The 169,913-nt window shown below is 72.8% G+C and carries 148 protein-coding genes and 1 other RNA gene (1 of these 149 cut by a window edge); 54 read left to right on the plus strand and 95 right to left on the minus strand.

Translation table 11 applies throughout. From position 1 onward, the window contains the following. Positions 1-235: the end of a histidine phosphatase family protein gene (locus tag ACFQ53_RS04290; protein WP_377855806.1), read on the plus strand. The gene continues 401 nt to the left of window position 1, outside the view; only the last 235 of its 636 coding nucleotides appear in the window; the start codon falls outside the window, past its left edge; the stop codon is at positions 233-235. A gap of 33 nt (positions 236-268) precedes the next feature. Then, positions 269-805, plus strand: coding sequence for a DUF4916 domain-containing protein (locus ACFQ53_RS04295; protein WP_377855809.1), 537 nt, complete (start codon positions 269-271; stop codon positions 803-805). Positions 806-853: 48 nt separating this feature from the next. On the opposite strand, the gene rdgB is transcribed toward ACFQ53_RS04295, so the two are convergent. The 8 genes from rdgB to ACFQ53_RS04335 all read right to left on the minus strand — a co-directional run bounded on the left by rdgB (position 854) and on the right by ACFQ53_RS04335 (position 7,493). After that, complete coding sequence (gene rdgB / locus ACFQ53_RS04300; RefSeq protein ID WP_377855812.1) at positions 854-1,525, minus strand: RdgB/HAM1 family non-canonical purine NTP pyrophosphatase; 672 nt, start codon at positions 1,523-1,525, stop codon at positions 854-856. After that, complete coding sequence (gene rph, locus ACFQ53_RS04305) at positions 1,522-2,301, minus strand: ribonuclease PH (protein ID WP_249479305.1); 780 nt, start codon at positions 2,299-2,301, stop codon at positions 1,522-1,524. The genes rdgB and rph overlap by 4 nt, the downstream gene beginning before the upstream one ends. 105 nt (positions 2,302-2,406) lie before the next feature. Further along, positions 2,407-3,201: an MBL fold metallo-hydrolase gene (locus ACFQ53_RS04310; RefSeq protein ID WP_377855817.1), complete on the minus strand. Its 795-nt coding sequence runs from the start codon at positions 3,199-3,201 to the stop codon at positions 2,407-2,409. Beyond that, positions 3,198-4,013 (minus strand): glutamate racemase, encoded by an 816-nt coding sequence (murI, locus tag ACFQ53_RS04315; protein WP_249479303.1) that lies wholly within the window; start codon positions 4,011-4,013, stop codon positions 3,198-3,200. Before murI ends, ACFQ53_RS04310 begins: the two co-directional genes overlap by 4 nt. Before the next feature lie 97 nt (positions 4,014-4,110). Further along, the gene (locus ACFQ53_RS04320; protein WP_377855820.1) at positions 4,111-4,755 is read right to left on the minus strand and encodes a DUF2017 family protein; all 645 of its coding nucleotides are present in this window, start codon (positions 4,753-4,755) and stop codon (positions 4,111-4,113) included. Then, a complete protein-coding gene (gene clpS, locus ACFQ53_RS04325; protein ID WP_377855823.1) occupies positions 4,755-5,102 on the minus strand; it encodes an ATP-dependent Clp protease adapter ClpS in 348 nt (115 codons plus the stop codon). The genes ACFQ53_RS04320 and clpS overlap by 1 nt, the downstream gene beginning before the upstream one ends. A gap of 104 nt (positions 5,103-5,206) precedes the next feature. Continuing rightward, positions 5,207-7,054, minus strand: coding sequence for a DEAD/DEAH box helicase (locus ACFQ53_RS04330; protein ID WP_377855827.1), 1,848 nt, complete (start codon positions 7,052-7,054; stop codon positions 5,207-5,209). Between the two features lie 55 nt (positions 7,055-7,109). Beyond that, on the minus strand, positions 7,110-7,493 hold the full coding sequence (locus ACFQ53_RS04335; RefSeq protein WP_249479299.1) for a DUF3039 domain-containing protein: 384 nt from the start codon (positions 7,491-7,493) through the stop codon (positions 7,110-7,112). Between the two features lie 95 nt (positions 7,494-7,588). Between ACFQ53_RS04335 and ACFQ53_RS04340 the strand changes: the two genes are divergently transcribed. Both ACFQ53_RS04340 and ACFQ53_RS04345 read left to right on the plus strand, forming a co-directional pair. Then, the gene (locus ACFQ53_RS04340) at positions 7,589-8,845 is read left to right on the plus strand and encodes a serine hydrolase domain-containing protein (protein ID WP_377855831.1); all 1,257 of its coding nucleotides are present in this window, start codon (positions 7,589-7,591) and stop codon (positions 8,843-8,845) included. Continuing rightward, positions 8,842-9,273: a VanZ family protein gene (locus ACFQ53_RS04345; RefSeq protein WP_377855834.1), complete on the plus strand. Its 432-nt coding sequence runs from the start codon at positions 8,842-8,844 to the stop codon at positions 9,271-9,273. The genes ACFQ53_RS04340 and ACFQ53_RS04345 overlap by 4 nt, the downstream gene beginning before the upstream one ends. Here ACFQ53_RS04345 and ACFQ53_RS04350 read toward each other — a convergent pair. From ACFQ53_RS04350 to hrpA, 9 genes are all read right to left on the minus strand, one after another. Next, on the minus strand, positions 9,188-10,096 hold the full coding sequence (locus ACFQ53_RS04350) for an ABC transporter ATP-binding protein (RefSeq protein ID WP_377855837.1): 909 nt from the start codon (positions 10,094-10,096) through the stop codon (positions 9,188-9,190). The two genes, ACFQ53_RS04345 and ACFQ53_RS04350, sit on opposite strands and share 86 nt — an antisense overlap. After that, on the minus strand, positions 10,093-11,979 hold the full coding sequence (locus ACFQ53_RS04355) for a dipeptide/oligopeptide/nickel ABC transporter permease/ATP-binding protein (protein ID WP_377855839.1): 1,887 nt from the start codon (positions 11,977-11,979) through the stop codon (positions 10,093-10,095). Before ACFQ53_RS04355 ends, ACFQ53_RS04350 begins: the two co-directional genes overlap by 4 nt. A gap of 3 nt (positions 11,980-11,982) precedes the next feature. Next, positions 11,983-12,960: an ABC transporter permease gene (locus ACFQ53_RS04360; RefSeq protein ID WP_377855842.1), complete on the minus strand. Its 978-nt coding sequence runs from the start codon at positions 12,958-12,960 to the stop codon at positions 11,983-11,985. 11 nt (positions 12,961-12,971) lie between these two features. Continuing rightward, positions 12,972-14,681 (minus strand): ABC transporter substrate-binding protein, encoded by a 1,710-nt coding sequence (locus ACFQ53_RS04365; RefSeq protein WP_377855845.1) that lies wholly within the window; start codon positions 14,679-14,681, stop codon positions 12,972-12,974. Further along, positions 14,678-15,814: a GNAT family N-acetyltransferase gene (locus ACFQ53_RS04370; RefSeq protein ID WP_377855848.1), complete on the minus strand. Its 1,137-nt coding sequence runs from the start codon at positions 15,812-15,814 to the stop codon at positions 14,678-14,680. Before ACFQ53_RS04370 ends, ACFQ53_RS04365 begins: the two co-directional genes overlap by 4 nt. Beyond that, complete coding sequence (locus ACFQ53_RS04375; RefSeq protein ID WP_377855851.1) at positions 15,811-17,013, minus strand: exo-beta-N-acetylmuramidase NamZ domain-containing protein; 1,203 nt, start codon at positions 17,011-17,013, stop codon at positions 15,811-15,813. The genes ACFQ53_RS04370 and ACFQ53_RS04375 overlap by 4 nt, the downstream gene beginning before the upstream one ends. A 113-nt stretch (positions 17,014-17,126) precedes the next feature. Next, positions 17,127-18,578, minus strand: coding sequence for an NAD-dependent malic enzyme (locus ACFQ53_RS04380; protein WP_377855853.1), 1,452 nt, complete (start codon positions 18,576-18,578; stop codon positions 17,127-17,129). A gap of 109 nt (positions 18,579-18,687) precedes the next feature. After that, a complete protein-coding gene (locus ACFQ53_RS04385; protein ID WP_377855856.1) occupies positions 18,688-19,272 on the minus strand; it encodes a hypothetical protein in 585 nt (194 codons plus the stop codon). A 332-nt stretch (positions 19,273-19,604) separates the two neighbouring features. Further along, positions 19,605-23,510: an ATP-dependent RNA helicase HrpA gene (gene hrpA, locus ACFQ53_RS04390; protein ID WP_377855859.1), complete on the minus strand. Its 3,906-nt coding sequence runs from the start codon at positions 23,508-23,510 to the stop codon at positions 19,605-19,607. 191 nt (positions 23,511-23,701) lie between these two features. On the opposite strand from hrpA, the gene tdh reads away from it, so the two are divergent. Together tdh and ACFQ53_RS04400 are read left to right on the plus strand one after the other, a co-directional pair. Next, positions 23,702-24,772 carry an L-threonine 3-dehydrogenase gene (gene tdh, locus ACFQ53_RS04395; RefSeq protein WP_377856200.1) on the plus strand — a complete coding sequence of 357 codons (1,071 nt, stop codon included), beginning with the start codon at positions 23,702-23,704 and terminating at the stop codon, positions 24,770-24,772. 116 nt (positions 24,773-24,888) lie between these two features. After that, complete coding sequence (locus tag ACFQ53_RS04400) at positions 24,889-26,106, plus strand: glycine C-acetyltransferase (RefSeq protein ID WP_377855862.1); 1,218 nt, start codon at positions 24,889-24,891, stop codon at positions 26,104-26,106. Here the strand turns inward: ACFQ53_RS04400 and ACFQ53_RS04405 are convergent. From ACFQ53_RS04405 to ACFQ53_RS04415, 3 genes are all read right to left on the minus strand, one after another. Continuing rightward, positions 26,075-27,076, minus strand: a complete 1,002-nt coding sequence (locus tag ACFQ53_RS04405) for a phosphotransferase (RefSeq protein ID WP_377855865.1) — start codon at positions 27,074-27,076, stop codon at positions 26,075-26,077. The two genes, ACFQ53_RS04400 and ACFQ53_RS04405, sit on opposite strands and share 32 nt — an antisense overlap. A gap of 43 nt (positions 27,077-27,119) precedes the next feature. Then, positions 27,120-28,538, minus strand: coding sequence for an MFS transporter (locus ACFQ53_RS04410; protein WP_377855868.1), 1,419 nt, complete (start codon positions 28,536-28,538; stop codon positions 27,120-27,122). A 287-nt stretch (positions 28,539-28,825) separates the two neighbouring features. Next, complete coding sequence (locus ACFQ53_RS04415) at positions 28,826-30,301, minus strand: SulP family inorganic anion transporter (protein WP_377855871.1); 1,476 nt, start codon at positions 30,299-30,301, stop codon at positions 28,826-28,828. Between the two features lie 200 nt (positions 30,302-30,501). On the opposite strand from ACFQ53_RS04415, the gene ACFQ53_RS04420 reads away from it, so the two are divergent. Beyond that, entirely contained in the window at positions 30,502-32,613 is a 2,112-nt protein-coding gene (locus ACFQ53_RS04420; RefSeq protein ID WP_377855874.1) for a glycoside hydrolase family 3 N-terminal domain-containing protein, read from the plus strand. A 111-nt stretch (positions 32,614-32,724) separates the two neighbouring features. Here the strand turns inward: ACFQ53_RS04420 and ssrA are convergent. Further along, positions 32,725-33,095, minus strand: a transfer-messenger RNA (tmRNA) gene (gene ssrA / locus ACFQ53_RS04425). A gap of 189 nt (positions 33,096-33,284) precedes the next feature. On the opposite strand from ssrA, the gene ACFQ53_RS04430 reads away from it, so the two are divergent. Then, entirely contained in the window at positions 33,285-33,854 is a 570-nt protein-coding gene (locus ACFQ53_RS04430; protein WP_377855877.1) for a hypothetical protein, read from the plus strand. A 26-nt stretch (positions 33,855-33,880) separates the two neighbouring features. On the opposite strand, the gene smpB is transcribed toward ACFQ53_RS04430, so the two are convergent. From smpB to ACFQ53_RS04540, 22 genes are all read right to left on the minus strand, one after another. Further along, positions 33,881-34,384, minus strand: coding sequence for an SsrA-binding protein SmpB (smpB, locus tag ACFQ53_RS04435; RefSeq protein ID WP_377855880.1), 504 nt, complete (start codon positions 34,382-34,384; stop codon positions 33,881-33,883). 147 nt (positions 34,385-34,531) lie between these two features. Next, complete coding sequence (locus ACFQ53_RS04440) at positions 34,532-35,869, minus strand: peptidoglycan DD-metalloendopeptidase family protein (RefSeq protein ID WP_377855883.1); 1,338 nt, start codon at positions 35,867-35,869, stop codon at positions 34,532-34,534. Between the two features lie 2 nt (positions 35,870-35,871). Then, positions 35,872-36,789 (minus strand): permease-like cell division protein FtsX, encoded by a 918-nt coding sequence (ftsX, locus tag ACFQ53_RS04445; protein ID WP_377855886.1) that lies wholly within the window; start codon positions 36,787-36,789, stop codon positions 35,872-35,874. Then, positions 36,786-37,712: a cell division ATP-binding protein FtsE gene (ftsE, locus tag ACFQ53_RS04450; RefSeq protein ID WP_377855889.1), complete on the minus strand. Its 927-nt coding sequence runs from the start codon at positions 37,710-37,712 to the stop codon at positions 36,786-36,788. The genes ftsX and ftsE overlap by 4 nt, the downstream gene beginning before the upstream one ends. Before the next feature lie 131 nt (positions 37,713-37,843). Beyond that, positions 37,844-38,968: a peptide chain release factor 2 gene (gene prfB, locus ACFQ53_RS04455; protein ID WP_228358019.1), complete on the minus strand. Its 1,125-nt coding sequence runs from the start codon at positions 38,966-38,968 to the stop codon at positions 37,844-37,846. A gap of 58 nt (positions 38,969-39,026) precedes the next feature. Next, entirely contained in the window at positions 39,027-40,178 is a 1,152-nt protein-coding gene (locus ACFQ53_RS04460; RefSeq protein ID WP_377855893.1) for a glycerate kinase, read from the minus strand. 79 nt (positions 40,179-40,257) lie between these two features. After that, positions 40,258-40,749, minus strand: coding sequence for a pilus assembly protein TadG-related protein (locus ACFQ53_RS04465; RefSeq protein ID WP_377855896.1), 492 nt, complete (start codon positions 40,747-40,749; stop codon positions 40,258-40,260). Beyond that, on the minus strand, positions 40,746-41,351 hold the full coding sequence (locus ACFQ53_RS04470) for a TadE/TadG family type IV pilus assembly protein (protein ID WP_377855899.1): 606 nt from the start codon (positions 41,349-41,351) through the stop codon (positions 40,746-40,748). The genes ACFQ53_RS04465 and ACFQ53_RS04470 overlap by 4 nt, the downstream gene beginning before the upstream one ends. Then, complete coding sequence (locus ACFQ53_RS04475) at positions 41,348-41,731, minus strand: TadE/TadG family type IV pilus assembly protein (protein WP_377855902.1); 384 nt, start codon at positions 41,729-41,731, stop codon at positions 41,348-41,350. Before ACFQ53_RS04475 ends, ACFQ53_RS04470 begins: the two co-directional genes overlap by 4 nt. 137 nt (positions 41,732-41,868) lie before the next feature. Next, entirely contained in the window at positions 41,869-42,993 is a 1,125-nt protein-coding gene (locus tag ACFQ53_RS04480; RefSeq protein WP_377855905.1) for an endonuclease domain-containing protein, read from the minus strand. Beyond that, complete coding sequence (locus tag ACFQ53_RS04485; protein ID WP_377855908.1) at positions 42,990-43,703, minus strand: HEPN domain-containing protein; 714 nt, start codon at positions 43,701-43,703, stop codon at positions 42,990-42,992. Before ACFQ53_RS04485 ends, ACFQ53_RS04480 begins: the two co-directional genes overlap by 4 nt. Before the next feature lie 77 nt (positions 43,704-43,780). After that, positions 43,781-45,283: a hypothetical protein gene (locus ACFQ53_RS04490; protein ID WP_377855911.1), complete on the minus strand. Its 1,503-nt coding sequence runs from the start codon at positions 45,281-45,283 to the stop codon at positions 43,781-43,783. After that, positions 45,276-45,851, minus strand: coding sequence for a hypothetical protein (locus tag ACFQ53_RS04495; protein ID WP_377855913.1), 576 nt, complete (start codon positions 45,849-45,851; stop codon positions 45,276-45,278). Before ACFQ53_RS04495 ends, ACFQ53_RS04490 begins: the two co-directional genes overlap by 8 nt. Then, positions 45,848-46,861 (minus strand): hypothetical protein, encoded by a 1,014-nt coding sequence (locus ACFQ53_RS04500; protein ID WP_377855916.1) that lies wholly within the window; start codon positions 46,859-46,861, stop codon positions 45,848-45,850. The genes ACFQ53_RS04495 and ACFQ53_RS04500 overlap by 4 nt, the downstream gene beginning before the upstream one ends. After that, the gene (locus ACFQ53_RS04505; protein WP_377855919.1) at positions 46,858-47,235 is read right to left on the minus strand and encodes a hypothetical protein; all 378 of its coding nucleotides are present in this window, start codon (positions 47,233-47,235) and stop codon (positions 46,858-46,860) included. The genes ACFQ53_RS04500 and ACFQ53_RS04505 overlap by 4 nt, the downstream gene beginning before the upstream one ends. Positions 47,236-47,249: 14 nt before the next feature. Further along, complete coding sequence (locus ACFQ53_RS04510; protein WP_377855922.1) at positions 47,250-47,507, minus strand: hypothetical protein; 258 nt, start codon at positions 47,505-47,507, stop codon at positions 47,250-47,252. Between the two features lie 303 nt (positions 47,508-47,810). Continuing rightward, positions 47,811-49,919, minus strand: a complete 2,109-nt coding sequence (locus ACFQ53_RS04515) for an AAA family ATPase (protein WP_377855925.1) — start codon at positions 49,917-49,919, stop codon at positions 47,811-47,813. Beyond that, the gene (locus ACFQ53_RS04520; RefSeq protein WP_377855927.1) at positions 49,909-50,070 is read right to left on the minus strand and encodes a hypothetical protein; all 162 of its coding nucleotides are present in this window, start codon (positions 50,068-50,070) and stop codon (positions 49,909-49,911) included. The genes ACFQ53_RS04515 and ACFQ53_RS04520 overlap by 11 nt, the downstream gene beginning before the upstream one ends. A 226-nt stretch (positions 50,071-50,296) precedes the next feature. Continuing rightward, on the minus strand, positions 50,297-51,781 hold the full coding sequence (locus ACFQ53_RS04525) for a recombinase family protein (RefSeq protein WP_377855930.1): 1,485 nt from the start codon (positions 51,779-51,781) through the stop codon (positions 50,297-50,299). A 283-nt stretch (positions 51,782-52,064) separates the two neighbouring features. Continuing rightward, positions 52,065-53,009 carry a type II secretion system F family protein gene (locus ACFQ53_RS04530; RefSeq protein ID WP_377855933.1) on the minus strand — a complete coding sequence of 315 codons (945 nt, stop codon included), beginning with the start codon at positions 53,007-53,009 and terminating at the stop codon, positions 52,065-52,067. After that, the gene (locus ACFQ53_RS04535) at positions 53,006-53,878 is read right to left on the minus strand and encodes a type II secretion system F family protein (protein WP_377855936.1); all 873 of its coding nucleotides are present in this window, start codon (positions 53,876-53,878) and stop codon (positions 53,006-53,008) included. Before ACFQ53_RS04535 ends, ACFQ53_RS04530 begins: the two co-directional genes overlap by 4 nt. Beyond that, positions 53,875-55,104, minus strand: coding sequence for a CpaF family protein (locus tag ACFQ53_RS04540; RefSeq protein ID WP_377855939.1), 1,230 nt, complete (start codon positions 55,102-55,104; stop codon positions 53,875-53,877). The genes ACFQ53_RS04535 and ACFQ53_RS04540 overlap by 4 nt, the downstream gene beginning before the upstream one ends. Positions 55,105-55,431: 327 nt before the next feature. Between ACFQ53_RS04540 and ACFQ53_RS04545 the strand changes: the two genes are divergently transcribed. The 5 genes from ACFQ53_RS04545 to ACFQ53_RS04565 all read left to right on the plus strand — a co-directional run bounded on the left by ACFQ53_RS04545 (position 55,432) and on the right by ACFQ53_RS04565 (position 62,243). Next, positions 55,432-56,676 carry a YihY/virulence factor BrkB family protein gene (locus ACFQ53_RS04545; protein ID WP_377855941.1) on the plus strand — a complete coding sequence of 415 codons (1,245 nt, stop codon included), beginning with the start codon at positions 55,432-55,434 and terminating at the stop codon, positions 56,674-56,676. Between the two features lie 94 nt (positions 56,677-56,770). Further along, entirely contained in the window at positions 56,771-58,027 is a 1,257-nt protein-coding gene (locus ACFQ53_RS04550; protein WP_377855943.1) for a sensor histidine kinase, read from the plus strand. Further along, positions 58,027-58,755 (plus strand): response regulator, encoded by a 729-nt coding sequence (locus ACFQ53_RS04555; RefSeq protein ID WP_377855947.1) that lies wholly within the window; start codon positions 58,027-58,029, stop codon positions 58,753-58,755. The genes ACFQ53_RS04550 and ACFQ53_RS04555 overlap by 1 nt, the downstream gene beginning before the upstream one ends. 189 nt (positions 58,756-58,944) lie before the next feature. Next, complete coding sequence (locus ACFQ53_RS04560) at positions 58,945-59,751, plus strand: ABC transporter ATP-binding protein (RefSeq protein WP_377855951.1); 807 nt, start codon at positions 58,945-58,947, stop codon at positions 59,749-59,751. Beyond that, the gene (locus tag ACFQ53_RS04565; protein ID WP_377855954.1) at positions 59,748-62,243 is read left to right on the plus strand and encodes an FtsX-like permease family protein; all 2,496 of its coding nucleotides are present in this window, start codon (positions 59,748-59,750) and stop codon (positions 62,241-62,243) included. Before ACFQ53_RS04560 ends, ACFQ53_RS04565 begins: the two co-directional genes overlap by 4 nt. A 36-nt stretch (positions 62,244-62,279) precedes the next feature. On the opposite strand, the gene ACFQ53_RS04570 is transcribed toward ACFQ53_RS04565, so the two are convergent. Further along, positions 62,280-62,750 carry a hypothetical protein gene (locus ACFQ53_RS04570; RefSeq protein ID WP_377855957.1) on the minus strand — a complete coding sequence of 157 codons (471 nt, stop codon included), beginning with the start codon at positions 62,748-62,750 and terminating at the stop codon, positions 62,280-62,282. A gap of 261 nt (positions 62,751-63,011) precedes the next feature. On the opposite strand from ACFQ53_RS04570, the gene ACFQ53_RS04575 reads away from it, so the two are divergent. Continuing rightward, positions 63,012-63,260: a WhiB family transcriptional regulator gene (locus ACFQ53_RS04575; RefSeq protein WP_152354364.1), complete on the plus strand. Its 249-nt coding sequence runs from the start codon at positions 63,012-63,014 to the stop codon at positions 63,258-63,260. 108 nt (positions 63,261-63,368) lie between these two features. Here ACFQ53_RS04575 and ACFQ53_RS04580 read toward each other — a convergent pair whose 3' ends face one another. Beyond that, entirely contained in the window at positions 63,369-64,874 is a 1,506-nt protein-coding gene (locus tag ACFQ53_RS04580) for a sensor histidine kinase (protein WP_377855962.1), read from the minus strand. Positions 64,875-65,029: 155 nt separating this feature from the next. On the opposite strand from ACFQ53_RS04580, the gene ACFQ53_RS04585 reads away from it, so the two are divergent. Further along, positions 65,030-65,533: a DUF2505 domain-containing protein gene (locus tag ACFQ53_RS04585; protein ID WP_377855964.1), complete on the plus strand. Its 504-nt coding sequence runs from the start codon at positions 65,030-65,032 to the stop codon at positions 65,531-65,533. Here ACFQ53_RS04585 and ACFQ53_RS04590 read toward each other — a convergent pair. The 3 genes from ACFQ53_RS04590 to ACFQ53_RS04600 are packed head-to-tail and all read right to left on the minus strand — an operon-like array spanning position 65,509 to position 67,906. Further along, complete coding sequence (locus ACFQ53_RS04590; RefSeq protein WP_377855967.1) at positions 65,509-65,952, minus strand: DUF6912 family protein; 444 nt, start codon at positions 65,950-65,952, stop codon at positions 65,509-65,511. The two genes, ACFQ53_RS04585 and ACFQ53_RS04590, sit on opposite strands and share 25 nt — an antisense overlap. A gap of 5 nt (positions 65,953-65,957) precedes the next feature. Beyond that, the gene (locus ACFQ53_RS04595; protein ID WP_377855970.1) at positions 65,958-67,271 is read right to left on the minus strand and encodes a CpaE family protein; all 1,314 of its coding nucleotides are present in this window, start codon (positions 67,269-67,271) and stop codon (positions 65,958-65,960) included. Further along, positions 67,268-67,906: a flagellar biosynthesis protein FlgA gene (locus ACFQ53_RS04600; protein WP_377855973.1), complete on the minus strand. Its 639-nt coding sequence runs from the start codon at positions 67,904-67,906 to the stop codon at positions 67,268-67,270. The genes ACFQ53_RS04595 and ACFQ53_RS04600 overlap by 4 nt, the downstream gene beginning before the upstream one ends. Before the next feature lie 226 nt (positions 67,907-68,132). Between ACFQ53_RS04600 and ACFQ53_RS04605 the strand changes: the two genes are divergently transcribed. Beyond that, a complete protein-coding gene (locus ACFQ53_RS04605; protein ID WP_152354369.1) occupies positions 68,133-68,384 on the plus strand; it encodes an AlpA family transcriptional regulator in 252 nt (83 codons plus the stop codon). A 5-nt stretch (positions 68,385-68,389) separates the two neighbouring features. On the opposite strand, the gene ACFQ53_RS04610 is transcribed toward ACFQ53_RS04605, so the two are convergent. After that, complete coding sequence (locus ACFQ53_RS04610) at positions 68,390-68,944, minus strand: hypothetical protein (protein ID WP_377855976.1); 555 nt, start codon at positions 68,942-68,944, stop codon at positions 68,390-68,392. A gap of 162 nt (positions 68,945-69,106) precedes the next feature. Here ACFQ53_RS04610 and ACFQ53_RS04615 point away from each other — a divergent pair, with 162 nt between their 5' ends. Together ACFQ53_RS04615 and ACFQ53_RS04620 are read left to right on the plus strand one after the other, a co-directional pair. Continuing rightward, the gene (locus tag ACFQ53_RS04615; protein WP_377855978.1) at positions 69,107-70,072 is read left to right on the plus strand and encodes a LysM peptidoglycan-binding domain-containing protein; all 966 of its coding nucleotides are present in this window, start codon (positions 69,107-69,109) and stop codon (positions 70,070-70,072) included. Continuing rightward, entirely contained in the window at positions 70,069-70,470 is a 402-nt protein-coding gene (locus ACFQ53_RS04620) for an Rv3235 family protein (RefSeq protein ID WP_249479256.1), read from the plus strand. Before ACFQ53_RS04615 ends, ACFQ53_RS04620 begins: the two co-directional genes overlap by 4 nt. A gap of 16 nt (positions 70,471-70,486) precedes the next feature. On the opposite strand, the gene secA is transcribed toward ACFQ53_RS04620, so the two are convergent. The 7 genes from secA to mtrA form a co-directional block, all read right to left on the minus strand. Further along, a complete protein-coding gene (gene secA / locus ACFQ53_RS04625) occupies positions 70,487-73,447 on the minus strand; it encodes a preprotein translocase subunit SecA (protein ID WP_377855982.1) in 2,961 nt (986 codons plus the stop codon). 202 nt (positions 73,448-73,649) lie between these two features. Further along, positions 73,650-74,948 carry a winged helix-turn-helix domain-containing protein gene (locus ACFQ53_RS04630; protein ID WP_377855984.1) on the minus strand — a complete coding sequence of 433 codons (1,299 nt, stop codon included), beginning with the start codon at positions 74,946-74,948 and terminating at the stop codon, positions 73,650-73,652. A gap of 143 nt (positions 74,949-75,091) precedes the next feature. After that, positions 75,092-75,793: a ribosome hibernation-promoting factor, HPF/YfiA family gene (gene hpf, locus ACFQ53_RS04635; RefSeq protein ID WP_377855986.1), complete on the minus strand. Its 702-nt coding sequence runs from the start codon at positions 75,791-75,793 to the stop codon at positions 75,092-75,094. 140 nt (positions 75,794-75,933) lie between these two features. Beyond that, positions 75,934-76,734 (minus strand): ComF family protein, encoded by an 801-nt coding sequence (locus tag ACFQ53_RS04640; protein WP_377855988.1) that lies wholly within the window; start codon positions 76,732-76,734, stop codon positions 75,934-75,936. 105 nt (positions 76,735-76,839) lie between these two features. Beyond that, on the minus strand, positions 76,840-78,543 hold the full coding sequence (locus ACFQ53_RS04645) for an LpqB family beta-propeller domain-containing protein (protein WP_377855990.1): 1,704 nt from the start codon (positions 78,541-78,543) through the stop codon (positions 76,840-76,842). Next, the gene (gene mtrB, locus ACFQ53_RS04650; protein WP_377855992.1) at positions 78,536-80,281 is read right to left on the minus strand and encodes an MtrAB system histidine kinase MtrB; all 1,746 of its coding nucleotides are present in this window, start codon (positions 80,279-80,281) and stop codon (positions 78,536-78,538) included. Before mtrB ends, ACFQ53_RS04645 begins: the two co-directional genes overlap by 8 nt. Positions 80,282-80,316: 35 nt before the next feature. Beyond that, positions 80,317-81,003 (minus strand): MtrAB system response regulator MtrA, encoded by a 687-nt coding sequence (mtrA, locus tag ACFQ53_RS04655; protein ID WP_152354376.1) that lies wholly within the window; start codon positions 81,001-81,003, stop codon positions 80,317-80,319. A gap of 150 nt (positions 81,004-81,153) precedes the next feature. Between mtrA and ACFQ53_RS04660 the strand changes: the two genes are divergently transcribed. From ACFQ53_RS04660 to ACFQ53_RS04680, 5 genes are read left to right on the plus strand one after another with little or no spacing between them, the layout of a single operon-like run. Then, on the plus strand, positions 81,154-82,287 hold the full coding sequence (locus ACFQ53_RS04660) for a glycerophosphodiester phosphodiesterase (protein ID WP_377855995.1): 1,134 nt from the start codon (positions 81,154-81,156) through the stop codon (positions 82,285-82,287). Positions 82,288-82,293: 6 nt separating this feature from the next. Beyond that, complete coding sequence (locus ACFQ53_RS04665) at positions 82,294-82,908, plus strand: DUF4129 domain-containing protein (protein WP_377855997.1); 615 nt, start codon at positions 82,294-82,296, stop codon at positions 82,906-82,908. Next, positions 82,905-84,101 (plus strand): DUF4350 domain-containing protein, encoded by a 1,197-nt coding sequence (locus ACFQ53_RS04670; protein ID WP_377855999.1) that lies wholly within the window; start codon positions 82,905-82,907, stop codon positions 84,099-84,101. The genes ACFQ53_RS04665 and ACFQ53_RS04670 overlap by 4 nt, the downstream gene beginning before the upstream one ends. Further along, positions 84,098-85,105, plus strand: a complete 1,008-nt coding sequence (locus tag ACFQ53_RS04675; RefSeq protein ID WP_377856001.1) for an AAA family ATPase — start codon at positions 84,098-84,100, stop codon at positions 85,103-85,105. The genes ACFQ53_RS04670 and ACFQ53_RS04675 overlap by 4 nt, the downstream gene beginning before the upstream one ends. Before the next feature lie 10 nt (positions 85,106-85,115). Then, the gene (locus ACFQ53_RS04680; protein WP_377856003.1) at positions 85,116-86,420 is read left to right on the plus strand and encodes a DUF58 domain-containing protein; all 1,305 of its coding nucleotides are present in this window, start codon (positions 85,116-85,118) and stop codon (positions 86,418-86,420) included. A gap of 18 nt (positions 86,421-86,438) precedes the next feature. Here the strand turns inward: ACFQ53_RS04680 and ACFQ53_RS04685 are convergent, their stop codons facing one another. Continuing rightward, entirely contained in the window at positions 86,439-87,434 is a 996-nt protein-coding gene (locus tag ACFQ53_RS04685) for a stage II sporulation protein M (RefSeq protein WP_377856006.1), read from the minus strand. 116 nt (positions 87,435-87,550) lie between these two features. Between ACFQ53_RS04685 and ACFQ53_RS04690 the strand changes: the two genes are divergently transcribed. Further along, positions 87,551-88,405: an RDD family protein gene (locus tag ACFQ53_RS04690; protein ID WP_377856009.1), complete on the plus strand. Its 855-nt coding sequence runs from the start codon at positions 87,551-87,553 to the stop codon at positions 88,403-88,405. A gap of 30 nt (positions 88,406-88,435) precedes the next feature. Here the strand turns inward: ACFQ53_RS04690 and ACFQ53_RS04695 are convergent, their stop codons facing one another. Together ACFQ53_RS04695 and ACFQ53_RS04700 are read right to left on the minus strand one after the other, a co-directional pair. After that, positions 88,436-90,118: a phosphomannomutase/phosphoglucomutase gene (locus ACFQ53_RS04695; RefSeq protein WP_377856012.1), complete on the minus strand. Its 1,683-nt coding sequence runs from the start codon at positions 90,116-90,118 to the stop codon at positions 88,436-88,438. After that, entirely contained in the window at positions 90,111-90,479 is a 369-nt protein-coding gene (locus tag ACFQ53_RS04700) for a DUF3499 family protein (RefSeq protein WP_377856015.1), read from the minus strand. Before ACFQ53_RS04700 ends, ACFQ53_RS04695 begins: the two co-directional genes overlap by 8 nt. Positions 90,480-90,547: 68 nt before the next feature. Here ACFQ53_RS04700 and ACFQ53_RS04705 point away from each other — a divergent pair, with 68 nt between their 5' ends. Beyond that, positions 90,548-91,012, plus strand: coding sequence for a metallopeptidase family protein (locus ACFQ53_RS04705; protein ID WP_228357931.1), 465 nt, complete (start codon positions 90,548-90,550; stop codon positions 91,010-91,012). 9 nt (positions 91,013-91,021) lie between these two features. Here the strand turns inward: ACFQ53_RS04705 and ACFQ53_RS04710 are convergent, their stop codons facing one another. Genes ACFQ53_RS04710 through ACFQ53_RS04720 form a run of 3 tightly spaced genes read right to left on the minus strand, consistent with a single transcriptional unit; the run spans position 91,022 to position 96,378 of the window. Next, positions 91,022-92,605 carry a DUF5719 family protein gene (locus ACFQ53_RS04710; protein ID WP_377856019.1) on the minus strand — a complete coding sequence of 528 codons (1,584 nt, stop codon included), beginning with the start codon at positions 92,603-92,605 and terminating at the stop codon, positions 91,022-91,024. Continuing rightward, on the minus strand, positions 92,602-96,051 hold the full coding sequence (locus tag ACFQ53_RS04715) for a hypothetical protein (protein ID WP_377856022.1): 3,450 nt from the start codon (positions 96,049-96,051) through the stop codon (positions 92,602-92,604). Before ACFQ53_RS04715 ends, ACFQ53_RS04710 begins: the two co-directional genes overlap by 4 nt. Before the next feature lie 27 nt (positions 96,052-96,078). Continuing rightward, the gene (locus tag ACFQ53_RS04720; protein WP_249479238.1) at positions 96,079-96,378 is read right to left on the minus strand and encodes a WhiB family transcriptional regulator; all 300 of its coding nucleotides are present in this window, start codon (positions 96,376-96,378) and stop codon (positions 96,079-96,081) included. Positions 96,379-96,541: 163 nt separating this feature from the next. On the opposite strand from ACFQ53_RS04720, the gene ACFQ53_RS04725 reads away from it, so the two are divergent. The 3 genes from ACFQ53_RS04725 to ACFQ53_RS04735 all read left to right on the plus strand — a co-directional run bounded on the left by ACFQ53_RS04725 (position 96,542) and on the right by ACFQ53_RS04735 (position 100,265). Continuing rightward, positions 96,542-97,690, plus strand: a complete 1,149-nt coding sequence (locus ACFQ53_RS04725; RefSeq protein ID WP_377856026.1) for a coenzyme F420-0:L-glutamate ligase — start codon at positions 96,542-96,544, stop codon at positions 97,688-97,690. Further along, positions 97,687-98,391: a TIGR03089 family protein gene (locus ACFQ53_RS04730; RefSeq protein ID WP_377856029.1), complete on the plus strand. Its 705-nt coding sequence runs from the start codon at positions 97,687-97,689 to the stop codon at positions 98,389-98,391. The genes ACFQ53_RS04725 and ACFQ53_RS04730 overlap by 4 nt, the downstream gene beginning before the upstream one ends. 233 nt (positions 98,392-98,624) lie before the next feature. After that, on the plus strand, positions 98,625-100,265 hold the full coding sequence (locus ACFQ53_RS04735) for a DUF222 domain-containing protein (RefSeq protein WP_377856032.1): 1,641 nt from the start codon (positions 98,625-98,627) through the stop codon (positions 100,263-100,265). Between the two features lie 7 nt (positions 100,266-100,272). Here the strand turns inward: ACFQ53_RS04735 and ACFQ53_RS04740 are convergent, their stop codons facing one another. The 4 genes from ACFQ53_RS04740 to ACFQ53_RS04755 all read right to left on the minus strand — a co-directional run bounded on the left by ACFQ53_RS04740 (position 100,273) and on the right by ACFQ53_RS04755 (position 105,670). After that, positions 100,273-102,420, minus strand: a complete 2,148-nt coding sequence (locus ACFQ53_RS04740) for a glycosyltransferase (protein WP_377856035.1) — start codon at positions 102,418-102,420, stop codon at positions 100,273-100,275. Between the two features lie 44 nt (positions 102,421-102,464). Further along, positions 102,465-103,625, minus strand: a complete 1,161-nt coding sequence (glf, locus tag ACFQ53_RS04745; protein WP_377856039.1) for a UDP-galactopyranose mutase — start codon at positions 103,623-103,625, stop codon at positions 102,465-102,467. 192 nt (positions 103,626-103,817) lie between these two features. Then, positions 103,818-104,696: a glycosyltransferase gene (locus ACFQ53_RS04750; RefSeq protein ID WP_377856042.1), complete on the minus strand. Its 879-nt coding sequence runs from the start codon at positions 104,694-104,696 to the stop codon at positions 103,818-103,820. After that, positions 104,693-105,670: a glycosyltransferase gene (locus ACFQ53_RS04755; RefSeq protein ID WP_377856044.1), complete on the minus strand. Its 978-nt coding sequence runs from the start codon at positions 105,668-105,670 to the stop codon at positions 104,693-104,695. Before ACFQ53_RS04755 ends, ACFQ53_RS04750 begins: the two co-directional genes overlap by 4 nt. Positions 105,671-105,902: 232 nt before the next feature. Here ACFQ53_RS04755 and ACFQ53_RS04760 point away from each other — a divergent pair, with 232 nt between their 5' ends. Beyond that, positions 105,903-107,282, plus strand: a complete 1,380-nt coding sequence (locus ACFQ53_RS04760) for an LCP family protein (RefSeq protein WP_377856047.1) — start codon at positions 105,903-105,905, stop codon at positions 107,280-107,282. Between the two features lie 29 nt (positions 107,283-107,311). On the opposite strand, the gene ACFQ53_RS04765 is transcribed toward ACFQ53_RS04760, so the two are convergent. Next, the gene (locus ACFQ53_RS04765) at positions 107,312-108,022 is read right to left on the minus strand and encodes a glycosyltransferase family 2 protein (RefSeq protein WP_377856050.1); all 711 of its coding nucleotides are present in this window, start codon (positions 108,020-108,022) and stop codon (positions 107,312-107,314) included. Between the two features lie 166 nt (positions 108,023-108,188). Here ACFQ53_RS04765 and ACFQ53_RS04770 point away from each other — a divergent pair, with 166 nt between their 5' ends. Genes ACFQ53_RS04770 through ACFQ53_RS04785 form a run of 4 tightly spaced genes read left to right on the plus strand, consistent with a single transcriptional unit; the run spans position 108,189 to position 113,061 of the window. Then, positions 108,189-109,517, plus strand: a complete 1,329-nt coding sequence (locus tag ACFQ53_RS04770) for a nucleotide sugar dehydrogenase (RefSeq protein ID WP_377856053.1) — start codon at positions 108,189-108,191, stop codon at positions 109,515-109,517. 4 nt (positions 109,518-109,521) lie between these two features. Further along, positions 109,522-109,902: a DUF2304 domain-containing protein gene (locus ACFQ53_RS04775; RefSeq protein ID WP_377856203.1), complete on the plus strand. Its 381-nt coding sequence runs from the start codon at positions 109,522-109,524 to the stop codon at positions 109,900-109,902. Next, the gene (locus tag ACFQ53_RS04780; RefSeq protein ID WP_377856056.1) at positions 109,899-111,899 is read left to right on the plus strand and encodes a DUF6541 family protein; all 2,001 of its coding nucleotides are present in this window, start codon (positions 109,899-109,901) and stop codon (positions 111,897-111,899) included. Before ACFQ53_RS04775 ends, ACFQ53_RS04780 begins: the two co-directional genes overlap by 4 nt. Positions 111,900-111,921: 22 nt before the next feature. Continuing rightward, complete coding sequence (locus ACFQ53_RS04785) at positions 111,922-113,061, plus strand: acyltransferase (RefSeq protein WP_377856059.1); 1,140 nt, start codon at positions 111,922-111,924, stop codon at positions 113,059-113,061. A gap of 38 nt (positions 113,062-113,099) precedes the next feature. Here the strand turns inward: ACFQ53_RS04785 and ACFQ53_RS04790 are convergent, their stop codons facing one another. Together ACFQ53_RS04790 and wecB are read right to left on the minus strand one after the other, a co-directional pair. Then, complete coding sequence (locus tag ACFQ53_RS04790) at positions 113,100-114,266, minus strand: glycosyltransferase family 4 protein (protein ID WP_377856062.1); 1,167 nt, start codon at positions 114,264-114,266, stop codon at positions 113,100-113,102. Beyond that, a complete protein-coding gene (gene wecB / locus ACFQ53_RS04795) occupies positions 114,263-115,330 on the minus strand; it encodes a non-hydrolyzing UDP-N-acetylglucosamine 2-epimerase (protein ID WP_377856065.1) in 1,068 nt (355 codons plus the stop codon). The genes ACFQ53_RS04790 and wecB overlap by 4 nt, the downstream gene beginning before the upstream one ends. A gap of 80 nt (positions 115,331-115,410) precedes the next feature. Between wecB and ACFQ53_RS04800 the strand changes: the two genes are divergently transcribed. The 3 genes from ACFQ53_RS04800 to ACFQ53_RS04810 are packed head-to-tail and all read left to right on the plus strand — an operon-like array spanning position 115,411 to position 119,035. Then, a complete protein-coding gene (locus tag ACFQ53_RS04800; protein WP_377856068.1) occupies positions 115,411-116,787 on the plus strand; it encodes a glycosyltransferase in 1,377 nt (458 codons plus the stop codon). Further along, positions 116,784-117,926 carry a glycosyltransferase gene (locus ACFQ53_RS04805; RefSeq protein WP_377856071.1) on the plus strand — a complete coding sequence of 381 codons (1,143 nt, stop codon included), beginning with the start codon at positions 116,784-116,786 and terminating at the stop codon, positions 117,924-117,926. Before ACFQ53_RS04800 ends, ACFQ53_RS04805 begins: the two co-directional genes overlap by 4 nt. Beyond that, on the plus strand, positions 117,923-119,035 hold the full coding sequence (locus ACFQ53_RS04810; protein WP_377856074.1) for a glycosyltransferase family 2 protein: 1,113 nt from the start codon (positions 117,923-117,925) through the stop codon (positions 119,033-119,035). Before ACFQ53_RS04805 ends, ACFQ53_RS04810 begins: the two co-directional genes overlap by 4 nt. A 9-nt stretch (positions 119,036-119,044) precedes the next feature. On the opposite strand, the gene ACFQ53_RS04815 is transcribed toward ACFQ53_RS04810, so the two are convergent. The 13 genes from ACFQ53_RS04815 to ACFQ53_RS04875 form a co-directional block, all read right to left on the minus strand. Next, positions 119,045-120,172, minus strand: a complete 1,128-nt coding sequence (locus tag ACFQ53_RS04815; protein ID WP_377856077.1) for a glycosyltransferase family 1 protein — start codon at positions 120,170-120,172, stop codon at positions 119,045-119,047. Next, complete coding sequence (locus ACFQ53_RS04820) at positions 120,169-122,061, minus strand: ABC transporter ATP-binding protein (RefSeq protein WP_377856081.1); 1,893 nt, start codon at positions 122,059-122,061, stop codon at positions 120,169-120,171. The genes ACFQ53_RS04815 and ACFQ53_RS04820 overlap by 4 nt, the downstream gene beginning before the upstream one ends. 91 nt (positions 122,062-122,152) lie before the next feature. Beyond that, positions 122,153-124,180, minus strand: a complete 2,028-nt coding sequence (locus ACFQ53_RS04825) for a DUF6541 family protein (RefSeq protein ID WP_377856084.1) — start codon at positions 124,178-124,180, stop codon at positions 122,153-122,155. Then, positions 124,177-125,754: a glycosyltransferase gene (locus tag ACFQ53_RS04830; RefSeq protein ID WP_377856087.1), complete on the minus strand. Its 1,578-nt coding sequence runs from the start codon at positions 125,752-125,754 to the stop codon at positions 124,177-124,179. The genes ACFQ53_RS04825 and ACFQ53_RS04830 overlap by 4 nt, the downstream gene beginning before the upstream one ends. A gap of 14 nt (positions 125,755-125,768) precedes the next feature. Next, on the minus strand, positions 125,769-126,809 hold the full coding sequence (locus ACFQ53_RS04835; protein WP_377856090.1) for a Gfo/Idh/MocA family protein: 1,041 nt from the start codon (positions 126,807-126,809) through the stop codon (positions 125,769-125,771). After that, a complete protein-coding gene (locus tag ACFQ53_RS04840) occupies positions 126,806-127,930 on the minus strand; it encodes a DegT/DnrJ/EryC1/StrS family aminotransferase (RefSeq protein ID WP_377856093.1) in 1,125 nt (374 codons plus the stop codon). Before ACFQ53_RS04840 ends, ACFQ53_RS04835 begins: the two co-directional genes overlap by 4 nt. Next, entirely contained in the window at positions 127,927-128,622 is a 696-nt protein-coding gene (locus tag ACFQ53_RS04845) for an acyltransferase (RefSeq protein WP_377856096.1), read from the minus strand. Before ACFQ53_RS04845 ends, ACFQ53_RS04840 begins: the two co-directional genes overlap by 4 nt. A 27-nt stretch (positions 128,623-128,649) precedes the next feature. Next, the gene (gene purE, locus ACFQ53_RS04850; RefSeq protein WP_377856099.1) at positions 128,650-129,177 is read right to left on the minus strand and encodes a 5-(carboxyamino)imidazole ribonucleotide mutase; all 528 of its coding nucleotides are present in this window, start codon (positions 129,175-129,177) and stop codon (positions 128,650-128,652) included. Beyond that, on the minus strand, positions 129,174-130,400 hold the full coding sequence (locus tag ACFQ53_RS04855) for a 5-(carboxyamino)imidazole ribonucleotide synthase (protein ID WP_377856102.1): 1,227 nt from the start codon (positions 130,398-130,400) through the stop codon (positions 129,174-129,176). The genes purE and ACFQ53_RS04855 overlap by 4 nt, the downstream gene beginning before the upstream one ends. 9 nt (positions 130,401-130,409) lie before the next feature. Beyond that, positions 130,410-131,834, minus strand: coding sequence for an ATP-binding protein (locus tag ACFQ53_RS04860; RefSeq protein ID WP_377856105.1), 1,425 nt, complete (start codon positions 131,832-131,834; stop codon positions 130,410-130,412). A 3-nt stretch (positions 131,835-131,837) separates the two neighbouring features. Further along, on the minus strand, positions 131,838-132,533 hold the full coding sequence (locus ACFQ53_RS04865) for a response regulator transcription factor (protein ID WP_377856108.1): 696 nt from the start codon (positions 132,531-132,533) through the stop codon (positions 131,838-131,840). A gap of 73 nt (positions 132,534-132,606) precedes the next feature. Beyond that, positions 132,607-133,839, minus strand: coding sequence for an adenylate/guanylate cyclase domain-containing protein (locus ACFQ53_RS04870; RefSeq protein WP_377856112.1), 1,233 nt, complete (start codon positions 133,837-133,839; stop codon positions 132,607-132,609). Continuing rightward, entirely contained in the window at positions 133,836-134,792 is a 957-nt protein-coding gene (locus ACFQ53_RS04875) for a biotin--[acetyl-CoA-carboxylase] ligase (protein ID WP_377856115.1), read from the minus strand. Before ACFQ53_RS04875 ends, ACFQ53_RS04870 begins: the two co-directional genes overlap by 4 nt. 154 nt (positions 134,793-134,946) lie before the next feature. On the opposite strand from ACFQ53_RS04875, the gene ACFQ53_RS04880 reads away from it, so the two are divergent. The 5 genes from ACFQ53_RS04880 to ACFQ53_RS04900 all read left to right on the plus strand — a co-directional run bounded on the left by ACFQ53_RS04880 (position 134,947) and on the right by ACFQ53_RS04900 (position 141,077). Then, entirely contained in the window at positions 134,947-136,536 is a 1,590-nt protein-coding gene (locus ACFQ53_RS04880; protein WP_377856118.1) for an acyl-CoA carboxylase subunit beta, read from the plus strand. Further along, positions 136,533-136,829: a hypothetical protein gene (locus ACFQ53_RS04885; protein WP_377856121.1), complete on the plus strand. Its 297-nt coding sequence runs from the start codon at positions 136,533-136,535 to the stop codon at positions 136,827-136,829. Before ACFQ53_RS04880 ends, ACFQ53_RS04885 begins: the two co-directional genes overlap by 4 nt. A 32-nt stretch (positions 136,830-136,861) precedes the next feature. Next, positions 136,862-138,550: a DUF885 domain-containing protein gene (locus tag ACFQ53_RS04890; protein WP_377856124.1), complete on the plus strand. Its 1,689-nt coding sequence runs from the start codon at positions 136,862-136,864 to the stop codon at positions 138,548-138,550. Then, positions 138,547-139,194 carry a Maf family protein gene (locus ACFQ53_RS04895; protein WP_377856127.1) on the plus strand — a complete coding sequence of 216 codons (648 nt, stop codon included), beginning with the start codon at positions 138,547-138,549 and terminating at the stop codon, positions 139,192-139,194. The genes ACFQ53_RS04890 and ACFQ53_RS04895 overlap by 4 nt, the downstream gene beginning before the upstream one ends. A 104-nt stretch (positions 139,195-139,298) precedes the next feature. Further along, positions 139,299-141,077 carry a biotin carboxylase N-terminal domain-containing protein gene (locus ACFQ53_RS04900; RefSeq protein ID WP_249479206.1) on the plus strand — a complete coding sequence of 593 codons (1,779 nt, stop codon included), beginning with the start codon at positions 139,299-139,301 and terminating at the stop codon, positions 141,075-141,077. Positions 141,078-141,108: 31 nt separating this feature from the next. On the opposite strand, the gene ACFQ53_RS04905 is transcribed toward ACFQ53_RS04900, so the two are convergent. Continuing rightward, positions 141,109-142,608 carry an NAD(P)H-quinone dehydrogenase gene (locus tag ACFQ53_RS04905; RefSeq protein ID WP_377856131.1) on the minus strand — a complete coding sequence of 500 codons (1,500 nt, stop codon included), beginning with the start codon at positions 142,606-142,608 and terminating at the stop codon, positions 141,109-141,111. A 40-nt stretch (positions 142,609-142,648) separates the two neighbouring features. Here ACFQ53_RS04905 and ACFQ53_RS04910 point away from each other — a divergent pair, with 40 nt between their 5' ends. Genes ACFQ53_RS04910 through ACFQ53_RS04925 form a run of 4 tightly spaced genes read left to right on the plus strand, consistent with a single transcriptional unit; the run spans position 142,649 to position 146,791 of the window. Beyond that, positions 142,649-143,473: a purine-nucleoside phosphorylase gene (locus ACFQ53_RS04910; RefSeq protein WP_377856134.1), complete on the plus strand. Its 825-nt coding sequence runs from the start codon at positions 142,649-142,651 to the stop codon at positions 143,471-143,473. Then, positions 143,473-145,206: a phospho-sugar mutase gene (locus tag ACFQ53_RS04915; RefSeq protein WP_377856206.1), complete on the plus strand. Its 1,734-nt coding sequence runs from the start codon at positions 143,473-143,475 to the stop codon at positions 145,204-145,206. The genes ACFQ53_RS04910 and ACFQ53_RS04915 overlap by 1 nt, the downstream gene beginning before the upstream one ends. After that, complete coding sequence (locus tag ACFQ53_RS04920) at positions 145,203-145,775, plus strand: hypothetical protein (RefSeq protein ID WP_377856137.1); 573 nt, start codon at positions 145,203-145,205, stop codon at positions 145,773-145,775. Before ACFQ53_RS04915 ends, ACFQ53_RS04920 begins: the two co-directional genes overlap by 4 nt. Then, complete coding sequence (locus tag ACFQ53_RS04925) at positions 145,775-146,791, plus strand: alpha/beta fold hydrolase (RefSeq protein WP_377856140.1); 1,017 nt, start codon at positions 145,775-145,777, stop codon at positions 146,789-146,791. The genes ACFQ53_RS04920 and ACFQ53_RS04925 overlap by 1 nt, the downstream gene beginning before the upstream one ends. Positions 146,792-146,799: 8 nt before the next feature. Here ACFQ53_RS04925 and ACFQ53_RS04930 read toward each other — a convergent pair whose 3' ends face one another. Both ACFQ53_RS04930 and ACFQ53_RS04935 read right to left on the minus strand, forming a co-directional pair. Beyond that, on the minus strand, positions 146,800-147,846 hold the full coding sequence (locus ACFQ53_RS04930; RefSeq protein WP_377856143.1) for a DUF4037 domain-containing protein: 1,047 nt from the start codon (positions 147,844-147,846) through the stop codon (positions 146,800-146,802). Between the two features lie 44 nt (positions 147,847-147,890). After that, entirely contained in the window at positions 147,891-148,568 is a 678-nt protein-coding gene (locus ACFQ53_RS04935; protein ID WP_377856146.1) for a dihydrofolate reductase family protein, read from the minus strand. A 133-nt stretch (positions 148,569-148,701) separates the two neighbouring features. On the opposite strand from ACFQ53_RS04935, the gene ACFQ53_RS04940 reads away from it, so the two are divergent. After that, a complete protein-coding gene (locus ACFQ53_RS04940; protein ID WP_377856149.1) occupies positions 148,702-149,430 on the plus strand; it encodes a VOC family protein in 729 nt (242 codons plus the stop codon). A gap of 25 nt (positions 149,431-149,455) precedes the next feature. Here ACFQ53_RS04940 and ACFQ53_RS04945 read toward each other — a convergent pair whose 3' ends face one another. Then, positions 149,456-150,220: an SDR family NAD(P)-dependent oxidoreductase gene (locus ACFQ53_RS04945; protein ID WP_377856152.1), complete on the minus strand. Its 765-nt coding sequence runs from the start codon at positions 150,218-150,220 to the stop codon at positions 149,456-149,458. A 23-nt stretch (positions 150,221-150,243) separates the two neighbouring features. Continuing rightward, positions 150,244-150,912 carry a deoxyribose-phosphate aldolase gene (deoC, locus tag ACFQ53_RS04950; RefSeq protein WP_377856156.1) on the minus strand — a complete coding sequence of 223 codons (669 nt, stop codon included), beginning with the start codon at positions 150,910-150,912 and terminating at the stop codon, positions 150,244-150,246. Between the two features lie 203 nt (positions 150,913-151,115). Between deoC and ACFQ53_RS04955 the strand changes: the two genes are divergently transcribed. From ACFQ53_RS04955 to ACFQ53_RS04970, 4 genes are all read left to right on the plus strand, one after another. Beyond that, a complete protein-coding gene (locus ACFQ53_RS04955) occupies positions 151,116-152,531 on the plus strand; it encodes an Nramp family divalent metal transporter (RefSeq protein WP_377856159.1) in 1,416 nt (471 codons plus the stop codon). Then, a complete protein-coding gene (locus ACFQ53_RS04960) occupies positions 152,528-153,313 on the plus strand; it encodes a FadR/GntR family transcriptional regulator (protein ID WP_377856162.1) in 786 nt (261 codons plus the stop codon). Before ACFQ53_RS04955 ends, ACFQ53_RS04960 begins: the two co-directional genes overlap by 4 nt. A 103-nt stretch (positions 153,314-153,416) precedes the next feature. Further along, positions 153,417-154,427, plus strand: a complete 1,011-nt coding sequence (locus ACFQ53_RS04965) for an L-idonate 5-dehydrogenase (RefSeq protein ID WP_377856165.1) — start codon at positions 153,417-153,419, stop codon at positions 154,425-154,427. Between the two features lie 52 nt (positions 154,428-154,479). Then, positions 154,480-155,643 carry an NUDIX domain-containing protein gene (locus ACFQ53_RS04970; protein ID WP_377856168.1) on the plus strand — a complete coding sequence of 388 codons (1,164 nt, stop codon included), beginning with the start codon at positions 154,480-154,482 and terminating at the stop codon, positions 155,641-155,643. A gap of 20 nt (positions 155,644-155,663) precedes the next feature. Here the strand turns inward: ACFQ53_RS04970 and ACFQ53_RS04975 are convergent, their stop codons facing one another. The 8 genes from ACFQ53_RS04975 to ACFQ53_RS05010 form a co-directional block, all read right to left on the minus strand. Further along, entirely contained in the window at positions 155,664-156,950 is a 1,287-nt protein-coding gene (locus tag ACFQ53_RS04975; RefSeq protein WP_377856171.1) for a thymidine phosphorylase, read from the minus strand. A 109-nt stretch (positions 156,951-157,059) separates the two neighbouring features. Beyond that, positions 157,060-157,509 carry a cytidine deaminase gene (locus ACFQ53_RS04980; protein ID WP_377856174.1) on the minus strand — a complete coding sequence of 150 codons (450 nt, stop codon included), beginning with the start codon at positions 157,507-157,509 and terminating at the stop codon, positions 157,060-157,062. 4 nt (positions 157,510-157,513) lie between these two features. Next, a complete protein-coding gene (locus tag ACFQ53_RS04985; RefSeq protein WP_377856177.1) occupies positions 157,514-158,869 on the minus strand; it encodes an ABC transporter permease in 1,356 nt (451 codons plus the stop codon). After that, on the minus strand, positions 158,866-160,443 hold the full coding sequence (locus ACFQ53_RS04990; RefSeq protein WP_377856180.1) for an ABC transporter permease: 1,578 nt from the start codon (positions 160,441-160,443) through the stop codon (positions 158,866-158,868). Before ACFQ53_RS04990 ends, ACFQ53_RS04985 begins: the two co-directional genes overlap by 4 nt. Then, positions 160,440-162,011 carry an ABC transporter ATP-binding protein gene (locus ACFQ53_RS04995; protein WP_377856183.1) on the minus strand — a complete coding sequence of 524 codons (1,572 nt, stop codon included), beginning with the start codon at positions 162,009-162,011 and terminating at the stop codon, positions 160,440-160,442. Before ACFQ53_RS04995 ends, ACFQ53_RS04990 begins: the two co-directional genes overlap by 4 nt. 201 nt (positions 162,012-162,212) lie before the next feature. Continuing rightward, positions 162,213-163,328: a BMP family protein gene (locus ACFQ53_RS05000; protein ID WP_249479188.1), complete on the minus strand. Its 1,116-nt coding sequence runs from the start codon at positions 163,326-163,328 to the stop codon at positions 162,213-162,215. Between the two features lie 342 nt (positions 163,329-163,670). Next, positions 163,671-164,897 carry an amidohydrolase gene (locus ACFQ53_RS05005; protein ID WP_377856187.1) on the minus strand — a complete coding sequence of 409 codons (1,227 nt, stop codon included), beginning with the start codon at positions 164,895-164,897 and terminating at the stop codon, positions 163,671-163,673. A 56-nt stretch (positions 164,898-164,953) separates the two neighbouring features. Next, entirely contained in the window at positions 164,954-166,237 is a 1,284-nt protein-coding gene (locus tag ACFQ53_RS05010) for a mannose-1-phosphate guanylyltransferase (protein WP_377856190.1), read from the minus strand. 192 nt (positions 166,238-166,429) lie between these two features. On the opposite strand from ACFQ53_RS05010, the gene sdhC reads away from it, so the two are divergent. From sdhC to ACFQ53_RS05030, 4 genes are read left to right on the plus strand one after another with little or no spacing between them, the layout of a single operon-like run. Then, positions 166,430-166,810, plus strand: coding sequence for a succinate dehydrogenase, cytochrome b556 subunit (sdhC, locus tag ACFQ53_RS05015; protein WP_152354434.1), 381 nt, complete (start codon positions 166,430-166,432; stop codon positions 166,808-166,810). Positions 166,811-166,814: 4 nt separating this feature from the next. After that, positions 166,815-167,264, plus strand: a complete 450-nt coding sequence (locus tag ACFQ53_RS05020; RefSeq protein WP_152354435.1) for a succinate dehydrogenase hydrophobic membrane anchor subunit — start codon at positions 166,815-166,817, stop codon at positions 167,262-167,264. Positions 167,265-167,282: 18 nt separating this feature from the next. After that, the gene (sdhA, locus tag ACFQ53_RS05025; protein ID WP_377856195.1) at positions 167,283-169,055 is read left to right on the plus strand and encodes a succinate dehydrogenase flavoprotein subunit; all 1,773 of its coding nucleotides are present in this window, start codon (positions 167,283-167,285) and stop codon (positions 169,053-169,055) included. Further along, on the plus strand, positions 169,055-169,822 hold the full coding sequence (locus ACFQ53_RS05030; protein ID WP_152354437.1) for a succinate dehydrogenase iron-sulfur subunit: 768 nt from the start codon (positions 169,055-169,057) through the stop codon (positions 169,820-169,822). The genes sdhA and ACFQ53_RS05030 overlap by 1 nt, the downstream gene beginning before the upstream one ends. Positions 169,823-169,913 lie beyond the last annotated feature (91 nt).

Here is a 169,913-nt window from a genome sequence, read left to right on the forward strand (position 1 = left end):
CGTGCTCGTGGTCGCCCACGGCACCTTCATCCGCCTGCTGCTCTCCGGCGTCACCGGGACGCACCTGCCCTCGATCCCCAACGGCGCACTGTCCCTGCTGCGCCACGAGGGCGAGTCGTGGCAGGTCGAGATGATCGCCGGAGAGGCCGCCGAGGAGCCCGCGCGCACCGCGCCCGTGGGGGCCTCGCCGCGCTTCCCGCTCTCCGAGCACCACCTGCGTCCCTACGGACTCTGAGCCGCACCACTCCCCGACCTTCCAGGAGGACACATGAGCCGCACCGCCGTGGACGCCGAGGGCGCCTGGTTCGAGCCCGAGAGGATGGCCGAGCTGCGCCGCGCCCTGCCCATCGCCTACGTGGACGTGGTGCCCGTGCGCACCGACGTCGACGGCGCGATCACGCAGGTGGGGCTGCTGCTGCGCGCATCCGGGAGCGGACGGATCATCCGCGCGATCGTCTCCGGCCGCGTGCTCGTGCACGAGACGCTGCGCGAGGCCATCGCCCGGCACGTGGAGAAGGACCTCGGCACGATGGCGATGCCGCGGATCCCCGTCTCGCCCGTGCCGTTCACGGTCGCCGAGTACTTCCCGACGCCCGGCCAGTCGCTGTTCACCGACCCGCGGCAGCACGCGATCTCTCTCGCGTACATCGTGCCCGTGGACGGCGAGGCGGCCCCGCAGGAGGACGCGCTCGAGCTCACCTGGTTCGACGTCGAGGAGCTGCGCGAGGGCGAGGTGCTCTCCGAGCTCGACAACGGTCACGACGTGGTCGTGCGCCGCGCCCTCGCCCACGCCGGGCTGGTCTGAGATCCCGGCCGGTCCCGCCCTGCGGGTCGGGCCCGGCCGGGCGCCCGCTCAGCGCAGCAGCTGGGCGATGTCCCCCGCGATCGCGCGGAACGCCTTGCCGCGGTGGGAGATCGCGTTCTTCTCCTCGGGGCTCAGCTCGGCCGCGGTGCGCTCCTGCCCCTCGGCCTGGTCGGCCGGCACGAAGAGCGGGTCGTAGCCGAAGCCGCCCTCTCCGCGGCGCTCCGTGAGCAGGCGGCCCGGCATCTCGCCGCGCTCGACGCGCTCGGTGCCGTCGGGCGCGACCAGCGCCGCCGCGCACACGAAGCGCGCGGCGCGATGCTCGGCGGGCACGTCGCCCATCTGGGCGAGGAGCAGGTCGTTGTTGGCCTCGTCATCGCCGTGGCGCCCCGACCAGCGGGCGGAGAGGAACCCGGGGCTGCCACCGAGCACGTCGACGGCGAGACCGGAGTCGTCGGCCACCGCGATCAGGCCCGTCGCCGCGCTCACCGTGCGGGCTTTCAGCAGGGCGTTGCCCTCGAAGGTCACGCGGTCCTCGACCACGTCGGGGAGCTCGAGGCCGGCCGACGAGACGAGCATGCCGTCCTCGAAGCCGGGGACGATCTGCTCGAGGATCTGCTGCAGCTCGCGGAGCTTTCCCTGGTTGTGGCTCGCGATGATGATGCGGGCGTCCGCGGGGATCTGCGTCCCGCCGGTCCCCCGGTTCCCGTCCGCGAGGCTCATCGCCGGCCCTCGAGCGCCTCGCGCTGGAGCGCCGAGAGGTCGGCGCAGCCGCCGACGGCGAGGTCCAGCAGGGTGTTCAGCTCGGCACGGTCGAAGGGCGCGCCCTCGGCGGTGCCCTGGACCTCGACGAAGGAGCCGGAGCCGGTGACGACGACGTTCATGTCGGTCTCGGCCTTGACGTCCTCGCGGTACTCGAGGTCCAGGAGCGCCTCGCCGTCGACGATGCCCACGCTCACGGCGGAGACGGAGTCGGTGAGGACCTCGCGGGCGGCGGGGACGGCGGCGTGCAGCTTGCCCCAGGAGATCGCGTCGGCGAGGGCCACGTAGGCGCCGGTGATCGCGGCGGTGCGGGTGCCGCCGTCGGCCTGGAGGACGTCGCAGTCCAGCTGGATCGTGTTCTCGCCCAGGGCCTCCATGTCCACGACGGCGCGCAGGGAGCGGCCGACGAGGCGGGAGATCTCATGGGTGCGTCCGCCGATCTTGCCCTTCACGCTCTCGCGGGAGGAGCGGGTGGAGGTCGCGCGCGGCAGCATCGCGTACTCGGCGGTGACCCAGCCGCTGCCTGAGCCCTTCTTCCAGCGCGGCACCCCCTCGGTGAAGGAGGCCGCGCACAGCACGCGGGTGCGGCCGAACTCGACGAGGACGCTGCCCTCGGCGTGATCGAGCCAGTTGCGGGTGATCCTCACCTCGCGCATCTCATCGGCCGTGCGGCCGTCGACGCGGGGGCCGTCGGTGCTCGGACCGGTGCGGGGGGTCTCGGGGGTGGTCGCGCTCATGGGCCGCGCACCTCTCTCGCTGCTCGGGTGGCGGGCGGGGCCCGCGGGACGCAGTCGAGGATATCGGCCCGGGGGCCGTGCGCTCCGCTCAGGAGCGGGCTCCGCTCAGGGCAGCGCGCGCACGGACTCCGTCCCGACCACGAGCGCCGGGCGGGCCATGGTGATCTGCCCGTCGAAGACCGCGCGGGTCTCGGCCAGGGTGACCTCCGGGTCGGTCCAGGGGGCGATGTGGGTGAGCACGAGGCTGCGGGCGCCGACGGCGGCGGCGGCCTCCCCCGCGCGCCGGCCGGTGAGATGGACGCCCGAGAAGCGGTCGTCGCGGCCCTCGATGTACCCGGCCTCGCACAGGAAGACGTCGGCTCCGCGCGCGAGATCGAGCAGGCGGTCGCAGGTGTCGGTGTCGCCCGAGTAGGTCAGCACGCCGCCGCCCGCGGCGACGCGCATCCCGAAGGACTCGACGGTGTGGCGGACGGCGCCGATCTCGATGCGGAACGGCCCGATCTCGATCTCCTGGCCGTCACGGATCGGACGGTGGTCGAAGGGCACGCAGGTGACGCCGTCCGGGACGTCGCCCTCCCGGCCCAGCACCGCGCGCAGGCGGTGGGCGAGCCCGTCGGGGGCGAAGATCGGCAGGCGCGGCAGGTCACGGGCGTTGTACGCCCAGAACACCTCGAGACCGGTGAGGTCCAGGAAGTGGTCGGGGTGCAGGTGGGAGATCACCACGGCGTCCAGCGTCGCGGGGTCGATGTGCGCCTGCAGGGGCCCGAAGGCGCCGCTGCCGAGGTCCAGGAGGATCCGCCAGGTGCGGCCGTCCTCGTCCTCCTGCTCGAGGAGGTAGCTCGAGGCGGCGCCGGTGGGTCCGGCGAAGCTGCCGCAGCAGCCGACGACGGTCAGTCTCATGGGGTCACCACCGGGAGGGTCGCGGTCATGGTCACGGACGGGCCCAGGAAGCGCCGGGAGAGGCGCGAGAACATCGAGGGCGTGCCGTCGTGCGGCGCCGTCTCGGCGAAGACGTGCGCCGGGGGGTTCGGGTCCGTGCGCTGGATGCCGCCGGCCACGAGCTGGCGGTAGACGTCCAGGGCGGTCTCCTCGGCCGAGGAGACCAGGGTGACCTCGGATCCCATCACGTAGCTGATGGGGCCGGTGAGCATCGGGTAGTGGGTGCAGCCCAGCACGAGCGTGTCCACGCCCGCCTCCTGGACGGGCGCCAGGTACTGCTCGGCGATCCCGATGACCTCGTCGCCCTGGGTCTCGCCTCGCTCGACGAACTCGACGAAGCGCGGGCAGGCGGCGGAGGTGATCTGCAGGCTCGGGGCGGCGGCGAAGGCGTCGTCGTAGGCGCGGGAGCCCACGGTCGCCTGGGTGCCGATGATGCCGACGCGGCCGTTGCGGGTCGCGGCCACGGCGCGGCGGACGGCGGGCTGGATGACCTCGACGACGGGGACGTCGTAGCGCTCGCGGGCGTCGCGCAGCACGGCGGCGCTCGCGGTGTTGCAGGCGATCACGAGCATCTTCACGCCGCGCTCGACGAGGTCGTCCATGATCCCCAGCGCGAGGGCGCGGACCTCCGCGATGGGACGGGGGCCGTAGGGCGTGTGCGCGGTGTCCCCGATGTAGAGGAGCTCCTCGCGCGGCAGCTGGTCCAGGATCGCTCGGGCGACCGTGAGGCCCCCGACCCCGGAGTCGAAGATCCCGATCGGCGCGTTGCTCATCTGCCCCACAGTAGGCAGGATCCTTTCAGCCCTCAGTGAGGACGCACTCAGTGCGCGGGACATCACACCGTCCGCGGGGCCGCGACCGGCCCTCCGATCAGTACTCGTCGATCGCGCGCAGCAGGCTCTCCTGCAGCCACGTGAGCAGCTCGTAGACGGCCGCGACGACGTCGGCCCCGGCCACGCCGTCCTCGTCCTCGAGCGGGGGCGCGTCCTCGACGCGCTCCCCGATCTGCTGGAGCATGCGCAGGGTCTCGAAGTCGCCGTCGTTCGCGATGTGGAGCCGGTCCGCCAGCACGATCCGCACGTCGTTCAGGGCGCGCAGCCAGGAGGCGACGTCGTCGGCGGGGACGGTGACCTCGCCGTCGCCCGGGCCGCTGCCGTCGAGGGTGCGCACCAGGTGGGTGAGGTCCTCGATCTTCTCGGTCGCGAGGTCCTGCTGGCCCAGGCGCCGCAGCTCCTCGGCGACGGCGGCGTCGGTGCTCGCGTCGGGGAAGAGCCGGCGCACCGCGGTGTCGCGGGGCGCGCGCACCGAGGACTGCGCGAACTCGGCCTCGAGGCGCTCGAGGGGGTCGTCCGAGCCGGCGGCGGCGCGCACCGCCCCGGGCTCCTCGCGGAGGTCGAGGTCGTGCCGGATGAGCTCGGCGACCTCCTGGGCGACCTGGCTGATGATCGCCTTCTCCTCGCCGTCCAGGCGGCAGGCGATGTCGCCTCCCGGGCGGGGGCGGAACGCGTGGGCCATCAGCCCTCCTCCGTGCGCTCGAGGGTCGCGCGCAGGCCGTAGGAGTGCATGGCCTGCACGTCGGACTCCACGCGCTCGCGCGAGCCGCGCGAGACGACGGCCCTGCCCTGCTCGTGGACCTGCTGCATGAGCTCGTGCGCGCGGGCGCGGCTGAACCCGAAGTAGGTGCGGAAGACGTGCACGACGTAGCTCATGAGGTTCACGGGGTCGTTCCAGACGACCGTCTGCCAGGGGCCGTCCTCGAGGTCCTCGGCCTGCGCGGCGCGCTCGGGGTCGAGGACGCCGACGGTCCGCGAGCCGCCGCCCGTGTCGGTGTCGGTGTCGATGTCGGGATCGTGTCCGTGCACGGCGTCCTCCTTCCGGGGTCGCGTGGACCGCGTGGTCCGTCGATTCTACGAAGCGGCTGGGACGGAGCGGTCAGCTCGGTCCCAGCGGTGTGCGGGCCCGGTCCTCAGCGGCGGCCGACGAACCATCCGCGCACGACCGCGATCCTCTCCTCGATCTGCTCGGCGCTGGCCTGCGGCACGGCGGGCCCTCCGCAGCGCGAGCGCAGGGAGTTGTGGACCTGGCCGTGCGGGGTGCCGGACTTGCGGGCCCACGCGGAGACCAGGGAGGAGAGCTCCTTGCGGAGGTCCATGAGCCGCCGGTGGTCGACGACGGGGATCGCCCGGTCCGCCTCGCTCGCGGCCCCCTCGCCCTTCTTCGAGCGGCGGGCCATCTGACTGGCCTGGCGCTCCTGCAGCAGGGTGCGCATCTGGTCGGCATCGAGCAGGCCCGGGATGCCCAGGAACTCCTGCTCGTCCTCGCTGCCGGCGTCTCCCCCGGCGCCGTACTCGCCGCCGTCGAAGAGGACGCGGTCGAAGGACGCCTGGGACTCGAGGGCCTCGAAGGACAGCTCGAGCTGGTCGGAGGCCTGCTCGGGTCGGTTGGCCTCCTCGATCAGGTGCTCGTCGAGCCCGGTCTCCGCATCGCCCTCGGGCGGACGCAGATCCAGGACGTGGTCGCGCTCCTCCTCCATGGCGGCCGCGTGAGCCGTGAGGATCGGCACCGAGGGCAGGAAGATGCTCGCGGTCTCGCCACGGGTCCGCGAGCGCACGAAGCGGCCGACGGCCTGCGCGAAGAACATGGGGGTCGCGGTCGAGGTCGCGTAGACGCCGACGGCCAGGCGCGGCACGTCCACGCCCTCGGACACCATGCGCACGGCGACCATCCAGCGGTCATCGGAGTCCGAGAAGGCCTCGATGCGCTTGCCGGCGCCCGCGTCGTCCGAGAGGACGGTCGTGATCTCCTCGCCGGTGATGTCGTGGAGGGTCGCCGCGTAGGCGCGCGCCGTCTTCTGGTCGGTCGCGATGACCAGGCCGCCCGCGTCCGGCACGTGGCGGCGCATCTCCGTCAGGCGCTTGTCGGCCGCGGCGAGGACCGCCTGGATCCACTCGCCCTTGGGATCCAGCGCGGTGCGCCAGGCCTGCTGGGTGATGTCCTTGGTCTCGATCGCGCCGAGCTGCGCGGAGACCTCGTCGCCGGTCTTCGTGCGCCAGTGCATGCGCCCCGAGTAGGTCATGAACATGACGGGGCGCACCACGTTGTCCCGCAGCGCGTCGGCGTAGCCGTAGGAGTAGTCGGCCTTCGAGCGCAGGAAGCCCTCGGAGTCCTCCTCGTAGACCACGAAGGGGATCTGCGAGTCGTCCGAGCGGAACGGGGTGCCCGTCAGGGCCAGGCGCCGGGTGGCGGGGCCGAAGGCCTCGCGCACGCCGTCGCCCCAGGTGAGGGCGTCACCGGCATGGTGGATCTCGTCGAGGATCACCAGGGTGCGCTCGGACTCCGTGCGGGCCCGGTGCAGCATCGGATTCATGCCGACCTGCGCGTAGGTGATCGCGACGCCCTGGAAGTGGGCGCCGTGGCGCCCCTGGGCGTTGGTGAAGTTCGGGTCGAGCGAGATCCCCACGCGCGCGGCGGAGTCCGCCCACTGCGTCTTCAGATGCTCGGTCGGGGCCACCACGGTCACGCGGCGCACGGTGCCCTCGGCGAGGAGCATCGCGGCGATCTGCAGCGCGAAGGTGGTCTTGCCGGCGCCCGGCGTCGCGACCGTCATGAAGTCCTTCGGGGCGCGCTCGCGGTACATCGCGAGGGCATCGGACTGCCAGGCGCGCAGCTTCGGGGCCGTGCCCCAGGCGGCGCGCTCCGGGTATGCCGGTGGGAGGGACTGCGCCGCCGCGGTCGAGGGCCGGTGCGGGTCGCTTGTCTGGGGTGTCGTCGGTGGTGTCACAGCGCGGACCACGTTACCGCCGCGCCCGGACATCCCGACGCCGGGGCACGGCGGGCGGGATGTGAGGAATCGCCGACGGAGCGGTCCTTCAGCGCCGACCGCCGAAGAAGCCGCGGAACCCGCCGCGGCCGCCGCCCGAGCCGCCCTTGCCTCCGCCCGATCCGTCGCCGCCGTCGTTGGGCTCGCGCAGGCCGTCGTGGATCTCCTTGCACTCCGGGCACACGGGGTACTTCTTGGGGTCGCGCCCGGGCACCCACACCTTGCCGCACAGGGCGATCACGGGCGTGCCGTCGAGGGCGGCCTGCGTGATCCGGTCGCGGCGCACGTAGTGGGCGAACCGGTCGTGGTCGCCGTCGTCGGTCTTCTCCTCGCGCTCCTTGGTCTCGCGGTCCAGCACGGCGGTCGCACCGGGCGACTGGCCGGGGTCCTCGCGATACGGGTCGAGGCGGTCGGGATCGGAGATCGAGGGCATGTCAGGCTCCTTCGGGCTGATCGTCGTCGCTCCCGAGGGTAGTCGGCGTGGCAGGATCGGACACCCATGGAGCATCCGGTGTGGAGGGGGATCACGTGAGCGCGAGGCCCGACGCCCCGCAGGAGGGCCTGCAGGCCCTCGTCGACGCGCTGCTCGCCGGCGCGCGCGGCGGGCGGAGAGGCGCCGCCGGAGCAGCGGCCGACGGCGCTGTCGTGGACTCCCACGAGGGCGCGGGCGCGGTCGCCGCAGGCATCGGCGGGCTCGACGCGCCCGACGGCGGCTCCCTGCGGATCTTCGGCGGAGCCACCGTGAGCTTCGCGGCCGACGGGTCGCCGCTGTCCGAGGACCCTGCCGGGAGTGCGGACCCCGTGCATCCCTCCGACCCGATGGGCCCGGGCGGCGCCGTCGGCCCGGTGGAGCCCGTCGGACCCGAGACGCTCTTCGACATGGCCTCGGTGACCAAGGTCGTCACCGCGCTCACCGCCGCGACCCTGATCGCGGACGGGTCCCTGGACCTCGAGGGCAGTGCCGCGGACCTGCTGGATCCGGTCCTCGTGCCCGACGCGCGGATCACGGTGCGCCACCTGCTCACGCACACCGCGGGACTGCCTCCCACGATGCCGCTGTGGCGCATCGTCGGCACGCGCGAGCAGCGCCTCGCGGAGATCGGCCGCGCGGAGCTCGCCGCCGCGCCCGGCACCGCCCACGCCTACTCGTGCATCGGCTTCATCCTGCTCGGCGAGATCCTCGCGCGCCTGGGCGGGAAGGACCTTCCGGCCCTCGCCGACGAGCGCGTGCTGGGTCCGGCCGGCGCGACCCGCGCCGCCTGGTGGCCCGACGGGCAGGCCCGTGACCGCGCGGCGGCGACCGAGTTCCAGGAGGATCCGCCCCGCGGGCTCGTGCGCGGCACGGTGCACGACGAGACCGCCTGGGCCCTCGGCGGCGTCGGCAACGCGGGGCTGTTCGCGACCCTCGACGACGCCCTCGCGATCGCGCGCGTGCTCGCGGGCACGGCGCCCGGGCCCCGGCTCCCGGAGGATCTGCGACGCGAGATCGCACGCGATCAGCTGTCCCTCCCCGCGACCACGGGCGCTCCGTGGCGCCAGGGGCTCGGGGTGAGGGTCGGCCAGGAGCTGCCGGACGGCTCGCTCGTGCCCGGCGTGCTGGGACACCCGGGGTTCACAGGCACCGCCCTGTGGGCGGACCCCGCCACGGGCGCGATCGCCGCGCTGCTGACCAACCGCGTGCACCCCCGTCGCGAGCGCTTCGAGGTGCTCGGCGCGCGCCGCGAGATGGCGCGCCTCGCCTTCGCCCCGGCGTCTGCATCGGCACCGGCAGGGCAGCGCGCGTGAGCTCCCGCGGCCGCCTTCTCGTCGCGGGCCTCGCGCTCCTCGCGAACCTCGGCTTCTACCTGCCCAGCGTCCCCGACACCGGGCCGGCGGGCCCCGTGGGCATCGACACGGTCTACCACGTGGGCGTCTTCGCGCTCACCGTCTGGGCGTTCGGCCGCCTGCTCGCGCCCGCGGCGCGCTTCCCGATCGGCTGGGTGGTGCTCGCCGCCGCGGTCCACGCCGTGCTCATCGAGGTCCTCCAGGGCGCGCTGCTCCCCCACCGCTCGGCCGACCCGGGGGACGTCCTCGCCGACCTCGTCGGGATCGCGCTCGGGGTGCTCGCGTGGGCCGCGGACCGAAGGATCAGTCGCCGGGCGTCCCGAGCGAGCGCCGCGGATCCGGGGCGGCCGCGAGCAGACGCCGTGTGTACTCGTCCTGCGGATCGCTGATGACCTGCGAGGACTCCCCGCGCTCCACCACGCACCCCTCGTGCATGACCAGGACCTCGCTCGAGTAGCGGCGCGCGCTGCCCAGGTCGTGGGTGATGTAGAGGACCGCGAGGTCCTCCTCGCGCCGCAGGTCGTCGATGAGGTCCAGCATGGCCTTGCGGATCGTCACGTCGAGCATCGAGACGGGCTCGTCGGCCAGCAGCACGGACGGACCGGCGGCGAGCGCGCGGGCGAAGGAGACGCGCTGGCGCTCCCCGCCCGAGAGCTCGTGCGGGAAGCGGTCCAGGTAGTGCTCGGCCGGCTCGAGGCCCACCCGCGAGAGCAGCGCCGCGCTGCGCTCACGCACCTCGTCGGCCCCGGAGGGATCCTGGTGCAGCCGCACGGCGCGACCCAGGATGTAACTGATCCGGCGCAGCGGGTTGAGCGAGGCGAAGGGGTCCTGGAGCGTCAGCTGGACCTGCCCGGTGTACTCGCGCGACGAGGTGCCGCCCGAGCCGCCGGCTCCGCCCGATCCGCCGGCCACCCGATCCCCGTGCAGGAGGATCTCCCCGCCGGTGAGCGGCACCAGGCGGGCGAGCAGGCGGCCCAGCGTGGACTTGCCCGAACCGCTCTGGCCCACCAGCGCGGTGACCTGCCCGCGGCGCAGCTCGAGGGAGACGTCGTCGACGGCGCGCAGGGTGCGGCGGCGGCGCAGCACGCCGTGGCGCTCGCCCACGCCGTACTCCTTGACGAGGTGCCTGCCCTCGAGGACGACCTCGCCGCGCGCGGCGGTGTCCGGGGTGCTGGGGTCGGGGGTGCCGGGGTCGGCGGCGGCGATGCTCATGCGAGGCTCCCGAGGGCTTCGAGGGAGTCCAGGAGACTCCGGGTGTACGGGTGGCGGGCGTCGCGGTAGATCTCGGCCGCGGGCCCGTACTCGACCAGGTGCCCGCGGCGCATGACGGCGATCGAGTCGGAGATCTCCAGCAGCAGGGCGAGGTCGTGAGTCGTGAAGACGATCGCGAAGCCGTACTCCTCGCGCAGGCGCACGATCTGATCGAGCACCTCGCGCTGGACCAGCAGGTCCAGGGCCGTGGTCGGCTCGTCCATGAAGATGACGTCCGGCTCGAGGACCAGCGCGATCGCGATCGCGACCCTCTGCTTCATCCCGCCCGAGAGCTCGTGCGGGTAAGCGCCCAGGCGCTCGGGGTCGATGCCCACGCGGCGCAGGTGCTCGCGCGCGAGCTCGGTGCGCCGGGCCGGGCCGAGGTCGGGCCGGTGCACGCGGATGACGTCGTCGAACTGGGAGTGGATCGTCGTGACCGGGTTCAGGGCGTTCATGGCGCTCTGGAAGACCACGGCGATCTCGGTCCAGCGGATCGCACGCAGACCGCGCGCGTCCAGGGAGAGCAGGTCCGTCCGGTCACCGGTGGCGTCGGTGTAGGTCACCGATCCTCCGGCGATCCGCGCGGGCGGGCGCAGCATCCGGGTGATGGCGTTGGTGAGCGTCGACTTGCCGCTGCCGGACTCCCCGGCCAGGCCCAGGATCTCCCCGCGGTGCAGGGTGAGCGTCACGTCGTCGACCGCGTGCACCGTGCCGTGCTCGGTCGGGTAGTCGACGCTCAGGTGATCGGCCTCGATGACGGGGTCGCCGGTCACGTCCGACGGCCGGATCACCGGGTCCGCCTCCGGCACGGTGTCGGCGAGCGCGGTGCCCGTCGACGTCGCCGGGGACGATGGCGCCGTGGGATCCTTCGGCGCCGCCGGGCCCGTCGGACCCGTCGGCCCGGCGCTGACCGCCGCCCCGCCGGCGGCGGCGTCGGCCGTGGTGGCGTCGCCGCCCGCGGCGAGTGATCCGCGCACGGCGCGGTGGCGCGAGGAGCCCGTGCGCAGCCGTGGGTTCGCGTACTCGTCGATGCCGAAGTTGATGAGTGCGAGACCCGCGCCGATCACGGCGATCGCGAGGCCCGGCGGGACGTACCACCACCAGGCGCCGGAGAGCAGCGCCTGCGCGCTCTGGGCGAAGTAGAGCATCGATCCCCAGGAGACCGTGGTCAGCGACCCGAGGCCCAGGAACGACAGGCCCGCCTCGGAGAGGATGCCGCCGATCACCGAGAACAGGAAGCCGGAGGCGACCAGCGGGAGCATGTTCGGCAGCACCTCGGCGAACATGATCCGGGTGCGGGACTCCCCGCTCGCGCGCGCCGCTTCGACGAACTCGCGGCCGCGCAGGGACATCGTCTGCGCGCGGATGACGCGCGCCGAGCCCGCCCACGAGGTGATCGCGATGACCACCGCGATCGCGAACATGCCGCGGCTGGGCAGGTAGCCGGTGAGGACGATCAGCAGCGGCATGCCCGGGATCACCAGGAACACCGCGGTGAGGATGTACAGGAGGTCATCGGCGACGCCGCGCAGGTACCCGCCGAGCAGCCCGATGATCACGGAGAACACCTGGGAGACGACGCCCGCGACGAGGCCCACGAGCAGGGAGACGCGCGCTCCGGTGACGAACTGCGCATAGACGTCCTGGCCGGTCTGGGTGGTGCCCATCCAGTGCTCGGCCGAGGGCGCGCGCAGCAGGTCGAAGGAGGTCGCCTGCGGGGAGAAGCGGGCGGTGAGCGGGCCGATCACGGCGATCAGCACGAACACCACGACGATGAGGACCCCGGCGCGGACCTTGCCGCTGCGGGGCACGAGGCGGGTGAGGGACGTTCTCGTGGTGGACATGGGTCAGGCCCCCTGCCGGGTTCGCGGGTCCAGGAACACGTAGGCCACATCGGCCACGAGGTTCGCGGCGATGACCGCGAGGGAGATGATGAGGAACAGGCCCTGCATGAGCGGGAAGTCCTGGGCCTGCACGGCGCTGAACAGCGTGTATCCGACGCCCGGGTAGTTGAAGATGACCTCGGTGAGCATCGAGCCGCCGACGACCGCGCCCAGCGAGAGGGCGAAACCGGTGATCGAGGGCAGGATCGCGTTGCGGGCGGCATAGGTGACGAGCACGCGCCGCGGCGGCAGGCCCTTGGCCTCGGCGAGGGACACGTAGTCCTCCCCCATCACGGTCACGGTCATGTTGCGCATCGAGAGCACCCAGCCGGCGAAGGAGCCGATGACGATCGTGATCGCGGGCAGCAGCGCGTGGTAGAGGACCGAGCCGATGAACTCCGGGGTCCAGCCCGGGAAGAGGATCCTCTCGTAGCCGCCGGCGTTGGGGAACAGGCTCAGGTGGACCGAGAGCACGAGCACCAGGATCAGCGCCATCCAGAAGTAGGGGATGGCGTTGAGGAACGTGAGGGCCGGCAGCACGTGGTCGGACCAGGTGCCGCGGCGCCACGCGAGGAGCACGCCCAGGGCGGTGCCCAGCAGGAAGCTCACGATCGTCGCCACGCCCACGAGCCCGAGGGTCCAGGGCAGGGCGCGGGAGATGATGTCGATGACGGGCACCGGGAAGTGGCTGATGGACGTGCCCAGGTCGCCGTGCAGCAGGTCCTTCAGGTAGTCGATGTACTGGACGGGCAGCGGGTCGTCGCTGACCCCGTAGGCCTCGGCGATCGCCTGCTTGGCCTCGGGGTCGGTCGCCCCCTGGGAGCTCTCGAGCAGCAGGGTCACGGGGTCGCCGGGCATGAGCCGCGGGATGAGGAAGTTCAGGGTGAGGGCCGCCCACGCGATGAACACGTAGAGCCCGATCTTGCGCGCGAGGTACTTCATCGCATCCTCCGTCAGTCGGTGGTCCGGGTGAGCTCGCGCAGCACCAGGATCCTGTCGATCGGGCTGTAGGGGGCGCCGAGCGCGTAGGGATGGTCGGGATCGGGGAATCCGGACCAGGACTCGGTGTTGTAGTTGAACCAGTTCGGGGCGGTCACCAGCGGCAGCGCCGGGAGCTTCTCGACGACGACGTCCTCGAGCCCGTCGATGCACCGCTGCTGCTCGGCCTCGTCGTCGGTCGCGGTGAACGCGCTCAGGAGCTCGTCGGTGTCGTCGTCGTACCAGCGCTGGAAGTTCGCGAGCACGGTGCCGTCCTTGCTGCGGTGCTCGCTCGAGAGCATCGAGCGGTACATGAACCAGGGGCTCGCGCCGGCCGAGACCGTGGAGAGCGTGACGTCGAAGCTGCCGGCGTTGCGCTTCTCCGTCCACGACTCCATCGAGACGCCCTGCGGGGTGAAGCGGACGCCGATCTTCTGCAGCTGCTCGTTGAGCACCTGGGTGACGCTCACCCAGTCGACGAAGCCGGAGGGGATCTGCAGCGGGAACTCCAGCTTGGTGCCGTCCTCGGCGGCGCGCACGCCGTCCGCCCCGCGCCGGTACCCGGCGTCGTCCAGGACCTTCTCCGCCTTGTCGGGGTCGAACTCGAACTCCTTCCCCTGGTACCTCCTCGCGATGTACTGCTCGAAGGTGGGCCGCGGCAGGGCGGTGGGATGGGGCGGGCCGACGTAGCCGAGCATCGCGATGTCGGCGATCTGCGTGCGGTCGATCGCGAGCGAGATGCCGCGGCGCAGCTCGAGGTCCTGCCAGAGGTCCTTCTCGAGGTTGAAGGTCAGGTTCACCACGCCCAGGCCCGGGTAGTAGTAGCCGCGGTGCTCGGGGTCCTTCGCGACGAAGATCTTGTCGACGTTGGCGACGAACCCTCCGGACCAGTCGATCTCGCCGGCCTGCAGCGCGGTGTTGAAGGTCTCCGTGGAGTACGAGGGGTAGTAGAGCTCGGGGACCTCGAAATCGCCCACCGCCCAGTGCTTCTCGTTGCGGCGGAAGGTGTAGAGCTGGTCGGAGAAGCGATCGAGCATGTAGGGACCGGAGCCGACGGGCTCCGCGATCGCGTCCTTCTCGACGTCGAGGTTCTCGAAGATGTGCTTGGGGACGACGTAGGAGCCGCCCAGCGTCGGCGCGTGCGCGAACGAGGGCCCCTCGAAGGAGACCTCCACGGTGCGCTCCCCCGTGCGCTTCGCATCCTTGACGGGCAGCGCGGAGCCGTTGGTCGCGGGCTTGTCCCGGAGCATGAGCAGGGAGTACTCGACGTCCTCGGCGGTGAGCGGATGGTCGTCGGTGAACACGATGCCCTCCCGCACGAGGATCTCCGCGCTCGTGCCGTCGTCGCCGAAGGTGATCTTCTCGGCGACCCACGGCACGGGCTTGTCGGGGTCCATGGCCGTGTACACCATGAGCGGCTCGAAGATGAGTCCGCTCGCGCCCTGCAGGGCCGTGGGTGAGTACGGGTTGAAGTTCGGCTGGTACACGGTGATGTCGTTCGCGTGGATGCGCAGCGGCGGGTTCTCGGAGTCCTGCGCGGCCGGGCCGCAGGAGGAGAGTCCGACGGCGGTGAGGCCGGCGGCGCCGAGCACGGTCCTTCGCGCGGGGCGCGGGGAGGACGGCGGACGGGACAGGTCGGGGTGTGGGGACGGGGCGGGGTCGGGGTGCGGGGACGGGACGGTCATGGGCGCGTCCTCTCCTTCGGGGTCGGGACTGCCGGGATCGGGACGGCGGCGGGGCTGACGGGGAGCTCGAACGGGGTGGTGGTCGCGAGCGGACGGAAGCCTCGGGAGAGGTACATGCAGTGGGCGGGGCCGCTCGCCGAGGTCCACTGGAACCATGCGCGGCGGGCGCCCGCGCGGGCCATGCGCTCCAGGGCGGCATCGAGCAGGGCTCCGCCGACCCCGCGTCCGCGGGCGGCGGGCAGGACGCCGATGGGACCGAATCGCTCGGGGTCCGCGCCGACGACGTCCCAGGCGGCGACGCCGAGGATCTCCCCCGCCGGTCCCACCGCGTCCCGGGCGAGCAGGATCGTGCCCGCCGGGCCTGCCGATCCCTCCGCCGAGGGATGTCCGCGGGCCTCCTCCTCCGCGCGGTGCGCGACATGAGCGCCGAGCAGCTGCGCCCAGTCCTCGGACAGGCGGAGGCGCACGGCGGTGAGCATCTCGGGCACCTCCTCGGGGGCGCAGGGCGCGATCCGGAGATCGGGCGGGAGCGCACGATCGGCCTGGCTCCCCCGTCGGCCCTCCCCTGCGTGCTCGTGCGCGCCGGTGCCCTCCGCAGGGCCCGCGAGGTCCGCGAGGTCGCGCTCCATCGCGAGCGCGCTCCCCGCCCCGTGCGCTCCGCGAGCGCGGAGGAAGGCGGCGGCGCCGGGGTCGGCCGCCTCGTCGACGCCGGGCGCCGCGTAGCCCCGAGGCCGCCCGCTGATCACGAGGGTCTCGGCGCCCCACCGGCGTGCGTGCACGAGCGCCGCGTCGAGCAGACGGGTGCCGATGCCCCTGCGGCGGTGCGCGGGGTGCACCGCGCCGCTGACCAGATACGCCGCGCCGTCCTGCGCGGCGATGTGCGCGAAGCCCACCGGCGCCGGATCCCCCGTGAGCCCCTCTGTGTCTGCGCTGTCCTCGGTGTCCCCCGTGTCCTCGGCGACCAGCACGATCGAGCTCCGCGGATCGGGATCGACGAGCACGAGGAGCGCGAGCTCCTGCGCGGTGAGGGGACGCGCCGTGCCCGCGGTGAGGGCGGCGAGCGCCGCAAGATCCCCGCGGCGCAGACCCTCGCGCACACGGATGGCCCCGCTCTCCGGCGCCGTCCCCGTCATGCGACCCCTCCGTCGCGGTCGAGGAGCTCGGGAGAGGGCGAGGCGGCGAGGATCTCCGCGAGCTCGGCGCCGTCGTCGATGCCCTCGCGCAGGGCGCTCGATCCCCAGAGCAGGTCGATGAAGGGCGGGCGCTCCGGGGCGTTGCGGCGCCAGAGGTCCCCGCCGGGGTGCTGGGCGCGCATGATCGCGAGCACGCCGTGCCCGATGCGGATCGGGTCGAAGCCCTCGCTCGTCGCGGTCCCGCTGTCGGTGCGAGCGCCGCCGACGAGCGCGGCGGGATCGTCGGCGAGGTGGAGCTGGACACCGTGGAGGATCTGGCCGGCGAAGTCCCCGTGCGTGGCGCGCACCTGCACCTCGCGCACGTGGATGCCGGGCAGCTCGAGCTCGCGGAGGGCGTCCGCGAAGCGGCGGTCGGCCCAGGGTGCGCCGAGGACCTCGAAGGGTGTCGTGGTCCCTCGCCCCTCGCTCCACGTGGTGCCCTCGACGAGGCCCGTGCCCGGGTAGAGCGCGAGCGCGGTGGTCGTCGGCATGTTCGGGGAGGGCGGCACCCAGCGGGCGGCCCCGTCGGCTCCCGGTGCGGGGGTGACGGAGAGCTCGAGAGGGTCCTCGAGGTGGTGGGCCGCGGCATGACGGGCCACGTCGCCCAGACGGCCTCCGTGGCGCAGGGGGATGTTCATGCGCCCCACGAAGCTCGCGCAGGCGGGGTCGAGACCGGGGCCCAGGGGCGCGGCGGGCAGCGGGGCCGGGCGGTCCAGGACGTGCACCGGCAGGCCGAGGCGGGCGCAGGCCCGCATGGCGTCGACCATCGACCAGGGATAGGTATAGAAGCGGCAGCCGATGTCCTGCAGGTCGACGAGGAGTCCGTCGACGCCGCTGCGCTCGAGCAGGGCGACCAGATCGTCTCCGTGCACCCCATAGGAGGACAGCACCGGGATGCCGGTCGCAGGATCACGCTGGTCCGCGCCGCCCTCGCCCGCCTGCTCGCTGCCCCAGTACCCGTGCTCGGGGGCGATCAGGCAGTGCGGGCGGATCCCGGCCTCGACGAGGGCGTCGACTCCGCGCCGCAGGTCGGAGGCGGTGGCCGCGAAGTTCGTCAGCAGGCCGGGACGCGCGCACCCCGGGAGCTCGGCCTCGAGCCTCCCGGGGTCCGCGAGCAGGGCATCGAGCCCCGACACCCTCTGGTGTGACGCAGGGAACATCCCTCGAGAGTAGAGAAGTTACCTCCGCGTGTCACCCGTTTTCGGTGAACTTGGTGCTTTCACGGGGCGGAAGGACACTGCGGACCGACCGCCCGGAGGCACGGAGCCTCGGCTCAGAGGTGGATCTCCTCCGCGTACACCGCGGGGATCGCGCCGGTGATCGTGTCCACGGTGCCGGCCTCCTCGCGCGCGACGTGCTCCACCGCTGCGGCGACCGCCTTGGTGACGCCCTCGTTGAAGACGCTGGGCACGATGTAGGTCGGGTTGAGCTCCTCGGAGGAGACGACGTCGGCCAGGGCCTTCGAGGCCGCCAGCAGCATCCGGTCCGAGACGTTCGTCGCGCGCGCGTCGAGCAGACCGCGGAACACCCCGGGGAAGGCGAGCACGTTGTTGATCTGGTTCGCGAAGTCGCTGCGGCCGGTCGCGACGACCTCGGCGTGCTTGGCGGCCTCCGCCGGATCGATCTCCGGGGTCGGGTTCGCCATCGCGAAGACGATCGAGCGCTCCGCCATCCGCGAGACGTCGTCCGCGGTGAGGATGTTCCCGGCGCTCACGCCGATGAACACGTCGGCCCCGGTGATGGCGTCGCTGAGCGTGCCGGTCAGCTGCCGGGGGTTCGTGACCTCGGCGATCCAGGGCAGGCGGCCCTCGAGGTTCTCCCTGCCCTCGTGGACGATGCCGTCGATGTCGGTGACGACCACGTCGCGGGCGCCCGCGGCGCGCAGCAGGCGCAGGATCGCGGTGCCGGCGGCGCCCGCTCCGGAGAGCACGATGCGCACGTCGGCGATGTTCTTGCCGACCACGCGCAGGGCGTTGCGCAGCGCGGCGACCACGACGATCGCCGTGCCGTGCTGGTCGTCGTGGAAGACGGGGATGTCCAGCTCCTGGCGCAGGCGGTCCTCGATCTCGAAGCAGCGCGGGGCCGAGATGTCCTCGAGGTTGATGCCGGCGAACACCGGGGCGATCGCCTTCACGTGGGAGACGATGTCCTCGACGGAGTGGGCGTCCAGGCAGATCGGGAAGGCGTCGATGTCCGCGAAGCGCTTGAAGAGGGCGGCCTTGCCCTCCATGACGGGCATCGCGGCGAGCGGGCCCAGATCGCCCAGGCCCAGGATCGCGGAGCCGTCGGAGACGACGGCGACGGTGTTGCGCTTGATGGTGAGGCTGCGGGCGTCCTCGGGGTGCTCGGCGATCGCCTTCACGACGCGCGCGACGCCCGGGGTGTAGACCATCGAGAGGTCGTCGCGGTGGCGGATCGGGACCTTCGACTCGACGGTGAGCTTGCCGCCCAGGTGCGCGAGGAACGTGCGGTCCGAGACCTTGCCGAGCTCAACCCCCTCGAGGTCCTTGAGGGCCTCGACCACCTCCATGGCGTGGTCGTTGTCCGCGGTGAGGACGGTGAGGTCCGCGCGCATCCGCTCGGGCCCGGAGGCGGAGACATCGAGCGCGGTGACCAGGGCGCGGTGCGCCTCGATGGTCCCGGTGATGTCGCTGACCGCCGCGGAGTGGGCGGCGAACTCGAGACGGATGGTGATGGAGTAGCTGACTGATGGCGCCGGTGACATGCGGCTCATCGTAACGTCGTGGGCCGCCGCTGCGGGACGCCGCGGCGCGGCGCGCCCGGGAGGGATCCCCGCCGTGTCCGAGCGCCCGTACGGGGGCTGCGCGTCCCTCTCAGCCCTCGAAGGACTTCACGTCGTCGGAGTAGCGCTCCCACAGGCTCTTCGCGGCGGAGGCCTGCTCGGCGTAGCGGTCGGGGTAGGCGGACTGCTGGACGGCCTGGGCGGCCTCGCCGAGGTCCCAGTCGTCGTAATCGGGGGCGACGTCGAGCAGGCCCGGGGCGCTCGAGTGGTCGCCGAGGCCGAGGAACGCGTCGATCGCCTTCTGCTTGTGGCGCACCTCGGCCGCGCTGCCCCATCCCGCGGAGGGGCGCTGCTGGAAGAGTCCGCCGGAGTCGAGGTCGACGGCCGGCTGGTAGTTGTACAGCCACGTCTCGACGATCGCGGTCGCGAGCACGATCTGGGTGCCGTGGGCGCTGATGTCGTGGCCCTTGCAGACGGCGATGATGAAGCGCGCGTTCTCGACCTGCCAGTCGTCCATCGCGTCCAGCGCGAAGCCCTCGCGGGTCTCGGCGCGCGTCATGAACGACTCGGTCCAGTCGTCGGAGTCGGCGTCGGCGGCCATGGCCGGGGCGGCCGTGGCGAGGGCGGTCAGTCCGATGGTCCCGGCGAAGAGCAGGCGGCGGCGGGAGAGGGTCATGCGAGGCACCTTCGAGGTCTGAGGTTCCGGGATCCGGAAGGACGCCGATGACGCTAGCGAGCGCACGAAGCGCCGTGAACAGGGCGTCTGTCCGGTTCGCCCGAGTCGGACCGCCGGTCTTTGCGCAGGCATGAACTCCTTGACCCGGGGCCCACGCGCGCCCCGTGACCTCATCGTGACCGGTCGAGCGGGCGTTCAGACGCCGCCCAGCGCCCTCCGGGATCCTCCGCAGTGCGCTCACCACGGCGAACGCAAAAGTTGCGTATGCGATCGGCGGAGGTGGCTGCGAGCACACGGATCAGGGGGCGTGTGTCACGTCCCGCGGTGACGGCTCAGGCCGGGAGCGCCGCGATCGCCGCGCGCAGGCGCTTGTCGGAGACGGTCTCGCGGGTGCCCAGGGTCTGCGCGAACAGGCTCACCCGGTACTCCTCCAGCAGCCACGGGATGCGCATCGCGTCCTCCTGGGCGGCGCGGGAGCGGGACAGCTTCGCGCGAGCGCGCTCCCACAGCTGCTCGACGTCGTGGACCTGCCAGGCGAGCTTCGCGTCGCGCGGAGCGTTCTCCTCGAGCTTCTCCAGTCGGATCCCGTCGGCGCGCAGGTAGCGCACCAGGTCGCCCAGGTGCTCGACCCCCGTGCGGGAGACGAAGCGCTCCCCCACCAGGCGCGAGGCGTGCTCGCGGATCTCCGTGAGCTGCTGGAGGATCGTCAGCGAGGACACGCGTCCGAGCGACTTCGCGAGCTTCGCGTGGGCGGCGAGGGCCGCGGCGGCGTCGCGCACGGCCTGCGCCGCGACCCGGTCGTGCTCCGAGCGGACCCGCGCGAGCGCCGCGTCGAACTGCTCGCGCGTGCGCACGGCGCCCGCATCGCCCACCAGATGCGCGGTCGCGGCCGCGGAGGCGTCGGCCAGGAGGGCCGCGCTCGAGGGGTACGGGGACTGGGCGACGGCGAGCTTGGTGGGGTTCGGCAGCGCGTTCAGCACGGAGGCGAGGTCCGGGTGCAGCTCGCGGTCCACGAGCGCGATCACGCCCTCGGGGTGCGCGCTCGCCTGCTCCTCGGCGGTCGCGAGGACCTTGAGGTCCACCCGTTCGACCTGCCCGTCGGCCCCGCGCACGGCGACCAGCGCCGGGTGCCCTGTCACCTCGAGGCCCTCCACGCGGCTGCGATGCACCTCGGGGACGCCCGCCTCGGGGAAGGCTGCGAGGTCGCGGCGGGCGAGGTCCTCGCCCTGCGTGGTGACGGAGGCGTCCATGCGCGTCTTCAGGCGCTTCTGGAGCGCGCCGAGGTCGTCGCCCGCGCCGATCTCCCGGCCCTTCGCGTCGACCACCCGGAAGTGCATGCGCAGATGGGCGGGGATGCGGGTGAGGTCGAACTCCGGCCCGTACAGCTCGAGGTCCTGCGGGACGCCGGGGAGGGCGACGAGCTCGTCGGCCGCCGCCTCGACGAACGCCTCGCCGGCGTCCGGGTCGTCGTCGTGGAGGGTCGCCGCGACCGCCTTCGCGCGCTCGGGGGCGGGGACCAGGTGGCGGCGCAGGGGCTTGGGCAGGGATCGGATGAGCTCGGTGACGAGCTCCTCGCGCATGCCGGGGACCAGCCAGTCGAAGCCGCGCGGGGTGACGCGGTTGAGCACCGCGAGCGGGATCGTCGCGGTGACGCCGTCGCTGCCGCGCGCGCCGACGTCCCCGAAGGAGTAGCTGAGCGGGAGCGTGAGATCGCCCTGCACCCAGGTGTCGGGGAAGTCGGCCTGGATCGCGGCGGTGACGGACTCGTCGGCCGCGAGCAGATCGTCCTCGGTGAGCGTGAGCAGGTCGGGGGTGAGGTGCCGCTGCTTCTTCCACCAGGCGTCGAAGTGGCGGCCGGAGAGGACATCGGCGGGGATGCGCGCGTCGTAGAACGCGAAGACCTGCTCGTCGCCGATGAGGAGGTCGCGCCGACGGGTCTTCGCCTCGAGCTCCTCGAGCCGCGCGATGAGCGCCCGGTTGTCGCGGAAGAAGTGGTGGCGGGTCCGCCAGTCCCCCTCGACGAGCGCGTTCTGCAGGAAGATGTCCCGAGCGAGCTCGGGATTCACACGGCCGAAGGGCACCACGTGGTCGGCGACGATCGGCACCCCGTAGAGGGTGACCTTCTCGTGCGCCATCGCGGAGGCCTGCTTGGACGACCAGTAGGGCTCGGAGTGCGAGCGGCGCACCACGTGCGCGCCGATCTCCTCGGCCCAGGCGGCGTCGATCCTCGCGGCCGTGCGCCCCCAGAGCCGGGAGGTCTCCACGAGCTCGGCGACCATGACCAGCTCGGGCCGCTTCCTGGCGAGCGCGGAGCCGGGCCAGAGCGCGAACCGCGCGCCGCGGGCGCCGGAGTACTCGCGGCTGCGGTCGTCATAGAGGCCGACGTGGGAGAGGAGGCCCGCGAGCAGCGCCTGGTGGATGCGCGCGGGATCGGCCTCGCTCTTGTTGAGGTGGAGATCGGCGTCCTTCGCCATGTCCTTCAGCTGCGAGTGCAGGTCCCACCATTCGCGGATGCGCAGGTAGTGGAGGTACTCGCCGCGTACCTCGCGGCGGAAGGCGCTGCCGGAGAGCTCCTTGCGGCGCTCCTGCAGGTGGTTCCAGAGGTTCAGGAGGCCCAGGAAGTCGCTGGTCTCGTCCTCGAAGCGCCTGTGCTTCTCCTTGGCCTGCTGCTCGAAGCCGAGCGGACGCTCGCGCGGGTCCTGGATCGAGAGTCCCGCGACGATCACGAGGACCTCGCGCAGCGCGCCGAGGCGGTCGGCCTCGATGAGCATGCGCGCCATCCGGGGGTCCAGCGGGAAGCGCGCGAGCAGTCGGCCGATGTCCGTCAGACGCCGTCCGCCCGGCGCCTTCGGGTCGGTCTCGATGGCGCGCAGCTCCTCGAGCAGGCGCACGCCGTCGGTCACGGCGCGCGTGGCCGGGGGCTCCACGAAGGGGAAGGACTCCACGTCCCCGAGCCCGAGGGAGGTCATCAGCAGCACGACGGAGGCGAGGTTGGTGCGCAGGATCTCGGGCTCGGTGAACTCCGGGCGGGTCTCGAAGTCCTCGCGCGAGAAGAGGCGGATGGCGATGCCGGGGTGGGTGCGGCCCGAGCGGCCCGAGCGCTGGTCGGCGCTGGCCTGGGAGATCGGTTCGATCGGAAGGCGCTGCACCTTGGTGCGCTGGGAGTAGCGGGAGATGCGGGCCAGGCCCGAGTCGATCACGTAGGTGATGCCGGGGACGGTCAGCGAGGTCTCGGCGACGTTGGTCGACAGGATGATCCGCCGATGGGTGCCCGCAGGGCGCGGCGAGAAGATCCGCTGCTGGTCGCTCGCCGAGAGCCGACCGAACAGGGGCAGCACCTCGGTGGGCAGACGGCCCCGGCCTCCCGAGCCCAGGTGCTGGTCGAGGCTGTCGCGGATCTCGCGGATCTCGCGCTCGCCGGGCAGGAAGACGAGCATGTCGCCGGGGCCCTCGGCGGCGAGCTCGTCGACCGCGTCGATGATCGCCTCGTCGAGGTCGCGCTCGATGGAGTGGATGTCCTCGAGCTCGTCGGCCTCCGAGGCCTCCTCGGCGGCGACCTCCGCGTCGATCACGAGCGGCCGGTAGCGGACCTCGACGGGATAGGTGCGCCCGGAGACCTCGAGGACGGGCGCCGGGTGCATCTCGCCGTCGGCCCCGCTGGTGGCGAAGTGCTGGGCGAAGCGCTCGGGGTCGATGGTCGCCGAGGTGATGACGACCTTGAGATCGGGGCGCTGAGGGAGGATCTGCCGGAGGTAGCCGAGGATGACGTCGATGTTGAGCGAGCGCTCGTGGGCCTCGTCGATGATGATCGCGCCGTAGCGGCGCAGCAGGCGGTCCGATCCGAGCTCGGCCAGCAGGATGCCGTCGGTCATGAGCTTCAGCCGGGCGCCGCGGGCGACCTCCTTGGTGAAGCGCACCTGGTAGCCGACGGTCCCCTCGCCGAGCTTCTCCCCCAGCTCGGAGGCGATGCGACTCGCGACGCTGCGCGCGGCGAGCCGTCGCGGCTGCGTGTGGCCGATGACCCTGCCGTTCCCTCCGAAGCCGAGCTCGAGGAGCATCTTGGGGATCTGCGTGGTCTTGCCGGATCCGGTCTCGCCGGCGATGACGACGACCTGGTTCTCCCGGAGCGCCGAGAGGATCTCCTCGCGTTGCTGGGAGACGGGCAGCTCGCCCGGGTAGGTGATCGCGAGCTGCGGTGCCTCGGGGTGGTTCTCGGTGGTGCTCGGGCGCGCGCTCATGATGGGACATGCTAGGCGTTCGGAGGCATCGGGGTCGCCCCGATTCCCGGCGCCCTCCTGCGCGGCCGGGCACCGCCGCCGTCCATCGGCATCCGTGCGCGTTCTCCCGCTGAACGCGCACACCCGCGCAGGGGGCGGATAAGGTGACGGGCGACGGCTCTCGAGGAGGAGACACACGGATGACAGAGACGATGCGCGCCCTGCGCAAGACGGCGCCGGGACCGGGGCTCGAGCTCACCGAGGTGCCCGTCCCCGCGGTCGGCCCCTGGGACGTGCGCATCCGGGTGCTGCGAGCAGGGCTCTGCGGCACCGACCTGCACCTTCTCGCCTGGGACTCCTCCGCGCAGGCCATGTGCGACACGGTCCCCTTCACCCCGGGGCACGAGTTCTACGGGGAGGTCGTCGAGATCGGCGCCGAGGTCCCCGACGTGCGCGTGGGGGACCGCGTCTCCGGCGAGGGCCACGTGGTGTGCGGGGTGTGCCGCAACTGCCGCGCCGGTCGGCGCCAGCTGTGCATCCGCACCCGCAGCGTCGGCGTGCAGCGCGACGGCGCCTTCGCCGAGCAGGTCGTGATCCCCCACCAGAACGTCTGGGTGCACGAGCACGAGGGCCGCGAGGACGTGATCAGCCCCGAGCTCGGCGCCGTGTTCGATCCCTTCGGGAACGCCGTGCACACGGCGTTGAAGTTCCCGCTGGTCGGCGAGGACGTGCTGATCACCGGAGCCGGCCCCATCGGCCTGATGGCCGCCGCCGTCGCCCGCCACGCGGGCGCCCGCTTCGTCGCGATCACGGACGTGCACGAGCACCGGCTGGAGATGGCCCGTGCCGCGGGGGTCGACCTCGCCGTCAACGTCGGCGAGCGAAGGATCACGGACGTGCAGCGCGAGCTCGGCATGAAGGAGGGCTTCGACGTGGGTCTGGAGATCTCCGGGCAGCCCAGCGCCCTGCAGGAGATGATCACCAACATGAACCACGGCGGGAGGATCGCCCTGCTCGGCCTCCCCGCACGGCACTTCGAGCTGGACTGGACCACGGTGATCACCCACATGCTCACCCTGCAGGGCATCTACGGACGCGAGATGTTCGAGACCTGGAACGCGATGAGCGCGATGATCTCCACGAGCCCCGTGTTGCGCGAGCGGATCCGCGCGACCGTCACCGACGTGCTGCCCGCGACCGCATGGGAGCGCGCCTTCGAGATCGCCCGCTCGGGCAGCGGCGGCAAGGTCGTGCTGGACTGGACCGTGTTCGACGGCTCCTGACCCGCCGCACCGCACTCCATCGCTCCGTACTGCGCTTCACCGCACCGCACCGCACCGCACCGCACCGCACCGCACCGCACCGCACCGATCATCGCCCGCCTGAGGAGGCACCCCTGATGTACGCCGACGTGAAGGGCCAGCTGGCCGCCGAGCTCGAGGAGATCCGCGAGGCGGGCACCTTCAAGAACGAGCGCACGATCTCGACCCCGCAGTCCGCGCACGTCGAGGCCGCGGCCTTCGGCGACGCCCCGGCGGAGGTCCTGAACTTCTGCGCGAACAACTACCTGGGCCTGGCCGACGACCCGCGGCTCATCGAGGCCGCGAAGAGGGCGCTGGACGAGCGCGGCTTCGGCATGGCCTCGGTGCGCTTCATCTGCGGCACCGGGGATCTGCACCTCGAGCTCGAGCAGAAGGTCAGCGAGTTCCTGGGCACCGAGGCGACGATCCTGTTCTCCTCGTGCTTCGACGCCAACGGGGGCGTCTTCGAGTCGCTGTTCGGCGCGGGCGACGCGATCATCTCCGACGCGCTGAACCATGCCTCCCTCATCGACGGCATCCGGCTGTCCAAGGCCTCCCGCTACCGCTACCGCAACGCCGACATGGATGATCTGCGCACCCAGCTCGAGGCCACCCGCACGCAGAACGACGGCGCGCCCGCTCGCCGCACGATCATCGTCACCGACGGCGTGTTCTCGATGGACGGCTACCTCGCACCGCTCGATCGCATCTGCGACCTGGCCGACGAGTACGGCGCTCTCGTCCTGGTCGACGACTCCCACGCCGTCGGCTTCATGGGCGACACGGGCGCCGGCACCGCCGAGCACTTCGGGGTCGCCGATCGCGTCGACATCTTTACGGGCACCTTCGGCAAGGCGCTCGGCGGTGCGAGCGGCGGCTACGTCTCCGGCCGCGCCGAGATCGTGGACCTGCTGCGCCAGCGGGCCCGTCCCTACCTGTTCTCCAACTCGCTCGCGCCCGCGATCGTCGCCGCGACCCTTACCGCCCTGGACCTCGTCGAGGGCAGCGCGGACCTGCGCGAGAAGCTGTTCGCCAATGCTTCCCTGTTCCGGCGCCGCATGGTCGAGGAGGGCTTCGAGCTGCTGGACGGGGAGCACGCGATCGTCCCCGTGATGTTCGGCGATGCGCGGCGCGCCGCGAAGATCGCCGACGCCATGCTCGCGCAGGGCGTCTACGTCACCGCCTTCTCCTACCCCGTCGTGCCCAAGGACCGTGCGCGCATCCGCGTGCAGCTCTCCGCGGCGCACTCCCCCGAGGACATCGAGACCTGCGTCCAGGCCTTCGTCACCGCGCGCGGTGCGACCGAGGTCTGCTGAGCGCATCGAGCATCCGCCGGGCACTGTGCTCGAGGGCCGCGTGAGTGGTCTCCTCCGCGTGCGCGGGATGGGACAGGATCGCCGAGGCATACCGTGCGGCCCACGATCGGGCGCGCAGCACGAGTGCGTGCCGGGCACGCGCATCCGCCTCCCGCGCCCAGGCCGCGCGACGCAGGTAGGTCCCGACGGCGTCGCCCGTGGGATCGAGGTGGAAGATCTCCCCGAGATCGCTCGCGGGATCGCCCGCGCAGGTGTCGCCCCAGTCGATGAGACCGAGCCGGGTCGCGCCATCGCGCGAGGATCCCTCCGCGGGCACCACCAGGTTCCCCGGATGCGGATCGCCGTGCAGCAGCAGGTCGGGGCCGTCCCAGACGTCAGCCTCCAGGCCCTGCTCCCACGCGGCGCGCACCCTCTCCCCCGTCGGCCGGTCCAGGAGTGCCAGCTCCTCGGCGACGGCCGCGCTGCGCCGCTCGAGGGGCACGCCGCGCACGCGCCCGCGAGGATGCGTCGCCGGCGCCGGCCGATGCAACGCGGCGAGGGCGATCGCCAGGAGCTCGGCGAGCCGCGGCGCGGTCTCCGGCGCGCTCCTCACGAGCTCCGCGACGACATCCCCCTCGATCCACGTGAGCAGCGCCGCCGGCCCGCCCGGTGCATCGGCCGGGACCTGCCCCAGAAGACGAGGACGAGCGAACGGCAGAGACTCCGGCAGCGCATCCGCGTCGCCCAGCAGGGCGATCTCGTGCTCGAGGATCTCGCGCGCGATCTCCCGCTCCGGCACCCGCAGGACCACGCGCGTGCCGTCCTCGAGGGCTCCGACGTGCCACTGGCTGTTGTCCCATCCTCGGCCGAGGACGGTCGGTCGTGCGGTGCGGGAGACCAGGTCGCGCGGAGCGCCCTCCTCGTCCCGGATCCGGTCGAGGAGGGCGCTCACGTGCGCGGGGGCTGTCGGCCCGCTGCGAGGTACTGTCATCGGCCCAGGGTAGATCGGAGCTCGACGCTCGGGCCGGAGCGGGTCAGACGCCGAGCGGCTGCTCGCTGGTCCCGGGCTCCCCGCCCGCGGCGCTCTTCGCGGCCAGCGCCTCGGCCTCGCGCCGCTCTCGCTCGGCCTGACGGGCGGCGTCGCGCGGGTAGCAGAAGTAGAAGCCGCACCAGACCACGGCGTTGATCAGGTACGGGACCACGCAGAACCAGAGGAAGGTGACCTGGAGGTCGCCGAAGACGTCTGCGATGATGCCGATGTTGATCGAGAGGATCGCGGTGATGCCGCCCTGGACGAACGAGAACAGGAAGGCGAAGGCCGAGGCGCCGAGCTTCTTGGGGACCACGGTCGAGACGATCGGCAGCACGCAGCCGGAGAACCCGATCGAGAACACGAGCCCCATCACGAAGGTCGCCGCGTAGATGTACACCCGGTTGGTCGAGTCGATCTGCGTGGCGAGGAAGATCGTGGCGGCGAAGCACACCAGGTAGACCTGCATCAGCATGATCCGGCCCTTGTAGCCGAAGCGCGCGGTCACCAGGTCGCCGAGGAATCCGCCGAGGAAGGCGGAGAACATCGATCCCAGCGAGAACACGGCCATCACCAGCGCCGCCTCGGGCACGCCCATGCCGCGCACGTCGACGAGGAACTGGGTGTAGAAGCTCAGCAGGATCAGCGAGGTGATGAACGGCAGCATGACGACAATCATCCAGATGGTGGGGATCCTGAACAGCTGACCCACGTCGCGCAGGCGGAAGGTCCCGGACTCCGGGTCGTCGGTGACGCTCACGGACTTCACGGCCGGCTTCGGCACCCACAGCAGGATCAGCAGGCCCGAGACGATCGAGATGGCGCCCATCGTCCACAGGGCGTAGCGCCATCCCTCGGGATTCGAGCCGAACAGGCCGATCGCCGGGCCGATGAGGATGCCGACGCCGCCGCCGATGCCGCGGACCATGCCGTAGGCCTTGCCCCGCTCGGACTGCTTGAACAGGTCCGGCAGCATGCCGTTGAGCACGGGCTCGGAGGCGACGGTGCCCACGGCGGAGATGGCGAAGAGCACCACGAGCGCGGTGTAGCTGGTGGCGAAGCCGCTCGCCACGGTCCACAGGCCCCACACGCCGGTGACGAGCACGAGCACCCGTTTGCGGCCGAAGCGGTCGGCCGCCATCGCCCAGGTGGGGCCGAAGATCATGCGGGCGAACATCGGGATCGCGCTGAAGATCCCCAGCTGCGTGTAGCCGAGGCCGAAGGCGGCGGCGATCAGCGGGAAGAAGGTCTTGGTCAGCCCGGACTCGGAGTTGTCGACCGCCTGGGAGAACCCCAGGGCGGCGACGGCGCGGGCGCGCTTCGGGGGCTTCGGCGCCTCGGAGCTGGGCGGAGCGAGGGTGGGCAGGCCGGAGCCGTAGTAGGCGTACCCCGCGTGCTTCGTGGTGTCGTTGACGTGAGACATCGGTGTACCCTTCGGAAGGGCCGCGACGGTGCGGCTCGGTCTCGAGACAGCCGGTCGCTGTCGGAGGAGGTCGGTCCGGCCCTGTGCCGCCGTGGTGGCTGCTGGGCCGGTGCTGAGCGCTGAATCTCCCCCGGCCGACGATGCGGACGTCACCGATTGCACGATGTTGCCGACGAAGGGGAACGACACCCCTGGTCAGGCACCGCTGTTGCCGCGCGTTGTCGTGGTCATGAGGCCGGCGGGAGTCCGCCGATCCGCCGCGCGTCGCCCTGCAGTCCCGAGGTCGTTCAGCCGAGCCGCCCGCCGAGGCGCTGCACGTAGTGGTCGGAGATCCGGTCGAGTCCGCTGAACTCGACGGTGCGTCCGGCGCGGTGGTACTGCTCGCGCACGCCGTCGAGCGCCGCGACGCTCGAGGCGTCCCACACCGTCGCCCCGCTCAGGTCGACCGTCACGTGCGAGGGGCCCGAGTCGTAGTCGAACTGCTCGACGAGATCATTGCTCGAGGCGAAGAACAGCTGGCCGCGCACGCGATAGCGCCCCGGGTCTCCCGGATCGCGGACCACCTCGGTCATGTGGGCGACGCGCCGCGCGAAGGCCACGGCGGCCGTGATCACGCCCAGGATCACGCCGACGGCGAGGTTGTCCGTCAGCACGGTGCCGAGCACGGTCACCAGCAGCACGAGGGTCTCGCTGCGGGGCATGAGCGGCAGGGTGCGCAGCGAGTGCCAGTCGAAGGTGGTGGCGGCGACCACGAGCATCACCGCGACCAGGGCGGCCATGGGGATGCGGCCGACGGTGTCGCCGAGGGCCACGGACAGGGTGATCAGGAAGGCGCCGGCGAGGAACGAGGAGAGCCGGGTGCGGGCGCCCGCCTGCTTCACGTTGACGATGGTCTGGCCGATCATGGCGCAGCCGCCCATCCCGCCGAACACGCCGGTGATCACGTTCGCCGCGCCCTGGCCCAGGGCCTCGCGCGTGCGGGAGGTGCGGGTGCGGGTGATGTCGTCCACGAGGTTCGCCGTCAGCAGCGATTCCATGAGGCCGACGAGCGCCATCGCGACCGCGTACGGCGCGATGATCTCCAGGGTGTGCAGGGTGAGCGGCACGTGCGGGATCCCGGGCACGGGCAGGCTGTGGGGCAGGGCGCCCTGGTCGCCGACCGTCGGGACGTCGGCCCCGAGGCTCACCACCGCGAGGGTGATCAGCAGGATCGTCACGAGCGGGGCCGGGATGCGGCGGGTCAGCCGCGGGAAGAGGACGATGACGGCGACACCGGCGACGACGAGCGGGTAGACCAGCCAGGGCACGCCGATCAGCTGCGGGAGCTGGGCGGAGAAGATGAGGATCGCGAGGGCGTCGACGAATCCGACCATCACCGATCGGGGGATGAACCGCATCAGCCTGGCCACGCCGAGGCCGCCCAGCAGCATCTGCAGCATCCCGCCCAGGATCACTGTCGCGATGAGGAAGTCGACGCCGTGGTCGCGGGCCACGGGGAAGATCACCAGTGCGATCGAGCCCGCGGCCCCGGAGACCATGGCGGGCCTCCCGCCGAGCACCGCGGTCGCGCAGGCCATCGTGAACGCCGCGTACAGCCCCATCCTCGGGTCGAGCCCGGCGACGATGGCGAAGCTCAGCGACTCGGGGATCAGCGCGAACGCGGTGACCAGCCCGCCGAGCACCTCGACCGAGAGCAGACGGGGATCGCGCAGGGCGCTCAGCACGGAGGGGGCGCGGCGGTCCGCCTGAGGGGTCGTGGGCATGGGCTCGAGTATCCCGCAGGCGGGGCCGAGAGCACTCGTCGTGGTGACGCGCACCGCGGCGGGCCGACGGGCGAGCCGGGAGCGAGTGGCGGCGAGCAGCAACGCACGGCAAGGCGTGCGTCGGTGCTGCGCGCCGCGAGTAGCGTCGCGTCCAAGGTTCCCGCGCGACGTCCCCGCGCCGCCGTCACGAAGGAGTGCACGTGTCCGACACACCCCGCCAGCAGGCCGCTCAGGTCCCCCTCGCCTCCCGCGTGAAGCCGATCCTCGAGGTCGACGGTCTGCGCTTCCGCGATCTCGACGGCGACGGCGAGCTCGCGCCCTTCGAGGACTGGCGTCTGCCCGCCGCGGAGCGCGCGGCAGATCTGGTGGCGCGGATGAGCCCCGAGGAGAAGATCGGCCTCATGGTCATCAACTCCCGCTCGATGGGCATCTCCCAGCACGACCCGGAGCTGACCAGCCACGACGGCGCTCTCGACGAGCAGTACCATCGGATCAAGCTGGATCCGCACAACTCGGCCGGGGACCCCTACGAGGGCACCACCGAGCAGATCACGCAGATGCACATGCGCCACTTCATCATGCGCGAGACCCCCACCGGCTCGCGCATCGCGACCTGGGTCAACGCCATGCAGGAGGTCGCCGAGACCACCCGGTTCGGCATCCCCGTGATCGTCGCCGCGAACTCGAAGAACGAGGCCGGCGGGTTCCGGATGGGCGCCACCCCCGAGGACCAGGACTTCACCCAGTGGCCCGGCACGCTGGGCCTCGGTGCGACCCGCGACCCGGAGCTCGTGCGGCGCTTCGCGGAGCTCTCGCGGCAGGAGTGGGCCGCGAGCGGCCTGCGCAAGGGCTACATGTACATGGCCGACACCGTCACCGATCCCCGCTGGTTCCGCTCCTACGGCACCTTCGGCGAGGACCCGGCGTTCAACGCCGCGGCGATCGACGCGGTGGTGCGCGGCTTCCAGGGCGAGGACGGGCTCGGGGCCGACGGGGTCGCCCTGACCACCAAGCACTTCCCCGGCGGCGGCGCCCGCGAGAACGGCTTCGACCCGCACTACGCGGAGGGCCGCTTCAACGTGTACCCGACCCCGGGCTCCCTCGAGGCCTATCACCTGCCGCCCTTCCAGGCGGCGATCGACGCCGGCACCTCGAGCGTGATGCCCTACTACGCGATCCCCTCCGAGGAGAAGTCCGCGACCCCGCAGGGCCGCCTCACGGAGTTCGAGCAGGTCGGCTTCGCCTTCAACACCGAGGTGCTCTCGCTGCTGCGCGCGATGGGCCACACGGGCTACATCAACTCCGACTCCGGCATCCTGAACAAGATGGCCTGGGGCGTCCAGGAGCTGTCCGTGCCCGAGCGCGCGGGCGCCGCGATCTCGGCGGGAACCGACATGATCGCCGACACCAACGACGTCCGCTCGATCCGCGAGGCCTTCGTCAAAGGGCTGTTCCCGGCCGAGCGGCTCGACGAGGCCGCCCGGCTGCTGCTCGTGGAGCTGTTCGCCCTGGGGCTGTTCGAGAACCCGTACGTCGACCCCGAGCGGGCCGACGAGGTCGTCGCGAACCCGCGGTTCCAGGAGGCGGCCCTCGAGGCGCACCGGCGCTCGGTCGTGCTGCTGAAGAACCCCGCGCGGGCCTCCTCCGAGCCGGACGCGGCGGGGACGGACGCGACGGGGCCGGAGGCGGAGCACGGGCGCCGCATCCTGCCCCTGCGTCCCGATGCGCTCGCGGGCAGGCGGGTGTACGTGGAGATGTTCGAGGACGGCATCACCGTGAAGCGCCTGGACGCCCTGCGCGCGAGCATCGCGAGCGAGCACCCCGAGGTCTCCTTCACGACCGACTTCCACGAGGCCGACGTCGCGATCGTGCTGGCCCGCCCGTTCACGGGCGACTACTTCCGCTCGACCGGGCTGCTGGACCTCACGATCGACGAGCACTCCGGCGTGGACCTCGCGAAGATCCGGGACATCCGCGGCAGCGTGGACACCCTGGTGGTGGGGCTGAACGCGGTGATGGCCTGGCTGCCCGGGACCCTCGAGACCCTCGCGGACGCGTTCGTGTGCGGCTTCGACACCCGGACCGGGACGCTCGTCGACGCGATCCTGGGCGAGTTCTCCCCCACCGGGCGCCTGCCGCTGACCTTCCCGATCTCCGACGAGGCGATCGCGGTCGACGAGAACGGCATCTGCGCCTCCCCCAACGACGTCCCCGGCTTCGCCAAGGAGCAGCACATGGACGGCCACCCGTACGTGTACGTCGACTCCGAGGGCGGACGCTGGGTGAGCGGCTTCGGCCTCGAGTACGCCTGAGCGGCGACCGGCCCCGGCCCCGCGCCGGCGGCCGGGGAGTGCCCACAGGTGCCCAGGGCACAGGAAAAGGCCCCTGTCCAACGCATCCGCGCTGGTCAGGGGGCCTTCCATGGGTGGAGACGGCGGGAATCGAACCCGCGTCCGATAGTGCTGAGCGAGGGCTTCTCCGGGCGCAGTCCGTGTTGGCGTTTTCTCAGTCCCGACGATCCCACGGACGCGTCGTCGACGGACTCAGTCACTCTGAGGTGTTCACCCGACCTCGATGACGAAGGCCGGAAGCAGTGGCTCCTTTGATGATGGAACGATCCGGGTCAGGAGCACCCCCGGGGTTCCAGACTGCTAACGCTGATCAGGCAGCGAGAGCGAAGTCAGTGCGCTTAGGTTCGGCACTTATTGGTTTCCCAGGAGCGTTGACGAGATGACCTGGGATCCTCGGCCCGCTTCCCCTCACTGGACAACTACCGTCGAAACCGATCGTCCCCGAGTGTGGGTCGCGTGAAGACGGCGACCTGGGTCGCCGAGCACTATTGCCACTGTTCACGTATCAATCCACAGGCGCGGCGTGCCGCGCTGTCCCTCCAGTGTAGCCAGGTGTGCGCGAGGTGGCCAGCGCATATCGCTCAGCCCACGGTGAACGCCGCGACGCCCTCCCCCGGTCGTACGGTGAGGCGGTGAGCAGCTTCGAGTTCGAGGGGATGACCTTCACGATCGACCCGATGACGCTGCGCGAGAGCGTCGACGACCCGGACGCGCTCGCGCGCTGGTGCGCGGCGAATCCGCGGGACCCCCGCACCGTCGCCCACCTGCGGATCCTCGGCCGGCTCGAGGAGGCCGAGGCCCTGGGCCGCGTCCTGCTGGCGGACAGCCCCGCGCATCCGGTCGCCCGCGCCTCCCTGCGCACCCGGTTCGCCCAGGTGCTCCAGTGGCAGGGGCGCTTCGAGACGGCCGACGAGGAGTTCTCGCGCGCCGCGGAGGAGACGGGACTCTCGGACGATCCGACCGCTCCGAGCTCGATCCTCGCGCTCGCCGCGGTGCTCCAGCACCGGGCGAAGAACCGTTTCGAGCACGCCCTGGTCGCGGAGGCCGGGGAGCGTCCGCGGCTGTCGGCACGCCTCATGGACGCCGCCCGGGAGGACGCACGACGCTCGCTCGCGATCCGCGAGGGCCTGCGGGCGAGCGAGGACCGGATCCTCAGCAGCCGCGAGACCGTCGCGCGCCTGGAGCGCGACGGCGAGGGCTGAGGACGGCGAGGGCTGAGGGGCGCGACTCAGACCAGTTCGCGGCGGCGCATGGCGCGCTGGGCCTCGCGCAGGTCCTGCTTCTCGCGCAGGGTCTGGCGCTTGTCCCAGTCCTTCTTGCCGCGCGCCAGCGCGATGACGACCTTGGCGTGCGAGCCCAGGAAGTACATCTCGAGCGGCACGAGCGTGAAGCCCTTCTCGCGCGTCTTGCCGGCGAGCTTGTCGATCTCGACGCGGTGGAGCAGGAGCTTGCGCTTGCGCCGCGCGGCGTGGTTGGTCCAGGTGCCCTTGACGTAGGGGGCGATGTGCACGCCCTCCATCCACATCTGGCCGCCCTCGATGAAGCAGAAGCCGTCCACGAGGGAGGCGCCGCGATCGCGCAGTGACTTCACCTCGGTGCCGGTGAGCACGATGCCCGCCTCCAGGGTGTCGTCGATGTGGTAGTCGTGGCGGGCCTTCTTGTTCGACGCGATGAGGGCCTTCTTCGGACCGTCGGCCTGCTGCTTCTTCTTCGCCGGCTTGGTGGCGGCCATGTCGCCCCTCCTCACGTCTCGCGGCTCCCGGGGCTGCGCCCCGCCTGTGCGGTACGACAGCCTATCGGCCCCGCCTGCGAGCGGGCCATGTGTTTTCGCTCGGGGCGCAGACCCGCGCCGCGCGGGGAGAGAGCAGGGCGGGACGGGTCAGCCGATAAAGTTCACGGGGTTCACGGCGGTGCCGTCCTCGTGGATCTCGAAGTGCAGGTGGCAGCCCGTCGAGGAGCCGGTGGTGCCGACGTAGGCGATCGTCTGCCCCTGCTTCACGTGCTGCCCGGTGGAGACGGCGAAGCGCTGCAGGTGGTGGTAGGAGCTCGTCATCACGTGCCCGCCCGAGGTGCCGTGGCCGACGATCAGCTTGTTGCCCGCGCTCGCGTTGGACGTGGTGGCGAGCACGGTGCCGTCCTTGGTGGCCTTCACGGCGGATCCGCAGGCCGCGGCGAAGTCCATGCCGGCGTGCAGCTTGCGGGTGTGGTAGATCGGGTGCACGCGCCATCCGAAGGGCGAGGAGCGCCGGGCGTTCGAGGGGGCGAGCCAGCCGGACTTCGAGACCGGGGTGGACAGGGCGCCCGAGGAGCCGCTCGAGCCCGAGGACTTCTTCGTGGAGGCGGCGCGTCGGGCGGCCGCCTCCTTCTCCTTCTCCTCCTTGATGAGGTCGGAGATCTCGGAGTCCAGCGCCGAGCTGCGGTCCTCGAGGTCGGACTGGTCGTCCTTGTACTTCTCCTTCTTCTTCTCGAGCGCGTCGGCCTGCTTCTTCTGGGTCGCGTAGAGGTCGTCGAGGGTGTCCTTGGCGTCCTGCGCCGTGGTCTTCGCCTTCTCCTTGCGCGCGACCGCGGCCTCGGACTCCTTCTTGAGGTCGTCGATCTCGGCGCGGACGGCGTCCAGGCGGTCGGCGGCGTTCTCTGTGACCGACTGGTCGGTGCGGAGGTCGTCGAAGCGGGTGCCCTGCGCCTCCAGGGTGAGCTTGTAGTTCATCGAGCGGTCCACGGCGTCCTGAGGGTTCGCATTGCCCACGTAGACGCTGGTGGGGTCGGGCAGTCCGCCGCCCTTGTAGGCGGACAGCGAGACCTCGTCGAGCTGCTCGCCGGAGGCGTCGACCTCCTTCTTGCCCGTGTCGACCTGGCCGCTGAGGTCGGCCTCCTCGGCCTTCGCGTCGGCGAGGCGGTCCCCGATCTCCTCGTCCTCGTCCTCGGCGTCGGACAGCTCCGACTTCGCCTTCTCGAGGGCCTTCTGCGCGTCGGGGATCTTCAGCTCGGTCTCGGCGAGGTCGAGGTAGGTGTCGGCCAGGTCCGAGTTCACGTCGCTGAGCTCGATGCGCAGGTCGTCGAGCTGATCGTCGACGCTCGCCTTCTCCTGCTCCTTCTGCTTGCGGTCCCCGTCGGCGCGCGCGGGGGCCAGCGGGGAGAGCATCATCTGGGTCGCGACGAGCGCGAGTGCCAGCACCAGCAGGGTGAGGGTCCGCAGGTTCCGGGCGCGGGACGTCATGGTCACACCTTCAGGTAGCGGTTGAGCGAGACGATAGAGGAGCCGATCGCCAGTATCGCCCCGATCAGCACGAGGACCGGCGCTATCCACAGCAGGTCGGCGCTGCCCACGGTGATCAGCCCCGATCCGAGCGTCGGCGCGAGCCAGCCCTCGACCAGGAAGTGGGTGCCGGTCCACAGCAGCCCGCCCGCGATGAGCGCGCCGAGGATGCCGGCGACCGCCCCCTCGAGCATGAATGGCGTGCGGATGAAGACGTTCGAGGCTCCGACCAGGCGCATGATCGCGATCTCGCGCCGACGGTTCGCGATCGACATCCGGATCGTGGTGGCCACCAGCAGCACCGCGGCCACCAGCATGAGCACCGCGAGGCCGACGGCGAACACCGTGGTCTGGTTCAGGACGTCGATGAAGGGGGCGTAGGCGCTCAGCAGGTCGGAGACCTCGTCGACGCCGTCGCGGCCCTGGAAGAACTCCACCACCGCGTCGGACTTCGAGGAGTCGTCGAGCGTGATGTGGAAGGAGACGGGCATGTCCTTCGCGGTGAAGTCGGAGACGAACCCCTGCCCGGAGAACTGCTGCTGGTAGATCTTGAGGGCCTCGTCCTGGTCGCGCTCCGAGTAGGAGTCGATGTACGGGGCGAGCACGTCCCCGTCCAGCGCCTCGCGCACCGACTGGACCTGCGCGTCGGTCGCGGCTCCCCCGGCGCACGTCGACGCCGTGGAGTGCGGCGAGCACATGAAGATCGTGACCTGTGACTCCTGCACCAGCGTCGCCTTCATGTCGAAGATCTGCTTCTGCATGAGCAGCCCCGCGCCGACGAAGCTCAGGGAGACCGCGGTGACGATGACGACCGAGATCACCATCGCGATGTTCCGCCACAGGCCGCTGAGGATCTCGGAGGCGATGTACCGGCCCCTCATCGTGCGCCCTCCTCGCGGTCGGAGGCCTGCGGGAGGTCCTCGGCCAGGGCCTCCTCGGAGAAGGCCTCCTCGGCCTCGTCCAGGAGGTCGCGGGGACGGGCGTCGGGCACGAGCTCCTCCTCGACGACGTCGGATCCAGCGGCGACCGAGCCCCCGCCAGCAGGCTTCGCGCCCTCGGCGTCGTCCTCGGACGCCTCGTCCCCGTCCTCGACGTTCCCGGAGATGACGCTCACGGGGGTGCGGGACTCGTAGGTGCCCTCGGCCTCGTCGCGGACGATGCGCCCGTCGACGAGCTCGACGACCCGGCGGCGCATGCGGTCCACGGCCGCGCGGTCGTGGGTGGCCATGAGCACGGTGGTCCCGCGCTCGTTGATCTGCGCGAGGAGATCGAGGATCCCCTCGGCGGTCGCCGGGTCGAGGTTGCCGGTGGGCTCGTCGGCCAGCAGGATCGACGGGCGGTTCACGTAGGCGCGGGCGATCGCCACGCGCTGCTGCTCGCCGCCGGAGAGCTCGTGGGGCATGCGGCGGCCCTTGTCCTCGAGGCCCACCATCTCCAGCATCTCGGGCACCAGGCGCCGCACCACGCGACGGGGCGTGCCGATCACCGCGAGAGCGAACTCGATGTTCTGGTAGGCGTTCTTGGAGGGCAGCAGCCGGAAGTCCTGGAAGACCATGCCGATCTCGCGACGCAGCGCGGGGACGCGCCAGGACGGGATCCGGGCGAGGTCCTTGCCCGCGACGTGCACGCTGCCGCGCGTGGGGGTGGCCTCCTTGAGCACGAGGCGCATGAGGGAGGACTTGCCGGAGCCCGAGGCCCCGACGAGGAAGGCGAACTCGCCGCGCGCGAACTCGAGGTCGATGTCCTGCAGCGCGGGCGACTGTCCTCGCAGGTACGTCTTGGAGACGTCGTCGAAGCGGATCACGGCGGCCTTGGGGGTGTCGGGGGTGAGTACTCCCCCAGGCTAGGGTCGGTCAGCGGAGACGCCGCGCGGGCGCGCGCATGCGCCGGGTCAAACCTTGGTCAAGGCGCCGAGCCGTCGAGGCAGACGGCCTCTCAGCCCTCCGCCGCCTCGGCCTTCTGCTGGCCGACGCGCCAGCGGATGCCGGCCTCGATGAGCTCGTCGATCTCGCCGTCGAACACGGCGGAGGGGTTGCCCTCCTGGTGCTCGGTGCGCAGGTCCTTGACCATCTGGTACGGGTTCAGCACGTAGGAGCGCATCTGGTCGCCCCAGCTGGCCTTGACGTCGCCCGCGAGCTCCTTGCGCTCGGCGGCCTCCTCTGCCTTCTTCAGCAGCAGCAGGCGGGACTGCATGACGCGCAGGGCGGCGGCGCGGTTCTGGATCTGCGACTTCTCGTCCTGCATCGAGACCACGGTGCCGGTGGGCAGGTGGGTCATGCGCACGGCCGAGTCGGTCGTGTTCACGCTCTGCCCGCCGGGTCCCGAGGAGCGGAACACGTCGACCTTGAGGTCGTTGTCGGGGATCTCGATGGAGTCGGTCGACTCGATCAGCGGGATCACCTCGACCGCGGCGAAGGAGGTCTGGCGCCGACCCTGGTTGTCGAAGGGGCTGATGCGCACGAGCCGGTGGGTGCCGCCCTCGACGGAGAGGTTGCCGTAGGCGTAGGGGGCGGAGACCTCGAAGGTCACCGACTTCAGCCCGGCCTCCTCGGCGTAGGAGGTGTCCATGACCTTGGTCGGGTAGCCGTGGCGCTCGGCCCAGCGCAGGTACATGCGCAGGAGCATCTCGGCGAAGTCCGCGGCGTCGACGCCGCCGGCGCCAGCGCGGATGGTGACCACGGCGTTGCGCTCGTCGTACTCGCCGGAGAGCAGGGTGCGCACCTCGAGCTCGTCGAGGGTGCGGCGGATCGAGGTCAGCTCCTTCTCCGCCTCGTCGGCGGTCTCGGCGTCGTCCTCCTCCGCGGCGAGCTCGACCATGACCTCGAGGTCGTCGATGCGGGAGGAGAGGTCGTCGATGCGGCGCAGCTCGCTCTGCGCGTGCGAGAGGGCCGCGGAGACCTTCTGCGCGTTCTCGACGTCGTCCCAGAGGTCGGGGGCCGACGCCTGCTGCTCGAGATCGGCGATCTTCGCCTTGAGGGCGTCGAGATCCGTCACCTTCTCGATCGACCCCAGGGTCGTGCGCAGGTGCTGGATCTCTTCGGTGAAGTCGATGGTCGCCACGAGAGGCGAGTCTACGGGAGAGAGCCTGCACGCCGGGCGGGGCGCGGGATCGGGTGCGTCATCGCACGCTGAGCTCTGCGCCGATCTCCCGGCCGACGTCCTGCAGCAGCTGCGCGGTGCGGTCCATCGCGTCCTCGACGTCGCGAGCACGGGAGAGAAGGTCCAGGGCGAGGTCGATGCCGGCTCCCTCGAGCTCCTCCGGCGCGAGCTCGAGGGAGCCCGCGACGGCGATCACCCGGGCACCCGCGTCCGCCGCGCGGCGCGCGACCTCGGCTGGTCCCTTGCCCGAGAGGGTCTGGCGGTCGAGCCGCCCCTCCCCCGTGATGACGACGTCGGCGCGCGCGAGGGCTGCGTCGAAGCCGAGCAGGTCGAGCACCGCGTCGGCTCCCGAGACGAAGTCCGCGCCGAGCGCGTAGAGCGCGAACCCGGTGCCGCCGGCGGCGCCCGCACCGGGGCGCCCGCGCAGGGGCGACGTGCCCGACGGGTCCGCGCCCGCCCGCTCGACGGCGTCGGCCCAGCGGCCGAGGACCTCGTCGGCCGCGCGGATGTCGGCGTCGGCGAGTCCCTTCTGCGGGCCGAAGACCTCGGCGGCGCCGTCGGGCCCGAGCAGGGGGTTGGTCACGTCGCACGCCGCCTCGAGGTGCACGCCCTCGAGGGCGGCGAGGGCCGGGCCGAGATCCGCGCTAGCGACGGCCGCGAGTCCGTCATGGCCGTCGGGGATCGGGGCGCCGTCGCCGTCGAGGAGCCGGGCGCCGAGCGCTGCGAGGAGACCTGCGCCGCCATCGGTGCTCGCGCTGCCGCCGAGGCCGATGACCAGGTGCGCGGCGCCGGCGTCGCGGGCCGCGAGGATCAGCTCGCCCAGTCCGCGGGTGCTCGCGCGGGCATGGTCGAGGAGCGTGCGGCCGGCCGCGTCGCAGGGCAGGCGGCGCAGGCCGGAGGTCTCGGCGAGCTCGAGGACCGCGTCGGTGCCGTTCTGGGCCCAGCGCGCGGAGATCGACTCCCCCGTCGGCCCGGTGATCAGGGCCTCGTGCGCGGTGAAGCCGGCGGCGAGCGCGGCCTCGACGGTGCCGTCGCCGCCGTCAGCGATCGGGAGCAGCTCGGTGTGCGCATCGGGGCTGGTCACGGCGATGCCGCGGGCGAGCGCCCCTGCGACGTCGGCGGCGCTCAGGGAGCCCTTGAACTTGTCGGGGGCGATGAGGACGGTCGGCATGCGTTCTGACTCCTTGTGACCGGCGGCGCGGGATCCGCCGTGGTGGTGCGCCCGGGTGGATGCCCGTGCGCTCGTGCGTTCAGTCGGACCGGGCGCTCCCGCTCACGTCCAGCGGGATGCTGATGACCCCCGTGCGCGTGACCCAGCCGATCAGCGGAGGATCCGTGACGGCGCCCAGTCGCACCTCGACGCTGCCGTCCTCGAGCACCCGGGCGTACTCGACGTGGATGTCACGGGTGCGGGTCGAACCCGGCGGGTAGGACTCGAGATACTCCTCGGCCTCGCGGCGCACGTCGGACCCCTGCAGAGAGGTGGGCCCCTCCTCGTAGACGGAGTCCTCGCCATAAGCCTGCGAGGCGGCGAGGGCCGCGCCGTCGGCCGCGTTCTGCAGGCGATTCCTCTCCAGCTGCACGCCCGTGATGGCCGTGCCCACGCCGATCACCATGAGGATCACGACGAGCACGCCGGTGGTCAGCACGGTCATCGTGCCCGTGTCCCGGCCGAGTGCGGTGCGCAGTCGCGAGAGGGGCCCCGTGCTCGCGGAGCCGACCTGTCTCCGTTGCACGCTCATGAGCCGTCACCTCGCTCCTGGTCTCCGGGTCGCGAGGCCTTCGGAGCGTCGTCGGCAGCAGGGACCTCGCCCTCTCCAGCCTTCCCGGCGCGTTCTCCTGGTGCCCGGAACTGGTCGGCCTCGACGACGTGCTCGGCGCCGACGTGCACGGGGCCGTCCGCTCCGAGCATCGGTCCGAGGCCGGGGATGGGCACGCCGATCGTCACCTCCGCGGTGACCTCGCTGCCGGCCGCGGAGCACGGGTCCTTCGAGCAGTGGATGGTGACGGCGTCCTGCGAGGTCAGCCCATGGTCCTCGAGGGTCATCCTCACCATGGCCTCGGTGCGCTCCTCGGCGCGTGACGCGTCCGGCTCGGTCGCGTGGATCCGGGCGGCGTCGCGCGCGATCACATCAGCGGCGAACACGGCGCCCTGCACCGATCCCAGCGAGAGCACGAGGTAAAGGGAGGGGATCAGCAGGATCACCGAGAGCGCGACGAACTCGACGAGCGCGTTGCCGTCCTCGCGGCACAGCCGTGAGCGCAGCGCGCGCAGCCCCTGCGGCAGGCGGTGGTCCGATCGCTCCCGGGGCCGGGCACGGCGATCCATGCCGTGTCCGCTCACCAGGTGTCCTCGTCGATCGCATGGCCGTCCACGTGCATCGTGCCGGCGGGGCCGAGCAGCCCGACAAGGGGGAACGAGGCGCTGACGCGGACGCGGATCACGCCGTCGCCGTCCTCGTCTGCCTGGACGTCGACCTCGTAGTCCTCGCCGAAGCGGTCGTGGACGAGCTGCGCGCCGCGCACCTCGCCGTCCTCGGTCGAGTTGCCCTCGAGCGAGGCGGTGTGAGCCGCCTGCACGGCGGCATCGGTCAGCGTGTTGCGGGTGTGCACCACCAGCGCGCACTGGATGATCGTCAGCGCGATCACGATGATCAGCACGGCGACGAGTGGGAACTCGACGACGGCGGACCCTTCGTCATCACGCAGGCGACGGCGCAGCACACCGGCGCGAGTGCTCAGAGCTTCCGGTTCAGGAAGGGCTCCATGGCGTTGTTGAAGATCTGCACGATCTGATCGGACGCCACGGCCCACAGAGCGACGACGATCCCCGTAGGGACATCGGCGGGGTAATAGGGGTCTCATTTCACGACTCCGCCGTCAGACAACGGGCGGCGGTCGAGGTAAGCGAGGGCTCCTCGCAGACGGTCGGATGAGTCCTGCAGTAGTCCGAGACCCTTGTTGCAGCGCGGGCAGAGCAGCCCGCGGATGCACTGTCGGCACGATCGCAGCCCAGGGTGGCAGCTGTGATCGTGGTCGATCTCCAGCGACGAGCTCTTCTCCTGGCAGATGGCGCAGCACCCGTCCTGCTGATCGCGCATGGTGGCGTACTCGTCGCCGCTCATCATGTGCGAGATCAGCCAGCGATCCTGCTCGCGATACCAGGCACCAGACGTGGCTGCCAGGGGGCGCACGGTGCTCTCGACGTACCTCAGCGCCGCCTCGAGGATCGCCTTGCTGTCCCGGAGCTGCCCGAGCGCGGTGTTGCAGCGGTTGCACAGAAATCCTCGGATGCACTTCCCGCACGATCTCCTGCCAGGGCAGCACAAGTGGTCATGGTCGATGTAGACGTCCCGGCCATCCGCGGCAAAGGACATCGCGCAGATCGCGCAGGCACCGCCCTGCGAGCGCAGGATCTGGCCGTACTGCTCCTGGTCCAGGCTGAACAGCCAGACTCGGCGCTGCGCCTTGAGCCTCGCGGGATCTTGAGTTCCCCGCCATCCTTTCGCCTTGCCTGTCCCGCAGCTCTTGCATGTCCCGTGGTGGAGCTGCTGTCCGTGCTTGGAGATCCTGCTCTTCGGGAACTCGGAGAGCGGCAGCTCGGCCCCGCACACCCTGCAGACCTTGGTCTCCTTCGGCCGCCACGCCGTCCAGTCGTACGGAGCGGGCACGTGCTTCGCGCGCTTGATCGACGCGTTGCACGCCTTGCACTTCGACCCGTACTTGATCTCGCCCGTGACGAAGGTTCCGACGGGCGAGAACTCGGAGACGTCCTTCACCTCAGAGCAGTTGCTGCAGCGCTTGCGGGTCGCTCCGGCGGCCGTGCGACGTGGTCGAATCGCACGCCCGGTGGCTGCTTCTCGCCTCGCGCGGCAGCTTCGACAGATCGCGAACTGCAGCGGGGCGAGGGGGTCATCCTCGACGATGTACTCGTCCCGGCGCATCGGCGCCCGGCAGTCCCGGCATGGCCTCATCGCGATGCTCATCCCTCGTCCACTGGTGAAAGCACATCGCTATTCGTCGGCTCCGTGTCCCGCATCGGTGTGCCCGTAACATCGAGCGCGAGCGCGATCATCGCGGCATCCGTGGCGTTCACCAGGTCTCTGACGAGCCGTTTAGTGGTCATAACGTCGCGCTTTGTCACCGACGCTGTGCCCTCGGCGCGATGCGCAATGGACCCTCGCAGCTCTACGAAAGCGTCCAGTCGTTCCGTCGCGGCTGCCGGTGTCGTGCGTCGCCATGACCAGTGCTTGGTGATGTCGTCGCATCCGACGCTGTGACGAAAGAACACGCGCAGCCGGTCGGCCTTGGGTGTGTTCAGATCCCGGTCACGCTTTGTCTTGAGGTCGGCGAGTCTCGAACGCAACAGGTCTCGCCAGCCGTCACCAGCCAGCTCCCACACCCGGTATGTTTCGCCCTTCGCTGTCAACTCCCCGGTGATCTTTTCCTTGAGAGCATGTGGCAGCTTGGTGGCTACAGGTGCGTGATCCACATAGTGCGCGACCACCGCTCCGACGACGTCCTCGCAGTACGCCTCCCATGCAGCGCACAACAACACGATCGCCGACTTGTTAAGCACTTCCAGCCTCCAGCGGCGCCCCTTCTTCGAGCCTCCCTCGTTACGGTGGAACTCCATCAGCCGGTCGACGTCGCGGCTGTTCTGCTGGAATGCCGCATGCGCGGCTGTGGCGGGCATGTAGTACATAGTGCCTTGTGCCGTGGCCGTGGGGTCGCGATTGTCCGACACTGCTCCCTAGCCCTGACCTCATGCCGCTATCTGCCGGGTGGCCGCTCGATCCGCACCCTGCGCAGACTCTGCGGAACGCGCTCTCGCGCCGCCTCCCGAGCCCGCAGCGGGAGCGGGAGCGACGGGCGCTGCGAGGCTCGCTGAGCGAGCCTCACGGCGTCCCTGCGGCCTCTGGGCACCGTCACCATCGCGCCGCCCGGCTCTGGCTGGTCCATCAGGTCCGAGATGACCATGCCGACGGCCGCGACGATGTCGTCATGCGAGCCCGGCGGGTTCTGCAGCTTCACCGTCCCTGGCCCCGTCTCCACCATGCGCGTGCTCACGAACTCCGCGCGCACCTCCTCGTCATCCGGCAGCGAGAGCGCCCGGTCGCGCAGCGCCACGAACACCGAGCGCGCAAGACGGTTCGCGCCCGCCGAGCTAAACACGAACTCCTCCGTACGGGTGCCTGCCCGCGCGAGGTTCCCCGTCAGCTGCTCGGCCTGCATCCGGTCGAACCGCAGCCGCGCCCCGTAGGCCTTGCACGCACGCAGCACGGCGGCCTCCACCTCGGCGAGGTCCACGCGCCCGCCTGTGTCCTGCGGGCGCCAGTAGAGCACCCGGTCGATGATGACCCGGCGGCCCTCCTCGGCCCGCTCCGCGTGGCCCACGGCCAGCGCCGTGAGGTCGCGGCGGGTGCCGACGTCGAGGGCGGCGACGTACTCCATGCCCGGCCGCGGGTCGAGCACCGCAGAGCCCGCGCGGATCGCCGCGTCGACGTCCTCGGGAGACGTCAGGGCGTCGTCGGACTCTGCCCACTCGCACAAGATCAGCCGCCGGTACTCCGAGGCCGTCAGGTCCGCCCGCGTCGACGCAATGTCGGCCGCCGTCCACCACGGCGAGGGGCCGGGCTCCCTCGAGGTCCGCCAGTGCTCCGACGCTTCCGCCTCTGCCCACACCTCGGCGCCCAGCCCAGTCGGCGACCCGGCGGTGCCGATCACCAGCAGCCGTGAGCCCGGCACCTTCGGCACCGCCGAGACGATCGCGCCCCACAGACGGCGATGGTTCGCCGTCGACGGCCAGACGCCCAGCTCGTCCACCACAGTCAGCCACGGCCGCGTGCCGTACGCCGACGCACCGTCGCTCGACTCGACGGAGAGGCTCGCCCCGCTCGAGCGCACCGTGACGGACCTGGCGCCGAGGTCCACGGCGCCCGGCAGCCCGGGCGTGCGCCCCACGAGCCCGGCGAACGCGTCCATGAACAGCGTTGCCTGCTCCGCGTCCACGGCGTACACGTGGCAGCGGGAGCGTGCGGGGGCCTGCGTGAGCAGCAGCGAGAGGCACATCGCCGCGAGGTCCGAGGTCTTCGACATGCCTCGTCCTCGCAGGATGTAGTGCCTCCGGGGATCCCCTTCGCCGGGCCGCAGAACGGCCTCTGCGTCTGTCCGCTGGAACGGGCGCGCGACCGCGCCCCACGTGCGCCCGTCCTCCAGCCGCAGCCCGCCCATCAGGTCCAGCGGGTCGAGCCCCGGCACCTTCGTCTCACTCATCGCCGACGCCGTCCTGCTCGATCATCGCCTTCTTCCCGGCCTCCCGCACGCGCTCCAGCGCGCCGACCACGGGGTCGGGCTCGACGCCCGCCTGCGGGCGCGCCGCCAGAGCCTCACGGCCGCGCTGGGCGAGGTCGTCGAGGTCGACGGCGAGCACGGACGCGGTCGCCCGCTCTCGAGCGAGCTGCGCCTCGGCACGGGGGTCGAGCCCGAGCCGGGCGCGGTGCTCCGCAGCGTTCTTCTCCAGCCTCGTGAGCCAGTGGAGGACTCCTACCCTCGGCGCGTCCGTATCCGGGTCGATCACTCCCACCTCGGCGACGTGCCGTCGCAGCAGAGCGACCTGCGCCTCGAGGGTCGACCACGATGCGACGGCCTCCGGGTAGGGCGCGAGGTCGGGACGGTCCTCGAGCAGCCCGGCCGCGAGGGCCTGCGCCAACTCCCCGTACACGCGCGGCGACCGGTGACCCGAGCGCAGGGAGAGGCTGTGCCCGGGCGCGAACGGCGGCCTCGTGCCGTGCGCGGGGATGCCAGAGGCGGGGATGCCGGATCCCTTGCGGCGGCCGCTCATCGCACGCCGCCGAAGGTCTCGCCGAGCTGCAGGTGCGCCCAGGGCTCCGTGGCGCCCGGGCCGCCGAGCACAGCGTGCCCGACGATGCCCTCGACGGCGTCCTCGCGGGCGGCGGCGTCGAGCTGTGAGGCCGTCTGCTGGTCGCCGACGGCGCGAAGGTGCTTGCTGAGCGCGCGCGCCATCGCGGAAGGGCCGATGCTGCCGACGTAGGCGACGGCCTCGTCGCAGACCGGACACAGGTGCCCTTCGACCTGCGTGCGCCCGCTCTTGCCGCCGATGGATGCGAGAGGCACGGTGCGGGGTGACCAGGCGGCGGCCACGGCGCCCGTGGCGCCGCCGAGGGCGACAACGCGAGTCGCGCGCATGGCGAGTGCCGCGACGCCGCACAGCAGGCAGCCGCTGCCGTCAGGGCACGGGATCTGCTGGTCGGGACCGTCTTGCGCGACGCGGTAGGCGAGCACGCTCGCGTATGCCTTGCGCAGCTCCTCGCGCAGCTCCGGGGGCATTTGCGACCACGCGACCCCGGCGCTCCGGCTCGGGCTGACGGTGCCGATCACGGGGCCGAACAGGCGCAGCCATCGGACGTTCACGCCGGGCACCACCATGACAGCCATCAGGTGAAGAACGAGATCGCGGTTCCCGATGAGGTTCTTCGGCGGCTTCACGCCGAGCGCCGCGCAGCCGTCGAGGGCTCCGCTCAGGCGATGCTGGGCGTTGTCGGCTCCGAAGCGGCGCCGGATCCCAGGATGGGCCGCGAGGATCCTCTGTGCCTCCGCATGTCGCGCCGCGCATCCGCGGCAGGTCGCGAATGCGATCTCGGGGCCTCGGTAGGGCGTGATCGCGTTCCCGCGCAGCGCTGCCATCGGCGTCAGGGTGAACGTGCCCTGCTGGGAGGGGTTGTGCACGGCGGCCCCGCAGAATCCGCAGGCGAGCGCGTCGCCGGCCAGCTCGGGATAGGTCGTGCTCTCGGTGCTCTCGGGCGTCGTCTCGGTGCTCTCGGTCGTGCTCATCGGTCTGCCTCCTCGGCGGTGGTGGTCATGCGCTCGAACACCTCGGCCTCGGCTGCGATGCGTAGGCGCTCCTGCTCTCCGGCGGTCAGCAGGGAGAGGGCGCGGCGGCGGACGGCCCCGCGCACGGCCGCGGCGAAGCGGTTGCACGTGCCGCAGTCCGTGCGCCGCGAGCCGATGCGGCCGGGCCGCCCGGCGGCGGCGCACTCCGGGCAGGGATGGAACGGGCGGGCGGCTGCGCGGTGGTCGCCGAGCGCGCTCGCCTCAGCGAGGGTCGGGCGGGCTCTGTTCTGCTCGATGTAGTTGTGGGCATCCACCTGCCGGGCGCCGGGCCGCAGCCGGTAGGCGTCGAGGGGGTTGGATCGGATGGTCGTCATGGTGGTTCTCCTGTTCAGGGGCGCATGCCCAGATGGCGGGATGAGCGGCGGCGGGATCCGGGAAGGGGACGCCCCTCGGCCTGCGCACGCTGGGCTGCCTTCGCAGCGCCGATGCGTCCCTTGCAGACGCCGATCAGCTCCCCGCGGGAGCAGGCGGCGGGGAGCGTCCAGCAGGGCTCCCCGATGAGGACGTGGTGCCGGTGGCACGGGACGGTAAGCGCGAAGTGCAGTGCGCGCCGGGTTGCGGCGCGCTGCGCGAGGTCGATGGTCATGGTCGGGCCCTCCAGGCGGTCGGGTGTGGTGTCGGGGTGCGGGGTGCGGGGTGGGGCGCTCTCCCTCTGGGGGCGAGCCCCTGCATCTGGTCCGCATGCCGCGCGCGTCGGTCCGAGCTTCTGCGGCCAGCCGAACCGCTTCCCGCTCGGGAAGCAGTCGGGTGGTTCCTCTGGGGCGCCTCCCTCGACCGCTTCCTGATTCCCTCCCTAAGGGTCGGGAATCATGGAAGCGGTTCGGGTCGGGGTGAGGCAGTGATTCACGGAAGCGGTCGGGAAGCGGTGGGAAGCGGTGGTCTCGGGTGCTCATCCGTCGGCCTCCCCATCGGCCATGGGAAGGGGATCCCCGGCCCGGTAGGGCTTGATCGACTCGGCCATCCGCCCCTGGCCCCGGCTGAACCGGCGGACGTACCCGCCTCGCTCCAGCTGCTCCAGCAGCTCGGGCACTCGCGCCGGGCGGACCTCGGCGGCCGTCGCCACCTTGCGTTGGCTCAGGGCCTCCTGCGACTGCTCGAGTGCCTGACTCACGGCCTGCAACGCCGCCTCGTCGACCAGCTCCGGCATCGGGTCGCCCTCGGCCCTGGGCGCCTCGACGTACCAGTCCAGGGAGCCATCCGACTGCTGCGTCAGGGTGAACACGCCCGCCTGCTGCTCGGCGCTCCTGCCCTTCGGCGGGCAGCTCGCACGGACGCCTCCGGCGGTGTCCTTGTCGATCGTGAGGCGGCAGGCTCCGCCATGGCCCGGGGAGAACAGTCGGAGCATCGAGACACGCAGGGAGACGCCTCGGATCGGGCGGCCCTTCGCGAGGGTGCCTCCCGGACCCTTCACCCGTGAGTCGGTCGACTTCGCGAGGTGGTCGATGATGACCACGGCAGACCCTGCGTCGGCGAGGGGCTGCACCACGCGGCGATGCGCGGCGGTGTAGTCATCGGGGCTGTTGCTCGAGAGGCCCAGCATCGGCAGCACCTCACCGAGGGAGTCGAGGCCGACGAGATCCGGGTTCCAGCTGACAACCTCAGCGACCGCGCGGGAGAGATCCGCGCCGTCTCCCGGCTGGTAGAGGCGGAAGCGGGAGGGATCTCCCAGCACCGTGAGCGGCGTCCCGAGCATCGCGAGGCGCTGCACAAGCTCCGCCCGGTCCATGTGGTCGAGATCGAGGTGGGCGACAGTCCCGCCGTCCTCCAGCACCTCGGCGGCAGCAGCCAGCAACACCCACGACTTCCCGCTCTCAGGGTCACCGAACAGCCTGTTCACCCGCCCGCTGTAGAACAGCGGGCTCTCATCAGTCCGGCGCAGGATCGAAGGGCGCGGCGGCTCCGGGAGCTTGCCGCCGGACAACAGAGCGGAGAGATCCACATGCGTCAGCTCGGGCTTGGCGCCGTCCGTGCGGTCGTCGATCACCTCGATCTGCAGACCGCTGTGGTCATCGGGCAGCTCGGCGGGGCGGTCGCCGACGTGCTGCACGGCGTCATCCCAGTGATGTTGGAACCGTCCTTCCTCACCGGCTGGGGCGGCGCCTACGAACCGGCGCCCGATCTCGTCGAGAGGATGCCCCGCAGGGTCCAGGTTGGAGAGCTCGACAAGGCTGCAGGCATGCGCGTGCAGTCCTCCGTTCTCCTCCCAGCCACGCCCCTTGTGGTCTCGGGCGCGTTCGGTCAGCGAGACAAGCTCTTGCAACTCCCCGAAGGCTCTCGAGACACCCCCCTGCGCGTACGCCCGAGGCCGAGGGGACGCCGGGGCCGCGACCGCGGCGCTCGGCCGCGCTGCGGGCTCCCGCGGGCGCTCAGCAGGCAGCTCGCAGCCGAGGTACTGGTCAGGGTCGAGCAGAGGGCCGTCGAACACCTTGACGACGTACTGCTCGGGGTCGCTCGTCGAGGGCCAGAACATGCACTGCTCGGGATAGGCGCTACGGGGATCAAACTGCTCATGGCCCAGCTCGTGCATCAGCACGCGGGAGACGTGCACGTGTTCGCCGGGGGTCACCTCGCGCGAGTAGGGCATGACCAGCCGGTAGCGCGGCGCCTCCGTGGTGTGTCGGTAGGTCGAGTGCACGAGCGTCTGCACTCCGAGCGTTCTCACCGCGTCGATCAGTCCCGCCTCGGCCTGGTCAACGTCGAGCGTCGCCATCGTTCGAGTCAGGACGTCGGTGCGTCTCTTGCGGTCACCCGTGAGCGTGCCGCACATGACGGCCCCGCACGCCTTGTGGTCGGCCGGGTGCTTCGCCTTCTCGGCGTAGTCGTCGAACGTGATCGTGGTGGGCTCCCAGATCCCATCCGGACCGGCCGCCGTGACAACCGCGAACTCGCGCCCTCGATCGCTACTCGACGTAGAATCGAACTGGGCGACGGGGTCGTCTCTTCTCGAGCCTCGGCTCCCTCTCTCGGGAGCCGGGGCCGTCGCATGTTCAGCGGCCATCGGCGTTCCCCGGCAGGGGCGAGAGGATCGCGCCGAGGCGGGCGACCTGCTGCTCGGTCAGCGGGGGCGCAGCTGCGACGGCGGCGTCGACGAACTCGCGCACGCTCGCGGCTGCGCAGGGCTGCGCGATGGATGGAATGGCGGTGGGCATCGGCTCGACCTCAGCTGTACGCGCCCGCACCTAGTGCGGGTCTGCCACCGCTGTATGCCGAGCCGGTGGTGAGCTGGGGGAGCCTTGTGCGTCTTGCGTCGCGCTCGCCGTCTCTGGGCGTGTCCCTATCGCGCGTTGCCGGGAAGTCAGTCCCGCGCCTGCTGTAGCACCGATCCTACCCGTGTGGTAGTACCGGGCACAAGGCCCGCGCCCGCGTTTGGGCTGATCAGCGAGCCACAGCGTCGCCCTCGAGCCCGTCCTCCTCCGAGCCGATCCAGTCGACGGCAATGCGCTCGAGGTCGGGGATCCGCTTCCCCTCGGCGTCCCGCGGCCGACGGCCCGGCTTGCCCTTGAGGATGGTCGCCCGCAGGCCCAGCTCGGTGATGACGCGGCGCCTCGCGACGATGCCCATCTTCCGCCAGATCGGCCCCACGGACCGTGCGAGGGCAAGGTCGGTCAGCGGAGACTCACGGCGCAGTGCTGCCAGCCGCGAGCGCTTCCGCTCGATCTGCTCCGTCAGGCTCCGCGCCTGCTCGCGCGCTCGAGCCCGGTCGAGAACCCCCTCAGCGAGCAGATCCGTGACGTCGGTCAGGCGGGTGCTCAGTGCCTCGATCTCCTCCTCGAGCGGGGCCGTGGTCGGGCGCTTGCGCAGGGCGCGCACGATGCGCTTGTCCCGGAGCCGGGCGAGCACGATCTCCTCGACGACCGGGTCGATGTCCTCGGCCGTGATCGACGTGCACCACGCTTCCGTGCACGAGTACACCTGCACTCCGCGGTCGGGGCGCGCGAGCATGCGTGCGCCGCAGACGCCGCAGATCAGCAGACCCGAGAGCAGGTGCTTGTGCGCGCTCGACCATCCGCCCTTCCTTTTCCGGTTCTCACGCAGACCGGTGTAGTCGCTCCAGGTCCGCCGGTCGATGATCGGTTCCCACTGCGGCTCGACGTCGATACGCTCGCCGTTGTGTACCACGATCCCGGCGTTGCGAGCGTTGTCGAGCGTGCGCGCCAGCTGCCGGGGCGTCCACGTCCCGCCGCCCAGCGTCGGCACCCCGCGAGCGTTCAGATCCTCGCCGACGCTGTAGTAGCTCTCCCCGGCGACGATGCGCCGGTACGCCTCGCGCAGCACCTCGGCCTCGTCCTCGACGATCTCGACCTTGCCCTCGCGGCGCAGGTACCCGTAGGGACGCCTCGAGAACGGCCAGTGCCCGGCCCGTGCGCGCTGCTCATTCGCGAGCTTCTGCCGGGCGCCCTTGCGCTCCACCTCGCCTCGAGCCACCGCTGCTTTGATCCGCGCGTACATGCGTCCGCCGTCGGTGCCGAGGTCCGCCTCGCCGTTGAGGGTGACGATCCGAAGGTCTCCGCGCTCGGCCTCGTCGATCCAGTCCTCGAGCTGCCGGGGCTGCCTCGTGAGCCGGTCGAGATCCTGCACGATGATGATCGAGAACAGCCCGGCCCGGAAGTCGGCGAGCATCTTCTCGTAGCCCGGTCGGACGATCTCGCGCTTCGACGCGCTGATCGAGTTGTCGGTGTAGACCTCGACGACGTCCCATCCTCGCGACGCTGCGAGGGCCTGCGCGGCGGTGTTCTGCCGGGTGACTGCGTGCTCGTCGGCGTCGCGGTCGAGGCTCACGCGGTTATAGATCGCGGCGCGGGCGGGAGCTGCGAGCAGGTCGTCGAGGGCTGCTGCGGAGCGGCGAGGGGTGCGAGGCATGTTCTCAGATTACGCTGTCAATCTCCCTACGGGGATCGCCGCCGTCATCAGCGTGATCATCACCCAGCCGGGCACGTCCCCGCGCTCGTCCGTCAGGGAGGCCCGGGAGCCCGCGGACATCGGGCGCCGGTGGCGAGGCCCGACGCGCAGGGAAGCGGGGTGTGTGCGGTGCATCGTCAGTCGGTGGATCGTCATGGTGTTCTCCTTCTGCCGCGGAGGCGCGGCGCATGGGGTCAGGGATGGGGAGGAGGGACGGGGAGGATCGGATGCTGGCCATGGGCGCTCACAGGGCGATGTCCAGGACGGCGAGCCCGGGGAAGATGGCGAAGACGATCACCAGCGGCAGCACGAAGAACACCACGGGGACCATCATCAGGATCTCGCGGCGGCCGGCCAGCTCCATGAGGTCGCGCTTGGAGGCCTCCCGGGCGTCCTGCGCCTGCGCCCGCAGCACCTCTGCGAGCGGAGTGCCGCGCTCGATCGCGATCGAGACGCCCTCCCCGAAGCGCGCGAGCGCCTCAAGGGGTGTGCGGTTGCCGAGCTGGACGAGGGCATGCGAGACGCTCGAGCCGGCCCGGATCTCCGCCACTGTGCGCCCGAACTCCTCGGGCAGGGCACCCCGACTGGAGCGCGCCACCCTCTCCATCGCCGCGACGGGACTCTCCCCGGCGGCGACGGCGAGCGCGAGCAGGTCCGCGACCGTCGGGAACTCGCGGGCCATGCGGGCGGCGCGACGGGCGACGGTGCGCTGGAGGAGGTGGTCGCGGCCGACGATTCCGATCACGCCCCCGAGCAGGACGATGAGAAGTCCGAGCAGCGGGCTAGCGCCGCGTGCGCCGACGGCGAGGAAGGCGAGCACGAGGCCGATCACGAGCCCGGCGATGCCCCACAGCACCTGTTCGACGCGGAACGCCTCGATGCCGCTCGTGCGGCCGGCCATGCGCAGCCTCTTCTCGAGCTGCTCGGATCCGCCCGTGAGCCGTTCGAGCAGGCCCAGCATGCGCTGCGCGACGGGGCCGAGGAGGGTGCGCACGAAGGTGCGGGCGCCGGAGGCCGAGGCCCCGTGCTCGAGCAGCGCGCTGCCGCGGTCCCGACGCAGATAGGGATCGACGCGGGCTGCGAGGTCACGTCGGCGCAGCCACGGATTGCCCACCGCCACGAGGGCCAGCCCGATACCCGCGACCAGCCCGATCCCCGCCCCGATCAGCACGGGCGCCGCCCCGCTCATCGAAGCACCCGCTCGTCCTGCGGGAGGCGTGCGATGAGCAGCATGACGCGGTAGGCGATCACGGACACGACGCCGGCGGAGACGATCACGACGAGACCTGCCGTCGAGTCGTAGGCCTGCGCGGCCTGGGGGCGGGTGGACATGAGGGCGAGCACGATCCAGGGGGCGGCCAGCGCGAGCCGGGACGCGTTGACGGTCCAGGACTGGCGGGCCTCGAGCTCGGCGCGGGTGCGGGCGTCCTCCCGCAGGAAGGCGGAGAGGGTGCGCAGCAGCACGCCGAGGTCGGTGCCGCCCACGTCACGGGTGACGCGCAGGGCCTCGACGATGCGATCGGCGACGGGGTCCGCGAGGCGGTCCTTGAGTCGATCGAGGCTGCTCGCGAAGTCGCCGCTGACCTGGTAGTCCCGACCGAACTCCTCGAAGGGAGGGCGCAGCTCCTCCGGCCCTCGCCGCCCCACCTGGGCAAGTGCCTCCGGCAGCGACATGCCGGCGCGGATGGCGGAGTTCATGTGGTCCACGACCTCGGGCCAGAGCTCGCGCAGCTGGGTGCGACGGCGGCGTGCGAGGGCTCGCAGCAGGATCGGCGGGAGCACGCTGACCACGGCGCCGATCGCGGCGGCCGGGACCGTCGCACCGGAGATCGACCAGACGAGGATCATGAGGGCGAGGCCGAGGCCCAGACACATGACGGGGACGGCGCCCGCGGGCACGGAGCCGAGCCCGACGGCGATGAGGTCGTCGCGCACCCGGTCCAGCCATCGCGAGACCGGTCCGTGTCGGGTCTCGCGCACGGGGGACTCCCAGAAGCCGAGCCATACGAGCAGCAGCCCGATGCCCGCGACGAGGCCGATGAACGCGCCGTCGATCATGCGCGCTCCTTCGTCCCGAGCAGGCGGCCGAGGTCCAGGCCCGCGCGCTCGAAGCGCTCGGCGTGCGGCGGGTACCCCTCGCCCCGCTCGAGCCGGCCGTCGCCTCTGCGGTGGAAGATGTCGGCGATCTCGACGACACCCTCCTCCGTGCGACCGGGCAGGGCGGCGATCTCGCGCACCTGGCGCTGGCCGCCGGGCAGGATGTCGAGATGGACGACGAGGTCGATGCAGCTGGCGACGGTGGGCACGACGAAGCGGCTGGAGACGTTCTCCCCGGCGAGCAGGGGCAGCGTGCACAGCTTGGTGATGGCATCGCGCGCGGAGTTCGCGTGGATGCTCGCGAGCCCTGGCAGTCCGCTGTTGAGCGCGATGAGCATGTCGAGGCTCTCCGCCTCGCGGACCTCCCCGACGACGATGCGGCTGGGTCGCATGCGCAGCGCCTCCTTCACCAGGCGACGCAGCGTGACCTCTCCGGTGCCCTCGAGGTTCGGCTGTCGGGTCTGCATGCCGACGACGTCCCGCAGGCGCAGGTCGAGCTCGAACACCTCCTCGATGGTGACCACGCGCTCGCGGGGACCTATCGCGGCGGCCAGGCAGTTGAGCATCGTCGTCTTCCCGGCCCCGGTCGCCCCCGAGACGATCACGTTGAGCCCGGCGGCGACGGCGCCGTCGAGGAAGTCCGCGGCCTGCGGTGTGAGGGAGCCGAGCGCCACCAGGTCGCGCATGTCGTGCGCGCGGGCGACGAACTTGCGGATGTTCACCGACCAGTGCTTGCGGGAGATCGGAGGGATGAGCACGTGCAGTCGGCTGCCGTCGGGCATGAGGGCGTCCACGAACGGCGAGCTGAGGTCCAGGCGCCGACCGGAGCTCACGAGCATGCGCTCGACGATCCCTCGGACCTCGTCGTCGGTGAGGACCACGGGCGTCAGCTCGCTGCGCCCGGAGCGGGCGCAGAAGATCTCGCTGGGTGAGTTCACCCAGATCTCCTCGACCTCGGGATCGTCGAGGAACTCCTGGAGCGGGCCGAAGCCGCCGATCCTCGCGGCGACCTCCGCGACCACGGTCTCCGCATCGCGGACGACGGGGACGGCGCCTCCGGCCGAGCGCTGATCGTAGTCGGTGACGACCTCACGGATGAGGGGTTCGAGCTGATCGGCGCGGGCGTCGAGACCCCGCCGCCTGATCAGCTCCCTGGCCTCGGCCTCGATGATGGCCGCCGCTTCCATCCGGTCCCCTTCGTTGCTCCGTGTGCGCGTGCCCCTGGGGCACGGCACGGATCCGTGATGCGCCTCTCAACGCTGGATACTGTACGGGGTCTGGGAATTGCCGGCCCGCCGATGTGGACAACTTCGGGCGGCGGCGCGCAGGGGCAGCGATCGTGTAGGACAACGATGACGTCCGGGCCGATGTGCGGGGTATGCGCCGCTCCGCGACCCCCCGGGAGGCCCCACATCCTTCGTGCTGGGCGCACTCTCACCGTGTTCGCGCCGGTCGCGACGCCTTCCCGTGGCACGATGGGCGCGTCCCTTCCCCTGATTCCCGCGGAGGCAACGATGGCCGAGAACCCCAGCGGCACCGCCGAGGACGAGAAGGTGCGCCTTAAGCGCCCCGCGATCATGTACATGATCAAGCGCGTCCTCAGCGAGTTCGGGCGCGACGGCGGCACCGACCAGGCCGCGAAGCTCACGTACTTCATGGTGCTCTCGATCGCACCGATGCTCCTGGCCGTGTTCTCCCTGGCCGCGCTCGTGCTCTCGAGCATCAAGGATCAGATCGCCAAGCTCGTCACCGATGCCGTCATGAACTCCGGTCTCGGCCAGCAGCTCGGCGACCCCGACACCCTCAAGACGCTCGTGAACACCACGCTCCAGAGCCTCATGGGCAAGGCCTCCGGCGGCATCATCGCTCTGGTCATCGGCATCGCAGTGGCCCTCTGGTCCGCCTCGGCCTACGTGAAGGCGTTCTCCCGGGTCGCCAACCGCATCTACGAGATCCCCGAGGGGCGCAACCCCGTGCGCTTCAACCTCGGCATGCTCGCGGTCACCGCGGGCCTGGTCATCGGCCTTCTGGTCATAGGCATCTCCTTCATGCTCAACGCCACCATCGCCGAGAGCCTGCTGCGGCCGATCGCCGAGCCGCTGCACATGACCGGCTTCGTCGAGTTCCTCGTGACCTCCTTCCTGCCGATCTGGGCGTGGCTCAAGTGGCCCGTCATCGTGGTCCTGATGTTCGTGCTGGTCTCGGTGCTCTACTGGGCGGCCCCGAACATCGCCAAGCCCTTCCGGCTGATCTCCCCCGGCGGCGTCTTCGCGATCGTCGGCATCGCGGTGGCCGCGGTGGTCCTCTCGATCTACATGAGCACCTTCGCGAGCTACTCGAGCTACGGTGCGATCGGCGGCGTGATGGCGATCCTGTTCGCCCTCTGGGTGATGAACATCGTGATCATCCTGGGTGCCGAGGTCGACGCCGAGTACGAACGCGCGAAGGAGCTGCAGGCGGGCCTGCCCGCGGAGAACGGCTTCGAGGTGCCGATGCGCGGGGAGAAGGGCGCGGAGAAGAAGGAGGCGAAGTACGAGAAGGTCGTCGACGCCGGCCGCGACCTGCGCCTGCAGAACCTCCACCGCGACCAGGACTCCTACACCGGCGAGAACGCCCGCATCGTCCCACGGAACCCCACGGGCGCGATCCCTGCCCAGGGCGACGAGGACGCCGAGGACTCCACCGCCGCGGGAGACGGCGGCGAGGACCGAGAGGAACCCTCCGGCTCCTCCGATGCGGCCGACGGCGCGGACCGCTGACCCCGTCCCCGCTCCGCCCCCGGGCGGATCCGCTGCGGCGGGCTTCCTCCCGCGGTCGGACGCCCGTTCGGTCCCGGGAGCCTAGGCTCTGGCCATGACCATCTCCCCGCCTCCCGAGGGCCGGACCGCCCTCGAGCCGGTGGACCCGCCGCCGAGCCGGCTCGACGCGCCCTTCCGCTGGCTCGCCACGCATCCCCAGATCGTGGACGGCGTACTCTTCGGCGGCATCGCCCTGCTGCTCGTGCTGGGATCGCTGCCGCTGGTGCCGTCGATGTCCGTGGACGGCTGGCTGATCTGGTCGATCCCGATGTTCATCGCCGGGGCGTTCCTGCGCACTCGCACGGGCTGGGCGGTCCTGGCGATCGCACTCCTCGCCATCGTGCACTTCGTGCTCGGGATGGTGCTCGTCCTGGGCGACGTGATGATCTTCTACGCCCTGTACTGCGCGACCGTGCACGGCCGCGGCCGTGTGCCGACGCTCGCCCTGATCGGCGGCTTCGTCGGCGCACTCATGCAGTCCGTCGCACTCGCGTTCGTGCTCGGGAACGGGGAGGTCTGGTACCTGCAGATCATCGCGAGCATCGTCGTGTTCATGTTCGGATGCGCGCTCGTGCTCGCCACCTGGGCCACCGGCCGCTACCAGAGGGTGCGCGTGGACCAGCTGCGCATGGCCCGCGAGGCCGCCGCGCAGGCCGTGCGCGAGCGCGAGCAGCGCACCCGCCTCGCCGTGGCCGACGAGCGCGCCCGCATCGCCCGCGAGATGCACGACGTGGTCGCCCACTCGCTCTCGGTCATCATCGCCCAGGCCGACGGCGGACGCTTCGTCGCCTCCCAGGACCCCACCAAGGCGACCGACGTGCTCGAGACGATCGGCAGCACCGGCCGGCGCGCCCTGGCCGACATGCGCAGCCTGCTGGGCGTGCTCCGCAGCGACGAGGCCCAGGACCTCGGCCCACAGCCCGGCCTCGCCTCGCTCGACGAGCTCGTGGCGCAGGTGCGCGCGGCGGGCCTGGCGGTCGAGCTCACCCAGGAGGGCGAGGTCTCGGACCTGCCCGGACCGATGGGACTCACCCTGTACCGGGTGGTGCAGGAGGCCCTCACCAACGTCATGAAGCACGCGGGCCCCGGGGCCTCCGCCCGGGTCTCCCTGCGTCGCGACGACTCGCTGCTCTCCCTGGACGTCGAGGACGACGGGCAGGGCGTGGACCCCCAGTCCGACGGGCTCGGGCACGGCCTCACCGGCATGCGCGAGCGCGTCAACATGTTCCGCGGCACCCTGCACACCGGTCCGCTGCCCGCGGGCGGGTACCGGGTGAGCGTGCGCATCCCCCTGAACGGAAGGACCCGATGATGTCACCGGAGCACACCCCCGAGCAGACGCCGGACCCGGCCTTCGAGCCGTCGGCCGATCGCCCCCTGCGGATCGCCCTGGTCGACGACCAGCCGCTCGTGCGCGCCGGATTCGCGATGGTCATCGACTCCCAGAGCGACCTCGAGGTCGCCCTGCAGAGCGCCGACGGCGCCGAGGCGGTCGAGCAGCTGCGCTCGCATCGGGTGGACGTCGTGCTCATGGACGTGCGCATGCCCCGGCTCGACGGCATCGAGGCCACGCGGCAGATCCTCGAGGAGGCCCCGGAGGGCAGGGCGCCGAAGATCGTGGTGCTCACGACCTTCGACATCGACGACTACGTGATGGCGGCGATCCGGGCGGGCGCGAGCGGCTTCCTGCTCAAGGACGCCCAGCCCGAGGAGCTGCTCGCGGCGATCCGCACCGTGCACCGCGGGGACGCCGTGATCGCTCCGTCGGCCACGCGCCGCCTGATGGCGCAGATGGTGAGCACCCCGCCGCCCGAGGACCGCGACGACTCGGTCCTCGAAGCCCTCACCGAGCGCGAGCGGGAGGTGCTCGCCCTGATGGCGCGCGGCTTCTCCAACCAGGAGATCGGCGCAGAGCTCTTCGTCGCCGAGGCCACCGTGAAGACCCATGTGGGCCGCGTGCTCGCCAAGCTGCATGCCCGCGACCGCGTGCAGGCCGTCATCATCGCCTTCGAGTCCGGGCTGGTCACGCCCGGTTCCTGACCCAGTCCGGAGCGGCGTCATACCCAGGGCGGAGGGTCCTGCCCGACCGCGGTCGGGCGGCGTGCGGGGCAGGGGCGACCGGGCGCTGACGACGCGCCCCCTGCAGCGCGGAGAGGATCGTGATGTCCCGCCGCAGCCGGGACGCCGTCGCGAGGGAACCGCCCTCGCCCCGACCCACGGAGGAACTCCATGCACTCCCCCGCTCCTCACCACCGGGCCGCCGCGGCGGACCCCTCCTCGGCCGACGCCCCGACCTCTCCAGCCTCCCCTGCCGCGCACGCGGCGACCGCGACCGGTCCCGAGCCGGCGACGCCCGAAGCCGTCCTGCGGGCGCGCGGTCTGCGCAAGTCCTACGGGAGGGGCGAGAGCGTCGTGCGGGCGCTCGACGGCGTCGACGTGGACATCGCCCGCGGAGGGTTCACCGCGATCATGGGCCCCTCGGGCTCGGGGAAGTCGACGCTCCTCCACGTGCTCGCCGGTCTGGACGCGGTCGACGCGGGCTCGATCGAGATCGACGGCACCGAGATCACCGGCCTCGGCGACGACGCGCTGACCCGTCTGCGCCGCGACCGCATCGGCTTCGTCTTCCAGTCCTTCAACCTGCTGCCCATGCTCACGGCGGAGCAGAACATCCTGCTGCCGCTCGACCTCGCCGGCCGCCGCGCGGACCGCGCCTGGCTGGACACCATCACCGGCGCCTTCGGCATCGGCGACCGCCTGGACCATCTGCCCTCGCAGCTCTCGGGCGGGCAGATCCAGCGCGTGGCGATCGCGCGGGCGCTGGTCACCTCCCCCGCCGTCGTCTTCGCCGACGAGCCCACGGGCAACCTCGACTCGACGACCACCGAGGAGGTCCTGGACTTCCTGCGCGTGAGCGTCGACGAGTTCGGGCAGAGCGTCGTCATGGTCACCCACGAGCGCGACGCCGCCGAGCGGGCCGACCGCATCATCTCCTTGGCCGACGGCCGCGTCAGCGCCGACGAGGTGCTGCGATGAGCCGCCGCATCCGCCTCACCCCGCCCCGCAGGCATCTCGCGGCGCTCATCACCGTGGGCCTCGCCAGCGGCTTCGTCGCGATCATGCTCATCGCGGCGAACCTCATGACCACGTCCCTCTCCGCGGGTGTCGAGCAGCGCTATGCGGGCGCTGACGTGGTCGTCAGCGACGAGGACCAGGACGCCGGGTCCGCGCCCGCGGCTCCCGACGTCCCCCACGCCCGCGCCGTCTGGCCCCAGTCCGACGGGTACACGCAGCTGGACGCCGGCTCGGGCCGCACGGCCTTCCTGCAGCAGCAGAGCGATCCCCCGCACGAGGTCGAGCCCCTCGAGCTGGCCTCCGGCCACGACGCGCGCTCCGCGCACGAGGTGGTCCTCGACCAGGCTGCCGCGGAGCAGCTCGGCGTCGGCGTCGGCCAGAAGGTCGAGATCCCCGCGGAAGCGCGCACGGACGGCAAGCCGGGCGACCTCGAGCTGACCGTCTCCGGCATCAGCGCGAGCGGCACCGCCACGGCGCTCGGCGGCACCCCCGTCGTCCACGTGAACTCCCACAACCAGGACGTGCTCGCTGCTCCGGGAGCGACCAGCACGTGGCTCGCGGCGCTGGAGCCGGGCGCCGATCCCGATCAGGTGGTCTCCGCGCTGCAGGAGGACTCCCTCACCGCGCTCACCGCGCAGCAGGCGATCGACGACGGCGTCTCCCAGGTCATGCAGGGATTCGGCGCCCTCGCGATGGTGTTCGTCGTGTTCGTCGTGATCGCCCTGGTCACGAGCGCGGTCGTGGTGGCGAACACCTTCGCCGTGACCCTCGCCCAGCGCACCCGCGCCCTCGCGCTCCTGCGCACCCTCGGCGCGACCCGCCGTCAGGTCGCCCGCACGGTGCTGCGCGAGAGCGTCCTGGTGGGGCTCCTGGGCGCGGTGATCGGCACTCTCGGTGCGCACCTGCTCGCCCAGGCGCTGCTGGCGGCCGCCGCCGGGGTCGGACTGCTCGACGGCCTGCTGGTCGTCCCGGTCACGCCGCTGTCCCTGCTCGTGCCCGTCGTCGTCGGTGTGGCCCTCACGGTCCTCGCGGGGTTCGGCCCGGTGCGGGCCGCCGTGCGCGTCGCGCCGCTGCAGGCGCTGCGCCCTGCTCCCCCGGCCCTGGACCGGCGTCTCGGGGCGCGCGGCATCCTGAGCCTCACGGCGGTCGCCCTGGGGCTGCTGGCACTGGTCGGGGCCGTCGCGGTGTCCTTCACGGGCAGCGTGGGCCTCGGCGTCGCGATCGGGCTCCTCGGCGGGGTCGTGAGCTTCGCCGGACTGCTCGCGGGCCTCGTGGTGCTCACGCGCCCGCTCACCCGCTTCGTGGGCGCGCTCGTCGCGAGGATCGGCGGACTGCCGGCGCGGATCGCGGGCGCGAACACCTCGCGCAACCCGCGGCGCAGTGCGGCGACGGTCGCGGCTCTGCTCATCGGCACCACGCTGATGACGATGATGGCCGTCGGCGCGCGCACCACCGAGTCCACGCTCACCACGGAGCTCGACAGCCGCAAGCCCATCGACTCCGTCGTCACCGCCGAGAAGCTCCCCGACGACGCCCTCAGCGCGGTGTCGGAGGTGCCCGGCGTGGCCCACGCCTCCGAGACCGAGCACGGGGACGTGGAGGTCGGGGCCGACGAGCCGATGACCCTGTACGCGGCGACGCCCGCGCAGATCCGCGAGGACTCCCATCGGCCCGATCTCGCCGACTCCCTCGAGGACGGCACCGTGGTGCTGGGCGAGGAGCGCGCGGAGACCTTCGGAGTCCACGACGGCCAGGTGCTCCAGATCGACGGGGCCGACGGCGCCTCGCACGAGCTGCGCGTGAAGGTGGACTCCAACCTGCAGATGTCGATTGTCTCCCCGAGCACCCTCACGGCGCTCGTCGGGAAGGACGCGCAGCCCGCCCTGTTCGTCGCGTTCGCCGAGAAGGGCTCCGCGGCGCGCGAGGGCCAGGACGCCATGGGCATCGTCTCCGGCGTCCAGGACGTCCTCGCCGAGCACGGCGCCCCGGACGCCCAGGTCGACGCCGCCGGCGTCGAGCGCGAGATGTACGGGCAGATCCTCACGGTGCTGCTGGGCATCACCCTCGCGCTGCTCGCGGTCGCCGTGCTCGTCGCCCTCGTCGGCGTCGCGAACACGCTGAGCCTCGGGGTGATCGAGCGGACCGGGGAGAACGCGCTCCTGCGAGCCCTGGGCACGACGCGGGGCCAGATGCGCGCGATGCTCGCCTGGGAGGGCCTGCTGCTCGCCCTCGTGGGAGCGGCGGTCGGGATCGTGCTCGGCTCGGTCTACGGGGTCCTCGGGATCGCGACGATCCTGGGCGGGCAGTTCCCGCTCCAGGTCACGATCCCGTGGGGGCAGATCGCACTGGTCCTCGGGCTCGCGCTCGCGGCGGGCCTGCTGGCCTCGGTGCTGCCGGGCCGCCGTGCGGCGCGCACGGCTCCCGCGCAGGCTCTCGCCTCGGCCGACGAGTAGTCGGGAGCGCCCCGGTGACCTCCGGCCCTCGCGGCGTCAGCCGCGGGGGCCGCGTCCGCCCTTCGCCTCCTCGTCGTCGAAGGGCAGCGGGGTCGCGCGCACGAGGGCCAGCAGCACCACGAAGGTCGCGATCGCCAGCAGCATGCCGATCCCGCCCACGACCACGATGGCGGCGCGCAGCATGCTCGCGGCGACGAGCGCCTGGAACAGCTGCCAGGTGACCCCGAAGCCGAGCCCGAAGCGGCCGCGGCGCGAGAGGGAGAGCGCTGCGAGGCCGACCGCGATCGCGAACAGCAGGATGAACACGGCCAGGCCGATCGCGAGGGAGGCGCCGACGTCCTGCGAGCCGACCCGTGTGATCATGAAGCCGCCGAGGAGGAGCAGGCAGAGCGCCTCGGCGCCCAGCAGCACGGTCCCCAGGCGCCGCACGCCGGGTCGGTCCTCCGTCGTGGCGGGGCGCGGAGCGCCCCCACGGGGCGAGGGGGACGGAGATCCGGAGGAAGCCATGTGCTGCACTCTATCGACGCGCCCCGCAGCGGGAGCGTCCCGTAGCAGTCCTCGGGCGCTCACGGCGCTGTGGGAAGTGCCACCCAGGTCGTGCCCGTGCGCTCTTGTCCCCCACCGCGAGGCCTCCGACAATGGAGGGAACCCAGGATCGGCCGCCTCGGCATCGGTCCGCCCGTAGATCCGTATCGCCTTGCCGAAGGCGACCACCTGCCGCGCCGTGGCTCCCGAGCCGCTGCGGGGTGACCGGAAAGTGAGTAGCAGATGGATTGGCGCCACCGCGCGGAATGCCTGACCCAGGACCCCGAGCTGTTCTTCCCGATCGGGAACACGGGTCCCGCGATCACCCAGATCCAGGAGGCCAAGGCGGTGTGCCAGCGCTGCGACGTGATGACCTCCTGCCTGAAGTTCGCCCTCGAGTCCGGCCAGGACTCGGGCGTGTGGGGAGGCCTCTCCGAGGACGAGCGCCGATCCCTCAAGCGCCGCAACGCGCGCGCTCGCCGCGCCGGCTGACCCGGCCACCGCAGCTTCCACGACGGGCGATCCCTCCGGGGGGCGCCCGTCGTCGCATGTCAGGACGCCGCGGGGACCGTCGGACGCGGTCGGCCGACGGACACCGCCTCAGGCGTTCGCGGCGTCCACGCTGACGGGGTCGAGGTAGACGTCGATCGTCGCCCGGGTGCCGCCCTCGGGGCGGTTCTCCCAGTCCAGCGTCCCGCCGAGCTCTCCCTGCACGAGGGTCTGGGCGATGTTCGTGCCGAGCCCGGTGGGCTGGGCGGACTTCATGCCCGCGCCGTCGTCCTCGATGTGGATCACCAGGTGGCTGCCGGTGCGCTCCGCGCGGATGGTGAGCGTGCCGCCGGTCTCCGAGAGCCCGTGCTCCACGGCGTTGGTCGCGAGCTCGGTGACCACGAGCGCGAGCGGGGTCGCCTCCTCCGGTCGCACGGAGCCGACCTTGCCGACGCGCTGGGTGCGCACCTCGACCTGGTGCGGGTCCGTGACGTCGGCCCCCTCGCGGTGCACGGTCGCGCTCGCGGCGTCGACGGCGAGGCGCAGGCAGCGCTCGATGACCTCGTCGAAGAAGACGGCCTCCTCGCTGCCCTGCAGCATCGACTCGTGGACCAGCGCGATGGTGGCGACCCGGCGCTGCGCCTCGGCGAGCGCGTCGCGGGCCTCGTCGCTCTTCATCCGCCGCGACTGCAGGCGCAGCAGGGCGGCCACGGTCTGGAGGTTGTTCTTCACCCGGTGGTGCACCTCCCGGATGGTCGCCTCCTTGGTGATCAGCTCGCGCTCGCGGCGGCGCAGCTCGCTGACGTCGCGCACCAGGATGATCGCGCCGTCGCGCTTGCCCGCGGCGGTCAGCGGGATCGCTCGCAGCGAGAGGGTCCCGCCGCGGGCCTGCATGTCCGAGCGCCAGGCCGCGCGCCCCATGAGCACGAGCGGCAGGGACTCGTCGACGGGGGCGCGCGTCTGCAGCAGCTCCGTGGTGAGCTCGGCGAGCGTGCTGCCGGTCATGTCGCCGGCGACGCCGAAGCGGTGGAAGGCCGACAGCGCGTTCGGCGACCCCCAGATCATCACGCCCTGCGCGTCGAGCTCGACGATGCCGTCGCCCACGCGCGGCGCACCGCGGCGCGGGGGGATCGGAGCGCCGGCGATGGGGTAGGCGCCCTCCCCCATCATGCGCAGCAGGCGCTCGCCCAGCTCGTGCTGGCGGGTCTCGTTGCGGCTGGGCTCGCCGGCGGGCACAGGGGCCTCGATGGTGAGCACGCCGATGGTCTGTCCCTCGTGGCGGACGGGGGCGAGCTGGCGCAGCGCCTCCTGGCCCTCCCTCATCACCACGGCGGGCTCGAAGTACGGCTCCTCGCCGTCGAGGACCGCGCGCACCAGAGGCTTCTCCTCGGGGTCCGCCTCGATCCCCACGGGATCCTCGTAGTAGACGGTGGCGCCGGTCGACGGCCGGCAGTGCGCGACCGCGAGCGCGCCGGCGGGGATGCGGACCCACAGCACGAGGTCCGCCCGCAGCAGGTCCGACAGCAGGGCCCAGTCCCCCACCAGGAGCTGCAGCCATTCGGAGGTCTTCTCATCCATGTCCGGCACGTCGGAGAGGTACTTGGCGAGGCTCGGCATACGGCCAGGATATGTCCTGTGCAGGGGTGCTCGGCACGGGCGACCGGCCCCGGACTCCCACGCAGGCCGGGCCGATGGGGGCCAGGCAGGGACAGGGCAGAGACGAGGCAGGGACGGGGCGGTCGACGGACCGGCCCACCTGACATAGTGGGAGCATGCGCCTGAGCGAGAACCTGAACCTGTCGATGCCGCCCGAGGCGGCCGCGGCCATGTACGCCGATCCCGCCTACACCCGGATCCGCGGCCGCACCCTGCACGCGGAGTCCGCGACGTCGGAGGTGGAGGGGGATCCCGCCGGCGCCTTCACCGTCACCACGCATCTCGAGCTGGCCACCGAGGGCATCCCGGACATCGCCCGCTCGCTCGTGGGCAGGAGCGTGAAGATCCTCGAGGTGCAGTCCTGGCAGGCCCCTGCCGAGGGCGGTGCGCGCCAGGGCACCATCGAGCTGACCGTGCAGGGAGCGCCCGCCTCGATGCGTGGGCATCTGGAACTGCGGCCCGCCGGGGAGAACTCCGCGGTGAGCATCGACGGGGAGTTCACGGCGAAGGTCCCGCTGCTGGGCGGCCGGCTCGAGAAGGCCGCGCTGCCGTACGTGACGAAGGTGCTGCGGGCCGAGGAGCGCTCGGCCGAGGACTACCGCAGCGGCGCCTCCGCGTAGTCGATCGCGGCAGGCAGCTCGCTCGCGTCGAACCAGAGCAGCGCGGGGTCGGTGTCGTCGACCTCCGCGGCCGCGGCGTCGAGCTCGGTGGCGTGGGCGCTCGCGACCACGAGAGTGTCCTCGCGGGCGAGGCGCAGCCCGAACGCTCCGCCGTCCTCGCTCGCGTCGACCAGGGAGCCGTCCGGCACGTCGCCGGCGAGGACCAGCGCCCGCATCCGCGGGTCGATCTGTGCCAGCGCGCTGAACACGGCGTCCTGCAGCGCGTCGTACTCGAGCTCCTCGACGTCCTCCTCCGCGCGCTCGGCGCGGGCGGCGTCGGAGACGCCCCAGACGGGACGCCCCGTCTCCAGGACGATCCGCGCGGCGCCGGAGCGCAGGGCGTCGTGATCGGCGGGTCCGACGGGCGCGAAGATCCTCATGGCGCTCATCCTGCCACGCCGACGCCCGCGCGCTCAGGGTCCGCCCCGCCCGCGCCGGCGCCCTCCGCGCCCGGGTCGTCCGCACCGGCCGTGCTCCCCGCATCCTCCACGCCGACATGCTCCGCGCGCACCCGGGCGGCGAGGTCCCGCAGTGCCCTGCGCAGAGGGCTTCGCGGCGCCGCCTCCGCGAGCACCGCACCGTCCCAGGCGGCGCGGCGGCAGGTGGTGGCCTCCTCCGGGAGGATCGTCACGGAGGCGACGTCCATGCGCGAGCGCAGCAGCTCCTCGACCCTCTCCCCTCGAGCGGGCGGCCCCGCACGGTTGATGACCACGTGCAGCGGCCCGACGCCGATCTCGTCGAGCCGCTCGCGCTCCCGGACCAGTCGCGTGATCGAGACCGGGTCGGAGGAGACCACGGCGAGCAGCACGTCGGCCCGGCGCACGGCGCTCAGGGACGCCGCGCAGCGCTGCGGGGCCGCGGTGTCGTAGCTGAGGTCCTCGTCCTCCTCGAGAGGGGCGCCGACGTCCACGACCACGGCGCCGCCGCGGTCCGCGAGGGCCTCCCAGACGTCCTCGAGGGAGCTGCGGTGGACTTCCGCCCAGCGGGCGGGAACGCCAATGCCGCTGAGCAGGTGGAGGCGCCCGCGCACCGCGGGGACGAGCGCATCGAGGGTCTCGTCGTCGAGCGTCCCGCGGGCGGCGGCGCGACAGGCGGCCACGAGCCCCGGGGACTCGTCGAGGACGCCGAGCATCTGGCTGAGGGAGGGTCCGTGGGTGTCGGCGTCCACGAGCACGGTCTGCTCGCCGGCGTCGGCGAGCTCGGCCGCGAGGTTCACGGCGACGGTCGAGCGGCCCGGCGCGCCTCCCGGGCCCCACGTCACGATCAGCGGCGCCCGCTGCGGCGGGAGATCCTCGAGACCGTCGGCGGTGTCCTGCACCCACGCATCGCCGCCGGACTCCTGCTCCGACTCGGGCCGCAGGGCCCTTTCGCAGGCCTCGAGCAGCTCCTCGACGTCGGCCGACGCGTCCACGACGATCCGCAGGCCGAGCGTGGTGCGCGCCGCCGCGCCCTCCTCGCTGCGCAGCCCGACGACGCCCGCTCCGCCCCGCAGCATCTCGGCGGCGGCCTCACGGTCCAGGCCCCGCACCGCGAGGTCGATGACCACGACGTCGCCGATGCCGGCGGCCACCACGGCCGCGGTCTCTGCGAGATCGGCGCAGCGCCGCACGATCCGCGCCCTTCCGGAGGACCCCCGGGCCACGTCGTGGACGATCCGCACCTCGTCGCGCCCGGAGGCGCAGAGCACGATGTCGATCATGACCCGACCCCCTCGTCACCAGGCACGCCGATGATGTCCATCCTGTCCCCCGATCCCAGGGCCTCGAGCACCTCGGGGAGGTCGTCGGCCGGGACGAGGACCTCGACGCTCATGGACCGCATGCCCAGGGTGCTGCCCTCGAACACGCGGCGCACGGTGGCGCCGTCCACGAGCTTCTCCGCGAGGGCGTCGCTGTCCTGCTCGTCGGCCGCCGTGCGCCAGAGCTCGACGGGACGGCCCGGGCTCACGGAGTCCGCGACCGCGCTGTCGACGGAGATGACGACGGGGCGCAGGTCGCCCCCGCCTCCCTGGCCGATCGCGGAGACGGGCAGCAGCTCTCCGGAGTGCACGGACTGCAGCGCCGTGGAGCCCTCCGGGATGTCCCCGGGCGAGGAGGCGTAGCGCCCGGACTGGTCGCCCAGCCGGACCTCGGCCGTGGTGAAGGCGTCGGATCCGATCTCATCGCCGACCACCACCTCGTCGCGGGCGACGAGCACCGTCGTAGTCGCCGAGGCGCGCGAGGCGAGCAGGGCGCCCAGCAGCACGCTGAGGACTACCAGCAGGATGCCGACGATCAGGCGCGGATCCTTCCAGCGGGGTCGGCGCAGGCGCATGAGAGAAGGGGCAGGGGGCACGTGAGCTACCTCCGGGGAGCGGGCGGGGCCGGCGGACTCGGGGGATCCGACCCTCGAGCGAGAGGCTACGGCACTGCTCGTCCGCGCGCGGCCGACCGATCGATCCTGTGGACGACGCGGCGGCGCGCGGAGCACTGTCCGGCGTCCACGACCGCTCGTCCACAATGCTCAGGATTCGAGGGAGCACGGGTGCGACAATGAGGCCCTTCCCCTTCCGAGGAGACCCATGACCACGCGTTTCATCCCGCTCTCCGACGTCGCCGAGCAGCTCTCGATCTCCGCGTCCCAGGCCTATGCCCTGGTGCGCTCCGGCGAGCTGCGCGCGATCAAGGTGGGCGGTCGCGGGCAGTGGCGCGTCGAGCTCTCGGAGCTCGAGGCGTACATCGAGCGCTCCTACGCCGCCACGGAGACCTTCCTCGAGCAGGAGCGCACGGAGGCGCCGCAGTCCTCGTCGGCCCCGCACCGCGGCGACCGCTGACCTGATCAATCCGGCCGCTGCGCGGTGATCGAGAGGATCCCCGAGAGCAGGATCGTCACCGCTCGCGTCCCGGAGGCCGGGCGCTGCTCGCCCGAGGGCAGCAGACGGAGGTCCAGGGCGTCCTGACCGACGCCCGCGATCCTGCCCCGCATCTCCCCCGCCGCCGTGCGCACGTGCACGAGCGCGCGATCCCGTGCGAGCGTCCGCAGCGCCGTGCCGAGCCCCGGCGGGCGCAGTCGCGTGCGGCCGGGTTCGCGCACGCGCTCCGGCAGGCCCTCGAGCAGCACGATCGCGCCGAGCACCAGCCACGCGGAGCGTGCGTCGGCCCCGGATCGCAGCCGCACCCAGTCGGCCCCGACCTCGACGACCTCTCCGCCGACGACCGCGCCGTCGCGCAGATGCGCCCTGATGTCGTGTCCCACGGCACCGCGCAGACGATCGAGGACGAGCACCTGCGCGCGCTCGGCGCGCGTGAGCTCCTCGGTGACCGCGCGCCGCTCCTCGCTCTCGAGGTGGTCCATGCGCGATTCGAGGTCCTCGAACATCCTCTCCAGGCTCATCCGCCCACTCTAGGCGCTGCCACGAGCGCGTTTGCGCTTCACATCACATCGCGATAGATTCCCGCACATCGCTTCATTCGACAGCAAACTGCATCAAACGGCATTACTGATGCCGGAGTCACGGCATCGGCGACGTGCCGGTGCGCACCGCGAGGGGACGAGATGAGCACGACGGACAGACCGAGCACGGGCACGAGGACCAGGGCGACCGGCCGGCGCGCCGCGCTGGCCGCGCCGCTGATCGCCACGGCCTCGCTCGCGGCCGGCGCGATCCTGCTGCGGGTGACGGCGGCGCTCGAGGTCGAGGCGCGCTCGAGCTACGGCACCGACGCCCTCACGGCTCTCGTGCTGCTCGCGGTCGCGGCGCTCGGCGTCCTGCTGTGCGCATATCTCGCTCTCGTCCACGCCCTCGCCGCCGTGGTGATGCTGCGCGGGGCCGACGCCGCGGGCTCGAGGGCGCTGCTCCGAGCGCTGCGCGTGCTCGCGCCGCGCCTCGCCTCCCGCGCACTGGCGACTCTCGCCGTGACCACGGCGGCCGCCGGACTCCTCGCGGGGCCCGCGCAGGCCCAGGGCACGCCGGCCGTCACGAGCGCGGCGGGGCAGACGGCCTCCCCCGCCTCGGCGCCCGCCGCGGCTCCGCTGATGCGCCTGCCCGGATCGCAGGACCACCCGCCCGAGCACACGGATGCCTCACCCTCCGCGCACCTGCCCGTCGAGCCCGACGCGCCGCCGCCCGAGGAACCCACGGGCCGGCCCGACGACGGCGACCAGGACCTCCCCGGCCTCGGATGGGGCGATCAGGAGGCTCCCGCGGACGACCCCGACCCCCACGCCGGATCCGAGGCCTCCGAGGCGGATGCCGAAGACAGCAGCGCCGATGACGGCAGCGCGGATGGCAGCGAGCGGCCGGACACCCTCACGGTGGTCGTGAAGGACGGCGATTCTCTCTGGTCGATCAGCGATGACCTCATGGGCGTCGGCACCGACGACCCGGGGGCGGTCTCAGCGGCCTGGCCCGAGCTCTTCGCCGCGAACGCCGACGTCATCGGCCCCGACCCCGACCACATCGAGCCCGGACAGGTGCTCACCGTCCCCGATGCCCTCCCCACCTCCCAGGAGAACTCATGACCGCGACGGACGGCCTCGTGCCCACAGATCAGCAGCTCGTCGCGGGCGTGGATCCGCGCGACCCCGAGGACGGCCTCCGGCTGGTGGAGAGCGTGGCCCGCTGCGCCGTCGAGATCGTGCGCGACAGCCGGCCGGTGAGCACACTGTCCCGGCTGGTGACCCCGGAGGTCTCGGCGTACCTGGCGCGGCGCGCGGCGCTCACCCGCAGGATCCGCGGCCTCACCGGGCGCACTCCGCGCGTGCGCCTGGCGATCTCCGGGACCCGCACGTGCGTGGTCACGTCCGGCGTCGTCGAGGCGAGCACCGTGGTGCGCGACGCCGACCGCGCGCGGTTCCTCGCCATGCGCTGGGAACTGCGCCACACCGGGTGGAGGGTCACTGTCCTGGAGGTCGGCTGACCCTCCCCCGGAGGGGTCAGGAGCGCTTGGCGCGCCGTCCGCGCGAGGGACCGCTCGTGTTCCCGCCGGACGCCGTCGGCGAGTCGGAGCCGCGCGCGTTCGACGAGCCCTGCGCGCCCTTGGAGTCCTGCTTGCGCTGCTGGCGCTCGCGACGTCGGCGCTCGGCCCGCGAGAGCGAGGAGACGTCCTGGGCGCCGGAGCCCTCGGCCGAGGAGTAGCGCAGCTCGCGTGCGCTCGGCCCCTCGTCCAGGCCCTTCGCGCGCAGCGTCACGGCAGGGGTCGCATCCGCCGCGTCGGACCCGGCTCCATCGTCCGCCAGGTCCTCGTCGGCCGTCCCCTCCTCGTCCGAGGCGTCCTCGGGCGAGCCGCCGGCGGCGGCCTCGGAGGCGTCCCCCGCAGGGGTCCCGGCGAGAGCGCCGACCGCACCGGCGGCCTTGGTCACCAGGTCGGAGACGGACTGCGGCACGACCGGCGCGGGCTGGACCTGCACCTCGAGGTTGAAGATGTAGCCGACGGCGTCCTCCTTGATGCCCGCGATCATGTCGCTGAACATCAGGTGGCCCTCGCGCTCGTACTCGATGAGCGGGTCGCGCTGGGCCATGGCGCGCAGGCCGATGCCCTCCTTGAGGTAGTCCATCTCGTAGAGGTGCTCGCGCCAGCGGCGGTCCATGACCGACATCAGCACGCGGCGCTGCAGCTGGTCCATCGCGTCCTCGCCGAGCTCGGCCCGACGGTTCTGGTAGGCCAGGTGCGCGTCGGAGAGGATCTCCTCGCGCAGGGTCGCGGCGTCGAGGTTCTCCTTGCCGCCGTGCTCCTCGACGAGCTCCTCCGCGGAGATCGAGACCGGATAGGTGGGACGCAGGGTGCCCCAGAGCTCATCGAGGTCGACGTCCTCGGGAGTTACGCCGCGCGTGGCCGCGTCGACCGCACCGCCGATGACCTCGTCGATGTAGCGACCGACGTGCTCCTCGAGGTCCTCGCCCTCGAGGATGCGGGTGCGCTCCTCGTAGATCTTCTTGCGCTGCTTGGTGAGGACGTCGTCGTACTTCAGGACGTTCTTGCGGATCTCCGCGTTGCGCGACTCGATGGACTGCTGGGCGCGCTGGATCGCGGACGAGACCATGCGGCCGGTCAGCGGGACCGACTCGTCGACTCCGCCGCGGGCCAGCAGCGTCTCGGCCGCGCCCGCGTTGAACAGCCGCATGAGGTCGTCCTGCAGCGAGAGGTAGAAGCGGGACTCGCCCGGATCGCCCTGTCGGCCGGAGCGGCCGCGCAGCTGGTTGTCGATGCGCCGCGACTCGTGGCGCTCGGTGCCCAGCACGTAGAGTCCGCCGGCCTCGACGACCTCGTCGTGCTGAGCGGAGACCTGGGACTCGGCCTCCGCGATCGCGTCGTCCCACGCCGCCTCGTAGGCCTCGGAGTCCTCCTCCGGGTCCAGGCCGCGCTCCTTGAGCGCGCGGTGGGCCATGAACTCCACGTTGCCGCCGAGCATGATGTCGGTGCCGCGGCCGGCCATGTTGGTGGCGACCGTGACGGCGCCCTTCGCGCCGGCCATGGCGACGATCGCGGCCTCCTGCGCGTGGTTCTTCGCGTTGAGGACCTCGTGCTCGACGCCCTGGGCGTTCAGCAGCTTCGCGAGGTACTCGGACTTCTCGACGCTCGTGGTGCCCACGAGCACGGGCTGGCCCTGGTGGTGGCGGGAGACGATGTCCTCGACGACGGCGTCGAACTTCGCCTTCTCCGTGCGGAAGACCTTGTCGACCTGGTCCTGGCGGATCATGTCCTTGTGGGTGGGGATCGGCACCACACCGAGCTTGTAGGTGTTCATGAACTCGGCGGCCTCGGTCTCGGCCGTGCCGGTCATGCCCGACAGCTTCTCGTAGAGCTTGAAGTAGTTCTGCAGGGTGATCGTGGCGAGCGTCTGGTTCTCGGCCTTGATCGCCACGCCCTCCTTGGCCTCGATGGCCTGGTGCATGCCCTCGTTGTAGCGGCGCCCAGCGAGGATGCGGCCGGTGTGCTCGTCGACGATGAGCACCTCGCCGTTGAGGACCACGTAGTCCTTGTCCTTCTTGAACAGCTCCTTGGCCTTGATGGCGTTGTTCAGGAAGCCGATCAGGGGGGTGTTCAGCGACTCGTAGAGGTTGTCGATCCCCAGGTGGTCCTCGACCTTGTCGATGCCGGTCTCGAGCACGCCCACGGTGCGCTTCTTCTCGTCGACCTCGTAGTCGCGGTCGCGACGCAGCAGCTGGACGACCTTCGCGAACTCGGCGTACCACTTGTTGGCATCGCCCGAGGCGGGGCCCGAGATGATCAGCGGCGTCCTGGCCTCGTCGATGAGGATCGAGTCGACCTCGTCGACGATCGCGAAGAAGTGGCCGCGCTGGACGCGCTCGTCGGCGCTCAGGGCCATGTTGTCGCGCAGGTAGTCGAAGCCGAACTCGTTGTTCGTGCCGTAGGTGACGTCCGCGGCGTACTGCTCGCGGCGCTCCTCGGGCTTCTGCCCGGAGATGATGCAGCCCGTGCTCAGCCCCAGCGCGCGGAACACGCGCCCCATGATCTCGCTCTGGTAGGAGGCGAGGTAGTCGTTGACCGTGATCACGTGCACGCCCTTGCCCGCGAGGGCGTTGAGGTAGGCGGGGAGCGTGGCGACCAGGGTCTTGCCCTCACCGGTCTTCATCTCGGCGATGCGACCGCGGTGCAGCGCCGCGCCGCCCATCACCTGCACCTCGTAGGGCCGCTGGCCCAGGGTGCGGCTCGCGGCCTCGCGCACGGCGGCGAAGGCCTCGACCTGGATGTCGTCGAGGGTCTCGCCGTCCTCGAGGCGCTCGCGGAAGCGCACGGACTCCTCACGCAGCTCCTCGTCGCTGTAGTCCTCGTAGATCGCGGCCGCGTCGTCGACGCGACGGGAGATGGTGGTGAGCCTGCGCAGCTCACGGCCTTCGCCGGCGCGCAGGATCGTGTCGAAGAGGTTGACCACTCGTGCTCCTCGGGGTGGACCGTGACCGGTCCGGTTCGTCTCGTCCGCCCGGGAGGGCGGATGGTGTTCCGGCCCGCCGTGGCGGGTCGGCAGTGCGCGGGCGTCGACGGCCCCGGAGGGCGCGGCGCCGCCCCATCCTACGTGCCCTCTCCTGCGAGCGCCGTGCCACAGGGCACACGGCGGGGCGGCGATCCGGGGACGCCTACGACAGCATCTCCGCGAGCGCGGGGGCGAGGTCGCCGACGCAGAGCACCTCGATGCTCGTCAGTCCCTGCCAGCGCGCGGCGCGACCGAGCTCGTCGGCGAGCGCGGGAGCGATCTCCTCGACGCCCGGCACCCTCTCCCGCGCACGCATGGCGGGCAGCGGTTCGAGGTGCGCCTCGCAGACCTCGAGGACGCCGCGCCGGCGGTCGCTGCGCAGGTCGACCCGCGCGACGATCCGATCGCCCAGCAGGAAGGGCAGGGCGTAGTAGCCGTGGGTGCGCTGGGCTCGCGGCGTGTAGATGCCGATCCGGTACTCGACGTCGAAGAGGTCGCGCAGACGGGGGCGATGGAAGGCGACGGGATCGAAGGGGCTCACGAGGGCGGCCGCAGCGACCGGGGCGGGTCGCGGCGCCTCGTGGTGCAGCAGGAGGGGAAGCTCCCGGGAGCCGCGGCGCACGGTGACCTCGCGCAGCATCCCGCTGGCGAGCATGTCCCGGATGTGCGGGGCGACCTCGGCGGCGCGCAGCCGGAAGTAGTCGGCGATGTCCGCCGGGGTGGCGATCCCGAGCGCCTTCGCGGCGCGGCGGGCGAGCTCCCCCTGTGCGGCGGACGGATCCGGTCCGCTCCCCGCGTCGTCCCCGCCCTCCGGGAGGGCGGCGGGGTCGGCGGCGTGATCCGGCAGCGGCGCACCGGCCTCGACCGCATAGAGCCGCTCGAACTGGGGGCTGCGGCCGACGCAGTCCACGTGGCCGGCGCGGAAGAGGTACTCGACGAGCCACTGCGTGTCCGAGCGGCGCCATCCCCAGCCCTCGGCGGGCTTCTCCTCGTCGCCCACGCGGCGGGCGACGGCGGCGGCGCTGATCGGCCCGTGCTCGGCGATGACGTCGAGCACGCGGCGCATCGCCCCGGCGTCCGAGCCGGCGGCGCGGCGCACGGCGCCCCAGTCCCTGCGCGCGGCGCGCTCGCGCCGGAAGCCCAGCAGGGAGTGGACCTCGGCGGTCGTGAAGGCGGCCTCGTGCGCGAGGGCCTCCTGGACCAGGCGCCCGCGGCCGGGCCGGCTCGCGCGGTCCAGGACGTCCACGTCCCAGCAGCCGCGGCGCGTGAACACGGGCATGTGATGGGCCCGGGCGAACACGCTCACGGAGTCGATCTGCAGCAGGTGGGTGCGCTCGAGGGTCCTCTCGAGGCTGCGCCGGCTCGCGGCGCGCGCGGGGAGGTCGTCGGCGCGGCGCCCGCCGATGCCCTGCGCGCGCAGCGCGATGCGGCGGGCGGATCTCCAGCTCAGTCGCTCGGCCATGCATCCGATCCTAGGAGCAGGGTGGGACGGAGCGGCCCCGCACGCGGCTCCGCCCGCCGCGGGGAGCGCGACGGGCGGAGCATGCGGGGGTCGATGGTCGATGGTCGATGGCGCACTGCGGGGGTGCGCAGGGCGCCGCGCTCTCAGGCGCTGCGGGCGGCGAGCTCGTCCTCGGGGTCGATGTCGAGGGCGATCTCCTCCACGCGCTCGAGCTCGATGACGCCGTAGCTCCATCCCTTGCGGCGGTAGACCACCTTGGGGTTGCCGGTCGCATCGTCGATGAAGAGGTAGAAGTCGTGGCCCACGAGCTCCATGCGGTTCAGGGCATCGTCGATGCTCATGGGGGCGGCCTTGTGCTTCTTCTCGCGGATCACGACGGGGCTCTCGTCGGCGGCGTCGCTCGTCTCGTCCTCGTCCGCAGCCGCGGGAGCCTCGTCGGCCGACGCCGCAGCCACCGAGTCTTCGGGGAGCAGCGGGATCTCCCCGGTGTGCCCCATGGTCCGCACGCTCTCGGCCCCGCGGCCGCGGGAGCGTCCGCGGCGGTGGTCCTTGCGGCGGTCGCGGGCGCGCCGCAGGCGCTCGAACAGCTTGCCGTAGGCGATGTCGAGCGCGCCGTAGAGGTCATCGGCCCGGGCTTCCGAGCGGATCACGGCGCCGTCGTCATGCACGGTGATCTCCACGCGGGCTGCCTGATCGGCCTGGCGGGGGTTGCTCTCCTCGGAGAGCTCCACGTCCACCCGCATGACCGCGGGTGCGAGCTGGGTGACCTTCTCGAGCTTCTCCGACAGATGACGGTGGAAGCGCTCAGGGACGTCCATGTGGCGTCCGACGACGTTGATCTCCATGAGGTCCTCCTCATTCGAACGAACGCGGCCGATGATCAGCCCGGCCGCATTGGCTGGTCCGACTGCCACCTCCTCGTGCGAGGGATCCACTCGTCGGCTGCGAGTGTGACGTACAGCATGGCACGGAATCCTGGGTGACGTCAGGGGAACGTCCGAGTGGCGGGCAGTCGCGCCGAGGCGACCACGACCGCCCCCACGACCTCGATGCCCAGGCGCCCGATCGCCTCGGTGCTCGCCCGCAGGGTCGCGCCCGTGGTCACCACGTCGTCCACGAGGATCACCGGTGCGCCCTCGCGCCGCGTGTGCGGCAGCGTCCCGCTGCGCACGGCGAGGTGGCGACGGCGCCGCTGACGCGCCGTGCGCCCCTCCTGCCCCTCGCCGAGCGTGCCGCGCAGGACCTCCCAGGGCAGGCCCGTGCGGCGCGAGATCGCCGCGGCCAGCTGGGCGGTGTGGTCCTCCCCGCGCCGCACGCGGGAGCCGAGCCTGCTGGGCACGGGCACGAGCACGGGGCCGCGCTCGGGGTCGGGCTCCTCCCCCGCCGCCGCGAGCGCCCGGGCCGCCGGGGCGAGGCCCCGCGCGAGGACGGGGACCAGGTGGGCCCTGCCGCCGTTCTTCCACGCCAGCACCAGGTCCTGCAGCGGTCCCGCGTACTCGCCGAGCGCCATCACCGGCAGCAGCGGACGATGGTCCACGCCCGCGAGGGCGCCGTCCTCCCCCGCGCGGACCCGCACGTCCTGCACCAGCTGCAGCGCATCGCAGACCGCCTCCACCCGGAGGGCCTCGGAGGCGAGCAGCCCGGCGCAGTCCTCGCACAGCAGTCGCCCCTCGCTGCCGCAGGGGCACTCGAGCGGCACGAGCAGGCCGCAGGTCTCGCGCACGATCGCGACGAGCAGCTCCGCAGCCCTGCGGCCGGGCGCCGCGGTGCGCGTGGGATCCCTCATCGGCTCAGCACAGCACGTCGGCTCCCGTCCCGCGGGACGGGAGCGCCGACTGTGGACGACAGTCCCCTGGGGAGGACCCGCGGAGGGCCCCGGAGCGGACGGGCGTCAGTAGAAGGACGGGTCGCGGGCCTCCATGTCGACATCGCCCCAGGAGGATCCCTCGACGCGCAGCAGCCGGCCGTCGCTCGTGGTCGCCCAGACGGCGACGGTGACGCCGGTCCCCGCGACCCAGTCGACCGTGGTCGGCGGCGCGGGCAGGCGATCGCCGTCCTCCTGCAGACCCATGATCTGGGCCCGCGGCGCCGCGCTCTCCGCGTCCTCGCCCAGGAGCAGCACGGTGGACTCGTCGTACCAGGTGGCCATGCGCAGGGACGTGAGGGAGGTGGGCAGCTGCACGGGCTCGGTGAGGGCGCGCGGCACGCCGTGCTCGTCCCGCACCACAGCGCTCAGGTCCAGGCGCGGGGTGCCGTCGTCGCTCGAGAGCACGAGCGCGCGGGTAGCGTCGGCCGCGAGGTCGAAGGAGAGCAGCCGGCGCCCGTCCAGCCAGGTCGCGTCGACCTTCGCATCGTCCTGCGTGCTGCGGCTGGACAGGGCGAGGAGCGCGCCCGAGGCCGCGCGCGTCGGCGCCCACACGAAGCCCGCATCATCGATCCGCGGGGGCAGCAGGTCGGGTCCGACGGCCACCTCGCGGCGAGGGACGCTGCCGTCGCTCGAGCACAGGACGACCGCTGAGCGATCCTTGCGCAGGGCGGCCGCGAGAGGGGAGGCCTGGGACATCGCCGGGGCGTGCACGGTCTCCTTCGCCAGGGCGGGGATCATCTGCTCCGCCTTCGCCCCGGCGCCGACGTCCGCGAGGGAGACGACGCCCAGGGCGCCGGCGGCGATCGGCCGGTGGCCGGGGAGCGCCCGCGAGGGCCCGCCGGCGGGAGGCTCGAGGTTCTTCCCCTCGCGCAGCAGCTTCACGTCCGAGAGCGCCGGCACGGAGCGCAGGGTCGCCTGGATCTGGGCGGTCGCGAGATCGCGCGCGTCCGCGCCGAGCGAGGTGATGGTCCCGGGCAGCTCGAGCTGGAGCACGCCGTCGCCGCCCGCGCTCACGGGCGCCGAGCCCAGGTGCGCGCTCTCGGGGATCGCGGTGCGCACGGCCTTGGTGAAGGGCGCGGTGGGCCCGGACTCGAGGGCGCTGAGGGCCGAGGCGGTGACGTCGCGCGCGAAGAACCAGCGCGGATCGGGCACCAGATGGATCTGCCGGGGGTCGAGGAAGTAGAGGCGGACGGCGCGGAACAGCAGGGAGAACGCCGAGTCGGAGAGAAAGATGCCGGCGGGCGGATCGCTGATCCGCCACTGCCCGTCCTCCTGCACGACGCCGAGCCCGACCTCGCGCGCGCTCGCGCCGCCGTAGAGGGTGCGCACCCCGGCGCGGTCGACGTGCCCCACGGCCTGCACGCTCAGGTGCACGCTCGAACGGTTCTCGACGGTGATCGCGAGCTCGGTGCCCGCCGAGTACAGGGTGACCCCCGCCGCGGGATCCCAGCTCGCGCGCGCGGAGGAGGTGAGGTACTGGCGGGCGACGCCGAAGTCGTCCTCGGGCCCGACGCCCGCGAGCACGAAGCCCGAGACGATCTGCTCGGGGCTCGCGCCGTCGGCCGGCGGCTGCGGCTGCACGTAGGGGACGTCGGAGGCCGCGGCCCCGCTCAGGCTCTCGCGGTGCACGTCGCCCGAGGTGGGGATGCGCGCGCACGCGCCGAGCGCGAGCGCCGTCCCCAGCAGTCCCGCGCCGCGCAGCACTCCGCGGCGTCCGATCTCATGCATCGTCGTCCGCCTCCGCGTCCTCTCCGAGGGCCGGCAGCGCATCGGCCCGCACGGGGATCTCCCCGGTGACCGTGCCGACGCTCGCCTGGCCGCGGTCCAGCCCGGTGAACGAGCGCTCGAGGGCGAGCGGGGAGCGCGCGATCTGCGTGCCGGGCCTGCGCGGGAGGGTCAGGCGGAACACGGCGCCCTGGCCCCTGCGGCCCCAGGCCTGCAGCCAGCCTCCGTGGAGATGGGCGTCCTCGAGGGAGATCGCGAGGCCCAGACCGGTCCCGCCCAGGGTGCGGGCGCGCGAGGGGTCGGCGCGCCAGAAGCGGGCGAAGACCTGCTCGGCGTCCTCCGGGGTGAGGCCGACGCCGAAGTCCTGGACGATGACGGCGACCGCCTGGTCGTCGGCCCCCGTGCGCACGACGACGGGCCGCCCGGCCCCGTGCTCGATGGCATTGGTGAGCAGGTTGCGCAGCACGCGGTCGATGCGCCGGGAGTCCACGACCGCCTCGGTCGAGAGGGACGTCAGCTGGACGTCGAGCAGGGAGCCGCGCGAGCCCGCGAGGGGACGCGCGTCCTCGGCGGCGCGCATGACGAGATCCCCGAGGTCGTGGCGGCGGGCGTCGAGCACGGCGGCTCCGGCGTCGAAGCGGGAGATCTCCAGGAGGTCCGCGAGCAGGGTGTCGAAGCGCAGCACCTGCGCGGAGAGCAGCTCTGTGGTGCGGGCGACCTCGGGAGTGAAGTCCTCGCGGTGCTCGTCGAGCACGGAGGTCGCCATGCGGATCGTCGTCAGCGGGGTCCGCAGCTCGTGGGAGACGTCGGAGACGAAGCGCTGCTGGACGCGGGAGAGCTCGGTGAGGTCCTCGATCTTCTGCTCGAGGTTGCTGGCCATCGCGTTGAAGGAGCGCCCCACCTTCGCGATCTCGTCGGAGCCGGTGGCCTCGACGCGGCTGCCCAGGTCGCCCGCGGCGATCTTCTCCGCGGCGCTCGCGGCGCGCTGCAGGGGCGCGGTCACCAGACGCGCGACGACGATCGCGATGCCCATGACCAGGGCGAGCATGACGGCCCCGCCGCCCATCAGGGCCCGCTGCACGAACTGCAGCGTCTGCTGCTCCTGGCCCAGGGAGTACAGCAGGAACAGGTCGTAGGTGCCGCTGCCGGGCACCACCACGCGGGTGCCCACGAGCAGCTGCGGCTCGGTCGCACCCGAGTCGTCGGTGCGCCCGACGCTGCGCCACACCAGCGCGTCCGAGCTCTCGGCGACCGAGGTGCGCATGTCGGAGTCCACGAGGTCGAGCATCGCCCTGTCCGAGGCGATCGTGGAGGTCGCGCTCGTGGTGTCCACGGGCACCAGGGCCGCATCGCGCCGGGCACCGCTGTCGGTGCTGCGCAGACCCTGGATGAAGCTCGCGGCGGCGTCCTGCGACTGGGTCGAGGTGGCGCCCGCGGTGCCGTTCAGGGCGTCCAGCAGATCCTGGCGGATCGTCGTGGACTCCTCGAGCACCTGCACGCGGCGCTGCTCGTAGAGCCCGTCGGAGATCACGGAGGAGAGGTAGGTGCCGACGCTCATCACGGAGATCGCCGCGAGCAGGATCGTCAGCGCCACCACGCGCACCGCGAGGGTCCAGCGCCGCGGATCGAACCACAGGCGCGGGTGCGCGTAGCGGCCCAGCAGGAGGCGCAGCCGCTGCCGCCCCGTCGGCCCGCGCTCCCCGCCGCGCCCGCCCGACCCGGTCCGGTCCGCAGCGTCCATGGCGGTGATGCGCGCGCTCCGGGCGTCCAGGACGCTCAGGACGCGCCGCCCGCGCGGTAGCCCACGCCGCGCACGGTGACGACGATGCGCGGATGCTCGGGATCGATCTCGATCTTCGAGCGCAGGCGCTGGACGTGCACGTTGACCAGGCGGGTGTCGGCGCTGTGGCGGTACCCCCAGACCTCCTTGAGCAGGGTCTCGCGCGTGAAGACCTGCCAGGGCCGACGGGCCAGCTGCACGAGGAGCTCGAACTCCAGCGGGGTCAGCGGGATCTTCTCCCCGTCTCGGCGGACCTCGTGCCCGTCGACGTCGATGGACAGGTCGCCGACGCTCAGCTGCTCGGTGCTGGGCGCCTCGCTGCGCCGCACCCTCGCCTTGATGCGGGCGACGAGCTCATCGGGCTCGAAGGGCTTGGTGAGGTAGTCGTCCGCCCCCGCCTCGAGGCCCTCCACCACGTCGGCCGTGTCCGAGCGGGCGGTGAGCATGAGGATGGGGACGCCGGAGTGGCGGCGCAGGCGACGGCACACCTCGATGCCGTCCATGCCCGGGAGCATCAGGTCCAGGAGGACGAGGTCGGGGTGGAGGCGGTCGAAGGCGTCCAGCGCGGAGGCGCCGTCGGCCGTGGTGACCACGTCGAAGCCCTTGCCCCGCAGCACGATGCCCACCATCTCCGCGATCGCATGATCGTCATCGACCACCAGGATGCGTGAGGACGTCGTCATGGGCTCATTGTGCCATTCGTCCCGTCCTCCGCCGTGGACCGACGTCGTCGCAGGTCTCGACCATCGTCGTACCCGGCACGGGCGCCCGGCACCGTACGGTGGAGCAGGCGCGGCGCAGCGGACGCCACGGACCATCGAGGACGACGAGAGGTGAGCGACGTGACCGGACCGAGCGGACCCTGGAGCGCTCCCGGAGCAGGCGCACCGGCGTCGTCCTCCCCCGCGTCGCCCGCACCCGGGTCGTCGGACGCGGCGGGCCATCCCGGCCCCGTGCAGCGCGAGCTCGTCCGCAGCCCGGGCCTGTTCCCCCTGCGCCCACTGGGGGTCGGCGAGATCTTCTCGGCGGCGGTCGGCATCTACCGCCGCCGCCCGAAGCTCGTGTTCGGCGTCAGCGCGATCGTGCTGGGCATCGCCTTCGTGCTCAACTCGGTGGCCGCCGGCATCGGCATCGCGCCGACGGCCGTGCAGCTCCAGGGCATCTCCCAGGACCCCACGGCGTCGTCCTCGAGCGCGACGGAGCCGCTCGGCTCCTCGCTCGGCGACATGCTCGCGACCATCGGATCCTCCATGGTCTCGGGCGTGATCACGCTGGTGGCCATGCAGCTCGTGCTCGTGGTCCTCACCCGGGTCACCCTCGCGGAGGCCGTCGGCTCCCGCACCGACGACGCCTCCCTGCGCTCCGCCCTGCGCACGCACGGGCCACGGGCCGCACTCACGGCGATCCTCGTCTCCCTCATGGGATTCGCGGCCTTCGTGGTGATCTCCCTGATCGGGGGCCTGCCGCTGCTCGTCGTCCGCGAGGCGCATTGGTGGACGATCCTGCCGCTGCCGCTGTTCCTCGTCCTGGGACTGCTGGCCTCGCTGTGGGTGTGGGCGCGCACCGCCTTCTCGACCCCCGCACTCGTCCTCGAGGACACGAGCGTGCTGGGCGCCGTGCGCCGCTCCTTCGCGCTCACCCGGGGTCGGCGTCTGTGGCGCGCGCTCGGGATCGCCGTGCTGCTGACGGTCTCCTACACCCTCGTGCAGCAGGTGATCGCCGGGGTCTTCGGGACCGTCGGCACGATCGTCTACGTGATCATCCTGCTGGCCACCCAGATGACGGGCCTCGTGCCGGGCATGATCCTGCTGATGGTCGTGACGATGCTCGGCTCGTACGCGGCCTCCGTGGTCGTCGTGCCGTTCTGGGCCTCCGGCCTCACCGCGCTCTACGCCGATCTGCGGATGCGCCACGAGTCCTGGGACATCGCGCTGCGTCGCGCGCAGCAGGACGCGGACGGCAGGTGAGCGAGCGTGGATCCCGATGAGGCGCGACGGAAGGTCCTTGAGGAGCTCGCGCGCGGCGAGTACCACCGCGACCAGGGCTTCCTCCCCTGGCTCCTGGGGATGCTCGAGGACTGGCTGGAGTCACTGACCGGCGGCGCGGGCGGCGCGTCCTGGGTGCTCATCGTGCTGCTCGCGGTGGTCGTCCTGCTCGCGGCGCTCTCGGCCCTCGCGGTGCTCCGCCGCAGCGGGCGGATGCGGCGCGACACCGCGCTCAGCGTCTCCTCTCGCCTGGACGCGGATCCCGTGCTGAGCGCGCAGGAGCTGCGACGACGGGCCCGCGCCGCGGCCGACGAGCACCGCCCCGGCGATGCGGCGGTGCTGGGCATGCGCTCGCTCGTGCGAGATCTCCAGGAGCGCACCCTGCTCGATCTCGCCGAGGGCATGACCGCGCACGAGGCGGCCGAGGAGGCCTCCCGCGCCTTCCCCGACGTGCGCACGCGCCTGCTGCGCGCCGCCCAGGTCTTCGACACCGCCGCCTACTCCCATCACCACGTCGACGCCAAGAGCGCCGAGGACGTGGTGCGCCTGGCCGAGTACCTCGCCGAGGCGACCCCGCAGCTGCGGGAGTCGGAGCCCGCATGACGGCCCCGTCGCCCCCCACGGCCTCCGTCCGCGCCGAGACCGCGCGCCCCGGGCCGCGCACCTCCACGCGCGTGCTCACGGTCGCGCTCGTCCTCGTGGTGCTCGCCGCGGTGGTCGTCGTCGCCCTCCGCGGCACCTTCCGCGACGGCCCGCTCGAGCCCGCCGCCCCCACGCCGCAGGGCTCGAAGGCCGTGGCCCGCGTCCTCGAGCGCGAGGGCACGGACCTCGAGGTCCGCCGGTACACGACCGACGCCGCGCAGGCCCTCGCCGAGGGCCGCACCGTCCTGGTCACCGATCCCTCGGCGCTCGACGGCGCCCAGCTCGACCGTCTGGCCGACGCCCGGGAGAGCGGCCACGGCCACCTGGTCCTGGTGCGCCCGAGCTTCTTCGTTCTCGCGCGCCTGGCCCCGGGCATCCGGCCCGCCGGGTCGCTGAAGGAGACCACGAGCCTGAGCGCCGACGACTCCTGCGCGGCGGCGTCCCTGCACGCCCGCGAGATCCGCGTGGGCCCCGCCGAGGACGTCGCGAAGGCCGCGACCCTCTACCGTGCCGGGGACGGCTTCGACACCTGCTTCCGCCGGGGCGACGGCGCGGCCGTGGTCACCGGCCAGGGCGTCACGGTGCTGGGCTCGGCGACGCTGCTCACCAACGCGGGAGCGGGCGATCTCGACAACGCGGCGGTCGCCCTGAACGCCCTCGGAGAGGACGACGAGGGCTCCGCCCTCACCTGGTACGTCCCCTCGCCGACGGATCCGCTCGTCGAGGAGCGCCCCTCCCTCCTCGACCGGCTGCCGGACTTCGCGCTGCCCCTGGCTCTGTGGGCGTGCGCGGTCGTCCTCGCCGTCCTCCTCGCCGTCTCGCGCCGGCTGGGCCCGGTCGTCGTGGAGCCGCTGCCCGTGAGCGTGCGCGCCCGCGAGCTGACCGTGGGCCGGGCGCACCTGCTGCATCGCGCCGATGCCCGCGACGCCGCGGCACGCGCGCTGCGGGCGAGGACCGCCGTGCGTCTGGCCTCCCGTCTCGGCGTGCGCCGCGAGGGCCGCCTGGACGCGCTGATCGCGGCGCTCGCGCCCCACACCTCCCTCATGCCCGAGCAGCTGCGGACGCTGCTGGGACCCACCCCCGTGCGCAGCGACCAGGAGCTGCTGCGCCTGAGCGAAGACCTCGACGCCCTCGAGAAGGAGATCGACCGATGAGCGCAGTCCCCGATCAGCCGACGCCGCCCGCAGCCGTCCCGGCGGAGTCCGGGCCCGAGAGCCCGCGCGAGCGCCTGCGCGCCCTGAGCGACGAGATCCACAAGGCGGTGGTGGGCCAGGACGCGGCCGTCACCAGCCTGGTGGTCGCGCTGCTGTGCCGGGGCCACGTGCTGCTCGAAGGCGTGCCGGGCGTCGCCAAGACCCTGCTGGTGCGCTCGCTCGCCGAGGCGCTCGACGTGGACATGCGCCGTGTCCAGTTCACGCCGGACATGATGCCCGGCGACGTCACCGGCTCCCTGGTCTACGACAACTCGACCTCGGACCTCGTCTTCCGCGAGGGCCCCGTGTTCACGAACCTGCTGCTGGCCGACGAGATCAACCGCACGCCCCCGAAGACCCAGTCGGCGCTGCTCGAGGCGATGGAGGAGCGGCAGGTGACGATCGACGGCAGACCGCGCGCCCTCCCGGATCCGTTCATGGTGGTCGCCACGCAGAACCCCATCGAGTTCGACGGCACCTACGCCCTGCCGGAGGCGCAGCTGGACCGCTTCCTCCTCAAGGCCGTGCTGCCGCTGCCCGAGCGCGAGCAGGAGGTGGACGTGCTGCGCCGCCACGCGGAGGGCTTCGACACCCGCGACCTCGCCGCGGCGGGGCTGCGCACGGTCGCCGATCCCGCCTCCCTGCGCGCCGCCCAGGAGGAGGTGCGCCAGGTGCGCGCCGAGCAGAGCGTGCTCGAGTACGTGGTGGACGTGTGCCGCGCGACCCGGCGCTCCCCGAGCCTGTCCCTCGGCGTCTCCCCGCGCGGGGCGATCGCGCTGCTGCGCACGGCGAGCGCCTGGGCGTACCTCACGGGCCGCGACTTCGTGACGCCCGACGACGTGAAGACCATGGCCCCTGCGACCCTCTCCCACCGGGTGCGCCTGACCACCGAGGCCGAGCTCGAGGGCTCGCAGGTGCAGGCGGTGCTCGCCGCGACGCTGGCCGGCGTGCCGGTCCCCCGCTGAGGAGCCGGACGTGAGGGACCTGCCAGCCCTGAGGATGCGCGGCGCCCTGCTGGGCGTCGTCGGCGCGCTGCCGATCGTGCTCGTCCCGCACTGGGCGACCGTGCTGGTGTGCGCGCTCGTGTGGGTCGCGCTGCTGGTGCTCGACCTCCTGCTCACGCCGTCGCCCAAGACCCTGCTGGTGCGGCGCCGCTCCCCCGGGCAGGTGCGGCTCGGCGAGGAGGGCACGGGCCGCCTGCTGGTGACGAATCCCGGTGACCGCGGCGTCGACGTCCGTCTGCGCGACGCCTGGAACCCGACGGCGGGCCTCCGCGTCCAGCGCGCCGCGCTCGCGATCCCCGCGCAGGAGCGCCGGGCCGTGGACCAGCTCTTCCGCCCCACCCGGCGCGGGCGGCACACGAGCCGCGCGCTCGTGCTCGCCGTGCGCGGCAGGCTGGGGCTCGTCGAGCGCCGCGCGACGCGGGACGCGCCCGGGGAGCTGCTGGCCCTGCACGCCTTCGGCTCGCGCCGCCACCTGCCCTCGCGCACGCGTCGGCTGCGGGAGATCGAGGGCCTCGCGGCGGTCCACCAGCGCGGCCAGGGCACGGAGTTCGACTCCCTGCGCGACTTCGTGGACGGCGACGACGTGCGCTCGATCGACTGGCGGGCGACCGCCCGCCGCCGCAGCGTCGTGGTGCGCACCTGGCGGCCCGAGCGCGACCGTCACGTGCTGATCGTCGTGGACACCTCGCGCACCTCGGCGGGCCGGGTGGGCGATGCCCCGCGACTGGACTCCGCGCTCGATGCCACGCTGCTGCTCACGGCGCTCGCCGCGCAGGCCGGGGACCGGGTGGACGTGCTGTGCGCCGACCGGGTCCCGCACGTGCAGGTGCACGGCGGCAACGCCCGCACGGTGCTGCACGACGTGGTCGCGGCGACCGCACCGGTCGAGCCGGCCCTCGTCGAGACCGACTGGGAGATGGTCGCCTCGGAGATCCGCCGACGTGCCCGGCGCGGGGCCCTCGTCGTCCTCCTCACCCCGATCGAGCCGGGGGCGGCGGGCCAGGGCCTGCTGCCCGTCGCCTCCCGGATCGCCGCCGATCATCCGCTGATCGTCGGCTCGGTGGCGGACCCCGCGCTCGCGGGCATGGCGCGCGAGCGCGGCAGCATCGGGGCGGTCTACCGGGCCGCGTCGGCCGAGCAGGAGAGCATCGAGCGCGAGGGCACCGAGCGTGCGCTCGAGCGCTGCGGGGCGCACGTCGTGGACGTCGTCCCGGACGACCTCCCGCAGGCGGTCGCCGACCAGTACCTCGCCCTCAAGGCGGCCGGGAGGCTCTGACCCGGGCGCAGGCGGGGCTCAGGCGGCGACGGCCACCTGATCCCCCACGACCTCCTCGGGGAGGTCGCCGGTGATCCCGGCGCGGGACACCCGGCGTCCGCGCACGATCATCACCGCGAGGAACGCGGCCCAGGCGAGGACGCCGATGCCGATGCGCACGGCGGTGGGGAGGGAGCTGGGCGTCACGAAGGCCTCGATCACCCCGGAGACCAGAAGCACGGCCACGAGGCCCACGCCCACCGTGATCATCGCGCGGGCCGCGCGGGCGAGCGCCCATGCGCGCGGCAGCGGCCCCGGGCGCACCCATGCCCAGAACAGGCGCAGTCCGGCGCCCGCGCCCACGCAGATCGCCGTGAGCTCGAGCAGTCCGTGCGGCAGGAGGTACACCAGCAGCGTGCCCAGGTGCCCGTGCGCGGCGAGGACCCCGCCGGAGAGCCCGATGTTCAGCCCGTTGCTGAGCAGCATCCACGCCGGCCACACCCCGGTCACGCCGAGCACCACGGACTGCAGGGCGATCCAGGCGTTGTTCGTCCACACGCTCGCCGCGAAGCCGCTCGCCTCGCCCTGGAAGTAGTAGCCGACGAAGTCGTGCTGGGCGAGCCGGCGCTGCTCCGCCTCGGTGAGCACGGCGGAGCGGGCCGACGGGTCCAGGCCGAACCACAGCCCGGACACCAGTGCGGTGACGAGCAGCAGCGCGGCGCATCCGGCGACCCACCAGCGGGCCTCGTGCAGGGCGGCGGGCAGGTCCTCCCAGAGCATGTCCCGCACGCGCCGCCAGAGGGGCATCCGGGCCCCGGTGATCCGCAGACGCGCGCGCTGCAGGAGGACGGACAGGCGTGCGGTGAGCACCGGATCGGGGTTCGTCGAGCGCACCGTGGACAGGTGCGTCGCGGTGCGCCGGTACAGCGCGATCAGCTCGTCGATGCCCGCGGCGTCCAGATCGCGGGTGCGGGTGAGCACCGCGAGACGGTCCCAGTCCTCGCGGTGCACGGCGATGAAGGCGTCGGTGTCCACCTCGCCAGCGTAGGCGAGGCGCGCGGACGGCACGTGCGACGAAAGTCGAGGCGCCGCAGTGCGCTCGTCGACCACCGGGTGAGGCCTCCCGCGCCCGCCGATGGGAGACTGGGCGCATGTCCACGGCAGCGGGTCCGACGAGCGCGAGCGCCCCGAGCGCGATGCGCGATGCGATCGTCACCGGCGAGGCCGTCCACCTGGACCTGCGCCCCGCCTCCTTCGCGACCCGTCTGCTGTCCTATCTGATCGACGGCGCCGTCATGCTCGCCCTCAGCATCGGCGCGACGGTGGGCATGGTCGCGCTCGCCTCCCGCACGGGGCTGGACGCCGGCTTCGTGCAGGCCGCCCTGGTCCTCGTGAGCGTGCTCGCCTTCCTCGGCTACCCGGTGCTCACCGAGCTGCTGATGGGCGGGCGCAGCCTGGGGCGCCTGGCGACGGGCACCCGCGTGGTGCGCGAGGACGGGGGCCCGGTGCATGCGCGCCAGAGCCTGCTGCGGGCCCTCATGGGGATGCTCGAGATCTGGTCGACGACGGGCGCGATCGCCCTGGTCACGGCGCTCGTCGATCGCCGCTCGCGACGGCTCGGCGACATGCTCGCCGGCACCATGGTGATCCAGGAGCGCATGCGCGCCCCGCGCCCCGTGCGCGAGACCGTGCCCGAGGAGCTGCAGGCCTGGGCCACCGGGGCCGACGTGGGCCGACTGCCCCTGCCGCTGCTGCAGGACGTGCGCTCGTTCCTGCCCCGCGCGCGCTCGCTGAATCCGGAGTCGCGCCGCGAGATCGCCCGCGACCTGCTGCAGCGCACCATGCCCTCGGTGACGCCCGCGCCGCCTCCGGGGACCGACCCCGAGATGTTCCTGCGGGCCGTGCTCGCCGAGCGCTCCCGGCGCGACGAGGAGAAGCTGCGTGCGGCCGCGATGCGCGAGCGCGAGCTCGCGGCCGACGTGCGCGCGGTGCCCTTCGCGCAGTAGCCGGTCCCGGAGCGATCCGCCCTGGAGCGGTCAGTCGCGCCCGGCGATGAGCACGGGGATGCCGCCGCGGATGCGGTACTCGTGCCCCTGGCCGGTGCAGCGCAGCACGTGGTCCGCGCCGTCCTGCGCACCGTCCTGAGCGGCGGCGTCGGAGAGCTCCGCCCCGCACCGGGGGCAGCGCAGGATCCGGCGCAGCCACGCCGGCCCGTCGAATCCGGCCTCGCTGCGCATCGCGACCTCGCCCCCACTCTCTTCCTCGTGCTCGTGCTCGTGCTCGTGCTCGTGCACCGTGTCGTCGTGCACCGTGTCGCCGCCCGTGCCCTCGTCGATCATCCCGAGCACCTCGTCGCGCACGGCCCGCATGGTGTCCTCGTCGGCCGCCTCGACGTTCAGCCGCAGCGCCTGCTGGGTGTTGGAGGAGCGCAGGGAGAACCACCACTGCTCCCCCGCCGCGCCCCAGTGGCGCACGGTGAGCCCGTCGAGCTCGTCGATCCCGACGCCCTCGCGCGGGGCGAAGGCCGCGCGGACCGCCTCGCGCGCCGCGGCGGCAGATGCGGGACGGCGATTGATCTCCCCGCTCGCCGCGTAGGGCGTGTGCCCTGCGACCAGCGCGGACATGCTCGATCCGCTCTCCTCGAGCGCCGCGAGCACGTGCAGGGCGGCGAGCATGCCGGAGTCGGCGCGGAAGAACTCGCGGAAGTAGTAGTGGGCGGAGTGCTCGCCGCCGAACACGGCGTCCTCGCGCTCCATGATCGCCTTGATGAGCGAGTGCCCGACGGGAGTGACCGTGAAGCGCCCGCCCGCGGCCTCGACGGCCTCGGCGACGTGCCGCGAGGAGACGACGTTCGCGACGACCGTCGGGGACTCCTCGCCCCGGGCGCGGGCCCGGGCGATCTCGCGCTCGGCGATCAGCGCCGTCACGGCCGAGGGCGGCACCGGGGCGCCGGTCTCGTCGACCACGGTGCAGCGGTCCGCGTCGCCGTCGAACGCGAGCCCCAGGTCGGCTCCCTCCTCGCGCACGCGCGCAGCGAGGTCGGTGAGGTTCGCGGGGTCCGTCGGATCCGCCGGATGGTGGGGGAACGATCCGTCGAGCTCGACGTGCAGACCGATCATCTCGACGCTCGGCAGATGCTCGGCCACGGCGGGCATCGTGAGCCCTGCCATCCCGTTGCCGGCGTCGACGACCACCGTGACCCTCCGCGTACCGGGCACGGGCGCGAGCTGCAGCACGGTCGCGACGTAGTCCTCGAGGGTGTCGAGCTCCTGCAGCCGGCCACCGGGGATCTCGGGGATCTCCCGGGCGTCGAGCAGCTCCTCGGCGCGCACGCGGAGGTCGTCGAGGCCGGTGTCTCGGCTGATGGGGCGCGCGCCGGGCAGGCACAGCTTGATGCCGTTGTCCCGCCCGGGGTTGTGGGAGGCGGTGATCATCGCGCCCGCCGCCCGGTAGAGGCCGGAGGCGCAGTACAGCTGGTCGGTCGCGCTCAGGCCGGCGAGGCCGACCGTGGCTCCGCGGCGCATCGCCCCCTCGGCGAAGGCGCGGGCGAGCCGCGGAGAGCTCAGGCGCATGTCGTGGCCGAGGATCAGGTCCTTCGCCTCGAGGCTGTCGGCGAACGCGGCGCCGAAGGCCCGGGCGACGTCCTCGTCCAGGGTCACGCCGGCGACTCCGCGCACGTCGTTGGCCAGGACGATCTGACGCAGATCGTGCTCAGTCATCGCTCGACCTCACCACGTGCAGGTGACGCTCGGCGGGACGCGGCTCGGGGCGGCCGTTCGCGCGGGCGGCGCCGCGGTCGACAGACGGGGCACCGGCAGTGTCCTCCGTCTCGTGCGCGTCGAGCGCGGCGGCGAGCGCCACGAGGTCGTCGACGGCATCGGCGCTGCCCGCGACCCGCAGCATCGTCCATCCGCGCGGCGGCGTCATCCGCGACGCGTGCTCCTCGCAGAGGTCGTAGGCGTGGGGGTCGGCGGTGCGGGCGAGCGGTCCCACCACGAGCGTCGAGTCCTCGTACACGAAGGTCAGGGAGCTGACGGCGGGGCGGGTGCAGCCGGTCTTCGAGCAGTCGCGATGAGGCACGCCCTCGAGTGTACGCAGTGGGCGAGCCGGGCCGCGGCCCGCGACACGAGCGCGTTAGAGTGCGATGCATGACGGGTCAGCGAGTTCTCGGCGGCGCCTCGGGCCCGGTGGGCCGCTCCCGCGGGCGGCGCCGTGACCGGCACGGTCGCGGACTGCGCGGGGACCTGCTGCCTCCCCACCTGCCCGGTCACCTCTCCCGCCGCGAGCTCTTCGAGGACACCGTGCTCGATGCGGCCCGCGCGCTCGTGGAGCGATACCCGCGGCGCCTCGAGCATCTCGAGGTCGCGGTCGAGGAGGTCCCGCTCACGGATCCGGCGCCGTGGGAGGAGAGCGCGGTCGCACTCGGCCGGGCGTTCCCCGCGGACCGCGACCATCCGCCGCGCGTGGTGCTGTTCCGTCGGCCGATCCAGACCCGCTGCTCCCTGCCCGGGGATCTCGAGCTGCTGGTGCGCCAGGTCCTGGCCGACCAGATCGCCTCCCTGCTGCACCTGGACCCCGAGGACGTGGACCCCGAGGCCTGGGGCGAGGACTGACGGCGCCCCTCAGCCCAGACGCACCGTCGTCCCCGAGCCGCCGGTCGAGGCGGAGACCACGGGGACCGAGGTCAGCAGGGGCCCGGCCTTCGCGTCCGACTCGGTCTGGATCCAGGCGGCGTGGACCGCATCGGGGTCGTCGGGGACCACGACGAGTCCCGCGATGCCGCCCTTCGTGCCCTTGAGGTCTCCTGCGGGGATGTCGGTCGCGCTGTCGCCGGCGAGGTCGAGCTCGACGCTCTCCCCCGCGCCGCCGTCGGCCCCGACGGGGATCACGGTGACGTGGGTGTCGTCGGTCGCGGCCAGGGAGAGGGCGCCGTGGGCGCCGTCGGTCGGAAGGGCGATCACCCCGGAGTCGCGCAGCCCCGGGGCGGCCTGGGCGACAGCGAGGTCGGAGGGCTTGCCGATCGTCTTGCCGAGCTTCTTCTCGGACTGGACGTGCGAGCGGACCGCGCCGCTCACCTTCTGGTCGGACTCCGCGGTGATCGCGAAGTCCCCGGCGATGCCCTCGACGGGCACTGTCGTGACGGATCCCGCGGGCACGGTGACCTCGTCCTCGAGCCCGGACACGTCCACGGGGCCCTTGGCGTCGTGGGCGGCGAGCTGCACGTGCGCGTCCGCGCCCGACTCGTTCATCAGCACCACCTGCGCGCTCGTGCCCTTCCCGATGCGCACGCCGGGGATGACGGAGCTGCGGGAGGCCTCGGGCAGGTCGGAGAGGATCTCGCCGCCCAGCGGGGTGAGACCGTCGCGCTCGGTGTCCTGCAGGGACATGGCCAGCGGCGCGCCGACGGTGCTCACGCTCACGCCGATCACGTCCTGGTCGGGGACGATCGACTCGAGCAGCACGCGCTCCTCCTTGCCCGGGGCCACCACGACCTGGGAGCGGCCGCCCATGTCGGCGGGGCCGTCGGCCGTCCAGACCTGGATCGAGGCCGTCGCGGGCCGGTCGGTGGTGCTGCGCAGCAGCAGGGAGGCGCTCGCGCCGCTCGCGGTGGAGGCGCCGAGGAAGGTCGCCTGCGTGGAGGCGCCGGTGCAGCGGGTCGCGCTCAGGGAGCGGAAGTCGCCGGAGTCCGTGGTCGTGGTCTGCACGGCGTCGGCGACGACCTGCTGATCCTGTGATCCGCGCACGGTCACCTGCGGGCCGTTCGAGATGGAGGAGTTGGTCTGGGCGCTCGCGCCGACGTCGCCCGTCGAGGTGTCGATGCCGAGGTCCTCGCCCGCGGCGTCGGCGGCGGTGATCGAGGGCGCGAGGGGGTTGCCGTCCGCGTCCTGCCTCGTGCTGGAGGCGGCGACGCGGCCGAAGAGCAGCGAGGAGTCCGCGTCCAGACCCAGCGTGCGCACGCCCACGCGGCCGTTCGGCCCCGTCGAGGAGAGCTTCTCGTCTCCCGTGCTCCCCTGCAGCTCCTTCGGGACCTGGACGGGGCCGGGGCACACGAGCGCGGCGGCGCTCGGCGAGGACGTGGTCTCGGCGCGCTCGACCGAGCGGTCCGAGGACCCGTCGGAGAGAGGGCCGACGAGCGCTCCGGCGCCGAGCACCAGGATCGGCACCACGCTCGCGAGGGCCAGGGCGGGCCGCATCGATCGGGTCACAGGGCACCACTCTCCTGGCTCTCCTGCCAGGGCTCCTCGCCCCGACGCCGGCCGGGGCCGGCCCGCCAGGGCACGGCGACCACGGCGGTGATCAGCACGGTCAGCGCGAGCACGATCGCGAGCACGAGGCGCCAGGGATCCTGGCGGTGGATCTCGAGGTGCCCCGAGGCGCCGGCGGGGACGGTGAAGCCCTGGGCCCAGCCGTCGACGGTGACGGGCGCGAGCGCCTCGCCGTCGAGCGTCGCCTCCCAGCCGCTCTCGCGGCGCTCCGAGAGCACCACGGTCCGCTCGCCGTGCGCGGCGGCCACGTCGCCCTCGGCGTCGAGCACTCCGCTCGCGAGGGCTGTCTCGTCGTCGGCCGACGGGTCCTCCCCCGCCGGGCGGATCACGACGCGGGATCCCGCGTCGACCACGCGCCACATGCCGCCGCTGCTCCCCTCGGTGACCTTCTCGAGCTGCGGGGAGGCGTCGAGGGCGTCCGTGAGGGCCGGTGCGTCCTGCGAGGACCCGGGCACGACGACGTAGCCGACGCCGAGGGTGCGCAGACGCACGGGGTCGCTCGCGGCGTCGGCCGTGAGCAGCTCGCCGGTGGCCTCGCGCAGCGCGGTCGAGGCGGGGTCCTCGTCGACGGCGGCGCCCGAGCCCGCCGCGGCGAGCGTCCTCGCGGCGACGGAGCCGGAGTCCTGCTGGGCAGTGGGTCCGCCGTCGACCACGAGGTGGGCGTCGACCGAGTCGTCGCCGCCCTGGGACAGCACGAGGACGCGTCCGCGGGTCTCGGAGGTCCCGAGGTCGCTCGCGGCCTGCGGCACCTCGTCGCTCTGCGTGCGGTGCACCTGCAGCGCGTCGGGCAGGCTCAGGGTCCAGCCGATCGTGGCGACGAGGCAGCAGGCGGCGACGAGTCCGGCGATCGCGACGGTCGCGCCGCGGCGCGCACCGGATTCGCGGCCGCTGCGGCGCGCCAGGGCGTCGCAGGTCGCCGCGCAGCCCACGAGCAGGGAGAGCAGGGCGAGGCTGAGCGCCCCGCCGATCGGTGCGCTCAGCAGGGTCTCGTCCCCGACCTCGGTGGGCACGGCGCGTGCGAGCAGCGCCGTCGCCATCGCGAGAGCGGCGAGCACGATCGCGTACCGTCCCGCGCGCCCCGCGTCGGCCCGCTGGAAGGGGGCGAGCAGCGCGCCCAGCAGCACCGGGGCCATCAGCAGCACGGGCAGCGCTCCTGCCGCGGACGCACCGAGAAGGCCCTCGAGCGCCGTCCAGGAGGGTGCGGGCGCGGGCCACAGGGCGAGCAGCTCGAGGCCCGAGGGGGCTTCGGCGGAGGCGGGGACGCCGGCGACGTGCAGGAGCGCCGCGGGGTGGGCGATGAAGGCGCCGAGGTAGGGAAGCTGCAGGGCGAGCGAGGGCACGAGCACCCAGATGAGTCGCCGCCGCCGGCCCGGCACGAAGGGTGCGAGCAGGGCGAGGGCGAGGCCGACGAGGATCACGAGCACCGGCTGCACGGCGCCGATCACGAGCAGCACGAGACCTGCGGCGGCGGCCGCGGAGACGCTGGCCTGGGAGACCTTGTGCACCAGCCCGATGGCGCGGCCCACCGCGAGGGCGAGCAGGGGCAGCAGCAGGTGGACGAGCACGAGCGGCCAGGCGCCGGAGCCCAGGGAGGCGAGGAGGGGCGGGCCGACGGCCCAGCCCACGGCGAGGGCCAGGCGCGCGCCGACCGCGCGGGTGAGGGCGCCGGCCGCCCACCAGGCGCCCATGGCGGCCAGCGGCACCGCGAGGACGAGCAGCACGCCGAGCGCGCCCTCGGGCAGGGGAAGCGGGGCGATCAGCCGCAGCAGGGCGTCGCCCGGCCCGCGTGCTCCCAGTCCGCCGTCGCCGCCGGGCACCCAGCTCGACCAGGCGACCTGCGTGCGCTCCCGCCAGTCGTCCGCGAGGGTCTGCAGCTGCGGGCCCGCGAGATGGCCGCGCGCCAGCAGCGGGCGTGCGCCCACGACCCCGGCGATCAGCGCGAGCGCCGCGAGGACGATCGTCCACACGCCGTGACGGCCGAAGTCCGCGTCGTCGGAGCCGTGGGTGGTGCCGGCGATCCCCCAGGTGGTGCGGCGGATGCGACGGGCACGCTCGTCGTCGGCGAACAGGCGCGTCCAGATCGCCTCGAGGCGGCGGCGCAGCGCCTCCGTGCGCGGAAGGTACAGGGGCGCGAGCCGCCGTCGGGGCACGAGCGCCCTGCGGGAGGCGCGCGCACCGCGGGCGATGACGCCCGGCGCGCGCCGGTAGGCGGCGAGGGTCCCGCGGAGCTCGGCGAGGGCGAGCCGGGGCGCCTGCGCGGCGACCTGCCCGAGCATCCGTGCCAGGGTCCCCAGCGGCATGCTCAGCAGGAGGGTGAGCACGACGCCCAGCAGCGGACGGTGCTTGAGCAGCAGGAGCATCTGCCCGCGCCGGTGCTCGCGCAGAAGGGCGGGGGCGGGGGCCGCACGATGCGGGGCCAGCACGCGCGCGTCGGGAGCGACCTCGACCCGCTCACCGCCCCGCCAGACCCTCTGGCCGAGGTCGATCTCGGCGAAGGGCGAGCCGAGCGCGGGGTCGGTGCCGCCGAGCCGCGCGAGGGTGCTCTCGCGCACCAGCAGGCCGGGCAGGGCGACCCCGAGCACGTCGTGGCGCCAGTCGGACTGCCCCTGGTCGATCTCGCCGGGCTCGACGCCGGTGACGATGCGGCCGCTGTGGGTGAGGGTGAGGCCCACGTCCACGAGCACGTCGGCGTCGTCGGCGGTCGGGCGGGCGGCACTCCGGCCAGGGGTCTCGTCCTGGTCCTCGTCCCGCGCCGCGTCGTCCTGCGCCGCGTCGTCCTCGCCGGACGTCGCGGGCCGCAGGCGCTTGGAGCCGATGAGCGCGGCAGTGGGCGAGGCCTCGGCGGCGTCGACGAGGGCGCGCAGGGAGGCGCGGCCGGGCAGCGAGTCCTCGGTGAGCAGCCAGAACCAGCTCTCGGAATCTGCGGAGGCACGGCGCCTGCCGGCCGGCGGCGCGGCGATCGCCGAGCCGCCCTCGCGCAGACGGGTCGGGATCTGCGCCGTCTCCTCGGCCTCGCGCACGAGCCCGCGCTCGTGCGCGTCGCGGTCGATGGGGCGCATGTGCCCGCCGGCGCGCGGAGCGGCCTCGGAGACGTCCTTCTGCTGGACGTTCGTGAGCACCCCGCTGGACAGGGACGTCATGATCTCGCGGACGGCGCTCGCGAGCCCCGCGCCGGCAGGGATCCGCAGCACCTCGTCGATCGTGCCGTCGTCGGCGAGCGCGGCGACCTGCGCCTCGCGCTCCTCGCCGAGCTGTCCGCGAGCGATCACCGCGACGCGATCGGCCGCCCTCTCCTGAGCGGAGAGGGCGGCGAGGGCGGTCGAGAGGGATTCGGGGTCGTCGCGTCCGCCGAGCAGGAGGACGGCGGTGACGTCGCGCGAGGTCACAGGCGGCGGGCCGGGTTCACGGGCCGCTCAGACGGCGCGGCGCTTGAGCTTGCGGCGCTCGCGCTCGGACAGACCGCCCCAGATGCCGAAGCGCTCGTCGTTCTCGAGTGCGTACTCGAGGCACTCGGCGCGCACCTCGCAGGAGACGCACACCTTCTTCGCCTCGCGGGTGGACCCGCCCTTCTCGGGGAAGAAGGCCTCGGGGTCCGTCTGCGCGCACAGCGCGCGCTCCTGCCACGAGACCTCGGCCTCTTCGCCGTCGGCCACCAGCTGCAGGAGGGAGAATTCCTCCGACTGCGCATCATCCTCGTCGCGCATGCGTTCCATCGGCACAGTTCCTTCCTCAGGGGGACGCTTCACGTCGTGAGGCCGCTCCATGGCGGCCGACGGGGTTCGGGACGAGGCGGGGGGAGCCGCCGGACACCGCCTAAAATACACCCGTGTAACTCGGCCCCGTCAAGCCGGTGCACGCCCGCGACCAGGAGATGCGATGACCACGACCCCTCCCGACGGGCCCGCGGGGCCCCTGCAGCCGTCCGCTTCGTCCGGTCTCCGGGTGCTGCCGGTGGTCGGACTCGGCGAGGTGCATGCGGGCGATGACGTCGCCGCGCTCCTCCTCGGCGCCCTCGAGGCCTCCGGGATCCTCCTGGCGGACGACGACGTGCTGTGCGTGTCGACCAAGATCATCTCGAAGACCAGGGATCTTGTCATCCCCGCCGCGGCCAAGCAGGAGGCGATCGCGGAGCAGAGCGTGCGCCTCGTCGCCCGCCGACGCCACCTGCGCACCACCACCTCGATCGTCGAGGTCCCGGCCGGTCCGGTGATGGCGGCCGCCGGCATCGACGGCTCGAACTCCCCCGGCGGCCTCCTGCTCCTGCCCGGGGACCCGGACACCGAGGCGGAGGATCTGCGCGCGGCGCTCGCGCGCGCCACGGGACGGCGCCTGGGCGTGGTGCTCTCGGACACCTCCTCGCGCATCTGGCGGGTGGGCGTCGGCGACATCGCGCTCGGCGCGGCGGGACTGCGCGCGCTCGAGGACCTGCGCGGGACCACGGATGCCGACGGCCGGCCCCTCCACGTCACCGTGCGAGCGCTGGCCGACGAGATCGCCGCGACGGCGGACCTCGTCAAGGGCAAGGCGAGCGGCGTGCCGGCGGTCGTCGTCCGCGGCCTCGGGGGCGTCGTCGTCGATCCGGCCGACGCCGTCCCCGCACGCGCTCTGAGCCGCACCGGGGAGGACGACTGGTTCCGGCGCCCGAGCCTCGAGTCCGTCTGGCAGGCCCTCGGCATCGCGGCCGAGGACGAGCCGGTCGCGGCGATGGATCCGGAGTCCGACGCACTGCGCCTGCACCGGGCGATCGAGATCGCGCGCACGCCCGCCCGCACCGTGACCTCCGTCGACCCCGACCCCGGGCCTGCCTCCGCTGAGTCCGCCGCGCCGATCCTCGAGGACGAGGGCCCCGGCCCGACCGGGCGGCTCGCGCTGGTGGTGCGCCCGCACGATGACCGGGGCGGATCCTGGGCGGCCGCGGGCGTGTTCGCCGGGCGACTGCGCACCGCGATCGGGGCCGAGTCCATCGCCCGCGAGCTGCCCGTCGATGTGCGCATCGAGGGGCCCCGCGCGAGGATGGAGCCATGACCTCCGCCTCCTCCCCTCCCCCGCTCCCCTCCCTCCAGGCGCTGCTCTCCTCCCTCGAGGCGCTCGGCCCGCGGCCCGCCCTGGTCTGGTACGGGGAGCAGAGCCGGATCGAGCTCTCCGGCCACGTCCTGGCGAACTGGGTGATCAAGACCGTGGGCCACCTCGATGCCGAGGTCATGCTCGAGCGCGACGAGCTCGTGCTGCTCGACCTCCCGCCGCACTGGAAGCGCCTCGTGCTCGCCCTCGCCGCCTGGGGACTGGGCGCACGCGTCGCGATCGGCGACGGTGCGAGCACCGACCCCGCCCTGCCCTCCGACGACGAGGTGCGCGTCCTGGTCACGGACCGCCCCGGCTCCGCGGCGCGCGCCGACGACGCCGACGAGGTCCTCGCCCTGGACGCCCGCTCCCTGTCCCTGCGCTTCGACGGCGAGCTGCCGCCGCTCGTCCACGACTGGGCCCAGGAGGTCCGCGCGCACCCGGATCACCTCTCGGCACCGCTCGGCACCTGGACGGGCCCCGAGCCCTCCCCGCTGCCGGCGTCCCTCACCGAGGCCCCGGGAGCCCGCCTCCTCGTCGTGGCCGACGGTCTCACCGATGCCGCTCCCCTGCTCACGGCCCTGCTCGAGGGCCGTGGGATCGTCGGCCCGGCGGAGTCGGTCACGTCCCACCAGGCCCAGCAGGAGGACGCGCGCGAGGCATAGAGGCACCCCCTCGGGTCACCTGCTCCGCAGTCCCCGGGCCCGTCGCCCCTCCCCACAGCCTCGTCGTCCACAGCCTCCGCACTGCTGTCCGGAATGTCCCACCCTCGTGGTGTGCTGGTGTTCGAGTCAGAGACAAAGGGACTGGCTGGCCGGGCCTCGGCGGTCGTGCGCACCCACATCGGGCGCCGCACGCCGACCGGCCCGGGCGACGGATGAGCGACGAGGGGGTCGTGATGAGCACGGTGGTGCAGGAGCCGAACGCGGGACGCGGCACGGGATCCGGTGGGAGCGATGGCACGAGTCCGCCCGAAGGCGGGGCCCGCCTCCTCCTCGATGACGCGGAGGCCGAGGAGCTCGCGACGCAGATCCAGGCGCACGCCGCGCACGTCGCCGAGGCGGAGTGCGCGCTGCTGGACCTCATCGGCGAGTTCGATGCGGGCGAGGGGACCCGCTGGTATGTCGGCGTGAAGTCTCTCGCGCAATGGCTGGGCTGGACGTGCTCGATGACCCCCGGCACCGCGCGCGAGCACGTGCGGGTCGCCCGGGCGCTGCGCGGGATGCCGCTGACCCGCGAGGAGTTCGCCCAGGGCCGCCTCTCCTTCTCCAAGGTGCGGGAGATGACCCGCGTGGTCGGCCTCGTGGACGAGGGGACGCTGGTGCTGCTGGCACGTGAGATGACGGCCGCGCAGCTCGCCGTCGCGCTGCGCGCGTACCGGGCCGCGGAGGGCACACGGCTCCCGCAGGAGGCGCGGCGCGAGGCCTCGTGGCAGATGCGGGACGACGGGATGCTCGAGGTCCGCGCTGTCCTGCCCGCAGAGGCGGGCGCGGAGGTCGCCGCCGCCCTGGACCTCGCGACGCAGCGCGAGCAGGATGCAGGCGACCTCCCCGCGGATGCCGAGCAGGACCTGCCGCCGATGATCGAGCAGACCCGGGCCGACGCCCTCGTCGACATGGCCCGTGCGTACCTCGACGCGACGCCTGCCGACCGCAGCGGCGAGGACCGGCATCTCGTCGTCGTCCATGCGACGCCCGACGTGCTGGCCTCCGGGGACCCTCGGGCGTCGGAACCGCCGGCGGGTCCCGAGGGGTCCGACGCATCAGCCCCCTCGGCGCCCGGCAGGGATCTGACAGATCTGGCAGCAAGTGACGTTCCCGCGGGAACGTCTGCGACAGACGCTGGTACGCATTCAGCGGGCCCCTTCGATGCGTCCGCCGCGGCCCCTCCCCTCCGGAACCGCTGCGAGATCGTGGGGGTCGGGCCGCTCGAGGCCGCCACGGCGCAGCGGCTGAGCTGCACGGGACTGCTCGCGCTGCTGGTCACCGATGAGAACGGGGAGATCCTGCACCTCGGACGCACCCGTCGACTCGCCTCCCGCTCACAGCGCCGAGCCCTGCGCGTCGCCCAGCGCACGTGCGGCTTCCCCGGGTGCCATCAGACGAAGCACCTCGACGCCCACCACCTCGTGCCCTGGTCGCACGGCGGCGTGACGGACATCGAGAACCTCGTGCTGCTGTGCCGGCGTCATCACGTCCTCGTCCATGAGGGCGGGCTGACGCTCCGGCCGGCGCGATCATCGGCGCTGCACGCTCCGGCCGACGGCCCGCGCTTCGAGGTGGTCGACTCCACGGGCACCCCGGTCCAGGTGCACTGGCCACAGGTGCTCGAGCACGCGGTCATCGTCCCGCTGGAGCCCGAGCACCCTCTCGTGCGCGACGGCGAGAGCGGGCCGCGCTACCAGTGGGGCGAAGGGGACACGAGGATCGCGCCGACGACCGCCGGGTTCGGCTTCCGCCTGAGGGACGTCGTCGATGCGCTGTACGAGTCCGGCGCCGGGGAGGGGCCGGACGACCTGGACCCAGACTCCGACGAGTGAGCGACTCTCAGGCGACGAACTCGCTCGCCGACGTGCCGTCGGCCTGCGAGGGCGTCGATCCCTTCGTCGAGCCCGAATCCTTCTGGGTGCCCTTCTCCTTCACATCCTGCTTCCTCTCGGGAGCAGGGTTCGCGGCGAAGGTCCTCTCCCAGGCCTCGAATGAGGTGAGCTCCGCGGCGGCCCGGCGGTACTGGCGGCGCAGGTCGTTCCAGTGGCGGTAGAGATCCGCGTGGGTGCGGAGGCTGCGCGTGAACATCTCCCGCACGTGGTCGGGCCGGCGCTTGTACCAGGCGAGCTTCGTGCCGTCGGCGTTGGAGACCACGGCGCTGTCGAAGTGGCTGAGCGTCCACCATTTCGCGTCCAGGTGCGGGATCTCGGCCTGCGGGTGCAGACGGGAGGTCTCGCGCGGCGGGGCGAACATCTGGCGGGCCATCGTGCGCGCGGCCCACAGCGGCAGCCGGGAACGGCGCGGCGGCGCGAACCCGCGACCCTTGCGCGGCGGCTTCGCCATCCGCACGGCCGGGAACTGCTGGGCGTCGGTGAGCGTCGCGGAGTCGTCGTACTGCTTGGCCATCGCGCGCAGCTCCGGGAGCTTGGTCCCGATGTGGTCGTGCAGCCCGCCGGGCCCGCGCAGCACGTCCTCCTGCGCCATCAGCCGGGCGGTCTCCGTGAAGTACTGCATGGAGATCATGTGCTTGAAGTCGATGCTCTGCGACTCGGTGATCACGTGGCCGCCGCGCTCGTAGACCGAGTGCAGCAGCGCGGTGATGATGCGGTTGCGCTCGTGGAAGTAGACCTGCCAGTCCAGGGCATCGCTCTTGTCGGTCCAGGTGATGTGCCAGACCGCCGCGCCGGGCAGGGACACCGTCGGGTAGCCGGCGGCCTTCGCCCGGAGCCCGTACTCGGCGTCGTCCCACTTGATGAACACCGGCAGGCTGAGGCCGATCGCGCGCACGGTCTCGGTGGGGATCAGGCAGGTCCACCAGCCGTTGTAGTCGACGTCGGCGCGGCGGTGCAGCCACGGCGTCGAGCGCAGCGGCTCGAAGCCGAAGTCGTGTCCGAGGCGTCCGCCGGGGCTGACGACGCGAGGCTGGATCGCCCACGGGTCGACGCCCTCGCCGAAGGCGTGCAGCACCGAGCGGTTGTTGAGGTCGAACATGTGGGCGCCCACGAGCATGGGGGTGGTCGCGAAGTCCGCGAAGGTCAGCATGCGCAGCAGCGACTCGGGCTCGATGTCGATGTCGTCGTCGCAGTTGATGACGTAGGTCGAACGCCCGTTGGTCGCCGCCTCGTACATGCCGCGCGAGAAGCCGCCGGAGCCGCCGATGTTGCCCTGCTCGATGAGCTGCAGCTGCTCGCCCATGGCCGCCTGCAGCGGCGCGAGCGCCTCGTGGTCGCTGAGACGGTCGGACCCCTGGTCGACGACGTACATGACGTCCAGCCGCTCGCGCAGGTCCTGGTCACGGCTGATCAGGCCGATGTTGTCCAGGCAGTAGGAGACCTTGTTCATCGTGGTCATGCCGATGGAGAAGGTGCCCTCGGTGCGGGCGAGATCGGCGTCGGCCGTCCACTGGGCGTTCACGACGGCGACCGGGTCGGCCCCCGCGATCACGTCGAACCAGTACCAGCCGCCGTCGCCGAAGGCCGTGAGCGGCAGCTCGAAGACCGACTCCGTGCTCTCGCGCACGGTGCGGAACTCGTGGCGCTGGATCGCCCCGCGCGCGTTCGAGCGGTAGACGATGACCTGGCCGCTGCCGGAGGTGGTCACGGTCAGCCGCACGGAGCGCACGGGCGTCCAGCGCCGCCAGTAGCCGGCCGGGAAGGCGTTGAAGTAGGTGCCGAAGGAGCGCACCGAGTGCGGGCTCACCTCGATGCTGTGGCGCGCGCTGAGCTCGTCGACGTCCGTCGTCAGGTTGTCCGCGCTCGGAGCGGAGGCCTCGTGGGTCTCCTCCTCCTCGCCGCCGAGCCCGAACGAGGCCGTCGAGATGCCCGAACGGGCCGTGTGGGCCTCGACGTACAGGGGCACGATGTCCGGCGTCGGCACGAGCGGCATGATGAGCCGCTGGATCACACGCTGCGGGGTCGACGGGGTGCTCGCGTCCTCGGCCTCCGCGGAGGAGGGCATGGCTGTCGCAGGGGTGCTGGTGATGCTCACTGTGGGGGTCCTCCCGGCCGGCCGCTCAGGGCGCGGCTGATCGTTCACTGGCGAAGCAGGTCGGCCAGCTTGTTGTCCACGAGGCTCAGGGCAGAGCCGATCGCCATGTGCATGTCGAGGTACTTGTAGGTGCCCAGGCGACCGCCGAACAGGGTGCCCGGCTCGGCGTCCGCCATCTCCCGGTAGGCCATCAGGGTCTCGCGGTCCGTCCCCGAGTTCACGGGGTAGTAGGGCTCGTCCTCGCGCGCCGCGAAGCGGGAGTACTCGCGCTGGATGACGGTGCGGTCCGCGGGGTAGTCGCGCTCGGGGTGGAAGTGGCGCGGCTCGATGATGCGAGTGAAGGGGATGTCCGCGTCGGCGTAGTTCATGACCGACGTGCCCTGGAAATCGCCCGTGCTCTCGAGGTGCTCGGTCTCCAGGTCGATGGTGCGCCACTTGAGGTCGCCCAGCTCGTAGTCGAAGTAGCGGTCGACGGGGCCCGTGTAGATCACCGGGAGCTGCCCGCGCACGGCGTCGCGGTGGTACTCCTGCGTGGTGTCGAAGTAGTCCGTGCCCAGCCGCACCTCGATGTTCGGGTGGTCGGCCATGCGCTCGAGCCAGGCCGTGTACCCCTGGGCCGGCAGGCCCTCGTGGGTGTCGTTGAAGTAGCGGTTGTCGTACGTGTAGCGCACGGGCAGGCGGGAGATGATCCCCGCCGGCAGGTCCTTGGGGTCCGTCTGCCACTGCTTGCCGGTGTAGTTCTTGATGAACGCCTCGTAGAGGGGCCGGCCGATGAGCGAGATCCCCTTCTCGTCGAGGTTCTCGGGGTCGGTGCCGGCGAGCTCGCCGGCCTGCTCGGCGATCAGCGCGCGCGCCTCGTCGGGCGAGTAGGAGGCGCCGAAGAACTGGTTGATCGTGCCCAGGTTGATCGGCAGCGGGTAGACCACGCCCTTGTGGTTCGTATAGACCTTGTGGACGTAGCCGGTGAACTCCGTGAAGCGGTTGACGTACTCCCACACGCGCTCGTTCGAGGTGTGGAAGAGGTGCGCCCCGTACTTGTGGATCTCGATCCCGGTGGTCTCGTCGACCTCCGAATAGGCGTTGCCCCCGATGTGGTCACGGCGGTCGATGATGACGACCTTCGCGCCGTGCTCGACGGCTGCGCGCTCGGCGACCGTCAGTCCGAAGAGGCCGGAGCCGACGATCAGCAGGTCAGGAGACGCCACGGGGATACCTTTCGACGGGTGCTCGATGGCGACCACCCTAGCCCAGCGCTGCGGCGCGTCCGCGCACTTCAGAGCCCTGATCAGGGCATGGCGTGCATGCTCCACCGGACGCTCACGGACGCGTCACCGCGCGGCCGATCCGATGTCACTCGGTGTTCACCCGGCGTCGGGCCCGACGAGGCCCAGGTCACGTCAGCGCATCTGCTCGACGAGCAGGCGGTACCCCAGACGGCGCAGCCAGCCGGGCGCGAAGCGGTAGGCGGCGCGGCGTGCGAGGTTCGCGGCCGCCCCGGCGGGCGTGGTGACGCCGTCGCGCAGGAAGGTCCGCTGCAGGCGCAGGTCCGAGCGGAACATGCGGGCGCCGCCGCGGCGGGCGAAGAGGTCCTCGTCGACCCGGTAGTCAACGAGCACCTCGGGGAGGTTCGCGCTGCGCGCGCCGCCCAGCAGCATGCGCTCCCACAGCCAGTAGTCCTCGAGGTGGTCGAGCTCCAGGTAGCCGCCGACGGCGAGCGCCGTGTCGCGGCGCATCATCACCGCCGGGTGCTGGAAGGGGCTGTGGCGCGGGAGGTAGGCGAGGATCTCGGCGTGCGCGAGCGGCCGTGTGCGCAGGGGGCCGGTGCCGACGGGCACCGCGTCGGAGAACTCCTGGAGGGTGCCGCTGAGCAGGTCGAGGCCGCCGTCCTGCATCGCTCCGACCTGCAGGGCGAGGCGATCGGGACGGCAGAGGTCGTCGGCGTCGGCGCGTGCCACGAGGGTCGTGGTCGCGGCCTCGAGCCCGCGCTGGAGGGTGAGGGCGAGGCCCTGGTGGGCCTCTGCGCGCAGCACCCGGGCGGGACCGTGCTCGCCGGCCTCGATCGCGGCGACGACCGCGTCGAGCTCGGGGGTCAGCGGCCCGTCGATGCTCAGCAGCAGCTCGGCCGGCGCGAGGGTCTGCCGCGTGGTGGCGGAGGCGACGGCCGCCTGGAACCGATCGGCCCTGTCGCCGCGCCACACGGGCATGAGCACCGTGACGTCATGGGCGACGGGCGGGTCCGACGGGACGGGCCGGTCCGACGGGGTGAGCGCGCTCATCGCCCGGCGGACCTCTCCACGCGGGTGATCGAGGAGGCCGCCCCGGGGTCGTGGTCCAGGACCAGTGCACCGGGTCGGGGTCCGCCGCGCAGGGCATCGCGCAGACCGCGGGCGCCGACGCGCGCGAGCTCGGGGTGGCGCACGAGCTGGCGCAGCCATCCGCGCACCGTGCTGCCGCCGTACATCGCGCGCTCCCAGAGAGTGAACGACCGGGTGCGCGTGAGCGCCCAGAGGCGGTTGCGGACGTCGTAGTAGAAGCGGTCGCCCGGGGAGGCCTGGGCGTTGGCGAAGACCTTCGTGCGGTGCTCGACGACGGAGCCGGGCACGTGGATCCCGCGCCCGCGGCGCAGCAGGCGGCCCGTGTGCTCGAAGTCGTCGGACCAGATGAAGTAGTCGGCGTTGGGGAGGCCCAGGCGGCGCACGTCATCGGCCCGCAGCAGCACGGAGACGTAGCTCGCGGTGCGGATCGGGTACCCGCCGGCGGCCTGCGCGTCGGCCCGCTCCTGCGCGCTCGCGCCCACGCGCAGGCGCGGCAGGTTCATGGGGTGGGCCCGCCCGTCGGTCCACACGGCCCGCGAGCTGAGCACGGACAGGCGCGCCGGGGAGGCGTCGATCGCGTCCGTGAGGGCGGCCAGGGCGCCCGGCCGCGGGATGGTGTCGTCGTCCATGAGCCACACCCAGTCGGCGCGGTGCTCCTCGAGCGCGCGGGCGATGCCGGTCGCGAAGCCGCCCGCGCCGCCGACGTTCTCGTGCAGGTGCACCACATCGGCCCCGATCGGGTGGGCGTCGGCCACGCTCCCCGAGGCGTCGGTCGAGGCGTTGTCCACGACCACGACCGCGTCGGGCCGACGGTCCTGCGCCGCGAGGGCATCGAGGCAGGACTCGAGCAGTGCTGCGCGGTTGTACGTGACGACGACCGCGACGACTCTCACACCGCCGTTCGCGGCATCTCGCGTGATGGGGGCGTCCTGCACGGGGTCTCCTCCGGGTCTGCGGGCGAAGGGCAGGTCACGGGGGCGCCTCCGCGTGCGTCGAAGTCTACGGAGAGCTCCCCGTGTTCACCCAGCCGTCCGCCCGCGCGCCGCGAACACGTCACGTCCGCGTCGCGCAGCCGCTGGGCGCTCGGAGATCCCGGGGCTAGTCTGTCGGGCACGCGCGCCGACCCCGCTTCCCCTCGTCGGCGCACACGACGGAAGGATCCTGCCCGTGGACGACCGGGACGAACGCTCGGCACGCCCCTCCGACCAGGAGGACCCGTTCGAGGAGGCCCCTCGCGCTGATCCCGCCCGCGGCGGATCCGCGCGCCCTCGCACACCGCGACCGGGCGCACCGCGCCGCCCCACCCCGCGCTCGCGGGCCCGGGCCGGTAGCAGCGTCCAGGCCGTCGGCACCGCCTCGGGCGGACGCACCCGGCAGCCCGAGCAGCCCACGCGCGCCCTCCCGGCGGGCGAGAGGGCGCCGCAGGTCCCGTCCGGGCAGCAGGGCTCCTCCCCCGCCTCCCCGTCCCGTCCGTCCTCCCGCCAGGGCGCCCCGGTGCACCACCACGAGGGCGCAGGCGCCGCGGGCGCCGGCGCGGCCGTCCCGCCGTCGGGCCCCCAGGGACCGGACCAGCCCGGCGGTCCGCAGCGACCGGGCGGCCCACGTCGGCGCTCCCGCGTCCCCCGGCCGATGCGGCTGGGCATGACCCTCGTCGCCCTCGTGCTCGTGATCGTGCTGGGCTGGGGCGCCGGCCTCGCCCTCTGGGCGAACTCGCGGATCGAGCACGTCGACGCGCTCTCGGGCGCGGCGGACACCCCGGGCACGACGTACCTCATCGCGGGCTCGGACGCCCGCGGCGGCAAGAGCGTCGCCGACGACGGCACCCAGGGCGGGCGCGCCGACACGATGATGCTCCTGCACCGCGCCGCCAACGGGAAGTCCTACCTGGTCTCCCTGCCCCGCGACACCCTCGTGGACATCCCCGGGCACGGGAAGTACAAGCTCAACGCCGCCTATTCCTTCGGCGGTCCGAAGCTCATGGTCAAGACCGTGGAGGAGTTCACGGGGATGACCATCGACCACTACGTCGAGGTCGGCTTCGACGGCGTCACGGACACCGTGGACGCCGTGGGGCACGTGAACCTGTGCATCGACAAGGACGTGGACGACGAGAAGTCCGGGCTGAAGATGGCCAAGGGCTGCCACGACGTGGGCGGGGAGCAGGCGCTCGCCTTCGTGAGGGCCCGCTACTTCGACCCCACGGCCGACATCGGCCGCCAGGCCCGCCAGCAGCAGTTCGTCGCCGCCCTCATGGACCGCGTGACCTCGCCGGCGGTGCTGCTGAACCCCTTCGCCCAGGCGAAGCTCGCCGGCGCCGGCTCGGGCGCCCTGCTCACCGACGACCACACGGGCCTCGTGGACCTCGGACGGGCGGGACTGGCCATGCGCCGCTCGATGAAGGACGGCACCAACCTCTCGATCCCGATCGTCACCGAGAGCTACCAGACGAACAACTCGGGCGTCGCGATCCTCACCGACGAGACCGAGACCAAGCAGTTCTTCTCCTCGGTCGCGGACGGCACCGCGACCGCGAAGTCCGGGGACTGAGCGAGGCGGGGCAGGGCCGAGGCCGGGGGTCAGCGGAAGAGCATGTCGATGACGATGTTCACCGAGTTGAGCATCGACTGGCCCTTCTGCTTCGAGTAGTCGGTGTAGAGGATGTGCACCGGGTGCTCGCGCACGCTCAGGCGCAGCCTCCCGATCTCCTCGACGATCTCGGAGGCGTGCGCCATCCGGTTCTGCTCGATGGTGATGCGGCGGCAGGCGCCGCGGCCGATCACGCGCAGACCGTTGTGGGCGTCGGTGAGCTTCACCCCGGTGGTGAGGTTCGTGTAGCGCACGGCCGCCCGCAGCACGAGGCGCTTGAGCAGGCCCGGGCGCGTGCGCTGGTCGAGGAAGCGGGACCCCAGCACGAGGTCCACGTCCTCGTGCTCGCGCAGGCCGATCATCGCCGCGGCGTCGTCGACCTGGTGCTGGCCGTCGGCGTCGAACGTCACGACCTGGCGCATCGCGGGATCGCGCAGCGCATAGTCGATGCCGGTCTTGAGGGCGGCGCCCTGGCCCATGTTGAAGGGGTGGCGCACGACGGCGGCCCCGGCCTCGGCCGCGATCTCCGCGGAGCCGTCGCGGCTGCCGTCGTCCACGCAGACCACGAGCGGATAGCGGCGGCGCAGCTCGGTGACGACGTCGCCGATGACCTGGGCCTCGTTGAACAGCGGGATGACGAACCACGTCGAGGTGACGCCCGGGTCCGCCTGCTCGACGGTCCCGTCGGGGGACTCGCTCATCCACTTCCTCCCGGGACGACGTCCGCGCTGGGTGCGCTCAGGCCCAGGACGATACCCTGTCCACCGGGAACGATCCCGCGCCCGCGCGCCGGGCGCGCCCCGCCCACACAGCACGTCCACAGCACGTCACATCCGCAGGCCCGCATGCGGGAGGAAGCAGGTACCGGTGAACACAGCCGTCGTCGCTCTCGGGAAGATCGGGCTGCCGCTCGCCGTGCAGTTCGCCGAGGCCGGGGGCCAGGTGGTGGGCGTCGACGTGAACCCGCGCCAGGTCGAGGCGATCAACGAGGCCAGTGAGCCCTTCCCCGGCGAGGCGCATCTCGCCGAGAAGCTCGCCGAGCTCGTCCCTGCCGGGCGTCTGCGCGCGACCACCGACTACGCCGAGGCGATCCCCCAGGCCGACACGGTGGTGCTCGTGGTCCCGCTGTTCGTGGACGAGGAGACCTCCGAGCCGGACTTCGGCTGGATGGACGACGCGACCCGCTCCCTGGCCCGGCACCTCACCCCCGGCACCACCGTCATCTACGAGACCACCCTTCCGGTGGGGACGCTGCGCGGCCGCTTCACCCCGATGATCGAGGAGATCTCCGGCCTCACCCAGGGCGAGGACTTCTTCATGGTCTTCTCCCCCGAGCGCGTGCTCACCGGACGCGTGTTCGCGGACCTGCGCAAGTACCCGAAGCTGATCGGCGCGATCGACGACGAGGGCACGCGCCGTGCGCGGGAGTTCTACGAGTCGATGCTCACCTTCGACGAGCGCCCCGACCTCGCCCGACCCAACGGCGTGTGGGACCTCGGCTCCCCCGAGGCGGCAGAGCTCGCGAAGCTCGCCGAGACCACCTACCGCGACGTGAACATCGCGCTGGCCAACGAGTTCGCCCTGTTCGCCCAGGACAACGGCATCGACGTCTACAAGGTGATCGAGGCCTCCAACTCCCAGCCCTACTCGCACATCCACCAGCCCGGCATCGCCGTGGGCGGGCACTGCATCCCCGTCTACCCGCGGCTGTACCTCTCGACCGATCCTCATGCCGAGACCGTGCGCACGGCCCGCGCCCTGAACGCCTCCGTGCCGGCGCGCCTCGTGCAGCGCGCGGAGGAGCTGCTCGGATCGCTCGCGGGTCTGCGCGCCGTGGTCCTCGGCGCGTCCTACCGGGCGGGCGTCAAGGAGACCGCGTTCTCGGGCGTCTTCCCGGTCGTCGCGGAGCTGCAGCGCCGCGGCGCGCAGGTGAGCGTGCAGGACCCGTTCTACTCCGACGAGGAGCTCTCCTCCTTCGGCTGGGCCGCCTGGCACCGGGGCGAGGACGCGGACCTGGTGATCGTGCAGACCAACCACCCGGAGTACCGGGAGCTCGCCGCGGGCGACGTCCCGGGCGTGCGCCTGGTCGTCGACGGTCGCGACATCACCACCGCCGAGAACTGGCAGGGCGTGCCCCGGCTCGTGCTCGGCGACGGGTCCGCCTCGACCCACGACGCGCCCTCCGACAGGGGCTGACGTGATGGGCGCGATGGGGTCGACGCTCGTCATCCAGATCCTGCTGATCCTCGGGATCCTGGGGATCACGTTCTGGCTGTTCCGCACGCGCGGGGCCCGGCAGCTCGCCGTGCGGCGCCTGCTGATCCTCGGCTTCGCGCTGTTCGCCGTCGCCGCCGTCGTCTCCCCCCGCCTGCTCACGCGCGTCGCCCACCTGGTGGGCGTGGGCCGCGGCGCCGACCTGCTGCTGTACGCGACCGTGATCGTGCTGCTGGGCGTCATCGCCCTGCAGGAGGTCCGCGCGAAGAACGAGGAGAAGCGCATCACCTACCTCGCACGCCGGATCGCCCTGGACGAGGCCGAACAGCCCGCCGCCTACCGCGAGCGCACGCAGAGCGGCGCATGACGGACCTGCTGCTCCTGGTGGTCGCGGGGATCGTGGTCCTCGCCGCCGCCGTCGTCCCCGGATTCCTCGCCGTGCGCGTCCTCGGCGGCGGGCGCCTGCTCGCCCTCGCGCTCGCCCCCGCCCTCGGCGCCGCGATCGCGGGCGTGGGAGCGGTGATCGCGGGGAAGGCCGGCGTGCCCTGGTCGCTCGCGACCTTCGGGGTGCTCTCCGCGCTCATGATCCTGATCGGGCTGCTCGCCCGCCGCCTGGGCCTGCGCCTGCCGGCGACCGTGCTCGACGGGCGCCCGGCCGTCGAGGGCTCCGACGGGGCCGATTCTCCGGACGGGGCCGCTCCTCGGCGCCGGGTCCCGGGAGGCCCCTGGTGGATCCTCGGCGCGGCGCTCGTCGCGATCGTCCCGATCGCGTACGCGGTGGGAGGGGCCGACCGGGTCCTCGAGCGCTGGGACACCCTCTACCACCTCTCCGCCCTCGAGCGGATCCGGGAGACGGGCGACGCGTCGTCCCTGGTGATCGGCACGGTCGCGAGCACGACCGGGCAGCCGAACCCCTACCCCGGCGGCTTCCACGCGCTCGCGTCCCTGGTCCCGCTGGTGCCGATCCCGGTGCTGTTGAACGCCGCGTGCCTGGTGCTCGCGGTGGTGCCGTGGGTGACCGGGATGGCTCTGCTCGCCCGCGCCCTGTGGCCCGAGGTGAGCTGGGGGCCGTTCGCCGCGAGCATCGTCGGCCTGCTCGCGCCCGCGGCGCCGTGGGACGAGTGGATCCATCTCTCGGCGATCCCGAACATGGTCGGCTTCGCGATGCTGCCCGGGGTCACCGCGGCGATCGTCGCCCTCTGGGGCGCTCTGCTGAAGGAGGCCACGGGCGAGGGTCCGGGCGACGGGCCGGCGCCCGGCCACGGCATCCCCGGGCGGCCCGTGCTGCGGCATCTGGCCTCCGTGCTCGGGCTCGGCGGGGCCGGGCTCGGCCTCGCGCTCATGCACCCGAACGTGGCCGTCACGGCCCTGCTGCTGATCGCCGCCCTGAGCGCGGTGACCGCCCTCCCCCACGCGCGGCGCCGTCCCTGGCTGCTCGCCGTGCCGCTCGCGGCGCTCGTGCCCGTCGGGCTGCTCTCCTGGACACCCCTCGCGGCGGTGGTGACCGACTTCGGCGGGGGGCTGAAGGTCTCGTGGTGGACGGGCCTGGGCGAGCTGCTGCTGGGCCTGCTCACGGTCTGGCCGATGGCGCTCGGCGTGGTGCTCGCGCTGCTCTGGTGGCCGGGCCTCGTGGCCTCGTGGCGCAGCCCGCAGCGCTGGCTCGTGATCGCCTGGCTCGTGATGGGCGTGCTCTACTTCGACTCCGCGATCGACTCGCCGCTGAACCTCTCGACCCTCTATTACCGCGGCCAGGACCGCCTCTCGATGCCGGTCACGATGCTCACGAGCGTGCTCGTGATCCCCGGCCTCCGCGCCTGGTCCCGGGTGATCGCACCGCACGGGGAGAAGATCCCGCGCTGGGGCGCCGCCGTGCTGACCCTGCTGGCCGTGGTCGCGGCCGCGAGCTCCGTGCCCACCCGGATCGACAACGCCCAGATGAATCTGGCCTGGATCTACGAGGGCCGCGGCCGCTTCCTCCAGCAGGACGAGGTCGAGGCCTGGGAGAAGGCCGCTCCCGAGATGGACACGAGCAAGAAGGTGCTCGCGAGCCCGTTCTCCGGCGCCTCCCACATGTACGCGATCCACGGCCAGCAGGTGTACTACCCCGTCGCCGGCATGGCCCTGACCTCGCAGGACAGGGCGCTGCTCTACGCGATCTCCGGGTCGAACGGCCCCGTGCCGCTCGCGGAGCAGTGCCAGATGCTCGAGGACGCGAACGTCGGCTACATCTACAAGGAGTACACGACCTACTCGTGGTCCTCCACGTTCGACCTGGTCAACCGCGCCTCCCAGGACCTGGGCAGCACCGTGTTCACGACAGACCACTCGCAGCTGATCCGCGTCGACTGCGGCTCCGGATCCTGAGAGAGGACCCGGCTCCCCCGGCATGACCTCTTCCGACTCCTCGTCCGACTCGGCTCGATCCGCCCCGGCGCGCGAGTACCTGCCCCTCCTCGACGTCCTGCGGATCGCCGCGATCCTCGGCGTCGTGCTGGTGCACGTGGTGGGAGGCGGAGTCGAGGCCGGGACCGTCGGGATCGGTGTGACGGCGCTGGACATGGTGGCCTCCGCCGCCGTCCCCGTCTTCCTCATGATGACCGGCGCCCTGAACCTGCATCCCGCCGCCCACCGGCGCGGACCGGGCGCCTTCTGGCGGCGGCGCGCGGTGCGCGTGGTTCCCGCGCTCGTGGTGTGGTCGGCCGTCTACATGCTGCTCATCGACCCGCTCGCGGGGGCCGACATCTCGCCCGGCATCGCGCTCGACGAGATCATCACCGGCAAGACGGCGGTCCACCTGTACTTCCTGTGGGCGGTCCTCGGGCTCTACGCGATCGCGCCCGTCATCGCGGCGTTCCTCCATCAGCACGGGGCGCACGAGGGCCGACGGGCCTGGTGGATGGGCATCCTCGCCTGCGGCTGGACCGCGCTCGCCTTCGCCGTGCCCTTCCTCACCGCGGGACCGACGGACGGAGGGTCGCTCGACGGGCTCTCGCAGCACAGGCCGCTCGAGGCGGGCGCCCTCACCTTCGGGCTCGCCTTCGCGGGCTTCTTCGTGATCGGACGAGCGGCCGTCGTCGCCCCGCCGGGCCGCCGCACGGGAACCTGGCTGCTCGCGCTGAGCCCCCTGTGCGTCCTCGCGCTCACGGCCGTCTACGAGGCGGACCGGGGCGGGGCGGGCGCCGGATCGGGCTCCGCAGCCGACGCGTGGATCGCGGTGCTCGGCTCCGGCTACACCTCGCCGCTGGTCATGGTGTATTCGATCGCCCTGTTCGCGGGCATGACCGCGCTCGCGCTGCGGTGGCGGGTCGGACCGCGCGCTCAGCACGTGCTGCGCACGCTCGGGGAGGCGACCTTCGGGGTGTTCCTCGCGCACTTCGCGATCCTCGTGCTGCTGCGTCAGCTGCCGTGGATGGGCGACGGGGACGAGCTGGGCCAGATGGCGGTCGCGTACGTCGTCGTGGTGCCGGCGTCCTTCGCGATCTCCCTGCTCGCGCAGAGGATCCCCGCGGTGCGCCTGGTGTTCTGAGCGGCAGGTTCTGAGCGGCCGGATCCGGGCGGCAGGTTCTAGCGCGCCGCCTCGAGGACCGCCTCGGCGGCACGCTCGGCGGCGCCCTGCAGGGAGGCGTTCTCCAGGGTCCAGGTGCGCAGGCGCTCGGGCGTCGGCCGGTCCTCCCCGGCGAGCGCGGAGTGCATCGAGGCGGCGACGGCGGCGGGGTCGTAGGCGCTCGCCCAGCCCAGCTGCGCATCGCGCACCCGCTCGAAGGCGGCGCCCTCCCCCGCATGGATCACGGGCGTGCCCGAGGCCGTGGCCGCGTAGATCTTCGTGGGCAGGGCGAACTCGTAGCCCAGGCCCGGGGTGATCGAGCTCAGCCCGGCGACCGCGCCGCGCAGCACGCGCGACATGTCCGCAGGGGCGAGCCGGCCCCGGAACTCGACGCCCTCGATGCCCTCGTCGGCCACCTTCTGCGCGAGCCCCTCCTTGCCGCTGCCCTCGCTGAAGAACAGCAGACGGGCGCCCGGGTGCTGGGCGCGCACCCGCGCGAAGGCCTCGACGAAGACGTCGGCCCCCTGCCATTCGGAGACCGTCCCGCCGTAGACGAAGTACGAGCCCTGCGAGGTCTCCTCGGCGGGCTGCGATCCCTCGGGCGTGAAGGTATCGGTGTCGATGCCGTTGCCGACCATCGTGAGCGAGGGGCGGCGGCCGATGAGCGCGGCGACCCGGTCGTCGACCCCCGGGGAGATCGTGAGGACCTTCGAGGCCCGCTTCCAGCTGGTGGTCTCCATGAGTCGCACCGCCGCGCGGATCGGAGCGGGGACGCCCTCGACGCTCTCGGTCGCATCCGACCAGACGTCGGCCGCGTAGAAGACCGTCGGGACCCGGCGCAGCACGCCGAGCACCGTCACGACCAGGCCCGTCGTGGGCGGCGGCTCGGCAATGATCAGGTCCGGACGGCGTCGCAGCAGAAGACGGAGGGCGAGCGGCACGTCGAAGCTCATGTAGCAGAGGTAGCCGCGCACCTGCTGCTGGTGGTCGCGCTTGACCGGGAAGCGAGAGACGCGGCGCACCCGGTCTGTCCCGGTCACGCCGCGCGGCGGCCGGGTGGTGAGGACCGTGACCTCGGCGCCCGCCTCCTCGAGGGCGCGCACGAGCGCCTCCTCGCGGAAGGCGGCGGCGACGGCCTCGGGCGTGAAGACGCGGGTCGCGAGGACGATGCGGGGCGGGCGGCTCATCGGGTGCGCTCGCGCAGGGCGTCGACGACGCGCTCGGCCGCGTGCCCGTCGCCGTAGTGGTCGGGGCGATCGGCCGTGGGACGGGGGCGCTCCAGGGCCCGTGCGAGGCCCGCCGGGTCGGGAACCAGCTGGTTCCAGCCGTCCTCGAGGGTCTCGACCCATTCGGTCTCGGTGCGCACGGTGACGCACGGGGTGCCCAGCAGGTACGCCTCCTTCTGCAGGCCGCCGGAGTCCGTGACGACGGCGCGGGCGCGGGAGACGGCGGCCACGAGGTCCGGGTACGCGAGCGGCTCGCCCACGTGCACGCTCCCTCCCTCGAGCGCGAGGCCGGCCTCGCGGGCCTTCGCCACCAGGCGGGGATGGGCGAGCAGGGCGATCGGCAGGGGCGAGGCCCGGAGGGCGCCGAGGACGGCGGCGAGGCGCTCGGGGTCGTCGGTGTTGTCGGCCCGGTGGATGGTGGCCACCGCGAAGTCGCCCGCGGGGTCGATGCCCGCGGGAAGGTGCAGCGGCTGGTCGGCGACCGAGGCTGCCACCCGCAGGCAGACGTCCGTCATCACGTCGCCGACCACGAGGGTGCGAGACCCCAGGCCCTCGCCCTCGAGGTGCTCGCGGGCGACCTCGGTGGGCGCCAGCAGCAGATCGGCCGCATGGTCGGTGAGCACGCGGTTGTGCTCCTCGGGCATGCGGCGGTTGAAGGAGCGCAGGCCGGCCTCGAGGTGGGCGACCTTCACGTGCATCTTCACCGCGGCGAGGGTGCCCGCGAGAGTCGAGTTGGTGTCGCCGTAGACGAGCACCCAGTCCGGCTGCTGCTCCTCGAGGACCTCGTCCATCGCGGAGAGCATCGCGCCGGTCTGGCGGCCGTGGCTGCCCGAGCCCGCGCCCAGGTTCACGTCGGGCGCGGGGATGCGCAGGTCGGCGAAGAAGACGTCGCTCATGGCGGCGTCGTAGTGCTGCCCGGTGTGGACGATGACGTGCTGGACGTCGTCCCGCTGCGCGGCGGCGTCGGCGACCGCCGCGAGCTTCACGAACTGCGGGCGTGCGCCCACCACGGACAGGATCTTCATCGGGCTGGTTCTCCTGGGGGCTCGGGGACGATCGCGCAGGTACAGTGTGCCCGACCCACGATATTCGTCCCAGGAGCGCCATGCCCGAGCCTGCCCCCGCGCCGCGCGTCGCGGTCCTCGTGCACAACGATGCCGCGAACGACTCGCGGGTCCTCAAGGAGTCGGCGTCGCTGCGCGCGGCGGGCATGGACGTGCGCATCATCGCCGTCGAGCGCCGGCTGAAGGGGCACGCCGCGGGCATCACGCAGCTGCCGGGCGGGATCGCCCTCGAGCGCGTCCCCGAGTTCGCCCTGGAGCGGATCGCCCCGCAGCTCACGCGGCTGACGCGGCGCGGCGGGGACGCGAGCGCGGCGGAGCCGCCGTCGGCCGGCGCCCCCTCCCCCTCGGCCCCCACTCGACCCCGGGGCCTCGCCGCACGCGCGTCCGCCCGTGCGCGCCGGGTCGGGACCGCCGTCGCCGGTGACCTCGGCAGGCGCGCCTATCGGACGATCGAGCTGGGCACCTACTGGTGGCGCTCGGCCCGTGCGGCCCGGGACTTCGCGCCCGACGTGGTCCACGCGAACGACACGAACACCCTGGTCCCCGCCTTCGCCGTGCAGCTGCTCGCCCGGCGCGAGGGGCGCCGGGTGCGTATCGTCTTCGACTCCCACGAGCTCTGGCGCCATCGCAACGTGGGCGAGCGCCGTCTGCTCGCGCCGCTGCTCGAGGCGGTGATCGAGCACGTCGCCGTCCCGCGGGCGGACGCCGTGATCACCGTCTCCCCCTCGATCGCCGACTGGCTGCAGCGCACCTACGACCTGCGCTCGCGTCCGCTGCTGGTGCGCAACGTGCCCGCCGCCGGGCCGCTGCCCGAGCGCACGGCCGGCGTGCTGCGCCAGCGGGCCGGCCTTTCCGAGGGCGATCTCGTGATCGCCTACGGCGGCCGGCTCACCACCGCCCGCGGCATCGAGGAGACCATCGCCGCGCTCCCCCACCTGCCCGCGCGCGTGCACTTCGTGCTGCTGGGCTACGGGGAGGCCGACTACGAGCGCTCGATCCTCACCTCCGCGCGCACCGCTGGCGTGGCGGACCGCGTGCACCTCGTGGGCGCCGTCGCCCCCGCGGAGGTCTCCGCGGCCCTGGCCGACGGGGACGTCGCGGTGGTGCACGTGCAGCCCGTGTGCCTGTCCTATCGCTTCGCCCTGCCCAACAAGCTCTTCGAGTCGATCCGCGCGGGCCTCCCGATCGCCGCAGCGGACCTCCCGGACATGCGCGCCGTGGTCGAGGAGCTGGGCGTCGGCGAGGTCTTCGAGGGCTCCGACCCGGCAGAGCTCGCCGCCGCCCTGCAGCGGATCCTCGCCGCGCCGGAGGCCTACCGGCAGCGGGCCCGCGAGGCCGCGCCGGGCCTCACCTGGGAGACCGAGGCGACCGGGCTGCTCGAGGCGTACCGCCTCGTGCTCGCCGGGGAGAACGCATGAGAGCAACCCTGCTGACCACCTGGTTCCCCACGCAGGCGGCCCCCTCGCGCGGCTCCTTCGTGGTGCGCGACGCGCGCGCGATCGCCGAGCACGCCCAGGTGCGGCTCGTGCACCTGGTCCCGCCCGCGGACGACGACGGCACCCGCAGACTCGTCCACGAGGGCCTGGACGTGCTGCGGATCCCCATGGATCCGCGCCGTCCCGACCAGGTGCTGCGCGCCGCCCGGGCGCTCGGCCCTGCCCTCGACGGCGCCGACGTGGTCCACTCGATGGCCTTCTCGACGCTGCTGCCGCTCGCCCTGCGCCGGCCGCGGGCGCCCTGGCTGCACACCGAGCACTGGTCGGCGCTCACCACGCCCGAGACGCTGCCGGCGCCCGCGCGGATCGCGCTGCCGGTGCTCTCCCGCCTACTCGCCGCGCCGGATCGGGCGACGGCCGTGTGCGAGTACCTCGCCGAGCCGCTGCGCGTCGTGCGCGGGCACCGGCCCACCGACGTCGTGCCGTGCATCGTCGACCCCGGGACGCTGGTCCCCCGCCGCGACCGGACCGACGGGTCGCTGCGGCTCGTCTCCACGGGCGGTCTCATCGACCGCAAGGATCCCCTGGTCGCCGTGCGGACCGTGGCCGAGCTGGCGGGACGCGGCGTGGACGCGCGCCTGACCTGGCTCGGGGAGGGTCCGCTGCGCGAGCAGACGCTCGCCCTCGCGCGAGACCTCGGGATCGACGGGCGGATCGCACTGCCGGGCACGGCGAGCGCCGCGGGTGTGCGCGAGGCCCTGGGGCGCGCCGACCTGTTCTTCGGGCCCACGCGCGCCGACAACTTCTTCGTCTCGGCCGCCGAGGCGATCGTCGCGGGGCGCCCTGTGGTGCTCGGCGCGACCGGCGGGCAAGGCGAGTACGTCGAGCCGTCCGTCGGCTCCCTCATCGACGCGCAGGATCCCGTGCGCTACGCGGACGCGATCCTCGACGTCGACGCGCGCACCCGGGACCTGAGCAGCGAGGACATCGCCGCGACCATCGGCGGGCGCTTCTCGACGCGGGCCGTGGGCGCCGCCTACGCCGCGCAGTACACGCGACTGCTGGACGAGGCCGAGGACGCCGCCGGCGGCGATTCGGCCGGGACAGGGGTGCAGCGATGATCCCGCCGGCCTCCAGCGCGAAGCCCGTCGACGTCGTCATCGCGTGCCACACGCCCGAGCGTCCCGTGGGCCGCGCCGTCGCCTCGATCCTCGAGGGCAATGCCGAGCACGCGAACGTCGTGGTCGTCGCCCACAACCGACCCGCCGACGAGATCCTCGGCGCGATCCGTCCCGAGCACCGCGATCGGGTGAGGATCCTCGAGCACCGCGACGAGTTCCGCTCCGCCTCGGGTCCCTTCAACTCCGGGATGCGCGAAGGCACCGCGCCGTTCGTCGCGATCATGGGCTCGGACGACACCCTGGCCCCGGGCGCCGTCGCCTCCTGGCTCGCCGTGCAGGAGCGGACGGGCGCCGAGTTCGTCATCACCCGCCTCGCGCTCGGCACCGCCGGCCATGGGGTGCCCACGCCTGCGGCGCGGATGCTGCGCGGCGGCCTCGCGGACCTCGCCCGGGACCGTCTGGCCTACCGCTCGGCGCCGCTGGGGCTCATGAGCCGGGCGATGCTCGCCCGCACCGGGGCGCATCTCGTCGAGGGCGCGACCGTGGGCGGCGACGTGGGCATGGTGACGCAGCTGATGGCGACCGTGCCCACGGCCTACGACCGCTTCGGCCCTCCCTACGTGATCGGCGAGGACGCCGGGGACCGCGTGACCTACGTGATCCGTCCGATGCGCGAGCAGCTCGGTTTCTTCCCCCACCTGCTCGAGGCCGACTGGTTCGCCTCGCTCCCCCGTCCCGCCCGCCGCGCGATCGGCACGAAGCTGCTGCGCATCCACGTGTTCGGCGCCGTCTTCTACCGCCAGGACGCCGAGATCTGGACGCACGAGGAGCGCGAGGCGCTCGCGGAGATCTCGGCCGACGTCCTGCGCCGCGCCCCCGGATGCGCCCGCCCGCTCTCGCGGGCCGATCGCCGACTGCTCGATGCGTGCCTGGATCCCGGGATCGGGGCAGACGAGCTCATGGCGGCCGCGCGCGATCGGCGCCGGCACGGGCGCCCCGCGACGCTGCTGCCCCGCGAGATCACCCAGGTGCTCGCCCGCGAGGCGCCGCCGCGGTTCATGGCCGCATCGCTCGCCGTGCAGATGCTGCCGCGGGTGCGGCGGGGCTGAGCGGACTCGTCACTCCCCCACGATCGACGCGACGGCCCTCTCCCACGTCCGCACCTGCTGCTCTGCGCTGAGCTCGTCCGCGGCCGCGTCGCTCGCGCGCTTCCAGCCGTCGACCGTCTCCGGGGTCAGGCCCGCGATCTCCGCGTGCATCGCCGGGGCGTCGGCCGCCGGGAGCACCGCGCCGAGCCCGTGCGCGCGCACCAGCTCCGCCATGTCCGGGGAGGGGCCGACGATCACGCCGGTCCGGCCCTGCACGGCCTCGAAGAGCTTGTTGGGCAGGGAGTGCTCGAGGTTGAAGGTGGTGTTCGGGAAGACGACGAGGGAGACGTCGTACTCGGCGACGGTGTCCACGAGCTGCGCGAAGAGGACCGGGTCCCGCAGGGCGACGCCCGGCACCTCCTCCGCGAGCTGCGCGAGGCGCTCGATGTACCCGGGCTCGCTGGGCATGAGCATGAGGTCGAGCGTCGCGCGACCCTCGAGGCCCCGCATCGCCTCGATCATCGACTCGAGGTGGCGGTTCGCCCGCGCCACGCCTGTGTGCAGCAGGCGGATCGGCTCCTGCGTCGGCCGCACCGGCAGGTCCCGGCGGGCGGAGGCGTTGGTGACGACCTCGACCTCGATCCCGAAGCGCTGCGCGTACTCGCGGGCGAGACCGGGTGAGACCGTCGTCACCGAGGCGACGCGGGGCAGGCACGTGCGGCACAGCCAGCGCTGATAGGGGGCGACGAACCAGCGCCAGCTGCGCTGGTGCTCCTTCTCGCGGGGCGCGTACTCGTGCAGGTCGGCGTGGACGCCGCGGCGGGGCTCCAGCCAGAGGGCGAGCGGCAGGGTGTTCGTGTCGTTGGCGAGGACGGCGTCCATCGTGCCCCGACGGCCCTCGAGCAGGTCGTGGGCGGCGCGCACGGCGCTCATCGACCAGTGGGCGCCGCGGAAGCGCCGCGTGAGCAGGTGCTGCTTGGAGTCGGGCCAGGCGCGCGTGCCCTCGGGGATCTCCACGTGGGTGACGTCCGGGTCCGGGCTCGGCCCGAAGCCGACGGTGGTCACGCGGTACCGCGGGGCGAACAGGGCGATCTGCCGCTGCACGCGCGGATCGCTCACCAGGTGCGAGAAGGACAGGATCATGAGGCTCGGGCTCATCGGGCGCTCCCCTCCCGCGAGCTCTCGTCGTCGGCACCGTCGAGGCCGGGCTCCAGGCCGTGCTCGACGTCCCGGGCGACCTTCTCCTGCACCCCGCCGCGCACGAGGCCGGCGAGGGCGGCCTGCTCGGCGAAGGCGGGGACCGCGCCCACGACCTCGTCGAACGTGCCCTGGGCGAGCACCTCGCCCTCCTGCATGTAGAAGACGACGTCGCAGTGCTGGATGGTCGCCAGCCGGTGGGCGATGGTGATCGTGGTGACCTGCTCGCCGAGGTCGCGGATGCCCGTGGTGACGGCGGCCTCCGTGGACGTGTCCAGGGCGCTCGTGGCCTCGTCGAGCACGAGCACCTGCGGGTCGGAGTACAGGCCGCGCGCGATGCCGAGGCGCTGGCGCTGCCCGCCGGAGAGCGTGGTGCCGCGCTCCCCCACGGTCCCGTGGATCCCGCCGGGCCGTTCCTCGATGGTCTCCAGCAGCTGTGCGCGGGAGAGGGCCTCGTGGACGCGGTCCTCGTCCACGTCCGCGGGGTCCCAGGTCAGCGCCACGTTCTCGGCGACGCTCACGTCGAACAGGGCGACCTCCTGGGGCACGTAGCCGACCTGGGCGCGCCACTGGCGCATGACGGTCGTGATGTCCTGCCCGCCCACGAGGATCCGTCCCGCGGTGGGGGTGATCAGTCCCAGCAGCAGGTCGACCATCGTGGACTTGCCGGCCCCCGAGGTGCCGACGAAGGCGGCCGAGGAGCCGGCGGGGATCCGCAGGGACACGCCGCGCACGGCGGGCTCCTCGCGGCTGGGGTACACGAAGCTGACGTCCTCGAGGACGATGTCGCGGTGGCCGGGCGCGAGCTGCACGGAGTCCGGCCGCTCCGTGCGGGAGACGTTCTCCCGGGCCTGCTCGATGTCGTCGATGATGTAGTCGGAGAACGCCGCGTTGGTGAGGATCCGGTTCTGCGTGGACTGGAAGCGGGTCAGCGAGGGCACCAGGCGGAAGCCCGCGACGCCGAACAGCGCGACCGAGGACAGCGCGCCCGTCGGCCCGCCGGAGAGGTAGCCGACGCCGCCGACGACGACGAAGCCGCCCACGAGTCCGGCCTCGAGCACGAAGCGCGGCATCTGGTTGTAGTACTGGGCGAAGGCGCGGGTCTCCGAGGCCAGGTCGCGGCGGTCGGCGACGATGCCCTCGACCTCCTTCTCGTTGCCCTTGAGGGTGATCTCCTTGAGGGCGGAGAGGACCTCGCCGAGCAGGCGCACCACGCGGATCGAGTTGTCGCGGTTCACGGCGCCGTTCCTCACGGCGAGCGGGGAGATCACGCGGGACATGACGAGGGCGACGAGCCCCAGGTAGATCGTGGTCGCGAGCGCGAGCTTCCAGTCCATGACGAACAGGCCCACCGTGATCACGGAGATCGTCGCGAACTCGCTGACCACGGTCATCGAGGGCATGAGGACGTTCGCGACGACGGCCGCGACGCCCGAGTCGACCATGCGGATGATCTCCTGGCTCGAGCGGGAGGTGCGGTCCACCCACGGGGAGGCCATGTAGGAGCGGAAGAGCATCTGGCCGATGGCGACCTCGTGCTTGGCGAAGCGCTTGGTGGCCTCGCGGATCGTCAGCAGGTTCAGGGCGCTCTTGATGATCGTGAGCACGACGAACACGGCGACCAGCCAGACGACCTGCCCGAAGCCCTCGAAGCGCCAGCCCACCACGGGGATGACCACGACCTCCTTGCCGCCCAGGAGGGCCTGGAGGGCGATGGCCATGGCGCCGAGGGCGACGACGTCGAGCAGCGCGAGCAGGCTCATGATGATCGCGAAGGTCCACAGGAACCTCCGGGACTCGCGCGGGAGCACGGACAGCGTGCGCATCACGGTCTGGACGGTGCGCTTCACAGGGGCCTTCCTTCGCGGGGGACGGGCGGGCGGGCCGCGCCGGGTGCGCTCACGCTACCGTGCGCGGTCCGTGAGGACCCTGCGCGGGCCGTCAGCACAGGGGCTCGATCTCGTAGAGGGCGTACGGCCCCTCGCGGTCCACGAGGCGCAGCTTGGAGCGCGGGATCTTCGAGAGCCCCTCCCAGAGCACGGACTGCTCGGGGGCGATCTCCTCGCCGGACTCCGCGGAGCTGTCCACGTACAGATGGGTGGGGCCGACCTTGCGCAGCGAGGTGCACACCTTCGGATCGCGGTCGGCCTTGAAGGCGTAGCGGGCGACGCGGCGCGAGTCCAGCGACTGCGGCTCGGCGAGGGTGGGGAACACCGTCTCGACGCCGCCGACGGACCAGTACAGGCCCTCGCCGTCGCGCGGGTTGCCGATCACCACGGCGTCCGCGGGCAGCGCGGCCGCGGTGCGCTCGATGAAGGCGCGCTCCTCGGGGGTGGCATAGGAGGCGATCTGCACGCCGTAGTCGGTGTAGGCCAGCGACCCCGCGAAGGGCAGACGACCGGGCAGCACGGCCGCCACCAGGGAGATGAGAGCGATGATGACCAGGGCCGACGTGCCGCGCGGGGACTCGCCGCCCAGGGGCGCGCCGCGGGCTGACCCGCCCCGCCCTGATCCGCCGCCCGCCGCTGCGGCCGATGCGTCGCGCGTCCACAGCGCGTCGAGGCCGATGGCCGCGAGGGCGACGAGGGCGCACATGAGCAGCGGGGCGATCCGCTCGCGCGCCCCGTACCAGGGGTTCACCCAGGTGCGCGCCCAGATCGAGTCGAGGTTCGTCAGGACGCTCAGGCCGATCGCGAGGGCCAGCAGCACGATGGCCGTGGCGCCCAGCCGGCGGCGCTCGCGGATCGCCTGCACCGCGCCGAGCAGGGCCAGCCCCCAGAGGGCGAGGATCGGCCACTGGAAGCTTCCGAGCGCGGAGACGCGGGGCCTGTCGGTGACGAGCGAGGCGAGGAACGCCGTCCAGGGCCACGACCGGGTGGTGGTGAGGTCCATCGAGGCGAGCAGCAGATGGGACGTGATCCCGTAGGCCACGAGCACGAGAGCGATCGCGGCGAGCTCGAGGATCCCCCGGCGGCGCGTGCGGGCGCGCACCACGTCGAGGACGCCCTGGGCGAGGATCCCCGCGAGGAGGGCGACGGCGAGCGAGAAGAGCGTCGAGGGGTGGGCCGCGACCGCCCCGACGAGGAGCAGGGCGCAGGGCCAGAGCTCGGCGGCGCGGCGCTCACCGCTGCGCACGGCGCGGTGGATCGCCCACAGCGCGCCGAGGGCGGGCGGCAGGCACAGCGATCCCAGGGCCGAGGGCCACAGTCCCATCACCAGGATCATCACCGGCAGGGAGAGGAACATCGGTGCGCACAGCGCCGCCAGCATCGGCAGCACCCGGACCTCGCGCAGGGTGCCCCGGCCGCCCTGGAGCAGCGCGACCATGGCGCCGAGGGCGCCCGGGATCGCGGCGACCATCGCGAGGGCCATGGCGTTGGCGGCGGTGATCGCGTCACCGGGGAGCAGGGCGGCCAGCACGTCCCAGCCGGCGGGATAGAACGTGGTCTCGTGGTAGATGCCCTGCAGGGCGGTGAGCAGGAAGGCGTCGCGGTCCGCGCGCACGAAGGCGATCGCGGCGATGTGGAACGACGCGTCGTAGCTGCCGTTCAGGGTGTCGATGCCGCCCATGTGGCGGGCGGCGGAGCCCGCCATCAGCAGGCCCAGCGCGAGAGCGACAGCGCCCGGGGCGATCGCGAGCACGAGCGCCCGCGGGCGTCGGCGCGACGACGGCCCGACGCGGCCCCCGTCGGCCCGTCGGCCCCCGCCCCGGGCCCGCCGGATCAGCAGGCGCGCGCCGAGCACGAGAGCGAGCACCACGAGCAGCTGGACGCCGGCGGCGGCCGGCGTCCACGGGAGACCGAGCAGGTGGCCGAGGGCGCCGAGGACCACGGCGAGCAGCACGGTGATCGCGGGGGCGGCTCCCCAGCGCCATCCGATGCGGGCCCCGCCCGCGACGAGGAGCAGCGCGCCGGGGGCGCACAGCAGTGCCCAGGCTCCCACCGCGGGGAGGAGCCAGTCCCAGGTCATCGGGGCGTCGATCCGGTCGGCTCCTCGCCGGCCGACTGCTGCGGGGAGAGCGCCTCGGCGTACCGGCGGGTCACGGTCGCGGCGGTGCGGCGCTCGACGACCCACGCCCGCGCCTCGGCGGAGACCTCGGTGAGGGCGCCCTCGCGCTCGATGCGCAGCACGCGCTCGACGGCCTCCTCGAGGTCCTCGACCACCCAGCGGTCGGGGTAGATGACTCCGGCGCCGCCGAAGGGGCGGGCGTCGGGCCAGTTCCTGATGAGCGGGACGCAGCCGGCCGCGATGCCCTCCATGACGGCCTCGTGGACGCCCTCGTGCAGCGAGGAGGAGATGATCCAGCCGGCCGTCGCGAGCAGTTCGGGCACGTCCGAGCGGGCGCCCAGCACCTGCACGGCGCCCGTGGGGAACTGCGCGATGCGTCGGCGCACGCGGGCCTGGAACGCGGTGTCCTGCGCGGGGTCCTCGGGCAGCCCGGGGCCGATGAGCTCCAGGCGATGGCGCGGATCCTCGGCGCGCACGCGCTCCAGCAGGTCCAGGGTGAACAGCACGTCCTTGACGGGACGCAGCCAGCCCACCTGGGCGAGCAGGTGCGGGTCCCGGTCACCGCGCGGCTCCGGGCCCAGCCCGTAGGCGAGGAAGTTGTCGACCCCAATGATCTCGCCCGCGCGCTCGAGGTTCGGCGTGAGGTGCTGGATGAGGGTGCGCACGTGCGGGGAGACGAACAGCACCCGGTCGACGACGTCGAAGACCGTCAGCAGCGGGAAGGGGGTGTAGGCCTCGAAGCGGTGGACGCGCGCGGCGGTGAGGCGCGGCATGTCCGCGAGCAGGGAGACCCAGGTGAGCACGTGGTGGCCCCACTCCACGAGCACCACGTCCGCCCAGTCGAACGGCTCGGCCAGGGCCGCGGGCGTGGGCAGGCGCCGCCCCGTGCGGGCGAGCTCCATGCGTGCGCGCAGCACGCGCTCACGGGTGGGCCGCTCGGCGGGCGGGAGGTCGTCGACCTCGAAGCGACGCACCTCGAAGCCGTCCTCCTCGAGGGCGGCGATGACGGGGTTCACGAAGGTCCAGTTGCGCTGGGCGATGACGAGCAGGCGCACGGGGGCGGCGTCCTCCGCCCCGTGCGCTCCCGGCGCGGCCGCGCGGTCCCGAGGGCCGGGGCGGGAGGGCCCTTCGTCGTGCGCGGGCGGGGCGAGCAGGAGTCTGCCCACCGCGCTCGCCCGCACGGGCGCGACGAACCGCTCCGGGTCGGTGATCAGCGGGGAGTCCGCGAGCCCGTAGTGGAGGGAGGCGTGGTAGGCGACGCGCAGTGCCTTGTCGAACCACTCGACGGCGCCGTCGTCGTCCCCGCGCGCGAGCAGCGCGTCGGCCCGCCGCAGCTCGGCGAGCATCTCCTCGCGCCAGGCGGCCGGGACCTCGCCGCGGTCCATGCGCCGGGTCAGGCGGAGGTAGCGGGCCCGCGCGCCGACGCCGCCGGGGAGCACCGATGCGGCCCTGACGCCCGCGCCCAGGGCGCGGCGCCGCAGCGTCGCGAGGCCGGACTGCAGCGTCGTCGGGGACGTCGTGCGCTGAGCGCTCATGCCCTCCCCCGCTCTCACGGGGCGACGTCGTCGGGCCGGACGATCCGTCCCTCGCGGGCCGAGCGCAGCACGGCCTCGACGGCGCGCACGGTCTGCAGGCCCTCGCGCATGGTGACGATGTTCGAGGGATCTCCGGCGACGGCGTCGCGGAAGGCCTCGTGCTCGGTGCGCAGCGGCTCGGTGCGGCGCAGGGAGTAGCGGACCATGTCGCCCTCGCTGACCCCGCGGAAGGAGGCCATGGAGTCCCAGAGGTTCGTGGCGCTCTCGCCGTTGGCGTAGAACGTGAGGTCGGCGTTGACGGTGTCCGCGACCAGGGCCCCGTTCTCGCCGGTCACCACGGTCACGCGCTCCTTGAAGGGCGAGAGCCAGTTGACCAGGTGGCTGGTGATGGTGCCGCTGGCGAGCTGACCGGAGACCGAGACCATGTCCTCGTCCTCGCGGCCGGAGCGGCGCGTGGAGAACGCCGCGACCTGCGCGAAGTCGCTGCCGGCGACCCAGGCGGTGAGGTCGAGGTCGTGCGTGGCGAGGTCCTTGACCACGCCCACGTCGGAGATGCGGGCGGGGAAGCCGCCCTGGCGGCGGGTGGAGATCTGGAAGATCTCCCCGAGCTGGCCGTCGGCCAGGCGCCGGCGCATCTCCTGCAGGGCCGGGTTGAAGCGCTCGATGTAGCCGACGGCTCCGACGAGGCCCGCCCGCTCGTAGGCGGCCGCGATCTCCTCGGCCTCGGCGACGTCGAAGGCCAGCGGCTTCTCGACGAGGCAGTGCACGCCCGCCTCGGCGAAGGTGAGCGCGACATCGCGGTGGAACTGGGTGGGCACGGCGATCACGGCGTAGTCGATGCCCGCGTCGACCAGGGCGCGGGCATCGGGCAGCACGTCGTAGCCGGGGGCCGCGCCGTGCGGGTCGCCCTGGGGATCGGCGACGGCGACGAGCTCGACGCCCTCGAGGGCGCGCAGGTTGCGGGCGTGGTGACGGCCCATCATGCCCAGGCCGATGAGTCCGGCCCGCAGGGGCCGGCGGGGGCTCGCGCCGGTGCTCGGGGTGCTCGTGCTCATGCGGCGCTCCCGGTTCCCGCAGCGGCGACGGCCGAGACCGCGGCGATGATGCGCTCGAGGTCGTGCGCGGTCAGGCTCGGGTGGACGGGCAGGGACAGCACCTCGCGGGCGGCCTGCTCGGTCACCGGCAGGTCCAGGTCGAGGCCGAAGGAGGGCAGGCGGTGCACGGGCGTCGGGTAGTAGACGCCGCAGCCCACCTGGTGCTCCTCGCGCAGGGCGCTCGCGAAGGCATCGCGCTCGGCGGCGCTCGCGCCCTCGAGGCGGATCGTGTACTGGTGGTAGACGTGCTCGGCGCCCTCGCGGACGACGGGCGTGCGCACGCCCGCGATGCCCGCGAGCCCCTCGTCGAGCGCGGCGGCGTTCGCCCGGCGCTGCGCGGTCCAGCCGGCGAGCTTGGTGAGCTGGACGCGGCCGATGGCGGCGTGCAGGTCGGTCATCCGGTTGTTGAAGCCGGCGACCTCGTTGGCGTACTGGACCTCCATGCCCTGGTTGCGCAGCAGGCGCACGGCGCGGGCGAGCTCCTCGTCCTCGCAGGCCACCATGCCGCCCTCGCCGCTGGTCATGTTCTTCGTCGGGTACAGGGAGAACATGCCGAAGCGGCCGAAGGTGCCGACCTGCTGCCCCTTCCAGGCGGCGCCGTGCGCCTGGGCGGCGTCCTCGGCGAGCCACAGGCCGCGGCGGGCGGCGATCTCGGCGATCGTGTCGATCTCGGCGGGGTGGCCGTAGAGGTGCACGGGCTGGATGCCGACGGTGCGCTCGGTGATCGCGCCCTCGATCGCGGAGGGATCGATGCAGAAGGTCTCGAGGTCGATGTCGACGAACACCGGGGTCGCGCCGCAGACGGCCACGGAGTTCGCGGTCGCCGCGAAGGTGAAGGAGGGGACGATGACCTCGTCGCCCGGGCCGAGGCCCAGGGCGAGCATCCCCAGGTGCTGGCCGGAGGTGCCGGAGTTCACGGCGACCGTGGGGCGGGAGCCGGCGAGCTCGGCGGCGAACTCCTGCTCGAAGGCCGCCACCTCGGGGCCCTGCGCGACCATGCCGCTCTTCAGCACCCGGTCCACGGCCTCGCGCTCCTCGTCCCCGATGAGGGGGCGGGCCGCGGGGATCATCTGCTCGCTCATGCGTGCTCTCCGTCCGTCGTCTCGTCCTGCTTCTCGGCCCCGGCGTCTGCGGCGAGGGTGAGCCCGCCCGTCGTCTCGTCGGCCACGTACCACTCGCCCGTCGTCGGGCACACCCAGGCGTCGGTCCCGTCGGAGGCCGGCTCGAGCTTCTCCCCCGAGCGGCCCACCCAGGCGATGCGGCGGGCGGGGGCGCCCGCGACCAGGGCGTGGGGCACGACGTCGCGGGTGACGGTCGATCCGGCGGCGACCATCGACCAGGCGCCGATGGTCACGGGGGCGACGCACACGGCGCGCGCTCCGATCGCGGCGCCCGTCTCGCAGGTGACGCCCACCGCGTCCCAGTCGTCGGCGGACTTCGGGGTGAGGTCGGGGTTGATCGCGCGCGGCCGATGGTCGTTGGTGAAGACGGCCGCGGGGCCGACGAAGACGCCCTCGGCCAGGCGCGCGGGCTCGTAGACGAGCGCGTAGTTCTGGACCTTGCAGCCGTCGCCCATGTGCACGCCGGTGCCGATATAGGCGCCGCGGCCCACGATGCAGTCGCGGCCCAGCTCGGCGTCCTCGCGCACCTGGGCGAGGTGCCAGATCGCACTCCCCTCGCCGATGCGGGCCGTCTCGGCGACGTCGGCGGAGTCCACGATGCGCACGCCCGCGCGCGCGGAGGCCGCCCCGGACGGCTCAGAGGTCTCGTTCATGCCCCCGAATCTATCGGAGGCCGCCGCTCAGGACAGGGACGAGCGCAGCGACTCGCCCTTGGCGTGCGCAAGGTCGCGCAGCTCGCCCTGGAAGGCGCGCATGCGCTCGCGCAGGCGCTCGCCCTCGGCGTCGTCGGCCGCACCGAGGATGCGGGCGGAGAGAAGTCCCGCGTTGCGGGCGCCGCCGATGGAGACCGTCGCGACCGGCACCCCGGCGGGCATCTGCACGATCGAGAGCAGGGAGTCCATCCCGTCCAGGTGCTTGAGCGGGACGGGCACGCCGATCACGGGCAGCGGGGTGAGGGCGGCGAGCATGCCGGGCAGGTGGGCGGCGCCGCCGGCTCCCGCGATGATCACGCGCAGGCCGCGGTCCGCGGCGGTGCGCCCGAACTCGACCATGTCCTCGGGCATGCGGTGGGCTGAGACGACGTCCACGTGGGCGTCCAGGCCGAACTCCGCGAGGGCGTCGCGGGCGGGGCTGAGCGTCGGCCAGTCGGAGTCCGAGCCCATCACGATCGCGACGCGAGGGGCGGTGTGGTCCTGGGGTGTGCTCATGCGCTCTGCTCCTCGTGCACGGCGTCGATGATGAGCCGCTCGGCGCGGTGGGCGCGCGCGAGCAGGTCCGCGGGGTCCTCCCCCGCGAGGGTCACATGGCCGACCTTCCGGCCGGGCCGCACGGTCTTCCCGTAGAGGTGGATCTTCAGCTCGGGGTCCTGCGCCATCGCCTCGCGGGCGCCGGCGGCGAGGTCCTCGCGCGAGCCGCCCAGGAGGTTCACCATCACGGCGTGCGGGGCGCGGGGCGCGCTCGCCCCGAGCGGGAGGTCGGCGACGGCCCGCAGGTGCTGCTCGAACTGGCCGGTGACCGCGCCCTCCATCGACCAGTGGCCGGTGTTGTGGGGGCGCATGGCGAGCTCGTTGACGAGCACCTCGCCGGCGGTGGTCTCGAACAGCTCGACGGCGAGCATGCCGGTGACGCCGAGGTCCTCGGCGATCCGCAGGGCGAGGTGCTGGATGCGCTCCTGATCGGCGGCGGAGAGGTCCGGGGCGGGGGCGAGCACCTCGAAGCACACGCCGTCCTTCTGCGTCGAGCGCACCACCGGGAAGGCGAGCATCTCGCCGCCGGGCCGGCGCGCGACCTGCGCGGAGAGCTCCCGGGTGAAGGGCACGAGCTCCTCGACGAGCAGCTCGTCGTGCTCCTCGAACCAGTCGGCGACGTCGCCGCCCGCGGAGACGATGCGCACTCCGTGGCCGTCGTAGCCGCCGCGCGGGGTCTTCACCACGGCGCGGGGCGCTGGCGCGGCGCCCTCCCCGGCGGCCGAGCCGATCTCGGCGAGCGCGGCGTCGACATCGGCCGCGGAGACCGCGCGCCACCAGCGCGGGCACGGGTGGCCGAGGGCGCTGAGGCGCTCGCGCATGAGCAGCTTGTCCTGAGCGTGGACGAGGGCCGAGGGTCCCGGCCGCACCGCGGCGAGCCCGTCGCGCTCGATGCCCTCGAGGATGCGCGGCGGCACGTGCTCGTGGTCGAAGGTGAGGACGTCGACCTCGGCGGCGAGAGCGCGCACGGCCTCCTCGTCGTCATGGCGGCCGATCCTCACGCGGGCCGCGCCCTGGGCGGCCGATTCGGCGGGATCGGTGGCGAGCACCGTGAGCGGCAGGCCGAGCTCGATCGCCGGACCGAGCATCATCCGGGCGAGCTGCCCGCCGCCGACGACGCCGATGCGCGGAGCCGCGGGAGCACTGGTCGGGGCGGGGTCGTGGGGCGCGGAGTTCGGGGGCACGGCCCCATCCTAGGAGCGGCTGCGGTCCTCGGGTGCGGCCGTCCGGGCCGACGTGCGCGCGCGGTGGCCGTGTCCGTGCCCGGCGCTCCCCCGGCGGCGGCGCGGCAGCACCGCGCCCTGCGGGAGGGAGCCCAGCTCGTCGGCCGACTCGGCGCCGAGCACCATGTCCTCCGCGCCGGCGGTGTCCTCGTCGGGCGCGGAGATGAGGAAGACGCCGAAGGTCGCGGGCTGCTCGCTGAGCAGCTCGAGGCGCCCGCCGTCGTCCTCCACGAGGGTGCGGGCGAGCGCGAGGCCGACGCCCGTGCCCGAGGTGCGCCCGGAGACCGAGCGCTCGAAGATGCGCTTGCCCAGCGCGGGGTCGATGCCGGGGCCCTCGTCGGAGATCTCGACGACCGTGGACTTCTCGTTCCGGCGCACCTTGACCAGGGTGCGCCCTCCGCCGTGGGTGAGGGAGTTCTCCACGAGGGTCGCCACGACCTGGGTGAGCGGGCCGGTGGAGCCCCAGACGGCGGCGGCGCGCGGCACCTGGATGCGCAGCTCGCGGCCGGCGGCGCGGTAGGCCGGGGACCACTCCTCGCTCTGCTGGGTGAGCACGGTGCGCAGCTCGACGACGCCGGGGGTGCGGCGCTGCGAGGAGCGCGGGGCGTTGATGAGGTCGTGGACGACCTCGGTGAGGCGGTCGATCTGCTCGAGCGAGATCCGGGCCTCGTCGCGCACCCACTCCTCGGAGCTGGTGGCGAGGATCTCGTCCAGGCGCATGGAGAGCGCGGTGAGCGGCGTCCGCAGCTGATGGGAGGCATCGGAGGCGAGTCGGCTCTCGGCCTCGAGCCGCTCGGTGAGCTGGGCGCCGGAGTTCGCGAGCTCCTCGGCGACGGTGTCGATCTCGGTGATGCCGCTGGGCCGCCAGGGTCCGCGCGCGCGGCCCGAGCCCATCTCCTCGGCCCGGCGGGTGAGCCGAGCGAGCGGCGCGGAGATCCGCTGGGCCTGCCAGAGGGCGACGGAGACGCCGATGGAGATCGCCGCGAGGCCGGCGACGATGATGAGCACGGCCGCGCTCGCGGTGTGCGCGCGCACGTCGGCCTTGGTGATGGTGACGGTGACGTTCACGCCGGAGGTGCCGGGCGTGGAGATCACCTTCGTGCTGTTGCCCGGGTCGGGTCCCGCCTCGATGGTGCGGCCCTCATAGGTCACCGTGATGTGCACGGCCAGGTCGGGCTGGGAATCGGCGATCTGCTGGAGCATCGCCTTGTCGATGGGCCGGTCGTCGCTGATGCGCTTCTCGGCGTTGGTGCGGACCTCGTTGGCGATGGAGGTGGCGCGCGCGGTGAGGTTCTGGTCGGTCAGCTGAAGCCACGAGTACGCCAGCGGGATGCCCAGCAGCAGGACCGTGAGGATGACCGTGATGACCGTCGCCTGCAGCACTCGCGTGCGCACGCGTCAGCTCCCGTCGCCGGTCTCGAAACGGAAGCCGACGCCGCGGACGGTGGTGATCCTGCGGGGATTGGTGGCGTCATCGCCCAGCTTCCGACGCAGCCAGGAGATGTGCATGTCGAGGGTCTTGGTCGAGCCCCACCACTCGGCGCCCCAGACCTCGCGCATGAGGTCGTCGCGGGTGACCACGCTGCCGGCCTCGCGCACGAGCACCGTGAGCAGGTCGTACTCCTTGGCGGAGAGGCTGAGCTCCTCGCCGTCGACGTAGGCGCGACGAGCGGAGACGTCGAGGGACACGCCGTTGACGTCGAAGGCGCTCGTGGACTCCTCGACGGACTGGGCGCGTCGCAGCAGGGCGCGGATGCGCGCCTGCAGCTCGCCCAGCCGGAAGGGCTTGGTGACGTAGTCATCGGCGCCGGCGTCGAGGCCGACGACGGCGTCGACCTCGTCGGCGCGGGCGGTGAGGATGAGGATCGGGGATTCCAGGCCGCCCTTGCGCAGGCGCCGAGCGACCTCGAGGCCATCGAGGTCCGGGAGTCCCAGATCCAGGATGACCAGGTCGATCGGGTCCCCGGCGGCGGCGATGCCGAGGGCATCCATACCGCGCGAGGCGCGCGAGACCGTGTAGCCCTCGCGGTCGAGCGCGCGGGACAGCGGTTCGGCGATCGCGGAATCGTCTTCGACGAGCAGCAGTCGTGTCACAGGAGGCATCCTACGTCCCGACCTGTGCGCCTGCTCCGAGGCGCGAGCGCGGACCCCCTCCCAGGCACCCGCATCACAGGCCCATGTCCAGCGGCTCGGAGGTGCCGCGGGTGAGCGCGACGGCCTCGACCGTGCCGATGCCGTGCAGTTCGGTGGGGCGTATCTCGGAGGCCCGGAACCCGCCGGGCAGCGCGCGCTCGACGGCCTCGGCCGTGGCGAGGTCGATGAGCACTCCACCCGGGTCGGCGACGCTCTCCAGGCGCGCCGAGAGGTTGACCGTCGGCCCGAAGACGTCGCCGTAGCGGGAGAACATCGACCCCCAGCACATGCCCACGCGGGCCGAGGGCAGATCGGGGTCGTCGCGGATCGCCTCGGCGATCGACACCGCGATCTGGGCGCCGTCCTCGGGCGCGTCGGCCAGGAACATGATCTCGTCGCCCACGGTCTTGACCACGCGGCCGCCTCCCACGGAGATGATGTCGCGGCAGGTGACCTCGAACTGGGTGACGACGTCCGCCAGCTCCGCCCCGCCGAGGGAGCGCGAGAGGCGCGTGAACTGCACGAGGTCGGCGAAGCCGACCGCGCGGTTCAGGGGGAACACCTCGTCGTGGGTGCCGTTCTCGCTGGCCTGCAGCACCTCGGAGCCGGCCCGCGCGGAATAGGCCGCGAGCTGGCGGCGGAAGGTGAACAGCACCTGGGTCTCGAGGGTCTCGATGAGCTGGGGGACGGTCTCGAGCATCTGCTCGCGCGCCTCGCCGTCGTCCTTCCCGTCGCGGCTCTTGGCCTCCTCGACGAGGGCCTCGGTGATCCACATGGCCAGGCGGCCCATGTGGTACCCCAGCCCGCGGGAGATCGAGGTGAAGGCCCGCTCGGAGATCGCGCCGTCGTCGACCATGGCGACGAGGTCGCCGATCGCGAAGGCGTCCTCGTCGGTGAAGACCACGGTGTCCTCGTCGACGGGGCCGAAGCCGAGGGAGCGCCAGTAGGTGGAGATCAGGCGCTCGGGGATGCCCTGCTGCTCGGCGAGGTCCCGGCGCGAGTGCTCGCGCGGGCCCTGCAGGAGCACGCGCTCGAGGGCGCCCACGCTGCGGCGCACCGACTGGAAGCGGCGGTTGAGCGCGGCCATCTCCTGCGGGGAGATCTCGGCCTCGCGCAGGTTCTCGGAGCCCTCGAGGTCGTCGAGCGCGGCGAGGGCGTCGTGCGGGACGCGCTCACCGGGCGCGGCGACCTCGGGCTCCACGTCGAGGTCGGCGTCGCGGGCGTCGGGCTCGAGGTCCGAGGCGAGGTCCGGGTTCTCGTCGGTCACGGATGGGTCTCCTGGATGTCGTCGGGGGAAGCAGGGGCGGAGGTCGCGGCGGTCGCACCGGGCGGCGCCGGCGGCGGGTCGCCGTCGAGGGTGCGCAGATGCCGCACGTCGCCGGCCGAGACGACCCGCTCCGCACCCTCGGGCAGGCCCAGCACGAGCCGGCCGTCGGCGTCCAGGCGCAGGGCCCGGGCCGTGGCGCCGCCGTCCGGCAGGTGCGCGGCGGGCGCGCGCGGGCCGGGGACGGACGTCGCGGAGAGGTCGTCGAACCGCACCTCGCGCCCCAGTGTGAGGCACGCCATACCATAGCGTTCCCGCTGGCCGCTCGCCATCGCGTCCCCCTCGTGGGCGTCCAGCAGGGCGAGCTCGCGCTCGACGCCCTCGGCGATCGCCGCGGCGAGGGCGCGCGCCGCGGCGTCCCGCGCGGACGCGACGGGTCCCGGGTCCGCAGAGGCGATGCCGTCCTCGCCCCAGAGCCAGGCCGGGGGCAGTGCCGAGGCGTCGGCGAGCTCGACGGGACCGGCGAGGTTGACCCCGATGCCCACCAGCACGTGACCGGGCCCGTCGCCCTCGAGAAGAATGCCGCCGAGCTTGCGCGCATCAGCGGTGAGCAGGTCGTTGGGCCACTTGAGTCCGATGCCCCCGCCCGCGCCGGTTGCACCGCGCAGGGCCTCGAGCGCGCCGAGGCCCGTCACCAGCGGGTACCAGGAGCGCACCCCGGGGCCGATCCCGCTCGCGCGGACGAGCGTGAGAGCGAGCCCTCCGCCGGGCGGCGTGCTCCACGGCCGTCCGAGGCGCCCGCGCCCGCTGCGCTGGTCCCGCGTGAGGACCGCGAACGGGGGCTCGACCCCGGAGCGGAGCAGATCACGGGCGGCGTCCTGGGTGGACGAGGTGTGGGCGAGGACATGCAGAGCGGGTGCGCGCCCTCCCCGCGTCGTCGACTCGCTGCTGGCCATGCCCGTTCCCGTCCTCCCGCTCGTCCTGGATCGCGCTGGATCGCGCGCCCTCCCGGGGGCCCGCGACCTGCCCGCGGCGCCCCGGGTGCAGGGGCGCAGCGCCTGGGTAGCGTAGTATCCCCGTGTTTCCCCGACGGTCCGCACAGGAGGTTCCGTGACCGACGCCCCCCGGCCTCTGAACACGGCCGAACGACTCGCCGACCTGCAGAGACGCGAGGACCGAGTCGTCCACGCAGCTGACGAGGTCGCGGTCGAGAAGCAGCACGCACGCGGCAAGAAGACCGCCCGCGAGCGCATCACCGACCTCCTGGACGACGGTTCGTTCGTCGAGACCGACCGTTTCGTGACGCATCAGTCGCACGCCTTCGGGCTCGAGAAGCGCCGCCCCGACGGGGACGGCATCGTCACCGGGTACGGCACGATCGACGGCCGCCAGGTGTGCGTGTACTCCCAGGACTTCACGGTCTTCGGCGGTTCGCTCGGCGAGGCCCACGGCCGCAAGATCCAGAAGGTGCAGGACCTCGCGCTGTCCACGGGCGTGCCGATCATCGGCATCCTCGACGGCGGCGGCGCGCGCATCCAGGAGGGCGTCGCCTCGCTCGCGATGTTCGCGGGCATCATGCGCCGCAACACCCGCGCCTCGGGCGTGATCCCCCAGATCTCGCTGGTGATGGGCCCCGCCGCTGGCGGTGCCGTCTACTCCCCCGCGCTCACGGACATCATCGTGATGGTCGAGAAGACCTCGCACATGTTCATCACCGGGCCCGACGTGATCCGCACCGTCACCGGCGAGGACGTCGGCTTCGAGGAGCTCGGCGGCGCGCGCACCCATTCGACGCGCTCGGGCGTGGCCCATTACATGGCTCCCGACGAGGACGACGCGATCGAGTACGTCAAGGACGTGCTCAGCTACCTGCCCTCGAACACGCTCAGCCCGGCCCCGTCGTTCCCCACCCCGTTCGACGAGCAGACCACGGCGGAGGACCGGGGGCTGGACGACCTGATCCCCGACTCCCCCAACCAGCCCTACGACATGCTGCGGGTGCTGCAGACCGTGCTGGACGAGGGCGAGTTCCTCGAGGTCCAGCCGAGCTTCGCGCAGAACATCGTGGTGGGCTTCGGCCGCATCGAGGGCGGCAGCGTCGGCATCATCGCCAACCAGCCCTCGCACTTCGCGGGCACCCTGGACATCGACGCCTCCGAGAAGGCGGCGCGCTTCGTCCGCCTGTGCGACGCGAACAACGTCCCCGTGCTGACCTTCGTGGACACCCCCGGCTTCCTGCCCGGCACCGACCAGGAGTTCAGCGGCATCATCCGCCGCGGCGCGAAGCTGCTCTACGCGTACGCGGAGGCGACCGTCCCGCTGGTCACCGTGATCACCCGCAAGGCCTACGGCGGCGCCTACATCGTCATGGGCTCGAAGGACCTCGGGGCCGACGTGAACCTCGCCTGGCCCACCGCGCAGATCGCCGTGATGGGCGCACAGGGCGCAGTGAACATCCTGCACCGCCAGAACCTCAAGAAGGTCGCGGAGGAGGGCGGCGATGTCGAGGCCGAGCGCGCGAAGCTGCAGACGGAGTACGAGGAGGAGTTCGCGACGCCGTACGCCGCCGCCGAGCGCGGCTGGATCGACAGCGTCATCGAGCCCTCCGCCACGCGCGCGCAGATCGCCCGCGCGCTGCGCATGCTGCGCACGAAGCGCCAGTCGCTGCCCACCAAGAAGCACGGGAACATCCCCCTGTGAGCGGGGGCAGCGCGCCAGGCGAGCCGGATCTGCGCGGCGGCCAGGCCGTCGCCGTCGCCGGCGGGGACGTGCGGCTGGTCGCCGGGCGCCTGGCCGACGACGAGCTCGCCGCGATCGCGGTCGCCGTCTCCGCGATGAGCGTCGCGAGCCGCATCGAGGCCGGCGAGCGCGCGCTGGCCGACGAGCATCGAGGGGCGGCGGGAGCCTGGTCCGACGCCTCCCACAGCTTCCCGCGCTCCCACGCCCTGCGCGGCCTCCCCTCCGAGTCGGCCTGGATGTTCTCCGACCGCTGAGATCACGGCGGCTCCTCGCCTAGTCTGGCGTCATGACCTCCGACGCCCCCTCGCAGACCTCTTCCCGACGTGCCCGCACGGCCCTCGACGCCGTCGCCGACGAGCACGTCGCCCGCTCCATCGAGTCCGACCCGTTCCTCGCGACCTCCCTGGGCGTCCCCGGGCACGAGGGCGAGGTGACCGACTACTCCCCCGCGGCGAACGCCGCCCGCACCGACCAGGCCCGTCGGACCCTCGATCGCATCGATCGGACCCCCGACGAGGACGCCGTGGACGCGGTCACGCGCGCCGCCATGCGCGAGCGCCTGGGCCTCGAGATCGAGTTCGCGGACCGCGGTCTCGACGTCGCGAGCGTCAACAACCTCGCCTCGAACCTGCAGATGCGCGACGTGTTCGACCAGATGGCGACGGACTCCGCGGAGGACTGGGAGGTCATCGCCGAGCGCCTCGCGAAGATCCCGCAGTCGCTCGACGGCTGGGCCGAGTCCCTCCGCGAGGCCGCCGCCGAGGGGACAGTCTCCGCCCGTCGCCAGCTGGAGCTGGGCGCCGCCCAGGCCCGCGGCTACGCCGAGGACTTCTTCCCCGCCTTCGCGCGCGAGGCGAAGGGCGACGACGCCCAGCGCGAGCACGTCCAGGAGGCGGCCGCAGAGGCCTCCCGCGGGTATCAGCGGATCGCCGATGTGCTCGAGTCCCTGCGCGAGCGGTCCCCCGAGGCCGACGCCGTGGGGCGCGAGCACTACCAGCTCGCCTCGCGCCTGTTCCTCGGCGAGGAGGTCGACCTCGAGGAGACCTACGCCTGGGGCATCGATCAGCTGCACGGGATCATCGCCGAGCAGGAGCAGGTGGCGAGCCGCCTGAACGCCCACTACGGCAACGACGGCGGATCCTCGATCGAGGCCGCCCGCGCCTCGCTCGACGCGGACCCCGCGCGGATCCTCCACGGCACCGATGCCCTGCGCGCCTGGATGCAGGAGAAATCCGACACCGCGCTGCGCGAGCTCACCGGCACCCACTTCGACATCCCCGAGCAGCTGCAGCGCCTGGAGTGCATGATCGCCCGCACGGGCTCCGGCGGCATCTACTACACGGGCCCCAGCGAGGACTTCACGCGGCCCGGCCGGATGTGGTGGGACGTGCCGCCGGAGAACACGGAGTTCCGCACCTGGACGGAGACCACGACCGTCTACCACGAGGGCGTCCCCGGCCACCACCTGCAGGTCGGCACCCAGACCCTCCAGGCCGCGACGCTCAACCGCTGGCGCGCGCTGATGTGCTGGGTCTCCGGGCACGGTGAGGGCTGGGCCCTGTACGCCGAGAAGCTCATGGACTCCCTCGGCCACCTCGAGGACGACGGCGACCGCCTGGGCATGCTCGACTCCCAGCGCATGCGCGCGGGCCGGGTCGTCCTCGACATCGGCCTGCACCTCCAGCTGCCCGTGCCCGAGGGCCTCCCCGGGGCCGACGGCGGATCGTGGACCTTCGACGCCGCCTGGGACTTCATGGCCCCGAACTGGGGCGCGAGCGAGGCCGAGCGCCGCTTCGAGCTGAACCGCTACGCGGGCTGGCCCGGCCAGGCCCCGTCCTATGCCGTCGGCCGCCGCACCTGGGAGCAGCTGCGCGCGCAGCACGTCCCCGCGGGCGGAGACCCGCGCGAGTTCCACCGCCGCGCCCTCGAGCTCGGCAGCCTTCCCCTGTCCGTCCTCAAGGAGGCCCTGGCATGAGCACGATCGACGAGTCCCTGCCCCTGCTCCTGCTCGCCTCGGGCTCGGAGGGGCGCCGCGCGACCCTCGAGCGGGCGGGCATCGAGTTCGACCGGATGGCGGCCGATCTCGACGAGGACGCGCTGCTCGAGGCCGCAGGCGACCTCGAGCCCGCCGAGGCGGTGCTGCTGCTCGCCCGCGAGAAGGCCCACGCGGTCGTCGAGTCGTCCGAGGGCGGTTACGTCGTCCTCGGCTGCGACTCGATGCTCGAGGTCGACGGGGAGGTCATCGGCAAGCCCCACACGCCCGAACGGGCGACCGAGCGCTGGCGGCGGCTGCGCGGTCGCACCGCGGTGCTGCACAGCGGGCACTGGCTCGTGGACGACCGCGACGCCGAGGACGAGGGAACGGGCGCGACGATCGGGGCGACGGCGAGCGCCGAGGTCGCCTTCGCCGACCTCTCCGACGAGGAGATCGAGGCCTACGTCGCGACCGGCGAGCCGCTCGGCGTCGCGGGCGGCTTCACGATCGACGGGCTCGGCGGCCCCTTCATCACCTCCGTGACGGGGGATCCGCACGCCGTCGTCGGCCTGAGCCTCCCGCTGCTGCGCGATCTGCTCGCGCAGATCGGCATCGGCGTCCACGAGCTCTGGCGCGAGGGCTGAAGCCGCGCGCAGTGAGGTGCGCGGCGCGACGCGCGGACGGATTCGACGCGCGCTCCCGCTGAACTAGACTCGTCCCGATCATCTCCCCCGGAAGGACCCGCCCCATGGCATCTCGCAACTCCCAGCACCGCCCGTTCGGATCGGTGCTCATCGCCAATCGCGGGGAGATCGCGGTGCGTGTGGCCAGGGCCTGCAAGGACGCGGGGCTCCGCTCGATCGCCGTCTACGCGGACCCCGATCGCAACGCCCTGCACACCACGGTGGCCGACGAGGCCTACGCGCTGGGCGGCGAGACCGCCGCGAACTCGTACCTGGTCGTGGACAAGCTGCTGGACATCGCCGAGCGCTCGGGCGCCGAGGCCGTCCACCCCGGCTACGGCTTCCTCTCGGAGAACGCCGAGTTCGCGCAGGCCGTGATCGACGCGGGCCTGGTGTGGATCGGCCCGCCCCCGTCGGCCATCGAGTCGCTCGGCGACAAGGTCTCCGCGCGCCACATCGCCGAGAAGGCCGGCGCGCCGCTCGTCGCGGGCACCAAGGACCCTGTCGAGGGCAGCGACGAGGTCGTCGCGTTCGCCCGTGAGCACGGCCTGCCGATCGCGATCAAGGCCGCCTTCGGCGGCGGCGGCCGCGGTCTCAAGGTCGCCCGTGAGGAGTCCGAGGTCCGCGAGCTGTTCGACTCCGCGGTGCGCGAGGCGACCGCAGCCTTCGGCCGCGGCGAGTGCTTCGTCGAGAAGTACCTCGACGCGCCGCGGCACGTGGAGACGCAGTGCCTCGCCGATTCCCACGGCAACATCCAGGTCGTCTCGACCCGCGACTGCTCCCTGCAGCGCCGCCATCAGAAGCTCGTCGAGGAGGCGCCCGCGCCGTTCCTCAGCCGCGAGCAGAACGCCGAGCTCGTCGCCGCCTCGAAGTCGATCCTCGCCGAGGCGGGCTACGTGGGCGCCGGCACCTGCGAGTTCCTCGTGGGCACGGATGGCACCATCTCCTTCCTCGAGGTCAACACGCGCCTCCAGGTCGAGCACCCGGTCTCCGAGGAGGTCGCCGGCGTGGACCTGGTGCGCGAGCAGTTCCGCATCGCCTCCGGCGAGAAGATCTCCTCGACCGATCCGATCGCGCGCGGCCACTCCTTCGAGTTCCGCCTGAACGGCGAGGACGCGGGCCGCGGCTTCCTGCCCTCGCCCGGCGTGGTGAAGCTCTTCTCCCCGCCCTCGGGCCCCGGCGTGCGCGTGGACTCCGGCGTGCGCGAGGGCGACGAGGTCTCGGGCGCCTTCGACTCGATGCTCGGCAAGCTCATCATCACCGGCGCGACCCGCCAGGAGGCGCTCGAGCGCTCCCGCCGCGCCCTCGACGAGTTCCGCATCGAGGGCATGCCCACGGTGCTCCCCTTCCATCGCAAGGTCGTGAGCGACCCGGCGTTCGCGCCGTCGGACCCGAAGACCCCGTTCTCCGTCCACACCCGCTGGATCGAGACCGAGTTCCACAACGACATCCCGCAGGCCGCGCTGCCCGCGCAGCCCGAGGAGCCCGAGGGCCGCGAGTCCGTGGTCGTCGAGGTCGACGGCCGCCGCGTCGAGGTCAGCCTGCCGGCTTCCCTGCGGGCCCCGCAGCAGCCCGTGCGCCAGCGCCGCCGCGTCGGCAAGCGCCAGGCGGAGGCCGGCTCCGCGGGCGGCGCCGCCGTCACCGCGCCGATGCAGGGCACGATCGTGAAGATCATGGTCGAGAACGGGCAGAGCGTCGCCGACGGCGACCTCGTGCTCGTCCTCGAGGCGATGAAGATGGAGCAGCCCATCACTGCGCACCGCTCCGGGAAGATCTCGGGGCTGGACGCGGAGGTCGGCGCCACCGTCTCCGCGGGCGCCGTGCTCTGCAGCATCGAGGACTGAGAGCGCTCGCCGCTCGCGCCCGCGGAGCGGCCTACTCCCCCGCGGGCCGTCTCGCCGCCTCGGCGATCGAACCCGTGAGCGAGGGGTAGACCGTGAAGGCCGAGGCGAGCTCCTCGGCCGTCATCCGCTGCGCGACGGCGAGGGTGATGGGGTGGATGAGCTCGCTCGCCCGCGGGGCCACGACCACCCCGCCCATCACGGTCCCCGATCCGGGACGCACGACGAGCTTCACGAAACCGTCCGTGAGCCCCTGCATCTTCGCGCGCGGGTTCGTGGCGAGCGGGAGCACGTGCACCTCGCCGTCGGCCCCGTCGACGAGCTCGCGGGCGCCGAGCCCGACCATCGCGATCTCGGGGCTCGTGAACACGGCCGAGGACACCTGCTGGTGGATGAGCGGTCCCACCGCCTCGCCGAGCGCGTGGTGCATGGCGATGCGCCCCTGCATGGCGGCGACGGAGGCGAGCGGATGGACGCCCGTGCAGTCCCCCGCCGCATAGACGCCGCGCACGGAGGTGCGGGAGACCCGGTCGGTGTCGATGTGACCGCTGGGCCGCAGACGCACGCCCGCCTCCTCGAGCCCCAGCCCGGCGGTCGCGGGGACCGCGCCGAGGGCCATCAGCACATGGCTGCCGCGGATCTCGCGGCCGTCCTCGAGGGTGACGACGACCCCTTCCCCGCTGCCGTCCCCGCCGTCGGCGCCGTCGCCGTCGGCGATACGTGCGCGCCGCGCGGAGGCGGCGCGGGAGCGGGAGCACAGGGTGACGCCGCGGCGGGTGAAGGCCTCCTCGAGCACGGCCGCGGCGTCCTCGTCGCCTCCAGGGAGCACCTGGTCGCGCGAGGAGACCAGGGTGACCTCGCTGCCGAGGGCTCGGTAGGCGCTCGCGAACTCGGCGCCCGTGACCCCGGAGCCGACGACGATCAGGTGCGAGGGCAGCTCGTCCAGGTCGTAGAGCTGGGTCCACGAGAGGATCCGCTCGCCATCGGGACGACCCTCGGGCAGCTCGCGGGGGCGCGCGCCGACGGCCAGCAGGACCACGTCGGCGGGCAGCATCTCCACGGCCTCGCCGCCCTCGGACAGCACCGCCACGTGCTCGGCGTCCTCGAGGCGTCCGCGGCCCGGGCGCACCACGACGCCGGCGGCCGCGAGCGAGGCCGCGATGTCCTCCGACTGGGCGCGGGCGAGGCCGCGCAGGCGCTCGTTCACCCGGGCGAGGTCCACCGTGAGCGACCCGGCGACGGGCTCCCCGGCGTCCTCGGCGTCGCGGATGCCGAGCCCGGCCGAGGCGCCGACGAGGTCGAGGACGTCGGCCGTGGCGACCAGGCTCTTGGAGGGGACCACGTCGGTGAGCACCGCCGCGCCGCCGATGCCGCGCTCCTCGACGAGGGTCACCCGGGCGCCGGTGCGCGCGGCCGTCAGGGCCGCCTCGTACCCGCCGGGGCCGCCGCCGATGATCACGACCCGCGGCGCCGAGCCGCCGTCGGCGCCGGTGCGGTCGGGGTCCGGGGGCAGTGCTGTGCTCGGATCGGCCATCTGCTCATTGTGGCCCACGAGCCGCCGTAGGCTGGGCCGCATGAGCGAACTCGACGTCGATCCCCAGGCCGCGGCCCGCGAGGCGGCCGCCCGCATCGCCGAACTCAGCGGCGTTCCCCGTCACGACATCGCCCTGGTGCTGGGCTCCGGCTGGGGCGGCGCGGCCGACCTGCTGGGAGAGACCGTCTGGGAGGCACCGGCGACCCAGGTCCCCGGCTTCCGCGCTCCCGCCCTCGCGGGCCACGTGGGGACGCTGCGCTCCATCGCGATCGAGGGCGGCGACGCCCACGCGCTCGTGATCGGGGCCCGCACCCACTTCTACGAGGGCGCGGGTGTCGAGGCGGTGGTGCACGGCGTGCGCACCGCCGCGGCGGCCGGCGCCGGCACCATGGTGCTGACCAACGGCTGCGGCGGGATCGACGAGTCCTGGACGCCCGGCACCCCGGTGCTGATCTCCGACCAGATCAACTTCACGGGCGCGAGCCCGCTGCGCGGCGCGACCTTCGTGGACGTCACCGACCTGTACACCCCGCGCCTGCGGGACGTGGCCCACGAGGTCGACCCCTCGCTCGCGGAGGGCGTCTACATGCAGTTCCGCGGCCCCAGCTACGAGACCCCCGCCGAGGTCCGCATGGCGCGCACGATGGGCGCGACGCTCGTGGGCATGTCCACGGCGCTCGAGGCGATCGCCGCGCGCGAGGCGGGCATGGACATCCTGGGCATCTCCCTGGTGACGAACCTGGCGGCGGGCATCAGCCCGACCCCGCTCAGCCACGAGGAGGTCGTCGAGGCGGGCCGCGAGGCCGGGCCGCGCATCGCGGACCTGCTCGCACGCGTGGTCCGCAGGATCGCCGAGGCCGCGTGATGATCGACGCGCAGCTGCGCGCACGCGCGCAGGAGTGGATGGACGACGATCCCGATCCGACGACGCGGGCCGCGCTGCGAGGCCTGCTCGACCAGGCGAGCGGCGAGGGCCCGGAGGCGGAGGCCGCGGCCGAGGAGCTGGCCGACGCCTTCGACGGCACCCTCGCCTTCGGCACCGCAGGGCTGCGCGGCCGCATGGGCCCCGGCCCGCAGCGCATGAACCTCGCTGTGGTCTCCCGCGCCGCCCGCGGCCTGGCCGAGCACCTGCTCGGCGAGCTCGGCGGAGGCGGCACGGACGCGGCGCCGCTCGTGGTGATCGGACACGACGCCCGCCACCACTCCGAGGCCTTCGCGCGGGAGTCCGCCGCGATCATGACGGCCGCCGGCTGCCGGGTGATCCTCTCCGACGGGCACTGCCCGACCCCGCTCGTGGCCTTCGCGACCCGGCACCTGGACGCCGACGCGGGGGTCGTCGTCACCGCCTCCCACAATCCCCCGGCCGACAACGGCTACAAGGTGTACCTGGGCGGCCGTGCGAGCGACGCCGACGGCCGGGGCGTGCAGATCGTCCCGCCGTCGGACGCGCAGATCGCCGCGCGCATCGCGGCCGTCGGCCCCGTCCGCGAGATCCCGCGGGCGGAGTCCGGCTGGGCGACCATGGACCCCGCCGTCCCTGAGGCCTATCTCGAGGCGATCTCCACGATCCTGCAGCCGGACTCCCCGCGCGAGGCGCGGATCGTGCACACCGCGATGCACGGCGTGGGCGGGGCGACGGCGATCGCCGCCCTGCACCGGAACGGGTTCACGGATGTGCACTCGGTCGCCAAGCAGGCCGATCCGGACCCGGACTTCCCGACCGTCGCCTTCCCGAATCCCGAGGAGAAGGGCGCGATCGACCTCGCCCTCGAGCTCGCGCGGACCGTCGAGGCCGACGTGGTGATCGCGAACGATCCCGATGCCGACCGCTGCGCCGCCGCTGTCGTGGACCCGCACCTGGGCGGATGGCGCATGCTCACGGGCGATGAGCTGGGCGTGCTGCTGGGGGCGCGCCTCATGCGCGTGCACGGCACCCGCGGCGTGTTCGCGAACTCGGTGGTCTCCTCCCGCTGGCTCTCACGGGTCGCCGAGGCCGAGGGCCGCGGGTCGGCGACCACGCTGACCGGCTTCAAGTGGATCTCCCGCGCCCCGGGCATCGTCTTCGGCTACGAGGAGGCGATCGGCTACTGCGTGCTGCCGGACGTGGTGCGCGACAAGGACGGCCTCTCGACGGCGCTGCTGGTCGCGGAGGCGGCGGCCGACGCGCGCTCGCGCGGGCGCAGCCTCGTGGAGGATCTCGACGACCTCGCGCGGTCCACGGGACTCTTCGCGACCTCGCAGCTCTCGATCCGCGTCACCGAGCTCTCCGAGCGCGACGTGATGATGGCGCGTCTGCGCGAGCAGCCGCCCCGCTCGCTCGCGGGAAGCGTCGTCACCGAGGTGCACGACCTCGCCGAGGGCTCCGTGGCGACGACGGGTCTGCCCCCGACCGACGGCGTACTGCTCGCCACGGCCGACGACTCCCGCGTGATCGTGCGCCCCTCCGGAACCGAGCCCAAGCTCAAGTGCTACATCGAGGTGCACGAGGCGGTGGACCCGGAGGCCGACGTGGCAGCGCTCGGCGCCGTGCGGACGTCCGCCGCCGCGCACCTGGAGCAGATCACCCAGGAGATGCGGACTGCGCTGACCGGGGCGTGAGCGGCGCCATGGAGCGGATCGCCGTCGTCGGCTCGGGCGGGAGCGGCAAGACCTACGTGTCTCGCGCGCTCGGGAGGATGCTCGACATCCCGGTCACGCATCTCGACGCCGTGTACTACGACCAGGACTGGCATCCGCTGCCCGCCGAGCAGTTCGCGGCGCGCCAGCGTGACATGGTCAGCGGGGACCGGTGGGTGATCGACGGGAATCACTGCGCGACGCTTCCGATCCGTCTTGCCGCATGCGACACCGTGGTGATGATGGACGTTCCCACCACGAGCGCGCTCCTCGGAGTCCTCTGGCGGCAGGTGCGTCACGGCGCCGGCCACCACGCGAACGGGGTGCACAACCGGCTGAGCCTCGGCGTGCTCCGGTACGTCGGGACCTACCGGCGGCGCATGCGTCCCCGGGTGATGGCGGAGATCGACGACGTCGCCGAGCACGTCGACGTCGTGCGGCTCACGAGCCGTCGGCGGGCACGGCGCTGGCTGCGTGAGCTCTCGGAGCGTCGATCCATGCGCTCGGCACACGAGGCGAGGCCCACGGCGTGCGGAGGAGATGACCAGTGATGACCGATGGTCCGCGCGAGAGCGGTCTGCTCCCCGTCGCCGACGGCCAGAGCATCTACTGGGAGGAGTGGGGCGCCCCGGACGGCGTCCCCGCCGTGTATCTCCACGGCGGTCCGGGCGGCGGGCTCGGCAGGAGCGGGTACCGCCACCGGTTCGACCTCGAGCGCACCCGGGTGATCGGCCTCGAGCAGCGCGGCTGCGGACGTTCGCTTCCGCACGCCTCGGATCCGTCGGTGTCCCTCGGGGAGAACACGACGCAGCACCTCATCGACGACATCGAGGTCCTGCGTGAGGCACGCGGGGTGGAGAGCTGGATCGTCAACGGAGTGTCCTGGGGATCCACTCTCGCTCTCGCCTACGCGCAGGCCCATCCCGGGCGGGTGCTCGGCGTGGTGCTGTTCGCGGTGACGACGACCCGCCGCCGCGAGATCGACTGGATCACCGAGGGCGTCGGGGCGATCTTCCCGGAGGCGTGGGACCGCTTCGCCTCCTTCGCCGAGGGCGCGGGCATCGGATATGCGCGCGGCGAGGGCCGGATCGTCGAGGCCTACGCTCGCCTGGTGAACTCCGCGGATGCGGCCGTGCGCGAGGCGGCCTCGCGCGAGTGGGCGCTGTGGGAGGACACCCACGTCTCCATCGGCACCGGCGGCACCGACGGCACCGACAGCGCGGAGCGCACGGGTTCTCCCCCCGCCGTCCGCCGCGACCCGCGCTGGGAGGACGACGCGTTCCGTCTCGCCTTCGTGCGCCTGACCACCCGCTATTGGTCGCACGACGGATTCCTGGATCCGCCGCTGCTGGAGAACATGGCCGTGCTGGAGGGGATCCCCGCGGTGCTGATCCATGGTCGCCGGGACGTCTCTGGGCCCGCCGTGACGGCCTGGGAGCTGCACCGCCGCTGGCCGGGATCGACGCTCGTGATCGACGAGCAGGACGGACACGGGGGCACGTCCATGGTCGAGGCCTGGAGCGCCGCGAACACGAGGCTGCTCGACGGCGACCGCCGCAGATGCTGATCGCCCCCTCACCCCCGCAGTCCCACCAGTGCCCTGCGCGCCGCCGCATCCGTGAGGATCGCGACGTTGTGGCTGCGCTGCTCGATGCTGCCGCGCCCCGGATGCAGCGCCAGGACCTCCGGCGAGCTGATGCCCTCGCGCAGCGTCTCGACGATGCACGGATTTGGCTGCATGAACGGACGGTCCCAGAAGGCGACCGCAGCCGGCTCCGCGAACGGCAGACCGGCGCTCCGCTGGAGGCGCAGAAGCACGTCGAGCGACCGGACGAGCGGCGCCTGCCGCTCGCGCCAGCTCGCAGCACGCATCACCTCGACGAGCGGTGCGGCGACCTGGTCACCGCAGTGCAGTCGCCGCAGCAGGGTGCCCCGCCACTTGGAGTACGGCGCCCACTGCTTCTCGAGCAGGAAGGCGAGATGCATGCACACGTCGACCATCCGCGCGGCGATCACCCGAGAGCCGAGGTCGTCTCCTCGCTGGCCCGCTCGTCCCAGGAGCGGCAGTTCCTCCTCGATCCTGGACCAGTCGCACGCGACGACGTACCGCCAGATCTCCTCGGGATACCAGCGCAGGCTCCGGCGCAGGTCTGTCAGCTCGCCCGTCGTGTCGGTGAAGACCGCGCCTGCGGTGATCTCGAGGGCGGACTGGCCGGAGATCGAGAGCCACTCCGCGGCGTCCAGGCCCGCCCGCGGGTCGCAGCCGAGCCGCTCCCGGGCGAAACCGCTCACGCTGCGGACCTCGACGTGATGCTCCGTGCTCGCGTCGCCGGTGAAGGCGAATCGGGTGGGATGACCGGCGAACGACTCGGGCAGCAGGTCCGCGAGCAGGTCCCGCACCGGGACGACCATGTCCTCCTCGACGAAGAGGCTCAGGCGCAGTCCCCAGTCGTGGTCACGGGAGATCTCGTCGTCCAGGCCCAGCACGTCGGATCCCTGGCCGACCCTCCCCGCAGCGTGGGCGATGTCCGGCCAGCGGGTGAGGAGCAGGGGGCGGACGATCTGGGTCCAGTACGTGCGCGCCAGCGCGATGCCGGAGGTCGGCGTGGATTCGGAGGACATGAGCCCATCATGACCCGGTGATCGCTCGTCGGGCTGCCTGTCCGTCACGGGCGGCGCCGGTACCAGATCTGATGGGCGCGACCGCTGGGCAGCGTGACCGACTCGATGAAGAAGTCGTCGGAAGAAGGCAGGCCCCCTTCGAGCAGGCGCATTCCCGATCCGATGGTGACCGGCACGATCGTGAGGTGCATCGTGTCCACGAGGTCGGCCGCGAGGAACTCCCGCACGGTGCTCGGTCCGCCGCCGATCCGCACGTCCGTGCCCGGGGCGAGCTCATGCGCCCTCTGCAGGGCCTCGTGCGGCGAGGCGTCCAGGAAGTGGAAGACGGTGCCGTTCTCGAACGCGAGCGGCTCGCGCTCGTGGTGGGTGAGCACGATGACGGGCGTGCGGAACGGCGGCTCTTCGCCCCACCAGCCGCGCCAGCCGTCATCGGTCCACGGCCCCTCCTGCGGCCCGAACTTGCGCCGGCCCATGATCTCGACGCCGATGCCCTGGCCCCACAGGCTCGTCATCGCGGCGTCGAAGCTGAGGTCCTCGACCTTGTCGACGCCGTGGATGGCGCGGCCGTCGAACCCTCGGGTGAGCGCGATCGCCTCTCCGAACGGCTCCTCGAAGGTCACGTAGGAGCCTGCGGCGTACCCGTCGAGGGAGACGAACATGCCCTGCACGCGGGTCCGCGAGCCATCGGCGGAGGACGTGGGGTCGGTGCGATCAGCGCTCATGGAGCGAGTATGCGCGCCGCGCGGGTCGCGCGCGTGTCCGTTCGTGCGGGCCCCTGACCTCGCGCTCCCGCGGGACCTCCCGGCTGCTCGGAAATCGCTGGTCCGCCGCTGAGCGCGGGCATACCCTCGCGCCATGACCGGACTGGCACTGGACGGCATCGATGTCGACGCGCACTCACCCGAGACGCTCGCGGTCTTCTGGGCCGCCCTCCTCGACCGCGAGGCGGCGCCCGGGACGGGACTCCTCCCGCCCGACCGTGACGGCCTCCGCCTGCGCTTCGTGCCGACGAGAGTCCCGAAGGCCTCGCAGAACCGCATCCACCTCGATCTCACCACCGCCAGCGCCCCGGAGATGGAGGCGACGATCGCGCGCGTGCTCCGCGCAGGGGGCCGACGGGCCGACATCGGCCAGGGCTCCGAGGACCCGCACGAGGTCCTCGCGGATCCCGAGGGCAACGAGATGTGCATCATCGAGCCGGGCAACGGATTCCTCCGCGGCACCGGGGTGATCGGCGCCGTCAACTGCGACGGCACCCACGCGCTGGGCGAGTTCTGGAGCGCGGCCCTGGAGTGGCCGCTCGTCTGGGACGAGGGCGAGGAGACGGCGATCCAGTCGCCGCGCGGCGGCGCCAAGATCACCTGGTCGGGCACGCCTCTGATGCCGCGGCACGGGAAGGACCGGATCCGCCTCGCCCTCCGCGTCGGGAACGCCGCGGAGCTGAGCACCGCCTGCGCGCGGCTGGAGCGCCTCGGCGCGCGCATAGCGTCCGGGGACGACCCTCTCCTGCCCGGGGCGACTTCGACGGCGATGACGGATCCGGACGGCAACGAGTTCACCGTGCGCATCGCCCTGCCGCGATGAGCGCGCCGGCACGACCAGCGCGGTCTCAGCGCCCGCGGGCTGCTGCCTTCGCGAGCAGTCCCGCGGGGAAGAAGCGGGTGAGGCCGACGATCGCCCGGTAGCGACGGCTCGGCACCGATACCGCCCTCCCGCGGGCGGCATCGCGCAGCGACTCCTCGACGACCCGCGGCGCGTCGAGCCACATCCACCCGGGGATCCCCTCCTTGCCCCGGGCCAGACCCATCCGGGCGTGGAACTCCGTGTGGGTGAAGCCGGGGCAGACCGCCGTGACCGTGACGCCGCGCGGCCGGTATCGGGCGTTCGCCCAGCGCGAGAAGCTCACGATCCAGGACTTCGCCGCCGAGTACGTCGAGCGCGGGGTGAAGGCGGCGACCGAGGCGATGTTCAGGATCGATCCCCGACCGCGCCCGAGCATGCCGGGGAGGACCGCATGCATCAGCCGCATGGGCACCTCGTCGTGCAGGCGCAGGTGGCGCACCTCGTCCTCGATGTCGTTGCTCTCGAAGGCGAGGGGCAGGCCGAATCCGGCGCTGTTGACGAGGGCGTCGACGGGACGCGACGGGTCCGCGAGCCGGGCGACGACGGCCTGCACGTCCGCGACCTGCGCGAGGTCCGCGGGAAGCACCTCGATGCCGTCGGCGCCGAGGCCTTCGAGCTCGGTCGCCAGCTCCTCGAGCGAAGCGGCCCGGCGCGCGACGAGGACCAGGTGGACGTGGCGACGCGCGAGAGCGCGCGCGTAGTCCGCGCCGAGTCCCGCGCTCGCCCCGGTGATCAGTGCCGTCCGCGTCATCGGTGCTCCTTCCGGCGCCGTGCTCAGTACCCGGAGCCGGCCGCGTCGCCCGCGAGGACGGCGCGGGAGCCGGAGAGGCCGAGCCGGGAGGCGCCGACGGCGACCATCGCCTCGGCGGCCTCGCGCGTGCGCACGCCGCCCGAGGCCTTCACTCCGAGCCGGTCGCCGACCGTGCTGCGCATGAGGGAGACCGCGTGCTCGGTGGCTCCCCCGGCGGGGTGGAAGCCGGTGGAGGTCTTCACGAAGTCGGCGCCCGCGCGCTCGGCCGCCTCGCACACGCCCACGATCTGCTCGTCGCCGAGGACGGCGGACTCGATGATCACCTTGAGCACGGTCGGGGCGGGGGCCGCCTCGCGCACGGCGCGGATGTCGGCCTCGACGCCGTCGAAGTCGCCGGAGACCGCGAGGCCCACGTTGATGACCATGTCGACCTCGTCCGCCCCGCGCGCGACGGAGTCGGCGGCCTCGGCGGCCTTGATCGCGCTCTGGTGCTGGCCGGAGGGGAAGCCGCACACGGTCGCGACCTTCACGGTGGTCTCGACCGGGAGCATGGAGGGCGAGACGCAGATCGAGTAGGTGCCGAGCTCCTCGGCCTCGCGGGCGAGGGCGTCGACGTCGGCCCGCGTGGCCTCGGGCTTGAGCAGGGTGTGGTCGATCATCGGGGCGAGCTGATCGTTCGGGAGGTTCGTCATGACGCAGATTCTTCCACGCGCACCTCGAGGACGGGACTGCTCCCTCACGCGCCGGCTCTACCTGTCTACCTGTGTGATAGGTTCGATTCGTCGTTCGGCGCCGCACGCAGGATCCGCCCCGAGGGCCTCTCCCCCGGTGACCCCGATGCGCGCGCCGCCGGGCCCGGCCATCCCCACACAGTCCGTCCCGAGGAGTTCCGTCAATGTCGACGTCCGTGCAGTCGTCACCCCCAGAGCGCGCCACCCTGTCCGCGCGCGTCGATCCGTACCGGGTCGACGGCTCGCAGATCACCGATCCGCCGCGCACCTTCCGCGGCAAGCTGCGGTTCCTGGGGCCGGGCATGATCACCTCGGCCGCCGTGGTCGGCTCCGGCGAGCTGCTCACCGCGACCACGCTGGGCGCGCAGGTCGGCTTCATGCTGCTGTGGCTCGTGCTGGTCTCGACGTTCCTCAAGGTGTGGGTGCAGATCGAGCTGGCCCGCTGGTCGATCTCCACCGGCAGGGTCGCGATCGACGGCTACGACGACGTCCCTCCCCGCATCCTCAAGCGCGGCTGGATCTCCTGGCTCGTGCTGCTGATGTTCCTGCAGTTCTTCATCGGCCAGGCCGGCGTGATCAGCGCCTCCGCCTTCGCCTTCAGCTCCCTGATGCCGATCGGCTCGGACCCCTATTCGCTGCTGTCCATCGGCGTGTGGGTCGCGATCCTCGTGGCCGTCGCCATCGGGATCCACGTCTTCAACCGCTACGCGGTCGTCGAGAACGTCTCCACGGTGCTCGTGCTCGTGGTGACCGCCTTCGCCGTGATCATGCTCTTCCTGCTCAACGGCACCGAGTACGCCTGGACCCTGGGCGACGTGGCGGACGGCATGCAGCTGCGCATCGCCGCAGGATCCGCCGGCGTCGCCCTCGCGATGTTCGGCATGACGGGCGTCGGCGCCGGGGAGACGACCGCCTACACCTACTGGGTCGTCGAGAAGGGCTACGCGGCCTGGACCGGCGTCGACGACGGCTCGCAGGCCTGGGTCGATCGCGCCCGCGGGTGGATCTCGGTGATGAAGGTCGACGTCTGGGTCTCCTGGGTCATCTACACCTGCTCCACCGCGGCCTTCTTCATGCTCGGCGCGGCCGTCCTGCACCCCCAGGGGCTGGTCCCGGAGGGCAACGAGGTGATGGTGACGATCTCGTCGATCTTCGACTCGACGGTCGGCGCCTGGGGCGGGGTCGTCTTCCTCGCCGGCGCGGGCCTCGCCCTGTTCAAGACGATCCTCGCGAACGTCCCGAGCCTGGGCCGCCAGGTCGGGCACACCCTCGCGATCTTCGGCGCCTACGACTGGTCCGACCAGGTGGTCCGCGACCGCTGGCAGAGGGTCATCATGATCGTGCTGCCGATCGGCTGGGGCGTTCTCGGCACGCTCGTCTCCTCGCCGCTGACCCTCGTGGTCATCGCGGGCATCCTCAACGCGATCTTCCTGATCGGCGCCGCGATCGCGACCCTGTACCTCGCGCGCACGCAGACGGCGCCGGCGATCCGCGACGGGCGCCCCACCTCGGTGATGCTGTGGATCTCCGCGATCGCGATCATCATGGTGGGCGTGATCGGACTGGTGAACTCCCTGTGACCTCTACACCCGCCTGGGCCTACCTCTCGGACGACGGGACCGGCGAGGAGGGGACCGCCCTCAGCCGCGAGTCCCTGGCCGCCCGCGCCCGCCAGGCGCTGCTCGACCTCATCGACGACGAGGGGCTCGGGGAGGGCGACACCCTGCCGGCGACCGGCGCGCTCGCCGAGCGCTTCGGGGTCTCGCGCACGGTCGTCCGCGAGGCGCTGAGCGCCCTCGCGGCACTGGGCATCATCGAGATCACGAACGGGCGCAGCGCGAGCGTGCGCGCACAGGACCACTCCCTCATCCGCTTCTCCCTCGCGCGCGCCCTGCGCGAGTCCCCGGGCGGCGGGTTCACCGCCCTCATGGACCTGCGCGCCCCGCTCGAGGCGCGGGCGGCCCGCCTCGCCGCCGTGTCCCTCGCGTCCGACGAGCGATCCGCGGACCGTCAAGGGCTCGCCGACCTGCTCCGGGAGATGGGCGAGGCGCTCGAGGACTCCGAGCGCTACCCGCAGCTGGACCTGCGCCTGCACGGCGAGATCACCCGGCTCAGCGGGAACCTCGCGCTGCAGGGCGTGCTCGACGCCGTGCGCACTCCTCTGTTCCGCGCCATGCAGGACCTGCGCGCGACGCGCGACACCCGCGGCCTCGTCGGCGCCGAGCACGCCGAGCACGTCCGCATCGTGGAGGCGATCCTCGCGGGAGACGCCCACGGGGCCGAGACCGCCATGGCAGAGCACATGGAGTCCGTCGCCTCCCTCGACGCGCCGACAGCGCCCGAGCACCCGCACCCGGGCTGAGCCCGCGGGGCCGCTCCCGCTCGTCCCGCGGCCCTGCTCCCGCTCCCCTCGCACTGCACTGCACTGCACTGCCACTCCACCGCTTCCTCGAAAGGCGAACACCATGCGCGCTCTCCAGCTCCAGAAGGCACAGGACCTCCGGGTCGTCGACCGCGAGATCCCCGAGCTCGGTCCCGACGACGTCCAGATCGACGTCGAGTGGGGCGGCATCTGCGGCTCGGACCTCGGCTACTGGCGCCACGGCGCGACCGGCACCGCCCAGATGCACCACCCGCTCGTGCTCGGCCACGAGGTCTCCGGCCGCATCCGCGCCCTCGGTCAGGACGTCGAGGGGCTGACAGTGGGCCAGACGGTCACCGTGCATCCCGCGCGCACCACCGGCCCCCTGCCCGAGCGCCTCGTCGGACGCGACAACCTCCATCCCGACCTCACCTACCTGGGCTCCGCCATGCGCGACCCGCACACCGACGGCGGCTTCGCGCAGGTGCTGCAGGTGCGCGCCGCGCAGGTGATCCCGCTGCCCGAGGGCCTCGACACGCGCCGCGCCGTGCTCGCGGAGCCGCTGGGCGTCGCGATGCACGCCGTCCACCGGGCCGGCGACGTCGAGGGCGCGCACGTGCTGGTCAGCGGCTGCGGCCCCGTCGGCCTCCTGGTCATCCTCGCCGTGAAGGCGGCGGGCGCCGCCCACGTGACCGCGATCGACCTCGCCGAGCCCGCCCGTGCCGCGGCCTCCGCCGTGGGGGCCGACGTCACGACCGACTCCCCCGAGGGCATGGACGAGCGCATCCGCGTCGCCTTCGAGTGCTCCGGGGCGCCCGCCTCCCTCGACGGGATCATCCGCTGCATCCCCCGCGCCTCCACGATCGTGCAGGTCGGCAACCTGCCCGTGACCCCCGTGACGGTCTCCCTGGGCCCGATCGTCTCCAAGGAGATCGACTACCGCGGCACCTTCCGGTTCGTCGGCGAGATCGAGGACGCGGTGCGCCTGCTGGCCGGCAGCGAGACGGCGGAGCGCGTGATCAGCCACGAGTTCGCGCTCGACGAGGCCGAGGCCGCCTTCACCACCGCCGCGACCGATCCCACGAGCAGCAAGGTGATCCTGCGCATCGGCTGAGCGGGCGATTCCCGCGTCGCGGCCGGGGCCCGATCCCCTAGACTCGGACCCCATGACCGACCCCGCCGCAGCCCCTGCCCCACCCCGTCGGATCGTCCTGGTGGCGGGCCCCTCGGGCAGCGGCAAGGGCGTGATGACGCAGCGCAGCGGGCTGCCGCTCGTGCCGCTCGACGAGTTCTACCGCGACGGCGACGACGAGGCCCTCCCGCAGCGCTTCGGGATCGTCGACTGGGACGACCCCGCCTCCTGGAACGTGGGCGCCGCGCTCGAGGCGCTCACCGCCCTCGCCCACGACGGCCGCGCGGACATCCCCGAGTACTCGATCTCCCGCTCGCAGCGCACCGGGACGCGCACGCTCGAGGTGGACGACGAGCGGATCATCGTCGCCGAGGGCATCTTCGCGGCCGAGCTCATCGCCCCGCTGCGGGCGGCGGGCCTGCTGGCCGACGCTCTCGTCGTCGACCGCCCGGCGCCCCTCGTGTTCTCCCTGCGTCTGGCCCGCGACCTCTCCCAGTCCCGCAAGCCCCCGCTCACGCTCGTGCGCCGCGGCTGGGGACTCGCCCGCGACCAGCGCGGCGACGTGTCCCGCTGGAGGGCGGCCGGGATGCGCTGCGTGGGTCTGCGCGAGGGCACCGCCCACCTGCGGGCGCTGGCGGACACGGCCCGCGCCGAGGCCCGGGTGCAGAGCCCGTCCCGCTCCGACGACGCTGCCGGACGGGCGCCCGACGCCGCGACGGGGACGGCCGCCGGGGCAGGGACGGCCGCCGGGGCAGCTCCGGGCGGGAGCTCGCCGGCCGTGCTCACCATCGCGGCGGTCTGCTTCCTGCGCGAGGGCCCGTCGGGGCTCGAGCTGTTCGCGGTCCGCAAGCGCGGAACCGAGGCGTTCATGCAGGTCGGCGGCAAGCTCGAGCCCGGGGAGGACGCCCGGGAGGCGGCCGTCCGCGAGGTGATCGAGGAGCTCGACGTCGTGCTCGAGGAGGACGGCCTGGAGCTGCTCGGCGAGTTCGAGGCCCCGGCCGCGAACGAGGCGGAGACCATCGTGCGCGCGAGCGTGTTCCTCGCGCCCTCGGACTCCCTGCCGCGCGACGTGACGGTCTTCGCGGAGCTCGAGGAGGGCCGCTGGTTCCCCCTCGACGCGGACGATGCACCAGGGGTGCAGCTCGCGCCGCTGATGACCGATCACATCGTCCCGCGCCTGCGCTCGCTGCTGGGCTGAGCGGGGCCGCCGCGCGTCCCTCAGGCGATGCGGTCCAGCACGATCCGGCGCGTCTGCTCGGAGGCGGAGGACTCGATCGTCCAGGCGCCGTCGATCGCCTCGAGCGCCCGGCCGAAGCGGTCGGGCGTGTCCGTGTGCAGGGTCGCGAGCACATCGCCCGCCGCGACCTTCTCCCCCACCACCTTGTGCAGCTCGACGCCCGCGCCGGCCTGCACGGCCTCACCGGGGCGGGAGCGTCCGGCGCCCAGGCGCCAGCCGGCGACGCCGACCTGCAGCGCGTCCAGGCCCGTGACCACGCCGTCGGCCGATGCCCGGATCTCCTCGGTGTGCGATGCCACGGGCAGCGGGGCGTCGGGATCGCCGCCCTGGGCGGAGATCATGCGCTTCCAGGTGTCCATCGCGCGGCCGTCGGCGAGGGCGGCCTCGACGTCGACGTCGGCCTTCCCGGCGGCGGCGAGCATCTCGCGGGCCAGCGCCACCGTGAGCTCGACGACGTCCGCGGGACCGCCGCCCGCGAGCACGTCGACGCTCTCGCGGACCTCGAGGGCGTTGCCGACCATCCGGCCGAGGGGTGCGGACATGTCGGTGAGCAGGGCGACGGTGCGCACGCCCGCGTCGGTGCCGAGGTCGACCATGGTGCGCGCGAGCTCGCGGGCGTCGGACTCCTCGCGCATGAAGGCGCCGGCGCCGGTCTTCACGTCCAGGACGAGCGCAGCGGTGCCCTCGGCGATCTTCTTGCTCATGATCGAGCTCGCGATCAGGGGGATCGCCTCGACGGTGCCGGTGACGTCCCGCAGCGCGTAGAGCTTCTTGTCGGCCGGGGCGAGGCCGGAGCCGGCCGCGCAGATCACGGCGCCCACGTCCTCGAGCTGCGCCATCATCTCCTCGTTGCCGAGGTCGGCCCGCCACCCCGGGATGGACTCGAGCTTGTCGAGAGTGCCCCCGGTGTGGCCGAGTCCGCGTCCGGAGAGCTGCGGGACGGCGACGCCGAAGCTCGCCACGAGCGGTGCGAGCGGGAGCGTGATCTTGTCGCCCACGCCGCCGGTGGAGTGCTTGTCCGTCGTCGCCCGGGACAGGGCGTCGAAGTCCATGCGCTCGCCGGAGGCGGTCATCGCGGCGGTCCAGCGGGCGATCTCCTCGCGGTCCATGCCGCGCAGGAAGATGGCCATGGCCAGCGCCGCCATCTGCTCCTCGGCGACGACGCCGCGGGTGTAGGCGTCGATCACCCAGTCGATCTTCTCGTCGCTCAGGCGGGCGCCGTCGCGCTTGTCGCGGATGACGTCGATCGCGTCGAATGCTTCGGTCATGGGGCCGTCTCCTCAGGTCTCGAAGGGTGCAGCGGCGAACGGTGCAGTGGCGAAGGGTGCAGCGGCGGGGTCGTCGGGGCCGACGAGGCATGCCCGACGGGTCCCTCGATCATCCCGCGAGGTCGGCGGGGCCGAAGGCCTGCGGGAGCAGTCCCTCGAGGTCGAGCACCCCGTGCGGGGAGAGCATGCGGAACTGTGGTCCCGCGTGCTCGGAGAGCAGCTGGCGGCAGCGGCCGCAGGGCATGACGACCTCGCGGTCGCCGGCGGCGACGTGCTCGTCCCCGCCCACGCACACGAAGCGCCGCAGCGTCCCGCCGCCGCCTGCGACCAGGTCGCTGACCAGGCCGCACTCGGCGCACAGGGTGACGCCGTAGCCGGCGTTCTCGACGTTGCAGCCCGTGACCACTCGGCCGTCGTCCGTCGTCGCCGCGGCCCCGACCCGGTAGCGGGAGTACGGGGCGTAGGCGCGCTGGGCGACGGAGCGCGCGGCCTCGACCAGTTCGTCGAAGTCCGCGGTCCCGTCGCCGGCGCGCTCGCTCGCCTGCTGCTCGCTCGTCATGCGCTCACTGTTTCACGTAGGGGACGCCGTCGGCGGCGGGGACGCGCACGCGCCCCACCACTCCCGCGACCGCGAACAGGGTGACGATGTACGGGAGCATGAGCAGGAACTGGCTCGGGATCCCGGCGCCCGTGCCCGAGGGCAGGGAGGACAGGTTCAGCTGCAGGGCGTCCGCGAAGGCGAAGAGCAGCGCCGCGAGCAGCGCGCCCACCGGGTGGTAGCGGCCCAGGATCATGGCGGCGAGCGCGATGTATCCCTTGCCGGCGCTCATCTCCTCGCCGAAGGCGACGCCGGTGCCGATCGTGAGGGTCGCGCCGCCGAGCCCGGCGACGGCCGATCCCAGCAGCACGTTGGACCAGCGGGTGCGGCTCACGTCGATGCCCACGGTGTCCGCGGCGCGCGGGTGCTCGCCGACGGCCCGCACGCGCAGGCCCCAGCGGGTGCGGAACAGGGCGACGGTGAGCACGGCGACGATGATCCACATGAGGTAGACCAGCACGGTCTGCTCGAACAGCACGCGGCCGATGATCGGGATGTCCGCGAGCAGCGGGATGCGGATCGTGGGCAGGCGCAGCGGCTGGTTGAACATGCCGGGGTTCTGCTTCATCACGGTGCCGAAGAAGAAGCTGGTCAGCCCGATCGCGAAGACGTTGAGGACCACGCCCACGATGATCTGCTGGACCTGGTAGCCGATCGCGAAGAGGGCGAGCAGGGCGCCGATCACGAGCGCCATGATCGGCGCGGCGACGAGGCCGGCCCAGGCGCTGCCGGTGAGGGAGCCGACGAGCACGGCCCCGAAGGCGCCGAACAGCAGCTGGCCCTCGATGGCGATGTTGATGACGCCCGCCCGCTCGGAGAGCACGCCCGAGAGCGCGCCGAAGGCGAGCGGCACGGCGAGCAGCATCATGGTCTGCAGCAGGGCGCCCAGGTCCACCGTGGCTCCCTTGAACGCCCAGGTGAGGAACGACAGCACCCACAGCACGCCGAAGCCGACGATCACGGCGACGCGGGCCCGCCCGCGGGGCATGGCTCCCCGGGCGGCGCGCACCCACAGGTAGGCGGCGACGGCGAGTGCGAGCACGGCCAGCACGATCGCGGCGACCTTCGTGGGCACGGGCACGTCGCCGGGGATGATGCCGCCGGGGTTGAGGTCGCCGGGCGCAGCGATCCGGTAGGCGGTCTGCACGCCCGAGGGGGCGAGCATCCCGAAGACGAGCACGGCGATCAGAGCGAGCGCGGTGAGCACGGTGGGCAGCAGCCACCAGCGCCGGGGGCGCTCGCCCGCGCCGCCGGATGCGCTCGCGCGCTCGGGCTCGGGCGTCGGAGCGGCTGCGGGGCTGGTCTGGTCGAGGGCGGTCATCGCTCCTGGCCTCCCGTCGTGTTCTCTGCGTCTGATGCGTCGGGTCCCGGTCCGGCGGATGCTGGACCGGCGGACGCTGGACCGGCGGACGTCGGGGGCCCGCCGGGGTCCGGGGCCGGGTCGTCCCCGGCGGAGGGCGGCGAGGCCTCGGCGGTCTGATCCGCTCCGACGTCCGTCGTCCTCTCCTCGCCGGCACCAGGGCGTCCCTCTCCGGCGGCCTTCGCGCGGCGCGCACGGCGGGTCCTTCCTGGCTGGTCGATGCGGCGCAGGCCGAGCAGGAAGCGCACGAGCGGCGGGGCGGCGATGAACAGCACCACGAGGGCCTGGATCACCTGGACGAGGTCGATCGGGACGCCCTGCGAGGTCTCCATGAAGCGGCCGCCCGTGGAGAGCGCGGCGAACAGGATGCCGGCGAGCAGGATGCCGATCGGGCCGGAGCGGCCCAGCAGGGCCACGGTGATCGCGTCGAAGCCGATGGATCCGGCGATCGAGCCGGTGAGGCGGTGCTCGGTGCCCAGCACGTGCACGGCGCCGGCGAGGCCCACGAGGGCTCCGGCGACGAACATGACGCCGATCGCGCTGCGGCCCACGTCGATGCCGGCGACCTCGGCGGCGCGCGGGTTCGAGCCGACGGCGCGGAAGCGGAAGCCGATGGTCGAGCGGCTCATCAGCCACCACAGGAACACGATCGAGGCGAGCGCGATGAGCAGCCCGAGGTGCAGGCGGTACCCCTCGCCCGCGAGCAGCGGGAGGCGGGCGCTCGAGAGCACGGAGGGCGAGGTGGGCTGGGCCTTGTTCGAGCCGGTGAAGGCAGAGGTGGTCAGGGCGAAGGCGAGCCCGTAGGTCGCGATCCAGTTGAGCATGATCGTGGAGATGACCTCGCTCGACCCGAAGCGGGCCTTGAGGTACCCGGCGATGCCGCCGTAGACGCCGCCCGCGACGATGCCGACCACGAGGCAGACGATCAGGTGGATGACCGGCGGCATCGGCACGGCGAAGCCGACGTACCCGGCGGCGGACGCGCCCACGATCAGCTGTCCGGTGCCGCCGATGTTGAACAGGCCCGAGCGGAAGGAGACGGCCATGCCGACCGAGGCGATGATGAGCGGGGTCGCGACCGTGAGGGTCTCCAGCAGCGGCTTGAAGCCGCGCGCGAGGGCGGGCAGGAGCACGTACGTGCCCGAGCCTCCGCGCGCGCGGAGGTCGTCGGCGACCTTGCCGAAGGCCCGGTAGTCGAAGATCGACCCGCGGAACATCGACGCGTACGCCTCGGAGATCGCGCTCCATCCGGCGCTGAAGGTGTCGGCGGGGCGCGCGAAGAAGTAGCCGAGGGCCGTGCGGACCTGCGCGTCGGACACGAGGATCAGCACCGACCCGATGATGAAGGCGAAGACGAAGGCCCCCACGACCACGAGCACGTTGCCGCGCGCCAGGCGCTGGGCGAGGCCCGCGACGGACGTCGGGCCCGCGGAGCCCCCCGGCCCTCCGGTCTCGCTCGTGGTGCCGGGGTCGCCGGGCTGGACCGCGGTGCCGGGGGCGACCGGGCGGACCTCGCCGTCGATGCTCGCGCTCATGCGATCTCTCCTTCGTCCACGAGCTGGGAGTCGGTGGTGCGGGCGCCGGCGGCGACGGCCTCGCGCGCCGCGTCGACGGTGTAGCCGGCCATCATCAGGCCCAGCACGTCGCGGTCCTCGTCGGCGGGGACGACGCCCAGGATCCCGCCGCGGTACATCACGGCGATGCGGTCGGCGAGCTGGATGACCTCGTCGAGCTCCGTGGAGACGATGATGACGGGGGTGCCCTTGTCGCGCTCGGCGATGATCCGCCGGTGCAGGAACTCGATGGAGCCGACGTCGACGCCGCGGGTGGGCTGGGAGGCGATGAACAGCGAGAGGTCGCGCCCGAGGGCACGGGCCATCACGACCTTCTGCTGGTTGCCGCCCGAGAGCGTGGAGACCGGGTCGTCGATCGAGCCGGTGCGCACGTCGTACTCGGCGACGTCGCGCACCGCCCTCTCGCGGATCGCCCGGGGATGCAGCACGGGGCCCGTGCCGTAGGGGGCGCGGTGATGCTGGTCGAGCACGAGGTTCTCGGAGACGGAGAAGTCGGCGACGAGCGCGTCGTGGGTACGGTCCTCGGGGACGAAGCCGACGCCCGCATCGAGGATCTCGCGGGTCGAGCGCCCCACGAGCTCCTTCCCGCCCAGGCGCACGGAGCCGCGCAGCTCCTTCTGCAGGCCCAGCAGCGCCTCGGTGAGCTCGGTCTGGCCGTTGCCCTGGACGCCCGCGATGCCGAGCACCTCGCCCGCGGCGACGTCGAGATCGACGTCGTCCAGCAGGGTGACGCCCGAGGGGTCGGTGACGCCGAGGCCGCGGACGCACAGGGCGGTCTCCCCGGGCTCCGCCGCCTCCTTCTCGAGGCTGAGCTCGACGGCGCGGCCCACCATGAGGGAGGCGAGCTCGGTCTGGTCGGTCGCGGGGTCGGCGGTGCCCACGACCTTCCCGCGGCGGATCACCGTGATCGTGTCGGAGACGGCCTTGACCTCGCGCAGCTTGTGGGTGATGAACACGATCGAGGTGCCCTCGTCGCGCAGCTGGCGCATGATGTCCATGAGCTCGTCGGTCTCGTGCGGGGTGAGCACGGCGGTGGGCTCGTCGAGCACGAGGACCTCGGCGCGGCGCGAGAGCGCCTTGATGATCTCCACCCGCTGCTGGGCGCCGACGGGCAGGTCCTCGACGACGGCGTCGGGATCCAGGTCGAAGCCGAAGCGGGAGGAGATCTCGCGGACCGTGCGGCGCGCGCTCGCGAGGTCCAGCAGGCCCCCGGAGGTCGGCTCGTGGCCGAGCACGACGTTCTCGGCGACGGTGAACGGCGGCACGAGCATGAAGTGCTGGTGGACCATGCCGATGCCGGCGCGCATCGCGTCGCCGGGCCCGCTGAAGCGCACCGGCTGCTCGTCCAGCAGGATCTGTCCGCCGTCGGGCCGGTAGAGCCCGTACAGCACGTTCATGAGCGTGGACTTCCCGGCGCCGTTCTCCCCCAGCAGGCTGTGGATCTGGCCGGGCTCGACCACGAGGTCGATCGAATCGTTGGCCACGAAGGTGCCGAAGACCTTCGTGATCCCTCTGAGCTCGAGCTTCACGCCGGCTCTCCTCCTCAGGACGGGCTGGGTCGGGCCGACGGGGTCCGGCGGCGCGGGGGCGACGGGTGGTCCGTCGGCGGGGATGCCGACGGAGGGGTCCGACGGCGGGCCGACGGCCCCGGGGCGCCGGGGCGGACCGAGCGGTCACGCCACCGGGATCCGGGGCCGTCGGGGTCGGCGGGCAGCGGCCCGCCGAAGGGATCAGCCGAGGTTCTGGGGCGAGGCGTCGGACTCGACGGTGATCTTGCCGTCGATGATGTCCTGCTTGAGCCCGTCGACCTCCTTCTTGAGGTCGGCGGGGACCTTCGAATCGAGGTCGTGGTACGGCGCGAGGTCCACGCCGCCGTTCTCGAGGGTGCCGACGTACGGCTCGTTCTCGAACTTCCCGCCGGCCGCGGACTTCGTGACGTCCTCGACGGAGTTCGCGATGCCCTTCTGGACCGAGGTGAGGATGAGCTTCTTGGCGTCCCCGTCGGTCACGGACTCGTAGCCGTCGGAGTCAACCCAGATGACGTAGCGGTCCTTGCCCTCCTTGGCAGAGGCCAGGGTCCCGGAGCCGACGGGGCCGGCGACGGGCATGACGATGTCGGCGCCCTGGGAGTAGAAGCTGTCGGAGAGGGCCTTGCCCTTGGACTGGTCCTCGAAGTTGCCGGTGAAGGAGCCCTTCTGGGTCTTCTTGTCCCAGCCCAGCAGCTTGACGTCCTTCTTGTGGACCTCGTTGTACTTGGCGACGCCGTCGGCGAAGCCGTCCATGAAGATGGTGACCGTCGGGATCTGCATGCCGCCGTAGGTGGCGACGGTGCCGGTCTCCGAGGTGCCCGCGGCGACGTAGCCGGCGAGGTAGGCGGCCTGGGCGGTGTCGAAGGAGAGCGGCTTGACGTTGTCGACCTCGATCGCCTTGCCGTCCTCGTCCTGCGCGGTCGAGTCGATGATCGCGAACTCGACGTCGGAGTTCGCCTTCGCGGCGGTGCCGGTCGCGGGGGCGAGCAGGAAGCCGACGGTGAAGACGAGGTTGCAGTCGCCGGTGACGAGGTTGTCGATGTTCGTCGAGAACTGCGAGGGATCGGTGGACTCCGCGGTCTGCGTCTGGATCTTCAGATCCGATTCGGCCGTCTTCAGACCGTTGTAGCCGGACTCGTTGAACGACTTGTCCTCGAAGCCGCCGGAGTCGGAGACCATGCAGGCCTTGAAGTCGGAGGAGGCGGCCGAGCCGCCGCCGTCGCTGCCCGAGGATGCCTCCTCGGGGGCGCTGCCGCAGGCGGCGAGGGCGAGGGCGCTGACGCCGAGAAGGGCGAGGGAGCGGGACAGGTTCTTCAACGGGTCCTCCGGGGATTCGGGCGGAAGGGATGTCGCCGGTGCTGCGACGCGGTGGTGCACTGCTGCGGTGCGCTGCGACGAGGGATGAGAAGCGGGGTGGCCCGAGCGAGGGCGATCGCTCGCGGGCCGCCGGGAGAGGGATGGGAGAAGCTCCCGTGCCCCGATCGTCCACGTCCGGGACGCACGGCGTTCACAGTAGCCGTCGCCTGCATCACACGATGCCCGATCCGTCCCCTGTGCCCGAACCGTTATCAGACCGTGCCCGTGCGCGCATCCCGCGTCCGCGGGGTGAGGCGCGCAGGGGCCCCCGCGGGGCTCCCACAAGGCGCCGCCGGAGGGTTCTCAGGCGAGCGGCGCGTCCCGCAGCAGGCAGACGTGGGCGAGCACGTCCGCACCGATCGTGATCGCCCGCTCGTCGACCGTGAAGTCACCCATGTGCAGGTCGTAGGTGCGACCGCCCGGGGTGCGCGTGCCCAGGCGCGCGAGGGCGCCCGGCACCTTCTCGAGGTACCAGGCGAAGTCCTCCCCGCCGAGGGACTGGCGGGCGGTGTCGAGCTGGTCGCGGCCGCGCACGCGCACCACGGCCTCCTCGAGGAAGCGCACGCTGAGCGGGTCGTTGGAGACCGGCGGCACGCCGCGATCGTGCTGGACGGTCACGGTCACGCCCCACATGCGGGCGATCTCGCCCAGGAGCTCCTCGAGCAGCTCCTCGGCGCGGTCCCAGGCGTCGTGGTCGAGGCAGCGCAGGGTGCCCTCGAGGACGCCCGACGAGGGGATCGCATTGAACGCGGAGCCCGCGTGGATCGAGCCCCACGTGAGGTTCACGCCGCTGCGCGGGTCCATCCGCCGGCTGAAGGCCGCGGGCACCTGGGTGACGATCTGTCCGAGCGCGTAGATGAGGTCCTGGGTGAGGTGGGGCCGGGAGGTGTGGCCGCCGGCGCCGCGCACCTCGATGCGCACGGGATCGGTGGCCGAGGTGATCGGGCCGGGCTTGAGTCCGACGTGCCCGACGTCGACGCCGGGGTCGCAGTGCAGCGCGAAGATCGAGTCGATGCCGTCGACGACCCCCTCGCCGATGAGCTCGAGCGCGCCGCAGGGATGGCGCTCCTCGGAGGGCTGGTAGACCAGGCGCACCGTGCGGCGCAGGGCGCCGGCGTCGGCGACCCGCACGAGGGCCATGGCGGCGCCGAGCACGGCGCTCATGTGGACGTCATGGCCGCAGGCGTGGGAGACGCCCTCGACCTCCGAGCGGTAGTGCACGCTCGTGAGCTCCGGGATGCCGAGTGCGTCCATGTCCGCGCGCAGCGCGATCGGGGCGAGGTCGGGGTCGGAGCCCGGGATGTCGCAGATCAGCCCGGTGCGGGGCATGCGCACCGGGGAGAGTCCGAGATCGCTGAGATGGGCGGCGATGACGTCGGTCGTCGCGTGCTCCTCGTGGCTCAGCTCGGGATGGCGGTGCAGATGCCGCCGCACCTCCCGCAGCTCGTCGCCGCGCTCGATGAGGGTCCGACGGATCAGCCCGTCCTCCCCCAGCATCGTGCGCACCTGCTCCTCGACATCGCTGTCCACGACCTCGTCCGCCCTTCCCCTCGTCCACTGCGCGTCCGCCGCGCCGTCCGTCCGCCTCAGCGCAGATCCGCGAGGCCCTCGTCCTCGAGCCCGGCGACGAGCTCGGCGAGGTCGCGGGCACCGGAGTCGGCGGCGATCAGGAGCACGTCATCGGTCTCGACGACGCTCAGACCATCCACGCCGACCAGTGCGATCGGACGCTGCGACGAACCGTACACCGTGGCCCGCGCACGCCGATCGATCGTCCGGGCGCCGCCGACGACGACCACGTCGCGCGCCTCCGCGTCCCCCGCCCGGCGCAGCTGCCGGGCGAGCGCCGCGAAGTCGCCGACGTCGTCCCAGTCGAGGTCCGCGGGGACGACGGCGACCCTGCCCTGCGCGGCCAGCGGCTCGGCCAGGGCATGGTCGATCGCGATGCTCGTGAGCGTCGGCCACACCTCCTCGAGCACCCGGTCGGCGACCCGGTCGTCCGATGCCTCGCCCGCCGCCTCCCGGATCCGCGCGGCGGCGATCCGGCGCACGCCCGCGGCGAGCGGAGGGATCTGCGCGGCGAGGGCGTCGAGCAGCTCGCGGGCGCCCGCGACGAAGATGCCCGCGTTCCAGAGGTGACGCCCGCCGGCGAGGTATCGGGCCGCGCGCTCGGCGTCGGGCTTCTCGACGAAGCTCGCGACGCGCTGCGCGCCCGTGCCCGCGAGGGACGGGAGGGCTCCGTCGCCCCCGGCCCCGTCGTCGTCGACGCCCTCGACGGGGGCCCCGTCGGCCCTCTCGATGTAGCCGAACCCCGTGGCGGGGCGGGTGGGCTCGATGCCGATGGTCACGAGGTACCCGCGGGCGGCCGCGGCACGCGCGGCGGCGATCGCGCAGGTCAGTGCGGCCTCGTCCCCCACCAGGTGGTCCGCCGGGAAGGAGCCGATCACGGCGTCGGGGTCCTCGGCCTCGGCGAGGGCGGCGGCGAGAGCGATCGCGGGCATCGAGTTGCGCGGAGAGGGCTCGCACAGGATGCGGGGGCCGGCGCCGGGCGCGCGCGATCCGAGCTGCGCGGCGACGGCCTCCGCGTGGCGTGCGCCCGTGACCACGATCGCGGGACGATCGGCCGAGGGCCCGACGCGGGCGAGCGTCGCCTGCAGCAGGGAGCGCCCCTGCCCCAGCGGGTCCAGGAGGAACTTCGGCCGGTCGGCGCGTGAGAGTGGCCACAGGCGGGTGCCCGCACCCCCGGCGGGGACCACGGGGACGAAGGGACGCACAGGGGCCGCCGTCCGGCCCGGGTCGTGTCCTGACACCTGGTCAGGAACCTCCCGGAGTGCTGTCAGCGGGTCGTCGTGGGATGCGGCGCTCGGCATGGCGCCCAGGGTATCCGGGGTGTCGGCCGTCCCCGTCGCGACCTGCGGCGGTGCTACTGTGGCAGAGCCCCACGCCGGGCACGATGAGGACGTCGTCGTGGTCACGGGCGCTGGCCCGTGGGCACCGAGGCCCCACCTGGACTGCGCAGGTCGGAGCCGCCCGGCACACACCAGTACAAGTCGGAGGAATCCGTGGCATCAGCAGAGGCCGGGACGCTCTATCGCGGCGGCGAGGGCATGTGGTCCTGGGTCGCGCATCGCATCTCGGGAATGCTCATCTTCCTGTTCCTGATCGTGCACGTCATGGACACCGCCCTCGTGCGCGTGTCCCCCGAGGCCTACAACGAGGTGATCGGGCACTACAAGACGATCGTGTTCGGGCTCGGAGAGATCGGCCTGGTGGCCGCGATCTGCTTCCACGCCCTCAACGGCATCCGGGTGATCCTCGTGGACTTCTGGTCCCAGGGCGCCCGCCGCCAGCGCGCCCTGTTCTGGGGCGTCGTCGTGGTGTGGGTGCTGCTCATGATCGGCTTCGTGCCCCGCCAGCTGGGCCACATGTTCGGATGGTGGTGACCTGATGACCGCGACCAAGATCCCCGAGCCCCGCACGCGCTACGCGCGCACCGGTCGGCGCGGCGTGAACGCGGAGATGCTCTCGTGGCTGTTCATGCGCTTCTCCGGCGCCATCCTCGTGATCCTCGTGTTCGGCCACCTGTTCGTGAACCTGTGGCTGGGCGAGGGCGTGCAGCGCATCGACTTCGCCTTCGTCTCCGGCAAGTGGGCCAATCCGTTCTGGCAGACCTGGGACCTGCTCATGCTGTGGCTGGGCATGTTCCACGGCGGCAACGGCGTGCGCACGATCATCAACGACTACGCGCGCTCCTCGACGCTGCGCCTGGTCCTGAAGGTTCTGCTGTACGTCGCCGTGGTCGTGACCGTCGTGCTCGGCACCCTGGTGATCTTCACCTTCTCGCCGTGCCCCGCGGGCGCCGACCCCTCGCTCCTGCCCTCCATCTGCTCCGAGTGATCCTGGAGACCCCCTGACATGCAGATCCACACCTACGACGTGGTCATCGTCGGCGCCGGCGGCGCGGGAATGCGCGCGGCCCTCGAGTCGGGCCCCCGCGCCCGCACCGCCGTGATCACGAAGCTCTACCCCACCCGCTCCCACACCGGCGCCGCCCAGGGCGGCATGTGCGCCGCCCTCGCGAACGTCGAGGAGGACAACTGGGAGTGGCACACCTACGACACCGTCAAGGGCGGCGACTACCTGGTGGACCAGGACGCCGCCGAGGTCATGGCCAAGGAGGCCATCGACGCGGTGCTCGACCTCGAGAAGATGGGCCTGCCCTTCAACCGCACGCCCGAGGGCCGCATCGACCAGCGCCGCTTCGGCGGTCACACCCGCGAGCACGGTGAGGCGCCCGTGCGCCGCTCCTGCTACGCGGCGGACCGCACCGGCCACATGATCCTGCAGACCCTCTACCAGAACTGCGTCAAGCAGCACGTGGAGTTCTTCAACGAGTACTACGCGCTGGACGTGCTGCTCACGGGCGATCCCCGCGAGGACGAGAACGTGCGCGCCGCCGGCATCGTGGCCTACGAGCTCGCGACCGGCGAGATCCACATCTTCCGCGCCAAGTCGGTCGTGTTCGCCACCGGCGGCTTCGGCAAGATGTTCAAGACCACCTCGAACGCCCACACCCTCACGGGCGACGGCCCGGCGATGGCGCTGAACCGCGGCATCCCCCTCGAGGACATGGAGTTCTTCCAGTTCCATCCGACGGGCCTCGCGGGCCTGGGCATCCTGCTCTCCGAGGCGGCCCGCGGCGAGGGCGGCATCCTGCGCAACTCCAACATGGAGCGGTTCATGGAGACCTACGCGCCGACGCTGAAGGACCTCGCGCCCCGCGACGTCGTCGCCCGCGCGATGGCCAACGAGGTCCGCGAGGGCCGCGGCTGCGGTCCGAACAAGGACTACGTGCTGCTGGACCTCACGCACCTCGAGCCCGCGCACATCGACGCGAAGCTCCCGGACATCACCGAGTTCGCGCGCACCTACCTGGGCGTCGAGCCCTACACCGAGCCGGTGCCCGTCTTCCCGACGGCCCACTACGGCATGGGCGGCATCCCGACGAACATCATGGGCGAGGTGCTGCGCAACGAGCACGACGTGATCCCCGGGATGTACGCGGCCGGCGAGGTCGCCTGCGTCTCCGTGCACGGCGGCAACCGCCTGGGCACGAACTCGCTGCTCGACATCAACGTCTTCGGGAAGCGCGCGGGCGTCGCCGCCGCCGAGCACGCCCAGCAGGTCGAGCTCGCCGAGCTGCCCGAGGGCGTCGAGACGCCCGTCGTCGAGCTGCTGCAGCGCCTGCGCGACCGTCCCGCCACCGAGGACCGCGTGGCCGACATCCGCAAGGACCTGCAGGAGACCATGGACGCCAACGTCCAGGTGTTCCGCACCGACGAGACCTGCCGCAAGGCCCTGTCGGACATCACCGAGCTCAAGAAGCGCTACGAGACCGTGGCCGTGCAGGACAAGGGCCTGCGCTACAACCTCGATCTCCTCGAGGCCGTCGAGCTGGGCTTCCTGCTCGAGCTCGCGGAGGTCGTCGCGCTCGGCGCCCTCGAGCGCAAGGAGTCCCGCGGAGGCCACTTCCGCGAGGACTTCCCGAAGCGCGACGACGTCAACTTCCTCGCGCACACCATGGCCTACAAGACGCTCGACGGCGAGGGCCTGGAGGGCACGGACATCGTGCTCGGCACCAAGGAAGTCATCATCACCCGCTACGAGCCGAAGGAGCGCACGTTCTGATGACTGCTGTCGCAGAGAGGACCGACGCCGAGCCGCAGGCCCAGGAGATCCCCTCCTTCGAGGTCACGCTCAAGATCAACCGCTTCAACCCCGACGCCGAGGGCAAACCCAAGCCCTACTGGCAGGAGTTCACCGTCACCATGCACGGCACCGACCGTGTCCTCGACGCGCTCCACGAGGTGAAGTGGCACCTGGACGGGTCGCTGACCTTCCGCCGCTCGTGCGCGCACGGCGTGTGCGGCTCCGATGCCATGCGCATCAACGGCCGCAACCGCCTGGCCTGCAAGACCCTGCTGAAGGACCTGGACATCTCCAAGCCCATCACGGTCGAGCCGATCAAGGGCCTCCCGGTCGAGAAGGACCTCATCGTCGACATGGAGCCCTTCTTCGACGCCTACCGCGAGGTCATGCCGTTCCTCGTGGCCGAGGGCCAGGAGCCCAGCCGCGAGCGCCTCCAGAGCGCCGAGCAGCGCGAGGTCTTCGACGACACCACCAAGTGCATCCTGTGCGCCGCGTGCACCTCGTCGTGCCCGATCTTCTGGACCGACGGCCAGTACTTCGGTCCGGCCGCGATCGTGAACGCGCACCGCTTCATCTTCGACTCGCGCGACGACGCGGGCGAGCAGCGTCTGGAGATCCTGAACTCCAAGGAGGGCGTGTGGCGCTGCCGCACCACCTTCAACTGCACCGAGGCGTGCCCCCGCGGCATCCAGATCACCAAGGCGATCGCCGAGGTCAAGCAGGCGGTCATCCGCGGCCGCGTCTGACCGCGCGTCCGCGTCTGAACCGTAGGCCCTCGGGCCGCCGCGCACCACGGAGAAGGGAGCGTTCCGTGCCATGGACCAGCGTCCATGGCAC

The organism is Brachybacterium sp. NPDC056505, from assembly GCF_042794925.1.
Lineage (GTDB): Bacteria > Actinomycetota > Actinomycetes > Actinomycetales > Dermabacteraceae > Brachybacterium > Brachybacterium kimchii.

Excerpts from the sequence above, each read along its gene's own strand:
- ACFQ53_RS04915 (WP_377856206.1), top strand. The coding sequence starts at position 143,473 with ATGATCGACGCGCAGCTGCGCGCACGCGCGCAGGAGTGGATGGACGAC.
- ACFQ53_RS04895 (WP_377856127.1), top strand. The coding sequence starts at position 138,547 with ATGAGCACGATCGACGAGTCCCTGCCCCTGCTCCTGCTCGCCTCGGGC.
- ACFQ53_RS04370 (WP_377855848.1), bottom strand. The coding sequence starts at position 15,814 with ATGACGGGGACGGCGCCGGAGAGCGGGGCCATCCGTGTGCGCGAGGGT.
- ACFQ53_RS04765 (WP_377856050.1), bottom strand. The coding sequence starts at position 108,022 with ATGAGCGAGTCCCCCGACGGGACCGTCGAGCAGGCGGACCCGGGCGTC.
- ACFQ53_RS04295 (WP_377855809.1), top strand. The coding sequence starts at position 269 with ATGAGCCGCACCGCCGTGGACGCCGAGGGCGCCTGGTTCGAGCCCGAG.
- ACFQ53_RS04610 (WP_377855976.1), bottom strand. The coding sequence starts at position 68,944 with ATGAGCCTGGAGAGGATGTTCGAGGACCTCGAATCGCGCATGGACCAC.
- ACFQ53_RS04335 (WP_249479299.1), bottom strand. The coding sequence starts at position 7,493 with ATGCCCTCGATCTCCGATCCCGACCGCCTCGACCCGTATCGCGAGGAC.
- ACFQ53_RS04550 (WP_377855943.1), top strand. The coding sequence starts at position 56,771 with ATGACCATCTCCCCGCCTCCCGAGGGCCGGACCGCCCTCGAGCCGGTG.
- ACFQ53_RS04905 (WP_377856131.1), bottom strand. The coding sequence starts at position 142,608 with ATGGCCGATCCGAGCACAGCACTGCCCCCGGACCCCGACCGCACCGGC.
- ACFQ53_RS04310 (WP_377855817.1), bottom strand. The coding sequence starts at position 3,201 with ATGAGACTGACCGTCGTCGGCTGCTGCGGCAGCTTCGCCGGACCCACC.
- ACFQ53_RS04965 (WP_377856165.1), top strand. The coding sequence starts at position 153,417 with ATGCGCGCTCTCCAGCTCCAGAAGGCACAGGACCTCCGGGTCGTCGAC.
- ACFQ53_RS04485 (WP_377855908.1), bottom strand. The coding sequence starts at position 43,703 with ATGCCCGCCACAGCCGCGCATGCGGCATTCCAGCAGAACAGCCGCGAC.
- ACFQ53_RS04555 (WP_377855947.1), top strand. The coding sequence starts at position 58,027 with ATGTCACCGGAGCACACCCCCGAGCAGACGCCGGACCCGGCCTTCGAG.
- ACFQ53_RS04835 (WP_377856090.1), bottom strand. The coding sequence starts at position 126,809 with ATGAGCACGAGCACCCCGAGCACCGGCGCGAGCCCCCGCCGGCCCCTG.
- ACFQ53_RS04510 (WP_377855922.1), bottom strand. The coding sequence starts at position 47,507 with ATGACCATCGACCTCGCGCAGCGCGCCGCAACCCGGCGCGCACTGCAC.
- ACFQ53_RS04840 (WP_377856093.1), bottom strand. The coding sequence starts at position 127,930 with ATGAGCGAGCAGATGATCCCCGCGGCCCGCCCCCTCATCGGGGACGAG.
- ACFQ53_RS04780 (WP_377856056.1), top strand. The coding sequence starts at position 109,899 with ATGACGGACCTGCTGCTCCTGGTGGTCGCGGGGATCGTGGTCCTCGCC.
- sdhA (WP_377856195.1), top strand. The coding sequence starts at position 167,283 with ATGCAGATCCACACCTACGACGTGGTCATCGTCGGCGCCGGCGGCGCG.
- ACFQ53_RS04330 (WP_377855827.1), bottom strand. The coding sequence starts at position 7,054 with ATGTCCGGGCGCGGCGGTAACGTGGTCCGCGCTGTGACACCACCGACG.
- ACFQ53_RS04520 (WP_377855927.1), bottom strand. The coding sequence starts at position 50,070 with ATGCCCACCGCCATTCCATCCATCGCGCAGCCCTGCGCAGCCGCGAGC.
- deoC (WP_377856156.1), bottom strand. The coding sequence starts at position 150,912 with ATGACGAACCTCCCGAACGATCAGCTCGCCCCGATGATCGACCACACC.
- ACFQ53_RS04415 (WP_377855871.1), bottom strand. The coding sequence starts at position 30,301 with ATGCCCACGACCCCTCAGGCGGACCGCCGCGCCCCCTCCGTGCTGAGC.
- ACFQ53_RS04730 (WP_377856029.1), top strand. The coding sequence starts at position 97,687 with ATGACCTCCGCCTCCTCCCCTCCCCCGCTCCCCTCCCTCCAGGCGCTG.
- ACFQ53_RS04505 (WP_377855919.1), bottom strand. The coding sequence starts at position 47,235 with ATGACGACCATCCGATCCAACCCCCTCGACGCCTACCGGCTGCGGCCC.
- ACFQ53_RS04640 (WP_377855988.1), bottom strand. The coding sequence starts at position 76,734 with ATGAGGGATCCCACGCGCACCGCGGCGCCCGGCCGCAGGGCTGCGGAG.
- ACFQ53_RS04365 (WP_377855845.1), bottom strand. The coding sequence starts at position 14,681 with ATGACCGTCCCGTCCCCGCACCCCGACCCCGCCCCGTCCCCACACCCC.
- ACFQ53_RS04845 (WP_377856096.1), bottom strand. The coding sequence starts at position 128,622 with ATGAACGAGACCTCTGAGCCGTCCGGGGCGGCCTCCGCGCGCGCGGGC.
- ACFQ53_RS04705 (WP_228357931.1), top strand. The coding sequence starts at position 90,548 with ATGACGGGTCAGCGAGTTCTCGGCGGCGCCTCGGGCCCGGTGGGCCGC.
- ACFQ53_RS04645 (WP_377855990.1), bottom strand. The coding sequence starts at position 78,543 with ATGCATGAGATCGGACGCCGCGGAGTGCTGCGCGGCGCGGGACTGCTG.
- mtrA (WP_152354376.1), bottom strand. The coding sequence starts at position 81,003 with ATGACGACGTCCTCACGCATCCTGGTGGTCGATGACGATCATGCGATC.
- ACFQ53_RS04940 (WP_377856149.1), top strand. The coding sequence starts at position 148,702 with ATGACCGGACTGGCACTGGACGGCATCGATGTCGACGCGCACTCACCC.
- ACFQ53_RS04360 (WP_377855842.1), bottom strand. The coding sequence starts at position 12,960 with ATGAAGTACCTCGCGCGCAAGATCGGGCTCTACGTGTTCATCGCGTGG.
- ACFQ53_RS04380 (WP_377855853.1), bottom strand. The coding sequence starts at position 18,578 with ATGTCACCGGCGCCATCAGTCAGCTACTCCATCACCATCCGTCTCGAG.
- purE (WP_377856099.1), bottom strand. The coding sequence starts at position 129,177 with ATGAGCACACCCCAGGACCACACCGCCCCTCGCGTCGCGATCGTGATG.
- rdgB (WP_377855812.1), bottom strand. The coding sequence starts at position 1,525 with ATGAGCCTCGCGGACGGGAACCGGGGGACCGGCGGGACGCAGATCCCC.
- ACFQ53_RS04695 (WP_377856012.1), bottom strand. The coding sequence starts at position 90,118 with ATGACTGAGCACGATCTGCGTCAGATCGTCCTGGCCAACGACGTGCGC.
- ACFQ53_RS04990 (WP_377856180.1), bottom strand. The coding sequence starts at position 160,443 with ATGAGCGCGAGCATCGACGGCGAGGTCCGCCCGGTCGCCCCCGGCACC.
- ACFQ53_RS04935 (WP_377856146.1), bottom strand. The coding sequence starts at position 148,568 with ATGAGCGCTGATCGCACCGACCCCACGTCCTCCGCCGATGGCTCGCGG.
- ACFQ53_RS04810 (WP_377856074.1), top strand. The coding sequence starts at position 117,923 with ATGATCCCGCCGGCCTCCAGCGCGAAGCCCGTCGACGTCGTCATCGCG.
- ACFQ53_RS04560 (WP_377855951.1), top strand. The coding sequence starts at position 58,945 with ATGCACTCCCCCGCTCCTCACCACCGGGCCGCCGCGGCGGACCCCTCC.
- ACFQ53_RS05010 (WP_377856190.1), bottom strand. The coding sequence starts at position 166,237 with ATGCCGAGCGCCGCATCCCACGACGACCCGCTGACAGCACTCCGGGAG.
- ACFQ53_RS04945 (WP_377856152.1), bottom strand. The coding sequence starts at position 150,220 with ATGACGCGGACGGCACTGATCACCGGGGCGAGCGCGGGACTCGGCGCG.
- ftsX (WP_377855886.1), bottom strand. The coding sequence starts at position 36,789 with ATGAGGGGCCGGTACATCGCCTCCGAGATCCTCAGCGGCCTGTGGCGG.
- rph (WP_249479305.1), bottom strand. The coding sequence starts at position 2,301 with ATGAGCGCGACCACCCCCGAGACCCCCCGCACCGGTCCGAGCACCGAC.
- ACFQ53_RS04630 (WP_377855984.1), bottom strand. The coding sequence starts at position 74,948 with ATGGCCGAGCGACTGAGCTGGAGATCCGCCCGCCGCATCGCGCTGCGC.
- ACFQ53_RS04590 (WP_377855967.1), bottom strand. The coding sequence starts at position 65,952 with ATGAGGATCTTCGCGCCCGTCGGACCCGCCGATCACGACGCCCTGCGC.
- ACFQ53_RS04535 (WP_377855936.1), bottom strand. The coding sequence starts at position 53,878 with ATGATCGACGGCGCGTTCATCGGCCTCGTCGCGGGCATCGGGCTGCTG.
- mtrB (WP_377855992.1), bottom strand. The coding sequence starts at position 80,281 with ATGGACGCTGCGGACCGGACCGGGTCGGGCGGGCGCGGCGGGGAGCGC.
- ACFQ53_RS04405 (WP_377855865.1), bottom strand. The coding sequence starts at position 27,076 with ATGACAGTACCTCGCAGCGGGCCGACAGCCCCCGCGCACGTGAGCGCC.
- ACFQ53_RS04320 (WP_377855820.1), bottom strand. The coding sequence starts at position 4,755 with ATGGCCCACGCGTTCCGCCCCCGCCCGGGAGGCGACATCGCCTGCCGC.
- ACFQ53_RS04490 (WP_377855911.1), bottom strand. The coding sequence starts at position 45,283 with ATGAGTGAGACGAAGGTGCCGGGGCTCGACCCGCTGGACCTGATGGGC.
- ACFQ53_RS04570 (WP_377855957.1), bottom strand. The coding sequence starts at position 62,750 with ATGGCTTCCTCCGGATCTCCGTCCCCCTCGCCCCGTGGGGGCGCTCCG.
- ACFQ53_RS04585 (WP_377855964.1), top strand. The coding sequence starts at position 65,030 with ATGCGCCTGAGCGAGAACCTGAACCTGTCGATGCCGCCCGAGGCGGCC.
- ACFQ53_RS04720 (WP_249479238.1), bottom strand. The coding sequence starts at position 96,378 with ATGGAACGCATGCGCGACGAGGATGATGCGCAGTCGGAGGAATTCTCC.
- ACFQ53_RS04975 (WP_377856171.1), bottom strand. The coding sequence starts at position 156,950 with ATGACCGAAGCATTCGACGCGATCGACGTCATCCGCGACAAGCGCGAC.
- ACFQ53_RS04890 (WP_377856124.1), top strand. The coding sequence starts at position 136,862 with ATGACCTCCGACGCCCCCTCGCAGACCTCTTCCCGACGTGCCCGCACG.
- ACFQ53_RS04985 (WP_377856177.1), bottom strand. The coding sequence starts at position 158,869 with ATGACCGCCCTCGACCAGACCAGCCCCGCAGCCGCTCCGACGCCCGAG.
- ACFQ53_RS05020 (WP_152354435.1), top strand. The coding sequence starts at position 166,815 with ATGACCGCGACCAAGATCCCCGAGCCCCGCACGCGCTACGCGCGCACC.
- ACFQ53_RS04580 (WP_377855962.1), bottom strand. The coding sequence starts at position 64,874 with ATGCCGAGCCTCGCCAAGTACCTCTCCGACGTGCCGGACATGGATGAG.
- ACFQ53_RS04400 (WP_377855862.1), top strand. The coding sequence starts at position 24,889 with ATGTACGCCGACGTGAAGGGCCAGCTGGCCGCCGAGCTCGAGGAGATC.
- ACFQ53_RS04805 (WP_377856071.1), top strand. The coding sequence starts at position 116,784 with ATGAGAGCAACCCTGCTGACCACCTGGTTCCCCACGCAGGCGGCCCCC.
- ACFQ53_RS04825 (WP_377856084.1), bottom strand. The coding sequence starts at position 124,180 with ATGACCTGGGACTGGCTCCTCCCCGCGGTGGGAGCCTGGGCACTGCTG.
- ACFQ53_RS04530 (WP_377855933.1), bottom strand. The coding sequence starts at position 53,009 with ATGAGCGGGGCGGCGCCCGTGCTGATCGGGGCGGGGATCGGGCTGGTC.
- ACFQ53_RS04830 (WP_377856087.1), bottom strand. The coding sequence starts at position 125,754 with ATGAGCGCTCAGCGCACGACGTCCCCGACGACGCTGCAGTCCGGCCTC.
- ACFQ53_RS04355 (WP_377855839.1), bottom strand. The coding sequence starts at position 11,979 with ATGTCCACCACGAGAACGTCCCTCACCCGCCTCGTGCCCCGCAGCGGC.
- ACFQ53_RS04815 (WP_377856077.1), bottom strand. The coding sequence starts at position 120,172 with ATGAGCCCGAGCCTCATGATCCTGTCCTTCTCGCACCTGGTGAGCGAT.
- hrpA (WP_377855859.1), bottom strand. The coding sequence starts at position 23,510 with ATGAGCGCGCGCCCGAGCACCACCGAGAACCACCCCGAGGCACCGCAG.
- ACFQ53_RS04900 (WP_249479206.1), top strand. The coding sequence starts at position 139,299 with ATGGCATCTCGCAACTCCCAGCACCGCCCGTTCGGATCGGTGCTCATC.
- ACFQ53_RS04440 (WP_377855883.1), bottom strand. The coding sequence starts at position 35,869 with ATGACGTCCCGCGCCCGGAACCTGCGGACCCTCACCCTGCTGGTGCTG.
- ACFQ53_RS04615 (WP_377855978.1), top strand. The coding sequence starts at position 69,107 with ATGAGCACGACGGACAGACCGAGCACGGGCACGAGGACCAGGGCGACC.
- ACFQ53_RS04565 (WP_377855954.1), top strand. The coding sequence starts at position 59,748 with ATGAGCCGCCGCATCCGCCTCACCCCGCCCCGCAGGCATCTCGCGGCG.
- ACFQ53_RS04800 (WP_377856068.1), top strand. The coding sequence starts at position 115,411 with ATGCCCGAGCCTGCCCCCGCGCCGCGCGTCGCGGTCCTCGTGCACAAC.
- ACFQ53_RS04690 (WP_377856009.1), top strand. The coding sequence starts at position 87,551 with ATGTCCACGGCAGCGGGTCCGACGAGCGCGAGCGCCCCGAGCGCGATG.
- ACFQ53_RS04925 (WP_377856140.1), top strand. The coding sequence starts at position 145,775 with ATGACCGATGGTCCGCGCGAGAGCGGTCTGCTCCCCGTCGCCGACGGC.
- ACFQ53_RS04785 (WP_377856059.1), top strand. The coding sequence starts at position 111,922 with ATGACCTCTTCCGACTCCTCGTCCGACTCGGCTCGATCCGCCCCGGCG.
- ACFQ53_RS04775 (WP_377856203.1), top strand. The coding sequence starts at position 109,522 with ATGGGCGCGATGGGGTCGACGCTCGTCATCCAGATCCTGCTGATCCTC.
- ACFQ53_RS04465 (WP_377855896.1), bottom strand. The coding sequence starts at position 40,749 with ATGAGCGTGCAACGGAGACAGGTCGGCTCCGCGAGCACGGGGCCCCTC.
- wecB (WP_377856065.1), bottom strand. The coding sequence starts at position 115,330 with ATGAAGATCCTGTCCGTGGTGGGCGCACGCCCGCAGTTCGTGAAGCTC.
- ACFQ53_RS04750 (WP_377856042.1), bottom strand. The coding sequence starts at position 104,696 with ATGAGCGCGCTCACCCCGTCGGACCGGCCCGTCCCGTCGGACCCGCCC.
- tdh (WP_377856200.1), top strand. The coding sequence starts at position 23,702 with ATGCGCGCCCTGCGCAAGACGGCGCCGGGACCGGGGCTCGAGCTCACC.
- murI (WP_249479303.1), bottom strand. The coding sequence starts at position 4,013 with ATGAGCAACGCGCCGATCGGGATCTTCGACTCCGGGGTCGGGGGCCTC.
- ACFQ53_RS04875 (WP_377856115.1), bottom strand. The coding sequence starts at position 134,792 with ATGGCCAGCAGCGAGTCGACGACGCGGGGAGGGCGCGCACCCGCTCTG.
- ACFQ53_RS04410 (WP_377855868.1), bottom strand. The coding sequence starts at position 28,538 with ATGTCTCACGTCAACGACACCACGAAGCACGCGGGGTACGCCTACTAC.
- ACFQ53_RS04545 (WP_377855941.1), top strand. The coding sequence starts at position 55,432 with ATGGCCGAGAACCCCAGCGGCACCGCCGAGGACGAGAAGGTGCGCCTT.
- ACFQ53_RS04500 (WP_377855916.1), bottom strand. The coding sequence starts at position 46,861 with ATGAGCACGACCGAGAGCACCGAGACGACGCCCGAGAGCACCGAGAGC.
- ACFQ53_RS04480 (WP_377855905.1), bottom strand. The coding sequence starts at position 42,993 with ATGAGCATCGCGATGAGGCCATGCCGGGACTGCCGGGCGCCGATGCGC.
- ACFQ53_RS05030 (WP_152354437.1), top strand. The coding sequence starts at position 169,055 with ATGACTGCTGTCGCAGAGAGGACCGACGCCGAGCCGCAGGCCCAGGAG.
- ACFQ53_RS04605 (WP_152354369.1), top strand. The coding sequence starts at position 68,133 with ATGACCACGCGTTTCATCCCGCTCTCCGACGTCGCCGAGCAGCTCTCG.
- ACFQ53_RS04670 (WP_377855999.1), top strand. The coding sequence starts at position 82,905 with ATGACGGCCCCGTCGCCCCCCACGGCCTCCGTCCGCGCCGAGACCGCG.
- ACFQ53_RS04735 (WP_377856032.1), top strand. The coding sequence starts at position 98,625 with ATGAGCACGGTGGTGCAGGAGCCGAACGCGGGACGCGGCACGGGATCC.
- ACFQ53_RS04575 (WP_152354364.1), top strand. The coding sequence starts at position 63,012 with ATGGATTGGCGCCACCGCGCGGAATGCCTGACCCAGGACCCCGAGCTG.
- ACFQ53_RS04460 (WP_377855893.1), bottom strand. The coding sequence starts at position 40,178 with ATGCCGACCGTCCTCATCGCCCCCGACAAGTTCAAGGGCTCCCTGAGC.
- ACFQ53_RS04725 (WP_377856026.1), top strand. The coding sequence starts at position 96,542 with ATGACCACGACCCCTCCCGACGGGCCCGCGGGGCCCCTGCAGCCGTCC.
- ACFQ53_RS04620 (WP_249479256.1), top strand. The coding sequence starts at position 70,069 with ATGACCGCGACGGACGGCCTCGTGCCCACAGATCAGCAGCTCGTCGCG.
- hpf (WP_377855986.1), bottom strand. The coding sequence starts at position 75,793 with ATGGAGATCAACGTCGTCGGACGCCACATGGACGTCCCTGAGCGCTTC.
- ACFQ53_RS04540 (WP_377855939.1), bottom strand. The coding sequence starts at position 55,104 with ATGGAAGCGGCGGCCATCATCGAGGCCGAGGCCAGGGAGCTGATCAGG.
- ACFQ53_RS04350 (WP_377855837.1), bottom strand. The coding sequence starts at position 10,096 with ATGAGCATCGCCGCCGCCGACCCCGGCACCCCCGACCCCAGCACCCCG.
- ACFQ53_RS04980 (WP_377856174.1), bottom strand. The coding sequence starts at position 157,509 with ATGACGAGCGAGCAGCAGGCGAGCGAGCGCGCCGGCGACGGGACCGCG.
- ACFQ53_RS04495 (WP_377855913.1), bottom strand. The coding sequence starts at position 45,851 with ATGAGCGGCCGCCGCAAGGGATCCGGCATCCCCGCCTCTGGCATCCCC.
- ACFQ53_RS04385 (WP_377855856.1), bottom strand. The coding sequence starts at position 19,272 with ATGACCCTCTCCCGCCGCCGCCTGCTCTTCGCCGGGACCATCGGACTG.
- ACFQ53_RS04515 (WP_377855925.1), bottom strand. The coding sequence starts at position 49,919 with ATGGCCGCTGAACATGCGACGGCCCCGGCTCCCGAGAGAGGGAGCCGA.
- ACFQ53_RS04970 (WP_377856168.1), top strand. The coding sequence starts at position 154,480 with ATGACCGACCCCGCCGCAGCCCCTGCCCCACCCCGTCGGATCGTCCTG.
- ACFQ53_RS04675 (WP_377856001.1), top strand. The coding sequence starts at position 84,098 with ATGAGCGCAGTCCCCGATCAGCCGACGCCGCCCGCAGCCGTCCCGGCG.
- ACFQ53_RS04790 (WP_377856062.1), bottom strand. The coding sequence starts at position 114,266 with ATGAGCCGCCCGCCCCGCATCGTCCTCGCGACCCGCGTCTTCACGCCC.
- smpB (WP_377855880.1), bottom strand. The coding sequence starts at position 34,384 with ATGGCCGCCACCAAGCCGGCGAAGAAGAAGCAGCAGGCCGACGGTCCG.
- ACFQ53_RS04525 (WP_377855930.1), bottom strand. The coding sequence starts at position 51,781 with ATGCCTCGCACCCCTCGCCGCTCCGCAGCAGCCCTCGACGACCTGCTC.
- ACFQ53_RS04955 (WP_377856159.1), top strand. The coding sequence starts at position 151,116 with ATGTCGACGTCCGTGCAGTCGTCACCCCCAGAGCGCGCCACCCTGTCC.
- ACFQ53_RS04595 (WP_377855970.1), bottom strand. The coding sequence starts at position 67,271 with ATGATCGACATCGTGCTCTGCGCCTCCGGGCGCGACGAGGTGCGGATC.
- ACFQ53_RS04910 (WP_377856134.1), top strand. The coding sequence starts at position 142,649 with ATGAGCGAACTCGACGTCGATCCCCAGGCCGCGGCCCGCGAGGCGGCC.
- ACFQ53_RS04930 (WP_377856143.1), bottom strand. The coding sequence starts at position 147,846 with ATGTCCTCCGAATCCACGCCGACCTCCGGCATCGCGCTGGCGCGCACG.
- ACFQ53_RS04375 (WP_377855851.1), bottom strand. The coding sequence starts at position 17,013 with ATGTTCCCTGCGTCACACCAGAGGGTGTCGGGGCTCGATGCCCTGCTC.